This is a genomic window from Streptosporangiales bacterium, from assembly GCA_009379955.1.
Classification (GTDB): Bacteria; Actinomycetota; Actinomycetes; order Streptosporangiales; family WHST01; genus WHST01.
In genome coordinates this window covers 1-179,845 of the sequence record WHST01000001.1, presented here as the reverse complement: position 1 = coordinate 179,845, position 179,845 = coordinate 1, and the positions used below count along the sequence as shown (strand labels likewise).

Sequence of the window (179,845 nt, the reverse complement as noted above, 5' to 3'; positions counted from 1 at the left end):
GGGACTATTCACCCACTGGCAACACGGTGCACTCCCCAGCGGCTCGACGACGGGAGCCGTGTGACGCGAGAGTGTCACGCACGGTTCTACGAGCGGCGGCGGGTGCAACTCCCGCCGCCGACTCACCACCGCTGGAAAGACGACGACAACAACCACTGGCGATTACACAACAACACCAACGGCACCAGCACCTGGACCAGCCCCACCAACCGCACCTACCTGCGACACCCCCACGACTACCGCTGACCCTGAGGAACCTCAACCGTGGCCCCGGTCTCTGCGACGACGTCTTCCGCCGACTCGTGCGCGTCGCCGCCACGGTAGCGTCGGTCGTCCCCGAGGTTCGAGGAGATTCCATGCGGGTGCTCGTGTCGGTCGACATGGAGGGCGTCGCCGGGGTCGTTGCGGGCGACGATGTGCGGCCCGGTCATGCCGAGTACGAGCGCAACCGTGGGTACATGACCGCCGAGGCCAGCGCCGCCGTGCGCGGTGTCCTGGCGTACGACGCCGACGCGACGGTCCTCGTCGCCGATTCGCACGCGGACTTCCGCAACCTGCTCCCCCACGAGCTCGATCGACGGTGCACGCTGCTGCGTGGCAAGCCCCGGGCGTACGGCATGCTCGCCGGGCTCGGCGATGATGTCGACGCCGTGCTGTTCGTCGGCTATCACGGCAGAGCGGGCACCGCGTGCTCCGTGCTCGCGCACACCGTGAGCGGGGCGTCCATCGCAGCGGTGCGGTGCGACGGCAGGGAGCTCGGGGAGACCGGGCTCAACGCCGCGCTGGCCGCGCATCACGGCGCCGCGCCCGTGCTCGTCGCCGGCGACGACACCGTGGCCAGGGAGGCGGAGGACGTCGTCCCCGGCATCCACGCCGTCACGGTGAAATGGGCACACGGCGGCACCGCCGCGGCCAACCTGCATCCCGACGAGGCCTGCGACCGGATCGAGGCGACCGTGCCGACGGCGCTCGCCGACCGTGCCAACGTGCGGCCGCCGCGGTTCGACGGGCCGGTCGACCTCGAGGTCGACCTCCACGGGCCCGGCATGACCGAGCGGGCGTTGCTGGTGCCCGGGGTGGAACGGCGCGGGCCGCGGACGCTCGGGTACACCGCACCCGACCTGCCGACAGCCCACGGGTTGGTGTCGCTGTTCGCGGTGCTGGCCACGGCCGGCTGACCGGCACGTGCGGGTCGTCACCTTCAACATCCACCACGGCGTCGGGCTCGACGGCGTCCTCGACCTCGGCCGCGTCGCCGACGTCCTCGCGAGCCACGAGGTCGACGTCGCCTGCCTGCAGGAGGTCGACGAGCACTTCTCCGCCCGCAGCGCGTGGGAGGACCAGGCCGGACTGCTCGCCGGGCTGCTGGGCATGGAGGTCGCGTTCGGCGCGAACCTCGACCTCGATCCCGAGCGGCCCGGGGAGCCCGTACGGCGGTACGGCAACGCGATCGTTTCAAGGCATCCGCTCGATGAGGTCGCCCACGTCACGCTGCCCAGGGCCGACACCGACGAGCCGCGTGGCCTGCTCAGCGCCCGCGTACGGTTGGGCGGGACCTCCGTACGGTGTCACGTGACGCATCTGGAGCAGTCCTCGGCGCGGGAGCGCCTGCGCCAGGCCGCGGCCGTCGCCGACGCCGTCGGCGCACAGGCAGGATCCGCGATCATCACCGGCGACCTCAACGCCGTGGCCGGCGCCGACGAGCTCGCCGCGTTCCGCGAACGCTTCGTCGACGCCTGGGACGCCGCCGGCGGTTCGGGCGCCGGCCACACCTTCCGCACGGATCGTCCCGATCGCAGGATCGACTACGTCTGGCACACGTCCGACCTGGTCACGAGGCATGCCGAGGTGCTCGCGTCCCCGGCGTCGGACCATCTGCCGCTCCTCGTCGACATCGCCGTCCCAGGCGAGAACGGCGCGGACTAGATTGGAGGGGTGAGGATCCCAGGGCGCCGACGCGACGAGACCGTGTACACGGTCACCGACGCGGCCAGATCGTACTCCGAGGACATCGACGCGCGGCGCAGGAAGTACATGTTCTGGATGGCCGTGCGCACGGCGTGCTTCGTGCTCGCAATCGTCCTCCTCCTCGTGCTCGACGGGCAGGCCAGGGTCATCGCGTTCTTCGCCGTCGCGCTCCCCGCGATCTTCCTGCCGATCGTCACGGTCGTCTTCGCCAACGCCGGCCGCGAGCCCGCCGGGGAGCGGTTCGCCACGTACGACCCCAACGCACGTGAGCTCCCCACCGGCGCGCACTCGAACGGCACCGAGCCCTGAGCGATGAGCGAGGCCGACGCCACCCCGATCTGCTCTGCCAAGGGCTGCCGCGAGCCGGCGGTCTGGGAGCTCAGGTGGAACAACCCGCGCATCCACGAGTCGGAGCGGCGTAAGACCTGGCTCGCCTGTGACGACCACCGCGAGCACCTCTCGGATTTCCTCGGCCGCCGCGGCATGCTCCGCGAGGTCGAGCCGTTAGGGAGTGCCTGACCCGGCGGCGAGCAGGCGTTCGGCCCTGGCGAGCTCCTCCGGGGTGTCGCAGTCGAGCCACGGCCGCGGACGTCCCGCGGCGAACACCCCGAGCGGACGCGGCCGCAATGGGCGCAGCAGGCCGTGCAGCGAGTCGCCGGTGTAGCCCTCGAGCGCTGTCGCGAGGGCGTCGACGCGCCAAACGCCCGCCAGCCACTGCTCCCTGCCCCGGTCGTCGACCAGCACCCCGCCGGTCGACGGCGTGTGGGCGAGCAGGCCGAGCAGGTCGACGTCGTGGGCGCGCAGGAACGGCAGGTCGCCCGCGAGGAGTGCCACCCGGCCGGACCGTACGGCCGGGAAGCCCGCGCGCAGGCCGGCGACGGGGCCGCCTCCTGGCGGGTCCTCACGGGCCCACGTGACGGGGCGGTTCACCGTGGTCTCCGGGCCGACCACCACCACCCGCGCCGCGTGCGCGCAGGCGTCGAGCACCAGGTCGAGCAGCCGCCGGCCACCGACCTCACGCAGCACCTTCGCGTCGTCGGCCATCCGACTGCCACGCCCACCGGCGAGGACGATGGCGTCGTACACCGGGGGATCCCGGCCGTCAGCCGCCGATGGCGGACATCGGGCGGTCGGGCTGGAGGAAGCCGGGGTCGTCGATCCCGTGACCCGGCTTCTTCACCCACATCGCCTGCCGCCACCGCTCGGCGAGCACCTCGTCGCTCGCACCGGCACGCATCGCCCCGCGCAGGTCGGACTCCTCCCGCGCGAACAGGCAGTTGCGCACCTGGCCGTCGGCGGTCAGGCGTACGCGGTCGCACGCTCCGCAGAACGGCCTCGTGACCGACGCGATCACGCCGACCCTGTCGGGTCCGCCGTCGACGAGGAAGCGTTCGGCCGGCGCGCTGCCACGGTCGTCGGCCGGGTCGGGCGCCAGGGTGAAGCGCGTGCCGAGCAGCTCGTGGATCTCGTCGGCGGTGATCATCGTGTCGCGCTGCCAGCCGTGCTGTGCGTCGAGCGGCATCTGTTCGATGAACCGCAGCTCGTAGCCGCGGTCGAGGCAGTACGCCAGCAGGTCGCCGGCCTCGTCGTCGTTGATCCCCCGCATCAGCACGGCATTGACCTTCACCGGCGCGAGGCCGGCCCGCGCGGCTGCCTCGAGTCCACCGAGCACGTCGGCGAGACGCCGCCGCCTCGCGAGCTGCTCGAACGTCTCGTCGCGCAGCGTGTCGAGGGAGACGTTGACCCGGTCGAGACCGGCGGCGTGCAGCGCGTCGGCGACGCGTTCGAGACCGATGCCGTTGGTGGTGAGCGAGACCTCGGGCCGAGGGGTCAGCGCGGTCGTCTTCGCGACGATGTCGACGATCCCGCGGCGCAGCAGCGGCTCACCACCGGTGAACCTGACCTCCCTGACACCGAGCAGCCGCACCGCCACGTCGACGAGACGCACGATCTCGTCGTCGGTGAGCAGGTGCGGCTTGGGCAGCCAGTCGAGCCCCTCCGCCGGCATGCAGTAGGTGCAGCGCAGGTTGCAGCGGTCGGTCAGCGATACGCGCAGGTCGGTGGCGATCCGGCCGTAGGTGTCGGCCAGTTCGCCCCCCTGCGCAGGTCCGCTCATCTCCTCAGGCTACCGCTTCGTCGCCTCCAGTGCGCCGCGCGTGAGGCTCGCCACTCGTGCCAGGTTGAGGCTCCAGCCCACCCCGAACGCGTGCGGCGTGAACACGGCGTCGCTGTCCGGGTTCCACATTGCGGCACGGAGACGCTCCGCGGTCACCGGCCACCGGAGGTCGTAAGGGACGAGCCCGCCGACCCGTCCGGTCCAGGTGCGGTCACCGGCCGGCTTGTTCAGCTCCTGGGCCACGGCGGCGACCGTCAGCGCGAACACGGTCACGCCCAGGAGCCGGCGTGCCCGGTGCTTCTTCTGCTTCCTCTCGTCCTGCGTCTTCGCCATCGCTGCTTCCTCTCCCCACGGTTGGTGCAGTAAGGGTAGGACCCGGGGGCGGCATGCCTTCACTCGTATGCTTCGTCCGTGGCCGGACCCCCGAGCGCCGTGGTCGTCAACCCCTCGAAGGTCGACGACGCCAAGGATCTGCGGTCGCGGGTCCGGTCGACGCTCGCGGACGCGGGGTGGCCGGAACCGAGCTGGTGGGAGACCACCCCCGACGACCCAGGTGCCGGTCAGGCGGCGAAGGCCGTCCGCGACGGGGCCGAGGTCGTCTTCGCCTGCGGCGGCGACGGCACGGTGCAGTCCTGCCTGAGCGCGCTCGCGGGAAGCCGGGCCGCCCTGGCGATCGTGCCCGTGGGTACCGGCAACCTGCTCGCCACCAACCTCGGGATCCCGACCGACACGGTCCGGGCCGTCCGCGTCGCGACGCAGGGCGGACGCCGGCGAATCGACGTCGGCCGCACCGACGACATGTGCTTCGCCGTGGCCGCCGGCATCGGCTTCGACGCCGAGGTGCTCGACGCGCCGGAGCCGCTCAAGCGGGCGCTCGGCTGGCCGGCGTACGTCGTGTCCGCCGTGCGGCACCTACACGACCCGCACTTCGTCGTGGAGATCCGCCTCGACGACGCACCACCGTCGCGACAGCGTGCCAGGTCGGTCATGGTCGCGAACGTCGCCGACCTGCGCGGCAGGCTGACCGTCGCCCCCGACGCCAGCGACGACGACGGCGCGCTCGACGTCGTCGTCGTCGCGCCACGGCGGCCCCGCGACTGGGTCAGCGTGGTCTACCGGACGCTCCGGCGCCGACCACACCCGCAGGTGCAGCGGTACAAGGCGGGTGAGGTCGACATCCGGGTGCTCGACCGCGCGGCCTCCCGCCAGGTCGACGGCAACACTCTCGAGCCCGGTGACCGCCTGCACGTGGTCCTCGACCGCCGCGCCCTCGAGGTCTGCGTCCCGTAGGGCGCCACGCCTGCAATTCCGCGCGAAGCGTGCGACGCTTGACAGATGGGACGCGTGACCGACCGCAGACGCGTGGTCCGCATCGAGGCCGACCGGATCACCAGGCGGCCCGACACGCTCGTGACCGAGGAACCGCTCGAGATCCGGGTGGGCGGCAGCCCGGTGACGGTGACCATGCGCACCCCGGGCGACGACTTCGACCTCGTGGCCGGCTTCCTCACCACCGAGGGCGTGGTCACCAAGCCGAGCGAGCTGCTCGGGCTCCGCTACTGCCTCGGTAAGGACGACGAGGGCCGCCACACCTACAACGTCGTCGACGCCACGCTGTCCGAGGGCACCGCCGCGCCCAGCCTCGACGTCACGCGCAACTTCTACACCACCAGCTCCTGTGGCATCTGCGGCAAGGCCAGCCTCGACGCCGTGCGCGTCGCGCAGCCGTACGACGTGTCGACCGACCCGCTCCACCCGAGTGTGGCGACCGTCGTCGCGCTGCCGGACCGGCTGCGCGAGGCGCAACGGGTGTTCGACCGCACCGGCGGACTCCACGCCGCCGCCCTGTTCACCGCCGACGGCGAGCTGCGCTGCCTGCGCGAGGACGTCGGCCGGCACAACGCCGTCGACAAGGTCGTCGGCTGGGCCCTGCGCGAGGAACGCCTGCCGCTCACCGGTCACATCCTCATGGTGAGCGGCCGCGCGTCGTTCGAGCTGGTGCAGAAGGCACTGCTCGCCGGGCTGCCGATGATGGTCGCGGTGTCCGCGCCCTCCACCCTCGCCGTCGACCTGGCGGCCGACGCGGGCATGACGCTCGTCGGGTTCCTGCGCGGCGACACCATGAACGTCTACGCCGGCGCCGAACGCCTCGACGGCGTCGAGGCGTCCTGACCCGGCCATTACTCGTACTTCGCGCAGAACTCCTCGGCGTCCAGCGTGCGGAACGCGGGCAGCGCCTCGGCCAGGCGCTCACGGTCCCAGTCCCACCACGCCAGCGCCTGGAGCCGGTCGGCCACGCTCTCGCTGACGCGGCGACGGATCGGGCGCGCGGGCGAGCCGGCCACCACGACGTAGGGCGGTACGTCGTGCGTCACCACAGCGCCGGCGCCCACGACCGCGCCGGTCGCCACCGTCACGCCCGGCAGCAGCACGGCTCCATGACCGATCCACACGTCGTGCCCGATCACGACACGGTGCGAGCGGCGCCAGCCGAAGAACTCCGCGTCGTCGCTCCCGCCGAGGCCGTAGTCGACGGTGCGGTAGGTGAAGTGATGCTGCGTCGCCCGCCAGGTGGGATGGTTGGCGGCGTTGATCCGCGTGTACGCGGCGATCGAGCAGAACCTGCCGATCTCGACGCACCAGGTCATGCCGCCCTGCATGATGTACGAGTAGTCACCGAGGACCGTGTCGGACAGCGACGCGTAGGCACCGACCTCGACATATTCGCCGAGCCGGCAGTCGCGCACATCCGCGGTCGGGTCGACCAGCGGATCACGACCGAGCCTCGGAGCCTGCAGCATGCGGCGTCACCTCGTCACGACGGATCGGAAGATCTACCGGACGCTAGTGACCGAGGCGCTCTCCCTCGTGACCCCGAGCTTGCGACGCGCGGACGCGCGGGTGAACAGCAGACCCGACCGGGCCGCTAGCCCGTCGTCAGGTCGTTGAGTTCGATGCCGACGACCCCGTCGAACTTCTTCAGGCACTTGCTCAACGTGGCGATGTCGCCCTCGTCGGCCTTGTCGACGCGGTAGCTCACGTTGCTCAGGCGCGCCGACTTGGCCTTGTCGTCCCCCATCGGTACCGGCTTCACCAGCGGCGGCGCGGCGCAGGCCAGCTGGACGCGCTCCCGCTCGGCGTACGAGACGGTGCCGTCGAAGTGGACGACCGCGTAGCGCTGGCCGAGCATGCTGAACCCGCTCGATACGCTCGTGATCACGGCGAGCGCCACCAGGACGACCATCGACGCGATCACGAGGACCACGACACGCCGAGGATCGGGAGAATGTCGCACTGGCACGGCCCCAGCCTACGGTTCGGTGATCGACGACGTCGCGGCAGGAGGTCCTGATGGCCCTACCGATCGAGGACTACGCGCTGATCGGGGACATGCAGAGCGGTGCCCTGGTCGGACGCGACGGGTCCGTCGACTGGCTGTGCCTGCCCAGGTTCGACTCGGCCGCGTGCTTCGCCGCGCTGCTCGGCACCGAGGAGAACGGCCGGTGGCTGCTCGCCCCCTCGGCCGGCGGCCGAGCGACCCGGTGGCGCTACCGCCCCGACACGCTGGTCCTCGAGACCGAGTGGGAGACGCCGGAGGGCGTCGCCAGGGTGATCGACTTCATGCCCAACCGCGACGCCGCGCCCGACGTCGTCCGCATCGTCGAGGGCGTCTCCGGCCGGGTGTCGATGTCCTGTGACCTGCGGCTGCGCTTCGACTACGGGCACGTCGTGCCGTGGGTACGCCACGTCGACAGCCAGATCGTCGGCATCGCAGGCCCCGACTCCGTCTGGTTGCGCACGCCGGTCCGCACGCACGGCGAGGGGTTCCGTACCGTCGCGGACTTCGAGGTCTCCGCCGGCGACCGGATCCCGTTCGTCCTCACCTGGCACCCGTCGCACGAACCCTCACCCGACCCTGTCGACCACGAGGCGGCCCTCGCCGACACCGAGCGGTACTGGCTCGACTGGACGGGCCGGTGCACGTACACGGGCAGGTATCGCGACGCGGTCATCCGGTCGCTGATCACGCTGAAGGCGCTCACGTACCAGCCGACGGGCGGCATGGTCGCCGCCGCCACGACGTCGCTGCCGGAGACGATCGGCGGCGAGCGCAACTGGGACTACCGGTTCTGCTGGCTGCGCGACGCCACCGTGACGCTCGAGGCGCTGATGCGCGGCGGCTACACCGAGGAGGCGTCGGCGTGGCGCGACTGGCTGCTCCGGGCGATCGCCGGCAGCCCGGAGGACATCCAGATCATGTACGGCGTCGCGGGTGAGCGCCGGCTGACCGAGCTCGAGGCCGACTGGCTCCCCGGCTACGAGGACTCCCGTCCCGTCCGCATCGGCAACGCCGCGGCCGAGCAGGTGCAGCACGACGTGTTCGGCGAGGTGATGGACGCGCTGCACCTCGGGCGGATGAACGGCCTGTCGCTCGACCAGTACGCCTGGGCGATCCAGCGTTCCCTGGTGAGCTACATCGGCGACCACTGGCGCGAGCCCGACCAGGGGCTGTGGGAGATGCGCGGCGACCCGCAGCACTTCGTGCACTCGAAGGTGATGACCTGGGTCGCCCTCGACCGCGCGATCAAGACGATCGAGGAGACGCCGCTCGGCGGGCCACTCGACCAGTGGCGGGCGCTGCGCGACGAGATCCACGCCGAGGTCTGCGCCAAGGGGTGGAACGACGAGAAGCGCAGCTTCACGCAGTACTACGGCTCCGACGCGCTCGACGCGGCGCTGCTCCTCATCCCGCAGGTCGGCTTCCTGCCGCCGGACGACGAACGCGTCGTCGGGACGATCGAGGCGATCCAGCGGGAGCTGTCGGTCGACGGCTTCGTCGCGCGCTACTCCACGAGCCACACCGAGAACATCGACGGGCTGGGCGGCGAGGAGGGCGCCTTCCTCATGTGCAGCTTCTGGCTCGCCGACGACCTCCAGCTCATCGGCCGTACCGAGGAGGCCAGGCAGCTGTTCGAGCGCCTGCTCGAGGTGCGCAACGACCTCGGCCTGATGGCGGAGGAGTACGACGTGCGACACGGCCGCCTCGTCGGCAACTTCCCGCAGGCGTTCAGCCACGTGCCGCTGGTCCGCACCGCCTACAACCTGTCCGAGCACGACATGACGCACCGCTCCTTCCGTCACCGCCCGACCGCCGACTGACGCGTTCGTCAGGCGAAACTCAGCACGCGGTCGCCCGCGTCGAGGACGGCGTCGACGCCCAGGGGCACCGTCAGTTGCGTCGGTCCGTGGCCGACGTCGACGCCCGCGAGCACCGGCACGCCGAGCGGGAGCAGCCGCTCGGCCAGCGTCTCCTCGACGCCGTCGCCGCATGCGATGAAACCGCCGAGGACGACACCGGTCACGCCATCGAACCAGCCCACCTGGAGCAGCTGGGTGAGCATCCGGTCGACCCGGTACGGCTGCTCGCCGACGTCCTCGAGGAGCGCGATCGCGTCCTGCGCCGTAGGTCCGGCGTACGGGGTACCGAGCGCAGCGCAGAGCAGCGACAGGTTGCCGCCGACGACCGGACCGCGCGCCTCACCCGGCCGCAGCGTGTCGGTACCCGTGAGGTCGAGCCGGCCGCCGAACCACGCCGCCCGCAACGACGCGAGCGAGGCGGCGTCGGGCTCGCCTGCGGTGAGGACGTCGCCGGCCGGCATCGGGCCGAACGACGTCGCGACGCCGAGGCGGGCGGCGAACGCGCCGTGCAACGCCGTGACGTCGCTCGACCCGTGCAGCAGCTTCGGACCCGCGCCGGCCAGCGCCGGCCAGTCGAGCAGCGGCAGCAGGCGGGTCGAGCCGTAACCGCCGCGCGCGCAGATCACCGCCCGCACGCCCGGGTCGCACCACGCGCGCTGCAGGTCGGCAGCACGGTCCTCGTCGCGTCCGGCCAGGTACCGGTCGCGGTCTCGCACATGCGCGCCGAGCAGGACGTCGAGGCCGAATGACCGCAGCAGCGCGCACCCGGCCTCGATGCGGCCGGGTGGCACCGGGCCGCTCGGTGCGACGACCGCGACCCGGTCACCGGGTCTGAGGAGCATCGCCGACGAGTCGTGGGAGGACGTCGCTGATCGGGTCGTGGAGCACGGCGTCGGCGAGCCGGTCGTACGGGGTGGGCTCGGCGTTGACGACCACGAGCCGCGCGGACGAGCCCATGGCCACGTCGCAGAGTCCCGCGGCCGGATGGACCGACAGCGAGCTGCCGACGGCGAGGAACACCTCACCCGCGGCGGACACCTCGAACGCCCGGCGCCAGACGTCCTGGTCGAGCTCCTGGCCGAACGAGATCGTCGCGGACTTCAGCATGCCGCCGCACGTCTCGCACGGGGGGTCGTCCTCCCCCGCCTCGACGCGGTCGAGCACCTGGCGCATCGGCAGCCGGGCGTGGCAGTCGAGACACTCCACCTCGTGCAGGGTGCCGTGCACCTCGATCACGCGGTCGTGGCTGTTGCCCGCCGCTTGGTGCAGGCCGTCGATGTTCTGCGTGACCACCGCCGTCAGCCGGCCGGAGCGCTCCAGATCGACGAGCGCACGGTGACCGGCGTTGGGGCGCGCCGCCCACGCCGAGTGGCGCAGCCGGCCCTGCCAGGCGCGCCGCCGCACGTCGGGGTCGGAGACGTACGCCTGCAGCGTCGACAGCTCCTGCGCCGCGGGGTCCTGCTTCCACACGCCCTGCGGCCCGCGGAAGTCGGGGATGCCGGAGTCGGTGGAGATCCCGGCGCCGGTCAGGACGGTCACCGTGCGGGCGTCGGCCAGCCAGCCGGCGGCCGCCCGCTCGGCCTCAGTGTCCGAAGACGGGGACGACGAAGCCACGGGCGAGTGTCTTGAAGTGCATCGTGAAGCCGACGACCGCCGGCGTCGCGTCGGAGTCGAGGCCGAGGCTGTCGGCGTCGAGCGCGTGGACGGTGAACACGTAGCGGTGCGGCGGGTCGCCGACGGGCGGCGCGGCCCCGCCGAACTCCTTGGTGCCGAAGTCGCTGCGGGCGTGCACGGCGCCCGCGGGCAGGCCGCTCATGTCGCCGCTGCCCGCGCCTGCCGGCAGCTCCGTCACGCCGGCGGGGATGTCGAACAGCACCCAGTGCCAGAAGCCGCTGCCCGTCGGCGCGTCCGGGTCGTAGCACGTCACCGCGTAGCTCCGCGTCTCCGCCGGTGCGCCAGACCAGGCGAGGTGCGGGGAGCGGTTCTGTCCCGTCATGCCCATGCCGTCGAACAGCTGTGCGTCCGGCAGGGTCTCGCCGTCGACGACGTCGTCGCTGCGTACCTCGATCGTGGGAACCTTCGGGAACCACTCGTACGGCAGCTTCGCGCGCCCCTGGTAGTCCGCCATGCTCTCCTCCATCCGGTGCTGTGCCGTGTCCTTGCTACCAGCTCGCGACTACCAGCTGGTGAACAGGGGCCGACCCTCGTCGTATCCTGCCGCGCTCTGCACGCCGACGACCGCCTGCGCGTGCAGCTCGTCGAGCGAGCGTGCGCCCGCGTAGGTGCAGGCGCTACGGAGCCCGGCGACGATGCCGTCGACGAGGTCCTCGACGCCCGGGCGTTCGGGGTCGAGGTACATCCGCGCCGTCGAGATGCCCTCCTCGAACAGTCCCTTGCGCGCTCGCTCGAACGCGGTCTCTTCTGCGGTGCGGCCGCGGACGGCACGCGCCGACGCCATGCCGAAGCTCTCCTTGTACGTGCGGCCGTCGACCGACGCGTGGAAGTCACCGGGCGACTCGTGCGTGCCGGCGAACCACGAGCCGATCATGACGTTGGACGCCCCAGCCGCGAGCGCGAGCGCGATGTCGCGCGGATGGCGGACGCCGCCGTCGGCCCACACGTGCCTGCCGAGACGCCGCGCCTCCTCCGCGCACTCGAGCACGGCGGAGAATTGCGGCCTGCCCACGCCCGTGCGCATCCGCGTGGTGCACATCGCGCCCGGCCCGACGCCGACCTTGACGATGTCGGCGCCCGCGTCGACGAGGTCGCGTACGCCCTGTGCCGTCACGACGTTGCCCGCGGCCACCGGCACCGCCGGGCCGGCCTTGCGGACGGCGGCGAGGGCCTCGAGCATCTTCTCCTGGTGGCCGTGGGCGGTGTCGACGACCAGGCAGTCGACGCCGGCCTCGAGCAACGCCCGCGCCCTGGCGGCGACGTCGCCGCCCACCCCCATCGCGGCCGCGACCCGCAGCCGCCCCCCGCCGTCGAGCGCCGGGCGGTACAGCGCGCTGCGCAACGCGCCGATGCGCGTCAGCAGGCCGACGAGCCGGCCCGACCCGTCCACCACGGGTGCCAGGCGGTGCCGCGCGGCGTGCAGGGTGTCGAACGCCTGCGCGGGCTCGATGCCGGTCGGCACCGTGACGGGGTCGGCGGACATCACCTCGCTCAGCTGCGTGAACCTGTCGACGTTGGCGCAGTCGGCCTGCGTGACGACGCCGACCGGCCGCCCGTCGTCGACCACGACGAGGGCTCCGTGCGCGCGCTTGGGCAGGAGTGCGAGGGCGTCACTCGCCGTGCTGTGCGGGTCGAGCGTCACCGGCGTCTCGTAGACGGGGTGCCGCTCCTTGACCCACGACACGACCTCGGCGACGACGTCGACCGGGATGTCCTGCGGGATCACGGCGATGCCGCCACGCCTGGCCACGGTCTCGGCCATCCGGCGGCCCGACACCGCGGTCATGTTCGCCACGACCACCGGGATCGTGGCGCCCGTACCGTCGGCGGTCGCCAGGTCGACGTCGTAGCGCGAGCCGACAGACGACCGGTTCGGCACCATGAACACGTCGTCGTAGGTGAGCTCGTGGCTCGGCTGGGTGTCGTTGAGGAATCGCACGATCAAGGAATCCTAACGTCTGTCAGGATGAGCCCATGGATCTTGGACTCGCGGGACGCGTGTACGTGGTGACGGGTGGCACGAAGGGTCTCGGCCGGGCGACCGCCGAGGCGCTCGCGGCGGACGGCGCCCGGGTGGTGGTCTCGTCGCGTGACGAGTCGAACGTGCGGGACGCCGTCGCCGGACTCGGCGGTCCAGAGCACGCGGCCGGACTGGCGGTCGACAACGCCGAGCCCGACGCGGCCAGGCGGCTCGTCGACACCGCGTTCGACATCTTCGGCCGGCTCGACGGGCTCCTCGTCAGCGTCGGCGGACCGCCGGGCGGTCCCGCCACCGGCGCGACCGACGAGCAGTGGCGGCAGGCGTTCGAGTCGGTGTTCCTCGGCGCGGTACGCCTCGCCAGGACCGCGGCGGAGCGGCTCTCCGACGGTGGCGCGATCGCGTTCGTGCTGTCGACGTCGGTGCGCTCGCCGATCCCGAACCTCGCGATCTCCAACGGCCTGCGGCCCGGCCTCGCCGTGCTGGCCAAGACCCTCGCCGACGAGCTCGGCCCGCGGGGCATCAGGGTCAACAGCGTCATGCCCGGCCGCATCGACACCGCGCGCGCACGCGAGCTCGACGCCGCCACCGGTGACCCCGAGGGCGCGCGCGAGAAGCTGTCGGCGACCATCCCCCTGCGGCGGTACGGCGACCCCGACGAGTTCGGCCGGGTCGCCGCCTTCCTGCTGTCGCCCGCCGCGTCGTACGTCAGCGGCACCGTCGTGGCGGTCGATGGTGGCCAGCTCAGAACCCTCTGACATCCGACCCCGCCGCCGCATCCGCCTGCTCGACAGCTACGCGGGGCTGCTGAGCGAGCCCGCGGTCCGTGGGTTCGTCGCCTTCGGGCTGCTGGGCCGCATGGCGATCTCGATGCTGTCGCTCGGCATCATCCTGATGGTCTCCGGACTCACCGGGTCGTACGGCACGGCCGGCCTCATCTCGGGCATCTCGGTGCTCGCCGGCGCCATCGGGCAACCCATGCTCGGCCGGCTCGCCGACCGTCAGGGCCAGGGCCGGGTCATCGCGTTCTCGATCCCGCTGCACTGCGTGGGGCTGGTGCTGCTCGTCGCCTTCGCGGTGGGCTCCATGCCCACGTGGGTGCTCGCGGCGGCGGCCGTGCTCACCGGCGGCGCGTACCCGCCGATCGGCTCGTTCGTCCGGGCGCGGTGGGCGGAGCGGCTCGGCGGGTCGAAGCGGCTGACGGCCGCGTACGCGCTGGAGTCGGTCGTCGACGAGCTCATCTTCGTCACCGGACCGGTCCTGGTGACGCTGCTCGCGACCAGGGTGCACGCCACCGCCGGGCTGGCCGCCGCGTTCCTCGTGACGGTGGTGGGCGGCATCGGCTTCGCGCGCCAGCGCGGCACGGAACCGTCGAGGCAGCACCCGGGCGGCAAGCGGTCGTTCGTCCTCCGCCAGCCGGCCGTCCTGTTCGTCACGCTCTGCACGCTGGCCACCGGCGTGGCGTTCGGCGCCCTCGACGTCGCCGTCGTCGCGTTCACCGCCGCGGAGGGCGTCCCGTGGGCGGCGGGTCTCGTGCTCGCGCTGTTCGCCGCCGGCAGCGCGGTCGGCGGGCTGACCTTCGGCGCGATCCCCTGGCGCGTCGACCCGCTCACCCGCCTCGCGGGTTCCGGCACGCTGCTCGGGGTGGTGTTCCTGCCGCTGGCGTTCCTGCCCTCGATCGGCTGGCTCGTCGGCTTCGCGTTCCTCAGCGGGATCGCCATCGCGCCGCTGATCGTGTCGGGCACGACGCTCGTCCAGCACCGGGTGCGCAAGGACGGTCTCACGGAGTCGCTCACCTGGGTGACCACGGGAATCCTCGTCGGTGTCGCCGTGGGCAGCTGGGTCTGCGGCCGCGTGGCCGACGCGACCGACGGGATGGGCGGCTTCCTCGTCGTCACCCCGGCCGCCTGCGCCGCCACCGCCGTCGTCTGGCTCGCCTGGCTACGCCTGCGCCGCGACCGGAACGGCGCGGGCTGACGAGGTGAGGATCTCGGGGTCGCCGCCGGACAGGTGGTAGCGAGTGAAGGTCGGGTCGACGGCGGGGAGCCTGGCCACGTCGAGGTAGCCCTCGGCCGCGTTGAAGACGACCGTGGCGGCGGTCGCCGACATGCCGGTGCCGACGGCGGCGCGGCGCGGCGGGCGGCAGATGGAGAACGGGGTGGCGAACTCGTCGAGGAAGACATCCCTGAAGCCCTCGAACGTGATGGCCGGCAGCTGCCTGCGCAGCAGCCGTTCCATCCGGTTGCCGCGGTACGTCGAGCACGGGGTCGCGGCGAGGCCGGAGTCGTTGGTCGCTCCGGTGTCGCGCAGCTTGCACAGGGCCGCGACCGACTCCCAGTGGTTGGCGTGGGTGAGGACGCCGTCGCGCTCGTACAGCAGGAAGCTCTCGTCGGGCGCGCACTCCACGTTGATGATCTCGCCACCGGCGTGGGAGAGCATCATGTTGTTCGATCCGGACTTGCGCGTCGCGTACACGACGCTGATCGCCAGGGCGTAGTGCTCGGTCGACAGCGCCGCGCGCCTGATCATCGGCAGCGGCACGCCGACGTCGACGTAGTCGCGGTCGGACTGCAGGTGGTTGCCGGTGATCGCGACCCCGGCCGCGTTGAACCCCGACCGCGCGAGCTGGCCCGCCTCGGTGAAGCACAGGATGTCGGGGCCGTCGTTCCTGCGGATCCGCAGGACGAGCGCGTGCTCGCTGTGCGCCGGTGAGGTGTCCCAGTTCTGCCCGTGGAACACCTGACCCGTCGCGGACACCTCGGGCAGGATCGCGGCCGCCGTGCACTCGTCGCCCGCGACGTCGTCGCGGCGCCCGTTCGTCTCGCCGCCGCGCTCGGCCATCGTGATCAGCTCGCGCCTGGCGTTGATGACGACGACCTCCTCGAGCGGCACGCCCGAGCCCTCCGCGATGCCGCGGATCTCGTCCGCCTGGTCGACGTCGAACCGCTCGATCGCCGTCAGGAAGTCGTCCGCCATGGTCCGTACGACGCCCGGCGCGAGGTCGAGCCGCGCGAGCGAGCCGTGGTACAGCTCGGACGCCCGGGCGATCCGGTCGGCGGCCTGGCTGCCGTACGACCGTCCACGTTCCCTCGCGGGGCCGGAGACCTCGATCAGCGGGAAGGCCGGCTCGGTGCTCACGGACGCGTCATCTCCTTCTGTGGTGTGGTCGACTCGGACAGGTAGTCGCGGATGCGCCGCGCGACGTCGGGTCGCGCATGCATCGGCTCGCCGTGCGCGTCGAGCTCGATCGGGATCGGGTTCACGGCGACGGCGTCGTCGTCGAGCACCACCTCGAACACCGCGGACTCGAACCACGGCCCGCCGCGCAGCACCGGCTTCAGCGCCGGCGTGATCCGCCGGTCCACCGCGGGCAGCGCCTCGGTGTCGTGGAACGCGAAGTTGCCCGTCGAGTACAGGATCACCCCGACCCCGTGGAACTCGACCGGCTGCAGCGCGTGGGCGTGGTGGCCGATGACGACGCGCGCGCCCGCGTCGACCAGCCTGCGGCCGAGCGGCTGCTGGTACTCCGCGAGCGGCCCCTGGTTGGCGGGCAGGAAGCACCACGGCACGCCCCAGTGCAGGGCGACCACCACGACGTCGCAGTCACGCGCGGTACGGGCGACCGCGTCCTCCGCACGGAGGACGTCGGTCTCCTGCGCCCAGGTGTGCACGGTCGGCGGCGAGCCCGGCTGCTCGTCGAGCCGTACGCCGTCGAACTCGTAACTCTGGCCGACACGGATCGGCGCGAGTCCGGGACGCTGCGACGTGGCTCGCGCACCCGGCGGCAGCACCGAGCAGAAGTTGAGGAACCCGACGCGCTCCCCGCTGCGGGCGTCGACGTACACCGGAGCGACCGCCGCGTCGATGTCCTCGCCCGCGCCCGCGAACGGCATGCCGTGCGAGCGCAGCAGCGCCATCGTGCTGCGCAGCCCGTCGACGCCGTAGTCGAGCGCGTGGTTGGTCGCGATCGACCAGGCGTCGACGCCCAGCCGTGCGTACTCGGCGATCGTCGTGGGATCGGCGCGCAGCACGCTCACCTTCTCGGCCGGGTGGCCGGAGTCCGTGAGCGTCACCTCCAGGTTGGCGAAGCTCACGTCGGCGTCGGCCAGCAGGCCGAGCGCGCTGTCGGCGCCGGTAGGCCCGGCGAGCGGATGGGTGAGGACCGTGTCACCGGCGGCTCTGATGCGCATCGTGGCCCCTAGCGCAGGATCTGCTCAAGGACGCGGAGCGCGTTGGCGCCGAGCACGGCGAGGATGTCGTCGTCCGCCCAGCCGCGGTCGACCAGCCCCGCGGTGATGTTCCAGCACGCCTCGGTGGGGTTCTCGACACCGTCGGCGAAGGAGACCCGTTCCTGAGCAACGTCGCCGGTGGGCGCGTTACCGCCGGTGCTCGCCGCGCGGATCGCGTGCAGCTCGTGGTGCCTGCCGTACATCACGTCGGGTCCGAGTGCGACGTTCGTGACACCAGCGAGCTCCGCCAGGTGGTCGATGTGGTCGAGCACCGCGTCGAGGTCGTGGCGTTCCCGCTTCGGGCTGCAGGTCGTGTTGGGCGCCGCCTCGACGCCGATCAGCCCGCCGGCGTCGACCAGCGCCCGGATGACGTCGTCGGGCTTCATCCGGGCCGTCGGCCAGAGCCCGCGTGCGCCCGCGTGGCTGACGAGCACCGGCACCTCGGAGACCTCGATCGCGTCGAGCGTCGTCCGGTCGCCGGCGTGCGCGAGGTCGACCACCATGCCGAGCGCGTTCATCTCCTTGACGAACGCCCGACCCTGGCTCGTCAGCCCCTCGTCCGTCGCCGAGCTGAGGCCCGCGCCGAGGACGTTGCCGTCGCTGTAGATCAGGCCGCCAACGCGCACGCCGAGGCCGTAGAGGAACTCGACGCTGGACAGGTCGTGCGCGAACCAGGTCATCGACTCCAGGCCGAGCACGATCCCGAGCGACCCCTCCCTGTCGAGGTCGCTGAACGCGTCGACGACGTGGAAGCCGTCACGCCCCACGACGTCGCCACGAACCCGCGCCATGATCTGCATGACCTCGTCCGCGGAGTGCCAGGAGTTGGTGCAGCTCACGACCGCGCGCATCCCGGACTCGGCGAGCCCGTCGTATGCGAGCTCCATCCGCCGGCCGGCACGCCAGCGCGCCCACGTCTCGTTGTTGAGTGGCACGGGGTAGCGGAACGGGTGGTCGTGCAGCGAGATCGCCGGTGCCTGCGCCATGAGCCTGCGCAGCCGCTCGTCGCCACGGTCGACGCCGGCGGTGTACGCCGATACGACGAGCGTGTCGTCGGCGAGGTCGACCGCCGGGGAGTAGTCGAGCAGATGGTCGTACGCCTTCACAGTACTGCCTCCATCACACGTCGTGCGTTGCCACCGAGTACGGCGAGGACGTCGTCGTCCGACCAGCCCGCGTCGACCAGCCACGACGCCACGTTGACGAAGCACTCCCGCGGGTTCTCGACGCCGTCGACGTGCTCGACGAGGCCACCGGACTCGCGCCCTGAGTGCTTGCCCCACTGCTTGTCGCCGTCACCGCGACCGAGCGCGTGGATGCCGGCATGGTGGCCGAACATGGTGTCGGGACCGAGCCCGACGTGATTGATGCCCATCAGCTCCACCGCGTACGTCAGGTGGTCGACGAACGACGCGATCGAGTGCTCCGGATGGTCGCCGCTGCGGGTGGTGTTCGGCGCCGCGGACACCCCGAGCACGCCGCCCTTGTCGGCGAGCGCGCGCAGGACGCCGTCCGGCTTCATCCGCGGCGTGGGCCACAACGCACGCGCGCCCGCGTGACTGATCACCACGGGCCCGTCGCTGGCCTCGATGGTGTCGAGGCTGGTGCGGTCGCCGACGTGGCCGAGGTCGACGATGATGCCGAGCCGGCCGGCCAGGTCGACGAAGGCGCGACCCTGCGCGGTCAGTCCCTCGTCGCCGTCTCCCGCCGCGAGCCCCTGGCCGAACGCGTTGCCGTCGTTGTAGCAGAGCCCGGCCATCCGCACGCCGAGGCCGTACAGCTCCTCCCACGCGTCGAGGTCGTCGGCGAACGCCGTCGCCGACTCCAGCGACCCGTAGAGCGCAACACCGTCCGCTCCCCCGGTGCCGCGCGTGCGGTCGAGGTCGCCGGCGCTCTCCCCCGTGAAGAAGCCGTCGTGGTGCGCGATGTCGGCGCGCGTCCTGGCGAGGAACGCCCGTACGTCCGCAGCGGGTGCGAACGACCAGGCGTTGCAGAACACCGCCGACATCCCGCTCGCGGCGAGCCCGCGGAACCCGAGGTACGCGCGCGCCGACTCGCGGAACGCGCGCCAGGTCTCCGCCGTCAGCGGATCCGGCAGCCGGGTGGGGTGCTCGTGCAACGAGACCGCCGGCGCGCTCGCCAGGAGCTTCTCCGCACGGGACCTCGTCGCCTCACCGACGTCCTCGCCGTACCGCGACACCGTGACGAGGTCGTCCGCGAGCCCGATGCCGGCGCCGCCGTCGGCGAGGTACGGATAGTTGCCGGCCGGCTCCGCGACGTCTGCCATGTGTCGTTCCTTTCGCACCCGCGTCGCGGGCGGCTCGGTGTCGGGACAGGTGGATCAGGACAGGTCGATCCGGGTGCCGAGGCCGCGCTCGCGCGCCTCGGCGAGCGCGAACGCGGCGGCGGTGACGTCGAAGATGCCGATGCCGAGGGACTCGAAGAGGGTCAGGTCGGTCTCGGCCGAGACGGGCAGCGGTCCGCGCGTGCCGGCGACCACCTCGCCGAGCTCGGGCAGCTGTCGCCAGTCGAGGCGTCCCGACTCCACGTGCGCGAGCAGGTCACCCGCCTCCAGGCGCGCCTGGTCGCGGGAGTCGACGACGACCGCGGACCTGCGGACGAGTGCCGGGTCGATCTCGACCCGGGTGAGGCTGTTGGAGCCCGCCGCGTTGACGTGCGTGCCGGGGGCGACGTGGCCGGAGTCGAGCACCGGGACGGCGGACGTGGTGGCCGTGCACACGACGTCGGCGCCGTCGCATGCCGGGGCCGTGTCGTAGACCGCGCTGACGGCGCACCCGTGTCCGCGCAGCCGGTCGGCGAGCTCGGCAGCACAACGTTCCCTGTTCTCCGGCGTGCGGCTCGCCACCCTGATCTCGGCCAGCCCCGGGTTGTCCGACGCGAGCGCGAGCGCCTGGGTCACGGCCTGCTGTCCCGAACCGACCAGCCCGAGCACGGTGGTGTCACCGTGCAGGTGGCGCGTCGCCACGGCGGACGCGACGCCGGTGCGCAGCGCGCCGAGCTCCCGTGCCGCGACGACCGCCTCGAGGTCGCCCGTCGTGTCGCCGTACAGCAGGACGATGTGGTCGCGGCCGCCGCCGCGCGCGCCGTACGCCTTCACCCCCACGTAGCCGGCAACGGCGTCGGCTCCCGCGAGGACGTTGAGACCCGCGCCCCCGCTCGACACCCTGACCCGCGGGTGGTGCTGCACGCCGGCGCGGTGCCAGTCGCCCAGGGCGCGCTCCATCGCCGCATGCAGGCCCTCGTACGTGACGACCGCCGTGACGTCGTCCTCGGTCAGCAACAGAGTCACGAGCCGTCCTCCAAAATGAGCATCGCAGCGGACCGGAGCGCCAGGAGTGACCGCGCACCCACGGAGCGAGGAGCGGAGTGGCGGAGGGCGGCGGGAAGCACGGTCATCGGGCTCCGTTCACCTCCGCGTCCGCGAGCGGCAATGGGTAGTGGCACGCGACGAGTCGGCCGGTGTCGCCGAGCTCGTCGAGTGCCGGACGGTCGGTGTCGCACAGCTCCTCGCGGCGGGCCGGGCAGCGCGGGTGGAACGGGCAGCCGGACGGGATCGCCCGCGGGTCGGGGACGTCGCCGCTCGCCTCGAACCGCTCGGTACGGCCCTGCCCCGGCACGGCGTCGAGCAGCGCACGGGTGTACGGGTGCCGCGGGTTCTCGAAGACCTCGCCGGCGTCGCCCACCTCGACGAACCGACCGAGGTACATCACGGCGACCCGGTCGGCGATCTGCCGCACCACGCCGAGGTCATGGGTGATGAACAGGTACGCGAGCCGGTGGTCGCGCTGCAGGTCGGCGAGCAGGTTGAGCACCTGCGCCTGGACGGACACGTCGAGCGCGGACACCGCCTCGTCGCAGACGACCACGGTCGGGTCGACGATGATCGCGCGGGCGATGCCGAGGCGCTGCCGCTGCCCGCCGGAGAACGACTGCGGGTACCTGTCGAGGTCGATGTCGCGCAGCCCGACCTTGTCGAGCACGTCCTTCACGCGCGCCAACCGCTCCTTGGCGGGCATCGACCTGTGGTGGATGTGCAGGGGCTCCGCGACCAGCTGACCGACCCGCATCCGGTTGTTCAGCGACGCGTACGGGTCCTGGAACACGACCTGGAGCTCGCGCCGCACCCCGCTGAGCTGCCGCTGCGAGAGCGTCGCGAGGTCGCGGCCGAGGAACTCGACCTTGCCGCCGGTCGGCGGGTCGAGCTGCAGGACGGCGTTGGCGACGCTGCTCTTGCCGCAGCCCGACTCGCCGACGACCGCGAGCGTCTCGCCGCGCCGCAGCTCGAACGAGACGCCGGCGACCGCGCGGACACCCTGCCTGCCGAGGCCGCCGATCCCCCGCGGCCGGTACGTCTTCTCCAGGTCGGTGACCCGCAGCACCGTCTCGCTCGCCACTTGCGTCCCTGCGCTCATCGGCCCACGCGCCCGCTTCGTCGCTCGCCTCCGGCAGGCGCCGCGACAATGCCCTGCTCAGTCCGACATGCGTCGCGACCCCTACCTGCGGCTCGTTCCTCAGCTCCTGCGCTCATCGGCCCACCTCCGGCAGCTCGTGGACGTGGTGGCAGGCGGCATGGTGTCCCTCGCCGAGCACCTGCCGCTCGGGGTCGTCGGTGCGGCAGACGTCCGTCGCGTACGGGCACCGCGGATGGAAGGCGCAGCCGTCCGGGTAGCGTCCCGCGAGCGGCGGTGTGCCGGGGATCGTCCGCAACCTGTCCTGCCGCTGCGCGACCGACGGCACCGACGCGACCAGCCCGCGGGTGTACGGATGCCGGCCTCCGGTCATGACCTCGCGGCCGCCGTCCTCCGCGATCCTGCCCGCGTACATGACGTACACCCGCGTGGCGAAGTCGGAGACCAGACCGAGGTCGTGGCTGATGAACACCACGCCCATCCGCCGCTCCTCCTGCAGGTCGCGCAGCAGGTTGACGATCTCCGCCTGCACGGTGACGTCGAGGGCGGTGGTGGGCTCGTCGGCGATCAGCAGCTCCGGCTCGAGCGCGAGCGCCATTGCCACGACGATCCGCTGCTGCATGCCGCCGGAGAACTCGTGCGGATAGCTCCGCAGCCGCGACGCCGCGTCGGGGATGCGTACCGCGTCGAGCAGGCGCACCGACTCGGTCCGCGCCTGCGCCTTGTTCATGCCCCTGTTGCGGCGCAGGACCTCGGAGAGCAGCGTGCCCACCTTGAACACCGGGTTGAGCGACGTGAACGGGTTCTGGAACACCATCGCGACGGGACGCTTGACCCGCTTGCCACCCACGCGGCTCGGCGGCGGCAGCTCCGCGCCCTTCAGCGTCATGCGCGACGACCGGACGGACGTGGTGCGCGGGTCGAGGATGCCCATGACCGCTCTGCCGGTGACTGACTTGCCCGAGCCCGACTCCCCCACGACGCCGACGGCCTCACCGATGTCGACGTCGAGGTCGACGCCGCGCACCGCGTGGACGGCACCCGGTCCCTTACCGAAGGTCACGTGCAGGTCGGCGACGCTGAGCAGCGTGCCGGGCGCGGCTCGGCCGGTGGCCGTGGCCGCCGGGTCGTTCGCCGTCGGGACGCTCATTGGCCCACGCGCCCGCTCATCGCGTCGCGCCTTCGGGATCGACCGCGTCGCGCAGCGCGTCGCCGAAGAGGTTGACCGCGAGCACGACCACGCTGATGACCAGGCTCGGGATGACCACCTGCAGCGGGTTCGCGCTGAGGTGCTCCAGGCCGTCGGCGATCATGTTCCCCCACGTCGGCGTCGGGGGCTGCACGCCGAGGCCGAGGAAGCTCAGGGACGCCTCGTACAGCACGGCGTGCGCGAAGACGAACGTCGCCTGCACGAGCGCGGGGCCGAGGACGTACGGCGCGATGTGCCTGACGAGGATCCGCACCGGTCCGGCTCCCGCCGCCCGCGCCGACCGGACATGCAGTCGCTGCCGGACGGCGATGGTCGAGCCGCGCACCATGCGCAGCATGACCGGGACGTACACGAGCACCAGCGCGATCGCGACCTTGACGACGCCGGCGCCGAGCACCGCGACGATCGAGATCGCGATCAGGATGCCGGGCAACGCGAGGAGGGCGTCGGTGCAGCGTCCGATCACGGCGTCGACCCAGCCGCCGAAGAACCCGGAGATCAGGCCGAGCGCCATGCCGAGGACGAACGTGACGGCGGTGACGAGCAGGCCGACGCTCATCGACACCCGCGCGCCGTACACGATCCGGGTGAACGTGTCCCTGGAGTACATGTCGGTGCCGAGCCAGTGCGTGCCGTTCGGCGCCTCGAGCGCACCGCCGCTCGGGTCGACGGGACCGTACGGCGTGACGAGTGGTGCGAGGACGGCGGCGATCGCGATGACCGCGAGCACGCCCGCGCCGAGCCACCCCGTCACCCCGAACCCGCGCCGGCGCCTGCGATCCGTGACGACCGGCACTTCGGCGGCAGCCGTCATCGTGCCGAGTGTCTGTGTCTCAGCCATGGCGCACCCTCGGGTCGACGGCGGCGTACAGCAGGTCGACGATCAGGTTGACGATGATGTACGTCGCCGCGATCAGCAGCACGGTCGTCTGGATCACCGGATAGTCGCGCCTGGTGATCGAGTTGATGACCAGGGTGCCCACGCCCGGCAGGCTGAAGACCCGTTCTGTCACGACGGTGCCGCCGAGGAGCGCGCCGAACGTGACGCCGGTGATCGTGAGGATCGGGATCATGGCGTTCTTCAGCGCATGCCGGTAGCGCACGCTCGTCTCGCGGAGCATCGCCGCCCGGGCGGTCATGATGTAGTCCTGCGACATCACGTCCAGCGTCGCCGCTCTGCCGACCCGTGCGACGTTGGCGGCGAACAGCAGGCCGAGGCTGATCGACGGCAGCACGAAGTACTTCAGCGACTCCAGCGGGTACTCGCCGAACGACCGGTAGCCCGACGGCGGCAGCCACCGCAGCTGCACGGAGAAGACGAGGATGAGCGCGATGCCGAGCACGAAGCTCGGCACCGAAATGCCGACCAGGCTGCCGACGAGGATGCTTCGGTCGCGTACCCGGCCCTTGTTCATGGCCGAGCTGATCGCGGCGGGGACGCCGAGGACCAGCGTCACGATCGTGGCGCCGATCGCGAGCGTCATGGTGACGGGCAGGGAGGTGACCAGCATGTCCTTGACCGACTTGCCCGTGACGTACGACGTGCCGAGGTCGCCGACGAACAGGCCCCCGAGCCAACCGAAGAACTGCTCCACGAGCGGCCGGTCGAGACCGAGGCGCCGCCGGGCGTCCTCGATCTCGGCCAGCGTCGCCTCCGAGCCGACCACGGCCTGCACGGGGTCACCCGGCAGGGCGTGGATCAGCAGGAACACGGCGACCGAGACGAGCGCGAGGATCGGGATCGTCTGGAGCAGCCGACGCACCGTGTAGAGGACCATCGGGTCACCTCCGTCCGGACGGACCTAGCCGGACTTGCTGACGTTCCACAGGGCGAGCAGGTCGGACGGGCTGACCTTGAAGCCCCTGACGTTCTTCTGCACCGCGGCCGTGGCGTCCTCGTAGTACCAGGGGTCGATGACGGCGTCGTCCTTCAGCTTGCGCTCGAGCACCGTCCACGCGTCCGCGCGCTTCTTCGGATCCTGGATCGCCTGCGCGGCCTCGAACTTCTTGTCGTAGTCCTCGTTGCAGTACCCGAAGCGACCCTTGCGCTCACCGTGGGCGCAGTACCACTCGTTGTAGAGGATGTCCGCGGGCGTCCGCATCGGCGTGCCGGTGGAGGCGAGCTGGAACTTCCCGGAGTTCAGCCTGCTCTGGTACGTGGTGTGGTCGAGGCGCTGGATCTTCACCTTGATGCCCGCGGCCTTCAGGTCCTGCTCGATGCTCACCGCGTTCTTCTGCTGGGTCTCGGGCCCGCCTGCGATCACCTCGATGGCCTGCCCCTTGTACGCGCTCTTGGCGAGCAGCTTCTTCGCCTGGGCGGTGCCGCCGTCCCACGGCCAGTACGTCGCGGCGTCCTTGCGGTACCAGCTCGCGATCTTCGGCGCGTAGGAGTGCGTCACCTCGCCCTCGCCGAAGTCGGTCGTCTTGACGAGCTTGTCCCTGTCGATGGCAGCGAGGACCGCCGCCCGCGTGTACTTGTCCTTGACGACGTCCGCCGAGGTGTTGATGTAGAGGTTCGACTCGCTGGTGCCGGGCACGGACTGCACGGACACGTCGGGCATCGACTTGATGCGGTCGAGGTCCTGCCCCGGCGGGTCGTAGGCGATGTCGTACTCACCGGTCTCGATGCCGGCGACCGCGGTCTGGTCCTCCAGGACGCTCAGGATCTCGACCTTGTCGACCTTGGCCACCTTGCGACCTCCGAAGTTCGAGGTCGGAGCGTCCACCGGCTCGTAGTCGGGGAACTTCTGCAGGACGGCGCGCTCCTCGTTGTCGAAGTTCTCGACCATGAACGGCCCGGTGCCGACGGCCTTCTTCAGCAGGCCGTCGTCGTCCGCCGCGCCCTTCGGCACGATCGCGACCACCACCGGCTGCGCGAGCACCTCGATGAAGCTGCCCTGCGGCCTGCTCAGGGTCACCCGCACGGTCGAGTCGTCGACGGCCTCGACGGTGGCGACGTTGGCGAGCAGGCTCTTTCGCGTCGCGTTCGCCTTGTAGTACTCCAGCGAGTACTTCACGTCGTCCGCGGTCATGGTCTTGCCGTTGTGGAACTTCACGCCCTTGCGCAGGTGGAACGTGTACTCCTTGCCGCCGTCGGCGACGTCCCACTTCTCGGCGAGCATCGGGATCGGGTCGAGGTTGTCGTCGAGCGACACCAGGCCCTCGTAGAGCTGCCTGAGCAGGTTCCAGGTGTTCGACCCGATCTCGCGGAACGGGTCGGTGGAGAGCATGCTGCCCGAGATCCGCACCCGGAGCGTCTTGGTATCGCCGTCACCGCTGTCGGACCCGGATCCCCGCACGCCGCGAGTCCCATGAGGAGCGCGCCGGTCAGCACGAGCGCGACCGTACGCGAAACAGCCAGTCGGAGTTTCATCGTCCACTGCCCTTTCCGAACCTGCCCTGACGCCACTCCCCGTGGTTACGAATTCATCACGTCGGCGAAGAAAGCGCCGACGCGAGGAAGCGCGAGCATGCCATTGTGCGCCATGTCAGGAATGAGATCGAACCTGACCGATATGCCATGAGCCTCGAAGTTGTCGCGCAGGGTCCGCAGCCGCTCGACGCGGGTGCTGCCCGTCTGCTCCACGCCGTCCATCCAGTTGGACTCGCCCGGGTTGTTGATCTCCCAGGTCTCCACGTCGTTCTCGCCGACCACCATCTGGACGGGCACCCGACGGATCGCGTCGAGGTCGATGTCCGTGCCGAACTCGTCCGCGAACCCGCCGGTACCGAGCCACCACGGCAGGCTGTCGTCGAGCAGGGTGAGCCTCCCCGGTGCGCCGATGGACGCGGCGGCGAGGCGGTCGGGATGCAGGTAGAGGAACCGGTGGGTGAACTGCCCGCCGCCCGAGAAGCCGTGCAGCATGAAGGTGGAGCCGTCGACGGGGAACTTCTCGGTGACCTCGTCGACGATGCCGAGCAGCACGTGGTCGAACCTGATGTCGCGGTAGGCGATGAACTTGAAGTTGTGGAGGTCGTCCTGGTCGATGATGCCGGCGGGGAACAGTGGCGCGAGCACGACGCAGCGCTGCTCCTCGCAGAAGCCGGCCATCGCGTCGCGGTACTGCCCGGCGGTGCGTCCCGTGCCGTGCTGGATCACCACCAGCGGGTACCGCTCCGGGTCACCGTCGCGTCGGCCGGGGACGTACAGGCAATAGCTGAAACGCTGGTCGATCCGCGCTGCGAAAACGCTCGTGGCACCCGTCGCGTAGAAACTACTCGTGTCACGAACCTTCGCCGACGACGCCTCAGCCATTCCACTCCCGTTTCAGATTTGTCAGGAACGACGCACCACACGTCAGCTCAAATCAATCGGGATGTTACCTACGCCGTCTACGGTGCAGAACACCATTGACGCCAAGACAGCAAACGACCGGTCGGGGACGGGCCGGCTCACCGCAGTAGCGAGACGAAGATGTCGTCGCCGAGTCGCCGGATGGCGTCGACGTCGAGCGAGTAGTACACGACCTTGCCCTGCCTCGCGCCCGTCACGAGTCCCGCCTCACGCAGTGCCCGCAGGTGCCGGGAGACCTGAGGCGTCGCGAGCCCGGTCGACAAGGACAGGTCGGACGTGCTCCGCGGCTGGCGCTGGATGAAGCGGCAGATGCGCATCCGGGCGGGATCCTGCAACGCGGCGATCCGCCGGGTCACGTCGACGTACGACGTGCGCCGCGGGGCGGCCGCCTCGTACTGGATCACGATCGGCCAGCCCGCGTCGTGCTTGATGATGAGGTGCATGCTCGTGTGGTACGACGGCACGAGGACGACCGGCCGGTCGTGCACGGTGACGATGCCGTGGTTGACCTTGTCGTAGACCACCCGGTCGGGGTCGCGGTAGCGCAGCGCCGTCGGCGAGATCCTGGCGAGCACGTCGAGGCCGTACTTCGACAGCTCCGCGCGCCGCTGGGTCGCCTCCGCGGCGAGGAGCGGACGGTGCTCGCGCCACTCGTCGGTCAGCCAGCGTTCGGCCGCGGCCGTCAGGAACTCCTGGACCTGCGCCCGCACCCGCTCCGGGTCGTCGAGCAGGTCGTGCGCGACCTCGGTGCGGGCGATCGAGATCCGCTCCACCCGCTTGAGGAACGTCGCTCGCGCCGCCGGGTCGTCGAGCAGTGCGTCGTGATCGACGTCACGTGCCTGCTCGCTGATCGGCTCCGCGCACATCGCGACGAACTCGGGCACGGACAGCCGGCCGATCCGCGCGATGCCCTTCGCCAGGTCGCCCTCGCCACCGCTCGGGACATCGAGCGGGAGGAAGAACCTGGCCCGCAGTGCGCCGTACAGCGGCGCGAACCTGCGGGTCATGGCGACCAGGCCCGGCTCGCTGTCGGCGTGGGCACGGTGCTGGATCGTCCGCGAGCGGGAGTGGTGGTCGGCGCGGATGATGGCGTGCAGCATCGCGCCCAGCTCGGCCAGCGGCGACAGGTAGACCTGGATCTGACTGGCCGACACCCCTGAGGTCACCACGGTGATCGGCACAGGAGAACTGTACGACCATCGCCCCGGCGACCTGCCAGAACCTCAGTGCTGGCCGCCCCCGGCGGACTGACGTCAGCTGGTCAGGGCCTGCTGAGCCTCTGACAGGTCCCCTTGCCGGGCGAACTGGGTGCGGTAGAGCTCGGCGTACAGGCCGCCGCGCGCGAGGAGCTCCTCGTGGGTGCCGCGCTGGACGATGCGTCCCTCGTCGACGACGAGGATGAGGTCGGCCTCCCGCACCGTCGAGAGCCGGTGGGCGATCACGAGCGAGGTGCGCCCGACGAGCGCCGTGCGCAGCGCCTCCTGGACCAGCGCCTCCGACTCGGAGTCGAGGTGCGCGGTCGCCTCGTCGAGCACCACGATCGACGGCGCCTTGAGCAGCAGCCGGGCGATCGCGAGCCGCTGCTTCTCCCCGCCCGACAGGCGGTAGCCGCGCTCCCCCACGACGGTGTCGAGCCCGTCGGGCATCAGCCGGATGAGCGCGCCGATGTGCGCGGCGTCGAGAGCGGTCCACATCTCGTCGTCGGTGGCGTCCGGCCGCGCGTAGTCGAGGTTCGTGCGCACCGTGTCGTGGAACATGTGGGCGTCCTGGGTGACGACGCCGACCACGTCGCGCAGCGACCCGAGCTCGGCGTCGCGGACGTCGACCCCGCCGACACGGACCGAACCGGCCTGCACGTCGTACATCCGCGGGACGAGCTGCGAGATCGTCGTCTTGCCGGCGCCGGACGGGCCGACGAGGGCGATCAGCTGACCCGGCTCAGCGCGGAACGACACGTCGAAGAGCACCTGCTGCTCCGGCCGGCTGTCGAGCGTCGCGACGGCCTCCAGGGAGGCGAGCGACACCTCGTTCGCCGTCGGGTACCTGAAGTCGACGTGGTCGAACTCGATCGACCGGGCCGTGTCGCGCCCCAGCCGCTCGGCGCCGGGCTTGTCGCGCACGGTCGGCTCGAGGTCGAGCACCTCGAAGACCCGCTCGAACGAGACGAGCGCGGTCATGATGTCGACGTTGACATTGGTCAGCGCCGTCAGCGGTCCGTACAGCCGGGCGAGGAACGCCGTCATGGCGACCACGGTGCCGACGTCGAGCGTGCCGCGGACGGCCTGGACGCCGCCCCACCCGTAGACGAGAGCGGTCGCCAGTGCCGCGACGAGAGTCAGCGCGGCGATGAAGAAGCTGCCGTACACGGCGCTCGTGACGCCGATGTCACGCACCCTGCCGGCGCGCGAGTCGAACGCGCGGTCCTCGTCGCGGTGCCGGCCGAACAGCTTGACGAGGGTCGCGCCGGCCACGTTGAGCCGCTCGCTGAGCAGCGTGTTCATCTCCGCGTTGAGGTCGTACGACTCACGGGTGATCGCCTGCAGGCGGCGACCGAAGTAGCGCGCGGGCACGAGGAAGAGCGGCAGCAGCACGAGGGCGACGAGGGTGATCTGCCACGACAGCACGAACATCGCGACCAGCGTGATCGTCACGCTGATCAGGTTGCTGACGACGTTGGCGAGCGTGCTGGTGAACGCCTGTTGCGCGCCGAGCACGTCGTTGTTGAGGCGCGAGATGAGCGCGCCGGTCTGGGTCCTGGTGAAGAACGCGATGGGCATGCGCTGCACATGGCCGAAGACCCGGGTGCGCATGTCGAAGATGAGGCCCTCACCGATCCGCGACGACAGCCACCGCTGCACGATCATCGCGACCGCCATCAGCAGGGCGAGACCGGCGACGACGAGTGCCAACATGACGACGAGACCGGAGTTCCGGCCGAGGATGCCCTTGTTGATGATCTCGCGGAACAGCAGCGGGTTGGCGGCACCGAACGCGGCACTCGTCACCAGCACGACGACCAGGGCCGTCACCAGACGCCAGTACGGGCGCGCGAAGGAGCCGATACGCCGGATCGTGGCGCGGCTGATCTTCTCCTTCGTGACCGAGCGGTCGCTGCGCAGCGCACGCATGCCCTGCCAGACCCCTGGTCCCCCTTGCATCGACATCCGCTCTCCCGTCCGCCCGCGCTTACATGATTACAGCGCGGCGCTCAGGAGAACACCGATGGCGGTGCCGTTCTTCCCCGATCTCGCCGGCGGGGTGCCGCGGGTGCCCGGGGTCAGCCCACGCCCGCCCGCTTGCGGGTGGCGCCCCCGCGGCCACGCAAGGTGACTCCCGACTCGCTCAGGACGCGGTGGACGAATCCGTAGGAGCGGTTGACCTCGGCCGCGATCCTCCGGATCGGCCAGCCCTCCTCGTACCTCCGCCGCACCGCTGCCGCCATCTCGTCGCGTTCGGCACCGCTGATCCGCGCGCCCTTCTTCACGTCGGCCACGCTCTCCACCTCCGCAGGAACGAGTGGACTCCTCGTTCTCATGATCACGCGCGCGCCCGCACCGTGTCACCGGTTCCGGCAAAGTGACCTTCCCGGCCTACGCACGGCGATGTCAACACCGGGTACCCGCCGGTCAGCTCAGGGCGACGAGGTCGACGTAGCTGTCGTTCCAGAGGTCCTCGTCGGCGTCGGGCAGCAGCAGCACCCGGTCCGGCTGCAGCGCCTCGACCGCGCCCTCGTCGTGGGTGACGAGCACGATGGCCCCCGGGTACCCGCGGATGGCGCCGAGCACCTCCTCGCGGCTCGCCGGGTCGAGGTTGTTCGTCGGCTCGTCGAGCAGCAGCACGTTGGCCCGCGACACGACGAGGCGCGCGAGTGCGAGCCTGGTCTTCTCGCCCCCGGACAGGGTGCGGGTCGGCTGGTCCACGGTGTCGCCGGAGAAGAGGAAGGAGCCGAGCACCCGGCGCAGCTCGGTGTCGGTCATCCCCGGGGCGATGTCGCGCATCGTCTGCAGCACCGGCGAGGCGGGATCGAGGGTCTCGTGCTCCTGCGCGTAGTACCCGAGCCGGAGACCGTGCCCGGGCAGGACGTCGCCGGTGTCCGGCTGCTCCAGGCCGCCGAGCAGGCGCAGCAGGGTGGTCTTGCCCGCGCCGTTGAGACCGAGGACGACCACCCGGCTGCCGCGGTCGATGGCGAGGTCGACGTCGGTGAAGACCTCGAGCGAGCCGTACGACTTCGACAGCCCCCGCGCCGTCAGCGGCGTGCGTCCGCACGACGCGGGCTGGGGCAGCCGGAGCTTCGCGACCTTGTCCGCCCTGCGGACGTCGTCCAGGCCGTCGAGCATCCGCGCGGCGCGCCGGTCCATGGCGTGCGCGGCCCTGGCCTTGGTCGCCTTTGCCCGCATCCGGTCGGCCTGCGCCTGCAGGCTCGACGCCTTCTGTTCGGCGTTGGCACGCTCCCGCTTGCGCCTGCGCTCGTCGGTCTCGCGCTGCTGGAGGTACGCGTTCCAGCCGACGTTGAAGATGTCGAGCACCATGCGGTTGGCGTCGAGGTGGTACACCTTGTTGACCACGTTCTCGAGCAGGCCGACGTCGTGGCTGATGACCACGAGACCGTTCCTGGTGCTCTTCAGGTAGTCGCGCAGCCAGACGATCGAGTCGGCGTCGAGGTGGTTGGTCGGCTCGTCGAAGAGCAGCGTCGCGGCGTCGCCGAAGAGGATCCGCGTCAGCTCGACCCGCCTGCGTTGGCCGCCCGACAGCGTGCCGATCGGCTGGGCGAGCACCCGCTCGGGCAGGCCGAGGCTCGCGGCCATCGACGCCGCCTCCGCCTCGGCGGAGTAGCCGCCGACCGCGAGGAACTGCTCCTCCAGCCGGCTGTACGCCCGCATCGCGTCGTCCTGCGCGCGGCCGGCCGCCTGCGCGATGCGCTCCTCGCCGCGACGCATCCGGCGGACGACCTCGTCGAGGCCGCGCGCGGACAGGATGCGGTCGCGGGCGAGCGTGTCGAGGTCGCCGGTGCGCGGGTCCTGCGGCAGGTAGCCGACCGATCCGGTACGCGTCACCGTGCCCTGCGCGGGCTGGCCGACCCCGGCGAGCACCTTCGCGAGCGTCGTCTTGCCCGCGCCGTTGCGCCCGACCAGGCCGATACGGTCACCGGGGCCGACGCGGAACGACGCCTGCTCGAGCAGGAGGCGGGAGCCGGCGCGCAGCTCCAGGTCAGTGGCAACGATCATGGGAGGGTGACTCTCGCGGCTCGAGGGCTGAGGGGACGCTCGTCCGGCCACCAGTCGGCCCCCATGGGGCTGCGTGGCGGCCTCGGGGCGAGGTCAATCGACCGTGAGATGCACCCGCCCATGGTAGCGGGCGGCGTTGCCCACCTGCGAAGGGATTGCCGTGGACATGAGAACCGCCCGCCTGCACGGTGTCGCCGACCTGCGGATCGCCGACGAGCCCCGCCCGGTTCCCGGACCGGGCGAGTCGCTCGTCCGCGTGACCGCGGTGGGTCTCTGCGGCTCCGACCTGCACTGGTACGCCGAGGGCGGCATCGGGTCCAAGCGACTCGACCGACCGCTCGTGGTCGGTCACGAGTTCGCGGGCGTCGTCGAGGGCGGCGAGCTGGACGGGCGGGCCGTCGCGGTCGACCCTGCGGTCCCCTGCGAGCACTGCCCGTCGTGCCTGCGCGGGTACCGCAACCTGTGCCCCACCGTGGGCTTCGCCGGCGAGGGCGAGCGCGACGGCGCGCTGCGGGAGTACCTCGCGTGGCCGACCGAGCTGCTGGTCCCGTCGCCCGACGGCCTCACTGCGGCGGACGGCGCGATGCTCGAACCGCTCGGCGTCGCGATCCACGCGATCGACCTCGGGCACGTCCACCTCGGCTCGCGGGTCGCGGTGGTCGGCTGCGGGCCGGTCGGGCTGCTGGTGCTCCAGGTCGCCCGGCTGGCCGGGGCGACGAACGTCGTGGCGGTCGAGCGCCTCCCGCACCGGCGGGAGATGGCCCGCCGGCTCGGCGCCGACCAGGTGCTGTCCCCCGAGGACTCCGTCGAGGTGGACGCCGACGTCGTGTTCGAGGTCGCGGGGCCTGACGACGCGGTCGCATTGGCGGTGCGCGCCGCGCGGCCGGGCGGCCGGGTCGTCCTCGCCGGGATCCCGTCGGACGACACCACGTCGTTCCCCGCGTCGCCCGCCCGCCGTAAGGGCCTGACGCTCGCCGTCGCCCGGCGGATGAACGACGTCTATCCCCGCGCCGTCGAGCTCGTGGCGAAGAAGCTGGTCGACGTCACGACGATCGTCACGCATGAGTACCCGCTCGCCGACGTGGCCGAGGCGTTCCGCGTCGCCGACGCCCGCGAGGGCGGCAAGGTCGTGGTCAACGCCGACGCGCGTGACTAGACGTTGAAGCCGAGCGCCCGCAGCTGCTCGCGGCCCTCGTCGGTGATCTTGTCCGGGCCCCACGGGGGCATCCAGACCCAGTTGATCCTGAAGTCGTCGACGACGCCGGACAGCGACTGCGCCGTCTGGTCCTCGATGACGTCGGTGAGCGGGCAGGCCGCGCTCGTCAGCGTCATGTCGATCGTCGCCGCGTTGGCCTCGTCGACGGTCACGCCGTAGACCAGGCCGAGGTCGACGACGTTGATGCCGAGCTCGGGGTCGACGACGTCGCGCATCGCCTCCTCGACGTCCTCGGTCGTCGCGACCGACGCTGTGTGCCCCGTCGGTGTGGCGTGCTCACGTACCGGCTGCTCGCTCATGATGATGTGGCCTCCCCTACGTGGTCCATGCTACGTGCGGTCGCGTCCATCCAGGCCATCCAGCCGAGCAGCGCGCACTTGACCCGCGCCGGGTAGCGTGACACCCCGGCGAACGCCACGGCGTCCTCGAGGACGTCCTCGTCCGGATTGCTCTCGCCTCGGCTCCTCATCAGGGCGAGGAACTCGTCGTGGATCCGCTTGGCGTCGCCGACCGTGCGGCCGATGACGAGGTCGGTCATCACCGACGCGCTCGCCTGGCTGATCGAGCAGCCGAGCGAGTCGTACGAGACGTCGGCGACCGTGTCACCGTCGAGCCGCACCCGCAGCGTGACCTCGTCACCGCAGGTCGGGTTCACGTGGTGCACCTCGGTGTCGAAGGGCTCCTTGAGCCCCTTGTGATGCGGGTGGCGGTAGTGGTCCAGGATGATCTCCTGGTACAGCGACTCGAGATGCATCAGCCGAAGAACCTCTTCACCTGTGCCAGACCCGCGACGAGGGCGTCGACGTCGCTCCTGGTGTTGTACAGGTAGAACGACGCGCGCGTGCTCGCCGCGACCCCGAACCTCGTGTGCAGTGGACGGGCGCAGTGGTGCCCCGCGCGGACGGCGACGCCCTCGGCGTCGAGCACCTGGCTGACGTCGTGCGGGTGGACGTCGTCGAGGACGAACGACAGCACCGCGCCGCGGTCGACCGGCTCGGTGGGACCGAAGATGCGGAGCCCGTCGACGCCGGCGAGCTGGTCGAGGGCGTACGCCACGAGCATGTCGTCGTGTGCCCGCACCTCGTCGCGCCCCAGCTCGGTGAGGTAGTCGACGGCGGCGCCGAGGCCCACGGCCTCGGTGATCGGCATCGTGCCGGCCTCGAACTTGTGCGGCGGCGGGGCGAACGTCGAGCGCTCCATCGCGACGGTCTCGATCATCTCGCCGCCACCGAGGAACGGCGGCATCGCGTCGAGCAGCTCACGGCGTCCCCACAGCACGCCGATGCCCGTCGGACCGCACATCTTGTGTCCGGTGAACCCGAGGAAGTCGACCCCCAGGTCGCGGACGTCGACGGTCCAGTGCGGCACCGACTGCGCGGCGTCGACGAACACCAGCGCGCCGGCGGCGTGCGCGCGTGCGGTGACCTCGCGGATCGGGTTGATCGTGCCCAGCATGTTCGACTGGTGGGCGAGTGACACGAGCTTGGTGCGCTCGGTGATCAGCTCGTCGATCCGCGAGAGGTCGAGACGTCCCTCGTCGGTCACCCCGAACCAGCGCAGCGTGGCGCCGGTGCGCTCGCACAGCAGCTGCCACGGGACGATGTTGGAGTGGTGCTCCATCTCGGTGATGACGATCTCGTCGCCCGGGCCGAGCCGGAAGCGCGGGTCGGAGCCCGCGGTCGCCGACGCGTTCCCCATCGAGTACGCGACGAGGTTGATGGCCTCGGAGATGTTCTTCGTGAACACGATCTCGGTCTCGTCGGCGGTGCCGAGGAACCTGGCGACCTTGAGCCTGGCGCCTTCGTAGGCCTCGGTCGCCTCCTCGCCGAGCGCGTGCGAGGCGCGGTGGATGTTGGCGTTGTGCCTGGAGAGGAACTCCTCCATCGCGTCGAGCACCGTGCGCGGCTTCTGCGAGGTGTTCGCACTGTCGAGGTAGACGAGCCGGCGGTCGTCGTGCACGGTGCGCTCGAGGATCGGGAAGTCCTTGCGCACCAGGTCGACGTCGTACGCCGGTCGCTTCGACGTGCCCGGGGCACCGGTGGCGCTCACGCGGATGCGCCACCCACCGGCGTCGTCTCGGCAGCCTCGGGGGCGGCGGGCCCGGCGCCCTTGGCGTACTTCTCGTAGCCCTCGGCTTCGAGAAGCTCGGCGAGCTCGGGGCCGCCCTCCTCGACGATCCTGCCGGCGACGAAGACGTGCACGAAGGTCGGTGTGATGTAGCGGAGGATCCGCGTGTAGTGGGTGATGAGCAGGACGCCGCGGTCGCCGGCCGCCGCGAAGCGGTTGACGCCCTCCGACACGACCTTGAGCGCGTCGATGTCGAGGCCGGAGTCGGTCTCGTCGAGGATCGCGATGTCGGGGTTCATCAGCTCGAGCTGCACGATCTCGTGCCGCTTCTTCTCGCCGCCGGAGAAGCCCTCGTTGACATTGCGCTCGGCGAACGCCGGGTCGAACTTGAGCTGCTCCATCGCCCCCTTCATCTCCTTGACCCAGGTGCGGAGCTTGGGAGCCTCGCCGCGCAGCGCGGTCGCCGAGGTGCGGAGGAAGTTGGACACCGAGACACCGGGGACCTCGACCGGGTACTGCATCGCGAGGAACAGGCCGGCACGGGCGCGTTCGTCGACCTTCATGGCGAGGACGTCCTCGCCGTCGAGCAGCACCTGGCCCGAGGTGATCGTGTACTTGGGGTGGCCGGCGATCGAGTACGCGAGCGTCGACTTGCCCGAGCCGTTGGGGCCCATGATCGCGTGGGTCTCGCCCGCCCGCACGGTCAGATCGACCCCGCGGAGGATCTCCTTGTCCCCGACGCTGACGTGCAGGTCGCGGATCTCGAGGGTTGCCATGTGTCCAGCTACTCCTGTCTCAGTGGTTCTGGTCTGTCGCGACGAGGACGTCGTCGCCGTCGATCTTCACGGGGTAGGTGGCGACCGGCTCGGTGGCGGGCAGGCCGGTCGGCTGTCCGGTGAGGAGGTCGAAGCGCGAGCCGTGCAGCCAGCACTCGATGGTCGTGCCCTCGACGTCGCCCTCGGACAGCGGCACCTCTTCGTGCGTGCACACGTCGTGGCAGGCGTAGAACATGCCGTCCTCCGCGCGGACCACCGCGACGGGGACGCCGTCGACCTCGGCCCGCCTGACGTCACCCTCGGCGAGGTCGGAGACGGCGCACACGCGTGCAAAGGTCATGGTCGAGTCCCGGCCGGCCGTGTCGCCCATCTCAGGTCCCCACCGCCTGGAGCTCCTCCTCGACCCGCTCGAACAGCCGGTCGCGTACCTCGGGGACCTCGATCTGCTGGATCACCTCGGCGAAGAACCCGCGGACGACGAGCCTGCGTGCGTCGATCTCGGGGATGCCGCGCGACTGCAGGTAGAACAGCTGCTCCTCGTCGAACCGGCCCGTCGTGCTCGCGTGCCCGGCACCGATGATCTCCCCGGTGAGGATCTCCAGGTTGGGCACGGAGTCGGCGCGGGCGCCGTCGGTGAGCACCAGGTTGCGGTTGAGCTCGTAGGTGTCGGTGCCCGTGGCGTCCGGCCGGATCAGCACGTCGCCGATCCAGACGGTGTGCGCGTCGGTGCCCTGCAGCGCACCCTTGTACTCGACCCTGCTGCGACAGTCAGGAACCGAGTGGTCGACGAACAGCCGGTGCTCCAGGTGCTGCGGCGAGTCGGCGAAGTACAGCCCGTACATCTCGCAGTCGCCGCCACGCTCGGTGTAGCGCACCTGCGGGTAGAGGCGGACCACGTCGCCACCGAAGGTGACCACCACGGACTTGATCCGCGCGTCGCGGCCCAGGCGTACGTAGTGGTGCGAGACGTGGATCGCGTCGTCGGCCCAGTCCTGCAACGCCACCAGGGTGAGCTGCGCGCCGTCGCCGACGTTGACCTCGACGTTGGCCGCGTAGACGGCACTGCCGGTGTGGTCGAGGACGACGGTGACCTCCGCGAGAGGCTCGACGTCGATGACGATGTGCCCGTAGCTCGTGCCGCCGTTGCCGCGTACCGAGACGAACGCGGGGCGCTCGGGCCGCGCCTCGCGCGGGACGGTCACCACCGTCGCCTTCTCGAAGCCCGACCACGCCTGCGCCGCGATCCGGTCGGTCGGCGTGCCGGCCCGACCGATGCGCGGGTCGTCACGCCCCACCGTCTCCGCCCGTACGGGGTCGGGGACGTCGGCCTCGACGGTCACCCCGCCGTCGGTCTTGGCGGAGCCGTCGTGCAGCCCGCCGAGTCGCTTCAGCGGGGTGAACCGCCACTCCTCGTCGCGCGCCCCGGGGACGGCGAAGTCGTCGACATCGAAGGACGCGGTGGCATGGAGCTTGGACTGTGCCTCGGCCGCCGCGGCCTCGGCTCCTCCCCCGTGGGAATGCGGGGAGATCTCGATACCGGCTGTCAACCCACGGCTCCTTCCATCTGCAGCTCGATCAGGCGGTTGAGCTCGAGGGCGTACTCCATCGGCAGCTCTCTGGCGATGGGCTCGATGAACCCGCGGACGATCATGGCCATCGCCTCGTCCTCGTTGAGGCCGCGGCTCATCAGGTAGAACAGCTGGTCGTCGCTCACCTTCGACACGGTGGCCTCGTGGCCCATCTGCACGTCGTCCTCGCGGACGTCGACGTACGGATAGGTGTCGGAGCGGCTGATGGTGTCGATGAGCAGCGCGTCACACTTCACCGTCGAGGCGGAGTGGTTGGCGCCGTCGAGCACCTGGACCAGGCCGCGGTAGGACGTGCGACCGCCGCCGCGCGCCACCGACTTCGAGATGATCGTCGACGAGGTGTGCGGCGCGGCGTGGACCATCTTGGCGCCGGCGTCCTGGTGCTGTCCCTCACCGGCGAAGGCGACGGACAGGGTCTCGCCCTTCGCATGCGCACCCATCAGCCAGACGGCCGGGTACTTCATCGTCACCTTGGAGCCGATGTTGCCGTCGATCCACTCCATCGTCGCGCCCTCGTGGGCGATCGCCCGCTTGGTGACGAGGTTGTAGACGTTGTTCGACCAGTTCTGGATGGTCGTGTAGCGGCAGCGCGCGCCCTTCTTGACGACGATCTCGACGACGGCGGAGTGCAGCGAGTCGCTGGAGTAGATCGGGGCGGTGCAGCCCTCGACGTAGTGGACGTAGGCGTCCTCGTCGACGATGATCAGCGTGCGCTCGAACTGGCCCATGTTCTCGGTGTTGATCCGGAAGTAGGCCTGCAGCGGGATGTCGACCTGCACGCCCTTCGGCACGTAGATGAACGAGCCGCCCGACCACACCGCCGTGTTGAGCGCCGAGAACTTGTTGTCGCCCGGCGGGATGACCGTGCCGAAGTACTCGCGGAACAGCTCCGGGTGCTCCCGCAGCGCCGTGTCGGTGTCGAGGAACAGGACGCCCTTCTCCTCCAGGTCCTCGCGGATCTGGTGGTAGACGACCTCGGACTCGTACTGCGCGGCGACGCCGGCGATCAGGCGTTGCTTCTCCGCCTCGGGGATGCCGAGCCTGTCGTAGGTGTTCTTGATGTCCGCGGGCAGCTCGTCCCAGGACGTCGCCTGCTTCTCGGTCGACCTGACGAAGTACTTGATGTTGTCGAAGTCGATGGTGTCGAGCTCCGCACCCCAGGTGGGCATCGGCTTGGTCTGGAACAGCTTGTGTCCCTTGAGCCGGGTCTTGAGCATCCACTCGGGCTCGTCCTTCATCGCGGAGATGCGCTGGACGCCCTCCGCGGTCAGGCCGCGCTGTGCCTTGGCACCCGCATCGTCGGAGTCGTGCCAACCCCACTGGTAGTTGCCGAGTCCTTCGAGTTCGGGATGCGCTGTTGTCGTCATGCCGACGTCCTCCCGGACGATCTCGTCGTCTTCTTCTTCGGTGGTGGTGCCTGCCGCGCGGGCCGCGAGGGGGTCGCGGACCGTCCCGGCACATGGGTCGTGCACACGCCATCACCCTTGGCGATGGTCGCGAGTCGTTGGACGTGGGTGCCCAGCAGTCGCTCGAACGCCTCTGTCTCCGCCTCGCAGAGCTGCGGGAACTCCGTCGCCACGTGAGCGACGGGACAGTGGTGCTGGCACAGCTGCTCGCCGCCCCCGGCGAACGGTGTCGGCGCGACCGAGGCAGCGTATCCGTCGGTGCTCAACGCCGCGGCGAGCGCCTCCGCCCGCCGCTCCTGCGGCACCTCCGCGAGGTACTGGTGGTACCTGCGCTCGAGCTCGGCGATCCGGTGCCGCGCGAACTCCGCGACGGCGTCGGGCCCGGCGATGTCGCCGACGTAGCGCAACGCGCTCGCCGCGAGGTCGTCGTAGCTCTGGTAGAACGCGTCTCTGCCCACGTCGGTGATCATGAACGCCCGCGCCGGCCGGCCGCGTCCGCGCTGGCCGCGCTGCGGCGCCTCGCGATCGGCGACGTAGCCGAGCTCGACGAGCGCGTCGAGATGGCGGCGGACGGCCGCCGGGGTGAGCTCGAGCCGGTCCGCCAGGTCGGCGGCGGTCACGGGGCCCACCTCGAGCACCAGCCGGAACACGCGGTCACGGGTACCACGGGCGGCAGTGCCCGCGGTCTCGTAGCCGGATCCGATGCTTTTCACAACATAAGTCTGTCGTAAATCCTGCCGGGTGACAAACCCGGCCCCACGTGACCCTCGTCATGCCGCCACTGTCCGGGGACCCTCCGCCACCTCACCGGCGCGGCGGCGTCCCTAGACTCCTGGTGTGGCAGCCGGCTCCCCACCCGCGGTCGAGGTCGACGACCTCACCAAACGGTACGGCGAGCACACGGCCGTCGACGGGGTCGGCCTCACCGTCCGTCGCGGGAGCGTCACAGCCGTGCTCGGACCCAACGGGGCGGGCAAGACCACCACCGTGGAGTGCTGCGAGGGTTTCCGCCGCCCCGACGCGGGGACGGTGCGGGTGCTCGGGCTCGACCCCCTCGCCGACGGGCGGGCCCTGCGACCTCGGATCGGCGTCATGCTGCAGGCGGGCGGCGTCTATCCGGCCGCGCGCCCGCGCGAGCTGCTGCGCACCGTCGCCAGGTGCCACGCGCGACCCCACGACCCGGACGCGCTGCTCGAGCTGCTGGGACTCACCCGGGTGGCACGGACGCCCTACCGCAGGCTCTCGGGCGGCGAGCAGCAGCGCCTCGGCCTCGCGCTCGCGCTCGTCGGACGGCCGGAGGTCGCGTTCCTCGACGAGCCGACCGCGGGCCTCGATCCCCAGGCCAGGCACGCCACCTGGGACGTCATCGCGGGCCTGCGCGACGCCGGCGCGAGCGTGCTGCTCACCACCCACTACCTGGAGGAGGCGGAACGCCTCGCCGACGACGTCGTGATCATCGACCGCGGGCGCGTGCTGGCGTCGGGCGCGCCCGACCAGCTGACCGGTTCGCCGGACGACCGGCTCTCATTCCGCGCCCCTGGCGGGCTCGACACGACGGACCTGCTCGCCACCCTGCCCGCGGGCACCACGGTCACGGAGGCGCCGTCCGGCCACTACCTGCTGCACCGGACTGCGGGGCCCGTCGACCCGGCGACACTCGCGGCCGTCACGTCCTGGTGCGCGAAGCGCAACGTCCTCGCGGCCGACCTCGGCGTCGAGCGCCGCACGCTGGAGGACGTGTTCCTCGAGCTCACCGGCAGGGAGCTCCGGCCGTGACCGCCGCGACGCCGGGTCGGCTCGACCTGTCGCCCGCACCGGGCGCGGCTCCCGCCGTCCGGCGCGTCCTCGCGTACGCCGTCCACGAGCTGCGCCAGCAGCTGCGCAACGGCGAGCAGCTGCTCCTGACGCTGGTGATCCCGGTCGGCGCGCTCGTGCTTCTCGCGAACGTGCCGATCCTGCCGCTCGGCCCGCGTCCCGTCGACACGGTCACTCCGGGGGTCCTCGCCCTCGCGGTGATGTCGACGGCGTTCACCGGCCAGGCGATCGCCACCGGTTTCGAACGCCGGTACGGCGCTCTCAAGCTGCTCGGCGCCACGCCGCTCGGGCGCACCGGACTGCTCGTCGGCAAGACGCTCGCCGTCGTCGCGATCGAGCTCGGCCAGGTGGCGCTCCTCTGCCTGGTCGCCGTCGCGCTGGGCTGGCGACCCCAGGGCGACCCGGGGTCCGTGGCGGTCCTGCTGCTGCTCGGCACGGCAGCGTTCAGCGGCCTCGGCCTGCTGCTGGCCGGCACGCTGCGCGCCGAGGCGACGCTGGCCGCGGCCAACCTCGTGTACGTCGTGCTCCTCGCGGTCGGCGGCGTCCTCCTGCCCGTCCGGGTGTTCCCCGACCGGGTCGCGGCCGTCCTGCACGCGCTCCCGTCCACCGCGCTCGCCGAGGGACTGCGCGACGTCCTCGAGCACGGCACCGGGTTCCCCGTCCTCGCCGCGGCCGTGCTCGCCGCCTGGGCACTGGTGACGCTGGTCGCGGCGGCGCGGACGTTCCGCTGGGAGTGAGTTATGAGACTCGACAGCAGGCCATGGCCCGCTGAGGTTCTGACAACGCGCGGTTCCTACGATGACGGGGTGACGACGTCCTCCCCCGCCCCGTCGAACCCGCTGCGCGCGTTGGCCGCGTGGGAGCCGTCACCCGCGGCGATGCGGCGCGCCGCATTCGCGGCGGTCGTCGCGAACGTCGGCATCGCGTTCACGGGTGCGGTCGTCCGGGTCACCAGCTCCGGCCTCGGCTGCCCCGACTGGCCGCGCTGCACCGGCGACAGCCTGGTGCCGACGCACAGCCCCGACCACCCCGTGCTCAACATGGCGATCGAGTTCGGCAACCGGATGCTCGGTGTCGCCGTGTTCGCGACCGTCGCGTTCTGCCTGCTCGTCGCGCTGCGGATGCGTCCGCGCCGACGCGACGTCGTCCTCCTCGCCGCGCTGCTGCCCGCCGGCGTGCTGCTGCAGGGCATCATCGGCGGGCTCACGGTCTGGTACGCGCTCACGCCCGGCTGGGTCACGGCGCACTTCCTCGGCACGCTCGTGATGATCGCGCTGACGGTGACGCTGCACGTCCGCACCCACGAGGGCGACGGAGCGCCGCGGGTGGTCGTGCGGCCGCTGGTGCACCGGCTCGTCCAGGCGCTCACCGTCGCGGTGCTGCTGGTGATGGTCGCCGGCACGGTCGTGACCGGCTCGGGTCCGCATGCCGGCGACGCCGACTCCGTGCGCTACCCGTTCCAGCTCGAGGACGTCGCGAAGGTGCACTCCGGACTGGTCTGGGTCACGATGGCGCTCGTCGTCGCCCTCGTCGTCGCCCTGCGCCGCACCCGCCCCGAGGGCCCGGCGTTCACCCGCCTGCTGCAGCTGTCCGGCGTCCTCGTCGCGCAGGCCGCGATCGGGCTCGTCCAGTACTTCACCGGCGTGCCCGCCGCGCTGGTCAGCCTGCACGTGCTCGCCGCGTGCGTCCTCTGGGTCGCGGCGCTCCGCCTGCTCTACGCCATGAGGGTCCGCGCCTGACGCCTCCCTACGGGGACCCGCCCGCCCGCGCGGCGACGAGCAGCTCCACGCCGTCGAGGATGCGCTCGAGGCCGAAGTCGAGCGCCTGGTCCTGCGACTCGGCGACCGTCGACGCGAGCGCCGCCACCAGTGCGGGGAAGCGGTCCTCCCGGCCCCGCAGCAGCGCGGTGATCGTCGTGTCCATGTCCTGCTCGGGCGTGCCGGTGGCCGACGCCGTCGCCTGCTCGGTCATCGTCCTGATGTGCCCGACCACCGTCGCGACCACGTCGAGCATCTCCGCGCCGGCGAGCCCGGTGCCGGCGAGCGCGGCGACAGCGCGCTCCGTCCATCCCAGCTCCCGCGGGCCGAGGACGCGCGCGCCGAGCGTCGTCTCGAGCACCCACGGATGGCGGGCGAGCCGGACGCCGAGCTCCCTGGCCCACGCGTCGAGCCCCGCACGCCAGCCGTGGGTGACCGTGTCCGGGTGCGGGGGGTCGCCGAGCGCGAGGTCGGTCATGAGGGCGACGAGCTCGACCTTGCCGGGGACGTACCGGTAGACCGCCATCTTGGTGACGCCCACCGCCCGCGCGGTGCGCTCCATGGTGACGCCAGCGAGCCCCTCGGCGTCGGCGATCTCGATCGCGGCCGAGGCGATCGCCTCGACGGTGAGCGTGGGTCTCGGCCCCCGCCGCGGCGGTGGTCGCTCGTCCCAGAGCAGCTCGACGACGTTCATCCGCTCATCTCCCTTGCCACGGGCGGATAACTGTGTCTAAGGTCCACTGTATCCGATAGACACAGTAACTCACCCTCATCGAAAAGCGGCACCCATGCACTCCACTCCCCTGCGCGGTACGCGCGTCCTCGTCTCCGGTGCCGGCGTCGCCGGGCCCGCGGTGGCGTCCTGGCTCTCCCGGTACGGTGCGGACACGACCGTGATCGAGATCGCCCCCGCGCTCCGGTCGAGCGGCTTCGCCGTCGACTTCCGCGGCCCGACGCACCTGGGCGTGCTGGAGAGGATGGGCATCCTCGACGAGCTCCGCGGGATCCAGACCCACGGCGGCGCGATGTGCCGTGTCGACGAGAACGGCCGGGAGATCTTCCGGTTGCCCGAGGAGTTCGCGGGCGGCGAGGTCGAGGTCCACCGCCGCGACCTGTCCCGGGTCCTGTGCGAGCGGTGCGCCGAGCGCGTCGAGTTCCTCTTCGGCGACACCGTCACGAGCCTGACCGAGCGTGCGGACGGCGTGCACGTCGAGTTCGCCACCGCCGCGCCACGGACCTTCGACCTCGTCGTCGGCGCGGACGGACTGCACTCGACCGTTCGGCGTCTCGCGTTCGGCGAGGAGTCGCGGTACGTGCGGCACCTCGGTCACTACCTCGCGGGCTGGGACCTGCCGAACGACCTCGGGGTGGACACCGTCGCGCAGCAGTACAACGAGCCCGGCCGGATGGCCAGCGTCGCCGCCGACTCCCGCGATCCGTCCAGCGCCGGCGCCCTCGTCGTGTTCGCGTCGCCGCGGCTGGACGTCGGATGGCGCGACGTCGAGCGGCAGAAGCAGGTCGTCACCGAGGCGTTCGCCGGAATGCCCTGGCACGTTCCCCACCTGCTCGAGTCGCTGACCCGCGCGGAGGACCTGTACTTCGACTCGATCAGCCACGTGAGCGTCCCGCACTGGTCCACCGGCAGGATCGTGCTGCTCGGCGACGCCGGCTGGGGCGTCACCCTCGGCGGCATGGGCGTGGGCACCGGCGTCGTCGGGGCGTACGTGCTCGCCGGGGAGCTCGCCGCCGCGGGCGGCGACCACCGCACCGCCTACGCCGCGTACGAGCGCCGGATGCGTGGCTACTCCGGGCGCTGGCAGAAGCGCGCGAACCCGGGCGCGTTCCTCGCCCCGCGCACCCGCGGCGGGCTGTGGCTGCGTGACTCCGTGTTCCGGACCCGGCTGGGCCGCCGGCTGCTCGTGTCGAGCAGCGACTCCCTCGCGACGGACGTCGAGCTCCCCGACTACGCGGGCGCCGACACCATCGCCGACCGGTGACCGACCCGCACTCGACGGCCGGATGTCAGGAGACCGGCCGCCACCGGTCGGGCTGCTGGCCCGGCGGCTCGCTCGAGGGCGGCCCTTGGGGACCGGGCGGTCCCTGGGGACCGGGCGGTCCCTGGGGACCGCCGGGACCCGGACCGACAGGACCCTGCTGCCCGTACCCGGGAGGCGGGCCCTGCGGGGGTCCCGGTGGCCGGCCGTACTGCGGGCCGGGCCCACCCGGCTGCGGACCGGGTCCGGGGGGCGGGCCCTGCGGGCCGCCCGGCGGTAGGCCCATCGGCGGGCCCTGCAGCTGACCCGGGGGCGGGCCCATCGGGTATCCGGGGGGCGGCCCCATCCGTTGGCCCTGCTGCGGCGGGATCGGCGCTCCGACCGGGCGCTTGGGCATCGGGGGCGGCGGCAGGGTGCCCTCGACCTCGGCGAGGTTCTGGGCCATCCGCTCGTTGCCGGGGAACGCCCGCTTGCACATCATCAGGATGCGGACGAGCGCCTCGCGCCGCGGGCCGTACTCCGCGCCCGCGGTGCCCCGCGCGGCATGGTCGTCGAGCATCGCCAGCTCGGTCGCGGCCTGCTGGTAGTCGCGCATCAGGTGGCGCATCTTGCGGCGCGACTTCATCGTCGACAGCAGGCCGACCTCGTCGTGGGCGAAGATGCCCGCGGGCACGTACGCCGGCAGGTGGGTGGTCATCGAGCGCAGTACCCGCTTGCGGTCGAAGTACGCGATGAGGATGCACGCGACGAGCATCGGGACCATGAGGCAGAAGTACACGAACGCCAGTCCGAAGATGCTGAACAGGGTGCTGAGACCGTTCCAGGCGCCGTGCAGGATCATCGCGACGATGAGCCCGCCGATCGGCAGCACCCAGCGCATCGCCGTGTCGCGCTTGAGCGCCGCATATCCCAGCGCGATGCCGGTCGCGGCGGTGAACAGCGGGTGCGCGAGCGGGGAGAAGATCCCGCGCATCACGAACGTGCCGACGAGGTTGCCCGCTCCTTCGTTGAGCGCCATGCCGTAGTACATGATGTTCTCGGTGAATGCGAAACCCAGGCCCACCATGCCGGCGTAGATGATCCCGTCGGTCGGGCCGTCGAGCTCGGTCTTCCGCACGTGCAGGATGATGAAGATGATCGCGCCCTTGGCGAGCTCCTCGGTGAACGGCGCGACGACCGACAGGCCCCACAGCGGTGCGTCGGACACCAGGTTGAGCGGGATGCCGAGCGCGAGCGCGATGGCGATCGAGACCGCGGCGCCCCAGGCGAACGTGAGCACCAGGTTGCGCGTCGGCTCCGGCTCGAGCCGGTCGAGGCTGAGGATCGCGAAGACCAGCAGCGGCACCGGCAGCAGGGCGAAGAGCAGCCCGAGGATGAACCCACCAGGTCCGCCGGCGAGGAACACGTAGCCGAGGGCGAGGAGCCCGCACACTCCGACACCGCACCACCCGAGGACGCCGAGGACGGGCCTGCGCGGACGCCCCGCACGCCCCTCGAGCGTCTCCCTCACCCATGAGCTCGTAGTCATGGCTGGGAAGCCTAGCCCTCCCCCGGCGCAGCGGCGCCACACCCGTCGCCGGCGAGCCGTCCCCGCTTGGGAGCTCGTTCAGCGCAGGAGCGCATCGACCGCCACCGCGACGAAGAGCAGCGCGACGTACATGTTCGACCAGTGGAAGAGACGCATCGGCTTGAGCAGGGCGGCGTTGTCGCCGTTCGCCCACGCCCGGCGCAGCAGGTTGCCCGCCTCGACGAGGAGGACGACGCCGAGCACTGCTGCCGCGATGACGTAGACGGGACCGGTGTGCGCCAGCGGCCAGAGCAGCAGCGAGGCTGCCACGGTCAGGACGCTGTACACCAGGATGCGCCAGGCGACGGTCCGTGCGGGAGCGACGGCGGGGAGCATGGGCACGCCCGCGGTCGCGTAGTCGTCGCGGTAACGGATCGCCAGCGCCCAGGTGTGCGGCGGGGTCCAGAAGAACACCACGAGGAAGAGCGCCACCGGGGCGAGCGAGAGCCGACCGGTGATCGCCGTCCAGCCGATGAGGGTCGGGAAGCAGCCGGCGATCCCGCCCCAGACGATGTTGGCGGACGTGCGCCGCTTGAGCAGGAGCGAGTAGCCGAAGACGTAGAAGAGGTTGGCGCCGAGCGCCAGCCACGCCGAGAGCGGGTTGACCGCCAGCGCCAGCCAGACCGTGGACACGATGCCGAGCACCGTGCCGAAGACGAGCGCCTCACGCGGCGTCACCGACGCCGACGGCAGCGGGCGGCGCCTGGTGCGGCGCATCGCCATGTCGATGTCACGGTCGATGTAGCAGTTCAGCGCGTTGGCGCTGCCGGCCGACAGCGTGCCGCCGATGAGCGTCGCGACCACCGGCCACAGCGGCGGCACGCCGCGGGCCGCGAGGAACATCACGGGGACGGTGGTGATCAGCAGCAGCTCGATGATGCGCGGCTTGGTGAGGCCGACGTACGCACGAAGCGTCGTCGCGAACGTCCGGGGCGCCCGTTCGACGGAGTCGAGAGCCGGTGGACGGCTCGTGACAGCGGTCACGAGTGAGCCTCGGGGCGGACCACGCATACCTCAAACGTTCGGACGGACAGTGGCGAGGTCACTCTAGTGCTCCGTCACCGCCACACCCCGGTGAGGGTCAGCGAGTCGCTGCGACCCCCCTGAGCATGGGCCGGCCACGGGTGGGAAGGTTCTGCTTCGTACCCCTCGCGCGGGGATAGGCTCGAGGTGGTGAACGGGAGGAAGGAGCCGCATGACCGAGGTGAAGCTGGAGTGGACCGATCTCGACGCCAGGGCCGTCGATGTCGTCCGCGTCCTGGCGATGGACGCCGTCGAACAGGTCGGCAACGGCCACCCGGGCACGGCGATGAGCCTCGCACCGGCCGCCTACCTGCTCTACCAGCGACTCCTCAGGCACGACCCGTCCGATCCCGAGTGGCTCGGCCGCGACCGGTTCGTCCTGTCGTGCGGGCACAGCAGCCTCACCCTGTACATCCAGCTCTTCCTCTCCGGGTACGGCCTCACCCTCGATGACCTCAAGGCGTACCGGCGGTGGGGCAGCCTCACGCCCGGACACCCGGAGTACGGCCACACGGCCGGCGTCGAGACCACCACGGGTCCACTCGGCCAGGGCATCAGCACCGCGGTCGGCATGGCGATGGGCGCGCGTCGCGTGCGCGGCATGCTCGACGCCGACGCGGCGGCCGGCGACGGCATCCTCGACCACACGGTCTGGGTGTTCGCCTCCGACGGCGACATGCAGGAGGGCGTCGCGAGCGAGGCGTCGAGCCTCGCCGGTCACCAGCGACTCGGCAACCTCGTGGTCCTGTACGACGACAACCACATCTCCATCGACGGCAACACCGACGTCGCGTTCAGCGAGGACGTGGCGGCCAGGTACGCCGCGTACGGCTGGCACACCCAGACCCTCGACGACGTCAACGACGTCCAGGCCGTGCACGACGCGCTCGTCGCCGCCCGCGACGAGACCGAGCGTCCGTCGCTGATCAGCGTGCGGTCGATCATCGCGTGGCCCGCGCCCAACGCGCAGAACACCGGCCCGGCCCACGGCTCGGCGCTCGGCGCCGGCGAGGTCGCGGCGACCAAGGAGATCCTCGGCTTCGACCCGGCGAAGACGTTCGACGTGCCCGACGACGTGCTCGCCCACGCAAGGCAGGTCGCCGACCGCGGTCGCGAGCTGCGCGCCGAGTGGGACAAGCGCTACGTCGCCTGGCGCGAGGCCGACGCCGACCGCGCCGCCGAGCTCGACCGGCTCGTCGCGCGCCGGCTGCCGAACGGCTGGACCGACAGCCTCCCGACGTTCGAGGCGGGCAAGGCCGTCGCGACGCGCAAGGCGTCCGGCGCGGTCATCAACGCGCTCGCCCCGGTGCTCCCCGAGTTGTGGGGCGGCTCCGCCGACCTCACCGGCTCCAACAACACCGACATCAAGGGCGAGCCGCGGTTCCTCCCCGAGTCGCCCTACGGCCGCAACATCCACTTCGGCGTCCGCGAGCATGCGATGGGTGCCGCGCTGAGCGGCATCTGCCTGGCCGGTCTCACCCGCCCCTACGGCGGCACCTTCCTCACCTTCAGCGACTACATGCGCGGCTCGGTCCGCCTCGCGGCGTTGATGGGCATCCCGGCGATCTACGTCTGGACCCACGACTCCGTCGGTCTCGGCGAGGACGGCCCGACCCACCAGCCGATCGAGCACTTCGCCGCGCTGCGCGCGATCCCCGGCCTCGACGTCGTCCGGCCGGCCGACGCCAACGAGACCGCGATCGCGTGGCGCACGGTGCTGGAGCACACCGACCGGCCCGCCGGTCTCCTGCTCACCCGGCAGAACGTCCCGGTCTTCGACAGGTCCCCCGGCGCGGGCATGGCGTCCGCGGAGGGCGTGGCCCGCGGCGGCTACGTGCTCGCCGACGCCGAGGGCGGCCTGCCCGAGGTCGTCGTCGTCGGCACCGGCAGCGAGGTGCAGATCGCGCTGGCGGCCCGCGAGCGGCTGCAGGTCGAGGGCACGCCCACCCGGGTGGTGTCGATGCCCTGCGTCGAGTGGTTCAAGGAGCAGGACCAGGCGTACCGCGACACGGTGTTCCCGCCGGCCGTCCGCGCGCGCGTCTCGATCGAGGCCGGGGTCGCGCAGGGCTGGCACGAGATCGTCGGCGGCACCGGCGAGTGTGTGAGCCTGGAGCACTACGGCGCGTCGGCCGACTACCAGACCCTGTACGAGCAGTACGGCCTCACCGCCGAGCGCGTGGTGGCGGCCGCACATTCCAGCATGGAGAGGTCGAGGGCCTAGCGCGTGTGCCCGCGACCGCGAGGAGGAGCAGACGATGAGTGAGATCCTGGCGCGGCTGTCCGCGGAGGGCGTCGCGATCTGGCTGGACGACGTCTCGCGGGAGCGGCTCGCCTCCGGCAACCTGGCCGAGCTCGTGCAGGACCAGCACGTCGTCGGCGTGACGAGCAACCCGACGATCTTCCAGAAGGCGATCACCGGGTCCGACAAGTACGACGACCAGACCCGTGACCTCGCGGCCCGCCGCGTCGACGTCGGCGAGGCGCTGCGGATGATCACGACGTACGACATCCGCTGGGCGTGCGACGTGCTGCGTCCGGTCTACGACTCCACGGCGGGCGTCGACGGCCGGGTCTCGATCGAGGTCGACCCCCGTCTCGCCGGCGACACCGAGGCCACCATCGCCGAGGCGCGGCAGCTGTGGTGGCTGGTCGACCGGCCCAACCTGTTCATCAAGATCCCGGCCACGGTGGAGAGCCTGCCCGCGATCAGCCAGTGCCTCGCCGAGGGCATCAGCATCAACGTCACGCTGATCTTCTCGCTCGACCGCTACGGCGACGTGATCGACGCGTTCTTCGAGGGTCTCGAGCGTGCGCGCAAGGTCGGCCGCGATCTCTCGCTCATCGGCTCGGTGGCGTCGTTCTTCGTCAGCCGGGTCGACACCGAGGTCGACAAGCGCCTCGACAAGATCGGCGGCGACGCGGCCAACGCGCTGAAGGGCAAGGCGGCGATCGCGAACGCGCGGCTCGCGTACGAGCTGTACGAGCAGAAGTTCGGCAGCGAGCGCTGGCAGGCGCTCGGCGCCGCCGGTGCCCGTCCGCAGCGTCCGCTGTGGGCGTCGACGAGCACCAAGGACCCGTCGATGCCCGACACCATCTACGTCGACGAGCTCATCGCGCCCGGCGTCGTCAACACGATGCCCGAGGCGACGATCCACGCGACCGCCGACCACGGCATGGTGACCGGCGACTCCGTGCGCGCTCACTACGACGACGCGAGGTCCGCGCTCCGCGCCCTCGACGACATCGGCATCTCCTACGACGACGTCGTCCGGGTGCTCGAGGAGGAGGGGGTGGAGAAGTTCGCCACCTCCTGGAACGAGCTGATCGACGCCGTCACCGCGGAGCTCCGACGCCTCGCGCCGGATACCGCCACATGAGCGTCAGCCCCGGCGTCTCCTCCGACCCCGGCCTCACGGTCACCGTCCAGGGCCCGGCGTACGCCGACGTCCTCGACCGGCTCGTGCGCGACAAGGTCGCGAGCCGTGTCGCCGCGAAGGACACCACACTGTGGGGCGAGGCGGCCGAGTCCGAGGCGTCGGTCAGGCTCGGCTGGGTCGATCTGGCGCGCACGTCCCGTCCACTGCTCGCCGAGATCGACGCCCTGCGCGCCTCGCTGCGCGCGGACGGGATCGACCGCGTCGTGCTGTGCGGCATGGGCGGGTCCTCGCTCGCGCCCGAGGTGATCACGGCGGCGGCCGACGTCGAGCTGACGGTCCTCGACAGCACCGACCCCGGTGTGGTCCGGCGCGCGCTGGAGGAGCGGCTCGACCGCACCGTCGTCGTGGTGTCGAGCAAGTCCGGCGGCACCGTCGAGACCGACAGCCAGCGCCGCGCATACGTCCAGGCGTTCACCGAGGCCGGCATCGACGCCGCGAGCAGGATCGTCGTCGTGACCGACCCCGGGTCGCCACTCGCCGAGCTCGCCGAACGCGAGGGCTACCGCAGGACCTTCCTCGCCGACCCGAACGTCGGCGGCAGGTACAGCGCACTCACCGCCTTCGGGCTGGTGCCCGCCGGCCTCGCCGGCGCCGACGTGTCGCAGCTCCTCGACGACGCCGAGGACGCGATGGCCACGCTCGCCGAGGACTCCGCGGACAACCCGGCGCTCGTCCTCGGCGCGGTGCTCGGCGGCGCGCACGAGGCGGGACGCGAGAAGGTCGTCCTCGGCGACCACGGCTCCGACCTGCCCGGCTTCGCCGCGTGGACCGAGCAGCTCGTCGCCGAGTCCACCGGCAAGGAGGGACGCGGGCTCCTGCCCGTCGACGCCGGCGGGGTCGCCGGGCCCGGGTGGCGCAACGCCGGCGACGACTGCACGCCCGTCGCGATCGGCCTCAGGGTCCCCCGGGTCGACCACGTGTCGACGGCCGGACCGCTCGGCGCCCTGATGCTGCTCTGGGAGACCGCGGTCGTGGTCGCGGGCCGCGTCATCGGCATCGACCCGTTCGACCAGCCCAACGTCGAGGAGGCGAAGAAGCGGACACGCGAGCTGCTCGACGAACCCGCGCCGGACGGCGCCGCCGCACCCGCGCTCGTCGACGGCGCCGTCGAGGTCTACGCCGACGCCGACCTGCTCGCCGGTGCACGCACCCTGCGCGAGGCGGTCGACGCGCTGGCCGGCCGGGTCCCCGACCGCGGCTACCTCGCCGTGCTCGCGTACCTCGACCGGGTCGGCGACGCCGAGGCCGAGCGACTGCGCGTCGCCCTGGCGGAGCGGCTCGGCGTCCAGGTCACGTTCGGCTGGGGCCCGCGCTTCCTGCACTCGACCGGCCAGTACCACAAGGGCGGTCACCCGAACGGCGGGTTCCTGGAGATCACCGGAGCCGTCGACACCGACCTCGACGTGCCCGACCGGCCGTACACGTTCGGCCGCCTCATCGCCGCGCAGGCGGCCGGCGACTACGACGTCCTGCACGACAAGGGATTCCCCGTCGTCCGGTTGCACCTGACCTACCGCACCACGGGCCTACGCCAACTGCTCGCCGCCATCGGCTGAGCACACTGCCGAGACGGAGCACTCGTGAGCCTTGCCCGCACGCAGTGGACCAACCCGCTTCGCGACCAGCGAGACCGGCGGCTGCCGCAGGTCGCGGGTCCCTGCGGCCTGGTGATCTTCGGGGTCACCGGCGACCTGTCACGCAAGAAGCTGATGCCGGCGATCTACGACCTGGCCAACCGCGGCCTGCTGCCGCCGGGCTTCGCGCTGGTGGGGTTCGCCAGGCGTGACTGGGAGCGTCAGGACTTCACCAAGATCGTGCACGACGCGGTCAAGGCACACTCCCGCACCCCGTTCCGCGAGACGGTCTGGCAGCAGCTCGCCGACGGCTGCCGGTTCGTGCCGGGTGAGCTCGGCGACGACCCGTCGTTCGAGCGGTTGCGCGAGACCGTCGACGACCTCGACCGCGAGCGCGGCACCCGCGGCAACCACGCGTTCTACCTCTCGGTGCCGCCCGGGCTCTTCCCGCGTACGGTCGAGCAGCTGAAGTCGTCGGGACTCGCCGACCAGGGCACCGGCTGGCGGCGCGTCGTCATCGAGAAGCCGTTCGGCCACGACCTCGAGTCCGCACGCGACCTCAACCGCACCGTCGACGCCGTGTTCCCGCCCGACTCGGTCTTCCGCATCGACCACTACCTGGGCAAGGAGACCGTCCAGAACATCCTCGCCCTGCGGTTCGCCAACACGATGTTCGAGCCGATCTGGAACCGCAACTACGTCGACAACGTACAGATCACCATGGCCGAGGACATCGGCATCGGCGGCCGCGCCGGCTACTACGACGGCATCGGCGCCGCGCGCGACGTCATCCAGAACCACCTGCTGCAGTTGCTCGCCCTGGTCGCGATGGAGGAGCCCATCTCCTTCGACGCCCGCGACCTGCGGATGGAGAAGGAGAAGGCGCTCAGCGCGGTCAAGCTGCCGGCGCGCCTCGACCTGCACACCGCGCGGGGTCAGTACGCGGCGGGCTGGCAGGGCGGCGTGCAGGTCGGCGGCTACCTCCAGGAGGAGGGCATCACGCGGAGCTCGACCACCGAGACGTACGCGGCGGTGCGCCTCGAGGTCGACACCCGCCGGTGGGCGGGCGTGCCGTTCTACCTCCGCACCGGCAAGCGGCTGGCCCGCCGGGTGACCGAGATCGCACTCGAGCTGCACCGCGCACCGCACCTCCCGTTCGCCGAGACCGCCACCGAGGAGCTCGGCCACAACGCGATCGTGATCCGGGTGCAGCCGGACGAGGGCGTCACCGTCAGGTTCGGCTCGAAGGTGCCGGGCACGGCGATGGAGGTCCGCGACGTCAACATGGACTTCGCGTACGGCGAGTCGTTCACCGAGGCGAGCCCCGAGGCGTACGAGCGGTTGCTGCTCGACGTGCTGCTCGGTGACCCGCCGCTGTTCCCGCGGCACGAAGAGGTCGAGCTGTCCTGGCAGATCCTCGACCCGATCGAGGAGCACTGGGCCTCGAGGGCCAGACCCGATCCGTACCCGTCCGGCGGCTGGGGACCCGAGTCGGCCCACCAGATGCTCGCGCGCGACGGCCGCAGCTGGCGCCGGCCCTGAGGAAGGGAACACCCCGATGCGGATCGACCTGACCGACACCGACAGCTCGGCGGTCGCGGCTGCCCTCCTCGACGCGCGCCGGCACAGCGGCAGCCCCGCCGTCGGCATGGTGCTGACGCTGGTGGTCGTGGCGACCGAGCCGGACCACGACGAGGCGCTGCGCGCGGCGACCGAGGCTGCCCGCGAGCACCCCTGCCGGATCCTCACCGTCATCAGGCACTCGGGCCGGGAGAAGGCGCGCCTCGACGCCGAGGTCACCGTCGGCAGCGAGACGGGACTCGTCGAGTGCGTGGTCCTGCGGCTGGCCGGCCGGCTCGGGCAGCACGCCGACTCGGTGGTCCTCCCGCTGCTGCTGCCGGACACCCCGGTGGTCGTGTGGTGGCCGGGCAGCGCGCCCGTCGACGTCGCCGACACCGAGCTCGGCAGGATCGCCCAGCGGCGGGTCACCGACGCCGCGTCGAGCCCCCGCGGCGGACGCACCCTGCCGCAGCGCGCGACGACGTACCGGCCCGGCGACACCGACTTCGCCTGGACCCGGCTGACCCCGTGGCGCACCCTGCTCGCCGCCGCGATCGACCAGAACCCCGGTCGGATCCGCGGTGGCAGGGTGTCGGCGGCGCGCGGCAACCCGAGCGGCGACCTGCTGGTGAGCTGGCTGCAGCAGCGCCTGCGCGTCAAGGTCGAACGCGTGGCGAGCCGCGGACCGGGGATCACCGGCGTCTCCCTGACCGTGCCAGGCGGCGAGATCACGTTGCACCGACCCGACGGCCGGCTGGCGACACTGTCCCGGCCTGGCGACCCGGATCGGCGGGTCTCGCTACCGCGCAGGGACATCTCCGAGCTGCTCGCCGAGGAGCTCCGCCGCCTCGACCCGGACGAGGTCTACAGCGAGACCCTCGCCGCGCACGCGAAGCGGATCAACGGCAACTCGGGGCAGCGCAAGGTGAAGAAGAGGTCGACATGAGCGCAGGAGCTGACGAGCGAGCCGCAGGTAGGGATCGCGATACTTCCGGAACCGGTCATAGCATCGCCGCGGTACCTGCCGAAGGCGAACGAGGAAGCGGGCGCGTCTACTGATGAGCGCCACTCCCGCGGTCCACGTGCACCGCGACAGCGAGCTTCTCGCCCAGACCGTCGCCGCCCGACTGGTCACCAGGATCGTCGACACGCAGGCGAGCCGCGGACACGCGTCGGTCGTGCTGACCGGCGGTGGCATCGGCACTGCCGTGCTCGCCGCCCTGCGCGCCTCCCCCGCCCGCGACGCGATCGACTGGCCGCACCTCTCGATCTGGTGGGGCGACGAGCGCTTCCTCCCCGACGGTCACCCCGACCGCAACGAGACCTCCGCCCGCGCCACGCTCCTCGACCACGTCAGGCTCGACCCTGCCCGCGTGCACCCGATGCCCGCCGCGGGCGGCGCGTACGGCTCCGACCCCGAGGCGGCGGCCGAGGCGTACGCGGAGGACCTCGCCAGGTCGACGCGACCCGAGGACCACTCCGACGTCCCGGAGTTCGACGTGCTCATGCTGGGCATCGGGCCCGACGCCCACGTGGCGTCGCTGTTCCCCGGCATGCCCGCGCTGTACGACGAGCGGCCCGTCGTCGCCGTGCGCGGCGCGCCCAAGCCGCCGCCCATCCGGATCTCGCTGACCCTGCCCTCGATCCTGGCGGCCCACGAGGTCTGGGTGCTCGCCGCGGGCGCGGAGAAGGCCGACGCCGTCCGCATGGCGCTAAGCGGGGCCGGACCGGTGCAGGTGCCGGCCGCCGGCGCCCGCGGCCGCTCGGAGACCCTGTTCCTCCTCGACCGCCCCGCGGCCTCCCGGGTCCCCGGCGACCTACTCCGCACCTCCGCCCACTGACGTCCCCGCTGTCAGCGGGCGCGGCGGCGGGTGGGGAGGCGGAGGACGGGGACAGGGTCGCTGACCAGGCGGGCGTAGAGCAGCAGGTCGCGCCGGCGGTCACCGTCGGACCGCTTGCCGCGCAGCAGGCCCTCGCGGACGAAGCCGCTGCGTGCCGCCACGCGCTGCGACGGCCTGTCGTCGACGGCGAGGTAGGTCTCCAGCCGCACCATGCCGAGCTCGTCGAACGCGTAGCGGCACAGCGTGAGGAGCGCGTCGGTGGCGTAGCCCTTGCGGCGGTACGGCGCGTACGTCGTCCAGGTGACCTCGCCGACGTCGTCGCCGCTGTCGCGGACCTGGCAGGTGCCGAGCGGCACCGGGTCGGAGGTGCGGACCACCAGGTAGCTGACGATGCTGCGGGCGTCCGCGTATCCCTGGTGCCAGCGCCGGATGGCCTCCTGCATGCGCGACAGCACCGGCGAGTCGCGGCTCAGGCCGATCGTCGACTCGTCGCCGAGCCGCCATGGACGGAGGGTGACGTCTCCCGAGACCAGGGTCGGCTGAGCGGTGGCCTCACCACCTGACCGCGCAGCCTCGGACATGCCGGCGCCTCCGCCGCTAGGACACTAGAACCGGACGCCGCTCGCCCGCAGCTTGTCGACGGCCTCCTGCAGGATCGCCTTGGCGTCCTCGGGGCTGCGCCGCTCCTTCACGTACGCCAGGTGCGTCTTGTAGGGCTCGGTGCGCGACGGCGACGGCGGGTTGGCCTTGTCGGTGCCCGCCGGGTAGCCGCAGCGCGGGCAGTCCCACGTCTCGGGCAGGGCGATGTCACTGGCGAACGAGGGAACGCTCTCGTGACCGTTGGCACACCAGTAGGACATCCTGATGCGTGGCGCCTCGTCGCCACGCTCGGCCTCACCCATCGGGCCTGCGCCGACTCGGCTGCCACGGATCGCGTTACCACCTGGCACGGATTTCACCCTTCACGTTCACTGCACGGTGCTCTCGACCAAGGGTCCGTGACCGGTCCCGTGATCGGGGGGCGGAGAAGAGGATAACCCCTGGGCAGGCGGGACGGGGCCGGTCGTGACCTGGGGGCCGCCTGCCGGCGTGCTCACGTCTTCGTGATCACGGCGAGTGCGATGAGGCTGACGAACCAGACGACACCGACGACGACGGTGAACCTGTCGAGGTTGCGCTCCACGACGGTCGAGCTGCCGGCCGACGACGTGAACCCGCCGCCGAACATGTCCGACAATCCCCCGCCCTTGCCCTTGTGCAGGAGCACCAACAGGATCATCAACGAGCTCGCGGCGATCACGACGATCGACAGGGAGAGCTTGATCCATGGGGCATCCACTGCTGGGCACTCCGTTTCGGCGTGGTCAGGCTGCTGGAACAGGGTACGCGATCCGCCGGGCGAACCGGGAGCCCGCCCAACCCTAGACCGGGATCTCCTGGTACCTCACCAGGCGGGCGAAGGTCTCGGGGTCGAGGCTCGCGCCGCCGACGAGTCCGCCGTCGACGTCCGGCTGCTTCATGATCGCCTTGATGTTGTCGACCTTGACCGAGCCGCCGTACAGGATCCGCACCTGGTCGGCGACGTCGCCGGAGTACAGCTCGGCGAGGCGGGTCCTGATGGCCGCGCAGACGTCCTGGGCGTCCTCGGGCGAGCAGGCCTTGCCCGTGCCGATCGCCCACACCGGCTCGTACGCCACTACGACGTTCCTCGCGGCCGCGGCGTCGACACCCGCCAGCGCGGCGTCGACCTGCGCCAGCGTGAACGCCTCCGCCTCCCCGGCCTCGCGCACGTCGAGCCGCTCACCCACGCACAGGATCGGGGACAGCTCGTGCTTCAGGGCGGCCTTCAGCTTCGTGCCCACCTCGGCGTCGTCCTCGTCGTGGTGCTCACGCCGCTCGGAGTGCCCGACGACGACGTAGGCGCACCCGAGCTTGCGCAGCATCGCGCCGGACACGTCACCGGTGAACGCGCCGTTGTCGTACTTCGAGAGGTCCTGGCCGCCGTACTGCAGCAGCAGCTTGTCGCCCATGACGAGGGTCTGGACGCTGCGCAGGTCGGTGAACGGCGGCAGCACGACCACGTCGACGGCGTCGTAGTGCTTGTCGTCGAGCGACCAGGCCAGCTTCTGCACGTGGGCGATGGCCTCGAAGTGGTTGAGGTTCATCTTCCAGTTGCCGGCCATCAGGGGCTTGCGTCCGGGCTTGGCCATCAGCTCTCCAATACGGCAAGACCGGGAAGGGTCTTGCCTTCCAGGTACTCCAGGCTGGCGCCGCCGCCGGTGGAGATGTGACCGAACCGGTCGTCGGTGAACCCGAGCGCGCGGACGGCCGCGGCCGAGTCGCCGCCGCCGACGACGGTGAGGCCGTCGACCTCCGTCAACGCCTGCGCCACCGCCTTCGTGCCGACGGCGAACTGCTCGATCTCGAAGACACCCATCGGGCCGTTCCAGAAGACGGTGCGCGCGTCGGCCAGCTTCTCCGCGAACAGCCGCGCGGTCGCCGGCCCGATGTCGACGCCCTCCCGGTCGGCGGGGATCGCGTCGGACGCGACGACCGCGGACTCCGCCCCCTCGGCGAGCTCCTCGACGGAGACGACGTCGACGGGCAGGACGACCTCGACGCCCTTCTTCTCCGCCAGCTCCAGGTATCCGCGCACGGCGTCGACCTGGTCGGCCTCGAGCAGGCTCCTGCCCACCTCGTGCCCCTGTGCCCTCAGGAAGGTGTATGCCATGCCACCGCCGACGATCAGCCGGTCGGCCGCGTCGAGCACGCCCTCGACGACCCCCAGCTTGTCGGACACCTTCGCGCCGCCGAGCACCACGACGTACGGTCGCTCGGGCGCGCTCGTGAGTCGCCGAAGCACCTCGACCTCGGCGAGGACGAGCCCGCCCGCGGCGTGCGGCAGGCGCTCGGGCACGTCGTACACGCTGGCGTGCTTGCGGTGCACGGCACCGAAGCCGTCGCCGACGTACGCCTCGGCGAACGCCGCCAGCCGGTCGGCGAACGCGGCCCGCTCTGCGTCGTCCTTGCTCGTCTCCGCCGCCTCGAACCTGAGGTTCTCCAGCAGGGCGACCCGGCCGTCGCCGAGGCCGTTGACCTTCGCCTTCGCGTCGTCGCCGACGACGTCACCGGCGAACGCGACCTCGGTGCCGAGCAGCTCCGCGAGACGGCGCGCGACCGGCGCGAGCGACAGCTCGGGCCGGACCTCGCCCTTCGGCCGCCCGAGGTGGGCGCACACCACGACCCGCGCCCCGCGGTCGAGGAGCGTGCGGATCGTGGGCACGCTCGCCCGCACCCGCCCGTCGTCGGTGATGCGGTCGCCTTCGAGCGGGACGTTGAGGTCGGAGCGGACGAGGATCCGCCGGCCCGAGACGTCGAGGTCGTCGATCCCTCTCATCGCCGCCCTCAGCCGGCCGAACCGGCGCCGACGAGCCGGACCACGTCGATGATCCGGTTCGAGTAGCCCCACTCGTTGTCGTACCAGCCCACGATCTTCACCTGGTCGTCGATCACCTTCGTGAGGCCCGAGTCGAAGATGCAGGACGCCGGGTCGGTGACGATGTCGGACGAGACGATCGGCTCGTCGGTGTAGGTGAGGATCCCCTTGAGCTCACCCTCGGCCGCGGCCTTCATGGCCGCGTTGACCTCGTCGACCGACGTCGACCTGCCGAGCGTGGCGGTGAGGTCGGTCGCGGACCCCGTCGGTACGGGCACGCGCAGCGCGTAGCCGTCGAGCCTGCCCTTGAGCTCGGGCAGCACGAGACCGATCGCCTTGGCCGCGCCCGTCGACGTCGGCACGATGTTGATCGCCGCGGCACGCGCGCGCCGCAGGTCGGAGTGCGGGCCGTCCTGCAGCTTCTGGTCCTGGGTGTACGCGTGGATCGTCGTCATCAGGCCGCGCTGGATGCCGAACGTGTCGTTGAGCACCTTCGCCATCGGGGCCAGGCAGTTGGTGGTGCACGAGGCATTGGACACGACCGTGTGCGACGCGGGGTCGTACGCCTGGTCGTTGACGCCCATCACGATCGTGAGGTCCTCGTTCTTGGCCGGCGCCGAGATGACGACCTTCTTCGCGCCCGCCTCGACGTGCTTGCGGGCGACGTTGGCGTCGGTGAACACACCGGTCGACTCGACCACGACGTCGACGCCGGCGTCGCCCCACGGGATCGCGCCCGGGTCGCGCTCGGCGTACGCCCGCACCTGGCGACCGCCCACCGTGATGCCGTCACCGGCGACGGCGACCTCGTCGGCGAGGCGGCCGAGCACCGAGTCGTACTTCAGCAGGTGTGCGAACGACTTCACGTCGCCGATCGGGTCGTTGAACGCGACGATCTCGACGTCGGGTCGCTGTGCCAGTACGGCCCGGAAGAAGTTGCGACCGATGCGGCCGAATCCGTTGATGCCCACGCGAACAGTCACAGCCAGAACCCCTCTTGCTCCTCCGCCGGCCATCGTCGACCGCGCTTCCGATTCCCCGTTCGAGGACACTACCAACGGGCGCGGTGGCGAGATCTCTCGCCACCGCGCCCGGGTAGGTGCCCGTTACCTGAAGGTCAGCTTCCGACCACGCCGCGGAGCGGGCGCGAGGTGGAGATCGCACCCGTCACGTCGACGAGGAAGTTCGACACCGAGTCGTCGAGGTCCTCCCGGCGCCAGCCCTCGGGCCCGCCGTACCAGCTGAAGCCCTCCTCGCCCACGTCGGCGGACTCGGCCAGCGCGTGGGACCAGCGGTCCTCCGCGCCGAACAGCGCCGCGTACGGCACGAGCCGGGCGCACAGGATCTCCTGCTGCTCCGCGGGGATGTCGGCCGGGTCGGCACCGCGCAGGTACTGGCGCAGGCCGTTGATCTGGCCGAGCACCTCACTGCCGCGTGCCGTGCGGGACGGCATGTACTCCGCGGCGACGGCAATCCCGACACCCACGACCACCACCGCGAGGCCGACGAGCGCGTCGAAGGTGAACAGCGCCAGCAGGACGGTGACGATCACGCCGACGACCGCGACGATGACGCCGCCCCAGAGCCAGCGCGAACGCACCCGGTCGGGCCGGGCGGCGAACCAGCCCTGGGTGACCACGTCGCTGTACATGAGGTCGCGCAGGCGCGGCAGGTCGTTCGCCAGCACCGTGCGCAGGTCGGAGACGAGCACCGTGTCGCCGTCGTCGAACAGCTCGTCGAACACCGCGCGCTCGTACGGCAGCAGCTCGTCGCCGGGCTCGTTGCGCTTGTGCAGCCGCCAGTCGGGACGTGCCCCGCCGAGCTCCTCGACGTAGATGTAGTTGCGCACCGCCAGGTCGAGGATCGTGGCGACGACGTCGACCACGTCGGCCTGCTCGTCGACGAGCGTGCCGACCTGACCAGGACGCAGGCCTCCGGGCGGGCTGAAGACGACGGCTTCGTCCTGCTCGTGGAACGGACGGCGGCCACCGGTGTCGGAGCCTGCCGCCACCGAGCGCGAGTCGCGACCACGCAGCCGCCAGAGCAGCCAGAGACCGACGACGCCGATCAGCACGACGGCGACGAGCGCGGCGACCGTGAACGGTGTCACGGAGAACGCCGTCGCGAGGGTGTGCCGCTTCTCCAGGATCGGGCCGCCGTCGGCGGTGCCGGTCGGGAAGCCGACGTTGGTCGACATCGCTCCGCCTGCCTGCAGGTTGTTCTGCAGGAACTTGCTGCCGGTGACACCTTCGCCACCCGCCTGCGAGAGCGTGCACGGCATCGAGCTGCCCACCGCACCCGCGGTGCAGGAGACGTGGGTCGGCTGCTTCGCCGCGATGACGTTGATGTTGACCTGCTTGACCGGGACCTTCCATCCGCTGACGGGTGTCCAGCTCAGGGTCATACCGTCGGTCGCCGGTGCGAGCAGGCCTTCGACGACGTAGGTCAGGGTGTACTTCTTGCGGCCGTCGAGCTGCTTGCCGGGATCCAGGTCGACGGTCGTCGAGCCGTCCTGCTCGCTGACCTTCGTCGGCACCTCGGCACCGCCGGACTCGGCCTCGATCGACCCGATCCGGTAGATGCGGTCCTCGGTGTCGCTGTACCGCGCACGCGTGAGGAACGTCCGCGTGAGGCCGGCGTTGCCGGACGCGTAGTCGTAGTCGATCGTCTCGGTGACCTTCGTCGAACCGTCGGCACCGACCTGCATGGAGAGGTCCTGGCGGACGACGTTCGCGGTCGCCGCGTTGGCGGTCGCCGCGGGAAGCACCGTGAGGGCGGCGACCGCGAGGGCGCCAGCCGCGACGGCACCGCGCCGGACCACACTCACGAACGAGTGTGCGCCCGGACGGTTGAAGAGGGTACGACGGGTTCTCATCACATCCCCAAACACGGGTGGCAGCGTAGCGGTAGTCCAACCACGGGTCATCCCGCGCCCCGATCCTCTCCAACGAGAGTACGGGTCGCGACCCTATGCGAGGGAGAACCTACTAGGCTGCGGCCGTGCGGGCACACACGGTGCGCCTGGTGGCGTCCCAGCTTGCGTCCGGGAGGCCCGTCTCACCTAGCCTGCACCGTGGTCGCGCCGTCGCCAATGCGACCGCACGTGACAGCCGGGAGGGACAGGTCGATGAGTGGCAGCGGGTGGGGACCGGGCGGGCCGCGACCGGGCGGACAACCTCCAGGCCCTGGACGACCGCCGGGCCCCGGACGCCCACCGGGTCCTGGCCAGCCGCCTCCTCCACCCGGCCCACCGCGCATGCCGCCGCCCGGACCACCGCGCCCGGCACCCGTACCGCCTCCCCGCGGTGCCGCACCGCCGCCGCCACCTCGCCACGGCGGCGGGCCCGCGTACCCGCCGCCACCGCCGCCACGGGGTGGGCGCCCAGGACCCCCGCCTCCGCCACCGCGCCCGCTCGGACCACCGCGGTCACCCGCACCACCGCCCGCCGCGCCGCCGGGAGCCATGGGCCCGCGGCCGACGCCCCCTCCTCCGCCCGGCGCGATGGGCCCGGGCGGGCCACCCCGCGGGCCCGGCGGACCGCCGATGGGGCCAGGCGGTCCCGGCGGACCCGGTGGGCCGCCCCGGGGACCCGGTGGGCCGATGGGTCCCATGGGGCCGATGGGTCCGTACGGCGGGCCGCCGCGGAAGAAGTCGTCACCGCTGCTGCCGATCCTCCTCGGCGGTGGCGGCGCGTTCATCTTCCTCATCATCATCATCGCGATCGTCGCCGCGGTCGCCGGCGGCAACGACGAGCCCACCTCGGGATCGACCTACAGCTACAGCTATTCCTCGTACTCCCCCACGTACTCGTACTCGTCGTACTCGCCGTCGTCCACCTACAGCTTCTCGTACTCCTCGTACTCCCCCACGTACAGCTCGCCGTCGAGCTCCACCACCGACCCGGGAGAGACCGGCTACGGCTCGCCGGAGCGGAACAAGATCTACAAGACCAAGACGATGAAGGGCGTCCGGTGCCGCGCGAACCTCAGGTCCAACTCGGCGAGCGCGTACCGGAGGTACGCGACGTCCGTCACGAAATGCCTGGATAAGGCCTGGGCTCCGGTGCTCGCCTCGCAGAACATGGAGCACCGCAAGCCGGGCGTCGTCGTGTCGTCGAACCCCACCTCACCGTGCAGCGGCGGCAACGCCGGGTACGTTCCGATGGCGTTCTACTGCTCCACCAACGAGACCATGTACTTCTCCACGAGCCAGGTGCGCAAGTACCCCATCGGCGAGTACCGCGACTGGATGATGGAGACCGCTGCCCATGAGTACGGGCACCACGTCCAGACCCTGATGGGTATGTGGGACGTCTACAGCGAGCGCTACAACGCCGCCTACCCGAACGTCGGCAAGTACACGCGGATCAACCGGAGGATGGAGCTGCAGCCGCAGTGCCTGGCCGGGATGTTCATGGGACGCAACGCCTCGACGATGAACCTGTCCGCGAGCAAACAGAAGTACAGCGCCGCGCACACCGGTGACAACGCGGTCGAGGGCTGGAAGCAGAACCCGAAGTACCGCACGCACGGACAGTTCCGCAACAACGGCTACTGGTTCAACCGTGGGTGGAACACGTCGAAGGCCGGATCCTGCAACACCTGGACGGCGAACTCCTCGAGAGTCGCCTGACCGAGGCATCGCCGACCGCCCGTCCACGCACCATCTGTACAGAGGAGAACAGTCGATGAGTGGACCTTGGGGGCCGGGCGGACCACCGCCGGGACCGGGTCAGCGACCGCCGCACCTGCCTCCGGTGGGGCGCCCTCAACCGGCACCCGTGCCACCGCCGCGGCAGGGCCCGGGGCCCGGGTACCCGCCGCCACCGCCCAGGCGGCCGGGGCCCGGGTACCCGCCACCACCGCCCAGGCAGCCGGGGCCCGGCTATCCGCCGCCGCACCAACGCCCCCTCGGTCCGCCGCCCTCGCCGGCACCACCGCCCGCACCACCGCCCGGTGGCGTCGGTCCGCGACCCGGCCCGCCCGGCTTCGGCGGGCCCATGGGTCCCGGTGGCCCACCGCCAGGCGGTCCGATGGGACCAGGTGGTCCCGGGCGGCCGATGGGTCCCACGGGCCCATACGGCCCGATGGGCCCGTACGGCGGCCCCCCGCGGAAGAAGTCGCCCCTGCCGCTCATCCTCGGCCTCGGCGGCGGCGGTTTCGCCTTCCTCATCATCATCATCGCGATCGTCGCCGCCATCGGCGGAGGCAACGACGAGCCGACGTCGCAGTCGTCCTATACCTTCTCGACGGCCTCGGCCTCGTCGTACCAACCCAGCAGTTACAGCACCGAGACGGGCACCGCGACGAGCACCGAGACGACCTCGGGCAGCGAGGTGGGCGGCCAGTACGGCACGCCGGAGGACAACAAGGTCTACGAGACCGGCGTGATGGACGGTGTGAACTGCTCCGCACAGCTGTCCGACCCGTTCACGAGCGCGGACTACAAGGAGTACGGCGAGAAGATCCAGGCGTGCCTCGACCAGGCGTGGGAGGCGCAGCTGACCAAGCAGGGCATCACGTTCCAGAAGCCGAGCGCGGTCTACTCCGAGTCGAACAACCCGTCGTCGCCGTGCCAGAGCTCTGGCGCCAGCTACGTCCCGGCGGCCTTCTACTGCCCGACGAACCAGACGATCTACTACAACATGCCGGCGGCGACCGAGAGCCCCGCCTATCACGTGCTGCGCACCCCCGCCCACGAGTACGCCCACCACGTGCAGACACTCACCGGGATCAACGAGACCTACAACAACCGGTACTACGAGAAGCAGGGCGACACCGCGGCGACCACGCTGCTGACCCGGCGCAGCGAGCTGCAGGCGCAGTGCCTCGCCGGTATCTTCCTGTCACCCAACTCCGGCTCGATGAACGTCGACCGGGGGAAGCTCGAGGCGATGGCGAAACGGACCGGCGACGACCCGGACGACAGCGACCCGGCGAACCGCACCCACGGCAAGCCGGTGAACAACACGCGCTGGTTGATGAACGAGGGCTGGGACAAGAAGGACGCCGGTGCGTGCAACACCTGGACGGCCGCCGAGGACGAGGTGGGCTGAGACCGACGACGGAGGTGGGAGGGCGATGACCGCTAGCGACCGCACACCAAGTCGCCCGCGCCCGCCGTTGCCTCCGCCTGCCGTCCCCCCTCGCGCGGAGTCCGGTGCCGAGCGGACACCGGCGCCGGTCGCGGTCAGCCGTTCGGCCGCTCACGAGCCGTGGCCCACGCATCCGCTCCCCGAACGGCACCACGCGCATCCACCCGCTCCCCTGCTGCTCCTCGCCGGCGGCGGTGCCTTCCTGCTCCTCGTCATCGTCGCCGCCGTCCTCGGCGCACTCGTCGGCAGCGACCACCCCACCGCCAGGCCGAGCCACCGGGGACAGTCGACCGCGAGCGCGTCGTCGTCACCAACCGGCGAGTCGCACCGCTACGGCGAGCCGGAGGGCAACGCGCTCTACCGCACCGGTCGCATGGCCGGCGTCGACTGCGGCGCCGACCTCAGGTCGTCGCGTCCCGGACCGTACGAGGCCTTCGTCCGGGAGTCGACCGGCTGCCTGAACCGGGCCTGGCGGGCGCAGCTGGCCAGGCAACGGATCGCGTACGCCGAGCCGGGACTCGTGGTCGCGCGCGAGGGCAACCCGTCGTCGCCGTGCCGGAGCGCGGCCAGCGGGTACACGCCGATCGCCTTCTACTGCCCGGCGAACCGCACCATCTACTACTCCCTGCCGGGAGCGGCGAAGCTCGCCATGCCGAAGAACCGCGAGTACCTCGTCTCCGCGACCGCCCACGAGTACGCGCACCATATCCAGCAGGTCGTGGGAATCAGCGAGGTCTACACCAGCCGCTACAGCACCGTCTATCCGTCCGACGTGGCGAGCTACACGCTCCTCACCAGGCGGCTGGAGCTGCAGGCCCAGTGCCTCGCCGGCACGTTCGTCGGTGCGAACGCCCCCACCATGCGGGTCTCACGGGCCGCGATGGCGGACAGCGTCGAGCACACCGGCGACGAGGCGGTCGACGGCATCGACGACGACCCGTCGCTGCGCACCCACGGCACCTTCCGCAGCAACGCGCGCTGGTTCCTCGCCCGCGGCTGGGACCGCCGCGACGTCGTCGCGTGCAACACCTGGCGCTCGCCGGCCCGGCAGGTGGCATGAGGCGGAGGGAGATTCCGTCCCGGGTCTGCCGGACGGCGGTCCAGCGGCACCTCCTCGCCTGATCATCCGCTAATGTCTGCGACGACGTACCCGTGCCGATACGGAGAGCAGGGATCGATGTCCGGCGCCTGGCAGCCCGGTGGACACCACCAGGGGCCTCTCGGTCCACCGCTCCCCCAGCCCGGTCCTCCCCGACCCGCACCGGTCCCGCCACCTCCCGGCCCGGGCGGTGGCGGCGTGCCCGGCATGGCACCACCGCCCCCGGGCCGACGACCACCGCCGCCGCCGGCACGCCCGATGCGCCCCGTGCAGCCACCCGCGCCACCGCCCATGCCCCCGCCCGGGTCACGCGGACCCGGCGGGCCTGGCGGGCCCTATGGACCACCGCCCGGCGGACCCTACGGACCGCCACCCGGAGGACCCGGCGGACCCGGCGGACCGTACGGTCCGCCGCCCGGACCACCACGGATGCCCGGCGGACCGACCGGACCCGGCGGCTTCGGACCGCCGCCCCCGAGGCGCAAGTCACCGCTGCTGCCGATCCTGCTCGGCGGCGGCGGCTTCTGCGCGCTCCTCATCATCGTCATCGCCGTCGTCGTCGCCACCACCGGCGACGAGGAGCCGACGAGCCAGGCCACGTCGACCGGGTTCGTCCCGACGTCGTCGTCCTCCTCCTCGACCTCGACCTCGACCACATCGGCCTCGTCGGCCCCGACCGGCGCGACCTTCAGCTTCTCCTCGGTCCCGACCAGCACCTCGAGCTCGACGGGGGAAGAGGGCAGCAGCTACGGCACCCCGGAGAACAACAAGCTCTACAAGACCGGCACCATGAAGAGCGTCCGCTGCACGGCACGCCTGCGGTCCACCTCGCCCGGGCCGTACAGCAAGTACGTCCGCCGGATCACCAGCTGCCTGAACAAGGCGTACAAGATACAGCTCGCCCGGCAGGGAATTGAGCACCGCGCCCCCAGCACAGTGATGTCGCGGAGCAAGAAGGGCGGTAACTCGCCGTGCTCCAGTTCCGACATCGGCTACGTGCCGGCCGCGTTCTACTGCTCGACCAATGAGACGATCTACTACAACCTGCCCGAGACCGCCACGCAGCGCGTGGACTTCGCCCTCGGCACCCCGGCCCACGAGTACGCCCACCATGTGCAGTCGGTCACCGGGATCAGCGAGGTGCGCAACCAGCGCCATTTCAAGGCCTCGAGCGACGCGGCCCGCACGAGGCTCTCGCGGCGCATGGAGCTCCAGGCGCAGTGCTTCTACGGCGCGTTCCTCTCCGCCAACGCCAACACGATGAACCTGAGTAGGTCACAGATCGCCGCCCAGAACAGGCACGGCGACGAGGCGATTCCCGGGGTGAAGAACCACCCGGAGTACCGCACCCACGGCAACGGCAGGAACAACTTCCTGTGGTCGATGACCCGCGGCTGGAACCAGCGGAACGCCGGGTGGTGCAACACCTGGTCCGCCTCCGCCAAGCGGGTGGCATGACGGTGCCGCCGATCCACCGCTGCGACCGCCGATGAGCGGGACACCCGGACCCCCGCGTCTCCCGTCGGACGATCGTCCGTCGCCGACGCCCGGTCCCACGATGGACGCGCCGCTGCCACCGCCGGTACCGCCGCCCGGGGGTCCCACGCCGCCCGGCTACGGGATGTTCAGCACTCCCTCGCCCGGCGCGCGCCGTCCGGGACGACGGCAGGGCGGCCTGCCGACCATCCTCGTCGGCGGCGGACTCTGCGTCCTGCTCGTCGCCGGCGTCGCGGTGTTCGCCGGTCTGCTCAGCAAGGGCTCCGAGTCCGAGCCGATCGCGTCCGGCGGGCCGACCTCGCTGCCGTCCGGGTCGTTGCCCAGCGGCCTGCCGTCCGGGTCCCTGCCCAGCAACCTGCCGTCCGGCCTGCCCTCCGGCGCCACGCTGCCCTCGACCCCGGGCAACTTCCTGACCGGGTCAGGAGTGCCGTCGGGCTCGGTGTCCGGTCTGGAGAGCGGCGGTTCGCCCGAGGACAACCTGCTCTACCGCACGGGCCCGCTGACGGGCGTCGACTGCAAGGCCACGCTCACCTCCACCGACCCGCGGCGGTACGCCGCCTACCTGAAGGCCGTGCTCCCCTGCCTCGTCATGACCTGGCAGGCCCAGCTGGTCAAGGGCGGCATGGCGTTCCAGCAGCCGGCGGTGGAGGTGAGCAAGGGCGTCATCGGCTCCAACCCGTGCAGCGAGGCGGCCGAGAAGGCCGGCGCCGGCACACTCCCGTCGCTGTACTGTCCGACGAACCGGACGCTGTACTTCTCCCTCGGCGTCACGGCGCAGATCAAGGACGCGGACTACGTGAAGCAGATCCCGGCCCACGAGTTCGGGCACCACGTCCAGTCGCTGATCGGTCTGTGGCCGACGTTCAACACGCGGTACAACGAGAGCTACCCCGAGGACGTGCCCGCGTACACGTTGCTCAACCGCCGGATGGAGCTGCAGGCGCAGTGCCTCGGCGCCGCGTTCCTCGGCACCAACGCGACCACCATGCAGCTCGACCAGAAGCGCATCCTCGCCCACCAGAACGGCGACGAGATCAACCCGAAGACCAAGGGTGACCCGAAGAAGCGGCTCTACGGCTCCTCGAGCAGCAACCGCCGATGGACCACGAATGGCTGGCCTGGCGACGTCAAGGGCTGCAACACCTGGAAGGCCCCGGCCAGCTCCGTCGGGTGAGGGGTGCGGACGCTCAGCCCATCACGTCGGCGGGCAGCGAGGCCTCGGTCGAGGGGATGCCCATGTCGGACGCGCGCTTGTCGGCCATCGCGAGCAGCCGCCTGATCCGGCCGGCGATGGCGTCCTTGGTGAGCGGCGGCACGGCCAGCTGACCGAGCTCCTCCAGGCTCGCCTGTTGGTGCCCGACGCGGAGGTCGCCGGCCTCCTTCAGGTGCTTCGGCACGTCGGGTCCGAGGATCTCCAGGGCGCGCTGCACCCGCGCACTCGCCGCGACCGCCGCACGGGCCGACCGGCGCAGGTTGGCGTCGTCGAAGTTTGCGAGCCGGTTGGCCGTGGCCCGCACCTCGCGCCGCAGCCTGCGCTCCTCCCAGGCGAGGACGCTGTCGTGGGCACCGAGCCTGGTGAGCAGCATGCTGATCGCGTCGCCGTCCTTGACGACCACCCGGTCGACCCCGCGGACCTCTCGTGCCTTGGCGCCGATCCCGAGACGCCTCGCCGCGCCGACGAGCGCGAGTGCCGCCTCCGAGCCCGGGCAGGTGATCTCGAGCACGGTCGACCGGCCGGGCTCGGTCAGCGAGCCGTGGGCGAGGAACGCACCGCGCCAGGCGCCCTCCGAGTCGCAGGTCGATCCCGAGACGATCTGCGGCGGCAGTCCGCGCACCGGGCGGCCACGGCCGTCGACGAGCCCGGTCTGCCGGGCCAGCTGCTCGCCGTCGCGGTCGACGCGGACGATGTAGCGGCTCCCCTTGCGCAGCCCGCCGGCCGCGATCACGGCCAGCTCGGAGGTGTGGCCGTACACCTCCGAGATGTCCTTGCGGAGGCGACGTGCGGCGACGCCGGTGTCGAGCTCGGCCTCGACGACGATCCGGCCGCCGACCAGGTGCAGCCCGCCGGCGAACCTGAGCATGCTCGCGACCTCCGCCTTGCGGCAGCACGGCTTGGTGACCGAGACTCGTGCGAGCTCGTCCTTGACCGCAGGCGTCATCGCCATCAGCTACGTCCTCTCGACTCGGCCGACGAATCGGCCCCAACACTGTCGTTCTCGATGGCCCTGTCGTTGGCACTGTCGTGCTTCGCGAACAGGGCGCGGTAGACGCCCGCCAGCCGCCGCGGGTCGTGGCGGGGCGTGCCGTCGGCCATGCCGACCTTGGCGAGCACGAGCTCCGCGCCCAGCTCCTTCGCCGCCTCGGCCAGGCCGTTCTCGTCGTCGGTCACCCGTTCGTCGGCGACGACGGCGTCGATCCGCAGCTCGGGTGCGTGCTCGGCGAGGACCGCGAGGTGCTTCTCCGGCGAGAAGCCCTCGGTCTCCCCCTGTTGCGGGACGAGGTTGAGCGCGACCACCTTGCGCGCCGGGGTCGACACCAGGGCGTCGGCGAGCTCCGGCACCATCAGGTGCGGCAGGACGCTGGTGAACCAGGAGCCGGGCCCGAGCACCACCCAGTCGGCGCAGCCGACCGCCGCCAGCGACTCGGGGCACGCCGGCGGGTCGTCCGGCACGATCTGCACGGAGAGCACCTGCCCCGTGGCGGTCGCCACGGCGACCTGCCCGTCGACGACGCGGACCCTGGTGCGTCCGTGGTCGTCGCGCTCGCGCACCCGCGCGCGGATGCCGAGCGGCCGGGAGCACATCGGCAGCACGCGGCCCTGCGCGCCGAGCAGGCGGCCCACCCAGTCGAGCGCGGCGATCGGCTCACCCATCTGCTGCGACAGGCTCACGATCAGCAGGTTGCCCAGCGCGTGCCCGTCGAGCGGGCCGTCGCTCGCGAACCGGTGCTGGACCACGCGGCTCCACGTCTGTCCCCACTGGTCGCTGCGGCACAGCGCAGCGAGCGCCATGCGCAGGTCACCGGGCGGCAGCCCGCCGAACTCCTTGCGCAGCCGGCCGCTCGATCCGCCGTCGTCGGCGACGGTGACGACCGCGGTGAGGTTTCTCGTCACACGACGCAACGCGGACAACGACGCATACAGACCGTGCCCGCCGCCCAGCGCGACGACCCGCGGTCCAGCTCTCATCTGCGTCTGCCCTCTCACGTCGCTACTCGCGGCCGAGGTCCCGGTGGTGGACGTGCACGTCGACGCCGTTGCCAGCGAGCCGATGGGCGAGGGCCTCGGCGATGGCGACGCTCCGGTGCTTGCCTCCCGTGCAGCCTACGGCGAAGGTCGAGAACCGCTTTCCCTCGTTGACGTAGCCCCGCTCCACGATCGACAGCAGCTCGACGTAGGTGTCGACGAACTCGGTGGCGCCCTCCCGGCCGAGGACGTAGTCGCGCACCTGGTCATCCTGTCCGGTCAGCGCGCGCAGCTCGGGCACCCAGTGCGGGTTGGGCAGGAAGCGGCAGTCGGCCACCATGTCGGCATCGACGGGGAGGCCGTACTTGTAGCCGAACGACATCACCGTCACGCGCAGCCGGGGCTCGTCGGGCCCGGAGAACGCCTGCACGATCTTGTGCCGCAGCTCGTGGACGTTGAGGTCGCTGGTGTCGATGACGAGGTCGGCCTCGCCCCTAACGGCACCGAGTCGTTCGCGCTCCTTGGCGATGCCGTCGATGATGCCCTCGCCGCTCTGCAGCGGGTGCGGCCGGCGGACGCTCTCGTACCGGCGCACGAGGACGGCGTCGGCGGCCTCCAGGAACAGGACCTTCGTGAGCACGCCGCGCTTCCGCAGCTCGTGCACGGACTCCAGCAGGTCGGAGGTGAACGCGCGGCTGCGGACGTCGATGACCACCGCGAGGCGCGCGATCGCGCCCTGCGTGCGCGCGCCGAGGTCGGCGAGCGTGCCGATCAGCGCCGGCGGCAGGTTGTCGACGACGTACCAGTCGAGGTCCTCGAGGTAGTTCGCCGCCGTGCTGCGGCCCGCCCCGGACATGCCCGTGACGAGCACGATGTCCGGGGGCGGTCCCCCCGGCTTCGCGTCGACGCCCCCCATGGCGGTCTCGTCGGTGTTCACCAGCTCTCCCCCCACCGGAACCCTAGGTCCCGGTGCTCCGTTCCAACGCCGCGACCACCGACTCCGCGGTCTGACGGCCGATCCCGGGCACGGTGGTGATCTCGTCCACCGACGCCTCCCGCAGCTTCTTCAACGACCCGAAGTGACGGAGCAGCGCCTTGCGTCGCGTGTCGCCCAGCCCGGGCACGGTGTCCAACACGCTACGCGTCATGCCCTTGGATCGTCGTTGGCGGTGAAACGTAACAGCGAAACGGTGCGCTTCGTCGCGAACACGTTGCAGGAGGTACAGTCCCTCGCTCGTGCGGGGCAGGATCACGGGGTCGGACTGGCCCGGCTGCCAGACCTCCTCGAGGCGCTTCGCGAGCCCGCAGACGGCGACGTCGTCGATGCCGAGCTCGTCGAGCGCGCGCTGCGCCGCGGCGACCTGCGGCGCTCCGCCGTCGACGACGAACAGGTTCGGCGGGTAGGCGAACTTGCGCGGCCGGCCGGTCTCGGGGTCGATCGGGCCGTGGTCGACGGCGTCCGCCTCACCGCCGGTCTCGGCGCCCATGACGTCGAGCTCGCCGGTCTGCTGCCGGCTCTCGAGCAACCGCCGGAACCGGCGGGTCACGACCTCGTGGATCGAGGCGACGTCGTTCTGTCCGGCGAGACCCTTCACGGTGAACCTGCGGTACTCGGACTTGCGGGCCAGTCCGTCCTCGAAGACCACCATCGACGCCACGACGTCGCTGCCCTGCAGGTTGGACACGTCGACGCACTCGATGCGCAGCGGCGCCTCGCCGAGGGCCAGCGCCTCCTGGATCTCCTGGAGCGCCAGGCTGCGCGCGGTGAGGTCGCCCGCGCGTCTCGTCTTGTGCAGGGCGAGCGAGTGCTGCGCGTTCTTCTCGACCGTCTCCAGGAGGATGCGCTTGTCGCCGCGTTGCGGCACCCGCAGCGCGACCCCGCCGCCCCGGCGCTCGGACAGCCACGCCTCCACGGCCGTCAGGTCGCCCGGCAGCGCGGGCACGAGGAGCTCTCGCGGCACGTCGCCGTCGCCGTACGTGCGGGTCACGAACTGCTCGACGAGGTCGCCGGTCGTGACGTCCTCGACCTTGTCGACGACCCAGCCGCGCTGCCCGCGGACGCGTCCGCCGCGCACGTAGAACACCTGCACGGCGGCCTCGAGGTCGTCCTGCGCGAGCGCGACGACGTCGCAGTCGGTGCCGTCGGACAGGACGACCGCCTGCTTCTCGAGCGCGCGGTTGAGCGTGCCGATGTCGTCGCGCAGCCGCGCCGCCCGCTCGTAGTCGAGCGCGGCCGACGCCGCGCGCATCTCCTTCTCCAGCCGGCGGATGTACGGTCCCGTGCGCCCGGACATGAAGTCGCAGAAGTCGTCGACGATCTGCCGGTGCTCGTCCGCCGTGACCCGGTCGACGCACGGCGCCGAGCACTTGCCGATGTAGCCGAGCAGGCACGGCCTGCCGATCTGGTGCGAACGGCGGAAGACCCCCGCCGAGCACGTGCGGGCGGGGAAGACGCGCAGCATCAGGTCGAGCGTCTCGCGGATCGCCCAGGCATGGGAGTAGGGGCCGAAGTACCTGACGCCCTTGCGCTTGGCTCCCCGGTAGACCTGGAGCCGCGGGTACTCCTCGTGCAGGGTCACGGCGAGGAACGGGTAGCTCTTGTCGTCGCGGTACTTCACGTTGAAGCGGGGGTCGTACTCCTTGATCCAGGAGTACTCCAGCTGGAGCGCCTCGACCTCGGTGTTGACGACCACCCAGTCGACCGACGCGGCGGTGCGCACCATCTGGTGCGTACGCGGGTGCAGCAGGACGTCGGCGAAGTAGGAGTTGAGCCGCGACCGGAGGCCCTTGGCCTTGCCGACGTAGATCACCCGGCCGTGGGCGTCGCGGAACCGGTAGACCCCGGGAGAGTCCGGAACCGCGCCGGGTTCGGGACGGTACGACGCGGGATCTGCCACGCCTTCACCCTAGTCACAGCCAACGACACGCCGACGGACCCGGGGGCCGGTCAGGCCGGCGTGGACCCGCAGGCGACGTACGAGAGGGCGCACACCCACAGCTCCCCGGCGGCGTCCGCCGTGTGCAGCGCCGCGAACCAGGCGTCGCGGTCGGCGACCGGTACCAGCCGCGCCTCGGCGGGGATGGTCTCGTCGAACTGCGGGAAGATGCCGGCGACGTCCGCCAGCGATGTGAACGTGAACGGCACGACCTGCACGTCGACGTCGGTCAGACCGCCCCTGCGCAGCGTGCGCCGCAGGGCCCGGCCGGTCCGCGCGTGGGACGACTCGCCGAGGAAGTGTCCGATCACCCGGTCGACGAGGGCGACGTGCTCCTCGCCCACGTCGACGGCCAGGCTCGCCCACTCGCTGTCGAGCACGCACAACCGCCCACCGGGGACCAGCACGCGGGTCATCTCGGCGACCGCCGACGCCGGGTCGTCGAGATGTTGCAGCACCCGCTCGGCCCGCACTACGTCGAACTCGCCGTCGGCGAACGGCAACGCCGTGACGTCACCCTCCTGGAAGCGCAGGGGGAGCGTCGGGTCGAGCCGTCGCCGCGCGACCGCGAGGAAGTCGGGGCTGACGTCGACGCCCACGACGGAGCCGTCGGGCAGCACCGCCGCGACCAGCTCGGCCGTCGCCGCGCCGGTGCCGCAGCCCGCGTCCAGCACCCGGACACCGGGGCCGAGCCGCATCATCGCGGTGGCGACGGCGTGGGCCCGCAGCATGTCCGGCCGCCGGGCGACGGCGTCGAGATACCGCGCGAGCAGGTCGCTCACCTGTCCGTGCCGACCCGTCGCGAACGGGTTGCCGTCCGGGATCGGGCCGGCCGGCGGCTGTATGACGCTCATGGTCACTCCCCTCGTCGCAGGGGAGCGTACGTACGCCGGCACCCGGACGCGCCGAAAACCGGCGTGGACCGCGACGATGCGCGGTCGGGTCACTGCGCGATCGCGACCCTGCCGCCGAGTACCTCCTGCAGGAAGCGTCCGGTGTAGCTCTCCGGGTTCGCCGCGATGTCCTCCGGTGTGCCCTGGGCGACCACGAGGCCGCCGCCGGACCCGCCCTCGGGGCCGAGGTCGACCACCCAGTCGGCGCACTTGATCACGTCGAGGTTGTGCTCGATCACGATCACCGTGTTGCCGGTGTCGACGAGGCGCTGGAGCACGCCGAGCAGCTTGCTGATGTCCTCGAAGTGCAGACCGGTCGTCGGCTCGTCGAGCACGTACACCGTGCGCCCCGTCGACCGGCGCTGCAGCTCGGACCCCAGCTTCACCCGCTGTGCCTCGCCACCGGACAGCGTGGGCGCCGGCTGGCCGAGCCTGATGTAGCCGAGCCCCACGTCGTTGAGGGTCTGCAGGTGCCTGGCGATGGCGGTGACCGGACGGAAGAACTCGAGCGCCTCCTCGACCGGCATCTCCAGGACCTCGGAGATCGTCCTGCCCTTGTAGTGCACCTCGAGCGTCTCGCGGTTGTAGCGCGCACCGTGGCACACCTCGCACGGCACGTAGACGTCGGGGAGGAACTGCATCTCGATCTTGAGCGTGCCGTCGCCGGCGCAGGACTCGCACCGACCGCCCTTGACGTTGAACGAGAACCTGCCGGGCAGGTAGCCGCGGACCTTCGCCTCCTCGGTGGCGGCGAACAGCTTGCGGACGTGGTCGAACACGCCGGTGTAGGTCGCCGGGTTGGATCGCGGCGTGCGGCCGATGGGGCTCTGGTCGACGTGCACCACCTTGTCGACGTGGTCGGTGCCGGTGATCCGCTTGTGCCGCCCCGGCACCGTCTTGGCACCGTAGATGTGCTTGGCGAGCGAGGCGTAGAGGATGTCGTTGACCAGGGTGGACTTGCCCGAGCCCGACACCCCGGTGACGAGGACGAAGCAGCCGAGCGGGAACGCGACGTCGACGTCGCGCAGGTTGTGCTCGGTCGCGCCCTTGACGACGAGCTCGCGGCCCCTCCTGCGCGGGCGGCGGATGCCGGGGATCTCGATCTCCCGCTCGCCGCTCAGGTAGGCGCCGGTCAGCGAGCCGGGCGCGCCGTACAGGCCCTTGACGTCGCCGGCGTAGACGATCTGTCCGCCGTGCTCGCCCGCGCCGGGACCGATGTCGACCACCCAGTCGGCCGTGCGGATGGTGTCTTCGTCGTGCTCGACGACGATGAGCGTGTTGCCGAGGTCGCGCAGCCGTACGAGGGTGTCGAGCAGCCGGTGGTTGTCGCGCTGGTGCAGGCCGATCGACGGCTCGTCGAGGACGTAAAGCACCCCGACGAGGCCCGACCCGATCTGGGTGGCGAGCCTGATCCGCTGCGCCTCGCCGCCGGCGAGCGTGGCGGACGCGCGGTCGAGGGTGAGGTAGTGGAGGCCGACGTCGACGAGGAAGCCCAGGCGCGCGTTGATCTCCTTGAGCACCTGCTCGGCGATCTGCCGGTCACGGTTGCCGAGGTCGAGCTCGCGGAGGAAGACCGAGGCGTCGCCGATCGCCATGCTGGTCACGTCGGCGATCGACCTGTCGCCGATCGTGACGGCGAGGGTGACCGGCTTCAGCCTGGCGCCGTCGCACGACGGGCACGGGACCTCGCGCATGAAGCCCTCGAACCGTTCCCTGCTGGTGTCGCTCTCCGCCTCGGCGTGGCGGCGCTTGAGGTAGGGCAGCACACCCTCGTACGTGGTGTAGTACGCCCGCTCGCGCCCGTACCTGTTGCGGTAGCGGACGTGCACCTGGTCGGGGTAGCCGTGCAGGACGGCCTTGCGCGCCTTGGCCGGCAGCCGCCGCCACGGGGTGTCGAGCCGGAAGCCCATGGCGTCGGCCAGGGCCTGGAGGAGCCGGACGAAGTACTCGCTGACGTGCCCGCCGCTCCACGGCGAGATCGCGCCGCCGGCGATCGACTGGTCGGTGTCGGGGATGACCAGCTCGGGGTCGACGACGAGCTGAGTGCCGAGCCCGGTGCAGTCGGGGCACGCGCCGAACGGGCTGTTGAACGAGAACGACCGGGGCTCGAGCTCCTCGAAGTCGAGGTCGTCGTAGAGGCAGGCGAGGTGCTCGGAGAACGTGCGCTCGCGGTGCGGGTCGTCGTCGGCCACGTCGACCATGTCGAGGGTGACGAGACCGCCGGACAGCCCGAGCGCGGTCTCGACGGAGTCGGTCAGCCGCCGCCGGCCGGACTTCTTCACCGCGAGCCGGTCGACGACCACCTCGATGGTGTGCTTCTCGTACTTCTTCAGCTTCGGCGGGGTCTCCAACGAGTGGGTGACGCCGTCGACCCTGACCCTGCTGTAGCCCTTGGTCTGCAGCTCGCGGAAGAGCTCGCCGTACTCCCCCTTGCGCTCGCGCACGACCGGGGCGAGGACCTGGAAGCGGGCGCCCTCCTGCATCTCCAGCACCCGGTCGACGATCTGCTGGGGCGTCTGCCGCGCGATCGGCCGACCGCACACGGGGCAGTGCGGCTTGCCGACCCGCGCGTAGAGCAGCCGCAGGTAGTCGTACACCTCGGTGATCGTGCCGACGGTCGAGCGCGGGTTGCGCGACGTGGACTTCTGGTCGATCGACACCGCCGGGGAGAGCCCCTCGATGAAGTCGACGTCCGGTTTGTCCAGCTGACCGAGGAACTGGCGGGCGTACGCCGACAGCGACTCGACGTAGCGCCGCTGGCCCTCCGCGAAGATCGTGTCGAAGGCGAGGCTGGACTTGCCGGATCCGGAGAGCCCGGTGAACACGACGAGCGCGTCGCGCGGCAGGTCGAGGGAGACGTCCTTGAGGTTGTGCTCCCTGGCACCCTGGATGATCAGTCGTTCGGTCACTCGGCTCGTCTTCCGGCTCAGTTCGTCGGCTCAGTTCGTCGGGCACGGCGTGATGGACGGGGCGCCGGCCATGCTAACCAGGGCCACCGACAGTCATGCTCGGACCGAGACCCGTCACCACCCACTAGTGTCTCCCACGTGGGAGTGGATCTTGCGGTCGACGGGGGTCAGAGCGGCCTGCGCATGGCGGTCGCGCGCCGCAACGGCGCGGGCCTGCGGCTCGAGCGGCCGGTCGACGTCCCTGGGTTCTCCTGGGGGGCCGGCGTCGACCCGGCGCAGGCCCAGGGCGACGTCATCCTGCGCGCCTGGCGGGAGCTCGGCGCCCCGTCGCCGATCGACACGATCGCGTGCGGGCTGTCCGGGCTGTCCGCCGACAGCAGGCCAGGGCAGGAGCTCGCCGTCGCCCTCGGCACCCGCCTCGACGCGCGGCGCGTGCTCGTCGCGGGCGACGACGTCACCACCCACGCCGGGGCGCTCGGCGGCCACCCTGGCGTCGTCCTCGCCGCGGGCACCGGCGTCGTCTGCACGGGGATCGACGCGTCGGGCCGGCTGGTCCGGGTGGACGCCTGGGGGTACCTCCTCGGCGACACGGGCGGCGGCTCCTGGCTCGGCCGCGAGGGACTGCGCGCGGCGCTCGACGGCCACGACGGGCGCCACGCCGCCACGAAGCTCACCGCGCGGGCGGTCGACAGGTACGGCGACCTGCGCGACTTCGTCCACCGCCTGCTCGTCTCCCCCACCCTCGTCGCCGAGGTCGCCGCGTTCGCCCGCGAGGTGCTGGCCTGCGCCCGCGAGGGCGACGAGGTCGCCGCGGCGATTTGCGCCCGGGCCGCCGACGAGCTCTGCGCCACCGCGGCGGCCACCGTGCGCCGCGGCTTCCCCGGCGCCGCGCCGGGCGAGGTGCCGTTCACCTGGACGGGCAGCATCCTCACCGCCACCGACGTCGTCCGCACCCCGATGCTGGCGCACCTGGCGGAGCGCTGCCCCGCGGCGTCCCCGAGGAACCCCCTGGGCGGCGGCCTCGACGGCGCCGCCCTCCTGGCGGTAGGCGCGGCGGAGACCCACCTCGATCAGACGTGCAGGTGGGACGCCCCCTGATCCGACTTGTCAGAACCTTGGCGGGCTATAGCCCGCCAAGGTTCTGACAAGTCCGGGGGGAGCCCCAGCGCCCGGCGAATCTGGCCAGCGACCTTGGCCGGTTCCAGGTGCAGCGCCACCGTCGGGAAGCGGAGGTGGCGGTCGCCGGCGATGGTCAGCTCGTTGTCACGCTGCATATCGTCCCAGTACCGCTCGGGCAGCAGATGCACCGCTCCGTCGATCTCGATCACGACGGAGCGACCCGTGGACGTCCGCAGCACCGCGTCGAGGTAGCGCCGCCTGCCCGACGCGTCGAGCCTGACCACCTGCCGTTCCGGCGCGGGCAAGCCGAACCGTGCACAGAGGCGCCCGAAGTCGATCTCCGACAGCGCCTGCGCCCCACCTCCGATGTCGACCAGGGCCGAGCGCAGCAGGCGGTGATGCCGCACCTTGCCGGCGAGCTCCAGCTCGTTCGTCAGAACCTCGGGGAGGCATACCCCCTGCTGCACCGCGGCGGCCACCAGTCCGCACGCGCTGCGAGGGCGTCGGGTCCACACCGCGGCGTCGATCACCGAACGCGCCGGCCACGTCTGCGGGGGCAGTCGGGTCGGATGGACGTCCGAAGCGGTGAACCGCCGGGACTCGTGGACCCTGACCGAGATCCCAGGGGGCCTGGCGACCCTCGTTCCGCGCGGGACGACGATCTCGACGACAGCCGCCTCCCAACCGACGAGGCCGGCCTCCGCCGCGGCGGTCCGCGCGCACAGCGCGGCCGGAATCCCGCCGCTCAGGACCGCCGCCCACAGCCGCTGTCGATCACTGAGCGGCCCGTTGTGCATCACCACGAGGAGCGGCCCGAGTGTCTGCCACCGCCAGGCGGCGAGCTGCGCCTCGACGTGCGCCCGTGAGACGCCGCAGCCGACGAGCTGGGAGCGCAGCACCACGGCATCCTGCCGCTGCGCGAGAGCACCGAGATCCTCGTGTCGCATCTCACGAGCCTGCCCCGCATCGGCGCCCGCCGCGCCCGCCGTCCACAGGCCGCTGTCGAGTTGTCAGTGCCTCAGCAGGTCATAGCCTGCTGAGGCACTGACAACTCAGCAAGAGGGGGTCGCGCGCGCTACTTCAGGGCGCCTGCGACCACCGAGCCGCGGAGCTGGCGCTGGAAGATGATGTACACCACGAGCACCGGCGCCACCGTGATCACCACGGCGGCGAACAGCGCGCCGAAGTCGACGGCGTAGCCGGCCTGGGACTGGAAGGACGCCATCCCCTGGGTCAGCACGAAGTTGTCGGTGCTCGTGTTCAGGGCGATCGGCAGCAGGAACTGGTTCCACAGGCCGAGGAAGTTGAAGATCGCCACCGACGCCATGCCGGGACGGGCCATCGGCAGCATCACCTGGAAGAAGGTCCGCCACTCGCCCGCGCCGTCCACCTGTGCCGCCTCGTAGATGTCGTGCGGCAGCGTCTTGAAGAACGCGTGCAGGAAGAACACCGTGAACGGCAGCGCGAAGGCCACGTACGTGACGATCAGCCCCGGCAGCGTGTTGAGCAGGCCGAGGTTCTGCAGGATGAAGAACAGCGGCACGATCGCGAGGAAGACGGGGAACGCCAGGCCGCCGAGCATGAGGTAGTAGATGAACCTGTTGCCGAAGAACTTGAACCGTGCCAGCACGTACGCGCACATCGCGCCGAGGATCATCACGATGACGAGCGCACTGCCCACCACGATGACGGTGTTGCCGAAGTACCTGCCCACGCCCGAGTCGGTCCAGGCGGTGACGTAGTTCTGCCACTCGAAGCCACCGGGCGGTGTCAGCGGGTTGCCGAGCACCTCGTCGGTCGTCTTGAACGACGAGACCAGCACCCACAACAGCGGCAGCACGACGAGCAGCGACCATAGGATCAGCAGGATGTGGGCGACCGCGTCGAAGCCCGCGGAGCGGTCGCCGGCGACGCGGCCTGAGCCGGGCGCGGGTGCCTTCGTCCCGGGTCGATCGGCCACGGTGACCTGGCTCATCGCCGCGCCTCCTTGTCCCGGCCTCCGGTGAGGCGGTTGACCGTGAACACCAGCACCGCGAACACCATGGTGACGACCGCGAGCATCACGCCCATCGAGGTCGCGTACCCGAACTGACCCTTGGTGAAGGCGGTGACGAACAGCTCCTGCGACATCACCAGCGTGGAGTTCTGCGGCCCGCCACCGGCGTTCAACGCGGCCATGTAGGCGAACGAGTCCAGCGCGGCCATGCCGAGATAGATGTAGGCCGTCTGGATGTTGTCCCTGATCAACGGGACGGTGATCGACACGGCGATGCGGAACCTGCCCGCACCGTCGATGCGGGCGGCCTCGAAGAGGTCGGGGTCGATCCCCCTGATGGCGGCCACGAACAGCACCATGTAGAACCCGACGAAGCTCCACACGATCACGAAGATCGACGCCGCCATGGCGGTCCTGGCGTCACCCAGCCATGGGTAGTCGGTGAACCCGCCGAGCCCGACGCTGGTGAGCACCGCGTTCAGGATGCCGCGGCTCGGGTCGTAGATCTGCGCCCAGATGATGCCGATCACGATGCCGGGGACGGTGTAGGGGAAGAACGACACCACCCGGTAGAGGTTGGAGTTCTTCAGACCGCTGACCGCACCGGTGCCGCTGCCGCCCACCGTCACCAGCGTGGCGAGGATCAGCGCCAGGACGATCGTCACGAGCGGCACGATGAGGCCGAGCACGATGCTGTTGCGCATCGACTTCATGAAGACGTCGTCCTGGAAGAGCTTCACGTAGTTCTCGACGCCGACGAAGTTCATCGACGCGCTGAACCCGCTCCAGTCGGTGACCGAGTAGTACAACGCCTGGGCGAACGGCGAGATCACGAAGACCACGAAGATCAGCAGCGGGAGGCCCAGGCACACCGCGAAGAAGCTCACCCGGTCGAACGTGAGTGGCCTTCTGCGCCCGGGGCCGGCCGGCCGCGACGGCCGGCCGGCCACGGTGATCGTGTCCTGCACTGTCACTCAGTCACCTTGATCTTCTTGACCGAGTCGTCCTTCGCGATCTTGTCGGTGATCTCCTGCAGTCCCTTGGTCAGCCGGCTCGCGTCGATCTTGCCGGAGAGGAACGAGTTCCACACGACCAGCTGGTCCTGGTTCATCCCGTAGTAGACGACGAACTGGTAGTTGAAGACGTTCGCCTTCGCGGCGTCGAGCATGCTGGTCTGCGCGGCCAGCGCGGTGGAACCGAAGCCGTCGGCGGGCACCAGACCCTTGACGATGGTCGGCGCGAGCCTGGTCTTGCTGAAGTTCGTCGCCGCGTCCTCGGACAGCATCGCCCGCAGGATCTCCTTGCCGCCGGCGGGGTTCTTGCCCTTGGTCGGCACGATGAACGGCTCACCCGCCGCGCTGCGCAGCGAGTCGTACGGCATCTGCGGGCTGTCGGTGAGCGTCATCTCGGGGAAGCCGCTCATCTCGAAGCCCTTCTTGGTGGCCTTCTTCATCTCGTTCTCGATCCAGCCACCGGACGGGTACAGGATCGCCTGTTGGTCCTTGCTCCACTTCGCCTGGGCGGCGGTGAACTGGGTGCCCGCGCCACCGGGGATGAAGTAGCCCTGCTTGACGCAGGTCTCCATCGCCTTGAACACACCCTGGATCTGCGGGTGCGACCAGCACTTGGGCTCGAGGTTCTCCAGGGCGAGCCTGACCTCGGGGCCGCCCTCCTTGATCGCCGAGTCCACGGCGAGGGTCAGGTAGTAGGTCGCGGCCTCCTTGCCCCACACGAACAGGTACTTGTCCTTGGCCTTCGCCTTCGCACCCAGGTCGATCGCCTCGTCCCAGGTCTTCGGCGGGGTCCAGCTGTTCTCCTCGAACAGCGTCTTCGAGTACCAGACGCCGTAGACCGTCATGACGTAGTTGATCGCGATGAACTTGTCGTCGAAGGTGCCGGGCTGCTTCACGTTGGGGTACAACGTGTCGGCGATCTTCTTGCCCTCGTAGTTGTTCGCCTCGAAGACCTCGTCGAGCTTCTCCAGGCTGTCGAGGATGGTGTTGAAGCCGATCTGGTTGGCGCCGGAGTTGTCGACCAGGTCGGGCGGCGTGCCGCCGACGAAGCGCGGCTGGAGCTGCTGGGCGATCTGCGTCGCCGCGGTGATCTTCGACTTGGTCTTGAACTTCTTGTCGACGAGGTCGGAGGCGAACGTCACGTAGTCGTACGCGTAGCCGCCGTTGAAGATGACCGCCTCGATGGCGGAGCTCTCCGCGACGCCGAACGGGTTGTTCGACGACGTGTCTCCCGTCTCCTTGTCGGATCCCGAGTCGCCGCCGCCCGTCGCGCAGGCGGACAGCGCCCCGCCGAACGAAGCGAGACCTGCCGCGGCGAGCGAACCCTGGAGAAGGCGCCGCCGAGTCATCGACCTGGTGTTCATGTCCATCGTCTGGTGTGACCTTCCGTGTCGTGTGTGGTCGGGTTTCGGTGTCCCTGGAGCGACGGCGCCAGGATGGTCGGGCGTCAGGGTCCCCTGCCGGAGCGGTTGGCGTGCGACCCTCGCCGCGGTTGGCCGACGGTCCGCCGGTGATCGGACACGGCCATCGCCGACGCGGCGAGCATCGTAATCGTCTGGCTGAAGTTCTGCTGGGCGATCAGCAGGTAGAGCAGGTCGAGCACGAACAGTTGCGCGTGCTTCGCGGACAGGTCGTCCGGCTGCAGGTAGCCGTCGGGCGCGAACGTCGTCACGTGGACGTCCGCGATGGCCGCCAACGGCGAGGAGGCGCTGCTGGTGAGCGCGACCGTGTACGCGCCGGACGAGCGCGCCTGCGCGAGCATTTGGATCGTCTCCTCGGTGCGCCCGGTGTTGGAGACGGCCAGGGCGACGCACCGCTCGTCCTGCAGGGCGGCGCTGGTCAGGGCGGCGTGCACCTCCTGCCAGGCGTGGGCGTCGATGCCGATCCGGTACATGCGCGCGGCGAGCTCCTCGGCCATCCCGCCGCTGCCGCCGATGCCGTAGATGTCCAGGTGCCGGCAGCTCGCGATGCGCCTGGCCAGGTCGTGGACCTGGTCGAGGTCGATCTGGTCCGCCGTCGCGCTGAGCGACACCGCGTGCGCGCGCAACAGCGAGCGCATCACCTCGGCCGGCTTGTCGTCCGGGTTGAACGCCCGGCCGATGTCCGCTCGCCAGGACTCCTGGGCGTCACCGCGCCCGATGTCGGACGCGACGCCGACCCGGAACGAGACGTACCCGGAGTATCCGAGCGTCCGGCAGAACCTGGTGACCGTGGCCGGGGAGACCCGCGCCTCCTCGGCGAGCTCGGTGATGGAGAGCTCGAGCGGACCCGCGGGGTTGCGCAGCAGTACGTCGGCGACCTTGGTCATGGCAGCGGACATCTGCGAGGTCTTCGCGAGGATGCGCTCCCGGACGCCGATCGGCGCTGCTGCCACCACATCGCGTGCGATCGCCTCCACCGGTCTCCCCTCACCTGAAAATCCATGTCAGGGCATTGGGCCCGATCGGAAAAGGATTATCAGGGGGCGGGACGTTCGCAAGCGAGAACCAGTATCGAATGAGTAACGATGACCCGCATCACAGCAGGTGATCGAACGAACGCACTGCGCGGCGCGGCGTTCGTCCCACGTCGGGCGCCGCCGTCGGCTACATCCGGTCCGGGGCGGTGATGCCGAGCAGGCCGAGCCCGCGAGCGAGGACCCGCGCGGTGAGGTCGCACAGCCGGAGCCTGCTCAGGCGCGTCTCCTCGTCGTCCGCCTTGAGAACGGGACAGTGCTCGTAGAACCTGGTGAACGCGGCGGCGAGCTCGTACAGGTAGCCGCACAGCCGGTGGAACTCCACGGCGCCCGCCGATCGCTCCACCACGCGGGCGAACCCGAGCAGGTGGATGCCGAGGGCGCGCTCCTGCTGCTGCCGCAACGAGAGCGACACGTTGTGCAGATCCTCTGGACGGTAGTCGCCGCGCCGGAAGATCGACCGGATCCTGGCGTGCGCGTACTGGAGGTACGGGGACGTGTTGCCGTCGAACGACAGCATGCGGTCCCAGTCGAACACGTAGTCCTTGATCCGGTCGTTCGACAGGTCGGCGTACTTCAGTGCGCCGATGCCGACCGCGCGCGCGACCCTCGTCCGCTCCTCGCCGGCGAGGTCGGCGTTCTTCTCCGCCACGGCGGCGGTCGCCCGCGCGACCGCGTCATCGAGGAGGTCGCCGAGCTTGACGTTGTCACCCGCCCTGGTGCGCAGCATCTTGTGGTCGGGGCCGAGGATCGAGCCGAACCCGACGTGCTCCGCGTGCTCGGCGTCCGTCAGCCAGCCGGCCTCCCTGGCGACCTGGAACAGCATCGCGAAGTGGTGAGACTGCGGGCTGCCCACGACGTACAGGATGCGGCTCGCACCGACCTCGCGGATCCAGTGCCTGATCGCGGCCAGGTCGGTGGCGCTGTAGCCGTAGCCGCCGTCGCTCTTGACCACGATGACCGGCAGCGGCCCGCCGTCGCGCCCGGTGAAGCCCTCGGGGAACACGCAGCGCGCGCCGTCGCTCTCCCGCAGCAGGCCGAGGCGGTCGAGCTCGGCGACGACGTCGTCCAGCTGGTCGTTGTAGCTGCTCTCCCCCGCGAGGTCGTCTCGGGTCAGCGTGACCTCCATGCGGTCGTACACCTGCTGGAAGTACCTGGCGGACTGGTCGACGAGCACCCGCCACAGCCGCAGCGTCTCGGCGTCGCCGCCCTGCAGCATCACGACCCGCCGCCGCGACCGGTCCTGGAACGCCGGGTCGCCGTCGAACTTCACCCGTGCCGCCTGGTAGAAGACGCCGAGCTCGCCGAGTGAGAGCTCCTGCGCGGCCTCGTCTTCGCCGAGGTCGACCAGGTGCTCGATGAGCATGCCGAACGGCGTGCCCCAGTCGCCGACATGGTTCTGCCGTACGACGGCGTGACCGAGCCACTCGAGGGTGCGTGCGGCCGCGTCGCCGATCACGGTCGACCGCAGGTGGCCGACGTGCATCTCCTTCGCCACGTTGGGCGAGGAGTAGTCGATCACGACCTTCTCCTGGCTCTCCGCGAACGGGACGCCCTCGCGCGGGTCGGCGGCCATCTCCGCTACCAGCCGCGACACGGCCCCGGAGCTGACGGTGAGGTTGATGAAGCCGGGACCCGCGACCTCGACCCGCTCGCAGAGGTCGTCGAGCTCGGCCTTGGCGACGATGTCGGCGGCGATGTCGCGCGGGCTGCGCCGCAGCGGCTTCGCCAGCGCGAGCGCGCCGTCGGCCTGGAAGTCGGCGCGGTCGGAACGTCGGACGGCTGGGTCCACCGGCTCACCGGCGATCGCCGCGAAGGCTGCGCCGAGACGTGCTTCGAGCAGGCTGACCAGATCCGTCATGGATGTCCCTCACAGTGCGGATGGCAACTGTCGATACGGTCATCGTATGGGAATTGAGCCGCGCGACCTGGCACGGGACGTCGAAGCCGCTACGCGCCGCCTGATCGAGACCGTCACCGCGCTCGACGACACCGACGTGCGTGCGCCGTCACGGCTGCCCGACTGGAGCCGCGGGCACGTCCTCACCCATCTCGCCAGGAACGCCGACGGCCTGGTCAACCTGCTCGGCTGGTGCCACGGCCAGCGGGTGCCGATGTACGAGAGCAACGAGGCCAGGGACCGTGATATCGAGGCCGGTGCCGCGCGGTCGGCCGAGCAGCTCCTCGCCGACGTCCGCGCCTCGGCCGAACGCTTCGCCGAGGCCCTCGACGCCGTCCCCGACGAGGGCTGGGACGTCGTCGTCGAGCTCCGCGGCCGCCGGCAGCTCCCGACGTCCGACGTGCCGTGGAAGCGGCTCGTCGAGGTCGAGGTGCACCACCTCGACCTCGGCGCGGGCTACGACCACGCCGACTGGTCGCAGCCGTTCACCGACCGTCTCCTCGACGAGGTCGGCGCCGGGCTGCCCGACCGCCTCGGCGGCCGGTCCCTGACCGTGCACCGCACCGACCGGTCGGCGCCTCCCGCCGACGCACCGCGCCCCGTGGTCTCCGGCTCGCCGACGGCCCTCGCCGCCTGGCTCACCGGTCGGTCCCCCGGCACCGACCTCACCGTCGACCCCCCGGGCGACCTCCCCGCCATCCCCGGCTGGATCTGACCGACCACCACCGCAGGGCACGTCCACCGTCATGAGCCGTGCGCGCCCGGCGCCGCCCCTGCACGCCCCGTTGCTGGTGAGACAGTGTCTTGACGGTATCTCCTTGACAGAGGTAACTTATCCAGACCTTGGGCCATGTCAGGAGTTGGCACATGACCGTTCATTCCTCCCCCCGTTTCCCCGGGCTCTCCCCCGCTGAGCGAGAGCGCCGCCACACCCTCGTGCGTGACCTGCTCGGGCGCCTCGACCTGGACGGGCTCCTGGTGTTCGGCGACGACAGGAACCCGATCGACAACTGGCTGACCAACGACAGGACAGGCAGCGTGGTCGTCTTCCCCAGGGACGGGGAGATGACGTGCCTGGTCTGGTCGACCCAGGTCATCGCCGCACACATCCTCGCCACGGAGCGCGGTGAGGACTCCTGGGTGACCGACATGCGACGCGGCATGGGGGGCGCCGCCATCGTCGAGGTCCTCAAGGAGAAGCACCTCGCCAAGGGCCGGCTCGGCGTGCTCGGCGTCGGCGCGGCGAACAACAAGGAGGCGGACGGACGGGTCCCCTACAAGAGGTGGCACGGGATCGTCACGGCGCTCCCCGACGTCGAGTTCCACAGCATGGAGGAGGATCTCTATCCCCTCCTGGCGATGAAGAGCGACGAGGAGCTCGCACTCGTCAGGCGCTCCGCGGAGGTCGGTGAGATCGCCAGCCAGGCGATGATGGACGTCACGCGACCCGGCGTGGGTGAGCACGAGATCTACGCCGCGGCGAACGCCGCCATCCTTCGGGAGGGCGGCTATCTCGCGATGCGCACCACGATCCTTCAGTGCGGCAGCAGGAATCCGGCCTGGGGCCCACCCAACTACCTCTACCGGTCCCAGGAGCCCTACGTCGTCCAGGTGGGCGACGTCGTGATGGCCGAGCTCTTCCCGGTCATCGGGATGATCGAGACCCAACAGCAGATGAGCATCGCCGTCGGTGAGCTCTCGCCCGAGCACAAGCGCCTCGAGGAGCTCTGCCTCGCTTCGAGTGCGGCGGGTCTTGACGTCCTGCGCACCGCTGGCGCGACCTTCGGACAGCTGGTGGACGCCATGGAGCGTCCGATCAGGGAGACGGAGGGCGCGTGGAGCATCACGCCGATGATCCACACCGTCAATCCCCTCTACTACACGGGCAACGCGGCGATCGGCATCGAGGATCACCTGCCGGGCATCGACCGGTACAGGAACGTCACCGGTGTGCGGATGTCCGACGCCCACGCCGGGCTCACCATCAGGCCGGGCATGTGCTTCGCCTTCGAGCCGAACGCCCTGTTCGGCAGCGCCAGGATCAACATCGGCGGCACGGTCGTGGCGACCGACGGCGAGCCGTTGGTCCTGAACCGGCTCGCCAACCAGGTCAACGTCGTCCCCGCCTGAGGAGGTGCGAACTCATGATGCGCACAAGCGGTCTCGTTCGGGCGCTGGCGATGGCCGGCACGGTGTCCGCGCTCAGCGTCTGTCTCGCCGCCTGCGGCGGAGGCGGCTCGGGAGCCGACGAAGGCGGCGGCTCCGGCCCCGCCACCGGTGGAATCAAGAAGGTCCTCGCCGCCGCGAAGAAGGAAGGAAAGGTCACCTGGTTCATCGGATCGCAGAAGTACACGGCCGAGCAGCAGAAGAAGGTCGGCGAGGCGTTCGAGAAGGAGTACGGGTTCCCCCTCGAGGTCACCCTCAACGGGAGGGGCGCCATCTCCGCGGAGTTCAGCAAGCTCGTCGAGGAGAGCGCCGCGGGAGTCCCCCCGACGATCGACCTCGTCAACGCGGGCTACAGCACCCTCAGGGTGCTCCGTGACTCGAAGAACCTCACCCAGACGGACTGGAAGGACGTCGGCATCCCGCGCGACTACGTGTCGGCCGACATGCCGCAGGCGGTGTACCTGTTCGACCAGGTGCGTACGCCGTTCTACAACACGAAGCTGGTCAGCGAGGCAGACCGGCCGAAGACCTGGGACGACCTGCTCGATCCGAAGTGGAAGGGCAAGAGCGTCACGGCGACCACACCGTCGATCTGGAGCACGATCAGCTACTCGCTGGGCGAGGAGCGGACGCGCAAGCTGTTGCGCGACCTCGTGCAGAAGCAGCAGATGGCGACCCTGTCGACGATCACCGCGATCCCCGCGGCGGTGTCCAACGGTCAGTACTCCATCGGCATCGCCGCCCCCATCGAGCGGAACATCGCGCGCAAGGAACCGCTGGACTACCTTCAGCTCGACGCGAAGAACGTCCCAATCCCCAACAACGTGGCCCTGCTGAAGGACGCACCCCACCCGAACGCCGCGGCCGCGCTCGTCTACTTCCTCTCCCAGACGCGGGCCGGGCAGAAGGTCATGTTCGAGGTCATGGGCTATTCGCGCGGTGACGTCGAGGGCAGCGCGTCCTGGGATCTCTACGGCGAGGGACGCGGCACGATCCCGCCCTACGACTGGCAGGTCAACGACGCCGTGAAGCTCGAGGAAGAGTTCCAGAAGCTGCTGAAGCAGTAGCCGGTCACGCAGGTTCCTCGACCCACCGCACGAAGGGCTCGGGCTTCGATGACCAGGACGACCGAACCACTCGACGCCGCACCGGCCCGCGACGCTCGCGAGCGCGCGCCGCGGGCGCGCCCGGGATTCGCCCGGTCCGGCAGACGCGACTGGATCCTCGTCGGCGTCCTCGTGGTCGTCCTGGTCGCGCTCGCGCTGATCCTGCTGAAGTTCGTGATTCTGATCGCAGGGTCGTTCCACCGTGGATCCCTCATGACCGGAGAGGGATACACCCTCGACCACTACCGCCGGATCCTCACCGATCCGACGTTCGTCAGGACCGCGCTCAACACCCTGCGTATCTCGCTCGGCACGCTCGTCGTGATGCTGGCGATCAGCGTGCCCGCCGCGTGGGTCTACACGCGAACCGACTTCCGCGGCAACCGGTTCATCCTGCTGCTGTTCACCGCCAACGTGGCTGTGCCGGGCTTTCTCGTCGCGTTGGCGTACCAGTTCATGCTCAATCCCACCAACGGCGTCATCAACCTCACCCTGCGCGGCCTCTACGCCTGGGAGTCCGGCCCGGTCAACATCTACAGCATGTGGTGGATCGCGCTGCTCCAAGGGATCAGCCTTGCCGGAGCCGCGTTCTTCATGATGGCGCCCACCTTCCGCGCCATCGACTCCGCGCTCGAGGAGGCGGCGGTCACCAGTGGTCTGTCACAGGGCGCAACCCTGCGGAAGGTGGTGCTCCCCGTCGTCGCACCGGCCATCCTCGGGACGACCATCTACTACTTCGTGGTGTCCATGGAGATGTTCGACTACGCCGCATTGCTGGGACTTCCCCGGGGGATCCTCGTCTTCTCCACCTGGATCTACGAGTTGCTCAACCCGGCGAACAGCGTCCCCGAGTACGGCGCCGCCTCAGCCGTCGGACTGATCTTCACTCTCGTCGCCGTGATCCTCGTGTTCGTGTACTTCAAGCTGATCGGGAGCGGGGAGCGGTACGCCGTGCTCGCCGGCAAGCGGGGCGCGCAGCACCGGATCTCGCTGTCCCGCCGCCAGTCGGCCGTGGCGTGGACCTGCCTGGCCGTCCTGGCGACGGTGAGCCTGGTCGCACCGATCCTCAGCCTGGCGTGGACCTCTCTGCTGCCGTACCTCCAGGCACCGTCGCGCGCCGCACTGGCCGCGATGAACCTCGACTCCTACCGCGTCGCGATCCAGGAACTGCCGGCGCTCCTGCAGACGACGGTCACCCTCGTGATCAGCGTTCCCACGGTGTCGGTCCTCCTCGCGCTCTGCACCTCGTGGTACGTCATGCGGACACGCAAGCCGGGGCGGCGCGTGATCGACCTCCTGATCATGGCGGCGATCGGGACCCCGGCGATCGTCGGTGCCCTCGCGTTCCTCTATGCGGGCCTTGCCGTCTACCGGTGGTTGCCCATCTACGGGAGCATCTGGCTCGTCGTCATCGCGATGGGCGCCAGGTACATCACCTGGGCGAGCCGGTCGCTCAACAGCGCGATGCTCCAGATCGGGAAGGAGCTCGAGGAGTCCGCGGCGACGTCCGGCCTCAGCCTCGGGCGGTCCTTCGTCTCGATCGTCGTCCCCCTGGTCCTTCCCGCCATCGGGTTCTCCTGGTACTGGATCGCGCTCCTGGCACTGCGCGAGCTCAGCATTCCGGTCCTCCTGATGAAGGACGACACCCAGGTGATCGCGACGTCGATCTTCGGCTTCGACGTGGCGGGATCGACCGGCGTGGCGGCGGCACTCGGTGTCCTGCTGCTCGTCACGATCCTGCTCCTCGTCGGGTTGGGCCAACTGGTCATCCGCCGACGAGCCAAGCGTTCCGGCGAGGTCGGCGGCGGAGGGGAGTTGGCAGGGTGATCAGTGCGCGCGGTCTCAGCAAGACCTACCGAACCAAGGGCGACGACACGCTCGCGCTCGACGAGGTGACCATCGACGTCGACTCCGGCCAGTTCTACGTCCTGCTCGGACCATCGGGCTCGGGCAAGACCACGATGCTCAGGTGCCTGGCCGGCCTGGAGACGCCGGACAGAGGAACGATCCTCGTCGACGGCTGGACGGTGATGTCCAGCGACGACCACACGTTCGTCCCCGCTGAGCGCCGGCCGATCGGCATGGTCTTCCAGTCGTACGCCCTGTGGCCCACGATGGACGTGACCAAGAACGTCTCGCTGCCGCTGCGGCACGGCGCCCGCGGCGTCCCGAAGGACCAGGTCGCCGATCGGGTGAAGGGCGTGCTCGACCTGCTCCACCTGTCGCCGATGGCACGGCGCCCGGTGCAGGCGCTCTCCGGCGGTCAGCAACAGCGGGTGGCGCTCGCCCGCGCGCTCGCACTCGAACCTGCGGTGCTCCTGATGGACGAGCCGCTGTCGAACCTCGACGTGCAACTGCGGGCCGAGCTGCGGATCGAGATCAAGAGTCTCACCAGGCGCCTCGGCATCACCGCGGTCTACGTCACCCACGACCAGGCGGACGCCATGGTGATGGCCGACGTCGCCTGCGTGATGAACGCGGGCCGGGTCCTGCAACAGGGCACGCCGTCGGACCTGTACCGGGAGCCGGCAGACCTCTTCGTCGCGGGTTTCCTCGGTGAGCTGAACCGGATCGACGGCAAGGTCCGCAGCTGCGACGACCGGTCGTGCGAGGTCGAGACGCCGCTGGGAACGTTCACCGCCAGGCGCGACCCAGGTGTGGACCCGCAGGCTGCCGTCGTTCTCGGCATCCGGCTGGAAGCGGTGCGATGGTCGGATGCACCCGGACCCAACCGATTCGAGGCGACCGTACTCGAGCGCATGTTCATGGGCGGCGACATCGTCTACCGGATGGTCGCGGGCGACCACTCGCTCCGGGTCCGCCGAACCTCGGCCGGTGACGACATCCCGGCGACGGACTCACCGGTCTTCGTCGAGTTCCCCCACGAGTCATTGACGGCATTTCCCAGCACCTAGAGAACGGTGGTAGTGCCATGGTTCAGGGCGTCGAAACGATCTACAGTCATCCCGACAGGGTCGCGAGCAGGTTCACGGCGGTCGACGGATACCGCACGCACTACCTGGAGGCCGGAGCGCAGGACGCCCCACCGCTGGTACTGGTGCACGGATCGTCGAACTTCGGCATGGGCGTCGACCGCTGGTATCCCACGATCATCCCGCTGAGCGAGCGCTTCCACGTCTTCGCCGTCGACGAGATCGGCTTCGGGCACACCGACGCGCCGCGAGCGGCCAAGGATCTGAAGCACACGCGAGTCAGGGCCGAGCACGTCATCGGATTCCTCGAGACGATCGACGTGGGGCCCGTCCACCTCGTCGGCCAGTCCGAGGGTGGCTGGATCGCCACCTACGTCAGCCTGGTACGACCGGACCTCGTGTCGAGGCTCGTCCTGATCGACAGCGGCAGCACGGCGGCGCCACCAGCCCGCCATCTGCCCTACTTCGACGACCTCTTCGAAGCCGGCACGATGGTGCCGAAGCAGGAGTTCCGCACGAAGGAGCAGATCCGCGAGTACGAGCTTGCGTTCGTCTACGACGAGGCCGCCCTCACCGACGAGTTCCTCGACCGTCTCGTCGAGCTCGCCAAGCGATGGAGCGACATCCACCTGACGCGGGCGAGGGAGTTCTGGGCCGACACCACCCAGGCCTGGGTCGAGAAGCACGAGATGTACACCGTCAACGGTGTCCACATCAGCGAGGAGATCCAGAAGCTGAGCGTCCCGACCCTCGTGCTGTGGGGCAAGCAGTCCAACAAGGGCGTGGACCGCGGTTACGAGCTGTACAAGAAGATCCCCGGCGCGCAGTTCCACGTCTTCGACCACGCGAACCACTTCCTCTGGCTCGACCAGCCGCGGGACTTCAACGCCATCGTCGAGTGGTTCCTGTGCAAGGCGATCGACTAGTGTCGGACGATGACGTACACCGGTGACGTGGAGCCCGAAGGACCGTCGGACGTGCGTGAGCTGACCGACATCGTCATCCGCAAGACGAGCGTCGGCACGATGGACAACAACGCGTACCTGCTCACCGACCGTGCCACGGGTGCCCAGCTGCTCGTCGACGCGGCCGACAACCCGAAGCGGCTGTCCGCCTTCGTCGAGGAGGGGTCGGCCGACGGGCGTCTCGACGTCATCGTGACGACGCACCAGCACTGGGACCACCACCGCGCGCTCGAGGCGCTCGACCGGGAGAAGACCCCGTGGACGGCGGCCGGTCGCGACGACAGCGACGCCGTGCCCGTCACGCCGGACCAGGAGCTCGCCGACGGCGACCAGGTCGCGTTCGGCGAGCAGCGCCTGCGGGTCATCCACCTCGTCGGCCACACGCCGGGCAGCGTCGCGCTGCTGTACGACGACCCGCACGGTCACCCGCACCTGTTCACCGGTGACTCGCTGTTCCCCGGCGGGCCGGGGAGGACCACGACGCCGGCAGCCTTCACGTCGCTGATGAACGACCTCGAGCGGAAGGTCTTCGGCGCGTTGCCCGACGACACGTGGGTCTACCCGGGCCATGGCAAGGACACCACGCTCGGCGCCGAGCGCCCGCATCTCGGCGAGTGGCGTGCCCGCGGCTGGTAGCCCGCGTCCCACCTGACGAACACCTCCTTGACGCCCGCACGGGCCTAGTGCTCTGATCTGATATCAGATATTCGGAGGTGCGGATGGCTACTCCCGTCCAGGTGGAGACCGTGGACGCGGTCCGCGTGGTCACGATCGACCGGCCCGAGCGACGCAACGCGCTCGACGACGAGGCGACCGCCCTGCTCGTCGAGATCTTCGCCGAGGCGAACCTCGACCCCGCCGTGTCGGTGGTGCTGCTGACCGCGTCGGGCGACCGCGCGTTCTGCGCGGGACGCGACCTGCGGGAGCTCGACGACAGGGCCAAGCAGCACGCCGGCATCAGCCAGCCCATGGTCGCGGCCGAGCGCAACCTGCACGAGACGGTCCTCGAGACCTACAAGCCGGTGATCGCGGCGCTCAACGGCGCCGCGGTCGGCGGCGGGTTCGAGCTGGCCCTCGCCTGTGACCTGCGGGTCGCCGCCGACCACGCGTTCCTCCAGCTGTCGGAGGTCAGGCGCGGCATGGGCGCGAACTTCGCCAGCGTGGTGCTCCCCCAGCTGCTGCCACGCGCGGTCGCACTCGAGCTGCTCTACACCGGTCGCCGGATGGAGTGCGACGAGGCGTTGCGCTGGGGCCTGCTCAACGCCGTGCACCCGAAGGACCGCCTGCTCGACGCGGCGATGGAGCTCGCCACCTCGATCGCGCGCAACGCGCCGCTCAGCCTGCGCAGGTACGCCGAGATGAGCACGAAGTCCTGGGGCCTGCCGGTGTCGGCCGGACTGCGCCTCAACGTCGGCCCGAACCCGTACACCTCCGAGGACCGCGTCGAGGGCGTCAACGCGTACGTCGAGAAGCGGGAGCCCCGGTGGCAGGGCCGCTGATGGTCGAGCTCGGCTACTTCCTCAACCCGGAGTACGAACCCGGCGTCGACGTGCACCGCGCCGTCGAGGAGCAACGCGAGACGGTCCGGCACTGCCGCGACCTCGGGCTGTCCGCAGTCGTCGTCGGCGAGCACCTGTCCCGCGCCGAGTCGGTGTGGCTGCCGCCGGTCCCGCTGCTCTGCCGCATCTGCGGAGACGGCGAGGGCATGCTGTTCGGCACCGGCGTGCTCGCCGCGCCCCTGCACAACCCCGTCCTGCTCGCCGAGCAGGCCGCGTTCCTCGACGGCCTCACCGGCGGCCGGTTCGCGCTCGGCCTCAGCGCGGGGTGGAACGCCGGGGAGTTCGCCTCGCTCTCGGTCCCGCTGGCCAGGCGGGGTGCCGCCGTCGACGAGGCGGTCGAGATCCTGCGCCTGCTCTGGGGGTCCGAGGGGCCGGTGAGCCACGCCGGTCACAGGTACGCGTTCGACGACGTCACGCTCAGCCTCCGCCCTGTGCAGCCGGGCGGCCCGCCGATCTGGATCGGCGCAAGCTCGGAGCCGGCGCTGCGCAGGGCCGCGCGGATCGGCGACGCGTGGATCGCGACCTCGCACCTGCCGAACGAGGGTGTGGTGAAGCAGGCGGAGCGATACCGGTCCTTCCTCCGCGACGGCGGCCGGCCGCTGCCCGCGACCCGGCCGGGCCTGCGCAACATCTACGTCGGCCGTACGCACGAGGAGGCCGTACGTGAGGTCGGGCCGTACCTCACGTCCAGCTACGCGATGTTCGACGACTGGGGCCTGTTCTCCGACGTGCTGCGGCAGCACAAGGGCACGGTCGACTACGCGCAGGCGGCCGAACGCGCCGTCGTCGGCGACCCGCAGTCGGTCGCCGAGCAGCTCACGGCGTTCGTGACCGCGTCGGACGTCAACCTGCTGCTCGCCAGGACCCAGTGGCTCGGCATGGAGCACCGCAGGATCCTCGACTCCCTCGAGCTGCTCGCGACCGAGGTCATGCCCGCGGTCAACGCCGCCCTCGCGTCCGGCGCCGAGCCGCGAACGGAGGCGTGACCGGCGATGGAGACCGACGAGACCGCACGCCTCCTGGCAGAGTCGGTCACCGACATGGTCAGGCGACGGATCGCGCCCCGTCTCGACGGCCTCCCGCCCGAGCCCGTGTCGAAGGACGTGCTCGTCGCCTGCCTGCGCGACGTCGCCACGACCGGGTATTTCGGCGTCCGCGTGCCCGAGCGGTGGGGCGGCAGCGGCCTGACGCACGTGCTGAGTGGCCTCGTCACCGAGGCGCTGCCGGCGTTCCTCGGCGTCGCGTGCATCGCCCAGGAGGCGACGATCTTCCGGCTCGTGGCCGGCGCCGACGACGCCGTGCGCGAGGCCTACCTGCCCGGGCTGCTCGCCGGCGACCTCGTCGCCGGATCGGCCATCAGCGAGCCCGACGTCGGCTCCGCGTCGAACGCGGTCACGGCCACGATCGAGCGGAGCGGCGACGGCTGCCGGCTGCGGGCCGGCAAGCTGTGGACGACCAACGGCACGGTCGCCGACCTGCTCGTGGTGCTGGCCAGGGACGCCGGGTCCGACTCCACCGCGCGGGTCCTCGTCGACACCCGCGCGACGCCGGTGACCGCCGCCGACCTGCCGATGAGCGGGCTGACGCGCGGCCACCTCTGCTCGGTCACCGTCGACGCGACGGTCCCGGCGAACCACGTCCTCACCAGCGCGTCGACCAGCACGAAGATGACGGACTCGTGGACGCTCAACCGCGTCTCGATGGGTCTCCTCGCATGCGCCCTCGCCAGGTCCGCGGTCGACTACGCGATCGCGTACGCCCGCACCCGCGAGCAGTTCGGCCGGGCGATCGCCCGCTTCCAGCTCGTCCAGGCGCTCATCGCCGACGCGGCCACGTCCGTCGAGGCCGCGCGGCTGCTCTGCCGCCGGGCGCTCGCCGACCTCGACGCCGGCCGGCCCGCCGTGCTCTCGTCGTCGATGGCCAAGCTGTTCGCCACCGAGACCGCGATCCAGGCGATCCTCAAGGCGCAGCAGGTCGCCGGCAGCTACGGCGTCAGCCGCGAGCTGCCGTTCGACGAGTGGCTGCGCGACGCGCGCATGCTCACCTTCCCCGACGGCACCAGCCAGATCCAGCAGCTCATCATCGGCCGCGAGCTGCTCGGCGTCTCGGCGTTCACCTAGGAGGCACGGCATGACCACGTCGTCAGCACCGCTCAGCCTCGTCACCGGGTCGGCGAGCGGCATCGGCCTCGCCATCGGTCATGCCCTGCGGGCCGGTGGGCACCGGGTCCTGGGACTCGACCTCGCGGAGGAGCCGGACGGCTCGCCGTTCGAGTCGTCCTACCGGTGCGACGTGACGAGCACGGCGGCCGTCGGCGACGTTGCCGCCGAGGTGGCGGGGACGTACGGCGCCGTCACCTCGCTCGTGCACTGCGCCGGCTGGTCGCCGCACGGCGACTTCCTCGACTCCACGGCCGAGGCGGACGAGCGCGTCATCGCGGTCAACTACGCCGGACTCCTCAACGTCGCGCGCGCGTTCGTCCCCGCGATGGTCGACGCCCACGACGGACGCGTGGTCGTCGTCGCCTCCGACGCCGCACGCATCGGCGTGCGGGGAGAGGCCGTATACGCCGGCGCGAAGGCCGCGCAAATCGCGTTCGCCAAGTCGCTCGCCGTCGAGGTGTCCCGCCGCGGCGTGACGGTCAACGTCGTCTCCCCCGGCACGACCGACACCCCGCTGCTGCGCCAGATGCTCACCGACGACCAGATCGAGAAGCGGCGGCGCGCCAACCCGATGCGCAGGTTGGGCGAGCCGGCGGACGTCGCGGCGGCGGTGGAGTTCTTCACCCGCCCCGACACCGCGTACATCACCGGACAGGTGCTCAGCGTGAACGGCGGCATGACCCGCGTGGACTGACCGTCAGGACGGCAACCGACCGAGCAGGAGCGTCGATGGACTTCACCCTCACCGAGGAACAGCGGGCACTCGCACGCAGCGTGGCCGACCTGTGCGCGCACTTCCCCGAGGAGTACTGGAACAAGGCAGACCAGGAGCGCACCTATCCCGCGGAGTTCGTCGACGCGCTCACCGAGGCCGGCTACCTCGCCGTCCTGATCCCCGAGGAGTACGGAGGTGGCGGCGGGACGCTCACCGACGCAGCGGTGATCCTCGAGGCGGTCAACAGGTCGGGTGGCAGCGGCCTGCCGGCCCACGCGCAGATGTACACGATGGGCACGATCCTCAGGCACGGCAACGAGGAGCAGAAGGCACGATGGCTGCCGGAGATCGCCGCCGGCCGGCTGCGCCTCCAGTCGTTCGCGGTGACCGAGCCCGACGCCGGCTCCGACACCAGCAGCATCACGACGTCTGCCGTCAGGGACGGCGACGAGTACGTGATCAACGGCGCGAAGATGTGGACGTCGCGCGTCGAGCACACCGACCTGATGCTCATCCTCACTCGCACCACGCCGCGTGCCGACGTGACGAAGAAGACCGACGGCATCAGCACGTTCGTCGTCGACCTGCGCGAGGCCGGCGACGCCGTCGAGATACGACCGATCCGCACGATGGTGCCGCACGAGACGTACTCGCTGTTCATCAACGACCTGCGCGTACCCGCGGCGAACCTCGTCGGCGAGGAGGGGCGTGGCTTCCGCTACATCCTCAGCGGGATGAACGCCGAACGCGTCCTGGTGGCGTCCGAGGTGCTCGGTGACGGCTACTGGCTCGTCGCCAAGGCGGCCGAGTACGCGTCCCAGCGCGTCGTGTTCGACCGGCCGATCGGCGCCAACCAGGCCGTGCAGTTCCCCATCGCCCAGGCGTACGCGCAGCTCGAGGCGGCCAGCCTGATGCGGTTCAAGGCCGCGGCGGTGTTCGAGCGGGGCGAGCAGCCCGGCATGGAGGCCAACGCAGCCAAGCTGCTCGCGTCCCAGGCGACCTGGGAGGCGGCGAACGCGGCGATGACGGCGTTCGGCGGCTACGGCGTCGCCGACGAGTACGGGATCCACCGCAAGTTCCGGGAGGCGCGCTTCCAGCTGATCGCGCCGGTGAGCAACAACCTGGTGCTCTCCTACATCGGCACCCACGTGCTCGGCATGCCCCGCTCGTACTGAGGAGGAGGACCGCTCATGACAGCTGCCGACGAGTTCGAGGACATCCGCTACGCGTACGACAACCACGTCGCGACGGTGACCATCGACCGCCCGCACGTGCGCAACGCGCTGCGGACCCGGACGTACGAGGAGCTCACCACGGCCGTCGACGCCGCGGCCGACGACCCGGCCGTCGGCGTCATCGTCCTCACCGGAGCGGGCGACAAGGCGTTCAGCGCCGGCGGCGACGTCAACGACCAGCGCGGGCGCGACCAGTCCGGCGGCCGCAACCACCTGCGCCGGCTGCTGCGGCTCGGGTCCGCGCTGCATGACTCGGGCAAGCCGATCATCGCGGCGGTCCGCGGCTACTGCGTCGGCGCGGGCCACGAGCTGCACGTCATGTGCGACCTGACGATCGCGTCCGACGACGCGCGGTTCGGCCAGGTGGGGCCGCGGGTCGGCAGCGTGCCGGTGTGGGGAGCGACGCAGCTGCTGCCACGGATCGTCGGCGAGAAGCGGGCGCGGGAGATGATCTACACCACCCGCCTCTACACCGCCGCCGAGGCCGAGTCGATGGGGCTCGTCAACAAGGTCGTCCCCGCGGACGAGCTCGACGACGCCGTCCGCGCGATGTGCGACGTACTGCTCACGATGAGCCCGCAGAGCCTCCGGGTGGCCAAGACGAGCCTCAACTTCGCCATCGACTCGATGCGTGCGGCGTTCAGCTCGGGAGCGGAGATGCTGAGCCAGCTGTACGGCACGCCCGAGCAGGCCGAGGGCGCCGCCGCGTTCCTGGAGAAGCGCCCACCCGACTACGCGCGCTTCCGCGCCGCGCCCGCGACGGACGAGGGGTGACGGCGATGTCCGATCCCGTCCTGCTGGTCGAGCGCCGTGACCGCGCCGCCGTCCTCACCCTGAACCGGCCGCGGAAGCGCAACGCGCTCAGCGCCGAGCTGCTCGACGCCCTGACCGCCGAGCTCGAGCGCCTCGTCGCCGACGACACGGTGTCCGGCGTCGTGCTCACCGGCGGCCCGTCGTGCTTCTCCGCGGGTGCCGACCTCAACGAGGCTGTCGACATCACCACGGTCACGGCGTTCCGTACGTTCGCCGAGCGCGCCGCCCGGCTCAACCGGGTGATCGAGGAGCACCCCAAGCCGGTGCTCGCGGCCGTCAGCGGCCCCTGCCTCACCGGCGGCCTGGAGCTGGCGCTGGCCTGCGACTACCGCCTCTCCTCCCCCGACGCCACGTTCGGCATCACCAGCGCGCGGATCGGCTCGGTGGCCGGCTTCGGCGGCACCCAGCGGCTGCCGCGGCTGATCGGCCCGAGCCGGGCGAAGGAGATGCTGTTCACCGCGCGCATCGTCGCCGCGGACGAGGCGGCGTCGCTCGGTCTCGTCGACCGCGTGATGCCGCACGATGAGCTGCTCGCCGCGGCGCTGGCGCTCGTCGCGGACATCGCGAAGGTCGGGCCGCTCAGCGTCGCGCTCATGAAGCGGGCGGTGAACACCGGCCTGGAGACCGATCTGCGCTCGGGCCTGGAGCTGGAACAGGCGCTCTCCGGGTGGGCGTTCACGACCCACGACAAGCAGGAAGGCATGCGGGCGTTCCTGGAGAAGCGGCAGGCGAGGTTCACCGGCCGATGACCGAGCATCGAGTACCGTCCCGTCCCATGCCCGCCCTGCCCGCGGCACCGTCGTTCCAGCGCGCCAACCTGAAGGACGCGGTGGCCTCGTACGTGCGCGACCTCATCTTCTCCGGCCACCTCAAGCCCGGCGAGAAGGTCGACCAGGACGCCGTCGCCGAGGCGCTGGGCGTGAGCAAGCTGCCGGTCCGGGAGGCGCTCATCATGCTCGAGGCGGCCGCGCTGGTCGAGATCGCACCCCGGCGCGGCGCGTTCGTCGCACCGCTCACCCGCGACGACATGCGCGACCACTACCGGATCTACGCCGCCGTCTGCGCGATCGCCGCGGAGCGGGCTGCCTCGGTCATGGACGACTCGACCGTCACCGCACTCCGCGCGAGCGTCGCGCGGATGCGCCGGCCGCGCCCTGGCGACGACCTCGAGGCGCTCAACGACGACTTCCACCGGTTGATCAACAAGAGCGGCGGCTCGCGGCGGCTCGGCGCGGTGCTGCGGGGCCTATCCGCGCTGATGTTCGGCGAGTTCCAGACCACGAGCATCTGGGGGCGCGTGGCGGCCACGCAGCACGCCGAGATCGCCGCCGCGATCGAGTCCCACGACGGCGCGGCGGCGGCGAGGCTGATGACCACACACATCGTCGAGGGCGGTGAGCACGCGATCGCGCTGCTGGAGGACCGCGGCTTCTGGTCGTGACCCCGGTGCGCTGCGTACCGTAGTTCGCCACCTGGCTATCCAGCACCACGTCTCGGCTGGCAAGATGCGCACACGGATCTACCGACCGCCCACAGGGAGCAGCTCGTGCGACGCCAACTCCGCCATCCCGTCCTGTCGCTGGCCGCGGCCCTCGTCCTCGTCGCCGGGCTGACCGGCTGTGTCGAGTCGACCGAAGGGGGAGGCACCGAGGTCGACGGTGTCAAGCTCGTCGCCGAGGACAAGATCACGACCTGCACGCACCTCCCCTACAAGCCGTACCAGTTCACCAAGGACGGCAAGATCGTCGGCTTCGACGTCGACCTCGTCGACCTCGTGGCGAAGGACCTCGGCGTGGAGCAGAAGATCCTCGACACGCCGTTCGAGGGCATCGAGTCGGGCGAGGACTTCAACACCAACAGGTGCGATATCGCCGCGGCCGGCATCACCATCAAGGACGACCGCAAGAAGGTCATGGACTTCTCCGACCCGTACTTCGACGTCACCCAGTCGCTGTTGGTCAAGAAGGACTCGGGCATCGACGGCCTGGAGAAGCTCAAGGGCAAGAAGGTCGGCGCGCAGCCGGAGACCACGGGCGAGGACTACGCCAAGAAGAACGAGAAGAAGTACGGCTACCAGGTCGTCCAGTTCGAGGACTTCGGCCTGCTGACCACCGCGGTCCGCACCGGCCAGGTCGCGGCATCCGTCGCCGACAGCGGCGTCCTGTACGACTACGTCAAGGACAACCCCGACACCGAGGTCGGTGCCGAGTACGACCTCGACGAGCAGCTCGGCATGGCGGTGAAGAAGGGCAACAAGCCGCTGCTCGACAAGGTCAACAAGGTGCTCGCCGACGCCAGGTCGGACGGCACGTACGCCGAGCTGTACAAGAAGTGGTTCGGCGTGGAGCCGCCGGAGAAGTAGGTGTCCCTGCTCACCGACACCACGGCGACGGCGGGGAGACCGCGAGCATGAGCATGTCCAGGCGCCGCCGTGCGCGGACCACGCGCATCGTCCAGTACGCGATCCTCGTCGCGGTCGCCCTCGTCATCGCCTTCGCGGCGGACTGGGGCGAGATCGGGCGGGCGTTCTTCAACCTGCCGATCGCGGCCGACCAGTTCCCTGAGATCATCACCACCGCGGTCCGCAACACGGTGATCTACACGGTGCTCGGCTTCACGTTCGGCCTGGTGCTCGGGCTCCTGCTCGCGCTGATGAAGCTGTCGTCGGTTCCGCCGTACCGCTGGATCGCGACGCTCTACATCGAGTTCTTCCGCGGCGTGCCCGCCCTGCTGGTGTTCATCGCCTTCGGGTACGGCGTGCCGCTCGCGTTCGGCGTGCGCTTCGACATCTACTCGACCGTCATGCTGTCGCTCGGCCTCGTCGGCGCCGCCTACATGGCCGAGACCCTGCGTGCCGGCATCCAGGCCGTCGACAAGGGTCAGGTGGAGGCGGCGAGGTCGCTGGGCATGTCCCAGGGCCGCACGATGGTCACGATCGTCATCCCGCAGGCGTTCCGCATCGTGCTCCCGCCGCTCACCAACGAGCTCATCCTGCTGGCGAAGGACTCGTCGCTGGTCTACCTGCTCGGCCTGGCACGGGAGCAGTACGAGTTGACCAAGTTCGGCCGGGAGTCCCTCAACACCGTGCAGTCGATGACGCCGATCCTCGTCGCGGGACTCTGCTACCTGCTCCTCACCATCCCGCTCTCCCTGCTCTCGCGCCGCCTCGAACGCCGCACCGGCGGCAAGCAGGTCAGCACCCCCGAGTCGACCGGACTGGCGGTGAAGGCATGACGACCCCCGCCGAACCGGCGGCCGAGAACGAGGCCGAGGCCGCGCCCGTCGTCCGGGTCAGCGAGCTGCGCAAGTCGTTCGGCACGATCGAGGTGCTGCGCGGCATCGACCTCGAGGTCGAACGCGGTCAGGTCGTCTGCGTGATCGGGCCGTCCGGCTCCGGCAAGTCGACGCTGCTGCGCTGCGTCAACCTGCTCGAGCAGCCGAACGGTGGCTCCGTCGTCGTCGACGGCATCGAGCTCACCGACCCGGACGCCGACCTCGACGCCGCCCGCAAGCGGATCGGCATGGTGTTCCAGTCGTTCAACCTGTTCAGCCACCTCACCGTGCTCGAGAACCTCACGGTCGCCCAGCGCAAGGTGCTGCGCCGCGGCAGGTCGCAGGCCGAGGAGGTCGCGAGGCGCAACCTCGAGAAGGTCGGCCTCACCGGCCGCGAGCAGGCGATGCCCACCCAGCTCTCCGGCGGCCAGCAGCAGCGCGTGGCGATCGCCAGGGCACTCTCGATGGACCCCCAGCTGATGCTGTTCGACGAGCCGACATCGGCCCTCGACCCCGAGCTGGTCGGCGACGTGCTCGGCGTCATGCGTCAGCTCGCCGAGGAGGGCATGACGATGCTCGTGGTCACCCACGAGATGCAGTTCGCCAGGGAGGTGGCCGACAAGGTCCTCTTCATGGACGGCGGAGTCGTGGTCGAGCAGGGTCACCCGGAGCAGGTCATCGCCGACCCCCGCGAGGCGCGCACGAAGGAGTTCCTCGCCCGCGTCCTCAACCCCGCCCACCAGCAGGCGCCCGAGGCCGACTGACCAGGCCCGTGAACGGCACCCTCACCGTGCCAGGATACGGTCGGGGTGCCCCTCACGGGTCGACCACGGGCGGGTTGTACATTGGATCCGATCCTTGTCCTCGACCGCGGAGCCGTCCCGATGCCGAAGAACCGTCCCATTGCCCCGCTCGACCTGTTCGGCACCGACGGGCTGCTGTCCGACGAGGAACGCGCCATGCGCGACACGGTCGCGCAGTTCTGCGCCGACCACGTCCGCCCGCACGTCGCCGACTGGTTCGAGACCGGCGAGATCCCCGGTCGCGAGCTCGCGCGACGGCTGGGCTCGCTCGGCGTGCTCGGCATGCACCTGTCCGGCTACGGCTGCGCGGGTGCGAGCGCCACGGCGTACGGGCTCGCCTGCCTCGAGCTCGAGGCCGCCGACTCCGGCATCCGCAGCCTCGTCTCCGTGCAGGGATCGCTGGTCATGTACGCGATCCACGCCTACGGCAGTGAGGAGCAGAAGCAGCAGTGGCTGCCCGGCATGGCCGCCGGTGAGCTGATCGGCTGCTTCGGCCTCACCGAGCCCGACTTCGGGTCCAACCCGGCGGGGATGCGCACCCACGCCAAGCGCGAGGGCGACGACTGGGTCATCAACGGCACCAAGATGTGGATCACGAACGGGTCGATCGCCGACGTCGCGGTCGTCTGGGCGCGGACCGACGACGGCATCCGCGGGTTCCTCGTGCCGACCGACACCAAGGGCTTCTCCGCACCGGAGATCACCAAGAAGCTGTCGCTGCGTGCCTCGGTCACGTCGGAACTGGTGCTCGACGAGGTGCGGGTTCCCGGCGACGCGATGCTCCCCGGGGCGCGCGGCCTCGCCGGACCGCTCGGCTGCCTGTCCGAGGCGCGGTTCGGCATCATCTTCGGTGCGGTCGGTGCCGCGAGAGACTGCCTGCACACCGCCCTGGCGTACGCCGCCGACCGCGAGGTCTTCGACCGCCCGCTCACGACGTACCAGATCACCCAGACCAAGCTCGCCGACATGACCGTCGAGCTCGGCAAGGCCATGCTGCTCGCCGTGCACCTCGGCCGGCTGAAGGACGCCGGCACCCTGCGTCCCGAGCAGGTCAGCCTGGGCAAGCTCAACAACGTCCGCGAGGCGATCGCGATCGCGCGGGAGTGCCGCACGATCCTGGGCGCCAGCGGCGTCACCCTCGAGTACCCGGTGATCAGGCACGCGAACAACCTGGAGTCGGTGCTCACCTACGAGGGCACGAGCGAGGTGCACCAGCTGGTCATCGGTCAGGCCGTGACCGGCGAGTCGGCGTTCCGCTGAGCCGTCCGGCGGTCTACGACAGCGACCGATCGGTCGGCCCGCGGAGCCAGCCCTCCAGCTTCGGCTGAACGGCCCACGAGAACAGCACCCGCACCGGCGGGGAGCACAGCACGAGTGTGAGCACGACCGCGGCCAGGGTGACGACGACGATCCCGGCGTGGGTGTGGACGAACGGGAGGTCGTAGACGTCCCACCACTCGGCCCCCTTCGCCGCGAACCCGTGCAGCAGGTACGCGTACATGCTCGCGGCTCCGAACCCGGTGATCACCGGGAGCCGGCGGCCGGGCACCAGCGAGATGACCGCCAGCAGGACGAGGACGGTGGCCGCCAGCTGGGCGATCTTGACGAGCGCGAAGATCGGGTACGAGACGCCGAGCGCCTCGTTGCCCTGGCGCCAGTACACCCATTCGACGCTCACGTGAGGGGCGAGAACGTAGGCGCCGTAGATCGCGCCGGCGAGGATCGGGACCGCAGCGAGCCTGACCCACAGGGTGCGCAGCCACGCGAAGTGCTCGCGGCGCAGGGACAGGCCGATGACGAAGAACGGCAGGTACTGCAGCATCCGGCCGAGCTCGAGTGCGCCGGTGAGCTCCGCGGACCCCGCGGCCAGCGACACGACGACCGCGATCACGATCGGGAAGCGGACCACCCGCCAGACCGGAGAGCTCAGCCGCCAGAAGAACAGCGTGGCGAGGAACCAGGTGATCCACCACGGGTCATGGAGCGCGAACTCGAGGTCCTGCCCCGCACCGAAGTGGCGGTACAGGGTGAAGGCCGACTCGATGATCAGGTACGGCACCACGACCGACCGGACGAGGGAACGCGCCTGCCGCGGGCTCGCGGTGAAGTGACGCGAGAAGTACCCGGACAGCGTCACGAAGATCGGCATGTGCACCGTGTAGAGGAACAGGTAGGCGGCCTCGAGGGAGCGGCTCCACGCCAGCATCGGGCCCCATGCGTGCCCGACCACCACCAGCGTGATCGCCACGAACTTGACGTTGTCGAGGTGGGAGTCGCGCCCGTTCGTGCCCTCCGCCGGAGCCGGCGCCTGGGTGGCCTGCGGTGCGGGAGGCCCGGCCGGAGTGGCGGCGGCGGGCTCGACCTCGGCGTCCGCCTCGGGTGCGGCGACGACGTCCGCCGCGTCGGTGGCGTCGACCACCGGTTCCGCGTCGACCTCGTGCTCGGTGTCGTCGTCCCTGTCGCGATGGCCGTTGCCCCGACCGTCGGCGCGCCCCGTCAGCTGGTCAGTCACGAGCACCTACCGTCGCCGGCCGTCGCTCACCGTCACGTCGTCGCACCCCGATACCGTACTTGCCGAGCCTACGCCCGCGACGTGAGGTACCCATGCCCGCGCAGCCGCCGGGCACGTCGGCTGCACGCTCGACCTGACGACCTGACCGGCGCTCGACCCCCGGTCAGAGCGCCCCGCCGGCGGCGGTTGGCTGCGCCTGGTTGCCCCCGTCGTCGCCGACCTGCTCCCTGACGAGGTAGTCCTCGACGTGGAAGAGGTTGTCACCGGCCCGGTCGACGATGTTCAGCAGCGTGTCCATCTGGGCCACCTCCTCCACCTGCTCCTTGAGGAACCACTGGAGGAACTGTTCACCGACGTAGTCGCCCTCGTCGCGCGCGGCCTTGGCCAGCGCGATGAACTGGGCGGTGACCTGCTTCTCCTGGTCGAGCGCCAGCTCGACGGGCTCCCGCGCGTTGGCGAAGTCGGTGCGTACCTCGTCGACCCCCGGGATGCCCACCCGGATCCCCTGGTCGAGGAAGTACTGCACGATCATCATCGCGTGGTTGCGCTCCTCGAGCGCCTGCCGGTAGAAGTGGGCGGCCATCCTGGGCAGATCCTGGTCGTCGAACCACACGGCCACGGCGAGGTACTGCTGGTGCGCGCCGAACTCGTGCTTCACCTGCTCGTGCAGAAGGTCGATGAACGACGACGCCTTCTTGTCCTTGGCTCCACGCATGGGCCGACTCTAGCCGTGTGCCCCGACACGTCGGAGGAGGCCGGGGCCTGTCGGCGCGTCAGCCCTCGACCGGCTTCTCGGCCTCGGTGGACTGTTCCGCGTCCGCGGGCTGCTCCTCTTGGGCGGGATCGGACTTCTTCAGCAGGCTCGCCGCGGTCGTGATCGCGAGCACTACCAGGATGACCACGAGCGACATCCACGTCGGGACCAGCGGCACGTGCAGGCCGCTGCCGTGGAGCGCCTCGAGCAGCAGCTTGACGCCGATGAAACCGAGGATGACCGACAGGCCGAGCGTGAGGTAGATGAGGCGGTCGAGCAGGCCGCCGATGAGGAAGTACAGCTGCCGCAGGCCCATCAGGGCGAACATGTTCGCCGTGAAGACGAGGTACGCCTCCTTGGTGATGCCGAAGATCGCGGGGATCGAGTCGACCGCGAAGAGCAGGTCGGTGCTGCCGATCGCCACCATGACGATCACCATCGGGGTGAAGAGGCGCTTGCCGTCGATGACGGTGACGAGCTTGAGGCCGTCGTACTGCGTGGTCGCCGGCAGCCGCCTCTGCACGATGCGGAGCAGGATGTTGTCCTTGACGTCGTTCTGGTCCTCGCCCCGGTGCCGTGCCATCTGGATGGCGGTGAAGATCAGGAACGCGCCGAAGACGTAGAAGATCCAGGAGAAGTGCGCGATCGCGGTCGCGCCGACGGCGATGAAGAGGCCGCGCAGCACGAGCGCGAGGACGATGCCGACGAGCAGCACCTCGTGCTGCGCGCGCCTCGGCACCGCGAACCTCGTCATGATCACGACGAAGACGAAGAGGTTGTCGATGCTCAGGCTGTACTCGACGATGTAGCCGGTGAAGAACTCGCCGGCGTACCTGCCGCCGGCGACAATCCAGACGCCGATGCCGAACAGCACCGCGAGCGACACGTAGACGATGATCCCGCGCGTGGCCTCCTTCATCGTGACCTCGTGGGGGTTCCGATGATCCAGGATCAGTCCGCCGACGAGCACGACCACGAGACCGGCGACTGTGGCGAGCCACGCATACAGATGAACGTCCAAGGATGCCCTCCGGCGAGCACGGGTTCTGCGTGTTGCCGGAGGTCTCTCCCGCTCGTGCCGAGCACGAGCCGACGGCACCGGGTGCGAACACCGTGATGACGGCACCGTCGCAGGGGATACTCCCCTCCACTGACGCGCTCAGACTAACCGACCAATACGGGCGACCACGCACCGGGTGCGAGACGTCACACCGTGCACATCCGGGGGCAGCGCGTCACCGCACGCCGGCCGCTCGCATGCCGCGCAGCTCCCGCTTGAGCTCGCCGATCTCGTCGCGCAACCGCGCGGCGAGCTCGAACTGCAGCTCCGCGGCGGCCGTGTGCATCTGCTCGGTGAGCTGCTTGACGAGCGCCTCGACCTCGGCCGATGGCATGCCGGCGAGCTCGGCAGCGTGCTGGCCGGGCCCGCCGATCCGCGACGCGAGGCCGGGCACCGGCGCCTTGCCGCGGCTCTGCTGCCGCCCGGAGCCGCCGACGAGCTGCTCGGTGTCGGCGTCCTCGCGCGCGATCGTGTCGAGGATGTCGGCGATCTTCTTGCGCAGCGGCTGCGGGTCGATGCCCCGCTCGGTGTTGTACGCGACCTGCTTGGCGCGCCGCCGGTCGGTCTCGTCGATGGCGTGCTGCATGGAGTCGGTGACCCGGTCGGCGTACATGACCACCTGACCGGAGACGTTGCGCGCGGCGCGGCCGATCGTCTGGATCAGGGAGGTGCCGCTGCGCAGGAAGCCCTCCTTGTCGGCGTCGAGGATCGCCACGAGGGAGACCTCGGGCAGGTCGAGACCCTCGCGCAGCAGGTTGATGCCGACGAGGACGTCGAACTCGCCGACCCGCAGCTCGCGCAGCAGCTGCACCCGGCGCAGCGTGTCGACCTCGCTGTGCAGGTAGCGCACCCGGATGCCCATCTCGAGGAGATAGTCGGTGAGGTCCTCGGCCATCTTCTTGGTCAGGGTGGTGACGAGCACCCGCTCGTTGCGGTCGGCGCGGGTCTTGATCTCGTCGATCAGGTCGTCGATCTGCCCCTTCGTGGTCCTGACCTCGAGCTGCGGGTCGACCAGGCCGGTCGGCCTGATCACCTGCTCGACCACGTCACCCCCGGTCAGGCCGAGCTCGTAGGGCCCGGGCGTCGCGGACAGGTAGATCGTCTGACCGATGCGCTCGAGGAACTCCTCCCACCGCAGCGGCCTGTTGTCGACGGCGCTGGGCAGCCGGAACCCGTGGTCGACGAGGGTGCGCTTGCGCGACATGTCGCCCTCGTACATGCCCCCGATCTGCGGGACGCTCACGTGCGACTCGTCGAGGACGAGGAGGAAGTCCTCGGGGAAGAAGTCGAGCAGGCAGTTCGGGGAGCTGCCGGGCTCGCGGCCGTCGATGTGCCGCGAGTAGTTCTCGATGCCGGAACAGCTGCCGATCTGCCGCATCATCTCGAGGTCGTACGTGGTGCGCATGCGCAGCCGCTGTGCCTCGAGCAGCTTGCCCTGCTTCTCCAGCTCGGCGAGGCGGTCGGCGAGCTCCAGCTCGATCCCGTGGGTCGCCCGCTCCATGCGTTCCGGGCCGGCGACGTAGTGGGTGGCGGGGAAGACGTACATCTCGTCCTCCTCGGCGATGACCTCACCGGTGACCGGGTGGAGCGTGGTGAGCCGCTCGACCTCGTCGCCGAACATCTCGATCCGCACGATGTGCTCCTCGTAGACCGGGAACACCTCGATGGTGTCGCCGCGCACCCGGAAGGTGCCGCGGGTGAACGCGACGTCGTTGCGCGTGTACTGGATCTGGACGAGCCGGCGCAGCAGGCCGTCGCGGTCGTACTCGCCACCGGCCTTGAGCCAGATCATCCGGTCGACGTACTCCTGCGGCGTGCCCAGGCCGTAGATGCACGACACGGTGGAGACGACGATGACGTCGCGGCGGGTGAGCAGCGAGGCGGTCGCGCGGTGCCTGAGCTTCTCGACCTCCTCGTTGATCGAGGAGTCCTTCTCGATGTAGGTGTCGGACTGCGGGATGTACGCCTCGGGCTGGTAGTAGTCGTAGTACGAGACGAAGTACTCGACGGCGTTGTTGGGCAGCATCTCGCGCAGCTCGTTGGCGAACTGCGCGGCGAGGGTCTTGTTCGGCTGCATGACCAGGGTCGGCCGCTGGAGCCGCTCGACGAGCCACGCGATGCTCGCCGTCTTGCCGGTGCCGGTGGCACCGAGCAGCACGGTGTCCTTCTCACCGGCCTCGAGGCGCTTCTGCAGCTCGCCGATGGCGGCGGGCTGGTCGCCGGCCGGCGCCATCTCGCTGACGACCTCGAACGGCGCGACCTTGCGGGTCAGGTGACTGACCGGACGCACGGCGACTCCCCTCGCTCACGCCTGACTGGGGCAGGACGACTCCACGGTACGTCGCCCCACCGACACCCGCCGCCCCGCGCCGTCCGCCGGTGCTCATCGGTCGTCACCTCGGGCCCGCGACACGTGAACGGCACCCTCACCGTGCCCCGCGACACGTGAACGGCACCCTGACCGTGCCGGGGCGAGGTGAGGGTGCCCCCCACGGGTGTGCACATCGCGAGTCGGGTGTTCCCATCGGCGGCTGCACGAGGGAACCCCCGACTCACGATGTGAACACTACGGCCAAGGGCTATAGCCTGCTCACGTTCCGACGACCGGGCGAGAGGTGCGGCTATGGGCGATCCGTCGGCCGACTGGTGGAGCACGTCCATCAGCGACATCTCCCCCGGCGTGATCCGGTTCCGCGGGTACGCGATCGAGGACCTCATCGGTTCGGCGTCGTTCCCCGACATGATCTGGCTGCTCCTCAGGGGCGAGCTCCCCACCCGGCCGCAGTCGGCTCTCCTCGAACGGGCGCTGGTCTCCGGTGTCGACCACGGGCCGCAGGCACCGTCCATCGCGATCGCCAGGAGCGCGATGACCTGCGGCGTCGGCATCAACAACGCCGTCGCGTCGGCCGTCAACGTGCTCGGCGACGTCCACGGCGGCGCCGGGCAGGAGCTGATGGAGGTGCTCTACCGGCTCGCGGACGAGACCGGCGACGCAGCCGGCGACGAGGACGCCGTCTCGCGTGCGGTCGAGGAGCTGGTCTCCGACTACCGCGGGCGCAAGGCGTACGTACCCGGGTTCGGCCACCGCTTCCATGCCCACGACCCGCGCCGCGATCCGCTGCTCGCGGCAGTCGACGACGCCGTCGCGGCCGGCGAGGTCGCGGGCGTCCACCTGCGGATCGGGCGCGAGATCGAGCGGCGGCTCGCTGAGGGCAGGACGCGTCCGGTGCCGATGAACGTCGACGGCGCCACCGCGATCATCTACGCCGAGCTCGGCTTCTCCCCCGAGCTCGGGCGCGGGCTGTTCGTGCTGTCCCGCAGCGTGGGTGCGCTGGCGCACGCATGGGAGGAGTCCGGCTCGGGCATGCGCAACAAGGGCCCGATCCCGCGCGACCTGCTCCCGACGTACACCGGAGAGCCACCCCGCGAGGTCCCGCGGCGGGCCTGAGCCTCACTCCCGCGTCAGGCGGGCCCAGAGGGCGTCGACCTGCGGGTCGAGGTCGGCCAGGTCGCCGCCGTTGTCGACGACGACGTCGGCGACGGCGAGCCGCTCGTCACGCGACGCCTGCGCCTCGATCCGCGCCCGCGCGTCTTCCTCGGTCATGCCGCGCAGCCGGACGAGCCGGTCGAGCCGGACGTCGTCGGGCGCGTCGACCACGACCACGAGGTCGTAGTCACGGTGCAGGCCGCCCTCCACCAGCAGCGGCACGTCCTCGACGACCACCGCGTCGGCGGGAGCCGCCGCCACGATCTCGGCCCGGCGGGCGCGGACCCGCGGGTGCACGATGCCCTCGAGCCGCCGCCTGGCGTCCGGGTCGCCGAAGACCAGCCTGCCCAGCCGCGGCCGGTCGAGCGACCCGTCACCGGCGAGCACGTCGGCGCCGAACGCCTCGACCACCTCGGCCAACCCGTCGGTACCGACCGCCACCACCTCGCGCGCCAGGACGTCGGCGTCGACCACCACGGCGCCCCGCGCGGCGAGCCGCGCGGTCACCTCGCTCTTGCCGGACCCGATACCCCCGGTGAGACCCACACGCAGCACACCCCGAACCCTACGTGTCAGGTGCTGCCGCGGACGATCAGCTCGGCCGGCAGGACGATGTGGCGCGGCTCCTCGGTGTCGCCCTTCACCCGGTCGAGCAGCAGCTCGGCGGACCGCCTGCCGATCTCGTACGTGGGCTGCCTGACGGCCGTCAGCGGCGGGCGCAGGGCCGTCGCCCAGCTGATGTCGTCGAACCCGACGACCGCGATGTCGCTCGGGATGTCGACGCCCTCCTCGGACAGGGCCTGCAGGGCACCGATCGTCATCAGGTTGTTGGACGCGAACACGGCGTCGGGGCGGGCCCGGCGCAGCAGGTCCTTGGTCGCCTCGTAGCCGCCCTCGAGCCGGAAGTCGGCCTCGACGACGAGCCGCTCGTCGAGCGGGATGCCGGCCTGCTTGAGCGCGGCCTTGTAGCCGGCGAGGCGCCGCGCCCCGGTCGTCGTGTTCAGCAGGCCCGCGATGATCGCGATGCGCTTCCTGCCGCGGGCCACGAGGTGCCAGGTCGCGTCGTGCGCCGCCTTGTGGTTGTTGACCGACACGCTGTCGACGTTCGCCCCGCGCAGCCGCCGGTCGACGGTGACCACGGGGATGCCCTGCCCGACGACGACGTCGAGGCCGCGGCTGCTCTGCCGGGCGGGGGCGAGGACGACCCCGGCCATCTGCTCGGCGGCGGCCACCTCGAGGTAGCGCTGCTCCTTCTCCTGGTCCTCGTCGGAGTTCGCCAGGACGACGGAGTAGCCGGCGGCCTGGGCAGCGTCCTCGATGCCGCGGACCATGGACGTGAAGAACGGGTTCTGCACGTCGGTGATGATGATCCCCAGCACCATCGTCGCCCGCTTGCGCAGGCTCCGCGCGGGCCCGTTGGGCCGGTAACCCATTTCGGCGACGGCCGCGAGGACGCGGTCACGGAGGTCCGCCGCGACCTCCACGCGCTGGTTGAGCACCCGCGAGACGGTCGCCGGCGACACACCCGCCGCGGCGGCGACGTCTCGTATCGTCGTGGCCATCGCACCTTCCTGTCGTCACGCGGACACACGAGCCGGGCGCCGACTGCCCCGCAGGTCGGCAGACTACCGCCGGACGTGCCGGGAGAACGATTCCTCTCCGTGACCGCGCCCGATCCGTAGTCGGTTGACACCCCCACTGTGCCCTCTTACAGTCGCCAACCAGAAATCGATTTACCAGGCGTACGGTCGCACGTCGACGCGACCGGGCGGAAGGGGCTGAGCGTGGCACGAATCGGGCTTCTCACCATGTCGGACGGCCGCGACTTCGTCGCGGGCGACCTGACCGGCTTCTGCGACGACGCCGAGCGGGCGGTGGCGACGGCGCTGGAGGGCGCCGGCCACGAGGTCGTCAGGGCCAGCGGCCCGGTCTGGACCAACGAGCTCGCCACCTCGGAGGCCCGCCGCGTCGCCGACGCCAGGCCCGACCTCACGATCTTCCACTACCCGGTCTGGGCGTTCCCGCACTTCACGATGCTCGCCGCCGCCCAGACCGCGGGGCCGCTGATGCTGCTCGGCAGCATCGACCCGGTGCAGCCGGGCATGGTCGGGATGCTCGCCGGCGGCGGCGCGCTCGACCAGATCGGCCGGGTGCACACCCGCGCCTGGGGCGACATCGCCGACACCGAGGTGCTCGACCGGGTGCTCGTGCAGGTGCGCGCGGCCACGGCCGTCTCCGGCCTGCGCGGGTCGACGTTCGGCCGGATCGGCGGCCGGCCGATGGGCATGTACACGGCCGTCGCGAACGCCGACCAGTGGATCTCGACGTTCGGCGTCGACGTCGAGGAGATCGACCAGTGGGAGATCGTCCGGCGCTCCGACAACGCCGACGCGACCCGGGTCAAGAGCGCCGTGCAGTGGCTGGAGAAGCACGCCGCCGGCGTGCACTACGACGGCAAGCAGCTCACGCCCGCGCTCTTCGAACGGCAGATCCGCACCTACTACGCCATGCGCGAGCTCATCGACGAGTGGAACCTCGACTTCTCCGGCATCAAGGGCCAGCCCGAGCTCACGACGCATTTCTGCACGATGGACGTCGCCGAGGCGTTCCTCAACGACCCGTACGACTGGGAGGGTCCGAAGGAGACCCACGTCTGCTCGACCGAGGCCGACATGGACGGCGCCCTCACGATGCAGATGCTCAAGCTGGTCACCGGCGGCACGCCCGTGCTGTTCGCCGACGTGCGCCACTACCACCCCGACCGCGACGTCTGGGACCTCTGCAACTCCGGCCAGCACGCCACCTGGTACGCCGCGCGCAGCGACGACCCGGCCGAGAACCTCGCGAAGGTCAACTTCTACCCCGAGGTGTTCTTCTTCCCCGCGGGCGGCGCGTCCGTCAACCACGTCGCCGCACCCGGCGACTGCACGTTCGCACGGCTCACCCGCAAGAACCACCGGTACCGCATGCAGGTCATGCGGGGTTCCTTCGAGAGCTACGACGCGGCGACCAACGACCGGTTGGCGCGCCAGTCGACGTTCGAGTGGCCGCACGCGTTCACCCGGCTCGACGCCCCCGCCGCCGACTTCCTGTCGCGGTTCGGCGCCAACCACATCCACGCGGTGCCCGGTGAGTACGTCGAGGAGCTGAAGTCGATCTGCACGATGCTCGACATCGACTACGAGGGCATGGGCTCCGCCGCCTCGTAATGCCCGCCACGCCCCCGGATGCCGCCACGACACCTCTACCGAGAGGCCCGATCAATGTCGATCATCAGGCGCTCCCTCGGCGCCGCCGCCGGACTCGCCCTCGTCCTCACTCTCGTCCCCGGCTACGCCGCCGCCGCTCCGCGGGCGTCCGAGAAGGGCCCGGTCGGTTGGGACGCCTACCGGCGCCTCGACCGGCTGCCCGAGCTCGCCACCGCCACCGAGGCCCACCAGTTCTCCAGCTACGACCGCACCGGCGGCAACAACGACGGGTTCGACGGCACGTACTCCTGCCTGCACCAGGACGCCGGCCGCTGCGTCATCGCCGAGCACGAGGGCGCGGGCGAGATCGGTTCGATCTGGTTCACCAGGGACGAGGGCAACGTCACGAAGACGGGCAACATCCGCATCGAGCTCGACGGCATGACCGTGCTCGACGCGCCGTTGCAGGACGTCGTCGACGGCAAGCTCGGCGCGCCGTTCGTCCACCCGCTCGTCGCGAACGGCGACCAGAGCTCGGGTGGCGTCTACCTCAAGGTGCCGATGCCGTACCGCGAGTCGATGCGGGTGAGCACCGACAACAACCCGCTCTTCCACCACGTGTCGCACCGCACCTTCCCCGACGCCGAGGGCGTGACGACGTTCGACCCGTCCGACAGGGCGGAGGACGTCATCGCGACCCTGAAGGCCGCGGGCACGGCCGACCCCAAGCCGCGGGCGAAGAGGTCCCGCACCAGGCACGCTCCCGTCGACATCCCCGCCGGTGGCACCGCCACCATCGGTGAGCAGGACGGCGCCGGCGTGCTCACCGCGCTGAAGGTCACCCTCCCCCAGCTCGTCGGCCCGACCAACCCGACGGTCACCGACGACGGCCGCGCGTTCGGCGCGGACGGCCACAGCCAGTTCACCGCGGCGATCGACCCCGCCAACGAGGGCGTCAGGCTCACCCGGCGGTACGACTCCGCCATCGGCAACCAGCGTGCCGACGTGCTCGTCGACGGCAACAAGGTCGCCGAGTGGTCGCCCGTCCCGCCGACGGCCGGCGGCCAGTGGGCCGACCAGACCGTCGACCTGCCCGCGTCGGCGACCGCGGGGAAGTCGAGCGTGACCGTCCGCAACGCGTTCGTCTCGTCGGACCTCGACTTCAACGAGTTCCGCTACGACGTCGACAGCATCGTCGGCGGCGAGGCCACCCGCACCGACACCGTCGACGTCGGCGACGGCAACCCGTCCGAGGCCACGCACGACTACACGATCGAGCAGGCGAAGTGGTTCGGCACGCGGACGTTCAGCTACCCGCCGAGCGACGAGGACCAGGAACTCGTGCAGCCGAGCGACCCCGTCCTGGCGAACGCGCGCCTGTGGGTCACCGTCGACGGCAGGCGGCTCGTCGACTCCCCGCTGGGCGAGTTCTTCGGCACCGGCCTCGGCCTGTACGAGGTGCGCACGCTGATGTCGGGCGTCGACCCTGAGGCGAAGACGCTCACGTCGTGGTGGCCGATGCCGTACGGCAGCCACGTCGAGGTCGAGCTGCACAACGGCTCCGACGTCGCGATCGAGGGCGGCAGCGCCGACGTCACGACGGGGAAACAGGCGAGGGACCGCGGCCGGCAGGCCGAGACCGGCACCTTCCGCGCCACCTCGCGCGCGCAGGCCGTGGTGAACGGCGAGGACTACGCATTCCTCGACACGCCGGGTCGCGGCAAGTTCATCGGCGTGACCCACACGATGGTCGGCCAGATCACCTCGGGCAACCAGCGCAACTACCTCGAGGGCGACGAGCGGGTCTACGCCAACGGCGCCACCGAGCCGCAGTGGCACGGCACGGGCACCGAGGACTTCTACGAGGCGGGCTGGTACTTCAACCGCGGCACGTTCAACGCCCCGACCAACGGCAACCCGGCTCACGAGATCTCCTCGTACGGCTGCACGTACGACTGCACCGGCGCCTACCGGCTCACGATCGCGGACGCCCCGTCGTTCCACGACGGCCTGCGCTTCACGATCGAGCACGGACCGGCGAGCGACATGCCGGCCGACTACGCCTCGACCGCGTACTGGTACGGCCCCGGCGACGAGGCCGGGCGGTCCGCCGGCAGATGATCGTGACGGCGGACGGGCGCACGCCCGTCCACGACTCCCCCGTCGTCCTCGCGATGCGCGACATCGAGAAGGCGTTCCCCGGCGTGCGTGCGCTGCGCGGCGTCGACCTCACCGTGCACGCGGGCGAGGTGCACGCGATCCTCGGCGAGAACGGCGCGGGCAAGTCCACCCTGATGAACGTGCTGTCGGGCGTCTTCGCCGACTACGGCGGCACGATCGAGGTCGACGGCGAGCAGGCGGCGATCCACCATCCCCGGGACGCGCAGGCCCTCGGCGTGGCCATGATCCACCAGGAGCTCAACCTGGTGCCCGAGCTGTCGATCGCCGACAACATCTTCCTCGGCCGTGAGCTGCGCACCGCACGCGGCACGCTCGACCGCACGAGTATGGACGCGCGGTCGCGCGAACTGCTCGCGGAGCTGGGCCTGCGGCTCCCGCCACGGCGTCCCGTCCGGCAGCTCAAGGTCGCGGAGCAGCAGCTCGTCGAGGTGGCCAAGGCACTGTCACTCAACGTCCGCGTGCTCGTGATGGACGAGCCGACGTCGGCGCTCGCCGACGCCGAGGTGCGCGCGCTGTTCCGGGTCATCCGCACGCTCGCCGCACGCGGTGCCGCCGTCATCTACATCTCGCACCGGCTCGAGGAGCTGTCCGAGATCGCCGACACGGTCACCGTGCTGCGCGACGGCGAGTACATCGGCACGCGCGAGATGGCCGCCACCACACGGTCGGAGCTGATCTCGATGATGGTCGGACGGCCGCTCGGCGAGCTGTTCCCCCGCGGCGACCGGCGCCGGGGCGACGGCGGCCCGCGGCTGCGGGTGGAGCACCTGTCCGTCGACGGCGACGCCCGGGTCGGTCGCATGCCCGTACGCGACGTGTCGCTGCACGTCGGCGCGGGCGAGATCGTCGGCATCGCGGGTCTGATGGGTGCCGGACGCAGCGAGGTGCTCGAGGCCGTCTACGGCGCCCACCCGTCCGGCGCGGTCAGCGGCACCATGGAGATCGGCGGCCGGCCGTACCGCCCGACGAGCCCGCGTCGCGCCATTGCTCGCGGTCTCGCCCTGGTCGCCGAGGACCGCAAGAGCCAGAGCCTGGTGCTGCGGGCGACCGTGCGGTTCAACGCCAGCCTCGCCGCGCTGTCGTCGTTCTCCTTCGGCCCCTTCGTCAACGGCCGGCGCGAGCGCGCAGGCGTCGACGACATGGTCACCGGGCTGCGGGTGAAGGCGCGGAGCACCACCGCCGAGGTCAACACGCTGTCGGGCGGCAACCAGCAGAAGGTCGTCCTCGCGAAGTGCCTGCTGACCGAGCCCGTCCTGCTCCTCATGGACGAGCCCACGCGCGGCATCGACGTCGGCGCGAAGGCGGAGATCTACGGACTGATGAACCGCCTCGCCGCGCAGGGCGCGGGCATCCTGATGGTCTCCTCCGAGCTGCCCGAGCTGCTCAACATGTGCGACCGCATCCTCGTCCTCTGCGAGGGACGCCTCACCGGCGAGTTCACCCACGCCGAGGCCACCCAGGAGAAGCTCCTCGACGCGGCCATGGCCCGCGAGGCCGTCCTCACCACACCGGCCGACCCGACGACAGGCGAACGGCGTAGCGACTGATGTCCGAACCCACCCGCGACTCCTCAGGACCCGGCACGGAGCTGCCCACGCTGGTGCAGAACCAGCCGCGCGAGCGCTGGGCACGCGTGCTCGCCGCGCCCGGCAGCCTCCAGGGCTACATCGGGCTCGCGCTCGTGGTGATCGCCGGCATCGCCACCAAGGGCACCACGTTCCTCGACCAGGGCAACCTGACCAACGCGGTCGGCGCGTTCGCGTCCCGCGGCATCCTGGCGATCGGGCAGACGCTCGTCATCCTCGCCGCGGGCATCGACCTGTCGGTCGGCTCGATGTTGGCGCTCGCGTCGATGGCGTCGGCGATGATGCTCGCACGGGCCGACATGCCGCCGTTGCTGATCCTGCCGCTGTGCATGGTCGTCGGCGCGGCGATGGGGTTCGTCAACGGCGCGGGCACGACCTGGCTGCGCATCCAGCCGTTCGTCATGACCCTGGCGACGCTGTCGATCTTCCGCGGGATCGATCGGCACATCAGCGACAACGTCAGCGTCGGCACCGAGATCGTCACCGAGAGCGGCGAGCTGAGCCCGCACTCCGAGCAGTTCCAGCTGTTCGGCACGCCGGGACGCAACCTGTTCGAGGGCGTGCTCGGCGCCGGTGTCTACTACCCGGTGCTCGCCTTCGTCGTCGTCGCGATCGTGTTCCACCTCGTGCTGACCAAGACGAGGTTCGGCCGGCACATCTACGCGGTCGGCGGCAACGAGACCGCGGCGCGGCTGTCCGGCGTCAACGTCGCCGCCGTCCGCATCGCCGTCTTCACCCTCTGCGGCATGCTCGCCGGCTTCGCCGGGCCGATCGACGCCGCGTACAGCTCGCAGGCCGACCCCCAGGCCGGCCAGATGTACGAGCTCGACGCCATCGCCGCCTGTGTCATCGGCGGCGCCGCCCTGCAGGGCGGTCGCGGCAGCATGGTCGGCACGTTCGTCGGCGCGTTGATCCTCACGCTCCTCGACAACGTGCTCGGCCTCAACGCCGTCAGCGACAACATGCAGCTGATCATCAAGGGCTGCATCGTCGTGGTCGCGGTCGTCCTGCAACGTCCGGATCTCATCTCCAGTGCCGTCGCGACCGTGCGCCGGCTCGTCAGACCCGCGTCATAGCAACCCGTCCGAGGAGGACTCGATGTTCGCAACGAAGAGGCGCCTGAGCGTCGCCGCGCTCGCGGTCGTCGCCGGGCTCGTCACCGCCACCGCCTGCGCGTCGACCGACGAGCCGACGGGCCAGAAGGAGACGGACAAGGACGAGTTCGTCGTCGGCTACAGCCAGTCCAACAACGCCGAGCCGTACCGGGCGCAGCTCAACATCCAGCTCGAGTACTTCGTGAAGAAGTACCCGAAGCTCAAGCTGATGCCGATCACCGACGCCCAGCAGGACAGTGGCAAGCAGGTCTCGCAGGTGCAGAACTTCATCACCAACAACGTCGACGTGCTGATCGTGTCGCCCAACGAGTCGGCACCGCTCACCCCGGTGGTGGACAAGGCGTGCGAGAAGAAGATCCCGGTGATCATCCTCGACCGCTCGGTCAACACCGACTGCTACTCGTCGTTCATCGGCGGCGACAACGTCGAGGCGGGCCGCAAGGCCGGCGAGCTCGCGGCCAAGGAGCTGCCGGACGGCGGCAACGTCGTCGTGCTGCAGGGCATCCTCTCCAACCAGCCGCAGATCGACCGGCTGAAGGGCTTCGAGGAGGGCATCAAGTCCAACCCGAAGATCAAGATCCTCAAGAAGCGCGAGGCCAAGTGGCTCAAGCCCGACGCCACGCGCATCACCAGCCAGTGGCTGTCACAGAAGCTCGACATCGACCTGGTGTACGCCGAGAACGACCCGATGGCGCTCGGCGCCTACCAGGCGGCGGCCGCGGCCGGCAAGGAGAAGGACATCAAGTTCATCGGCACCGACGGCCTCGCGATCCCCGACGGCGGCATCAGGGCCGTCCAGCAGGGCAAGCTGACCGGCACCTTCATCTACCCGACCGGCGCGGAGGAGGCGGCGAAGGCCGCGAACGACCTCGCCGCCGGGAAGACGGTGGAGAAGAAGCAGGTGCTACCGATCGACGCCGTCACGTCCGACAACGCCGCCGAGCTGTACAAGAAGTACGACTTCAGCGGCCGCAGCTGACGTGGAAGGGTAGGCGAATGGTGGATGTGGTACTCGGCGTAGACGTCGGCACCCTCAGCACGAAGGGCCTGCTCGTCCGGCTCGACGGCACGGTATCGGCGACCGTCGTGCGCCAGCACGAGCTGTCGACCCCGCGTCCGGGCTGGGCCGAGCACGACGCCGAGACGATCTGGTGGGACGAGGTCGTCGCGGTCACCCGCGACCTCCTCGCCCAGTGCCCCGACGACCGCGTGGTCGCCGTCGGCGCCAGCGGCATCGGACCCTGCGTCCTGCCGTGCGACGCCGACGGCATGCCGCTGCGGCAGGCGATCCTCTACGGCATCGACACCAGGTCTACCGACGAGATCGACGAGCTCACGAAGGCGTACGGCGCCGACGCCATCCGGCGGCGCTGCGGCTCGGTGCTCACCACCCAGGCGGCCGGACCCAAGCTCGCGTGGGTGCGGCACAAGGAGCCCGAGGTGTGGTCCGCCACCAGGTCGGTGCACATGTCGAGCTCGTTCCTCGTCCACCGGCTGACCGGCGAGTACGTGCTCGACCACGCGTCCGCCAGCCAGTTCACCCCGCTCTACGACCCGACGGCGAAGGCATGGATCACCGAGTGGGCCGACGACGTCGCGCCCGGTCTCGCACTCCCCCGACTGGCCTGGCCGGGCGAGGTCGTCGGCACGGTCACCACCGCGGCGGCCGCGACCACGGGCCTGCCCGAGGGCACCCCCGTCGTCGCGGGCTCGATCGACGCCTGGACCGAGTCGGTGAGCGTCGGCGTCAAGCACCCGGGCGACGTCATGCTCATGTACGGCACCACGATGTTCCTCATCGAGGTCACGGAGTCGCTGCGCACCTGGCCGACGCTGTGGGGCACCAGCGGCGTGCTCCAGGGCACCTACAACCTCGCCGCGGGCATGGCGACGTCCGGCGCGGTGACCGACTGGCTGAGGCGCGTCACCGGCAGCTCGTTCGAGGACCTCGTCGACGAGGCCCGCGCGGTCGGCCCCGGCGCCGAGGGCCTGCTGATGCTGCCGTACTTCGCCGGCGAGCGCACCCCGCTCTTCGACCCCGACGCCCGCGGCGTCGTCGCCGGCATCACCCTCAGGCACGGCCGCGCCCACCTCTACCGCGCGGCCCTGGAGGCCACGGCGTTCGGCGTCCGTCACAACCTCGAGGCCATGGCCGAGGCCGGCGGCCACGCCGCGAGACTCGTCGCCGTCGGCGGCGGCACCAGGGGCGGCCTCTGGACCCAGATCGTGTCCGACGTCCTTGGCGCCACGCAGCAGCTCCCCCGCAACACCGTCGGCGCCGCGTACGGCGACGCGATCCTCGCCGCCGCCGGCAGCGGCGCGGTGACCGAGGCCGACACCGACGCCTGGAATCCGATCGACCACATCGTCGAGCCCGACCCGGGCACGGCGGAGACGTACGACCGCCTCTACGCCCTCTACCGCGACCTCTACCCGGCGACCATGGACGTGACCCACGCCCTGGCCGCCCTCCAGCGTGACGCGTAGGCAGGTCACCGCCGGCCCGTCAGCCGGTGGCCTCGTCCAGCCACTCGCGCAGGGTCGCGGCCTCCGTGCGCAGCTCACCCGGGTCGTCGTCGCGGACGAACTCCAGCAGGGCGAACCGCTCGGACCCGTCGTCGGAGGTGGCGTCGGCCAGCCGGGTGAGGACGTCGCGCCACAGCGGCTCCGCGGCACGCAGCGGCAGCCGCACGCCCTCCCCGGTCCACGCGTACACGTGCACGGTCGTCAGCAGCGGCAGCAGCGAGTCGACCTGCCGGCGCGCGTCGCCGATGCCGATCCCGACGGCCGGCTGCCAGTACGGGCGGATGACGCCGGCCCGGGTCGCGACGTCGTCGAGCAGTCGCAGCGTCGACTCGAGCGTGTCGGTCAGGGTGTCGCTGTGGAACTCGAGCGAGACGGAGATGCCCTGCTCCGACGCGAGCTCCGCGAACCCGCCCACGTCGTCGGCGACGCGCCGCCGCACGTCGGCGGCGCAGTCGGCGGACCCCACCTGTCCCGCCCAGATCCTGATGTTCGGCGCGCCGAGCCGGACGGCCGTGCGCACCACGTCGTCCGCGGTCTCCAGGTCGTCGTGACCGGCGCGGTAGTACGAGCCGTAGGAGCACACCAGGACCCCCGCGTCGTCGCAGAGGTCGGCCACCCGGTCCGCCTGGGCGAGGTCACCGTGCGGGACGTGCGAGTCGCCGGCCCACTCGATGGCCTCGAGTCCGGCCTCGACGGCGAGGCGGACGACGTCGTCCGCGGTCAGCTGACGGTAGGTGACGGACGCCAGGCCCGGACGCGGCGCCGGACCGATCATCGAGCTTGCTCCCTCCGGCAGGCGACATGTCGGCGTCTCGGGCTCCGCCGCCTGGCACGTTCCGGACCGATTCTCCGCCGATCAGGGGGATTCGGTCCAGAGCGAGTGACTACGCCCCGCCACGTCGACGCGGAACGACTCCACCGTGCCGTGGTCGGCGACGGTCACGTAGACGGTGCGGCCGTCGGCTCCGCCGAACGCCAGGTTGGTGCACAGGACCCCGGTACGCAGCGGCACCTCGCGCCTGAGCACACCGTCGGGCGAGAACCGCGCGATCGTGCCCCGCTCATAGCGCGCGATCCAGAGGTCACCGTCCTCGTCGCAGCGCATGCCATCGAGCCCGTGCTCGTCGAACGACGTGAACTCGCGCTTGCCGGTCACCGAGCCGTCGGCGTGCAGGTCGTACAGCCAGATCCTCCGCTGCACGCTCTCGTTGACGTACAGCCGGCTGCCGTCGGGCGACACCTCGATGCCGTTGGTGGTGCCCATGCCGGTCTCGAGCAGCGTGATGGTGCCGTCCTGGTCCATCCGCCACAGCTGGCCCACGCCGTTCGACCAGTCGGGGTCGCTGGCGAACACCCGGCGGTCCGGACCGATGGCGAGGTCGTTCGGCTGGTGCATGCGCGGCTGGGCGGCGTGCGTCACGACGGTGCGGCGCACGGGATCGAGTCGCAGCACCTGGTGACCCGTGTAGTCGGCGAGCAGCAGGGTGCCGTCGGCGTCGCGGACGATGCCGTTCGCCGTGCTGCCGTCGGGCAGGTCGACGAACACCTCGACAGAACCATCGGGACGCACCGCCCCGATGGTGCCCTCGCGCTCGTAGTTCACCGCGTAAAGGGTGCCGGCCGCGTCGCAGCACGGCCCCTCGATGCCGGCGGTGAATCCCCTCGTCAGCTCCGCGCTCTCGAACACCGCACTACCGTATCGTGCGGCCAATGCTCTCGTCAGTCCCTCACGAGAACGGTCGGAACGACACGATGAAGATCACGGCGCTCGAGACGATTCGTCCCGACATCCAGCCGAACTTCCTGTTCGTCCTCCTCCACACCGACTCGTCGCTGGTGGGCCTGGGCGAGGCGTTCTTCGGTGCCCGCGCCGTCGAGTCCTACCTGCACGAGACCGTCGCGCCCGCCCTGTTCGCGCTGTCCGACCCGACGCCGGAACGTGCCGGCACGCATCTCACGAGCTACCTCGGCTACCAGGGCAGCGGCATCGAGACGCGTGGCAACGGAGCGATCGACCTCGCCCTGTGGGACCTGCTCGGACAGCAGGCAGAGCTCCCGCTCGTACGCCTGCTCGGCGGGCCGTGCCGCGACAGCATCCGCGCCTACAACACCTGCGCCGGCTCCGGTTACGTGCGCACGAGCACGCGGCAGGCGTCGGCCAACTGGGGTCTCCCGGCGAACGGCCGGGACGGTCCCTGGGAGGATCTCGCCGCCTTCCTCGAACGTCCTGGCGAGCTCGCCGCGGAGCTTCGAGCCGAGGGATACACCGGCATGAAGGTGTGGCCGTTCGACCGTGCGGCGGAAGCGTCGGGTGGTCACGAGATCGGCAGGAGTGACCTGCTCGAGGGGCTCGCGGTGCTGGAGGCGATCCGCGACGCGGTCGGGCACGACCTCGACCTCATGGTCGAGCTGCACGGGCTGTGGGACCTGCGCTGTGCCACGAGGATCCTCGGCGAGGTGTCCCGCTTCGCGCCCTACTGGGTCGAGGACCCGATGCGAGCCGACGCCGTCGACGCTCTCGCGCGGCTGGCCGGAGCCACCGACGTACCGATCGCCATCGGCGAGACCGCGGTGGGCCGGCGCGGCTTCCAGCCGTTGCTCGCCCGCGGGATCGTCGACGTCGCCACCGTCGACATCCAGTGGACCGGCGGCCTCACCGAGGCATGCAAGGTGGCGTCCATGGCCGACGCCCACGGCGTCCCGATCGCGCCGCACGACTGCACCGGACCCGTGACGTTCGCCGCGGCCGTTCACCTGGTCTGCAGCCAGCCGAACGGCCTCATCCAGGAGACCGTGCGTGCGTTCCTGCGCACCTGGTACACCGAGCTCGTCACCGGCGTGCCCGAGGTCGTGGACGGCACCGTCGCGGTCGGCCGCTCGACCGGGCACGGCGTCCGGCTGCACGACGACTGTCGTGCCGCCGCCTCCACGATGCTGAGTCGTGCATGAACGACACGATGCGGGCCGCCCGATGGCACGCGGCGGGTGACGTCCGCGTCGAGGATGTCCCGATCCCGGCCCCGGGCGACGGCGAGGTGCTGGTGCGGGTGGAACGCGCCGGCCTCTGCGGCACCGACCTGGAGGAGTACCTCGAAGGTCCCGTGTTGATACCCGTCACACGGCCGCACCCCCGGACGGGAGGGCGGGCGCCGATCGTCCTCGGTCACGAGCTTGTCGGGACGGTCGTGGCCACCACCACGCACGACGGCCCGGCGGTGGGCACCCGGGTCGTCCCCGACGGCGTCGTCGGGTGCGGGAGCTGCTGGTGGTGCCTGCGGCACGAGGAGATCCTGTGCCCCACGGTGGACGCTCGTGGCCTGCAGAGCGACGGCGGGCTGGCCGAGTACCTCGTCGCCGAGGCGGCCACCTGCGTCACCGTTCCCGCCACTGTTCCCGTCGATGTCGCCGCGTTCGCCGAGCCCGTTGCCGTCGCCGTCCGCGCGCTCGCGAAGGCCGGTGACCTGACCGGACGCGGCGTCGTCATCGTCGGCGCCGGCGTGATCGGTCAGCTCGTCGCGCAGGTCGCGCTCCACTCGGGCGCGACCTCGGTGCTCGCCGTCGACCCGGTGGAGGACCGTCGGCGTCTTGCCTCGCGCTTCGGTGCCCACAGCTGCCCACCGGGCGACGGTCCGGCGACGGTGGCCGAGCTCACCGACGGACGCGGCGCCGACGTCGTCGTCGAGTGTTCGGGAGCGCCCGGCACCCTCGCCGGCTCGGTCGCGCTCAGCCGTCCGGGCGGCACCATCGTCCTCGTCGGCCTCCGCGCCGGCGACGAACCCGTTCCGCTCCTCCCCGTCGTCCTCGGCGAACGGCGGTTGGTCGGTACGGCATCGCACCTGTGGGACGTCGATATCGCCGCTGCCGTCGCGCTCCTGAGCCGTGGCGTGGTCGCCACCGAACCGTTGCTGACCGCGACAGTGCCTCTCGAGCGCGTGGTGCCGGACGGCTTCGAGCGACTGCGCACCGATCGCACGACGCTCAAGATCCTCGTCGACCCGCGGGCCGCGGCTCCGGAATGACCCCGACCGGCGGCACGACCGCCGCGCGACGCACCGCCCGGCGTGCCGAGCTCCTCGTGCCGAGCCACGACCCCGCGAGGATGAGCACGAGGCCCGCCACGCCGGCGATCCCGAGGGGCTCGTCGAGCAGGGTCGCTCCGTAGCCCAGGGCGAAGGCGGGCGCGAGGTAGGACACGAGGCTCGCCCTGGCGGGGCCGGCCTCCTTGACCAGCCGGGCGAAGATGATGAACGCGGCACCCGTGCCGACCACGGCGAGCACGAGGATCGCGGCACCCGAGGTCAGGTGGATCGCGTGGGGCACCTGGAACGCGGCGAACGGGGCGACGAGCACGCTCGCGACCGCCAGCATCGCTCCGGTCTGCGCCATCGGGTTGACGCCGGTCATCGTCCGCCGCGCCCACCAGGTGGCGAAGGCGTACGAGAGCCCGGCGCCCAGCACCATGACCACCCCGACGAGGTCCACGGCACCCGACCCGTCGTGGCCGGCGACCAGCGCGACGCCGCCGAAGCCGATCACCGTGCCGACCGCGGAGACGGCCGCGGGCCGCCCGGACCCGACCACGGGCAGCAGCACCGCGAGCCAGAGCGGCTGGCTCGCGACCAGCACACCGGCGAGGCCGGACGGTATCCGTTGCTCCGCCGCGGTGATGAGCAGGAACGGCACCGCGACCTGGGTGAGCGCGAGCACCACCATCGCCGGCCACCGCCCGGAGAGCGTCCGCCGGTGCCTGATCCCGAACGGGATCACGACCAGGGCGGCGAGGGCGGCGCGGAGGAACACCAGGGCGAAGGGCCCGACGTCGGCGAGGCCGAGCGCGATGAACATGTACGACGAACCCCAGATGGCGGCCAGGAGGCCGAGCAGAGCCCACAACCGGAGTGACATGCACCCAGCCTCCGCGATCGCGCCGGTCAGCGGAAGTGCCGACCTGGTACACGGGCGTTAAGCCTGACTGATGGCCGGCAGCCCTCTCAGGGATGGACGGACTCGGTGAACCAGTCGGTCGGCAGCTCCCGACCGATCCCGCGCTCCCGTGCGCGCCGGTGGATCAGGGCGCCGATCGCGGCGAACTGGATGCCCAGGCCCCCGTTGTTGACGAAGCACGACGTCTGCTCGTCACCCGTCCGTCCACCGAGCCGCCCGGACAGCAGGTCGGTCAGCTCGGGCAGCGCGTGTGCGGTCGTCGCGTCGAGCGCCCCGTCATCGGTCGGTTCGGTCTCACGCGACCGCGTTCCGCGTGCCACGATCACCGCGGGACTGGCGAGTGGTGAGTGGACGACGGCGATGTCGACCGCGTCGACGACCGCCCGCGGTACCTCGGGAACCTTCACGACGCCGACGTGCACACCCGGCAGCACCCAGTCGGGCCGGACGACCGGCGAGATGGCGTTGGTCGCACAGAGGATCACGTCGGCCTCCCGGACGGCGTCGTCCGGCGAGCCGCACGCGTCGACCCGCCGGTCGAGTACGGAGGACATGCGTGCCGCGAAGTCGACCCGGCGGTCCTCCGTCGGACCGAAACAGCGAACGGAGGTGAAGCGCCGCACCCTGGTCGCCGCCAGCACCTGGGCCTCCGCCTGCCAGCCGACGCCCAGGACCGCGAGCCTCGACGCCTCGCGCCGGGCGAGTGCGTCCATCGCGAGCACGCTGGTGCCCGCCACTCTCATCCGCTGCGCGACGCCGTCGGGGAAGATGGCGAGCGGCTCGCCGGTCGAGGTGCTGAACAGGAGCACGAGACCGACCCATCGTCCGCCGGCGCGCGGCACCTTCTGACGCCTCGTTCCGGTGCCGTCCGTGGGCCACCGCAACAGGTCGGAGTTGATCCGAACCGCTGCGACTCCCTCCGCCGAGACGACGCCGTCCTGCGTCTTCAGGCTGAACGTCTCGTCCTCGCCGCCGGGGACGAGCAGGTCGCTTCGCGTCCGGGTCAACGCACGACCGGCGTCGAACTCGCGGTACATCACCCGGAGCGCGTCGAGGCAGTCCTCCATCGAGATCAGGCCGGCGACGTCGTCGTTGTCGAGGAGGAGTGTCATGCCTCGCGGCCTCCACGCCTCTTGTCTCCACGGGTCCCGCGTGCCAGGTCCGTGAGCGTGCGGACGTCGGCGGCCTTCTCGAGGTCCTCCACCTCGGCCATGAGCTTCCTGGCGTCGCCGTCGGTCAGGACCTGCTCGCAGCACATCAGGAACTTCTCGGTGCGCTGGTCACGGCTGAGCGGGACGCCGTGCATCCCGCTCAGCTCGTCGACCCGCTTCTCGAGGACCCTGCCGTCGCCGAGCGTCACGGTGACCACGACGTGCATGTCCTGGAAGTCGTTCGGGATGTCGTCGTCGAAGACCAGGTGCACCTTGGCGAGGAACTCGTCGACGTCCCTGGCGAACCGCCGCTCGTTGGTGAAGGTGCCGATGCCGATCCGACCGTCGAGCAGCGCGGTGGCCGTCGTGTACTGGACGCTGAACTTGCCGTCGAGCCCCGACTCGGGACGGGGACGGTCGACGTACTCGAACCTGGGGAACCGCACCTCCACCGAGGTCACGTCACCGGGATCGAACGTGTTCTCCGCACGGATCGCGAGCGCGGCGTCGATCGGCCGGTGCGTGAAGTAGTTCGACGGATGCTTCTTGAACCCGACGCCGGGATCGACCATCCGGAACGGCTCGGCGAAGTGCTCGAGGAGCAGCTCGTCCTCGTGCTCGTCGCCGAGGAAGGTGTCGAAGAAGCCCCGGGGGCCGAAGACGTCGGACGTCGCGGTCCAGCCCATCGAGGCGAGCATGGCCGACTCGACGCCCATCCGTGCCGCGTGCCCCGAGTGGCTCGACTTGGTCATCGTGCCCGTGTTGAGGCTCAGGCTGCCCGCCCTCGAGCCCGAGATGCCGAACGCCATGATCGCCTGGTCGCGGTCGAGTCCGAGGAGCTTGACCGCGGCCGCGGTCGCCCCCATCGTTCCCGTCATGCCGGGCTTGTGGAAGCCACGGCCCGTGTGCAGTCCCGTGCAGGCCAGGCGCAGGCGGCCCTGCACCTCGAACGCGGTGGCGATCGCCGTGATGACGTCCCTGCCGGAGAACCCGTGGTGTTCCGCGAGCGCGAGGATGGCCGGCAGCGTCGGCGACATCGGATGGTTGAGCGGGTACCAGGTGTTGTCGAAGTCCAGGGCGTGGGCCATCGTCCCGTTGGCGAACGCGGCGTTGGTCACCGATGTCTTGAAGCCCGCGGCGAAGACGGACGCCTGCTCGGCGCCCCCGAGGTCCTCGACGAACCGGGTCACCAGGCGGCCCACACCTAGGGGCTCGTCGTACCCCGCGAGGATCACGCCGACGCCGTCGAGGCAGACGTGCTTGGCCATCTCCACCACGTCGGTCCCGAGCGTGTCGTAGCGAACGTCGAGCACGCGGTCGACGAGCCTCTCGGTCAGTGTCATATCGCCTCTCTCCTCCACGTGTTCACGCCGCACCGTTGTCGCGCAGCAGGGCGGCGTTCGTCCCCGCACGGCGACCCAGCACGGCTCCACGCATGAGTCCCGATCCACCCGGATAGTTGTGATAGAAGAAGCCGCCGGTGATCTCGCCCGTCGCGTACAGGCCGGGCATCGCGGCGCCGCGGGCGTCGACGACACGGGCGTCCGTGTCGGTCCGCAGACCTCCGTAGGTGAAGGTGATCCCGCACGTGACCGGATAGGCGACGAAGGGCGGCTGGTCGAGACGCAACGACCAGTTGCTCTTCGGCAGCGACAGCCCCGTGGTCGCCAGGCCGTCCTCGACCAGGGGATCGAATCCCGTCGCGTCGGCGGGCACGGCCGCGTTGAACTCCTCCACGGTCCGCTCGAGCGCGCCGGATGGGATGCCCAGCTGCACCGCCAGCTCGTGGACGGTGTCGGCGATCACCGGTTTCTGGGTCGCATACCTCGGCTGCAGCAGGTGGAGGGTCTGCTGGTCGAAGATCTGCACGCCGACGGCCCGGCGTTGCGCACGTATCGCCGCCCCGGTCTTCGCATACGTGTGGAGGTAGTACAGCTCGCCCTCGTCGACGAAGCGGTCACCGTCCAGGTTCACCAGGATGCCGTACGGGTACGAGTGTCGGGCCGACCTGTCCGTGATCTCCAGGTCGCCGACGTCCGGGGCGTCGAGCGCCACCGGCGTGGCATGGCATCCCGCCCAGTGCCCGTACGCCGCCGCTCCCGCACGCAGCGCCTCCTCCAACATCGTGCCGGTGTTGAACCGCGTGCCGCGGACCTTCACCAGGTCCCATCCTGCGCCCAGGTACCGCGACCGCATCTCCGGGCTGGACTCGAAGCCTCCACATGCGAGCACCACCCGTCCCGTCAGGTCCGTGAAGCCGTCCCGCCGCCGCACCCGGACGCCGCGCACCGTGGACCCGTCGGTCAGCAGTTGGTGCGCGGGCGACTCGTACCGGACGTCGATGTCGGTCGACTCCACCGCGTCGAAGAGGTTCTGGACCAGTCCGATCCCGGCGTTCACGGCACGGACGACGCCACCGGGCGGCAGGAAGTACGGCTCCTGCTCCGACAACTGCTCGTCCTTGATGAACTTGCGGGTCGAGAGCTCCCACCTCACCCCGCGGTCCCGCATCCAGGCGACCGTCTCGTACGACTCGTCGATCAGCACCCGGATGAGATCGGGGTCCGAACGGCCGCCGGACATCTCCATGATGTCGTCGTGGTAGTCGTCGCGCGTGTACGGAGCGGTGGCCGAGTACCGCAGCAGGTCGAGCTCGTCCGGCGCCAGGAGTGGCTCGATCGCCGGCATCCCGTCGTGGACGAAGCGGAAGATCGCGCCGGCGAAACGACTGTTCCCGCCGCGGTCGGCGTGCGACCCCGCCTCCAGGACGGTGACGGAGGCACCGTGCTCGTGCGCGGCGAGCGCGGCGACGAGCGCGGCGTTGCCCGCCCCGACGACGATCACGCGGTCCTGGTCACCCTCAGCCATGGGAATCCCTCCTGGTCGGCATCACATGCGGCGCTGCTCGTCGGTCACGTGGTCACGTCCTGCCCCAGACGGGGCCGACGAGCGTCGAGACGTCCCGGACACCGTCGATGTCGCGGAGACCGCGGAACAGCGATCGGGCCCGCTCCCCGTCGAGCAGCACGCCCGCGCAGTCGAGGAACTTCGCCTCGATGTCCGCGTCGGAGCAGGGGTTCTCCTTCGCGCCCTTCGGCGCGGCGACGTACTCCTCGAAGGTCGTCCCCCGCCTCGTCGTGACCGACACCCGCGCTCCCCTCGACCCCGTCGACGGGCCGCCGTCCAGCGGGGTCGTCGCGGGCCGCAGCTCGATCCGGGTCATCAGCTCCTGCCGGCGGGGCTCCGAGACGACCTCGTCGGCGAAGTCCGCCATCGTCAGGCGGCGGTTCACCGCCGCGGTCGCCTGGCAGTACTGGACGCTGAACTTGCCTTCGAGCCCCGACCGCACGACCGGACGGTCGGTGTGCGGCAGGCGCCGCGGATCCAGCTCGGTCACCACGGCGACGATGTCGTCGGGGTCGACGTCGTGTCCGTCGACCACCGCGAGGATGCCGTACACGGCTGAATGGATGCTTCCGCAGCAGGGCAGGAACTTCAGCCTGATGCCCTGCCGCTCCAACGCGTACTCGGTACCGAGGCCCGCCGTGATCTCCGCACGGTCCGTCTCGGTCGAGAACAGGTCGCAGAACCCGCCGAACTGCCGGTCGAGAACGGTGCGGTTGGACGTCGCACCCGCTCGGCTCAGCAACGCCGCCTCGATGCCGGACCGTGCTGCGCCTCCCACCTGGACGCACTTGGTCAGGCTGCCGAAGCCCGCCTTCGTCCCGCTCGCCGCCGCGGCGGCGAGACCGAGTGCCGTCGCGGTCTCGTCCGGCGAGAGGTCGAGGAGGGACGCCGCGGCGGCAGCGGACGCCAGCGTGCCGAGGACGCTGGTGGGATGCCAGCCGATGCCGTAGTGCGCCGGGTTCATCGCCGCGCCCAGTCGCGCGCCCACCTCCGCTCCCACCGTGACGGCGGTGAGGGCCTGCCTCCCCGTCGAGCCGAGTGCATGTCCGAGGGACAGGACGACAGGGACCAGGACTGCCGCGGAGTGACCCATCTCCGGCAGGACGTCGTCGTAGTCGAGGACATGGATCGCGGCGCCGGCGAGCAGGGCCGCCCACGAGACGTCCAGGTCGCGCCCGCCGACCGAAGGCACCGCCCCGGTGCCCGCGAATCCGTCGGCATAGCGCAGCAGCGGCGCGAACTCCGCGGCATGGGCGCCGGCGATCCCCACGCCGATCCCGTCCACGAGGATCCGGCGACCGAGCGTCCGCACGTCGTCGGGGATGTCGTCGTAGCCGGCGCCGGAGACGAACGCGGCCAGCACCTCGGTGGTCGACGCGTGCGTGCTCATCGGGCCAACCCGGGGATCGCCGGGAGCAGCATCCCGTCGGGCAGTCCGACGTTCGGCGCGAAGGAGACGAGCACCACCAGGGCCACCGCCACGGCCGTGTAGATGACGAGCCCCCTCGGCCGGACCCGGCCGACGCGCCACAGGAAGGCCGGCACGAACACCAGGGTGGCGACGCCGAAACCGAGGAAGTAGATCAGCATCACGTAGCCGGCGAACCAGCCGAACGCCGCCGCACCCCGCCGAAGCTCCGCCGGGAAGAGCTCGGGAGACGTCGCGCGACGGCGGAGGGCCCGGACGCTCTGCACCAGCAGCACCACACCGCATGCGAGACCCACCACGGCCACCAGTCGCGGCGCGAGAGCGGCTTCGCGGTGGAAGCCGAAGCTCAGGACGAGGCCACCGCCGACGACCAGCACGGTCAACGCGCAGACCCCCAGGCTCCACCACGGATTCCCCATCGGACCCGTCCCCTCGTCGACACCCTCGGTCGCGACGACCGACGACCGGTCCTCGTCCCCGGCAGTCCCCGCGGCCCTGCGACGGCGGCGTGCCTTCTTCACGAGAGTGACGGCCAGCGGGATCACCAGCACCAGGATCATGCCGACCACGTACGGGCGGCGGAGCCAGTCGGTCGTCCGGTACAGGCTCTCGGTGAGGAAGTAGTAGCGCTCGAGCGGCTTGCTGAGGACGAACCCGATGAGGAAGGGCGCCCGCGGGAAGGCGGTCATCTTCATCGCGTATCCGAGGACCCCCAGCACGACGACGATGGCCAGGTCGCCGAACTGGCTGGACGACTGGAAGGCGCCGAACATCATGATGATCATCAGCACCGGCGCCACCCGGTACAACGGCACGGTCGTGAGCTTCGCCAACGGCCGCGACAGTGGGAAGCACAGGATCGACGCGATGACGCTCGCGAGTGCGAACGCCCAGATGATCGAGTAGACCGTGTCCAGGTGGTCGGTCATGAGACGCGGACCCGGCTCGATCCCGTAGAACAGCAGCGCTCCGAGCAACAGAGCGGCCGGCGCTCCCCCTGGCACCCCGAACAGCAGCGTCGGGATCATGTCACCCGACTCGCAGGAGTTGTTGGCGCTCTCCGGACCTACCAGCCCTCGGGGGTCACCCTTGCCGAACCTGCTCTTGTCCTTGGCGGTCGCGACCGTCTGCCCGTACGCCATCAGGCTCCCGGCGGTCGCGCCCACGCCCGGAAGGATCCCGGCCCAGATGCCGACCAGGGCGCCACGCAGGACGAGCTTCCAGTACTTCAGGAAGTCGCGCACGCCGTCCATCCAGCTGCCGGACAGGCTGATGGTGTTGGTGATCGAGCCACGAGCCGCGACGAGGTAGGCGACCTCCGCGACACCGAACACGCCGAGGGCGACGGAGCTGAGGTCGACACCCTCGTACAGGAAGAGCGAGCCGAAGGTGTACCGGTAGTCCGCCGCGGCGGGCGCCACACCGATGAAGCCGAGGAAGAGCCCCAGGACCGCGGCCATGAGGCCCTTCAGCATGTTCCCGGTCGAGATCAGCGCGGCCAGGCTGATCCCGAGGACGCTGAGCATGAAGATCTCGGGGGACCCGAAGGACAGGATCAACGGTCGGGCGATCGGAATCGTCAGGGTCAGCCCGATGGCGCCCAGCAGGCCACCGGCCATCGAGCACAGGAACGACAACGACAGCGCCGACGCCGCCTTGCCCTGCTTCGCCAGCGCGTGCCCGTCGAGCATGATGATCGCCACGCCCGCCGATCCGGGGATCCCGAGCAGGATCCCCGCGATCACGTCCGAGTGGTGGACCGACGCCACCGCTCCCACCAGCAGCGGCAGGCCGAGCTCCGGTGGCAGGTCAAGCGCGAACACCATGGGGAGCAGCAGCGCGACCGCGGCCGTCCCGCCGAGACCGGGCAGGAGACCCACCAGGAGTCCGAACACGATGCCGATGACGAGGTACAGCACTGTCGCCGGTTGAGCGAACATGCCCAACGCCGTCCAGGCAGCGTCAATCACCGGCGTTCCTTCCTCTCACCCGCGTCACCGGAGTCCACCGATCGCCTACTCGACGGTCGTGTCGTACTTGTCCTTCAGCAGGTCGAGGATGTAGGTGCGCGTCTCGGGCTTGACGTCGAAGACCTCGTCGATCTGTTTCTGGCTCTCCGCTCCGGAGGACAGCTGATAGTTCCCGAGGGCCTTCGTCCGGAGCTCGGTGAATCGCTTGTCGGATCGCAGCTTGGGCACGGTGGCGTTGAACGCGTCGATGACGGCCTTGGGTGTTCCCGGCTTCGCCCACACCGCCTTCTCGAACGAGTACATACCGACGGCGAACGTGCGGTAGGCCGCGTAGGCGGGGCCACTCGGCTCCTTCCCGTACAGGGTCTTGTAGACCTCGGGAACCGTGGGCAGATCCTTGAAGTTGGGGTCCCTGACGATGGCGCCGTCGTCGTCGAGGACGCCATAGGTCATCAGCGGGGTCACGTCACCGGACTCGACCTGGGGCTTCACCTCGGCGTTGAACGCGGACGTCGTCTGCCTGTCGATGTTCAGCTCGCCACGTTGCAGCGCCAGCCCGATCGGGCCACGACCCTCGAAGCCGAACGTCGTCTTCACGTCGAGCTTCAGCAGGTCGAACGCGATGAGCGCACCGAGGTCGGAGCCGGTCGCGCTGATGCCGCCGTACTTGAGCTGCGTGGCCGGCTTGGCGAGATCCTCGGCCTTCTTCACGCCGCTGTCCTTGGTGGCGTAGAGCACGCTCCCGGTGCCGTTGGTGATCAGGGGCGTCAGCTTGCTGAAGTCGCACTTCGCCTCCGACACCCCGAGGAGTGGCGGGATGTACGACGTTCCGGTGCCCACCAGCAGCCTCGAGCCGTCCGGCGGATCGACATCGTAGAAGCGGTTGTTGGCCGCGATTCCCTCACCACCTGGGAGGTTCTCGATCTGTACGGTCGGCTGTCCTTCGAGGTTCCGCTTCAGCTCGGGTGCGAGCACGCGCGCCCAGGTGTCGGTGCCGCCGCCCTGGGTGTACGGGACGACGAGCTTGATGCTCTTCGGCATCTCCTCGGTGCCACTGCCGCCACCTCCACCCGGGTTCGAACAGCCGGCCGCGAGGAGAACGGCGGTCAGCCCGACGGCAGCCGTCCGTGCGTATGAGCTGCGCCGGACGGTGGCCTGCTTGTTCTGTGGCACTGGTCAAGCTCCTCTCAGGGAGAGCTTCTTCGTCATGTCGCGCACATCGGACACGTCTGGCAGGGACTGCACGGTGGAGACGAGGACGTCGACACGTCCACGGTCCATGCGGGTGGATGCGAGCCGGACGAACTTGGCAATCAGCTCGTCCTGGGTCAGCGGTGCGGACGCGCTGCCGCGGGGGGACGTGGCGGCACCGCGCAGCCTCCGTCCGTCACGGAGCCGCACGTCGACGGTCACCTCGTGGCGACCTGCCCTCCCCCGTGCGTCGATGGCCGGATCCGCCGTGATGCGTACCCTGTCGACGAGCGCCAGCACCGCCGGGTCGTCGAGGCGTTCCTCGACGAACTGCTCCACGAAGCACTCGCCGTCGATCAGCGTCACCGCCGCGCAGTAGGCGAGGTTCATCTGGGCCGTCGTGACCGTGTCGGGTCGGTACGGCCAACCGACATGCTCTCGATTCGACGACGAGCACGTGATGGCGATCTCGTCCACATCGGAACCCACGAAGGAGTGTCGCGCGCGCAGGTCGAGGAGCACGTCGATCGTGCTGTGGTTGCTCCCGCAGCACGAGAAGCGCTTGAAGCCGACGTTCGACGTCTCCCAGCGTCGCCCCAGCTCCGAGGTCAGCTCGCCGCGGTCCCAGCTGTCGGCGAAGGCGGGCAGGAAGTTCCCGTAGCCCTCGGCGAAGATGTCGTCGATGCCGGTGAACCCCTCACGCGCCAGGACGGCTGATCGCACACCGGTCTGTGCGGCGTGCCCGGCGTGCATGCGCTTCACCATCGAGCCGTACTGCGACGCCATGAGTCCCGCGGCGAGACTGCCGGCCACCCCGAGGGCGTTTCTCGTCGCCGCGGGATCGAGCCGGAGGACGCGACTCGCGGCGGACGCGGACGCGAAGACGCCGAGCACGCCGTTGTTGTGCCAGCCCCTGCCGAGCATGGAGGGCCCGACCGCGAGTCCGACGCGACTGCTGACCTCGATCCCGACCACCTGCGCCGTGAGGAGGTCTCTTCCCGACACACCCACCGACTCACCGAGCGCCAGGGCGGCGGACAGCGCCACGCCACCGGGATGCAGGATCGCAGTGTGATGCAGGTCGTCGAGCTCGAAGGAGTGGACGAGCGTTCCGTTGACGAGGCTCGCGGTCTCCGGTGCGGCCGTCCTGTCGCTGCCCCAGATCGTCGCGGGTCCCGCGCCCGCCGGCTCGAGCAGAGCGCGTTCCAGCTGTCGGGCGATCGTGAGGTTCTGCCCGAACATCGCGCACCCGAGCGCGTCCATGATGTCGATCACGGCCCTGTCGACGACGTCGGAAGGGATGTCGTCGAAGTCGAGTGCTGACGCGAAGTCGGCGACGACCGGGGCGTACCGGGCGTCAGCGGGAGGATCGTCTCCGCCTCCCGGCCGCGCCGGCCCCCGTTCTCGCGTCGTCATGCTTCCCCTAACCGCGCCGTCGAGGAGTCGAGGTCCTCCCCCGGTGGTGCGGGTTCCTCGCAGGACTGGTTGATCCTGTCAGCGGAACACTCGCCGAGGATGATGTAAACACGGCCTTGCGTCGACGGTCAAGGATTCCGTTAGTATCTAGGGGATTCCCCGCTATGGACTGAATGGGACTTGGATGGCACGTCGACCAATCGTTCCGCTAGAGGAAACGCACAGGTCGAGCGGTACCGAGGCAGCGGCCCGGGTCGCCGACGTGTTGCTGCTCTTCACCAGGGGACCTGCGTCCCTGGGAGTCAGCGCGATCGCACGTGAGCTCGGCCTGTCCAAGGCGGTCGTCCACCGGATCCTCCAGTCCCTGGCCTCACGACAGGTCGTCGAGCTCCACCCCGACGGCCACGGGTACCAGCTGGGTCGGGCCGCCGTGGCCCTCGGAGCCCGAGCCATGCGCGATCTCGATCTGCGGCGGGCCGCGCGTCCGGTGCTGCGCCGGTTGCGCGAGGAGACGCAGGAGACCACCTCCCTGTCCGAGCTCCTCGGGACCGCCCGCGTGTATCTCGACCAGTTCGAGGGTCCCCAGGAGGTCAAGGTCGTTCTCGAGCTCGGCCGCCCGCACCAGCTGCACGCCGGTGGCAGCGGCAAGGTGATCCTGGCGTTCCTCCCCGCCGAGACCCGCGAGCGCATCCTCGCGGGGAGCCTCGAACACGTCACGCCGAAGACCGTGACGGACCCCGGCGCCCTCCGCGCCGAGCTCGAAGAGATCGCGAAGGCCGGTTACGCCGGGTCCATCGGCGAACGTCAGCGCGGGGTCGGCTCGGTGGCGGCTCCGGTGTTCGGCATGGACGGCGACGTACTCGGCGCCGTGAGCGTGTGCGGACCGACCGAGCGGTTCGACGCCCAGGCGATCGAGGAGCATGCTCCGAAGGTCCGCAAGGCGGCAGAAGAGGTCTCGAAGGCACTCGGCTGGACCGGCCCGGTGTCGTCGTGACACCGGCACCGACACCTCTCGCGGGCCTCAAGGTCGTCGACGTGGCGACGCTGTTCGCCGGCCCCATGGCCGCGACGATGCTCGCCGACGTCGGCGCCGATGTCGTCAAGGTCGAGCATCCGCAGGGCGATCCGGTGCGTCACCACGGTGCGAGCAGGAACGGCATCGGGCTCTGGTGGAAGCTCCTCGCGCGCAACAAGCGCGCCGTCACCCTGCACCTCGGCACACCGGAGGGACAGGACCTCTTCCGACGGCTCACCGCGGATGCCGACGTCGTCGTCGAGAACTTCCGGCCGGGCACCCTGGAGCGCTGGGGTCTTGGCTACGACGTGCTCTCTCGCGACAACCCGGGCCTGGTGCTCGCGCGGGTCACCGGCTTCGGGCAGTTCGGCCCGTACGCCAATCGGCCGGGCTTCGGCACGCTCGCCGAGGCGATGAGCGGGTTCGCCGCCATCACCGGAGAGCCCGACGGCCCTCCGGTGCTGCCGCCGTTCGGCCTCGCGGACGGGATCGCCGCGATGATGACGGCGTTCGCCGTGCTCACGGCCCTGCGCGCACGCGACCTGACCGGCCGCGGGCAGGTGGTCGACCTGGCGATCATCGAGCCGATCCTCACCGTGCTCGGCCCGCAGCCGACCGTCTACGACCAGCTCGGCGTGCTCCAGCAGCGCACCGGCAACCGGTCGTCCAACAACGCGCCTCGCAACACCTACCGCACCAAGGACGAGCGATGGGTGGCGGTCTCGACGAGCGCGCAGAACGTCGCCGAGCGGGTGATGCGCCTCGTCGGTCGTCCCGACGTCGTCGACGAGCCCTGGTTCGCCGCCGGGAGCGGGCGGGCCGCGCACGCGGACGAGCTCGACGCGGCCGTCGGCGACTGGATCGCACGACGCACGAGGGCCGAGGTGATCGAGGAGTTCGAGCGTGCCCACGCCGCCGTCGCGCCGATCTACGACGCCGCAGACGTGCTCGACGACCCGCAGTTCGCCGCGCTCGGCTCCCTGGTCACCCTCGACGACCCCGACCTCGGGCCGCTCAGGATGCAGAACGTCCCGTTCCGCCTCTCCGAGACCCCGGGCGCCGTCCGGTGGGCGGGCCCACGCCTCGGCGAGCACAACGCCGAGGTGTACGGCGCCCTCGGGCTGACCGCGGAGGACCTGACGCAGCTCCGCGACACGGGCGTCACATGAGCGACACTCTGCTCGAGGCCATCGCCCGTGGCGTCACCGTGTACGACCTGGCGCAGCCGTTCGAATCGGGGATGCCGTGCTCTCCGAACCACCCGGGCTTTCGGCTGGCGCTGCTGCGCCGCCACGGTGACATGGTGCGAGCCGACGGGAGCTCGGCGGCCAACGAGCTGATCGTCACCGGCGGCCACGTCGGCACCCATGTCGACGCCCTCGCCCACGTGTCCTTCGAGGGACTCCTCCACGGTGGCCTGTCCGCGGCAGAGAACCAGGTCGGCGGCCGGATGTCGAGGCTGGGCGCCGACGAGATCGCGCCGATGGTGTGCCGGGGGATCCTGCTCGACGTCGCCCGGCTGCACGGCCTCGACACCCTGGCCGGCGGCCGGGGCGTCGACGCCGACGACCTGCGGAGCGCGGCGCGCGACGCCGGTGTCGAACCGTCCCGGGGCGACGTCGTGCTCGTCAGGACCGGCTGGGCACGGCACTGGACGGATCCCACCACCTACCTCGGGCAGGAGACGGGCGTCCCCGGCGTCACCGAGGACGCCGCGTCGTGGCTCGCGGACCGTGGTGTCCGCGCCACCGGCGCCGACACGACCGCCTACGAACGGATCCCTGCCGGTGCCGGCCACCGCTCGTTGCCCGTGCATCGGCTGCTGCTCGTCGAGCACGGCGTGCACATCATCGAGCACCTCGATCTCGAGGGCCTGGCGAGGGACCGGGTAGCGGAGTTCGGGTTCGTGCTCGCGCCGCTGAAGATCGTCGGCGGCACCGGCTCACCGGTCCGCCCGTTGGCCCTCGTCGCGTCGGTCTCCTCCGTTCCACAGAAAGGGTGATGTGCCGGTGACCGGACTGGTCGGCGAGGTCGCGCGCTTCGCGGTGTCCGTACGCGACGGTGGGCTCGACCCTGCACTGCAACGCGACGCCGCCCGGCGCGTACTGGACATGACCGGCAACTGCCTACTCGCGAGCGACGACGAGATCGGACGGATCGCGACCGCGGTCGCCGACCGGTGGGGCGGCAACGAGGTCGCCGGTGTCCTCGGCAGCCGGCGCCGGTACCCCGGACCGAGTGCCGCCCTGGTCAACGGCACGCTTGCGCACTCGTTCGATTTCGACGACACGCACCTTCCGTCCGTGCTGCATCCGAGTTCGTCGGTGATTCCCGCCGCGCTCGCCGTCGCCGAGGAGGTGGGAGCGAGCGGCGCGGACCTGCTGGCCGCCGTCGCCGTCGGGGACGAGATCTGCGTCCGGCTCGGGATGGCCGGCTACGACGAGGAGCTCGGCAACTCGATCTTCTTCGAACGCGGTCAGCACGCGACGGCGATCTGCGGAGCGGTCGCGGGTGCCGCCGCCGCGGCGATGCTCACCGGGCTCGACGCCGACGGCATCGCCTCGGCGATGGGAGTCGCCGCGAGCATGGGCTCGGGCCTGCTGGAGGCGAACCGCACGGGCGGCACCGTCAAGCGCGCGCACTGTGGCTGGGCCGCCCATGCCGCGGTCGCCGCCACCGATCTCGCCCGAGCCGGCCTGACCGGGCCGCCGACCGTCCTCGAGGGACGGTTCGGGTTCTTCCAGGCCTGGTGCGGAGACGCGGCCGATCCTCAGGTCGTGGTCCGCGATCTGGGTACCTCCTGGGAGCTCCCCGGCATCTTCTTCAAGCCGTACCCGTGCAACCACTTCACCCACGCCGGCATCGACGCGGCGCTGCGGCTGCGAGACGAGGGCCTCGAACCCGCCGACATCACCGACATCGAGCTCGGTGCGCCCACCTCGGTGCTCCGCACGATCGCGCAACCCCCCGAGGTCAAGGCGGCACCCCCGACCGGCTACGCCGCCGCGTTCTCCGGGCCGTACACGGTGGCCGCCGCGCTCGACGGCGGTGGCGGTCTCGGCGTGTGGATCGACGACTTCACCGATGCCGCGGCGAGCGATCCGCGTCGACGTGAGCTGGCCGCGAAGGTCCGCTGCGTCCCCGACGAGCGGTGCGACCAGATCTTCCCCCACCAGTTCCCTGCCGTCCTACGGGTACGAACCCGCGACGGACGCACCCTGGAGCACCGCGTCGACGTCAACCGCGGTGGCCCGCAGCGCCCGCTGTCCGACGACGAGCTCGGCGCCAAGTTCTTCCTCGGTGCCGGTCGGGTGCTCAGCGACGCGCAGTCGAAGACGCTGCTCGACGCCGTGCTCGGTCTGGCCGAGGCGCCGTCCGTGCGCGAGGTCGTCGCCCTCACGACGCCGGTCAGAGCGCCTTGACCGCCGCCACCAGGCTGGCCAGGGAGTCCTTCGCGTCGCCGAACAACAGAGTGGTCTTCGGGTCGTGGAGCAACTCGTTGTCGATGCCGGCGAAGCCGGGGCGCAGCGACCGCTTGAGGAACACGATCGCCCTGGCGTCGTCCGCCGCGAGTATCGGCATGCCGTAGATCGGCGAGCCGGGTGCCGATCGTGCCGCCGGGTTCACGACGTCGTTGGCACCGACGACCAGCGCGACGTCCGCGGTCCTGAACTCCGGGTTGACGATCTCCATCTCCTTCAGCTTCGCGTAGGGCACGTCGGCCTCCGCGAGGAGGACGTTCATGTGCCCGGGCATCCGGCCGGCGACCGGATGGATCGCGTACACGACCTCGATGCCGCGGCGGCCGAGCTCGTCGGCGAGATCGCTGAGCGCGTGCTGGGCCTGCGCCACCGCCAGGCCGTACCCGGGTGCGACGATGACCTTGCGCGCGTACGCCAGCAGGATTGCGACGTCCTGCGGGCCCACCGACCGCACCGGCCGGTCCGTGGCAGTGGTGTCGCCCAGCGTGGAGCCGCCGCCGAACGCGCCGAACATGATGTTGACCAGCGACCGTCCCATCGCCCTGGCCATCAGCTGGCTGAGCAGCACGCCCGACGCGCCGACCAGGGTGCCGGCGATGATGAGCAGGACGTTGCCGAGGACGTAGCCGCTCGCGGCCACCGTGATGCCGCTGAAGGCGTTGAGCAGCGCGATCACGATCGGGACGTCGGCGCCGCCGACCGGCAGCACCAGGAGCACGCCGAGCGCCAGGCTCAGCACCGCGAGCGCGACCGCGACGCCGAGCGGTCCGCCGAGCGCGATCCAGACCGCGGCGGCGACGGACGCGAGCACGGCGGCGAGGAAGACCCAGCGACCACCCGGGAACACCACCGGCCGGCCGGTCATCAGCTCCTGCAGCTTGGCGAACGTGAGGACGGAGCCGGAGAACGTCACCGAGCCGATGAACACGGTGAACGCGGTGACCGTCAGGTGCGGCACGTCGGGGTCGGTCGGTGTCGCGAAGTCGAGGAGGGCGACGAGCGCGCCGGCCGCTCCTCCGACGCCGTTGAAGAGCGCGACCATCTGGGGCATGGCCGTCATGCCGACCCGCCGTGCCGCCACCGTGCCGACCGCGCCGCCGACGACGAGCGCCGCCAGGACCGCCACCAGCCGCTCCGGGCGTTCGACGAGGAAGACGACCACGACCGACACCAGCGCGCCCAGCGCACCGATGAGGTTGCCCAGCCGCGCACCCTTCGGCGAGGACAGGCCCTTCAGCGCGACGACGAAGCAGACCGCCGCGAGCAGGTAGGCGAGGGACGCCCAGGTGCCCGTCATTCGCGCGGCTCCTTGCCGCGGCTGCCGCGGAACATCCGGAGCATCCGGTCGGTCACGACGAACCCGCCCACCAGGTTGACGGCGCCGAGCGCGACCGCGACGAGGGCCACCGCGAACCCGAGCGTCGACTCGACCCGGGCGGCGATGGCGATGGTGCCGACGAGGACGATGCCGCTGATCGCGTTGGAGCCGGACATCAGTGGTGTGTGCAGGGTCGACGACACCTTGGAGATGACCTCGTAGCCCACGAACACCGCGAGCACGAAGACGGTCAGCAGCGCGACGCCATCCATTACGAGACCTCCTCGGCGAGCAGTGCCCTCGTCTGCTCGTGGCGGACCTCGCCGGCGTGCGTCACGCAGCAGGCGTCGAGGATCGCGTCCGCGAGGTCGATCGCCAGCGCGCCGTCAGCGACCATCAGCGCGAGCAGGTTGACGACGTTGGTCGCGTACAGCTGGCTCGCCTGCGCCGGCAGCTGGCTCGGCACGTTGTGGCCGCCCCACACCACCGCGGCGCCGACCGTGATCTCCTCGCCCGGCCGCGAGCCCTCGACGTTGCCGCCCTGCTCCGCGGCGAGGTCGACGACGACGGAGCCCGGTCGCATCGCCTCGACGGCGTCCCGCAGGACGAGCAGCGGCGCCGGTCGGCCGGGCACCGCGGCGGTCGCGATGACGACGTCGGACTCCGAGACGTGCGGGGCGAGCAGCTCGCGCTGCAGGCGTGAGCGTTCCTCGGTCATCTCCCTGGCGTAACCACCCGCGCCGTCGAGAGCGGGCAGGTCGAGCTCGACGAACTCCGCCCCCACGCTCCTGACCTCCTCCGCGGCCGCGGTGCGCACGTCGTACGCCCGCACCATCGCACCCAGGCGGCGGGACGTGGCGATCGCCTGGAGGCCTGCCACGCCGGCGCCGAGGACGAGCACGCGGGCGGGCGGCACGGTGCCCGCGGCGGTCATGAAGAGGGGGTAGAACCTGGGCAGTCGCTCCGCCGCGACCACCGCGGCCCGGTAGCCCGCCACGACCGCCTGCGAGGACAGTGCGTCCATGGACTGGGCGCGCGAGATCCGCGGCACCAGCTCCATGGCGACGGCCGTGCGTCCGCTCTCGCCGAGGACGCGGATCAGGTCGACCTGCTGCGCGATCGGCAGGAACGACACGGTGACGGCCGACGCGGTGAGTCGCGTGACCTGCGCCTGCGCGGGCGGTTGCACGCAGACCAGCAGCTCCGCACCGTCGAGAGCGTCGCCGGCCACCGTCGCACCCGCGGCGCGGTAGTCGTCGTCGGAGTGACCGGCCGCCTGACCCGCACCGGGCTCGACGACGACGTCGAGCCCCGCCTCGAGCAGCCGCGGGAGCACCGCGGGCACGATGGCGACGCGCCGCTCGCCGGGGCTCGTCTCCTTCGGCACCGCCATCCGCACAGTACGGACACCCTAGTGCCCCGACGTCCTCCCGACGAGACCCCAGCGGCGCTGGCGAGGCTCGGGCACCGACGTAAGCTGGACTGGTGATCGACGTCCATCGCCTCGGCATCCTCCGCGCGGTGTCGAGGAACGGCAGCCTCGCCGGCGCCGCCAGGTCGTTGCGCCTCACCCCGTCCGCCGTATCGCAGCACGTCGCCGCGCTCGAGCGTTCCGTCGGCGCCAGGGTGGTCGACCGCAGCACCCGCGGCGTCCAGCTCACCGCCGCCGGTCGGCTGCTCGTCGACGCCGCCGACGCCGTCGCCGGGGAGCTGTCCGACACCGAGCGGCGGCTGTCCCAGCTCGTCAACGGCCAGGCCGGCCGGCTGGCCGTGGCCACCTTCTCCAGCGCCGGCCAGGGACTCCTGCCGCCCGCCATGGCGCCGATGACCGCGCGCGCCGAGGTCGACGTCCAGGCCATCGAGGCCGAACCCCCCGGGGCGGTCGACCTGCTGCGCGCGGGTGAGGTCGACGTCGCTCTGGTCTACCACTTCCGCACCAGGACTCCCCCACGCGCCTGGCGCGACCTGCACTACGTCCCGCTGGTCGAGGACCACGTGCGCGCCGTCCTCCCCGCGCAGCACCCGATGAGCAGCCGGTCGGAGATACGGATGGCCGACCTCGCCGACGAGTGGTGGGTGCACGGGTGGGGCTCGTGCGGCGAAGCGATGGAGGCGGCCGCCGGCTACGACCCCAAGGTCGCGTGCCGGGGCAGTGACTACTTCTTCATGATGACCATGGTCGCGGCGGGCATCGGCATCGCGCTCATCCCCGACGTCGCGCTCGGCATCGTCGTCGACGGCGTGACCATCCGTCCCGTCCGCCCCACCCCGGTGCGTTACATCGGCGCCCTCCTCCCCCGCGACCGCTGGTCCACCCCGCTCACCGACGAGCTCGTCGACCGGCTCAAGGCGGCCGCGGGCGACGGCACCACGCGGTCCGTACGCGACCGGGCCGGCGCGCGAGACTAGTGCGAGGCGACGGTGACGGCTGGGTGACCTGCGACCTCGGTCACCGCCACTGGGGACGACACGGCGCCGCCGGCCTGCTGCTGCGCGGTCCCGGCGACGGATCGTCCCGGCGCCCGGTGCTCGTCCAGCTGCGCGTGGAGTGGAGCCATCACGGCGGCACCTGGGGCCTGCTCGGCGGCGCGCGCGACAGCCACGAGACACCCGTCGACACCGCCCTGCGCGAGGCGGGAGAGGAGGGCGGGATCGACCCGTCCCGGGTGAGGGTCTCCGGCGCCTACACCGACGACCACGGCGGCTGGAGCTACACCACCGTCCTCGCTGACGTCACCGAGACGTTCCCCGTCGCCCCCGCCAACGCCGAGAGCGTCGAGCTCCGCTGGGTCCCCGAGGACGAGCTCGCCTCGCTCGCGCTGCATCCGCACTTCGCGATCACCTGGCCGCGCCTGCTCGCCTCCCCGCGGGCACCGGTCGTGATCGTCGACGCCGCCAACGTGGTCGGTAGCCGTCCCGACGGCTGGTGGCGCGACCGCCTCGGCGCGGCGCGACGGCTGCGCGACCGCCTCATCCTGCTGGCCAGGCACGGGCTGAGCGCGAGCCGGCTGCCGTACGAGGTCGACCCTGCCAGGAGCGACGACACCTGGTATGCCGACGTCGTCATGGTCACGGAGGGTGCGGCCAGGCCGCTGGCCGGCGAGGCGAGCCCGGACGTGCGGGTGGTCGGCGCCGAGCGGTCGGGCGACGACGCGATCGTGTCGTTGGTTGCCGAGCACGCCGGCGCCGCACATCGCACGACCGTGGTCGTCACGGCCGACCGGGAGCTCGGTCGCCGTTGCCAGAGCACCGATCACCGGGCCGTCGTCGCGCGACCGGGGTGGCTCACCGCGCTCCTCGACGAACTGTGACGCCGGCCACCACGTAACGTAGGCGCGTCTCGCCATCCGAGCTCCCGGCTGTACATCCGGGGACATTTCCGTACCCTTAATCTATCGGTCCAGTCGGTAATACCGGATGAACAGGGATAGTCTGTGCGGAAGCTCATCCTGCTCGCCCTCGTCGGTCTCGGCGCCCAGCTCGTCGACGGCAGCCTCGGCATGGCGTACGGCGTCACGTCGACCACGCTGCTGCTCGCCACCGGCGCCGCGCCCGCCGCCGCGTCCGCGACGGTCCATCTCGCGGAGATCGGCACGACCCTGGTGTCGGGCGCTTCGCACTGGCGGTTCGGGAACGTCGACTGGAAGATCGTGGCGAAGATCGCCGTCCCCGGCGGCATCGGCGCGTTCGCCGGGGCCACCTTCCTCAGCAGCCTCAGCACCGAGACCGCGGCACCGATCATGTCCGGCCTCCTGCTGGCACTCGGCGTCTACATCCTGATCCGGTTCACCGCCTGGGGCACGCCGCGAGGACAGCTCGGCAAGCCGGTCCGCGCCTGGTTCCTCGCACCGCTCGGCCTCGTCGGCGGCTTCGTCGACTCCACCGGGGGCGGCGGCTGGGGCCCGGTCTCCACGCCGGCGCTGCTGGCGACAGGACGCCTGGAGCCGCGCAAGGTCGTCGGCTCGGTCGACACCAGCGAGTTCATCGTCGCCCTCTCAGCCAGCCTCGGCTTCCTCATCGGCCTCGGCGGTGAGGGCATCCCGTTCTCCGCGGTCGGCGCGTTGCTCGTGGGCGGCCTGATCGCCGCCCCGATCGCCGCCTGGCTGGTGCGGCACATCCCCGGCCGGGTGCTCGGCTCGCTCGTGGGTGGGGTCATCGTCCTCACCAACACCCGGACGATCCTGCGCTCCGACTACGTCGACGCGGCACCGGCCACGCTGTGGACCGCGTACGTGGCGATCGCCGTCGTCTGGGCCGTCGCGGTCGTCTGGTCGGTCCTGGCCTACCGCAAGGAGCGCGCCGAGCTCATCGCCGAGGCCGAGCGCGCCACCGAGGCCGAACCCGTCGCCTGAGGCGACGCGAGGCCGATCACGTCGGCCGCCCCACGACACGCCTGTGGAACACATCGGTGCCCGGCTCCAAGGGGAGCCGGGCACCGATGTCGCGTTGCGGTGAGGGTCAGCTGGGACTGCCACCGGTCAGCTTGTCACGAAGCGCCTGCAGCGCCTCGTCGGACGCCAGCGCGCCCTCGGCCTCGTCGCCGGCGGAGGAGTACTGCGTGCCGCCACCAGAGGAGCCGCCCGACGACCCGCTCGAGCTGCTGCTGCTGCTGCTCGAGCCGCTGACCGCCGCCTCCGCGGCCGCCTCGGCGTCGGACTCGCGGGAGTCCTCGATCTGCTTGCGGTGCGCCTCCCAGGTGGTGTGCGCCTCGGCGTACTGGCGCTCCCACTCCTCGCGCTGCTTGTCGAAGCCCTCGAGCCACTCCCCGCTCTCGGGGTCGAAGCCGTCCGGGTACTTGTAGTTGCCCTGCTCGTCGTACTCGGCCGCCATGCCGTACAGGGTCGGGTCGAACTCCTCGCCTCCGGCACCGCCCTCGTTGGCCTGCTTGAGGGACAGGCTGATGCGACGGCGTTCCAGGTCGATGTCGATGATCTTCACGAAGATCTGCTTGCCGACCTGCACGACCTGCTCGGGGATCTCGACGTGCCGCTCCGCCAGCTCGGAGATGTGCACGAGACCCTCGATGCCCTCCTCGACCCGGACGAACGAGCCGAACGGGACGAGCTTCGTGACCTTGCCGGGCACGACCTGACCGATCTGGTGGGTGCGGGCGAACTGCTGCCAGGGGTCTTCCTGCGTGGCCTTGAGCGAGAGCGACACGCGCTCCCGGTCGAGGTCGACGTCGAGGACCTCGACGGTGACCTCCTGGCCCACCTCGACGACCTCGCTCGGGTGGTCGATGTGCTTCCAGGACAGCTCGGACACGTGCACCAGGCCGTCGACGCCGCCGAGATCGACGAACGCACCGAAGTTGACGATCGACGACACGACGCCCTTGCGGATCTGGCCCTTCTGCAGCTGGTTGAGGAAGTTCTGACGAACCTCCGACTGTGTCTGCTCGAGCCACGCGCGCCTCGACAGCACGACGTTGTTGCGGTTCTTGTCCAGCTCGATGATCTTGGCCTCGAGCTCCTTGCCGACGTACGGCTGGAGATCACGCACGCGACGCATCTCGACCAATGAGGCGGGGAGGAAGCCGCGGAGCCCGATGTCGAGGATCAGTCCACCCTTGACGACCTCGATGACCGTGCCTGTGACGATGCCGTCGTCGTCCTTGATCTTCTCGATCGTGCCCCAGGCGCGCTCGTACTGAGCCCGCTTCTTCGAGAGGATCAGCCGGCCTTCCTTGTCCTCCTTCTGCAGGACAAGGGCCTCGACCCCGTCACCCACACTGACGACCTCGGCCGGGTCGACGTCGTGCTTGATGGAGAGCTCTCGGCTCGGGATCACACCCTCGGTCTTGTACCCGATGTCGAGCAGGACCTCGTCCCGATCGACCTTGACGACGGTGCCGTCGACGATGTCACCGTCGTTGAAGTACTTGATGGTCAGGTCGATCGCCGCGAGGAAGTCTTCTTCGGACCCGATGTCGTTGACCGCTACCTGCTGCGGCGCCGACTGGGCGGCGTCAGTGCTGCTCGTCATATGTTTGGTTGGCTCCGGTGTGGACTGGTGTCGTGAGTGTCCTGTTGTGAGCGCCTGGACCCTGTCCGTCAAGCCGACGTGGATACGGGTGAAGCGTCGTTTCGCGATACCCGGATGATCGACATGAACGAGCGCAGCCTGCTCCGTCCGAGGTCGCGCAGGCCCACAGCGCACAGGTCAGGATACGGTCACGCGTGATCAAGGGTCAACGAGGGGTGCACGGGCAGCCCCACGGGACCCCACTGGTCACTCCGACCGTCCCTCGTAGACTCTACCCATAACACCACGAGAACAGGGCACCGCAGCGCGTGCTCGGCGCGAGCGCCTGCTGGTCCTCGTCGGCATCGCGCTCGTCGCGCTCAACCTCCGCCCGCTGGTCAGCAGCCTCGGCCCGGTGCTCACCGAGATCCGTGCCGACCTCGCGCTCACCGGCACGGTCGCCGGCCTGGTCACGACCCTGCCGCTGATCTGCTTCGGGGTCTGCGGCCTCGCCGCCCCACCTCTCGCCGCGCGGGTCGGCCTGCGCCGCTCCGCCCTGCTCGCCATGCTCGCGGTGGCCGCCGGGCTCGGCGTCCGCGTGCTCACCGACTCGGCTGCCGTGTTCGTCGCCGCCACCGCGTTCGCCCTCGCCGGGTCAGGTGTCGCCAACGTGCTCTGCCCCGCACTGGTCAAGCTGCACTTCCCGAACCGGATCAGCCTCGTGATCGGCGTCTACAGCACCCTCATGCAGCTGTCGACGGCCCTGGCCGCGGGCGCGTCCGTGCCGATCGCGGACGCCTTCGGCGGCTGGCGGGCGGCCCTGGGGATGTGGGCCGTGATGGGCCTGGTCGCCGCCCTGCCCTGGCTCGGCCTGCTGCGCGAGCGCGCGCCCGTACGCCAACCAGGCCACGCCGTGTCCGCGCGCCGCCTGGTCAGGAGCAGGACCGCGTGGTTGCTCACTCTCTTCTTCGGGCTGCAATCGGCCAACGGGTACGCGCAGCTGGGGTGGCTGCCCGCGATCCTGCGCGACGCCGGGATCGACCAGGCCGACGCGGGCTACGCGCTCGCGCTCCTCCCCGGAGTCGGCATGGTCGTCTCCCTGTTGCTCGCGGCCGTCACCGCACGGCTGCGCAGCCTGCGTCCGCTCGTCGTCGTCATCATGAGCTGTTACCTCGCCGGCTACGTAGGACTCCTCGTCGCCCCGGGCACCGCGCCGGTCCTGTGGGCGGTGCTGCTCGGCATCGGCAACGGTGTGTTCCCGGTCGCGCTGATCCTGATCGGGTTGCGCGCGCGTACCGGCCAGGGCAGCAGCGCACTGTCCGGCTTCGTGCAGGGCATCGGCTACTTCGTCGCGGCGGCCGGCCCGTTCCTCATCGGCGTCCTCCACGACGCGACGGGCACCTGGACGATCCCAGTGACGGTGCTGCTCGCCTCGATCCTCGTCCTGTTCGCGCTCGGTCTGGGCGTGACCCGCATCCGCTACGTGGAGGACGAGATCACCTGACGAGCCGGGTCAGGCGCCGAGGTCACGCAGGCGGGGCGCCAGCTGCTCCTCGAACGCGGCGAGGAACCTGCGCTGGTCGTGGCCGGGCGCGTGGAACACCAGGTGGTTGAAGCCGGCGTCGACGTACGGCTTGATGTTGGCGACGGCCTCGTCGGGGTCGGCGCTCACGATCCAGCGGCTCGCGATCTTGTCGATCGGCAGCTCGTCGGCGGCCCGCTCCATCTCGATCGGGTCCTCGAGCTCGGCCTTCTGCTCGGCGCTCAGCGCGAGCGGCGCCCAGAACCTGGTGTTCTCCAGCGCGGTGTCGTAGTCGGTGTCGAACGACAGCTTGATCTCGATCATCCGGTCGAGGGACGACGGGTCACGGGACGCCTTCTCGAGGCCCTCGTCGACCGCCGGGATGAGCTTCTCCTCGTAGAGGTCCATGCCCTTGCCGCTCGTGCAGATGAACCCGTCGGCGACGCGCCCGGCGTAGCGCGCCATCATCGGTCCGCCCGCGGCGACGTAGACCGGGATGCCCGCGGCCGGCCGGTCGTAGATCGTGGCACCGACGGTCGTGTAGTACTCGCCCTGGTAGTCGACGCGCCCTCCGGCCCACAGCGCCCGCATCAGCTCGACGGACTCGCGGAGCCGGGCGAACCGCTCCTTGATCGGCGGCCACTCACGGCCGGAGACCGCGATCTCGTTGAGCGCCTCCCCCGTGCCGATGCCGAGTATCACGCGGCCCGGGTACAGGCAGCCCATCGTGCCGAAGGCCTGCGCGATGACGGCGGGGTTGTAGCGGAACGTGGGGGTCAGGACGCTCGTGCCGAGCATGACGCGGGACGTGCGCTCGCCGACTGCCGTCATCCAGGCGATCGAGAACGGCGCGTGCCCGCCCTCGTGCCGCCACGGCTGGTAGTGGTCGCTGACCAGGACGCTGTCGAACCCGTGCGTCTCGGCCGCGACCCCAAGCTCCACGAGCTCACGCGGGCCGAACTGCTCCGCCGACGCCTTGTACCCGAGGGTGATGCTCACCGCTACCTGCCTCCAGTGCTGGGGAACGCCTCCACCGGCAACCTACTGCGACCGCCGCCGCGCCGTGGCAGGGGCACCGGCACGGTGGGAGCGGCCGATGAGGATCAGCAGCAGGACGAGGCTGACTGTGCCGATGACGACGTGCGCGACGATGCTGTTCAGCGCGTCCCAGCCGGTGTGCAGGAGCACGGCGAGGACGAGGGCGCCGATCGCGAGGAGCGCCGCGCGAGCCCTGTGCGGTGCGGTCGGGATTCGCCAGAGGGCGGCGGTGGTCATGCCGGTCCAGGCGACGTGGCCGGCCGGCGCGAGGAGTCCGCGCAACAGGAGAGTCTGGTCTACCGCAGCGATGCTGCGCTCGGACAGCAACGCGCTGAACCCGTATCCCATGGTCTCGAGGGTGGCGAACCCCATCCCGGACGCGATGCCGATGATGACCCCGGCCTGGCGGCCCCGGCTGGGCAGGAACAGCAGCAGCGCGACCGGCACGACGAGCTTGGCGGTCTCCTCGATCAGGCCCACGCCGAGCATCGGCAACGCGCCGAGACGGTGGAGGGTGTCGTACTCGAGGGTGCCGGCGGTGACAGTCCCGACGATGCCGCCGGTGAGGGCAGTGAACACGACCAGACCGGGCGAGGCGGTGATCGCCGGGCCCGATCCCCACGCGAACACCAGCACCGTGATCGGCACCGTCATCGCGCCCAGCAGGATCAGGGAGGGAAAGAAGTTGAGGTTCTCGGTGGTGACGAGGGTGCGCAGAACCAGCAGGTAGGCCGCGACACCGGCGATGAGCACGGCAACCCAGGCCAGTCGGTGCGACCACGATCGGCGCCGTGGCACACCCTCGCCCGAGACGACGACACCACCTGGAGCAGTCGACATTGTCCGACTCCTGAGCGTTGGACCCACGCAGACGTGGGGGTCACCTCAACCTAGTGCCCGGCGGCATCCCAGTCGTGGCCGACGCCCACGGAGACCTCGAGCGGCACGCGCAGCTCGTACGCCGCAGACATCTCACGGACGGCCAGCTCACGGACGGTGTCGAGCTCGCCCGGCGCGACCTCGAACACGAGCTCGTCGTGCACCTGCAGCAGCATGCGCGACGTGAGGCCGGCCTCGGTGAGCGCGCGGGCGACCCGCAGCATCGCGACCTTGATGATGTCGGCGGCGGAGCCCTGGATCGGCGCGTTGAGCGCCATGCGTTCGGCCATCTGGCGACGCTGCCTGTTGTCGCTCACCAGGTCGGGCAGGTAGCGACGCCGGCCCATGAGGGTCTCGGTGTAGCCGTCGCGGCGGGCCTGGTCGACAACTTCCTTGAGGTAGTCGCGCACGCCGCCGAACCGCTCGAAGTAGCGCTCCATCTGCGCGGACGCCTCGTCCGGGGTGATGGCGAGCTGCTGCGCCAGGCCGTACGCCGACAGCCCGTACGCGAGGCCGTACGACATCGCCTTGATCCGCCGGCGCATCTCCGGGTCGACCGCGGTGGTGTCGATGTCGAACGCCTGCGCCGCGACGTAGGTGTGGAGGTCCTCGCCCGACTGGAACGCCTCGATGAGTCCCGCGTCGTCGGACAGGTGCGCCATGATGCGCATCTCGATCTGGCTGTAGTCGGCGGTGAGGAGGGTCTCGAACCCCTTCGCGACGACGAAGCCGCGGCGGATCGCGCGGCCCTCGACGCTCCGGATCGGGATGTTCTGCAGGTTGGGGTCGCGCGACGACAGCCGGCCCGTCGCCGCGACGATCTGGTCGAACGTGGTGTGGATCCGGCTCGCGTCGTCGATCATCGGGATCAGCGAGTCGACGATGCTGCGCAGCTTGCTCACGTCGCGGTGCCTGAGCAGGTGCTCGAGCACGGGATGCCCGGTCTGCGCCAGCAGGCTCTGCAGGGCGTCGGCGTCGGTGGTGTAGCCGCTCTTGATCCGCTTGGTCTTGGGCAGGCTCAGCTCCTCGAACAGCACCTGCTGGAGCTGCTTGGGCGAGCCGAGGTTGAACTCGTGGCCGACGACGGCGAACGTGGCCTGCTCGGCGTCCTTGACCCCGCCGGCGAGGGTGGCCGACAGGTGGTCGAGGTGGTCGCCGTCGACCGCGATGCCGACCCGTTCCATGCCGGCGAGCAGGTGCAGCAACGGGAGCTCGACGTCACCGAGCAGGTCGCTGCCGCCGCGGCGCGCGACGTCGGCCTCGAGCTCGTCCGCGAGCTCGAGCACGGCACGGGCACGGATCGCGAGCGACTCCGCTTCGTCCTGCTCGGCACTACCGTCGAGGGACAGCTGACCGCCCTCGTCGGCCTCGGCCCGCAGCTCGCGCCTCAGGTAGCGCAGGGTGAGGTCGCCGAGGTCGAACGAGCGCTGCCCGGGCAGCACGAGGTACGCGGCGAGCGCGGTGTCGCAGGCGAGACCGGCCAGCGGCCAGCCGTGCGCGGCGAACGCCAGGCTCGGCCCCTTGACGTCGTGCATGACCTTGGGCCGCTCCGGGTCGGCCAGCCAGTCGCCGAGCGCGCCGTCGTCGTCCTCGGTCAGCTGGGTGGGGTCGAAGAAGGCCGCCGCGCCGTCGGGAGCCGCGACCGCGAACCCGGTGACCGTGCCCGTGCCACGCCCCCAGGTGCCTGTCACGGCCACGCCGCAGCGGACGCCGACCGCGGTGTGCTCGGCGAGCCAGCCGGCCAGCTCACCCGCGCCCACGACGGTCGTGTCGACCTCGAACCCCTCGTCGGCCTCGGGCTCGACCGACGAGAGCGTGGCGAACAGCCGCTCGCGGAGCACCCGGAACTGCAGGTTGTCGAAGAGGTCGTGCACCTGCTGGCGATCCCAGGCCCCGAGCTGCAGGTCGTCGGGCGCGTGGTCGAGCTCGACGTCGCGGACCAGCTCGGTGAGCTGGCGGTTGGAGATGACCTGGGCGAGGTGCGCGCGCAGCGCGTCGCCCGCCTTGCCCTTGACCTCGTCGACGCGGTCGACGAGATCGTCGAGCGACCCGAACTCGCGGATCCACTTCGCCGCGGTCTTCTCCCCCACGCCCACGATGTTGGGCAGGTTGTCGCTCGGGTCGCCGCGCACGGCGGCGAAGTCGGGGTACTGCGCGGGGGTGAGCCCGTACTTCTCGGCCACCGCGTCGGGGGTGAACCTGGTGAGGTCGGAGACGCCGCGCCGCGGGTAGAGGACGGTGACGGAGTCGCTCACCAGCTGCAGCGCGTCGCGGTCGCCGGTGCAGATGAGGATCTCGTAGCCGGCCGCCTCGGCCTGGCTGGTCAGCGTGGCGATCAGGTCGTCGGCCTCGAAGCCGTCGAGCGCCAGGCGCGGGATGCGCAGCGCGTCGAGTACCTCCTCGATGAGGCTGACCTGCCCGCGGAACTCGTTGGGCGTCTGGCTGCGGTTCGCCTTGTACTCCGGGTAGCGCTCCGACCTGAACGTCTTGCGCGAGACGTCGAACGCGACCGCCATGTGGGTCGGCTGCTCGTCGCGCAGGACGTTGATCAGCATGGACGTGAACCCGTACACCGCGTTGGTCGGCTGGCCGGTGGTCGTGGAGAAGTTCTCGACCGGCAGGGCGAAGAACGCGCGGTATGCCAGCGAATGGCCGTCGATCAGCAGCAGCCGCGGCTTCGGCGTCGCGGCCTGGTCCGGTTGTGCGGTCGGGGCCGCGTTGGTGGTTGGCATCGACCCGATCCTAGGCTTCCCCAGTGACACGACAACGGCAGGCGGAGGATACCCAATGAGCGACGAGCCGACCGCACCTTACCCGCTCGCGCAGATGCGCGAGTCGGTACGGGGGACGCTCGTCGAGCGCATGGGCATCGAGCTGGTCGAGGTGACCCCCGAGCGCGTCGTCGCGACCATGCCGGTGGAGGGCAACACCCAGCCGTACGGCCTGCTCCACGGCGGGGCCTCGTGCGCACTCGCCGAGACCGTCGGCTCGGTGGCCGCGAGCCTCCAGGCACCCGACCGGCTTGCCGTGGGCATCGAGATCAACGCGTCGCACCACCGCGCCACGCGTGCCGGCCTCGTGACCGGTACCGCCACCCCGGTTCACGTGGGTCGTTCGGTCGCCGTGTTCGAGGTGGTCGTCACGGACGCCCGCGACCGCCGGATCTGCACCGCACGACTCACCTGCATGCTCGTGGACCGCGTGTAACGACGTCGTCGTCCTGCGCCACACGCGCTTTGCGTGACTCCTGGGCCGGTCACTACCGTGACGGCGAGTGCCCGGCCGTCACGGAGGGCACGAAGGACCCGGGGCGCCGAGTAGACAACGTCCGGTGTCCGGGGAAGACCCGGACGGCACCAAAGGCGCCCCGGGTCTTCACGACCGGCGTCCGCCGGTTACGTCTTGTCGGCGGTCGACGTCGACTCGAGGACGACCTCGGCGACCTTGCGCATCGGCACCCGGCGGTCCATCGCCGCCTTCTGGATCCAGCGGAAGGCCTGCGGCTCGGTCATGTCGTGCTGCTCCTGGAGCGCCGCCTTCGCCCGCTCGACCAGCTTGCGCGTCTCGAGGCGGTCCCCCAGATCGCGGACCTCCTCCTCCAGCGCGGCGATCTCGGCGAACCTGCTCTGCGCCACCTCGATCGCCGGCACGAGATCGGCCCGGGTGAACGGCTTGACGAGGTACGCCATGGCACCCGCGTCGCGCGCCCGCTCGACCAGCTCGCGCTGGGAGAACGCGGTGAGGATCACGACCGGGGCGATCCGGTCCTCGGCAATGCGCTCGGCCGCGCTGATCCCGTCGAGGACGGGCATCTTCACGTCCATGATCACCAGGTCGGGCCGTTGCTCGGTCGTCACGTCGACCGCCGCCTGGCCGTCACCGACCTCGCCGACGACCTCGTACCCCTCGTCCTCCAGCATCTCCTTGAGATCGAGCCGGATCAGGGCCTCGTCCTCGGCGATCACCACACGCCGCGCCACGTCAGTCATCCGTACAGCCTAGTCGGGGCCCCGTCACGTCGACGCCACCCGGTACTGTGACCTTGACATCAGTCACGCCCCGGTATCCGAACTGGCATAGGAGCCGGCCTCAAAATCCGGTGGTCGCAAGGCCATGTGGGTTCGAATCCCACCCGGGGTACGGGGTAGCCACCCCTGCTCGTCGAGCTGCGCTCGCCTTCGCCACACCCGCGACATTTTCCGGGGGCCGAGCCCCCAGACCCCACGTTCCCCGGTCACGGTGGAATGCCTTCTGGTTGGGGGCGTTGGGACTTCGTCCCTCGCTCACACGGTCTTCCCCGTCGTGCGCCGGTCGGTCGCTCCCCTTACTCGCGGTAGGCGGGGGCGGTGCCGCCTACCGCGTCGCCGATGCGGTGGACGCGTAGGGCGTTGGTCGAGCCAGGGGTGCCGGGCGGGCTGCCCGCGACGATCACCACGAGGTCACCCTCCGCGCACCTGCCCACGTCCAGCAGCGCCGCGTCGACCTGCCGCACCATGTCGTCGGTGTGCGTGACCATCGCCGTCTGGAACGTCTCGACGCCCCAGCTGAGCGAGAGCTGGCTGCGTACCGCCTGCATCGGCGTGAACGCCAGCAGCGGGATCGGTGACCGGTGACGCGACAGTCGGCGCACCGTGTCGCCGGTCTGGGTGAACGCGCACAGCGCCCGCGCCCCCAGCCTGGCGCCGACCTCGATCGCCGCCTTCGAGATCACCCCGCCCATCGTGACCGGCGCCCGGGTGAGGTCGCGGAGCAGGTCGCGGCCCTTCTCCTCCGCCGTCCCGATGATCCGCGCCATCGTCTCGACGACCCGGCACGGATCGTCGCCGATCGACGTCTCCGCGCTCAGCATGAGCGCGTCCGCGCCGTCGAGGACGGCGTTGGCGACGTCGGACGCCTCCGCCCTGGTCGGCCTGGCCGCGGTCACCATCGACTCCAGCATCTGCGTGGCGACGATCACGGGTTTCGCCTGGTCACGGGCGATCGCCACGGCGCGCTTCTGCACGATCGGGACCTCGTCGAGCGACATCTCGACGCCGAGGTCGCCGCGCGCGACCATCACGCCGTCGAAGGCCTCGATGACCTCCTCGAGCCGCTCGACGGCCTGCGGCTTCTCGACCTTCGCGAGCACGGGCAGCCGGGTGTCGTGCTCGTCCATCACCCGCCGCACCACGGCGGCGTCGCCGGGGTCGCGGACGAACGAGAGCGCGACGAGGTCGGCACGCAGGTCGAGGGCCCACCGCAGGTCGGCGGTGTCCTTGTCGGTCAGCACGGGCGCGCGGACGTGCGTCCGCGGCAGGTTGAGACCCTTGTGGTTCGACACCTCGCCGCCGATGCGCACCGAGGTGACCACCCGCGCCCCCTCCACCGCGACCACCTCGAGCACCAGCCGGCCGTCGTCGACGAGCACCGGGTCACCGACCTCGACGTCCTCGGCGAGACCCGGGTACGTCGTGGACGCCAGCGACGACGTACCCGCGACGTCGTCGGTGGTGATCACGAACTCCGCGCCCTCCTCAAGGGTCGCCTTGCCGTCGGCGAACGTGCCCAGCCTGATCTTGGGACCCTGCAGGTCGGCCAGCACGGCGACGCTGCGCCCGCTCTCGTCCGACGCGCGACGGACCTCGAGATAGGTGCGCTCGTGCTCCTCGCGGCTCCCGTGGCTCAGGTTGAGCCGCGCCACGTCCATGCCCGCGCGCACCAACGCGCGGACGGCCGTGGGGGACGACGACGAGGGTCCGAGCGTGCAGACGATCTTGGCGCGACGGACCATGCACGGCACAGTAGTGCGTCGCGGCGCCAGGACACGCAGGACGGTAGGCCCTTGGCGTATCGGCAGGCGTCTCCTAGGCTTTGCCCAAGCGTCGCGCGTCCCCCTCCGACCTCGGACGCGCGAGACGCCGCGGGCGCCGTCAACCCCCCGGGACGGCGCTCGCGGTCATACCCCACCCTGGTCGGTGCTTCGCACCTTCCCTCGGCCTTTCGCTACTGGCGTCACGCCGCTCCCGGGCTTCACATCGTGATTCGGGGGTTCCCACATGCTGCCGGGGATGGGAACCTCCGAATCGCGATGTGCGGCGCTTCGGGGACTGTCGACAGAAGCGCGCGGTCACCAGGGGACGCGGCAGCCACAGGTGCTGCCTCCACCGCGACCAAAACAGTGCGGCACCAGCACTCCACCCGCCGGGACAGCTCAGATGGCGGTGCTGACCGGGGTGACGGGGCTCGGGAGCTGGGAGGTGCCGGCGAGCTCACGGTCGATCGCCTCGGCGGCGGCGCGGCCCTCGGCGATGGCCCACACCACCAGGGACGCTCCCCTGCCGGCGTCGCCCGCGACGTAGACGCCGGGGATGTTGGTCTGCCAGCGGTCGTCGCGTGCGACCGTGCCGTTGGAGCGGACCTCGACGCCCGGGTCGTCGAGCAGCGGGCCGCGCTCCGCGCCGGCGAAGCCGAGCGCGAGCAGGGCAAGCTCGCAGTCGATCACCCGCTCGGTGCCCTCGATCGGTCGGTACCTGCCGGGTCCGAGCCGGTCGACCTCGACGACCTCCAGGCCGGCGACGTTGCCGGCGCCGTCGTCGACGAGCCGCAGCGGGGTGACGGAGTAGACCTTCTCGCCGCCCTCCTCGTACGCCCCCGACACCTCGAAGACGTCGGGGTCGGACGGCCACGGCATCGACTCGTCGCGGGTGTCGGGTGGACGCGGGCGGCCGCCGAGCTGGATCACGGCGGTCGCGCCCTGCCGGTGCGCCGTGCCCAGGCAGTCCTCGCCGGTGTCGCCGCCGCCGACGATCACGACCCGCTTCCCGCGCGCGGTGATCTCCGGCTCGTCGACGTCGCCCTCGCAGGCACGGTTCGCCTGGGTCAGGTGGTCCATGGCCTGGTGCACGCCGGCGAGGTCACGGCCCGGCACGTCGATGTCGCGCGGCGCCAGCGCACCCGAGGCGAGCAGCACGGCGTCGAACCGCGTGCGCAGCTTGGACAGCGTGACGTCGGTACCGACGTTCACGCCGGTGCGGAACCGGGTGCCCTCGAGACGCATCTGCTCGAGCCGGTGGTCGAGGTGCCGCTTCTCCATCTTGAACTCGGGCACGCCGTACCGCAGCAGGCCGCCGAGCCGGTCGTCGCGCTCGTAGACCACCACCGTGTGCCCGGCCCTGGTCAGCTGCTGCGCGGCCGCGAGCCCGGCGGGTCCCGACCCGACGACCGCGACGGCGCGGCCGGACAGCCGGTCGGGCGGTCGCGGCTCGACCCAGCCGCGCGACCAGGCCCGGTCGATGATCTCGACCTCGACCTGCTTGATCGTCACGGGAGCGTCGTGCAGGTCGAGCACGCAGGCGGGCTCGCACGGCGCGGGGCACAGCCGGCCGGTGAACTCCGGGAAGTTGTTGGTGGCGTGCAGACGCTCCGACGCCTCACGCCAGTCGCCGCGCCAGACGAGGTCGTTCCACTCCGGGATCAGGTTACCCAGCGGGCAGCCGCGGTGGCAGTACGGGATGCCGCACGCCATGCAGCGGCCCGCCTGGCCCTGCACCTCGCCCGGCTCGGACTTCTCCTTGATCTCACGCCAGTCCTGGATCCGCACCGGCACGGGGCGCGTCTCGGGCAGGCGCCGCGGGGTGTTCATGAACCCCTTCGGGTCAGCCATTGGCGGCCTCCATCATGCGGACGATGGTCTCGTCGTCCGACAGGCCGAGGCGCTTCGCCTCCGACTCCGCGACGAGCACCCGCCGGAACCCGCGCGGCATGATCTTGCTGAACCTGCGCGCGAGGGACGCGGGGTCGGCCAGCAGCACCGAGGCGACGTCCGACCCGGTCTCGACCTGGTGGGTGCCGAGCAGGTCAAGCAGCCGCTCCACGTCGTCGGGATCGAGCTCCTCGACGTCGACGAGCTCGGCGTTGACGAGGGACTGGTCGAGGTCGACCACGTACGCCACACCGCCGGACATGCCGGCCGCGAAGTTGCGCCCGACCGGACCGAGGATGACGGCGACGCCGCCGGTCATGTACTCGCACCCGTGGTCACCGATGCCCTCGACGACGGCGGTCGCACCCGAGTTGCGCACGCAGAACCGCTCGCCCACCTTGCCGCGCAGGTACATCTCGCCGGCAGTTGCGCCGTAGCCGATGACGTTGCCCGCGATGACGTTGTGCTGCGGCACGAACCTCGCCCCGAGATCGGGACGCACGACGAGCCGGCCGCCGGACAGGCCCTTGCCGAGGTAGTCGTTCGCGTCGCCGTAGAGGCGCAGCGTGACCCCTGGCGGTACGAACGCGCCGAACGACTGGCCGGCGGAACCGGTGAACGTCACGTCGACGGTGTCCTGCGGCAGCCCGGCTCCGCCGAAGCGCGTGGTGACCTCGTAGCCCAGCATCGTGCCGACGGTGCGGTTGACGTTGCGGATGGGCAGCTGGGCGCGGACCGGCTCACCGGAGTCGAGCGCGTCGGCGGCCAGCGCGATCAACTGGTGGTCGAGTGCCTTCTCCAGCCCGTGGTCCTGCTCGATCACCTGACGCCGCGGGGCGTCGTCCGCGATGTCGGGCAGCTCGAGCAGCGGTGACAGGTCGAGACCCGAGGCCTTCCAGTGGTCGACCGCGCGGTCGGCGTCGAGCAGCTCGCTGCGCCCGATCGCCTCGTCGAGCGAACGGAAGCCGAGCGCGGCGAGGTGCTCGCGCACCTCCTCCGCGATGTACTCGAAGAACGTCACCACGAAGTCGGGAGAGCCACGGAACCGCTTGCGCAGCTCGGGGTTCTGCGTCGCGACCCCGACCGGACAGGTGTCGAGGTGGCACACCCGCATCATCACGCAACCGCTCACCACCAGCGGCGCGGTGGAGAAGCCGAACTCCTCCGCGCCAAGCAGCGCGGCCACGATGACGTCGCGGCCGGTCTTCATCTGGCCGTCGACCTGCACCACGATGCGGTCGCGCAGGTTGTTGGCGAGCAGCGTCTGCTGGGTCTCGGCGAGGCCGATCTCCCACGGGCCGCCGGCATGCTTCAGCGAGGTGAGCGGCGCCGCACCGGTGCCGCCGTCGTGCCCGGAGACCAGGACGACGTCGGCGTGCGCCTTGGCCACGCCGGCGGCGACGGTGCCCACGCCGACCTCCGCGACCAGCTTCACGTGCACCCGCGCGGTGGGGTTCGCGTTCTTCAGGTCGTGGATCAGCTGCGCGAGGTCCTCGATCGAGTAGATGTCGTGGTGGGGCGGCGGGGAGATCAGGCCCACGCCCGGCGTCGAGTACCTGGTGCGGGCGATCCACGGGTAGACCTTGTTGCCGGGGAGCTGCCCACCCTCCCCCGGCTTCGCGCCCTGCGCGATCTTGATCTGGATGTCGTCGCCGGTGGCGAGGTACTCGCTCGTCACGCCGAACCGGCCGCTCGCGACCTGCCGGACGCGGCTGCGCCGCTCCGGGTCACGCAGCCGGTCGGGCTCCTCGCCGCCCTCGCCGGAGTTCGACCGGCCACCGAGCCGGTTCATCGCGATCGCGAGCGTCTCGTGCGCCTCCGCCGACAGCGCGCCGTACGACATCGCGCCGGTGTTGAAGCGCCTGACGATGTCCTCGACCGGCTCGACCTCGTCGAGCGGCACCGGCGGGCGGTCGTCCTCGCGGAGCCGGAACAGTCCCCTCAGGGTCAGCAGCGCGGCGGACTGCTCGTCGACCAGGCGCGTGTAGTCCTTGAAGATCTCGTACTGCCGGCTCCTGGTGGAGTGCTGCAGCCGGAACACGGTGTCGGGGTCGAACAGGTGCAGCTCGCCCTCGCGGCGCCAGCGGTACTCGCCACCGACGTCGAGCGAGCGGTGCGGCGGCGAGATCGTCCTGCGCGGGTACGCCGTGACATGCCGCTTGGCGACCTCCTTGGCGAGGACGTCGAACCCGACGCCGCCGAGCCGCGACGTGGTGCCGGTGAAGCACTCGTCGACGACGTCGCTCGACAGGCCGAGTGCCTCGAAGATCTGCGCACCGGCGTACGACGCCACGGTCGACACGCCCATCTTGCTCATGACCTTGAGCACGCCCTTGCCGAGCGCCCTGATCAGGTTGCGCACGGCCTCCTCGGGAGCCGCGGCGAGGTTGCCGTACCTGGCCCGGATCTCGACCGTCTCCATCGCGAGGTACGGGTTGACGGCGGCGGCACCGTAGCCGACGAGGACCGCGACGTGGTGCACCTCGCGGACGTCGCCCGCCTCGACCACGAGACCCACCTGGGTACGGGTGCGTTCCCGGATCAGGTGATGGTGCACGGCGCCGGTCAGCAGCAGCGAAGGGATCGGCGCGAACTCGGCGTCGGACTCGCGGTCGGACAGCACGATGATGCGTGCGCCGTCGGCGATCGCGCGTGACACCTCGGCACGGATCTCGTCGAGGCGCGCGTGCAGGGCCTCGCCGCCGCCGGCGACCTCGTAGAGGCCGCTGACGACGTGGGCGCGGAAGCCCGGCATGTCGCCGTCGTCGTTGACGTGCACGATCCTGGCGAGCTCGTCGTTGTCGATGACGGGGAACGGCAGCACGATCTGCCTGCACGACGCGGGCGCCGCCTCGAGCAGGTTGTGCTCGGGGCCGATCGTGTCGGCAAGTGCGGTGACCATCTCCTCGCGGATCGCGTCGAGGGGCGGGTTCGTCACCTGCGCGAAGAGCTGGGTGAAGTAGTCGAAGACGAGGCGCGGCCGGCGCGACAGCACGGCGATCGGCGTGTCACTGCCCATCGAGCCGAGTGGCTCCGCACCCGACTCGGCCATCGGGGTGAGGATGACCTGCACCTCCTCCTCGGTGTACCCGAAGGCGCGTTGCCTGCGCAGTACCGAGGAGTGGGTGTGCACGATGTGCTCGCGGTCCGGCAGGTCCTCCAACCGGATCAGGCCCGCGTGCAGCCATTCGTCGTACGGACGCTCGGTCGCGAGCTCGTTCTTGACTTCGTCGTCCTCGATGATGCGTCCCTCGGCGACGTCGACGAGGAACATCCGGCCGGGCTGCAGGCGACCCTTGCGCACGACGTGGGCGGGGTCGATGTCGAGCACGCCGACCTCGCTCGCGAAGACGACGAGCCGGTCGTCGGTCACCCAGTAGCGCGCGGGACGCAGGCCGTTGCGGTCGAGCACGGCGCCGATCTGGGTGCCGTCGGTGAACGTCACACACGCCGGGCCGTCCCACGGCTCCATGACCGTGGCGTGGAAGCCGTAGAACGCGCGGCGCATCGGATCCATGTCGAGGTTGCGCTCCCACGCCTCGGGGATCATCATCAGCACCGCGTGCGGGAGCGACCGGCCGCCCATGTGGAGCAGCTCGAGCACCTCGTCGAAGGTCGCCGAGTCGCTGCCTCCGGGGGTGCAGATCGGGAACAACCGGTCGATGTCGCCGGGAATCAGGCTGCTGTCCAGCTGCGACTCCCGCGCGCGCATCCAGTTGCGGTTGCCCTGGATCGTGTTGATCTCGCCGTTGTGGGCGACGTAGCGGTACGGGTGCGCGAGCGGCCACGACGGGAACGTGTTGGTGCTGAAGCGCGAGTGCACGAGCGCGAGCGTGCTGCGGAAGGCGTCGTCGCCGAGGTCGGGGAAGAACGACTCCAGCTGGGTCGGCGTGAGCATGCCCTTGTAGACCATGGTGCGGGCCGACAGGGAGGCGAAGTACACGCCCGCCTCACGTTCCGCCCGCTTGCGCGCGCAGAACGCCATGCGCTCCAGGCCCATGCCGACGACGCGACCGGCCGAGGCGGCGACGAACAGCTGGCGGAACACCGGCATCGCGGCACGGGCGGACGCGCCGAGCAGGTCGGGTGCGACGGGGACGTCGCGCCAGCCGAGCACCCGCAGGCCCTCCTCGGCGCAGATGGCCTCGACGGCCTTCACCGCCTGGTCGGCCTCGACGGGATCGGTGGGCAGGAACGCCATGCCCGCCGCGTACGCACCGGCAGGCGGCAGCTGCACGTTCGCCGCGACCCGGAGGAAGGCGTCGGGCACCTGGACGAGGATGCCCGCGCCGTCGCCGCTGTCGGGCTCGCTGCCCGACGCCCCTCGGTGCTCGAGGTTGCGCAGGGCGGCGAGCGCCTTGTCCACGATGTGGTGGCTCGGGCGTCCGGCGAGGTCGGCGACGAACGCGACCCCGCAGGAGTCGTGCTCGTGCTCCGGTGCGTAGAGACCGCCACGGCTTGCATGTGTCAAGTGCGCCTCCCCTCCCGCTGTCGAGAGGTGACTCGACCGGGGACGGCACTGGCCCAGGCTGGGTGATCTGTCAGGTTACAAACATGGTAACGACATGGACAACACCGTCCGCGATCTGAGACACGGCGTGGCGCGGCGGGTTCAGGAGGGATCCTTACCGGTGCCGTCCGGTCGGTCGTCGGCGAACGCGTCGTCGCGCTCCTCGTCCGGCGTGGCCGCGACGTCCTCGAGGTCCTCGTCGTCCGCGGCGTCGTCGGAGCCGTCCTCGTCGGCGTCCTCGTCGTCCGCGACCTCCTCGTCGCGGACGGCCGCGGCCTCCGCGGCGGACGCACGCACCTCCGCCTTGGACCCCTCCGCGACCGCCGCGGGCTCGACGACCGTCTCGCGCGGTCGCCCTCGCAGGGCGAGCAGGTAGACGACCGCTCCGGCGAAGACGACGAAGCACGTCCAGACGTTGAGGCGTAGGCCGAAGAACTCATGCGCGGGGTCGACGCGCAGCCACTCGATCCACGCGCGGCCGACCGTGTAGGCGGCGACGTAGAGGGCGAAGACGCGGCCGTGGCCGAGCGTGAACCTGCGATCCGCCCAGATCACCAGGACGGCGACGCCGACGCACCACAGCGACTCGTAGAGGAACGTGGGGTGGAACTGGCCCAGGACGACGGGCGCGCCGTTCTCCGTGACGGCGGAGAACGTGCTCGGGTCGATCTCGTGGACCGTGAGCGCCCAGGGCAGGTCGGTGGGGCCGCCGTACAGCTCGTTGTTGAACCAGTTGCCCCAGCGGCCGATCGCCTGGGCGAGCACGATGCCAGGCGCCGCGGCGTCGGCGAACGCGGGCAGCGGGATCCCCCTGCGTCGGCACGCGATCCACGCGCCGACGGCACCACCGGCCACCGCGCCCCAGATGCCGAGGCCGCCCTCCCACACCGCGAACGCGGCCCACGGGTTACGGCCGTCGGCGAAGTACAGCTGGTAGTCGGTGATGACGTGGTAGAGCCTGGCGCCGACGAGGCCGAACGGCACCGCCCACGTCGCAATGTCGGCGACCGTTCCCGCCTGCCCGCCGCGCTGCCGCCAACGGCGCGCGGTGAGCCACAGTGCCACGATAATGCCGGCGATGATGCACAACGCGTAGGCGCGTACGGGGAAGCCGGCGACCGGCCACGCGGTCTGGGTCGGGCTCGGGATCGCGGCGAGGACCATGGGGGCGCTCACCGGCCCGAGCCGATCGGCTCGCCGAGGATCCTGCCGTCGAGGGCGAAGCGTCCGGACGGGAAGACCGCGAGCCAGGCGGACGCGAGCACGAGTCCGGCATCGCGCAGGATCTCCTGCGGGTATTTCGTCTGCGACGCGTCGACCTCGCCGCCGCCGCCGAAGCAGCCGCAGTCGATCGAGATACCACGGACCCACACCGAGATGATGGCGATGATGAACGCCAGCATGAGCAGGCCGCTGAGGAGGCCGGAGACCCGGACCGCGAGGCCGACCACCAGCAGGACGGCGAGGGCGACCTCGAGGAACGGCAGGCCGTACCCGACCGGCTTCACCACGCTCTCGGGCAGCAACTGGTAGGCGCGGACGGCCCTGGTCGAGGCGAGTGGGTCGCCGACCTTCAGCAGCCCTGCGTAGCCGAGCACGCCCGCCAGCACGAGGCGCAGGAGGAGTGTCACCCACGGGTGCACGCGGCCGAAGCCGACGCGGCCGCGGCGCGGTCCGGTGCCGTCCGCCGGACCGCCGGACGCACCGGTACCGTGGCTCTGCGCGGCACCGCGGGAACCTGTCGAGGCCTTGCTCACGTTATTCGCTCCACGAGCCGAAGTGGCGTCCAGCAGAGTGGAGTACGCCACCCTGAGGGTCTGGTACCGCCCTTTGTACCGTATGACCGGGCGGCGGCGTCCGGACCATGGCTGATACGACCGGTTGACCCAGTCGCCACGACCGTCGATCGCACGAGGGAAGGGTAGGCCTGATGGCCTCGCGCAAGGAACAGAAGGCCGCGGCGCGCGAGCGGCTTCGCCAGGAGATGGAGAAGCGCAAGAGGCGCTCCCGCCGGAACCGCATCATCGGGGTGACCGCCGGCGTCCTCGTCCTGGTGCTCGGGGCCGTCACCATCGGCATCGTCGTCCAGAACCAGCGCGAGCAGGACGCCCGCGCCGACCGCGCCGTGCCCGCGGGCGTCATCGACGACGTCGCGATCCCGGTCGGCGAGAAGGACGCGCCCGTGACCCTCAAGGTCTACGAGGACTTCCGGTGCCCGGCCTGCAAGCAGTTCGAGGAGGCGTACAACACCACGATCACCAAGCTCGTCGAGCAGGGCAAGCTCAGGGTCGAGTACCACGTCGCGACCATCATCGACGCCAACGTCCCGAACACGAGCGGGTCCAAGGTCGCCGGCAACGCCGCGGCGTGCGCGCAGGACGCCGGCAAGTTCCGCCAGTTCCACGACGTCCTGTTCAAGAACCAGCCGCCCGAGGACCAGGACCTGTTCACCAACGACCAGATGATGACGCTGGCCAAGGACGTCGACGGTCTCGCCGACGACTCGAACTTCGAGCGCTGCGTGCAGGACCAGCAGTACGTCAACTGGCTCAAGAAGGTGCAGTCGGAGTTCGACACCAGGTTCCAGGGCCGCGTCGCCACCCCGTCGCTCGTGCTCGACGACGAGGTCATGATGGGCGGCCAGCAGCAGGGCATCGCCCCGCCGATGGCCAGCCCCGAGGCGTTCGAGAAGACCGTCAACGACCGGGCGTCCGGTGGTAACGGCAAGAAGCCGTCCTCGGACGCGACACCGTCCGGCGAGGGTGAGGAAGGCTCCGGGTCGCCGAGCGGCGCGGCCACGTCGTCCGGAAAGTCGTGAGCTCGAAGAAGGCCAAGCGCACCCGCGCACGTGAGCGCGTCCGGCTCGAGCAGGAGCGCCAGGCACAGGAGCGGGAGCAGCAGCAGCGCAAGAGCAGGCGCACCCGGATCATCGCGCTGACGGCGGCAGGCCTCGCGGTCGTGCTCATCGCGGTGATCCTCGGCGTCGCGGCGCAGCAGCGCAGGAGCGCGGACGAGGGACCCGCGCCGCGTGGCGCCGTCGCCGGCGGCCTCGCGATCCCCGTCGGGCAGCCGGACGCCCCCGTCACGCTCACCGTGTTCGAGGACTTCCGCTGTCCCGCCTGCAAGGGCTTCGAGGACCGCTACGGCGCGACGATCGGCGACCTGGTCGACAGCGGTGACCTGCGGGTCGAGTACCGCATCGCGACCATCATCGACTCCCTCGGCAGCAGCGGCTCGAAGGTCGCCGGCAACGCGGCCGCCTGCGCGCAGGACGCGGGGAGGTTCCGCGAGTACCACGACCGGCTCTTCGACCACCAGCCGGAAGAGAAGGTCGACGGCTTCACCGAGGAGCGCGTCATCGAGCTCGCCGAGCCCGTCGCGGGCCTCGACACCGCGCGGTTCCGCGCCTGCGTCGAGGACGAGCGCTACCGCCCCTGGCTGAAGCGCGTGCAGACCGACTTCGACGACAGGTACGACCGCCTCGTCACGCCGACGGTCCTGCTGGACGGCACGATGGCCTTCGGCGGCACCCCCGACGAGCCGGTCGACACCCTGAAGAACCCGGCGAACCTGAAGCGGACGGTGCAGGAGAAGGCCGGCGCCTGATCCCTACCAGGCGCCGGCGCGCGCACGCTCCCACAGGTCGACGCCGCCGTCGGTCGCGTGCTCGTCGATCCTGGCCAGCTCGTCGGCCGACAGCTCCAGGTTGCCCAGGGCCGCGACGTTCTCGTCGAGCTGGCGGACCGAGGAGGCCCCGATCACCAGCGACGTGACGCGCTCGTCGCGCAACGCCCACACCAGCGCAAGCTGGGCGAGGCTCTGCCCGCGCGCGCCGGCGATCTCGTTCAGGGCGCGCAGCCGTCCGAGCATCTCCTCGGAGAGCCAGGACGTGTCGAACGACTTGTCCTGGGTGGCACGTGAGCCCTCGGGGACACCGTCGAGGTAGCGACCGGTGAGCAGGCCCTGGGCGAGTGCCGTGAACCCGATGATGCCGACGCCGAGCTCGGCGACGGTGTCGAGGAGCCCTTCGGTCTCGATCCACCGGTTGAGCATGGAGTAGGACGGCTGGTGGATCAGCAGCGGCGTGCCGAGGTCACGCAGGATCTCCGCCGCCTGGCGGGTGCGCTCGGCGTCGTGGGAGGAGATCCCGGCGTAGAGCGCCTTGCCCTGCCGCACGGCGGTGTCGAGCGCACCCATCGTCTCCTCGAGCGGCGTCGTCGCGTCGAGCCGGTGCGAGTAGAAGATGTCGACGTAGTCCAGGCCCATCCGCCGCAGCGACTGGTCGAGGGACGCGAGCACGTACTTCCGCGAGCCGCCGCCCTGCCCGTAGGGACCCGGCCACATGTCCCACCCGGCCTTGGTCGAGATCACCAGCTCGTCGCGGTACGGGGCGAGGTCCTCCCGCATCAGCCGGCCGAAGTTGATCTCCGCGGCGCCGTACGGCGGGCCGTAGTTGTTGGCGAGGTCGTGGTGGGTGATGCCGAGGTCGAAGGCACGGCGCGCGATGGCGCGCTGGGTCTCGAACGGCCGGTCGTCGCCGAAGTTGTGCCAGTAGCCCAGCGACAGCACGGGCAGGTCGAGTCCCGACCGGCCCACCCGCCGGTATCGCATGGCGCCGTCGTAGCGGTCGGCGGCGGCGACGTATCCGGACAAGGGTCCTCCTCTGGCGCGGGACATTATGCGCGGCGGACGCCGTCGGCGAGGTCGGCGGCGAGCTCGCCCACGGACCTGGCGCCGTCGTCCTCGCTCGACGCGTCGAGCAACCGGCGGACGAACGCCGAGCCGACGATCACGGCGTCGGCGTACGCGGCGACCGAGGCGGCCTGGTCGCCGTTCGAGACGCCGAGACCGACGCCGACGGGCAGGTCGGTGACCGGGCGCACCCGGTCGACGAGCGCCGCACCCTGCGCGTCGACCGTGTCGCGCGCGCCGGTGACGCCCATGAGCGAGGCGGCGTACACGAACCCGCGGCAGGCGTCGACCGTGGACTTGATCCGGTCGTCGGTCGAGCTCGGCGCGACGAGGAACACGCGGTCGAGGTCGTGGGTGTCGGACGCGGTGACCCAGTCGGCCGCCTCCTCGGGGATGAGGTCGGGCGTGATGAGGCCCGCTCCCCCGGCCGACGCGAGGTCGGCCGCGAACCGGTCGACGCCGTAGCGCGCGATCGGATTCCAGTACGTCATGCACAGCGCGGGAACCCCGGACGAGGCGACGGCCTCGACGGTGCGCAGCACGTCACGGGTGCGGGTGCCGCCGCGCAGCGCCTGCTCGGCAGCCTGCTGGATCGTCGGGCCGTCCATGACCGGGTCGCTGTACGGCAGGCCGACCTCGACGACGTCGACGCCGTTCTCGACCATCGAGGCGAGCGCCGCGACGCAGCCGTCGTACGAGGGGTAGCCGGCCGGCAGGTAGCCGACGAGCACCCTGCGTCGCTCCGCCCGCGCGCGCTCGAACGCCGCCGCCACCCTCATGCGTCACTCTTCCCGCTCAGGTCGGCGAACCAGTCGTCCGCCGTGTCGCCGTCCTTGTCACCCCGCCCTGACAGGGTCACCAGGACGATGTCGTCCGGCCCGAGGTCCTTCGCGATGCGGCGCGCGCCGGCCAGGGCGTGCGCCGACTCGATCGCCGGGATGATGCCCTCGGTGCGGCACAGCAGCGCGAAGGCGTCCATCGCCTCGGCGTCGGTGACCGGCTCGTACGCCGCGCGCCCGGTGTCGTGCAGGTAGGCGTGCTCCGGCCCGACCGCCGGGTAGTCGAGACCCGCCGAGATCGAGTGGCTCTCGACCGTCTGGCCGTCGTCGTCCTGCAGCAGGTACGTGCGGGCGCCGTGCAGCACGCCGACGGCACCGCCGGTGATGCTCGCCGCGTGGCGTCCGGTCGCCACGCCGTCGCCACCCGCCTCGAACCCGTAGAGGCGCACGCCGTCGTCGGGCACGAACGCGCGGAACGTGCCGATGGCGTTGGAGCCGCCGCCCACGCACGCGCACACCGCGTCGGGCAGCCGGCCCGTCAGCTCCAGGCACTGCGCCCGCGCCTCGACGCCGATGCCGCTGACGAACTCGCGCACCATCACGGGGAACGGGTGTGGTCCCGCCGCCGTGCCTAGCAGGTAGTGGGTCGAGTCGACGTTGGTCACCCAGTCGCGCAACGCCTCGTTGATCGCGTCCTTCAGGGTGCGCGAGCCGGTGGTGACGGGGATGACCTCGGCGCCGAGCAGGTGCATCCGCGAGACGTTCATGGCCTGCCGGCGGGTGTCCTCCTCGCCCATGTAGACCACGCACTCGAGGTCGAGGTACGCGCACACCGTCGCGCTCGCCACACCGTGTTGACCCGCACCGGTCTCGGCGATGACCCGCGGCTTGCCCATCCGCTTGGTGACGAGCGCCTGGCCGAGGACGTTGCGGATCTTGTGCGCGCCGGTGTGGTTGAGGTCCTCGCGCTTGAGCAGCACGCGCGCACCGACCTCGCGGGAGAACCTGGTGGCCTCGTACAGCGGGCTCGGGCAGTTCGCGTAGTCCCTGAGCATCCGGTCGAACTCGGCGCGGAACCCGGGCTCCGCCCAGGCGGTGTGGAACTCGCGGTCGAGCTGGTCGAGCGCGGCGATCAGCGCCTCGGGGACGAAGCGTCCCCCGTAGGTGCCGAAGTGTCCGAACAGCTCGTCGTGCTCAGTCGTCACGCTCACCGTGCCAGCCTCTCCTCGACGGTCGCCCCCCCGGCGCGGGCACGGGGCCCGACCGCCGGTGGTCGTCGTTCACGTCAAGGATCCTCGGTTCACGGGCCGTGGCGGCACGCGGGGTGGGCTCCCGCGGTGACAAGCTCGGCGACCGCCTGCCGCGGGTCGGCGCGCGTCACCAGCGACTCGCCCACCAGCACGGCGTCGGCGCCGGCCTGCGCGTACGACAGCAGGTCGCGCGTGTCGCGCACGCCGGACTCCGCAATCTTGATGACGTACGACGGCATGATCTCGGCGAGCTGCGCGAACCTGTCGCGGTCGACCTGCATGGTGCGCAGGTCGCGCGCGTTGACGCCGATGATGCGCGCACCGGCGGCCAGCGCCCGCGGCACCTCCTCCTCGTCGTGCACCTCGACGAGCGGGGTGAGCCCGATCGACTGCGCGCGTTCGACGAGCGAGACGAGCGCCTCCTGCTCCAGCGCCGCGACGATGAGCAGCACGAGGTCGGCGCCGCACGCGCGCGCCTCCCACAGCTGGTACGAGCTGACGACGAAGTCCTTGCGCAGCAACGGAACGTCGACGGCCTGCCGGATCGCCACGAGGTCGTCGAGCGAGCCGGTGAACCAGCGCTCCTCGGTGAGCACGCTGATGGCGTGCGCGCCGCCCTCGGCGTACGCGGTGGCCAGCGCAGCCGGGTCGGTGATCGGTGCGAGGTCGCCGCGCGACGGGCTGCTGCGCTTGACCTCGGTGATGACGGACACGTCGGGACCGGCCAGCGCGGCGAAGCCGTCCAGCGGTGCGGGGCGTTCGGCGGCACGCTGCTTGAGGCGTTCGAGCGGAGTGTCTGCCTGCCGACGGGCGAGGTCTTCTCGTACGCCGACCAGGATGTCCTCGAGCACGCTCACGCGCACCGACCTTTCCCCGATGAAGACGTGTCGCGATCGTAGCGACCGGGTCCGACGGAGCCACGCGCGGGGCGCCCCGTCTGACCAAACGGCAGGTTTGCGGAGCGCGAGCCGCTCGTGACGGATCCGGTGCCGCTCCCGGAACCGACTACGGAGGGCGACGACGTCTGGTCAGGCCCGACACGCGAGTGCATAATGCGGACCACTCGCCAACGGGGGCCAGGGAGGCTCGCAAATGGTGCTGCGTCCAGGTGATCCCGGAGGAACCGGAGGAACCGGAGGAACCGGAGGCTCGGCGGAGACAGCAGATCGCAGATCGCAGGTCCGCCGGGCGGTGACCGCCAGCGCGGTCGGGACGTCGATCGAGTGGTACGACTTCTTCCTCTACGGCACCGCCGCCGCTCTCATCTTCCCCAAGCTGTTCTTTCCCGAGTCTGAACCCTTCATCGGCGTCATCGAGTCGTTCGCGACGTACGCCGTGGGGTTCGCCGCCCGGCCGGTCGGAGCGGCCATCTTCGGTCACTGGGGCGACAGGATCGGGCGCAAGGCGACCCTGATCGTGACGCTGCTCCTGATGGGCCTGTCGTCGGCGGCGATCGGCCTGCTGCCGGGAACGGGCACCATCGGCCTGGCCGCACCGGTCCTGCTCGTCCTCCTGCGCATCCTCCAGGGCCTCGCCGTGGGCGGCGAGTGGGGCGGCTCGGTGCTGCTCGCGATGGAGTGGGGCGACCAGCGCAAGCGCGGGTTCATGGCGAGCTGGCCGCAGTTCGGTGTCCCCGTCGGGCTGCTGCTGGGCACCGGCGGGATGACGGCGTTCAGCGCCCTGCTTCCCCCCGCGGCGTTCGAGTCGTGGGGTTGGCGGGTGCCGTTCCTGCTCAGCCTCGTCCTCGTCGCGATCGGCCTGTTCATCCGGCTGCGGATCCTCGAGACCCCCATGTTCACGAAGGTCGTGCAGTCGAAGCAGGTCGAGCGGCAGCCGATCCCGCAGGTCATCAGGCGCTACTGGCGCGAGATCCTCCTCACGGCAGGACTTCGCTACTCGGAGCAGATGCCGTTCTACATCTTCACCGTGTTCGTGCTGAGCTACGCGACCGAGCAGGGCCTCGCCAGGACGTTCGCGCTCGGGGCGGTGATGGTGGCGGCCGCGATCTCGCTGTTCACCGTCCCGTTCTCCGGCTGGCTGTCGGACGTGGTCGGGCGAAAACGCGTCTACCTGACCGGTTCCATCATCATCGGGTTGTACTCGTTCGCGTACTTCGCGATGCTCGACACCGGTGTGGCCGCGGTGGCCTTCATCGCGATCATGCTCTCGCTGATCCCGCACGACCTGCAGTACGGTCCGCAGGCCGCACTCATCGCCGAGAGCTTCCCGACCGGTCTGCGCTACGGCGGGGCGGGCATCGGCTACCAGCTCTCGTCGGTCTTCGCCGGCGGTCCGGCACCGCTCATCGCGGCCTTCCTGGTGCACACCTTCGGTACGGCCTATGCGATCTGCGTCTACGTCGTGTTCTCGGTCGTCGTCACGGTGCTCTGTGTGAGGTTCCTGCCCGACCGCTCGCGCGCCGACATCACCGACGAGGCGACGTACGAGCGGACCGGCAGCTGACATCCCGCCAGGTGCTCGGGCGGCCCACACGTCAAGGGCACCTTCACACCGTGGGGTCGTCGCCGCGGTCGAGGGCGCGCCACATGTCCGGCTCAGCCTCGCGCTGCTTCGGCGCGTCGTAGCGCGCGCCCATGCCGGGCCACCGCGCGCAGCGCACCACGGTGACCGCGCCGGCGAGCGTGAGCACGGCGCCCGCGGCGAGCGCGATCCACGGCCATGCCGTCACCTGCACGGCGATGTCCGCGGACCGTGCCGAGGCCGCGGGGAGCTCGCGCGTGGCGGCCGCGGCACCGGTCGCCAGGGCCGAGGACATCACGGCACCCAGCCCGCAGAGGGCGACGACCGCGCCCACCACCCGGCGTGCCCAGCCGCGTGTCGCCAGCACGCCGACGGCGCCCGCGAGCCCGGCAAGACCGAACGCGAACGCCCCGGGCGCGAGCACGCGACCCACCAACGCCTGGTCGGTGCGCGGCAGGCCGGGGGGTGCCCACACCACGACGGACCAGGTGCGCCCGGCCGCGAGCACGAGCACGGCGGCGGCAAGGACTGCGACGCCGAGCACGACGGCCATCTCGCGGCGGCCGGCGCCACCGGTCTCCACCCGCGACGGCCTCATGCCGGCCGGAACGTCTCCGCGACGGCCACCGCCGACAGCACGGCCGCGGCCTTGCTGCGGGTCTCGGCGTCCTCGACGTCGGGCACCGAGTCGGCGACGATGCCGCCGCCCGCCTGGACGTAGGCGACGCCGTCGCGCATCAGTGCGGTGCGGATCGCGATCGCCATGTCGAGGTCACCGGCGAAGTCGAGGTAGCCGACCGTGCCGCCGTACAGCCCCCGCCTGGTGCTCTCGAGCTCGTCGATGATCTCCATCGCCCGCACCTTCGGCGCGCCCGACAGGGTGCCCGCCGGGAGCGTCGCCGCGAGCACGTCGAACGCCGACCGGCCCTCTGCGAGATCGCACACGACCGTCGACACCAGGTGCATCACGTGGCTGTACCGCTCGACCTCCATGAACTGCCGCACCTCGACGGTGCCCGACGCCGCGATGCGCCCCAGGTCGTTGCGTCCGAGGTCGACGAGCATCAGGTGCTCGGCGCGCTCCTTGGGGTCGGTCGCCAGCTCCTGCTCGAGCGCGGCGTCGTCCTCGGGCGTGGCGCCGCGCGGCTTGGTGCCCGCGATGGGGTGCAGCATCGCCGTGCCCTCGGTGACCTTCACGTGCGCCTCGGGGCTCGAGCCGACGACATGGTGGTCGCCGAGGTCGAGGAGGTACATGTACGGGCTCGGGTTGGTGGTGCGCAGCACCCGGTAGACGTCGAGCGGCTGCGCCGACGTGCGCAGCTCGAACCGCTGGCTCGGCACGATCTGGAAGGCGTCGCCGGCCCTGATGTACTCCTTCGCGCGCTCGACGGCGTCCTGGTAGCCGCCGTCCGGGGTGTTGCAGCTGGGCCGCGGGACCGCGTCGGGGTCCATCGTGACGGCGGACGCGTCGGCGGGACGCCGCAGTGCCGCCGTCATGTCGTCGAGGCGCGCGACGGCGTCGTCGTACGCGGCGTCGGGGTCGTCGCCGGGGAACGCGTTGGCGATGAGCAGCACCGTGCCGTCGTGGTGGTCGAGCACTGCGAGGTCGGTGGCGAGCAGCATCGTGACGTCGGGCAGCCGCAGGTCGTCGACCGTGTCGTCGGGCAGGCGCTCGAGATGCCTGACCGCGTCGTACGCGACGTAGCCGACCATGCCGCCGGTCAACGGCGGCAGTCCCGGGTCACGCGGGCCCCGCAGCACCTCGACCGTCTCGCGCAGCACCTGCAGGACGTCGCCCTCGCGGGGGACACCGGGCGGCGGGTCGCCGAGCCAGACGGCGCGACCCTCGCGCGTGGTCAGCGTCGCGCGACTGCGCACACCGACGAACGAGTACCGCGACCACGACCTGCCGGTCTCCGCGGACTCGAGGAGAAACGTGCCGCGGCCACCGCCGGCGAGCGCGCGGTAGAGACCGACGGGGGTCTCACCGTCGGCGAGCAGGCGCCTGGTCACCGGGACCACGGGCTGCCGCATCGCCGTGAACGTCGCGCGGTCCGGCACGACCACGCCGCTGCGCGACGCCCGCGACGGCGACGTGCCCGCGACCGTCATCCCCTTCACCGGACCGTCGACCGTCATCCGATCGTCGCTTCCGGGCGCTCGCCGACCACCGCGTCGAGCGGCAGGGCGTCGAAGCAGGTGCGGTCGCCGGTGTGGCACGCCGCGCCCACCTGATCGACCCGGACGAGGACGGCGTCGCCGTCGCAGTCGAGCGCGACGGACCGCACGTACTGCGCGTGTCCCGACGTCGCTCCCTTGACCCAGTACTCCGACCGGCTCCGGCTCCAGAACGTGCACCGGCCCGTGGTCAGCGTGCGATGCAGGGCCTCGTCGTCCATCCAGCCGAGCATGAGGACCTCGCCAGAGTCGTGCTGCTGCACGACGGCCGCAACGAGTCCCGCCTGGTCGCGCTTGAGGCGCGCGGCGATCGCCGGATCGAGCTCGGAGGTACGGGCTGGGCTGTCCATGCGGCCATTCTCCCGCCACCGTCGCCACGTGGCGCCGCAGGGTCCTGGCGTCTCCCGTTGATGCGCGGCCAGGTGTGCCGGCTTCCCACGGTGAGTACGCGCTTCCCACGGCGCGTGCACCGTGGGAAGCGCGGCTCCACCCACTGAACATGATCATTCGCCCGGCCCCCGACCGGCTGGACATCGCGAGTCGGGGTTTCCACGTGCTGCAGGTGTGGGAACCCCCGACTGACGGTGTCACCGCCACCCCGCGCACCATGAGGGGCACCCTCACCGCGTGGCCGAACCCGTGAGGGGCACCCTCACCATGTTCTGGCACGGTGAGGGTGCCCCTCACGGGTGCCAGGTCGCCGCCCGACGCCGCCCTGTTGATCACGTTCACGTGATCAGCAGGTACTTCACCTCGTGCCGGGACGAGGTGACGTCGACGTTCGCGAGGTGAAGTACGTCGAGCGCTTCAGCCGACGCGGATGAGCCGGTCGCGCTGCCGCTCGTCGGTGGCCAGGTCGATGCACGTCCACGCCATCGCGGTGGCGCCCTCGACGACCGCGGCGTCGGCAGACGGCGACGCGCAGTGCCGCGCGAATTCGGGCTGGTGGTTGCCCGAGTCACCGGCGTCGATCGCGACCATCGGGTGGATGGCCGGCATCGCGCGGGAGACGTTGCCCATGTCGCTCGAGCCGACGGCGGCCGGCTCGTTCGGCGCCGGTTCGGGGAACCGGCGACCCAGCGCCTCGGCGTTCGCCCGGTAGAACGCCACCATGGCGGCGTCGTTGCGGAACTCCGCGTAGGGCGGCGTCTTCTCCTGTACGTCCAGCGTGGCGCCGGTCGCGGTGGCACCCGCCTCGAAGCAGGCGCGGACGCGCGGCCGCAGCGCCTCGACCCCCTCGAGGTCGGCCGCGCGCACGTAATAGGCGGCAGACGTCCGCGCCGGGACGATGTTGGGCGCCTCGCCGCCGCGGGTCACGATCCCGTGCACCCGGTCGGTCGGCAGGAGGTGCTGGCGGAGCAACCCGATCGCGACCTGCGCGACGGTGAGCGCGTCGGCGGCGTTGATCCCCTCGTGCGGGTACGCGGAGGCGTGGGCGGCCTTGCCGGTGTAGGTGACCTCGAGGTTCGAGATGGCCAGCATGTGCGCCTCGGCGCGTTCCCGCGGCATCGGGTGGACCATCATGGCCGCGTGCGTGCCGGCGAAGACGCCGCGGTCGAGCATCAGCACCTTGCCGCCGCCGCCCTCCTCCGCCGGCGTACCGAAAACCCGCACGGTGAGGCCGAGGTCGTCGGCGAGACCCGCGAGGCCGAGTGCGGCGCCCACGCCCGCCGCGGCGATCACGTTGTGGCCGCAGGCATGGCCGACGTCCGGCAGTGCGTCGTACTCGCAGCAGATGCCGAGCACGAGCGGGCCGGAGCCGATGTCGGCCACGAACGCGGTAGGCAGGTCGGCGACGCCGCGCCGCACGTCGAACCCGGCACGCTCGAGCTCGTCGGCGACCCAGCCGCTGGCACGGTGCTCCTCGAACGCGAGCTCCGGGTCGGCGTGGATGCGGTGGCTGAGGTCGACCAGCCGTTCGCGCGCGGCCACGATCGCCTGCTGCGCGGTCTCCTTGGCGTGCACGCGGGCCTCCCGAGTCACCGACGCCCCCGCGGCCGCCTGTGAACCTACCACCGGTGTCGACGCAGCACTCCCGCCGAACGGCCTCGTGCACCTAGGGTGGTCGCTGTGCCCGACGACCACCGACACGTCCTGACCGGCATCCGGGTGTGGGACGGCGTGCGCGACGCCGGTCCGTGCGACCTGCACTGGGACGGTGACCGGATCGGCGCCGTGACCCCGGCCGGCGACGACCGGTGGCCGCGGCTCAGCGTGATACCCGGCCTCGTCGACACGCACGTGCACCTCGTCGGGCGGGCCGGCGCGACGGACGCCGCCCGTCCCGACGACATCTCCGTCTGGCCGTTGGTCACCACGCGCGAGGAGCAGGTGCTGCACGCCGCGGCGAACGCGCAGCAGGCCATGCGCCGCGGGGTGACGACGCTGCGGGACCTCGCCGCCGACGAGACGCAGGTCGCGCTGCGGCGGGCGTTCGACTCGGCGATCCTGCCCGGGCCACGCGTGCTCGCGAGCGGTGCGGTGGGGATGACGGCCGGGCACCACGACCTGTTCGTCCCGCCGGCGCATCCGCTGCGCCAGCCGACGGCCGACGGTCCGTACGAGTGCCGCAGGCTCGTGCGCACCTGGGCGCGCAAGGGCGTGACCGGCATCAAGATCTTCACCAGCGGCGGCGTGCTCTCCACCGGCGACAGGGTCGGCTGGCGCAACCACACCGCGGAGGAGATCCACGCGACGGTCGACGAGGCGCACGGGCTCGGCATGTTGGTGTCCGCGCACGCGCACACCGTGGCCGGCATCGCGGCGGCGCTCGACGCGGGCGTCGACTCGATCGAGCACGCCACCGAGCTCACCGGCGACCAGGCCGCGACACTCGCGGAGCGGGGCACGCCGATCGGGCCCACGCTGCTGATCAACGAGATCATCGCCGAGGGCCGCGCGCCCGTGGGTGCGGAGGCACGCGAGAAGGCGGCCGCGCTCGTCGTCTCCCGCGACGAGCGCTTCCGCGCCGCCGTGCGCGCGGGCGTGCGCTTCGTGCTGGCGACCGACGCGAGCGGCTACTTCGTGGAGTTCGGCGGTCAGATGGCGGAGACCGTCCGCATGGCACAGGTGCTGGGCATGGACGCCGAGGCGGTCCTGCGTGCCGCGACGTCCGACGCCGCCGCGTCGATCGGACTCGCCGGCGAGGCCGGCGGGATCGGGTCCGGCGGCCGCGCCGACTTCGTCGTCATGCGGGGCCGCCCGTGGGAGCGGATCGATGACCTCACGACGGCGAACATCGTCGCCGTCGTCTGCCGGGGCACGGTGGTCGCCGGCGAGCTACCCGTCGGGGCCTAGTAGTACTTTGTTATGTCGAGTCTGCGGGGGTGGGTGGGCGTGGCAGGACGGGTTGCAGGCAGAGACGGCAAGCGCCGGTCCAGACGCCGAGTAGGGCCTGGAGTTCGCGGAGGACGGCGTAAAGAGTCAGGCCGG

At 71.0% G+C, this 179,845-nt stretch carries 161 protein-coding genes and 1 tRNA gene; 69 read left to right on the top strand and 93 right to left on the bottom strand.

The features are described 5' to 3' along the window. Positions 1-60: 60 nt before the first annotated feature. From GEV10_00810 to GEV10_00790, 5 genes are all read left to right on the top strand, one after another. Positions 61-246 (top strand): hypothetical protein, encoded by a 186-nt coding sequence (locus tag GEV10_00810; protein ID MQA77018.1) that lies wholly within the window; start codon positions 61-63, stop codon positions 244-246. A gap of 110 nt (positions 247-356) precedes the next feature. Further along, positions 357-1,178 carry an aminopeptidase gene (locus GEV10_00805; protein ID MQA77017.1) on the top strand — a complete coding sequence of 274 codons (822 nt, stop codon included), beginning with the start codon at positions 357-359 and terminating at the stop codon, positions 1,176-1,178. Between the two features lie 7 nt (positions 1,179-1,185). Next, the gene (locus tag GEV10_00800) at positions 1,186-1,926 is read left to right on the top strand and encodes a metal-dependent hydrolase (GenBank protein ID MQA77016.1); all 741 of its coding nucleotides are present in this window, start codon (positions 1,186-1,188) and stop codon (positions 1,924-1,926) included. Continuing rightward, on the top strand, positions 1,927-2,277 hold the full coding sequence (locus GEV10_00795) for a DUF3099 domain-containing protein (GenBank protein ID MQA77015.1): 351 nt from the start codon (positions 1,927-1,929) through the stop codon (positions 2,275-2,277). Positions 2,278-2,280: 3 nt separating this feature from the next. Then, positions 2,281-2,487, top strand: coding sequence for a hypothetical protein (locus GEV10_00790; GenBank protein ID MQA77014.1), 207 nt, complete (start codon positions 2,281-2,283; stop codon positions 2,485-2,487). Here GEV10_00790 and GEV10_00785 read toward each other — a convergent pair. Genes GEV10_00785 through GEV10_00775 form a run of 3 tightly spaced genes read right to left on the bottom strand, consistent with a single transcriptional unit; the run spans position 2,473 to position 4,363 of the window. After that, positions 2,473-3,012, bottom strand: a complete 540-nt coding sequence (locus GEV10_00785) for an NTP transferase domain-containing protein (GenBank protein ID MQA77013.1) — start codon at positions 3,010-3,012, stop codon at positions 2,473-2,475. The two genes, GEV10_00790 and GEV10_00785, sit on opposite strands and share 15 nt — an antisense overlap. Before the next feature lie 58 nt (positions 3,013-3,070). Further along, on the bottom strand, positions 3,071-4,084 hold the full coding sequence (gene moaA / locus GEV10_00780) for a GTP 3',8-cyclase MoaA (GenBank protein MQA77012.1): 1,014 nt from the start codon (positions 4,082-4,084) through the stop codon (positions 3,071-3,073). A 9-nt stretch (positions 4,085-4,093) separates the two neighbouring features. Beyond that, positions 4,094-4,363, bottom strand: a complete 270-nt coding sequence (locus GEV10_00775; GenBank protein MQA77011.1) for a hypothetical protein — start codon at positions 4,361-4,363, stop codon at positions 4,094-4,096. Positions 4,364-4,495: 132 nt separating this feature from the next. On the opposite strand from GEV10_00775, the gene GEV10_00770 reads away from it, so the two are divergent. Both GEV10_00770 and fdhD read left to right on the top strand, forming a co-directional pair. After that, positions 4,496-5,374, top strand: coding sequence for a diacylglycerol kinase (locus GEV10_00770; GenBank protein ID MQA77010.1), 879 nt, complete (start codon positions 4,496-4,498; stop codon positions 5,372-5,374). Between the two features lie 45 nt (positions 5,375-5,419). After that, positions 5,420-6,256 (top strand): formate dehydrogenase accessory sulfurtransferase FdhD, encoded by an 837-nt coding sequence (gene fdhD / locus GEV10_00765; protein MQA77009.1) that lies wholly within the window; start codon positions 5,420-5,422, stop codon positions 6,254-6,256. Positions 6,257-6,264: 8 nt separating this feature from the next. On the opposite strand, the gene GEV10_00760 is transcribed toward fdhD, so the two are convergent. Both GEV10_00760 and GEV10_00755 read right to left on the bottom strand, forming a co-directional pair. Continuing rightward, positions 6,265-6,885: an acetyltransferase gene (locus tag GEV10_00760; GenBank protein MQA77008.1), complete on the bottom strand. Its 621-nt coding sequence runs from the start codon at positions 6,883-6,885 to the stop codon at positions 6,265-6,267. 125 nt (positions 6,886-7,010) lie between these two features. After that, positions 7,011-7,385, bottom strand: coding sequence for a hypothetical protein (locus GEV10_00755; protein ID MQA77007.1), 375 nt, complete (start codon positions 7,383-7,385; stop codon positions 7,011-7,013). A 50-nt stretch (positions 7,386-7,435) separates the two neighbouring features. Here GEV10_00755 and GEV10_00750 point away from each other — a divergent pair, with 50 nt between their 5' ends. Next, the gene (locus tag GEV10_00750; GenBank protein ID MQA77006.1) at positions 7,436-9,244 is read left to right on the top strand and encodes a glycoside hydrolase family 15 protein; all 1,809 of its coding nucleotides are present in this window, start codon (positions 7,436-7,438) and stop codon (positions 9,242-9,244) included. An 8-nt stretch (positions 9,245-9,252) separates the two neighbouring features. Here GEV10_00750 and GEV10_00745 read toward each other — a convergent pair whose 3' ends face one another. The 4 genes from GEV10_00745 to GEV10_00730 are packed head-to-tail and all read right to left on the bottom strand — an operon-like array spanning position 9,253 to position 12,896. Then, the gene (locus GEV10_00745) at positions 9,253-10,125 is read right to left on the bottom strand and encodes an LD-carboxypeptidase (protein MQA77005.1); all 873 of its coding nucleotides are present in this window, start codon (positions 10,123-10,125) and stop codon (positions 9,253-9,255) included. After that, a complete protein-coding gene (locus GEV10_00740; protein MQA77004.1) occupies positions 10,106-10,897 on the bottom strand; it encodes an NAD-dependent deacetylase in 792 nt (263 codons plus the stop codon). The genes GEV10_00745 and GEV10_00740 overlap by 20 nt, the downstream gene beginning before the upstream one ends. Beyond that, a complete protein-coding gene (locus GEV10_00735) occupies positions 10,866-11,411 on the bottom strand; it encodes a YbhB/YbcL family Raf kinase inhibitor-like protein (GenBank protein ID MQA77003.1) in 546 nt (181 codons plus the stop codon). The genes GEV10_00740 and GEV10_00735 overlap by 32 nt, the downstream gene beginning before the upstream one ends. Before the next feature lie 48 nt (positions 11,412-11,459). Further along, the gene (locus GEV10_00730; GenBank protein MQA77002.1) at positions 11,460-12,896 is read right to left on the bottom strand and encodes a GuaB1 family IMP dehydrogenase-related protein; all 1,437 of its coding nucleotides are present in this window, start codon (positions 12,894-12,896) and stop codon (positions 11,460-11,462) included. A 35-nt stretch (positions 12,897-12,931) separates the two neighbouring features. On the opposite strand from GEV10_00730, the gene GEV10_00725 reads away from it, so the two are divergent. Next, positions 12,932-13,693 carry an SDR family oxidoreductase gene (locus tag GEV10_00725; protein MQA77001.1) on the top strand — a complete coding sequence of 254 codons (762 nt, stop codon included), beginning with the start codon at positions 12,932-12,934 and terminating at the stop codon, positions 13,691-13,693. Beyond that, the gene (locus GEV10_00720) at positions 13,668-14,912 is read left to right on the top strand and encodes an MFS transporter (GenBank protein MQA77000.1); all 1,245 of its coding nucleotides are present in this window, start codon (positions 13,668-13,670) and stop codon (positions 14,910-14,912) included. The genes GEV10_00725 and GEV10_00720 overlap by 26 nt, the downstream gene beginning before the upstream one ends. On the opposite strand, the gene GEV10_00715 is transcribed toward GEV10_00720, so the two are convergent. The 15 genes from GEV10_00715 to GEV10_00645 all read right to left on the bottom strand — a co-directional run bounded on the left by GEV10_00715 (position 14,877) and on the right by GEV10_00645 (position 32,323). After that, positions 14,877-16,073, bottom strand: coding sequence for an acyl-CoA--6-aminopenicillanic acid acyltransferase (locus tag GEV10_00715; GenBank protein ID MQA76999.1), 1,197 nt, complete (start codon positions 16,071-16,073; stop codon positions 14,877-14,879). The genes GEV10_00720 and GEV10_00715 overlap by 36 nt on opposite strands. Then, the gene (locus GEV10_00710) at positions 16,070-17,125 is read right to left on the bottom strand and encodes a hypothetical protein (protein MQA76998.1); all 1,056 of its coding nucleotides are present in this window, start codon (positions 17,123-17,125) and stop codon (positions 16,070-16,072) included. The genes GEV10_00715 and GEV10_00710 overlap by 4 nt, the downstream gene beginning before the upstream one ends. 8 nt (positions 17,126-17,133) lie before the next feature. After that, positions 17,134-18,270 (bottom strand): diguanylate cyclase, encoded by a 1,137-nt coding sequence (locus GEV10_00705; protein MQA76997.1) that lies wholly within the window; start codon positions 18,268-18,270, stop codon positions 17,134-17,136. Beyond that, a complete protein-coding gene (locus GEV10_00700) occupies positions 18,267-19,451 on the bottom strand; it encodes a diguanylate cyclase (protein MQA76996.1) in 1,185 nt (394 codons plus the stop codon). The genes GEV10_00705 and GEV10_00700 overlap by 4 nt, the downstream gene beginning before the upstream one ends. A 54-nt stretch (positions 19,452-19,505) precedes the next feature. After that, entirely contained in the window at positions 19,506-20,474 is a 969-nt protein-coding gene (locus tag GEV10_00695) for an ornithine cyclodeaminase family protein (protein MQA76995.1), read from the bottom strand. Between the two features lie 103 nt (positions 20,475-20,577). Then, positions 20,578-21,597 (bottom strand): ATP-binding cassette domain-containing protein, encoded by a 1,020-nt coding sequence (locus GEV10_00690; protein ID MQA76994.1) that lies wholly within the window; start codon positions 21,595-21,597, stop codon positions 20,578-20,580. Positions 21,598-21,709: 112 nt separating this feature from the next. Further along, positions 21,710-22,744 (bottom strand): ATP-binding cassette domain-containing protein, encoded by a 1,035-nt coding sequence (locus tag GEV10_00685; protein MQA76993.1) that lies wholly within the window; start codon positions 22,742-22,744, stop codon positions 21,710-21,712. A 16-nt stretch (positions 22,745-22,760) separates the two neighbouring features. Beyond that, positions 22,761-23,645, bottom strand: coding sequence for an ABC transporter permease subunit (locus tag GEV10_00680; GenBank protein ID MQA76992.1), 885 nt, complete (start codon positions 23,643-23,645; stop codon positions 22,761-22,763). Continuing rightward, a complete protein-coding gene (locus tag GEV10_00675; protein ID MQA76991.1) occupies positions 23,638-24,582 on the bottom strand; it encodes an ABC transporter permease subunit in 945 nt (314 codons plus the stop codon). Before GEV10_00675 ends, GEV10_00680 begins: the two co-directional genes overlap by 8 nt. 24 nt (positions 24,583-24,606) lie before the next feature. Next, on the bottom strand, positions 24,607-26,103 hold the full coding sequence (locus GEV10_00670) for a hypothetical protein (protein MQA76990.1): 1,497 nt from the start codon (positions 26,101-26,103) through the stop codon (positions 24,607-24,609). A gap of 119 nt (positions 26,104-26,222) precedes the next feature. Further along, positions 26,223-27,059, bottom strand: a complete 837-nt coding sequence (locus GEV10_00665; GenBank protein ID MQA76989.1) for an alpha/beta hydrolase — start codon at positions 27,057-27,059, stop codon at positions 26,223-26,225. A gap of 137 nt (positions 27,060-27,196) precedes the next feature. Next, complete coding sequence (locus GEV10_00660; GenBank protein MQA76988.1) at positions 27,197-28,279, bottom strand: metalloregulator ArsR/SmtB family transcription factor; 1,083 nt, start codon at positions 28,277-28,279, stop codon at positions 27,197-27,199. Between the two features lie 72 nt (positions 28,280-28,351). Continuing rightward, complete coding sequence (locus GEV10_00655) at positions 28,352-30,256, bottom strand: ATP-binding cassette domain-containing protein (protein ID MQA76987.1); 1,905 nt, start codon at positions 30,254-30,256, stop codon at positions 28,352-28,354. Positions 30,257-30,375: 119 nt separating this feature from the next. Then, entirely contained in the window at positions 30,376-30,633 is a 258-nt protein-coding gene (locus GEV10_00650) for a transcriptional regulator (GenBank protein ID MQA76986.1), read from the bottom strand. A 91-nt stretch (positions 30,634-30,724) separates the two neighbouring features. After that, a complete protein-coding gene (locus GEV10_00645; protein ID MQA76985.1) occupies positions 30,725-32,323 on the bottom strand; it encodes an ATP-binding cassette domain-containing protein in 1,599 nt (532 codons plus the stop codon). A gap of 166 nt (positions 32,324-32,489) precedes the next feature. Here GEV10_00645 and GEV10_00640 point away from each other — a divergent pair, with 166 nt between their 5' ends. Then, complete coding sequence (locus tag GEV10_00640) at positions 32,490-33,479, top strand: alcohol dehydrogenase catalytic domain-containing protein (protein ID MQA76984.1); 990 nt, start codon at positions 32,490-32,492, stop codon at positions 33,477-33,479. On the opposite strand, the gene GEV10_00635 is transcribed toward GEV10_00640, so the two are convergent. From GEV10_00635 to GEV10_00600, 8 genes are read right to left on the bottom strand one after another with little or no spacing between them, the layout of a single operon-like run. Next, entirely contained in the window at positions 33,476-33,838 is a 363-nt protein-coding gene (locus GEV10_00635) for a DUF59 domain-containing protein (GenBank protein MQA76983.1), read from the bottom strand. The genes GEV10_00640 and GEV10_00635 overlap by 4 nt on opposite strands. Further along, positions 33,835-34,293, bottom strand: a complete 459-nt coding sequence (locus GEV10_00630; protein ID MQA76982.1) for an SUF system NifU family Fe-S cluster assembly protein — start codon at positions 34,291-34,293, stop codon at positions 33,835-33,837. The genes GEV10_00635 and GEV10_00630 overlap by 4 nt, the downstream gene beginning before the upstream one ends. Beyond that, a complete protein-coding gene (gene sufS / locus GEV10_00625; GenBank protein MQA76981.1) occupies positions 34,293-35,594 on the bottom strand; it encodes a SufS family cysteine desulfurase in 1,302 nt (433 codons plus the stop codon). The genes GEV10_00630 and sufS overlap by 1 nt, the downstream gene beginning before the upstream one ends. Then, complete coding sequence (gene sufC / locus GEV10_00620) at positions 35,585-36,382, bottom strand: Fe-S cluster assembly ATPase SufC (protein MQA76980.1); 798 nt, start codon at positions 36,380-36,382, stop codon at positions 35,585-35,587. Before sufC ends, sufS begins: the two co-directional genes overlap by 10 nt. A 19-nt stretch (positions 36,383-36,401) precedes the next feature. Continuing rightward, on the bottom strand, positions 36,402-36,722 hold the full coding sequence (locus GEV10_00615; protein MQA76979.1) for a Rieske 2Fe-2S domain-containing protein: 321 nt from the start codon (positions 36,720-36,722) through the stop codon (positions 36,402-36,404). A gap of 31 nt (positions 36,723-36,753) precedes the next feature. Further along, positions 36,754-37,911 (bottom strand): Fe-S cluster assembly protein SufD, encoded by a 1,158-nt coding sequence (sufD, locus tag GEV10_00610; GenBank protein MQA76978.1) that lies wholly within the window; start codon positions 37,909-37,911, stop codon positions 36,754-36,756. A gap of 14 nt (positions 37,912-37,925) precedes the next feature. After that, positions 37,926-39,338, bottom strand: a complete 1,413-nt coding sequence (gene sufB / locus GEV10_00605) for a Fe-S cluster assembly protein SufB (GenBank protein MQA76977.1) — start codon at positions 39,336-39,338, stop codon at positions 37,926-37,928. After that, positions 39,335-40,090 (bottom strand): ArsR family transcriptional regulator, encoded by a 756-nt coding sequence (locus GEV10_00600; GenBank protein MQA76976.1) that lies wholly within the window; start codon positions 40,088-40,090, stop codon positions 39,335-39,337. Before GEV10_00600 ends, sufB begins: the two co-directional genes overlap by 4 nt. 124 nt (positions 40,091-40,214) lie before the next feature. Here GEV10_00600 and GEV10_00595 point away from each other — a divergent pair, with 124 nt between their 5' ends. The 3 genes from GEV10_00595 to GEV10_00585 are packed head-to-tail and all read left to right on the top strand — an operon-like array spanning position 40,215 to position 42,931. Beyond that, the gene (locus GEV10_00595) at positions 40,215-41,153 is read left to right on the top strand and encodes an ATP-binding cassette domain-containing protein (GenBank protein ID MQA76975.1); all 939 of its coding nucleotides are present in this window, start codon (positions 40,215-40,217) and stop codon (positions 41,151-41,153) included. Beyond that, the gene (locus GEV10_00590) at positions 41,150-41,929 is read left to right on the top strand and encodes an ABC transporter permease (protein MQA76974.1); all 780 of its coding nucleotides are present in this window, start codon (positions 41,150-41,152) and stop codon (positions 41,927-41,929) included. The genes GEV10_00595 and GEV10_00590 overlap by 4 nt, the downstream gene beginning before the upstream one ends. Positions 41,930-41,932: 3 nt before the next feature. Then, positions 41,933-42,931, top strand: a complete 999-nt coding sequence (locus tag GEV10_00585) for a heme A synthase (GenBank protein MQA76973.1) — start codon at positions 41,933-41,935, stop codon at positions 42,929-42,931. A gap of 7 nt (positions 42,932-42,938) precedes the next feature. Here the strand turns inward: GEV10_00585 and GEV10_00580 are convergent, their stop codons facing one another. Then, a complete protein-coding gene (locus GEV10_00580) occupies positions 42,939-43,643 on the bottom strand; it encodes a TetR family transcriptional regulator (GenBank protein ID MQA76972.1) in 705 nt (234 codons plus the stop codon). A 94-nt stretch (positions 43,644-43,737) separates the two neighbouring features. Between GEV10_00580 and GEV10_00575 the strand changes: the two genes are divergently transcribed. Then, entirely contained in the window at positions 43,738-44,946 is a 1,209-nt protein-coding gene (locus tag GEV10_00575; protein ID MQA76971.1) for an FAD-dependent oxidoreductase, read from the top strand. Between the two features lie 25 nt (positions 44,947-44,971). Here the strand turns inward: GEV10_00575 and GEV10_00570 are convergent, their stop codons facing one another. Beyond that, positions 44,972-46,471, bottom strand: a complete 1,500-nt coding sequence (locus GEV10_00570) for a PrsW family intramembrane metalloprotease (protein ID MQA76970.1) — start codon at positions 46,469-46,471, stop codon at positions 44,972-44,974. 78 nt (positions 46,472-46,549) lie between these two features. Beyond that, positions 46,550-47,521 (bottom strand): protoheme IX farnesyltransferase, encoded by a 972-nt coding sequence (locus GEV10_00565; GenBank protein MQA76969.1) that lies wholly within the window; start codon positions 47,519-47,521, stop codon positions 46,550-46,552. 184 nt (positions 47,522-47,705) lie between these two features. Here GEV10_00565 and GEV10_00560 point away from each other — a divergent pair, with 184 nt between their 5' ends. The 6 genes from GEV10_00560 to pgl all read left to right on the top strand — a co-directional run bounded on the left by GEV10_00560 (position 47,706) and on the right by pgl (position 55,945). Further along, complete coding sequence (locus GEV10_00560) at positions 47,706-49,754, top strand: transketolase (protein ID MQA76968.1); 2,049 nt, start codon at positions 47,706-47,708, stop codon at positions 49,752-49,754. 34 nt (positions 49,755-49,788) lie between these two features. Next, entirely contained in the window at positions 49,789-50,910 is a 1,122-nt protein-coding gene (tal, locus tag GEV10_00555; protein ID MQA76967.1) for a transaldolase, read from the top strand. Further along, entirely contained in the window at positions 50,907-52,526 is a 1,620-nt protein-coding gene (locus GEV10_00550) for a glucose-6-phosphate isomerase (protein ID MQA76966.1), read from the top strand. The genes tal and GEV10_00550 overlap by 4 nt, the downstream gene beginning before the upstream one ends. A 24-nt stretch (positions 52,527-52,550) precedes the next feature. Then, on the top strand, positions 52,551-54,086 hold the full coding sequence (locus GEV10_00545; protein ID MQA76965.1) for a glucose-6-phosphate dehydrogenase: 1,536 nt from the start codon (positions 52,551-52,553) through the stop codon (positions 54,084-54,086). A 16-nt stretch (positions 54,087-54,102) separates the two neighbouring features. Continuing rightward, positions 54,103-55,050, top strand: a complete 948-nt coding sequence (locus GEV10_00540) for an oxidoreductase (protein MQA76964.1) — start codon at positions 54,103-54,105, stop codon at positions 55,048-55,050. A gap of 112 nt (positions 55,051-55,162) precedes the next feature. Beyond that, the gene (gene pgl, locus GEV10_00535; GenBank protein MQA76963.1) at positions 55,163-55,945 is read left to right on the top strand and encodes a 6-phosphogluconolactonase; all 783 of its coding nucleotides are present in this window, start codon (positions 55,163-55,165) and stop codon (positions 55,943-55,945) included. Between the two features lie 11 nt (positions 55,946-55,956). Here the strand turns inward: pgl and GEV10_00530 are convergent, their stop codons facing one another. The 7 genes from GEV10_00530 to GEV10_00500 all read right to left on the bottom strand — a co-directional run bounded on the left by GEV10_00530 (position 55,957) and on the right by GEV10_00500 (position 62,307). After that, entirely contained in the window at positions 55,957-56,526 is a 570-nt protein-coding gene (locus GEV10_00530) for a GNAT family N-acetyltransferase (protein MQA76962.1), read from the bottom strand. Between the two features lie 24 nt (positions 56,527-56,550). Then, positions 56,551-56,895 (bottom strand): RNA polymerase-binding protein RbpA, encoded by a 345-nt coding sequence (locus GEV10_00525; protein MQA76961.1) that lies wholly within the window; start codon positions 56,893-56,895, stop codon positions 56,551-56,553. Between the two features lie 143 nt (positions 56,896-57,038). Then, the gene (secG, locus tag GEV10_00520; protein ID MQA76960.1) at positions 57,039-57,269 is read right to left on the bottom strand and encodes a preprotein translocase subunit SecG; all 231 of its coding nucleotides are present in this window, start codon (positions 57,267-57,269) and stop codon (positions 57,039-57,041) included. A 97-nt stretch (positions 57,270-57,366) separates the two neighbouring features. Beyond that, positions 57,367-58,128 carry a triose-phosphate isomerase gene (locus tag GEV10_00515; protein MQA76959.1) on the bottom strand — a complete coding sequence of 254 codons (762 nt, stop codon included), beginning with the start codon at positions 58,126-58,128 and terminating at the stop codon, positions 57,367-57,369. Positions 58,129-58,154: 26 nt separating this feature from the next. Beyond that, on the bottom strand, positions 58,155-59,342 hold the full coding sequence (gene pgk / locus GEV10_00510) for a phosphoglycerate kinase (GenBank protein MQA76958.1): 1,188 nt from the start codon (positions 59,340-59,342) through the stop codon (positions 58,155-58,157). Positions 59,343-59,350: 8 nt separating this feature from the next. Further along, the gene (gap, locus tag GEV10_00505; GenBank protein ID MQA76957.1) at positions 59,351-60,364 is read right to left on the bottom strand and encodes a type I glyceraldehyde-3-phosphate dehydrogenase; all 1,014 of its coding nucleotides are present in this window, start codon (positions 60,362-60,364) and stop codon (positions 59,351-59,353) included. Positions 60,365-60,498: 134 nt separating this feature from the next. Beyond that, positions 60,499-62,307 carry a DUF2207 domain-containing protein gene (locus GEV10_00500; protein MQA76956.1) on the bottom strand — a complete coding sequence of 603 codons (1,809 nt, stop codon included), beginning with the start codon at positions 62,305-62,307 and terminating at the stop codon, positions 60,499-60,501. Between the two features lie 201 nt (positions 62,308-62,508). Here GEV10_00500 and GEV10_00495 point away from each other — a divergent pair, with 201 nt between their 5' ends. Then, positions 62,509-64,014 carry a hypothetical protein gene (locus tag GEV10_00495; protein ID MQA76955.1) on the top strand — a complete coding sequence of 502 codons (1,506 nt, stop codon included), beginning with the start codon at positions 62,509-62,511 and terminating at the stop codon, positions 64,012-64,014. Between the two features lie 252 nt (positions 64,015-64,266). Here GEV10_00495 and GEV10_00490 read toward each other — a convergent pair whose 3' ends face one another. Further along, the gene (locus GEV10_00490) at positions 64,267-64,518 is read right to left on the bottom strand and encodes a hypothetical protein (GenBank protein ID MQA76954.1); all 252 of its coding nucleotides are present in this window, start codon (positions 64,516-64,518) and stop codon (positions 64,267-64,269) included. Here GEV10_00490 and GEV10_00485 point away from each other — a divergent pair. Together GEV10_00485 and GEV10_00480 are read left to right on the top strand one after the other, a co-directional pair. Then, positions 64,469-65,437 carry a hypothetical protein gene (locus GEV10_00485; protein MQA76953.1) on the top strand — a complete coding sequence of 323 codons (969 nt, stop codon included), beginning with the start codon at positions 64,469-64,471 and terminating at the stop codon, positions 65,435-65,437. The genes GEV10_00490 and GEV10_00485 overlap by 50 nt on opposite strands. Before the next feature lie 25 nt (positions 65,438-65,462). After that, positions 65,463-66,536, top strand: coding sequence for a hypothetical protein (locus GEV10_00480; GenBank protein MQA76952.1), 1,074 nt, complete (start codon positions 65,463-65,465; stop codon positions 66,534-66,536). Positions 66,537-66,934: 398 nt separating this feature from the next. Here the strand turns inward: GEV10_00480 and GEV10_00475 are convergent, their stop codons facing one another. Continuing rightward, complete coding sequence (locus GEV10_00475; GenBank protein MQA76951.1) at positions 66,935-67,291, bottom strand: hypothetical protein; 357 nt, start codon at positions 67,289-67,291, stop codon at positions 66,935-66,937. Positions 67,292-67,364: 73 nt separating this feature from the next. Between GEV10_00475 and GEV10_00470 the strand changes: the two genes are divergently transcribed. Both GEV10_00470 and GEV10_00465 read left to right on the top strand, forming a co-directional pair. After that, positions 67,365-68,033 carry a hypothetical protein gene (locus tag GEV10_00470; protein ID MQA76950.1) on the top strand — a complete coding sequence of 223 codons (669 nt, stop codon included), beginning with the start codon at positions 67,365-67,367 and terminating at the stop codon, positions 68,031-68,033. Positions 68,034-68,064: 31 nt separating this feature from the next. Further along, the gene (locus GEV10_00465; protein MQA76949.1) at positions 68,065-69,246 is read left to right on the top strand and encodes a hypothetical protein; all 1,182 of its coding nucleotides are present in this window, start codon (positions 68,065-68,067) and stop codon (positions 69,244-69,246) included. Positions 69,247-69,259: 13 nt separating this feature from the next. Here the strand turns inward: GEV10_00465 and whiA are convergent, their stop codons facing one another. From whiA to uvrA, 6 genes are all read right to left on the bottom strand, one after another. Further along, positions 69,260-70,237 carry a DNA-binding protein WhiA gene (gene whiA, locus GEV10_00460; GenBank protein ID MQA76948.1) on the bottom strand — a complete coding sequence of 326 codons (978 nt, stop codon included), beginning with the start codon at positions 70,235-70,237 and terminating at the stop codon, positions 69,260-69,262. Then, complete coding sequence (gene yvcK, locus GEV10_00455) at positions 70,237-71,259, bottom strand: uridine diphosphate-N-acetylglucosamine-binding protein YvcK (GenBank protein ID MQA76947.1); 1,023 nt, start codon at positions 71,257-71,259, stop codon at positions 70,237-70,239. The genes whiA and yvcK overlap by 1 nt, the downstream gene beginning before the upstream one ends. Positions 71,260-71,281: 22 nt before the next feature. Then, positions 71,282-72,172: an RNase adapter RapZ gene (rapZ, locus tag GEV10_00450; protein MQA76946.1), complete on the bottom strand. Its 891-nt coding sequence runs from the start codon at positions 72,170-72,172 to the stop codon at positions 71,282-71,284. A gap of 43 nt (positions 72,173-72,215) precedes the next feature. Next, positions 72,216-74,153: an excinuclease ABC subunit UvrC gene (gene uvrC / locus GEV10_00445; GenBank protein ID MQA76945.1), complete on the bottom strand. Its 1,938-nt coding sequence runs from the start codon at positions 74,151-74,153 to the stop codon at positions 72,216-72,218. Positions 74,154-74,203: 50 nt separating this feature from the next. Continuing rightward, entirely contained in the window at positions 74,204-75,046 is an 843-nt protein-coding gene (locus GEV10_00440; GenBank protein ID MQA76944.1) for a methyltransferase domain-containing protein, read from the bottom strand. Positions 75,047-75,135: 89 nt separating this feature from the next. Beyond that, the gene (gene uvrA, locus GEV10_00435; protein MQA76943.1) at positions 75,136-77,994 is read right to left on the bottom strand and encodes an excinuclease ABC subunit UvrA; all 2,859 of its coding nucleotides are present in this window, start codon (positions 77,992-77,994) and stop codon (positions 75,136-75,138) included. A gap of 138 nt (positions 77,995-78,132) precedes the next feature. Here uvrA and GEV10_00430 point away from each other — a divergent pair, with 138 nt between their 5' ends. Then, positions 78,133-79,092: an ATPase gene (locus GEV10_00430; protein ID MQA76942.1), complete on the top strand. Its 960-nt coding sequence runs from the start codon at positions 78,133-78,135 to the stop codon at positions 79,090-79,092. Here the strand turns inward: GEV10_00430 and GEV10_00425 are convergent. From GEV10_00425 to argS, 6 genes are all read right to left on the bottom strand, one after another. Beyond that, on the bottom strand, positions 79,065-80,060 hold the full coding sequence (locus GEV10_00425; protein MQA76941.1) for a hypothetical protein: 996 nt from the start codon (positions 80,058-80,060) through the stop codon (positions 79,065-79,067). The genes GEV10_00430 and GEV10_00425 overlap by 28 nt on opposite strands. A gap of 128 nt (positions 80,061-80,188) precedes the next feature. Beyond that, positions 80,189-81,088: an ABC transporter permease subunit gene (locus GEV10_00420; GenBank protein ID MQA76940.1), complete on the bottom strand. Its 900-nt coding sequence runs from the start codon at positions 81,086-81,088 to the stop codon at positions 80,189-80,191. Then, entirely contained in the window at positions 81,085-82,083 is a 999-nt protein-coding gene (locus GEV10_00415; protein MQA76939.1) for an ABC transporter permease subunit, read from the bottom strand. Before GEV10_00415 ends, GEV10_00420 begins: the two co-directional genes overlap by 4 nt. Continuing rightward, positions 82,080-83,492: a carbohydrate ABC transporter, N-acetylglucosamine/diacetylchitobiose-binding protein gene (gene ngcE, locus GEV10_00410; GenBank protein MQA76938.1), complete on the bottom strand. Its 1,413-nt coding sequence runs from the start codon at positions 83,490-83,492 to the stop codon at positions 82,080-82,082. The genes GEV10_00415 and ngcE overlap by 4 nt, the downstream gene beginning before the upstream one ends. 77 nt (positions 83,493-83,569) lie before the next feature. Next, a complete protein-coding gene (locus GEV10_00405) occupies positions 83,570-84,511 on the bottom strand; it encodes an SIS domain-containing protein (protein ID MQA76937.1) in 942 nt (313 codons plus the stop codon). 196 nt (positions 84,512-84,707) lie between these two features. Then, the gene (gene argS / locus GEV10_00400; GenBank protein MQA76936.1) at positions 84,708-86,438 is read right to left on the bottom strand and encodes an arginine--tRNA ligase; all 1,731 of its coding nucleotides are present in this window, start codon (positions 86,436-86,438) and stop codon (positions 84,708-84,710) included. A 46-nt stretch (positions 86,439-86,484) separates the two neighbouring features. Here argS and GEV10_00395 point away from each other — a divergent pair, with 46 nt between their 5' ends. From GEV10_00395 to GEV10_00305, 19 genes are all read left to right on the top strand, one after another. After that, positions 86,485-87,192 carry a maleylpyruvate isomerase family mycothiol-dependent enzyme gene (locus GEV10_00395; protein MQA76935.1) on the top strand — a complete coding sequence of 236 codons (708 nt, stop codon included), beginning with the start codon at positions 86,485-86,487 and terminating at the stop codon, positions 87,190-87,192. Positions 87,193-87,344: 152 nt separating this feature from the next. Further along, positions 87,345-88,607, top strand: coding sequence for a M24 family metallopeptidase (locus tag GEV10_00390; protein MQA76934.1), 1,263 nt, complete (start codon positions 87,345-87,347; stop codon positions 88,605-88,607). Between the two features lie 14 nt (positions 88,608-88,621). Then, positions 88,622-89,710: an extracellular solute-binding protein gene (locus GEV10_00385; protein ID MQA76933.1), complete on the top strand. Its 1,089-nt coding sequence runs from the start codon at positions 88,622-88,624 to the stop codon at positions 89,708-89,710. A 48-nt stretch (positions 89,711-89,758) separates the two neighbouring features. After that, entirely contained in the window at positions 89,759-91,576 is a 1,818-nt protein-coding gene (locus GEV10_00380) for an ABC transporter permease subunit (protein ID MQA76932.1), read from the top strand. Continuing rightward, a complete protein-coding gene (locus GEV10_00375) occupies positions 91,123-92,664 on the top strand; it encodes an ATP-binding cassette domain-containing protein (GenBank protein ID MQA76931.1) in 1,542 nt (513 codons plus the stop codon). The genes GEV10_00380 and GEV10_00375 overlap by 454 nt, the downstream gene beginning before the upstream one ends. Positions 92,665-92,681: 17 nt before the next feature. Beyond that, positions 92,682-93,608 (top strand): alpha/beta fold hydrolase, encoded by a 927-nt coding sequence (locus GEV10_00370; GenBank protein MQA76930.1) that lies wholly within the window; start codon positions 92,682-92,684, stop codon positions 93,606-93,608. A gap of 9 nt (positions 93,609-93,617) precedes the next feature. Further along, positions 93,618-94,283 carry an MBL fold metallo-hydrolase gene (locus GEV10_00365; protein MQA76929.1) on the top strand — a complete coding sequence of 222 codons (666 nt, stop codon included), beginning with the start codon at positions 93,618-93,620 and terminating at the stop codon, positions 94,281-94,283. Between the two features lie 83 nt (positions 94,284-94,366). Beyond that, a complete protein-coding gene (locus GEV10_00360; protein ID MQA76928.1) occupies positions 94,367-95,146 on the top strand; it encodes an enoyl-CoA hydratase/isomerase family protein in 780 nt (259 codons plus the stop codon). Continuing rightward, on the top strand, positions 95,131-96,192 hold the full coding sequence (locus tag GEV10_00355; protein ID MQA76927.1) for an LLM class flavin-dependent oxidoreductase: 1,062 nt from the start codon (positions 95,131-95,133) through the stop codon (positions 96,190-96,192). Before GEV10_00360 ends, GEV10_00355 begins: the two co-directional genes overlap by 16 nt. A gap of 6 nt (positions 96,193-96,198) precedes the next feature. After that, entirely contained in the window at positions 96,199-97,326 is a 1,128-nt protein-coding gene (locus GEV10_00350) for a hypothetical protein (GenBank protein ID MQA76926.1), read from the top strand. A gap of 10 nt (positions 97,327-97,336) precedes the next feature. Next, a complete protein-coding gene (locus GEV10_00345) occupies positions 97,337-98,062 on the top strand; it encodes an SDR family oxidoreductase (protein ID MQA76925.1) in 726 nt (241 codons plus the stop codon). Positions 98,063-98,097: 35 nt separating this feature from the next. Continuing rightward, complete coding sequence (locus GEV10_00340) at positions 98,098-99,258, top strand: acyl-CoA dehydrogenase (GenBank protein MQA76924.1); 1,161 nt, start codon at positions 98,098-98,100, stop codon at positions 99,256-99,258. Between the two features lie 15 nt (positions 99,259-99,273). Then, the gene (locus GEV10_00335) at positions 99,274-100,092 is read left to right on the top strand and encodes a 1,4-dihydroxy-6-naphthoate synthase (protein ID MQA76923.1); all 819 of its coding nucleotides are present in this window, start codon (positions 99,274-99,276) and stop codon (positions 100,090-100,092) included. 5 nt (positions 100,093-100,097) lie between these two features. After that, positions 100,098-100,880: a hypothetical protein gene (locus GEV10_00330; GenBank protein ID MQA76922.1), complete on the top strand. Its 783-nt coding sequence runs from the start codon at positions 100,098-100,100 to the stop codon at positions 100,878-100,880. After that, the gene (locus GEV10_00325; GenBank protein MQA76921.1) at positions 100,877-101,572 is read left to right on the top strand and encodes an FCD domain-containing protein; all 696 of its coding nucleotides are present in this window, start codon (positions 100,877-100,879) and stop codon (positions 101,570-101,572) included. The genes GEV10_00330 and GEV10_00325 overlap by 4 nt, the downstream gene beginning before the upstream one ends. Before the next feature lie 138 nt (positions 101,573-101,710). Further along, on the top strand, positions 101,711-102,493 hold the full coding sequence (locus GEV10_00320) for a transporter substrate-binding domain-containing protein (GenBank protein ID MQA76920.1): 783 nt from the start codon (positions 101,711-101,713) through the stop codon (positions 102,491-102,493). A 47-nt stretch (positions 102,494-102,540) separates the two neighbouring features. Continuing rightward, positions 102,541-103,365: an ABC transporter permease subunit gene (locus tag GEV10_00315; protein ID MQA76919.1), complete on the top strand. Its 825-nt coding sequence runs from the start codon at positions 102,541-102,543 to the stop codon at positions 103,363-103,365. Beyond that, entirely contained in the window at positions 103,362-104,168 is an 807-nt protein-coding gene (locus GEV10_00310) for an ATP-binding cassette domain-containing protein (protein MQA76918.1), read from the top strand. Before GEV10_00315 ends, GEV10_00310 begins: the two co-directional genes overlap by 4 nt. A 120-nt stretch (positions 104,169-104,288) precedes the next feature. Continuing rightward, on the top strand, positions 104,289-105,467 hold the full coding sequence (locus GEV10_00305; protein MQA76917.1) for an acyl-CoA dehydrogenase: 1,179 nt from the start codon (positions 104,289-104,291) through the stop codon (positions 105,465-105,467). Between the two features lie 13 nt (positions 105,468-105,480). Here GEV10_00305 and GEV10_00300 read toward each other — a convergent pair whose 3' ends face one another. From GEV10_00300 to uvrB, 4 genes are all read right to left on the bottom strand, one after another. Next, positions 105,481-106,719 (bottom strand): acyltransferase family protein, encoded by a 1,239-nt coding sequence (locus GEV10_00300; GenBank protein ID MQA76916.1) that lies wholly within the window; start codon positions 106,717-106,719, stop codon positions 105,481-105,483. Positions 106,720-106,882: 163 nt separating this feature from the next. Beyond that, a complete protein-coding gene (locus tag GEV10_00295) occupies positions 106,883-107,434 on the bottom strand; it encodes a ferritin (GenBank protein MQA76915.1) in 552 nt (183 codons plus the stop codon). A gap of 58 nt (positions 107,435-107,492) precedes the next feature. Continuing rightward, positions 107,493-108,494: a TerC/Alx family metal homeostasis membrane protein gene (locus GEV10_00290; GenBank protein ID MQA76914.1), complete on the bottom strand. Its 1,002-nt coding sequence runs from the start codon at positions 108,492-108,494 to the stop codon at positions 107,493-107,495. A 214-nt stretch (positions 108,495-108,708) separates the two neighbouring features. Continuing rightward, positions 108,709-110,823: an excinuclease ABC subunit UvrB gene (gene uvrB, locus GEV10_00285; GenBank protein MQA76913.1), complete on the bottom strand. Its 2,115-nt coding sequence runs from the start codon at positions 110,821-110,823 to the stop codon at positions 108,709-108,711. A 333-nt stretch (positions 110,824-111,156) separates the two neighbouring features. Here uvrB and GEV10_00280 point away from each other — a divergent pair, with 333 nt between their 5' ends. Further along, positions 111,157-111,981: a citryl-CoA lyase gene (locus GEV10_00280; GenBank protein MQA76912.1), complete on the top strand. Its 825-nt coding sequence runs from the start codon at positions 111,157-111,159 to the stop codon at positions 111,979-111,981. Between the two features lie 3 nt (positions 111,982-111,984). On the opposite strand, the gene GEV10_00275 is transcribed toward GEV10_00280, so the two are convergent. Together GEV10_00275 and GEV10_00270 are read right to left on the bottom strand one after the other, a co-directional pair. After that, positions 111,985-112,575: a dephospho-CoA kinase gene (locus GEV10_00275; protein MQA76911.1), complete on the bottom strand. Its 591-nt coding sequence runs from the start codon at positions 112,573-112,575 to the stop codon at positions 111,985-111,987. Between the two features lie 17 nt (positions 112,576-112,592). Beyond that, a complete protein-coding gene (locus GEV10_00270) occupies positions 112,593-113,582 on the bottom strand; it encodes a substrate-binding domain-containing protein (protein MQA76910.1) in 990 nt (329 codons plus the stop codon). A gap of 222 nt (positions 113,583-113,804) precedes the next feature. Here GEV10_00270 and GEV10_00265 point away from each other — a divergent pair, with 222 nt between their 5' ends. Genes GEV10_00265 through GEV10_00240 form a run of 6 tightly spaced genes read left to right on the top strand, consistent with a single transcriptional unit; the run spans position 113,805 to position 122,577 of the window. Further along, positions 113,805-115,229, top strand: coding sequence for a fucose isomerase (locus GEV10_00265; protein ID MQA76909.1), 1,425 nt, complete (start codon positions 113,805-113,807; stop codon positions 115,227-115,229). A gap of 54 nt (positions 115,230-115,283) precedes the next feature. Continuing rightward, a complete protein-coding gene (locus GEV10_00260) occupies positions 115,284-117,329 on the top strand; it encodes a DUF2961 domain-containing protein (GenBank protein MQA76908.1) in 2,046 nt (681 codons plus the stop codon). Next, positions 117,326-118,936: an ATP-binding cassette domain-containing protein gene (locus GEV10_00255; protein ID MQA76907.1), complete on the top strand. Its 1,611-nt coding sequence runs from the start codon at positions 117,326-117,328 to the stop codon at positions 118,934-118,936. Before GEV10_00260 ends, GEV10_00255 begins: the two co-directional genes overlap by 4 nt. Next, a complete protein-coding gene (locus GEV10_00250; GenBank protein ID MQA76906.1) occupies positions 118,936-120,051 on the top strand; it encodes an ABC transporter permease in 1,116 nt (371 codons plus the stop codon). The genes GEV10_00255 and GEV10_00250 overlap by 1 nt, the downstream gene beginning before the upstream one ends. A 22-nt stretch (positions 120,052-120,073) precedes the next feature. Next, complete coding sequence (locus tag GEV10_00245) at positions 120,074-121,069, top strand: substrate-binding domain-containing protein (protein MQA76905.1); 996 nt, start codon at positions 120,074-120,076, stop codon at positions 121,067-121,069. A gap of 17 nt (positions 121,070-121,086) precedes the next feature. Further along, positions 121,087-122,577 (top strand): sugar kinase, encoded by a 1,491-nt coding sequence (locus GEV10_00240; GenBank protein ID MQA76904.1) that lies wholly within the window; start codon positions 121,087-121,089, stop codon positions 122,575-122,577. 19 nt (positions 122,578-122,596) lie between these two features. Here GEV10_00240 and GEV10_00235 read toward each other — a convergent pair whose 3' ends face one another. Continuing rightward, complete coding sequence (locus tag GEV10_00235; GenBank protein MQA76903.1) at positions 122,597-123,391, bottom strand: TIM barrel protein; 795 nt, start codon at positions 123,389-123,391, stop codon at positions 122,597-122,599. Positions 123,392-123,472: 81 nt separating this feature from the next. Beyond that, positions 123,473-124,303, bottom strand: a complete 831-nt coding sequence (locus GEV10_00230) for an SMP-30/gluconolactonase/LRE family protein (protein ID MQA76902.1) — start codon at positions 124,301-124,303, stop codon at positions 123,473-123,475. A 23-nt stretch (positions 124,304-124,326) separates the two neighbouring features. Here GEV10_00230 and GEV10_00225 point away from each other — a divergent pair, with 23 nt between their 5' ends. Beyond that, entirely contained in the window at positions 124,327-125,565 is a 1,239-nt protein-coding gene (locus GEV10_00225; GenBank protein ID MQA76901.1) for a mandelate racemase/muconate lactonizing enzyme family protein, read from the top strand. After that, positions 125,562-126,635 carry an alcohol dehydrogenase catalytic domain-containing protein gene (locus GEV10_00220; GenBank protein MQA76900.1) on the top strand — a complete coding sequence of 358 codons (1,074 nt, stop codon included), beginning with the start codon at positions 125,562-125,564 and terminating at the stop codon, positions 126,633-126,635. The genes GEV10_00225 and GEV10_00220 overlap by 4 nt, the downstream gene beginning before the upstream one ends. Here GEV10_00220 and GEV10_00215 read toward each other — a convergent pair. The 8 genes from GEV10_00215 to GEV10_00180 form a co-directional block, all read right to left on the bottom strand. Then, positions 126,595-127,521: an EamA family transporter gene (locus GEV10_00215; GenBank protein MQA76899.1), complete on the bottom strand. Its 927-nt coding sequence runs from the start codon at positions 127,519-127,521 to the stop codon at positions 126,595-126,597. The two genes, GEV10_00220 and GEV10_00215, sit on opposite strands and share 41 nt — an antisense overlap. An 86-nt stretch (positions 127,522-127,607) precedes the next feature. After that, positions 127,608-128,672 (bottom strand): hypothetical protein, encoded by a 1,065-nt coding sequence (locus GEV10_00210; GenBank protein ID MQA76898.1) that lies wholly within the window; start codon positions 128,670-128,672, stop codon positions 127,608-127,610. Next, positions 128,669-130,054 (bottom strand): hypothetical protein, encoded by a 1,386-nt coding sequence (locus tag GEV10_00205; GenBank protein ID MQA76897.1) that lies wholly within the window; start codon positions 130,052-130,054, stop codon positions 128,669-128,671. Before GEV10_00205 ends, GEV10_00210 begins: the two co-directional genes overlap by 4 nt. 22 nt (positions 130,055-130,076) lie before the next feature. Continuing rightward, positions 130,077-131,579, bottom strand: a complete 1,503-nt coding sequence (locus tag GEV10_00200) for an FAD-dependent oxidoreductase (protein MQA76896.1) — start codon at positions 131,577-131,579, stop codon at positions 130,077-130,079. Between the two features lie 52 nt (positions 131,580-131,631). Beyond that, positions 131,632-133,008, bottom strand: coding sequence for a hypothetical protein (locus tag GEV10_00195; protein ID MQA76895.1), 1,377 nt, complete (start codon positions 133,006-133,008; stop codon positions 131,632-131,634). Beyond that, a complete protein-coding gene (locus GEV10_00190; GenBank protein MQA76894.1) occupies positions 133,005-135,017 on the bottom strand; it encodes a hypothetical protein in 2,013 nt (670 codons plus the stop codon). The genes GEV10_00195 and GEV10_00190 overlap by 4 nt, the downstream gene beginning before the upstream one ends. Before the next feature lie 45 nt (positions 135,018-135,062). Beyond that, entirely contained in the window at positions 135,063-136,127 is a 1,065-nt protein-coding gene (locus GEV10_00185; GenBank protein ID MQA76893.1) for a hypothetical protein, read from the bottom strand. Between the two features lie 66 nt (positions 136,128-136,193). Continuing rightward, the gene (locus tag GEV10_00180; protein MQA76892.1) at positions 136,194-137,624 is read right to left on the bottom strand and encodes an MmgE/PrpD family protein; all 1,431 of its coding nucleotides are present in this window, start codon (positions 137,622-137,624) and stop codon (positions 136,194-136,196) included. Between the two features lie 184 nt (positions 137,625-137,808). Here GEV10_00180 and GEV10_00175 point away from each other — a divergent pair, with 184 nt between their 5' ends. From GEV10_00175 to GEV10_00160, 4 genes are read left to right on the top strand one after another with little or no spacing between them, the layout of a single operon-like run. Next, entirely contained in the window at positions 137,809-138,618 is an 810-nt protein-coding gene (locus tag GEV10_00175; GenBank protein ID MQA76891.1) for a helix-turn-helix domain-containing protein, read from the top strand. Further along, on the top strand, positions 138,594-139,808 hold the full coding sequence (locus GEV10_00170; protein MQA76890.1) for a CoA transferase: 1,215 nt from the start codon (positions 138,594-138,596) through the stop codon (positions 139,806-139,808). The genes GEV10_00175 and GEV10_00170 overlap by 25 nt, the downstream gene beginning before the upstream one ends. After that, positions 139,805-140,641, top strand: a complete 837-nt coding sequence (locus tag GEV10_00165; GenBank protein ID MQA76889.1) for a cyclase family protein — start codon at positions 139,805-139,807, stop codon at positions 140,639-140,641. The genes GEV10_00170 and GEV10_00165 overlap by 4 nt, the downstream gene beginning before the upstream one ends. A 7-nt stretch (positions 140,642-140,648) precedes the next feature. Beyond that, complete coding sequence (locus GEV10_00160; protein MQA76888.1) at positions 140,649-142,061, top strand: MmgE/PrpD family protein; 1,413 nt, start codon at positions 140,649-140,651, stop codon at positions 142,059-142,061. Here the strand turns inward: GEV10_00160 and GEV10_00155 are convergent. From GEV10_00155 to GEV10_00145, 3 genes are read right to left on the bottom strand one after another with little or no spacing between them, the layout of a single operon-like run. After that, complete coding sequence (locus tag GEV10_00155; protein ID MQA76887.1) at positions 142,048-143,418, bottom strand: NAD(P)(+) transhydrogenase (Re/Si-specific) subunit beta; 1,371 nt, start codon at positions 143,416-143,418, stop codon at positions 142,048-142,050. The genes GEV10_00160 and GEV10_00155 overlap by 14 nt on opposite strands. Then, positions 143,415-143,711 (bottom strand): NAD(P) transhydrogenase subunit alpha, encoded by a 297-nt coding sequence (locus GEV10_00150; protein ID MQA76886.1) that lies wholly within the window; start codon positions 143,709-143,711, stop codon positions 143,415-143,417. The genes GEV10_00155 and GEV10_00150 overlap by 4 nt, the downstream gene beginning before the upstream one ends. Then, on the bottom strand, positions 143,711-144,838 hold the full coding sequence (locus tag GEV10_00145; protein ID MQA76885.1) for a Re/Si-specific NAD(P)(+) transhydrogenase subunit alpha: 1,128 nt from the start codon (positions 144,836-144,838) through the stop codon (positions 143,711-143,713). The genes GEV10_00150 and GEV10_00145 overlap by 1 nt, the downstream gene beginning before the upstream one ends. A gap of 86 nt (positions 144,839-144,924) precedes the next feature. On the opposite strand from GEV10_00145, the gene GEV10_00140 reads away from it, so the two are divergent. The 3 genes from GEV10_00140 to GEV10_00130 all read left to right on the top strand — a co-directional run bounded on the left by GEV10_00140 (position 144,925) and on the right by GEV10_00130 (position 147,791). Next, complete coding sequence (locus GEV10_00140; protein MQA76884.1) at positions 144,925-145,848, top strand: LysR family transcriptional regulator; 924 nt, start codon at positions 144,925-144,927, stop codon at positions 145,846-145,848. Then, positions 145,848-146,750, top strand: a complete 903-nt coding sequence (locus GEV10_00135) for an NUDIX domain-containing protein (protein ID MQA76883.1) — start codon at positions 145,848-145,850, stop codon at positions 146,748-146,750. The genes GEV10_00140 and GEV10_00135 overlap by 1 nt, the downstream gene beginning before the upstream one ends. 123 nt (positions 146,751-146,873) lie before the next feature. Further along, positions 146,874-147,791 (top strand): TSUP family transporter, encoded by a 918-nt coding sequence (locus GEV10_00130; protein MQA76882.1) that lies wholly within the window; start codon positions 146,874-146,876, stop codon positions 147,789-147,791. A 106-nt stretch (positions 147,792-147,897) separates the two neighbouring features. Here the strand turns inward: GEV10_00130 and rpsA are convergent, their stop codons facing one another. After that, entirely contained in the window at positions 147,898-149,424 is a 1,527-nt protein-coding gene (rpsA, locus tag GEV10_00125; protein ID MQA76881.1) for a 30S ribosomal protein S1, read from the bottom strand. Between the two features lie 277 nt (positions 149,425-149,701). Here rpsA and GEV10_00120 point away from each other — a divergent pair, with 277 nt between their 5' ends. Next, positions 149,702-150,907 (top strand): MFS transporter, encoded by a 1,206-nt coding sequence (locus GEV10_00120; protein ID MQA76880.1) that lies wholly within the window; start codon positions 149,702-149,704, stop codon positions 150,905-150,907. Between the two features lie 9 nt (positions 150,908-150,916). On the opposite strand, the gene fgd is transcribed toward GEV10_00120, so the two are convergent. From fgd to polA, 3 genes are read right to left on the bottom strand one after another with little or no spacing between them, the layout of a single operon-like run. Further along, complete coding sequence (gene fgd, locus GEV10_00115) at positions 150,917-151,924, bottom strand: glucose-6-phosphate dehydrogenase (coenzyme-F420) (protein MQA76879.1); 1,008 nt, start codon at positions 151,922-151,924, stop codon at positions 150,917-150,919. Between the two features lie 42 nt (positions 151,925-151,966). Then, complete coding sequence (locus GEV10_00110; protein MQA76878.1) at positions 151,967-152,803, bottom strand: PrsW family intramembrane metalloprotease; 837 nt, start codon at positions 152,801-152,803, stop codon at positions 151,967-151,969. Between the two features lie 50 nt (positions 152,804-152,853). Then, positions 152,854-155,574 carry a DNA polymerase I gene (gene polA, locus GEV10_00105; GenBank protein ID MQA76877.1) on the bottom strand — a complete coding sequence of 907 codons (2,721 nt, stop codon included), beginning with the start codon at positions 155,572-155,574 and terminating at the stop codon, positions 152,854-152,856. A gap of 55 nt (positions 155,575-155,629) precedes the next feature. On the opposite strand from polA, the gene GEV10_00100 reads away from it, so the two are divergent. Next, a complete protein-coding gene (locus tag GEV10_00100; protein MQA76876.1) occupies positions 155,630-156,049 on the top strand; it encodes a hotdog fold thioesterase in 420 nt (139 codons plus the stop codon). 188 nt (positions 156,050-156,237) lie between these two features. On the opposite strand, the gene GEV10_00095 is transcribed toward GEV10_00100, so the two are convergent. Further along, positions 156,238-156,831, bottom strand: a complete 594-nt coding sequence (locus tag GEV10_00095) for a response regulator (GenBank protein MQA76875.1) — start codon at positions 156,829-156,831, stop codon at positions 156,238-156,240. Between the two features lie 67 nt (positions 156,832-156,898). On the opposite strand from GEV10_00095, the gene GEV10_00090 reads away from it, so the two are divergent. Continuing rightward, positions 156,899-156,982 (top strand) — tRNA-Leu (locus GEV10_00090). Between the two features lie 184 nt (positions 156,983-157,166). Here the strand turns inward: GEV10_00090 and pyk are convergent. From pyk to GEV10_00065, 5 genes are all read right to left on the bottom strand, one after another. Then, a complete protein-coding gene (gene pyk / locus GEV10_00085) occupies positions 157,167-158,612 on the bottom strand; it encodes a pyruvate kinase (GenBank protein ID MQA76874.1) in 1,446 nt (481 codons plus the stop codon). Between the two features lie 420 nt (positions 158,613-159,032). Beyond that, entirely contained in the window at positions 159,033-160,484 is a 1,452-nt protein-coding gene (gltD, locus tag GEV10_00080; protein ID MQA76873.1) for a glutamate synthase small subunit, read from the bottom strand. Next, the gene (gene gltB / locus GEV10_00075; GenBank protein MQA76872.1) at positions 160,477-164,994 is read right to left on the bottom strand and encodes a glutamate synthase large subunit; all 4,518 of its coding nucleotides are present in this window, start codon (positions 164,992-164,994) and stop codon (positions 160,477-160,479) included. The genes gltD and gltB overlap by 8 nt, the downstream gene beginning before the upstream one ends. A 141-nt stretch (positions 164,995-165,135) precedes the next feature. Continuing rightward, positions 165,136-166,197 (bottom strand): prolipoprotein diacylglyceryl transferase, encoded by a 1,062-nt coding sequence (locus GEV10_00070; protein ID MQA76871.1) that lies wholly within the window; start codon positions 166,195-166,197, stop codon positions 165,136-165,138. An 8-nt stretch (positions 166,198-166,205) separates the two neighbouring features. Further along, positions 166,206-166,676, bottom strand: a complete 471-nt coding sequence (locus GEV10_00065) for a DoxX family membrane protein (GenBank protein ID MQA76870.1) — start codon at positions 166,674-166,676, stop codon at positions 166,206-166,208. A 287-nt stretch (positions 166,677-166,963) separates the two neighbouring features. On the opposite strand from GEV10_00065, the gene GEV10_00060 reads away from it, so the two are divergent. Continuing rightward, the gene (locus GEV10_00060) at positions 166,964-167,851 is read left to right on the top strand and encodes a thioredoxin domain-containing protein (GenBank protein MQA76869.1); all 888 of its coding nucleotides are present in this window, start codon (positions 166,964-166,966) and stop codon (positions 167,849-167,851) included. Next, positions 167,848-168,639, top strand: a complete 792-nt coding sequence (locus GEV10_00055) for a thioredoxin domain-containing protein (GenBank protein ID MQA76868.1) — start codon at positions 167,848-167,850, stop codon at positions 168,637-168,639. Before GEV10_00060 ends, GEV10_00055 begins: the two co-directional genes overlap by 4 nt. Before the next feature lie 3 nt (positions 168,640-168,642). Here GEV10_00055 and mgrA read toward each other — a convergent pair whose 3' ends face one another. The 4 genes from mgrA to trpC form a co-directional block, all read right to left on the bottom strand. Next, positions 168,643-169,710 (bottom strand): L-glyceraldehyde 3-phosphate reductase, encoded by a 1,068-nt coding sequence (mgrA, locus tag GEV10_00050; protein MQA76867.1) that lies wholly within the window; start codon positions 169,708-169,710, stop codon positions 168,643-168,645. Next, complete coding sequence (locus GEV10_00045; GenBank protein MQA76866.1) at positions 169,710-170,504, bottom strand: tryptophan synthase subunit alpha; 795 nt, start codon at positions 170,502-170,504, stop codon at positions 169,710-169,712. The genes mgrA and GEV10_00045 overlap by 1 nt, the downstream gene beginning before the upstream one ends. Then, positions 170,501-171,715 carry a tryptophan synthase subunit beta gene (trpB, locus tag GEV10_00040; protein MQA76865.1) on the bottom strand — a complete coding sequence of 405 codons (1,215 nt, stop codon included), beginning with the start codon at positions 171,713-171,715 and terminating at the stop codon, positions 170,501-170,503. Before trpB ends, GEV10_00045 begins: the two co-directional genes overlap by 4 nt. 89 nt (positions 171,716-171,804) lie before the next feature. Beyond that, the gene (gene trpC, locus GEV10_00035; GenBank protein MQA76864.1) at positions 171,805-172,611 is read right to left on the bottom strand and encodes an indole-3-glycerol phosphate synthase TrpC; all 807 of its coding nucleotides are present in this window, start codon (positions 172,609-172,611) and stop codon (positions 171,805-171,807) included. A gap of 235 nt (positions 172,612-172,846) precedes the next feature. Between trpC and GEV10_00030 the strand changes: the two genes are divergently transcribed. Next, positions 172,847-174,217 (top strand): MFS transporter, encoded by a 1,371-nt coding sequence (locus GEV10_00030; GenBank protein ID MQA76863.1) that lies wholly within the window; start codon positions 172,847-172,849, stop codon positions 174,215-174,217. Positions 174,218-174,260: 43 nt separating this feature from the next. Here GEV10_00030 and GEV10_00025 read toward each other — a convergent pair whose 3' ends face one another. From GEV10_00025 to GEV10_00010, 4 genes are all read right to left on the bottom strand, one after another. Next, positions 174,261-174,833, bottom strand: coding sequence for an MFS transporter (locus GEV10_00025; protein MQA76862.1), 573 nt, complete (start codon positions 174,831-174,833; stop codon positions 174,261-174,263). Further along, entirely contained in the window at positions 174,830-176,347 is a 1,518-nt protein-coding gene (locus GEV10_00020) for an anthranilate synthase component I (protein ID MQA76861.1), read from the bottom strand. The genes GEV10_00025 and GEV10_00020 overlap by 4 nt, the downstream gene beginning before the upstream one ends. Before the next feature lie 23 nt (positions 176,348-176,370). Then, positions 176,371-176,763, bottom strand: a complete 393-nt coding sequence (hisI, locus tag GEV10_00015; protein MQA76860.1) for a phosphoribosyl-AMP cyclohydrolase — start codon at positions 176,761-176,763, stop codon at positions 176,371-176,373. 457 nt (positions 176,764-177,220) lie between these two features. After that, positions 177,221-178,348 carry an amidohydrolase gene (locus GEV10_00010; GenBank protein MQA76859.1) on the bottom strand — a complete coding sequence of 376 codons (1,128 nt, stop codon included), beginning with the start codon at positions 178,346-178,348 and terminating at the stop codon, positions 177,221-177,223. A 126-nt stretch (positions 178,349-178,474) separates the two neighbouring features. Here GEV10_00010 and GEV10_00005 point away from each other — a divergent pair, with 126 nt between their 5' ends. Then, entirely contained in the window at positions 178,475-179,710 is a 1,236-nt protein-coding gene (locus tag GEV10_00005) for an amidohydrolase family protein (protein ID MQA76858.1), read from the top strand. The last annotated feature ends 135 nt before the right edge of the window (positions 179,711-179,845 follow it).

What these genes read in the sequence shown, in the direction of transcription:
- GEV10_00805 (MQA77017.1), top strand. Translation starts at nt 357, where the DNA reads ATGCGGGTGCTCGTGTCGGTCGACATGGAGGGCGTCGCCGGGGTCGTT.
- GEV10_00790 (MQA77014.1), top strand. Translation starts at nt 2,281, where the DNA reads ATGAGCGAGGCCGACGCCACCCCGATCTGCTCTGCCAAGGGCTGCCGC.
- GEV10_00785 (MQA77013.1), bottom strand. Translation starts at nt 3,012, where the DNA reads ATGGCCGACGACGCGAAGGTGCTGCGTGAGGTCGGTGGCCGGCGGCTG.
- moaA (MQA77012.1), bottom strand. Translation starts at nt 4,084, where the DNA reads ATGAGCGGACCTGCGCAGGGGGGCGAACTGGCCGACACCTACGGCCGG.
- fdhD (MQA77009.1), top strand. Translation starts at nt 5,420, where the DNA reads ATGGGACGCGTGACCGACCGCAGACGCGTGGTCCGCATCGAGGCCGAC.
- GEV10_00760 (MQA77008.1), bottom strand. Translation starts at nt 6,885, where the DNA reads ATGCTGCAGGCTCCGAGGCTCGGTCGTGATCCGCTGGTCGACCCGACC.
- GEV10_00750 (MQA77006.1), top strand. Translation starts at nt 7,436, where the DNA reads ATGGCCCTACCGATCGAGGACTACGCGCTGATCGGGGACATGCAGAGC.
- GEV10_00745 (MQA77005.1), bottom strand. Translation starts at nt 10,125, where the DNA reads ATGCTCCTCAGACCCGGTGACCGGGTCGCGGTCGTCGCACCGAGCGGC.
- GEV10_00735 (MQA77003.1), bottom strand. Translation starts at nt 11,411, where the DNA reads ATGGCGGACTACCAGGGGCGCGCGAAGCTGCCGTACGAGTGGTTCCCG.
- GEV10_00725 (MQA77001.1), top strand. Translation starts at nt 12,932, where the DNA reads ATGGATCTTGGACTCGCGGGACGCGTGTACGTGGTGACGGGTGGCACG.
- GEV10_00720 (MQA77000.1), top strand. Translation starts at nt 13,668, where the DNA reads ATGGTGGCCAGCTCAGAACCCTCTGACATCCGACCCCGCCGCCGCATC.
- GEV10_00710 (MQA76998.1), bottom strand. Translation starts at nt 17,125, where the DNA reads ATGCGCATCAGAGCCGCCGGTGACACGGTCCTCACCCATCCGCTCGCC.
- GEV10_00700 (MQA76996.1), bottom strand. Translation starts at nt 19,451, where the DNA reads ATGGCAGACGTCGCGGAGCCGGCCGGCAACTATCCGTACCTCGCCGAC.
- GEV10_00690 (MQA76994.1), bottom strand. Translation starts at nt 21,597, where the DNA reads ATGAGCGCAGGGACGCAAGTGGCGAGCGAGACGGTGCTGCGGGTCACC.
- GEV10_00685 (MQA76993.1), bottom strand. Translation starts at nt 22,744, where the DNA reads ATGAGCGTCCCGACGGCGAACGACCCGGCGGCCACGGCCACCGGCCGA.
- GEV10_00680 (MQA76992.1), bottom strand. Translation starts at nt 23,645, where the DNA reads ATGGCTGAGACACAGACACTCGGCACGATGACGGCTGCCGCCGAAGTG.
- GEV10_00675 (MQA76991.1), bottom strand. Translation starts at nt 24,582, where the DNA reads ATGGTCCTCTACACGGTGCGTCGGCTGCTCCAGACGATCCCGATCCTC.
- GEV10_00665 (MQA76989.1), bottom strand. Translation starts at nt 27,059, where the DNA reads ATGGCTGAGGCGTCGTCGGCGAAGGTTCGTGACACGAGTAGTTTCTAC.
- GEV10_00655 (MQA76987.1), bottom strand. Translation starts at nt 30,256, where the DNA reads ATGCAAGGGGGACCAGGGGTCTGGCAGGGCATGCGTGCGCTGCGCAGC.
- GEV10_00650 (MQA76986.1), bottom strand. Translation starts at nt 30,633, where the DNA reads ATGAGAACGAGGAGTCCACTCGTTCCTGCGGAGGTGGAGAGCGTGGCC.
- GEV10_00645 (MQA76985.1), bottom strand. Translation starts at nt 32,323, where the DNA reads ATGATCGTTGCCACTGACCTGGAGCTGCGCGCCGGCTCCCGCCTCCTG.
- GEV10_00640 (MQA76984.1), top strand. Translation starts at nt 32,490, where the DNA reads ATGAGAACCGCCCGCCTGCACGGTGTCGCCGACCTGCGGATCGCCGAC.
- GEV10_00635 (MQA76983.1), bottom strand. Translation starts at nt 33,838, where the DNA reads ATGAGCGAGCAGCCGGTACGTGAGCACGCCACACCGACGGGGCACACA.
- GEV10_00630 (MQA76982.1), bottom strand. Translation starts at nt 34,293, where the DNA reads ATGCATCTCGAGTCGCTGTACCAGGAGATCATCCTGGACCACTACCGC.
- sufC (MQA76980.1), bottom strand. Translation starts at nt 36,382, where the DNA reads ATGGCAACCCTCGAGATCCGCGACCTGCACGTCAGCGTCGGGGACAAG.
- GEV10_00615 (MQA76979.1), bottom strand. Translation starts at nt 36,722, where the DNA reads ATGACCTTTGCACGCGTGTGCGCCGTCTCCGACCTCGCCGAGGGTGAC.
- sufB (MQA76977.1), bottom strand. Translation starts at nt 39,338, where the DNA reads ATGACGACAACAGCGCATCCCGAACTCGAAGGACTCGGCAACTACCAG.
- GEV10_00585 (MQA76973.1), top strand. Translation starts at nt 41,933, where the DNA reads ATGAGACTCGACAGCAGGCCATGGCCCGCTGAGGTTCTGACAACGCGC.
- GEV10_00580 (MQA76972.1), bottom strand. Translation starts at nt 43,643, where the DNA reads ATGAACGTCGTCGAGCTGCTCTGGGACGAGCGACCACCGCCGCGGCGG.
- GEV10_00575 (MQA76971.1), top strand. Translation starts at nt 43,738, where the DNA reads ATGCACTCCACTCCCCTGCGCGGTACGCGCGTCCTCGTCTCCGGTGCC.
- GEV10_00570 (MQA76970.1), bottom strand. Translation starts at nt 46,471, where the DNA reads ATGACTACGAGCTCATGGGTGAGGGAGACGCTCGAGGGGCGTGCGGGG.
- GEV10_00565 (MQA76969.1), bottom strand. Translation starts at nt 47,521, where the DNA reads ATGCGTGGTCCGCCCCGAGGCTCACTCGTGACCGCTGTCACGAGCCGT.
- GEV10_00560 (MQA76968.1), top strand. Translation starts at nt 47,706, where the DNA reads ATGACCGAGGTGAAGCTGGAGTGGACCGATCTCGACGCCAGGGCCGTC.
- tal (MQA76967.1), top strand. Translation starts at nt 49,789, where the DNA reads ATGAGTGAGATCCTGGCGCGGCTGTCCGCGGAGGGCGTCGCGATCTGG.
- GEV10_00550 (MQA76966.1), top strand. Translation starts at nt 50,907, where the DNA reads ATGAGCGTCAGCCCCGGCGTCTCCTCCGACCCCGGCCTCACGGTCACC.
- GEV10_00540 (MQA76964.1), top strand. Translation starts at nt 54,103, where the DNA reads ATGCGGATCGACCTGACCGACACCGACAGCTCGGCGGTCGCGGCTGCC.
- pgl (MQA76963.1), top strand. Translation starts at nt 55,163, where the DNA reads ATGAGCGCCACTCCCGCGGTCCACGTGCACCGCGACAGCGAGCTTCTC.
- GEV10_00530 (MQA76962.1), bottom strand. Translation starts at nt 56,526, where the DNA reads ATGTCCGAGGCTGCGCGGTCAGGTGGTGAGGCCACCGCTCAGCCGACC.
- GEV10_00515 (MQA76959.1), bottom strand. Translation starts at nt 58,128, where the DNA reads ATGGCCGGCAACTGGAAGATGAACCTCAACCACTTCGAGGCCATCGCC.
- pgk (MQA76958.1), bottom strand. Translation starts at nt 59,342, where the DNA reads ATGAGAGGGATCGACGACCTCGACGTCTCGGGCCGGCGGATCCTCGTC.
- GEV10_00500 (MQA76956.1), bottom strand. Translation starts at nt 62,307, where the DNA reads ATGACCCGTGGTTGGACTACCGCTACGCTGCCACCCGTGTTTGGGGAT.
- GEV10_00495 (MQA76955.1), top strand. Translation starts at nt 62,509, where the DNA reads ATGAGTGGCAGCGGGTGGGGACCGGGCGGGCCGCGACCGGGCGGACAA.
- GEV10_00485 (MQA76953.1), top strand. Translation starts at nt 64,469, where the DNA reads ATGGGCCCGTACGGCGGCCCCCCGCGGAAGAAGTCGCCCCTGCCGCTC.
- GEV10_00490 (MQA76954.1), bottom strand. Translation starts at nt 64,518, where the DNA reads ATGAGCGGCAGGGGCGACTTCTTCCGCGGGGGGCCGCCGTACGGGCCC.
- GEV10_00480 (MQA76952.1), top strand. Translation starts at nt 65,463, where the DNA reads ATGACCGCTAGCGACCGCACACCAAGTCGCCCGCGCCCGCCGTTGCCT.
- GEV10_00470 (MQA76950.1), top strand. Translation starts at nt 67,365, where the DNA reads ATGAAGAGCGTCCGCTGCACGGCACGCCTGCGGTCCACCTCGCCCGGG.
- GEV10_00465 (MQA76949.1), top strand. Translation starts at nt 68,065, where the DNA reads ATGAGCGGGACACCCGGACCCCCGCGTCTCCCGTCGGACGATCGTCCG.
- whiA (MQA76948.1), bottom strand. Translation starts at nt 70,237, where the DNA reads ATGGCGATGACGCCTGCGGTCAAGGACGAGCTCGCACGAGTCTCGGTC.
- yvcK (MQA76947.1), bottom strand. Translation starts at nt 71,259, where the DNA reads ATGAGAGCTGGACCGCGGGTCGTCGCGCTGGGCGGCGGGCACGGTCTG.
- rapZ (MQA76946.1), bottom strand. Translation starts at nt 72,172, where the DNA reads ATGGGGGGCGTCGACGCGAAGCCGGGGGGACCGCCCCCGGACATCGTG.
- GEV10_00440 (MQA76944.1), bottom strand. Translation starts at nt 75,046, where the DNA reads ATGAGCGTCATACAGCCGCCGGCCGGCCCGATCCCGGACGGCAACCCG.
- GEV10_00425 (MQA76941.1), bottom strand. Translation starts at nt 80,060, where the DNA reads ATGCGACACGAGGATCTCGGTGCTCTCGCGCAGCGGCAGGATGCCGTG.
- GEV10_00420 (MQA76940.1), bottom strand. Translation starts at nt 81,088, where the DNA reads ATGAGCCAGGTCACCGTGGCCGATCGACCCGGGACGAAGGCACCCGCG.
- ngcE (MQA76938.1), bottom strand. Translation starts at nt 83,492, where the DNA reads ATGGACATGAACACCAGGTCGATGACTCGGCGGCGCCTTCTCCAGGGT.
- argS (MQA76936.1), bottom strand. Translation starts at nt 86,438, where the DNA reads ATGACGGATCTGGTCAGCCTGCTCGAAGCACGTCTCGGCGCAGCCTTC.
- GEV10_00395 (MQA76935.1), top strand. Translation starts at nt 86,485, where the DNA reads ATGGGAATTGAGCCGCGCGACCTGGCACGGGACGTCGAAGCCGCTACG.
- GEV10_00390 (MQA76934.1), top strand. Translation starts at nt 87,345, where the DNA reads ATGACCGTTCATTCCTCCCCCCGTTTCCCCGGGCTCTCCCCCGCTGAG.
- GEV10_00385 (MQA76933.1), top strand. Translation starts at nt 88,622, where the DNA reads ATGATGCGCACAAGCGGTCTCGTTCGGGCGCTGGCGATGGCCGGCACG.
- GEV10_00380 (MQA76932.1), top strand. Translation starts at nt 89,759, where the DNA reads ATGACCAGGACGACCGAACCACTCGACGCCGCACCGGCCCGCGACGCT.
- GEV10_00370 (MQA76930.1), top strand. Translation starts at nt 92,682, where the DNA reads ATGGTTCAGGGCGTCGAAACGATCTACAGTCATCCCGACAGGGTCGCG.
- GEV10_00365 (MQA76929.1), top strand. Translation starts at nt 93,618, where the DNA reads ATGACGTACACCGGTGACGTGGAGCCCGAAGGACCGTCGGACGTGCGT.
- GEV10_00360 (MQA76928.1), top strand. Translation starts at nt 94,367, where the DNA reads ATGGCTACTCCCGTCCAGGTGGAGACCGTGGACGCGGTCCGCGTGGTC.
- GEV10_00350 (MQA76926.1), top strand. Translation starts at nt 96,199, where the DNA reads ATGGAGACCGACGAGACCGCACGCCTCCTGGCAGAGTCGGTCACCGAC.
- GEV10_00345 (MQA76925.1), top strand. Translation starts at nt 97,337, where the DNA reads ATGACCACGTCGTCAGCACCGCTCAGCCTCGTCACCGGGTCGGCGAGC.
- GEV10_00340 (MQA76924.1), top strand. Translation starts at nt 98,098, where the DNA reads ATGGACTTCACCCTCACCGAGGAACAGCGGGCACTCGCACGCAGCGTG.
- GEV10_00335 (MQA76923.1), top strand. Translation starts at nt 99,274, where the DNA reads ATGACAGCTGCCGACGAGTTCGAGGACATCCGCTACGCGTACGACAAC.
- GEV10_00330 (MQA76922.1), top strand. Translation starts at nt 100,098, where the DNA reads ATGTCCGATCCCGTCCTGCTGGTCGAGCGCCGTGACCGCGCCGCCGTC.
- GEV10_00325 (MQA76921.1), top strand. Translation starts at nt 100,877, where the DNA reads ATGACCGAGCATCGAGTACCGTCCCGTCCCATGCCCGCCCTGCCCGCG.
- GEV10_00315 (MQA76919.1), top strand. Translation starts at nt 102,541, where the DNA reads ATGAGCATGTCCAGGCGCCGCCGTGCGCGGACCACGCGCATCGTCCAG.
- GEV10_00310 (MQA76918.1), top strand. Translation starts at nt 103,362, where the DNA reads ATGACGACCCCCGCCGAACCGGCGGCCGAGAACGAGGCCGAGGCCGCG.
- GEV10_00305 (MQA76917.1), top strand. Translation starts at nt 104,289, where the DNA reads ATGCCGAAGAACCGTCCCATTGCCCCGCTCGACCTGTTCGGCACCGAC.
- GEV10_00295 (MQA76915.1), bottom strand. Translation starts at nt 107,434, where the DNA reads ATGCGTGGAGCCAAGGACAAGAAGGCGTCGTCGTTCATCGACCTTCTG.
- GEV10_00280 (MQA76912.1), top strand. Translation starts at nt 111,157, where the DNA reads ATGGGCGATCCGTCGGCCGACTGGTGGAGCACGTCCATCAGCGACATC.
- GEV10_00270 (MQA76910.1), bottom strand. Translation starts at nt 113,582, where the DNA reads ATGGCCACGACGATACGAGACGTCGCCGCCGCGGCGGGTGTGTCGCCG.
- GEV10_00260 (MQA76908.1), top strand. Translation starts at nt 115,284, where the DNA reads ATGTCGATCATCAGGCGCTCCCTCGGCGCCGCCGCCGGACTCGCCCTC.
- GEV10_00255 (MQA76907.1), top strand. Translation starts at nt 117,326, where the DNA reads ATGATCGTGACGGCGGACGGGCGCACGCCCGTCCACGACTCCCCCGTC.
- GEV10_00250 (MQA76906.1), top strand. Translation starts at nt 118,936, where the DNA reads ATGTCCGAACCCACCCGCGACTCCTCAGGACCCGGCACGGAGCTGCCC.
- GEV10_00245 (MQA76905.1), top strand. Translation starts at nt 120,074, where the DNA reads ATGTTCGCAACGAAGAGGCGCCTGAGCGTCGCCGCGCTCGCGGTCGTC.
- GEV10_00240 (MQA76904.1), top strand. Translation starts at nt 121,087, where the DNA reads ATGGTGGATGTGGTACTCGGCGTAGACGTCGGCACCCTCAGCACGAAG.
- GEV10_00235 (MQA76903.1), bottom strand. Translation starts at nt 123,391, where the DNA reads ATGATCGGTCCGGCGCCGCGTCCGGGCCTGGCGTCCGTCACCTACCGT.
- GEV10_00225 (MQA76901.1), top strand. Translation starts at nt 124,327, where the DNA reads ATGCTCTCGTCAGTCCCTCACGAGAACGGTCGGAACGACACGATGAAG.
- GEV10_00220 (MQA76900.1), top strand. Translation starts at nt 125,562, where the DNA reads ATGAACGACACGATGCGGGCCGCCCGATGGCACGCGGCGGGTGACGTC.
- GEV10_00215 (MQA76899.1), bottom strand. Translation starts at nt 127,521, where the DNA reads ATGTCACTCCGGTTGTGGGCTCTGCTCGGCCTCCTGGCCGCCATCTGG.
- GEV10_00210 (MQA76898.1), bottom strand. Translation starts at nt 128,672, where the DNA reads ATGACACTCCTCCTCGACAACGACGACGTCGCCGGCCTGATCTCGATG.
- GEV10_00205 (MQA76897.1), bottom strand. Translation starts at nt 130,054, where the DNA reads ATGACACTGACCGAGAGGCTCGTCGACCGCGTGCTCGACGTTCGCTAC.
- GEV10_00200 (MQA76896.1), bottom strand. Translation starts at nt 131,579, where the DNA reads ATGGCTGAGGGTGACCAGGACCGCGTGATCGTCGTCGGGGCGGGCAAC.
- GEV10_00195 (MQA76895.1), bottom strand. Translation starts at nt 133,008, where the DNA reads ATGAGCACGCACGCGTCGACCACCGAGGTGCTGGCCGCGTTCGTCTCC.
- GEV10_00180 (MQA76892.1), bottom strand. Translation starts at nt 137,624, where the DNA reads ATGACGACGCGAGAACGGGGGCCGGCGCGGCCGGGAGGCGGAGACGAT.
- GEV10_00175 (MQA76891.1), top strand. Translation starts at nt 137,809, where the DNA reads ATGGCACGTCGACCAATCGTTCCGCTAGAGGAAACGCACAGGTCGAGC.
- GEV10_00165 (MQA76889.1), top strand. Translation starts at nt 139,805, where the DNA reads ATGAGCGACACTCTGCTCGAGGCCATCGCCCGTGGCGTCACCGTGTAC.
- GEV10_00155 (MQA76887.1), bottom strand. Translation starts at nt 143,418, where the DNA reads ATGACGGGCACCTGGGCGTCCCTCGCCTACCTGCTCGCGGCGGTCTGC.
- GEV10_00150 (MQA76886.1), bottom strand. Translation starts at nt 143,711, where the DNA reads ATGGATGGCGTCGCGCTGCTGACCGTCTTCGTGCTCGCGGTGTTCGTG.
- rpsA (MQA76881.1), bottom strand. Translation starts at nt 149,424, where the DNA reads ATGACGAGCAGCACTGACGCCGCCCAGTCGGCGCCGCAGCAGGTAGCG.
- GEV10_00110 (MQA76878.1), bottom strand. Translation starts at nt 152,803, where the DNA reads ATGTCGACTGCTCCAGGTGGTGTCGTCGTCTCGGGCGAGGGTGTGCCA.
- polA (MQA76877.1), bottom strand. Translation starts at nt 155,574, where the DNA reads ATGCCAACCACCAACGCGGCCCCGACCGCACAACCGGACCAGGCCGCG.
- GEV10_00100 (MQA76876.1), top strand. Translation starts at nt 155,630, where the DNA reads ATGAGCGACGAGCCGACCGCACCTTACCCGCTCGCGCAGATGCGCGAG.
- GEV10_00095 (MQA76875.1), bottom strand. Translation starts at nt 156,831, where the DNA reads ATGACTGACGTGGCGCGGCGTGTGGTGATCGCCGAGGACGAGGCCCTG.
- pyk (MQA76874.1), bottom strand. Translation starts at nt 158,612, where the DNA reads ATGGTCCGTCGCGCCAAGATCGTCTGCACGCTCGGACCCTCGTCGTCG.
- gltD (MQA76873.1), bottom strand. Translation starts at nt 160,484, where the DNA reads ATGGCTGACCCGAAGGGGTTCATGAACACCCCGCGGCGCCTGCCCGAG.
- GEV10_00070 (MQA76871.1), bottom strand. Translation starts at nt 166,197, where the DNA reads ATGGTCCTCGCCGCGATCCCGAGCCCGACCCAGACCGCGTGGCCGGTC.
- GEV10_00060 (MQA76869.1), top strand. Translation starts at nt 166,964, where the DNA reads ATGGCCTCGCGCAAGGAACAGAAGGCCGCGGCGCGCGAGCGGCTTCGC.
- mgrA (MQA76867.1), bottom strand. Translation starts at nt 169,710, where the DNA reads ATGTCCCGCGCCAGAGGAGGACCCTTGTCCGGATACGTCGCCGCCGCC.
- GEV10_00045 (MQA76866.1), bottom strand. Translation starts at nt 170,504, where the DNA reads ATGAGGGTGGCGGCGGCGTTCGAGCGCGCGCGGGCGGAGCGACGCAGG.
- GEV10_00030 (MQA76863.1), top strand. Translation starts at nt 172,847, where the DNA reads ATGGTGCTGCGTCCAGGTGATCCCGGAGGAACCGGAGGAACCGGAGGA.
- GEV10_00025 (MQA76862.1), bottom strand. Translation starts at nt 174,833, where the DNA reads ATGAGGCCGTCGCGGGTGGAGACCGGTGGCGCCGGCCGCCGCGAGATG.
- GEV10_00020 (MQA76861.1), bottom strand. Translation starts at nt 176,347, where the DNA reads ATGACGGTCGCGGGCACGTCGCCGTCGCGGGCGTCGCGCAGCGGCGTG.
- hisI (MQA76860.1), bottom strand. Translation starts at nt 176,763, where the DNA reads ATGGACAGCCCAGCCCGTACCTCCGAGCTCGATCCGGCGATCGCCGCG.